Raw genomic sequence first — 230,686 nt, forward strand, 5'->3', positions numbered from 1 at the left:
CATTGGGGCAAGCACTTGTCCTCCGCCAAACACAAGACTTCCATTTCTATAGAAGTTTTCGAATAATAAAAGAGGCATTGAATCTGTAAAGTGTCCAAGCAAGGCTAAAAACACCAGAAATCCCCAAAACAGATTGAAATTCGCCCAAGGAATTATCATGCGATGCTTATTCTGACGAGGATGATCTTTGTAGTTAAAAGAAGTAATGGTACCGCTTACAATGAGCGCAATAGGACAAACCCATGGAGATTGAAAATAAAAGGCAAACGCCGCCACCAGAATCATTAGCACGTAATTGGACGTATTTTTCAGTACCAATTTTCCTAATAGAATTCCTGAATGGATAATAAATGCAATACCGATAGGTTGGATAAATCGAACAATTTCGCGGTTTTCAAGATAGGTCATTCCGAAGGCTGCCATCGTCATGATGGTAACTGCTGGAGCTATCCATAAAAATAAAGTCAGGTAGGCTAAGTTGGGGCCTCCTAATTTATACCCTACTGCAATAAGCGTCTGTGTAGAGCTTGGTCCAGGTAAGAATGAACATAAGGCCTGAATTTCTAGCAGTTCCTCCTCGGTAAGGTACTTCTTTTTATGTACCAGTCGATTAATGAACATAGCGAGATGCACCTGTGGACCACCAAAAGTTGTAAAGGCTAAGACTAGAACGTCTTTTAAGAAATCATAATGCTTAGAAAGTTTCATCAGATGCAAGCAAGAATGCCCAAAAGTACATTCTTTCCAACGGCGTTTAATAATGTAAAGCGTTTGAGAAAAAGAACCTCCTCATTCTCAAACGCTTTGCTAAATTCTTAAATTTGTTTTGATTAAACAAATCAAAGGCAAATCTAAGTAGGTATAAAGTACTAAAATTTATTTTTTTAATCCCAATTCAATCAGGCGCTCATTCAAAAATTCGCCTGCTGTCATATCAACATATAATTTAGGATTCTCAGCATTTACGCAAGATTCTAAACATGTCAGGTTCATTTCTGAACGTGGGTGCATAAAGAACGGTATAGAAAAACGAGAGGTACCTAATTTTTCCTTTGGAGGATTTACCACACGGTGAATCGTAGATTTAAGTTTATGATTCGTCAAACGATCTAGCATATCTCCTACATTCACGATAACATATTCTGGCAATGAGGTAATAGGAATCCAAACACCATCACGACGTAATACCTCAAGCCCTTCTGCAGAAGCACCCATTAATAAGGTAATCAAGTTAATATCACCATGAGCCGCAGCACGAACAGCTCCTTCTGGCACCTCATCAGGATTTGAAATTGGGAAATAATGAATAGCTCTTAGGATAGAGTTACCATGTTTTACCTTATCTTCAAAGTAATCTTCTGGTAATTCTAAATAAATTGCGATAGCACGAAGCAAGTTTTTTCCAGCTACTTGAAGCGTGTTATAAGCTTCAACGGTATATTCCTCAAATTCTGGTTGTTCTGTAGGAAATACATTATCAGGATATTCAGCCCAAATTGGATCTCCGTCATCAATCTTTGGCTGCCCAATATGATAAAATTCTTTCAGGTCAGCTACCTTAAAACCTTTTGCTGTTTCTTTCCCTTTCGCTACGTAACCTCTTTGACCAGCAATACCGGGAACTACATATTTAAACTTTAATTCGTCGTCAGAATAAAAGAACTTTTGAACTACTTCATAAAGTTTAGTTGTAAGTTCATCTGTCAAACCATGGTTTTTTATAGCAACAAAACCAATATTATTAAATGCCGAGCCTAAATCCTGAACAAATTTGGCTCTACGCTCCGCATCTCCCGAAAGGAAGTCTGCAAGGTCAAGCGATGGAATTGTGTCGAGAAGTGTTTCTGAATTCATAACTTACATAAGTTTTATGATGAAAAATCCCCATCCTTGATAAAACAAAAATGGGGATACAAAGGTCTCACTAAGTTGGAATTTAACAAAACCTATTTCAAAGCATTTTCAAAATTTTTAGAGACTTCGTCCCAATTTACCACATTCCAGAATGCAGTTACGTAGTCAGCACGTTTATTTTGGTACTTCAAATAGTACGCATGCTCCCAAACATCAAGTCCCAAGATAGGCTGTCCTTTTTTCTCAGCAACATCCATTAAAGGATTGTCTTGATTTGGTGTCGACGAAATCACCAATTTTTTATCTTGAACAATCAACCAAGCCCAGCCTGAACCAAAACGCGTAGTAGCAGCTTTGCCAAATTCTTCCTTGAATTTATCAAAAGAACCAAATGTTGTTTCAATCGCCTTAGCTAAATCACCTTTTGGAGCGCCTCCGCCCTTCGGAGAAAGTACGTTCCAGAAAAATGTGTGATTCCAGTGACCTCCGCCATTGTTACGAATAGCGACAGGTTGTTTGCCTGCATCTTTAATAAGTTCTAACAACGTTAATTTCTCAGCTGGAGTACCTGCTACCGCTTTATTCAAATTATCAACATAAGCTTTGTGATGACGACCGTGGTGAATCTCCATAGTAAGCTTGTCGATGTTCGGTTCTAAGCTCTCAGGAGCGTAAGGAAGCGCTGCTAATGAGTACGGAGCTGTTTCAAGAGAAACTTGTTCAAGCGTCAAAGAAGGTAAAAACTGGTTATAGTTAGATTTTCTACCAAAACCCCATGATTTTATTCCTGACAAAGCAAAAGCTGAAGCCAATGCTGATTTTAAAAAGTTCTTACGGTTCATAAGTATATATAAGTTTAAGTATTCTTGTACTCAGTAAAACGGGCAATATGCCACAATCATTGCTATTCGTAAACAATCCGACTGACAATACTACGTCCAAGCGTAATCTCATCGGCATACTCTAAATCTCCTCCAATAGGGATACCTCTTGCGATGGTTGTTATTTTGACACCAAATGGCTTAATTCGTTTAGTCAAATAAAAAGCCGTTGTATCTCCTTCCATTGTAGGACTGAGTCCGAGGATAATTTCTGTAATGGGATTTTCAGTATTTTGAGACGTTGTTATTCTGTTAATCAAAGACTCGATTTTCAAATCTGCGGGTCCCACACCTTCGAGTGGAGAGATAATACCTCCCAGCACATGATATAAGCCTCTGTATTGCGACGTATTTTCGATGGCTAATACGTCACGAGCGTCTTCAACTACACAAACTAGTGAAGCTTCACGTTTTTTACTAGCACAAATCCCACATATTTCAGTATCTGAAATATTGTGACATTGTTCGCAATAACGAATCTGAGTACGCATAGCAACAATAGCCTCCGCTAGTTTTAACGTATGCTTTTCATCTCGCTTAAGCAAATGCAAAGCCATACGCAGAGCAGATTTTTTACCTATGCCCGGCAACTTGGCTATTTCGTCGATAGCCTGTTCAATTAATTTGGATGGATAATTCAACGTGGTAAGCAATTAATAAGGACAAGCAACAGTCAAAATTACATGACCTCTGCAGAAAGACCTCTGCGACAAATGTCATTGCGCATTGGAGCTAATTCATCAAAAGAACCTTTTTTAACAGAACATTTACCTTTGAAGTGAATCAAAATAGTACATTGCTCAGCTTGTTCTGGGGTGTGTCCACAAACGTCAATTAACGTTTCGATAACATAATCAAACGTATTGACATCATCATTGAAGACTACTAAGTCATATTGGTCGGTATCTTTGACATCCTCCAGTACATCTACTTCTTCTTCAAATTGTTCAAATGGGCGCATCTGTGAAATATTTATTATTTTTAACTTATTGGATTATAACGCATTAATAATGAGCTTGGAAATATATTCTAGGCTCTATTAGCAAATTTAACAAAAAATATCAATTTTGCCTTTCATTTTTGATACAAAGGGAGTATTATTTTCTTATTATCAAACACCCAATTAAAGCAATTACTTATCAACTCAACCTTAAAAATTATGAGCACAGGTTTAGCCTTTGGCATATTGGCAGTTTATTTCTTACTTCTAATCGTTGTTGCACACTTTACGTCAAAAGGAGCAGATACTAATACCTTTTTTACGGCAAATAAACAGTCTCCTTGGTGGTTGGTTGCCTTTGGTATGATTGGAACATCTATTTCTGGGGTAACGTTCATTTCTGTACCCGGAGATGTCGGAAAAGTTTCACTTTCTTATTACCAAATCATTTTAGGAAACCTTGTTGGTTACTTTGTTATCGCAACGGTATTGCTTCCTCTCTATTATAAGTTGAATCTTATTTCTATTTACACTTATCTAGAAAAACGTTTTGGTTTTTGGTCTTATAAGACTGGCTCTGCTTTTTTCCTTCTAGCACGAACTTTAGGCTCAGCGGCCCGTTTGTTTTTAGCAGTACAAGTTTTACAATTAGCCATTTTCGACAATTGGCATGTTCCTTTCGCCGTGTCTGCCTTAGTCACAATTGCCTTGATATGGGTATATACCTACAAAGGAGGTGTTAAAACGATTATTGTAACTGATACCTTACAAACGTTCTTTCTTTTGACAGCTTTAGCTCTGACCATTATTTTGATAAATAATCAGCTAGGTTTGAGTTTTTCAGAAATGGTTACGACTATTCAAGAAAGTAAGTATTCAAAAATGTTTTTCTTCGATGATTTCTCTTACAAACATCATTTTGTAAAAGACTTTATCTCTGGTGCCTTTATTGCCATAGTAATGACGGGGCTTGACCAAGATCTTATGCAAAAGAATCTTACATGCAAGAATATTGGCGAGGCACAAAAGAATATGTTTTGGTTTTGCTGTACGTTTGCCGTAGTAACGTTAATGTTTATCGCTCTAGGTGCTTTGTTATATATCTATGCAGATAAGATTGGCTTCGCTATTCCAGCTAAAACAGATCAGTTATATCCAATGTTGGCATTAGGAGGACATTTTGGAACTGTTGCCGCAATCACATTTTTATTAGGAATTACCGCTGCAACTTATGCAAGCTCCGATTCGGCGCTTACTGCTTTGACAACAGCCTTTTGTATCGACTTTATGCATATCGAAAAATATGAAGAGTCACAACGTACCAAAATCAAACATTATGTGCATATTGGGTTTTCGGCATTGTTCTTTGTTGTAATCATGATTTTTTATGCCTATAGTGAGCAGTCTATCATTTCGGCAGTATTTAATATAGCAGGATACACTTACGGCCCTTTACTAGGGTTATTCTCATTTGGTCTATTTACGAAGACTCCGATAAAAGACAAGCTAGTTCCTTATCTGTGTATTGCCTCTCCTATTTTGACATACATCATAGATAGTAACTCACAAGCATGGTTGAATGGCTATCAATTCGGCTTTGAGAAGTTATTAGTTAACGGAGCAATTACATTTATAGGGTTATGGTTATTAAGAAAGTCTGAATAAGATTTTCTGCCTTTCATAAAAAAGGCTAACTCAGAATTGAGTTAGCCTTTTTTTATGTCTATTATCTAGCGAAGGTCGTTAATCTCTACACCAGGATATTTAGATTTATCGAATGAAAAGAATTTGTCATCAACATTTGTATTAGGATTAAACTTAATCACACTAAATGTTTGACGCTTCCCGCTCTTATCAATGATTGTCCAGCCTCCAACAGATTTATCAGCCTTATTTACTTTGATTTTTACTTTCGAAACTTGACCGCCTTTTTTCTCTGGAGAAAGCTCAACTACTTCGTAAGTATTTGCACCTTCTTTGGACTCTCCCACAAAAGTATATTTATAACCCTTTTTATCGAAAGAATAAACTTTTGCTGGATTCAAGTCATTTTCACTTGGTTCGTATTCGGAGATATTTACTTCGTTAGTCTCCTTAATATAAGTAGCAACGTCTTTGCCGTTATTAAATAGTTCCTGACCCGCAAGTTTCAAACGATACTTTTGGCCTTTTACCGTAATGTCACCTTTTAGCGCTTGCTTACTACCGTCAGCTCCATAAGTAAATGTAGCACTAAACGACTTCATCGACTTATATTTTTTTTGCATAGCATCAATGATTGCGCCAGCTTTTGAGTCTTGTGCATGAGCACCAGATAGGTTTACAGCTACCGCAAACGTGATAATCGAAATCAACTTTTTCATTATATCTAGTTATGAGTATTATTATACGTATTGACAAAGTTAAGAATAAATGGTTTGAATTTTTGAGGAAAAAAATCAAAAAACGATAAAAATCGACGATTTTTCTTTTAAAAATCCAATAATCATTGCCCCTATAACGTAATTTGTCCAAGAAACTGATATAAAAACTCTCGAAAGTACCAACAAGTTCATTTATCAATGAAGGATTCCTTTTATCTTTGTTTCATAGCAGATAAGATATGTATTCATTAAACCAAGAAAATCTTACTTCACAAAACATGCAATTTTCATTCAAAAAATTCCTTCCGCACATTGTAGCGATTGTATTTTTTGCGGTATTGGCAGGGATTTACGCATCACCAGCCCTTAAAGGCAAAGTCATTCAGCAACATGATATTCAAATGGCTCAAGCAGCCGCTCACGAGTCTGTCGAGTTCAGAAAAACGACTGGTGAAACTACATGGTGGACCAACTCAATGTTTGGTGGTATGCCTACTTACATGATTTCGGCACAATACCCTAACAGTATTACAACCAAAATTGGTCAGTATGCCAACAACGCACTCCCTAGCCCTATCAACATGATATTCTTGGAAATGCTTGGGATGTATATTTTCTTGATTATTCTAGGGCTCAACAATTGGCTATCAGTTTTGGGAGCTATTGGATATGCCTTAGGAACTTTTAATATGGTTATTATCCCCGCTGGACATAACTCTAAGGTATTGGCATTGGCTTTTGCTCCTTTGGTATTGGCTGGCACAGTACTGGTCATGAGAGGTAAGTATTGGATTGGTGCAGCACTCACTGCCTTATTTATGGGGCTAGAGCTATATGCCAACCACGTCCAGATTACCTATTACCTATTCTTATCGTGGGGTATCTTAATTGTGGCAGAAGCCATCGAGAAAATCAAAGCAGGTCAAGTAAAACAACTGGCTATTTCATTAGCTATCTTGGCTGGCTCGTTAGGTATTGGTGCTGCAAACCACGCTATGCGTTTATGGAGTAACCTTGAATATTCGAAAGAAACGATTCGTGGGAAATCAGAATTAAAATCAAATACACAGTCAAATGGAGGCTTGGATAAAGACTATGCTTTTGACTGGAGTTATGGTATTGGTGAAACGGGTACTTTGCTTATTCCAAATTTTAGAGGAGGGGCTTCAGGAGGTTCGCTTGGTGGCAACAAATCAGAAACATACAAGGTACTTATTGATAACGGACAGCCAGAAGACGTAGCTCTTGGATTTTCAGAAAGAAGTGTAGCTTACTGGGGCGATCAAAGTTTTGTTGGTGGACCTGCATACGCTGGTGCAGTAATCTGCTTCTTGTTCTTGCTTGGATGCTTTGTAGTGAGAGGTTCATTAAAATATTGGCTAATCGGCACTACTGTTTTATATATTGTATTGTCATGGGGCAAAAACTTCTTCTTTAATGACTTGATGTTTGACTATTTCCCTATGTTCAATAAGTTTAGAGCGGTGACGATGATTCTTTGTCTTGTACAACTTTCATTAGTTACCATGGCTGTATTAGCGGTTAAACGTATTGTTGAAGAAAAGTTAACATTTGAGCAAATCAAACAAGATTTACTAATCAGCTTTGGTTTGACGGCAGGTTTCTCATTAATCCTCGGATTGCTACCTGATTTGTTTTTCAATTTCCGTTCTCCAAACGACGCTACCTTCCAGTTATCGGGCAATCAGTCTTTCGACACACAAATACTAAACGCTATTGTTAAAGATAGAGCTTCGTTATTGCGTGCTGATGCGTTCCGTACATTTATCTACATTACGATTACTGCTGCGGCAATTTGGGCTTTTGCCAAAGGAAAAATTAAAGAATCAGTATTATATCCAGTGTTGATTTTATTGGTAACACTTGACTTGTTTACAGTAGATAAACGCTATTTCAACAACGATTCATTTATCGATAAAGCAGCTGTTGAAGAAAATACAGCACCTTCGCCAATTGATGCAGAAATTATGAAAGATAAAGGCATTTACAAAGTAATAGACCTTTCTACAAATTTCGTAGGCGATGCCAAAATGTCGTATTATCACCAATCATTGGGTGGTTACCACGGAGCTAAATTGCGCAGATACCAAGAATTAGTAGAGCATCATCTTTCTAAAAACCCATTGAACCTTCAGGTTTTGAATATGCTCAATGCAAAGTATGTGGTAGTGCCAGGCGCACAAGGTACTCCAGCGGTACAATTAAATCCAGAGGCTTGTGGAAATGCTTGGTTTGTACAAGAAATCAAAATGGTACCTACTGCTGATGAAGAAATAAATGCATTGACAAACTTTAATCCTAAAAAAACAGCTGTTGTTGACGAAAGATTCAAGCCAGAGTTAGGAAACTTATCGGTTATCAAAGCTGATTCTATCAATAACAAAATTACGCTTACCAACTATAAGCCAAATCATTTGACTTATAGCTCAAATGCTAGTTCTGAACAATTAGCAGTTTTCTCAGAAATCTTTTATCGTGGTAACCAAGATTGGAAAGCTTACATCGACGGACAATACAAACCACATTTACGTGCAGACTACGTATTGAGAGCATTAGTTGTTCCAGCAGGAAAACACACTATTGAGTTTAAGTTTGAGCCAGAGGTTGTCGCAAAAGGCTCAAAAATAGACTTTATCGCTTCTTTCCTCTTAGTAGGTTTGTTGGGATTGGCTATTTTCTTCGAAGTAAAAAAGAAAAAATAATTCGGTTGTAGGATAAAATTTATCTTACACGAATACTCGGTACTTTATGGGCTTGCAACGCTATGTTGCAAGCCCATTTTTTATATAATATAAAATGGATATATTTTTCAGTATTTCCGAAATCAGAAATCTCAAATCCGCAATTGAATGAAAGTTTCCCTCCTCAGCAGGGCATAATATTCGGAATAGAGTATTACATTTGTTTTTGTATATGATTGTACAATTTCCCCAATCAGCCCATTTTCTAAATTCCCTTTATTACATGAAAAAAACTAGTTTAATTACTTGCTTAATGCTTTCAGCATCGGTTTTTAGCCTACAAGCTAAAGAAACTCCAAATACTCTCTCTAAAAAAGAAATCAAATCAGGATGGCGTTTATTGTTTGACGGTAAGTCTACTACAGGTTGGCATACTTGGAAAAGCAAGGAAGTAAAAGCCAACTGGATTGTCTCGGATGGTGCGTTGAAATATGATACTTCAAAAGGAAAAGAAGGTTCTGGCGACTTGGTAAGCAACGAGGAGTTCGAAAACTTTGAATTGAGTGTCGAGTGGAAAATTTCACCAAACGGAAACAGTGGTATTTATATCAATAGCCAAGAAGATGCAAAATATGCTTACGGTTGGTTTACAGGTCCTGAAATCCAAGTAATCGACAACGATGGTCACCCAGATGGTAAAATCAAAAAACACCGTGCAAGCGACCTTTATGATTTGATTCAATCATCATCAGAACCAGTGAAGGCCGTTGGTGAATGGAATACTGTTAAAATCATCAGTAACAAAGGAAGCCTTCAGGTATTCATGAATGGCGTAAAGGTAGTTGAAACTCGCATGGATGACCAAAACTGGAAAGATTTAATCGCTAACAGTAAATTCAAAAATATGCCAGACTTTGGTAAATTCTTGAAAGGACATATCGTATTACAAGATCACGGTAATGATGTTTGGTACCGTAGTATCAAAATCAAATCTCTTTAGTATTTCGCTTCATAATTGAGTGAATGCTGATTGAGTGATTTAGTGAATCTTTTAGCAGTAAGTTTGTATCAGAAGCGGTCGAAAAGTATTTTCGACCGCTTTTTTTCAACCAGTATTATAATAGCCATAATTTCAGCAATCCCAAATCCAGCATTGTTCGGAAACTTTAGCTCCAGACAAACTCACCATTCTCGACTCCGCACTCATCCTTAATTACAAACACCTCCTCTATTTTATTTGGACAAGTCAATTTTTACCTGCAAATTGCATAGAACGTAAAATATTGAATAACTATGTTGAAATCAATGACAGGCTTCGGAAAGGCAGTAGTAGAAGCAAATCATCTTACTGTAACTGCCGAAGTCAAAAGCTTGAACTCTAAATTCACTGATATATATTGCCGTATTCCGAAAACATTTTCTTCAAGAGAAATCGAGATTCGTAATATTCTCACTCAGCAATTAGAAAGAGGTAAAATAGAATTTAATTTACAGGTACAATATACAGATACAACCGCTGGCACTTCGGTCAACAGAGTTTTGGTACAAGCTTACGTAAAAGACTTGGCTGAAACCGCAGCAATCTTCGGAAGTATCGAAACTACCGAGCTATTGAAAATTGCCTTGACCATGCCCAATGCTTTTAATACTGACGCCGTTTCGGAAGAACAAAGTGAAGCTGAATGGAAAGTTATTGTACAGGCTGTAAATAAGGCTGTGGAAGAATGTAATAAATTTAGATTAAGAGAAGGTGCTATCGTACAAGCCAAATTTATCGAATATGCACAAAGTATTGGTAGTCTCTTAACAGAAGTTGAGGAGTTGGACAAAACACGTATTCCTGGGGTAAGAGAACGCCTCCGCAAATCGGTGAGTGATTTATTACAGGATGAGAATTTTGACAAAAATCGCTTCGAACAAGAATTGGTGTATTATGTTGAGAAATACGATATTTCGGAAGAAAAAGTACGTCTACGCACACACCTTGACTATTTTCAAACAATTGTAAAAGAAGGAAATGGTAAAAAGTTGAATTTCCTATCACAAGAAATTGGTCGTGAAATCAATACGATTGGTTCTAAGGCAAACGATGTAGGTATTCAACGTTTGGTCGTGAATATGAAAGACGAATTAGAGAAAATTAAAGAACAGACTTCTAATGTTCTTTAAAACAGACTTACGATAAAACTACTATTAAAAAGCGGTCGGAAAATAATTTCCGACCGCTTTTTTGATGAATAGGCTAATAAATCATGATTAAATACAAAGCTATTTGTCTCCAAAACTGAAAAGAGTAATCACTCATTCACTCAATCACAACTCACTCAATATCTCATTTATAACCCATTCGCATTGGCAAATTCTATAAGTTCGGATACCTTTGACACTCCAAGCTTGAAATGAATATTTTTGCGATGTGAGCGCACTGTTTCTTCACTCAAATGTAAAGCCTCCGCGATTTGCCCAGAACTAGCTCCTTTCTTAATTAGTCGAATTATTTCAACTTCACGTGGGGTAAGCAAAAATTTCTTAACAAAATAATCTGTCTGATGGAGGTTTGTTTTCTCCAAATTCAATTTTGGGTCGAAGTATTTTTCACCAGACAAAACTTTATCAATAGCCACAATGAGTTCTTCCTTCGTGGAATGTTTAAGCATATAGCCATCCACTTTGAGTTTTTGGGCTTGTTCCACAAATTTTCCTTCATTGTACATCGTAAGAAAAATAACACTGACTTCTGAAAAATTGGACTTAATCAATTTTGCTAACTCTAGCCCGTCAATGCTAGGCAAATTTATATCGAGTAAAACTAGGGCTGGATTTCTTTCTAAAATTGCATTCATCACATGTTTTCCATCAGTAACAAGTCCCAATAAATGATAGGTATCTCTTAGTATAGAGATAATTCCCTCACCAAATAAAACATGGTCGTCGGCTATTAACAAAGAGGCTTTAGAATCATTCATAGGGTATTTCTAATATAAAGGTGGTGCCAAGATTACTTGTATCTATATGCCAATGGGCATGAAGGTTATCAACACGAGTTTGAATATTTTTGAAACCAATTCCCCAAGAAGAATCCTCTTTGTTGATACCAATTCCGTTATCCTCTATGGACAGATAAATCATTTGTTCATGAAAAAGAAGTTGCATCGTAGCCTCATTAGCTTTTGAATGTTTTAAGATGTTGTTAAAAACTTCAAGAACAATTCGATAAATATGAATTCTTGATTCTTCGGGCAAATATTTTTCTTTTCCAAAATGAATAAATGTAAATTTTATATCCGTCGATTTCTGAATTCGTTCCACCGCATTTTCCAAGGCAGGGATTAAACCATCCTTCATCAAATCGGGTGGTAACAAATTCCATGAAATTAGTCTTAAATCCTGAATGGCTTGATTGACAAGCTGAATCATTTCGTGACTTACCCCTTCGTTTGAAAGTCTACCTCTTAAAATCGACAAGCTCCCTCCCAAATCATCGTGTAAATCTTGGGCTAAGCGCTTCCGTTCAGATTCTTGTGTTTTAAGAATAGTATCAAGCTCTCGTTTTTGCACCAATAACTTACGATTTAGCCAGTAAGAAGCTCCCAAGTATCCACCCAAAATCAAAAGAATCACAACGGCGAGATAAAATGGGATTGTTCGCCAAAAAGGTGACTTGATTATAATCACTAATTCTTTGATGGGAAAGCGCCCATTGTCTAGGTTTTTTACTTTTATCTTCAATTTGTATTCACCATAGGGTAAATGGGTATATCTTATCGACTGCTGGGAACCAACATTCAACCAATTTTTATCAAATCCTTCCAGTTGAATAAAATACGTATTACTAATTTAATTTTGATAATCGATACCAACGTACGATAATGTTATAGTATTTTCATCATAATTGAGCACAATTTTATCCTGCTCACCAATATGTCCTTTTTCAATGGCTAAAGGTTTATCGTTGACAGCCATATCAGTCAAATAGATATTAATCAAGGAATGTGTAGAAGGTAGAATGGTAGGATTAAAATAGGTAAGTCCATGGGTAGAACCAAAATAGAAAGTTCCATTTGAGGTCATAAGACTCGCATTACGATTATATTCTCGAAACTCCTCTTGTGTAATAGCCTTAAATTTCTCTTTAGATAGGTCAAATTGCGCAACACCTTTATTGGTACTCAACCAAAGATAATTTCTAAAAGGCATAGTGGCATATACAACATTATTGATTAATCCATTTCGGTTGGTAAATGCATGAAGTATCTGAAGTTTTTTTGCATCAAATTTGACCAGACCTTTATTCGATGAAACCCAAAGGACATCAGTTTTAGGCTGTTTATAAAACTCCATTACATTCAGACCTGGTAAAAATAACTTGGGCAAAAGCACAAGCTTTTCGGCTTTGGTCGAATACACCGCCATGCCTTTCTCACGCCAACCCACATAAAGCCTTTGTGCCATTGAGTCATAATAGAGACTTCCAGAACCTGGTTCTCTATCCCTCGAAAAAGCGGTTATTTGTTTGTTCTTCAACAAAAATAAGCCACTCATGGTACTTAACAGGATTTGATTATCCTTATAATTGCACAATTCAAGAACATAATTTGCATTGACATAATTATTGGAATCCCCATGATTAGAGATAGGAATAAATTTCTTTCGTTGTTTATCGAAATATGCCATTCCTAAAAAAGTAGCTACCCAAACGATTCCATTAGCATCTATTAAAATATCATTAACATCATTGTCTGGTAAACCGTCCTTTGTGGTAAATTTCTGAAGTGAAAGTGGCTCTTCAAGCCCTTTATTTCTTTCGGGATTCATTTTGATATACCAAAGTCCTTCATCAATAGATCCGACCCAAAGGTTATGTTCCTCGTCTTCAGCAATCCCTCGAATAGATGCACCATTAAATTCTCCAAAATCACAGGGATTACTGTCAAAAGTATTAATTTGAAAATGTTCTGGTAAAATAACATCTATCCCAACTGGATCTGGATTTGCCCAAAGTATCTGCTGGTTATCCAATATGGCCGTAGAAATTTCCCAGTTGGATAAACTACGAGTATTGTTCATTTGATGAATGTAGTACCGACTGACACGCTCTTTCAGTTTATCAAAAATCACCAATCCATAATTTCCGCTAATTACAAGCTTTTTTGTATCAGAACTTTCTTTAATATCATACGTGGTCGGTTTAATACCTCGAAGGTTGGGCAGTTGAAAGGATTTTACTTGCTTAGAAAGCATTGAGTATTTCCAAAGTTGTGATGCTGAAACACCCCAGATATTACCTTCACTATCTACCTCAAAGCTGGTTATATTACTAGGGTTAGGAAGTATTTTGGGAGAGAGAATAGTTTCTTCTCTAGTCTGATAATTATATCCAACAACTCCTTTGGGCAACAAAATCCAAACAATAGGCAGAACAGGGTCCTTTTTCACTTTTCCTGAAAGGTAATCTGCTTTGTAAATAAAGTCTCTCCAAATTTTCCTTTTCTGAAAGCTTTTATAATTCAAAGCTACAACTCCCTCTTCTTCATTGATATACCATATTTCTTGTTTATTAGCATAAAAAACAGTCGTAATAGTCGAACGCTTTGAGCTATTACTATAAAATCGCGTGAAATTATTCAACTTTCTATTATAGCGATTCAAGCAATCGCCAGAACCAATCCATAAGTCGCCATTAGCATCTTCAACAATCCCACGCAAGTTGCCTCCACCTATGGTAGTGCTATCCTCATCTATAAATTGATAAACTTTTATATTAGTACCATCGTAACGATTTAGTCCTTCCTGACTAGCCAACCAAACAAATCCCCGAGAATCTTTAAAAATGGTATTTATAGAGCCTTGAGAAAGCCCATTTTTAATGGTAAGATGTCGATACCCCTCTTGTCCTATACAAGGAAGACTTAATAATAACCAAACTAAGAAGACTGAACCTTTCATAGATATTTTAGTTAATCGAATAGGCTAGTTACTAATAAAAGATAAGCATTAAAATACTTAATTATGGGTAGATGGAGAAATATATGAGCATTTTATGTCTGCTCGCCCTTTCAAAGCTTCCACAAGAGGCTTTATTAGTATTAATGGTACGCTTTAGGCTGTAAGCAATAGGCAAAAAGCTTAAATTCTTTTATAAAAAACATTTAACTTTTAGCTTAGGGCGTATGGCTTACAGCCTATTGCAGGTAAAATTAATTAAATTTTGCCCGCTAACTTATTTGTCCATAAACCATTAAAATATGAATGTAGAAAACTTGTTAACCTTAGATACCCTTCAACTTTCCAAAGCGCTATTGGGATGGAGCTTGAGACTTGATTCAGAAGATGGACACTATGAAGGGATAATTGTTGAAACTGAAGCCTATTTACAAGGCGACCCTGCCTGTCACGCCTATAGAACAAAGACTAATCGAAACGCTGCTATGTTTGGAAAGCCAGGCACTATATACGTTTATCAGATTTATGGTATGCACTATTGTTTCAATATATCAGGAAATGATGAAGGTATAGGCGAAGCTGTATTAATTCGTGCTCTCGAACCTACTCAAGGTATAGAATTAATGAAAATTAGGCGAAACACAGCATCTATTAAAAACCTCTGCTCAGGTCCAGCCAAGTTAGTTCAGGCTTTTGGCATTCGAATGGACATGAATTTTTGGAATGTCCGAACAGATGCGCTCCGCTTGATTCCTCCTCAAAGTCAAATAGCCGACGATAAGATTCTCACCACCACTCGCATTGGCATAACACAAGGTGCAGATTTACCTTATCGATTTTATATAAAAGGAAACACATTTATCAGTAAGAAATAATTGAGTGATTTGAGATTGAGTGAATGAGTGATTTTTAAAAAAATCCTATATTTTAGAGGTAGAGACGCAATGTTTTGCGTCTAAAGATGTGTCATTCTGAAATAAAGTATCAAAAAAGGCGGTCGAAATTAATTATTCGACCGCCTTTTTAAAATTCAGAATAACTCTTATTTCAGAAAAATCCTTGATGATTGATGAGAAAGATGGCGACCAGCGCAAGCAACAAACCCAAATAATTAAGTTTGCTAAGTTTTTCTTTAAAGAAAACAATTCCCACCAAAGACGACACCATAATGACACTAATATTATATAAAGGCAATACATAAGCTCCATTGTTATCGTAATCGCTAAGTGCTTTTAGTAAAAAGTAAAAAGACAAAAAATTAGGGATACCTAATGGAAACGCAGCCAATATACTTTTAAGGTTAATATTCTCATTCAATTGGATTTTACGATAAATCAATACCAACGCACCAAAAGCCATTGAGCCAATCAAAATTGTAAGGGTATATGGAATACGCTGTTCATCTGTCTTGATAAACTCTGCTGACAGAAAGTTAAATGTTGTATTTGTGATACCATACATGACAAATACCGCCAGAGGTAATAACCAATTACGGCTAGTGTCTGTACCTTTTGCCTCCTCTTTTTTAAAAGTACTTAAACCTACTGCTCCAATTGCCAATGCTAAGCCAGCATAATTGAGCGCATCAAAACTGCCAGATTTTGTAATAAACAACAAGCTAAAAATAACAGGAATAACCAAAGAGATATTATTCGCCAAAGAAGTAGCTGTCATACCCATTTTCTGTGTAGAGATACCCGACAGAATAAATGTCACGACAAATCCAATTCCCAACAATAAGGCATATTGTGAGCCTGTATTGAAAAAATTGAATTCGAAATGCTGTTGGGCTGGCATCATCAATAGTCCAGTAAGAAAACAAACGGGATAATTTAAAATAATTGCCTGAAATGTATTTACCTTAAAATTGGGATGAAGTCTAAAATTGACCAGTAACAATACGGAAAAAAGTACGCTAAGTATTAGAGATAGCATGGTTAGTTTGTTGTTTTAAAATAAATTCCTTTCTGTATATCCAACTCAGATAGTAGCTTCTTGCTCAACTAATTTCTTAATAGTCCCCATTGACAAAAACATCCGTCCACTATCGGGAAGATTAATAAATTCATATTTTTTATAAAAGCTTCGAGCCTCATCGTCCAAAGGATCAACAATTACTGCTAGGGACGCTATTACATTTGTATTAATATAGGCTCTCTTCAAAGCAGCATATAGCAAGGCGGAACCAAGTTGTTGCCCTTTCACAGAATTATCAATAGCAAGTCTTCCAAGCAATGTTGCAGGAAAATCATTATAGCCTTTGGGTAGCTTTTTGAGTATTTCCTCAGGCATATCTGTTCGTGGAATAGACGCTGAAGAAAGGGTAAAATAACCTTTCACTACTTTTTCTTGAGTTTCCAAAACATAGCATACCGATAATGAACGTTTCACATCCTGCGTTGCCTGTTTCTTGAGGTAGGCATCCAAAGATTCCCGCCCACATTCAAAATTTTCTTTCTCGTGAGAACCATTCAATAGTGAAATACTATATCCCATTGATTTTAAGTTTTAATGCGGCTTCTTGCGCTTTTTTAAGACCTTCGCCTGGTGTAGGTGGATTCAAAATAGCATCAACAAATATCTTTTTGTCTTCTATGGTTTTAAGGATCGTTTCATTCTCCATAATAATTTTATTGGCTTCAGAACTTACACAATAAACGATAAATTCAGAAAGGCTCTTAAACCCTTTAAGTGAAGACGCATATTTAATTAGCTCCTTCTGTTCTTTGCTAATTCGAACATCGATTCGATCGTTAATTAAAGTTGCCATGTGTTATTTATTTTCGTACAAGGAAATATACCTTACTTGAGCACAAATGTACGTAAAATTCACGTACATTATAAATAGATGATAAAAAATTTACCCATCTTGTCTACATCATTACAAATGAGACAAAACGGGTAAATTCAAATTAAATACTTTGTATAAAACCTAAGAATTTTTGGTAACTAAATCCTTCAATAACTCTACCCAAATAGGGGAATTATTTAAGCTTTCTACGAGTTGCCAATGCTCTCCGCCTAACTCTTCAAAAACTTCTTTGTACTCTTCTCCCACCTCAATGGTTGTTTCGAGACAGTCAGACACAAACGCTGGTGAAAATGCTAGCACGCTTTTCTTGCCTTCTTTAGCTAGTCTCTTAATGGTATCTTCGGTATAGGGTTGTATCCACGGGTCTCTACCTAAACGAGACTGGAAGGTTGTAAGGTAAGTCCCTTCTTTTAAACCTAATTCTTTTACCATCAATCGTGTCGTCTCATGACATTGCGCTCTGTAGCAATATTGATTAAAAGAATGAATTGTATCGCAACATGAACCAAAATTACAAGTCTTGCCTGTGCAATCTCCTTTACGAATCTGACGTTCAGGCACACCATGATAACTAAAAATAAAGTAGTCATATTCATGTGAAGCCATGTAATTACGAGCGGCTGTGGTAAAATGCTCGATAAACTTCGGATGGTCGTAGTAGGTATTAACAAACTTGATTTCAGGGATGATTTGCCACTGCGAAACAATCTTCATCACTTTTTCATATACCGAACCTGTTGTGGCAGAAGCATATTGTGGAAAAAACGGAATCACAATGATTTTTTGGTAGCCCGAATTTCTGAACTGCTCTAACACAACATCCAAACTTGGACTTTGGTAACGCATGGCTAATTTTACCTCAAACTTCTCTCCTAGTTCTTTTTGAAGCATTGCCTCCACATCTTCTCCATAAAACTTTAAAGGCGAGCCTCTATCTTCCCATAGTTCTTGGTAAGTTTTGGCTGACTTTGGAGAGCGAAATGGTGCGATAATCAAATTGACCAACATCCAACGAAAAGCTACTGGAATATCAATAACCCTCCCATCCATCAGAAATTCACGAAGATATTTTCTCACATCTGGTGTATTGGGCGAATCGGGAGTTCCAAGATTGACAATTAGAACACCAGTTTTCATATTTTTTTGAGAAGTGGTCACAGAAGTTTGTGTGTTTTGAGTTTTTACTATTTCCATCTGAGTTAAATTGCCCATACAGGCATCCTATAAATGTGGGATAACAAACCTACGATACAAAGTTCGAAAAGGTTTCTTAAATTTTAACTTAACTCTTCTGCTTTTGTTTAAGAATTTATCAAAGATAGAAAATGACCAGCTTTTAATCTATCCAACCTTCTGGTTTAAAAGGTGTACGATATAGCCCTTCTAAACATGGTACTCGATCCTGACAATTTGGTGCGCCTGGCGGACAAGAATATACTTCGCCTACCCCAAAATTCATCAAAGGTCTTTCATCAGCAGGTACTCCTGTTTGACGATCTATATAAAAAACTCGTTTTTTAACGGCATAAACATCAAAAATGCCAAGGATTTTCTCCGTCAGGTCAGTTTTAGATTTAATATTTAAACTGAAGCGAGTTTCGGCAGGTACATCAAATAAGGTACCTGTATTTTGAGTTTGATTACTTAAGCTTTGATAATAATCGTAGGCATCTTTGGTAATAGAGCGCTGTTCGAGTCTTAAGTAGTATTTTGAATAATTATCGAAAGGCACTCTAGCGACTTTTTTCCCAGTCAATCGCTGACCATTCATTAGGGCGTCAGACATAATATTGAGCTCATTACTAAAAGTCAAATTCCAACACGGGGCACTACAGATATAATTCCAAACTTCATCTGTCGGTATACGAGGAGGGTCACAATTGGTTGTTGCAAAGTTATATTTTGCCCCGCTATAACAAGTCACACAAAACTCAGCTCTTTCATAATGTTTCCAAAACCATTGATAATAATCTCCTGCCGCTGGGTCATCTTGAAAATCTGCATATATATTAAATCCTGCTCTTCGTGGATCGGCTTTACTGTAAACATCATTGATTTCAAATCTTGTAATTAAATTCTCAATCTCTGGTGCTTTGCGCATTTTTTCGGGTGAAGATTCATATTCTTTGCCATTCGACAGGCGAAAATGTAAAGTATAAATTTCCCCAACAACTCCCTTGAATGTATCAGGCGATGAATAAACGCCCTTCGCGGAGGTTACACCTGATTCTACATAATTAATCGTCGAACCAGAGGCTGTTGTTAGCCATACCTTCGCACCTGTGATTGGTGTAAAACCGCTCGTTCCGTCGATGCGGTCGGCAGACCAGTAGAGCTTAACCTTTTGTGCCTCAGTAAGGTCAGATAAGGAAGCTTCTACGGTAATAAATTTCAAATAAGCCGCTTGCTCAAAATCACTTACAGGATTGATACAAGCTACTAGATTGAATAATACAAAAACGATGATATATAAATATGTAAAACGCTTCATAACAATTGCTGGAATAAGTTTTATAAGAACTTGAAATTATAGGTCAACGAAACAAATGGTGCACCAAACACACTTAGCTCATACGGGCGTACGCCATAGGCAACAGGCTTGAAAAATACCGAATAGGCGTTTTGTCGTGCATAAATATTATACACGGTAAATGTCCAACTACCTTCCCAACGTTTTTCTTTTAGAGATGGGTTGGTAATAGTCCACGAAAAGTCTAAACGGTGATAATCAGAAATACGAGAATTGTTACGAGCAATATATACGGGATACCTTTGATTATCAATTTGGAACAAACCTACAGGCGATGAAACAGGGCGACCTGTTTGGTAAGCAAATGTAAAGGAGAAGCTATGGTGTTTTGACGGCTGAATATTGACCAACATATTAAAATTATGAGGTTTATCATAATTCGATGGAAACCAGTCACCGCTACTAATCTGCTGAACACTTGGAAAATCGCCCAACATTTGTTGCAAACTTCTTGCATAAGTATAGCTCAACCAACCGTTTACCTCGCCTCTTCTTTTAGTCAGCATTAACTCTAAACCGTAGGCCTTTCCTTTTCCAGATATTATTTGCGTTTCGAGGTTTTTGTTTAATTGCAAGTTTGCGCCTGAAACATAATCCAAAATATGTTGTGCATTTCGGTAATACCCTTCAGCTGACAGCTCCCAAATATCATCTTTAAATGAGTGGAAACCACCAATCGTATAAAAATCACTAAACTGAGGCTTTACGTATTCGTCTGCCAATTTCCAACGAGCTGTAGGTAAAGGAGTGGTATTATTGGAAATAAGTTGGAAAAACTGTTGCATTCTGTTGTAACCCAACTTCAAAGTATTTTTCTCGTCGATAGAATATTTCATCGTCAATCTAGGCTCGAAACCGCCGTAAGATTTCATTACTTCTCCACTTCCGTAGGTTCTAGTACTAACGATTGTGTTTAAAGATTTGGGTTCGGTGGTCAAATAAGTATTTACGGTTCCTGCACCCAAAGCCAAATAATGGGCATATCGCAAGCCCGCCTGAATGGTCAATTTGTTATTAAACTTGTACTCATCATCGACAAATATCCCAAATTCCATTCCTTGTTCTTTAGGTATTTCTACCGCTGCAATACGTGATTTCACGTCCTTATTCAAACTTCCTGGCTGAATATCGTAACGAATACCACTGATACCGAAGTTAATCTTCTGTTTTTCATCAGGCAAATAATCCCATTGAGCCTTCAGGTTATTGTAAAAAACCTGATTGCGCAAGTCAATGTTATTCACTGAGTCAGGAGCATATGTTCGGGTTTTGTACAAACTGGTAACTCCCACAATCTCCATACTTAATTTTGGACCAAAATAATGACTCCAATGAATAGAAGCATTTTGATGTCCATAGTCAAACTGAGTTTTCGAGGCAATAACATTCTCAAGACTAAAAAGCGAGTCTACCTGATAATAATCCTTACTCACATAGGCTGACAATGTAATCGTATTATTCTTATTAGGACGATAAAATACCTTTGAGGCAAAATCATAAAAATTTGCCTTTGTACCTTTCATATTATCTGGAGCTAACCACTTAAATAAGAAGTCATTGAAGGAAACTCTACCTGCTACCAACACAGAGAGTTTTTCTTTTACAATAGGTATTTCGGCCATCGCTCGGTTGGAGACCAAACCTATACCACCAGATAATTTAAATTTCTCAGTACTTGGCTCTGTCACCTTGATATCCAATACTGCTGCACTACGCCCACCAAATCTGGCAGGGATACCTCCTTTATAAAGTTCTAACTCACGAATTGCGTCCGATGCAAATACCGAAAACAAACCAAACAAGTGAGTAGGGTTAAAAATGGGCATATCGTCAATGTAAATCAAATTCTGATCTACATTGCCTCCACGAATATTGACACCATTTGATCCTTCTCCTACTGATGAAACCCCAGGGAGCGTTTGGATTGAGCGAATAATATCAATTTCGCCCATCATGGCAGGAAGTTTTTTGATACCCTTAATATTGAGAAGGGTTACTCCGAGCGAAGGGGTTTGAATATCCTTTCGAATAGCTTGACTCGACACAATTACCTCCTCTAAGGTTTTGCTGATTTCATCAAGTTGGATGGAGAGTTGGACATTTTTGGTGAGTACCACCCGTGTTCTAAAGGGTTTGTAACCTACAGCACTTACTTTGACTACATATTCGCCATTGGGCAAATACAGTTTGAATACCCCTAAAGAATCGCTTATAAACCCAGATTTTTTGAAATCAAGCGAGACACTTGCGTTAGCGATAGGCTCTCCCGTGCGTGAATCGGTTACTTTACCGCCGATTTCGAGGAGGTTAGTCAAAGTCTTATTTTGGGCATAACAGGAGTTTGAACTTTCTACGGCTACCAATAGCAATAGAATTTTCAGCAATAATGCTGTTTTAAGTAGTTGTTGAATCATGTAAATAAGTGTTTGAGGAAAGACAATCGTCTCATTGTTGGTAAAAACGGCAAGATAAGTAATTTTCCTCATTTGCTGCCCTGATTCTATACCAACGGTAACAGTGCTACGATAAGGCAGGTGATTTTATCTACTAGCAGAATAATGGAAGGATGAGCATTTCATTAAAATAAAATTTATGTAGTCGCAACCCTCTCGGTTGCCATTTTGAATGCTGCAACTGCAAGAGTTGCGACTACATAAAAAATACCAATAACATTAATTGTGCTTCAAATTTCGAAAGGGCGCGACATAAGTCGCGCTCTTTCGAAATTTGAAGGTGGTTTAGCCATTCCTTATAAAACAGCCAGTACTTCATTGGCATGAGCGAACTGATAAAAATTTTCGTGTTCGACCTTATGCTCGACCGTCTCATGTGCCCAAGTGGTGTGATAAGGCACATGTACACCTATTCCACCCAATTTTAGTACTGGCAAAACATCTGACTTCAAGGAATTCCCTATCATCATAAACTCTTCAGGCGCTATGTCCAAATGGCGAATCAGTTTTTGATAATCAGCCTCTTGCTTGTCAGACATGATTTCTATATGGTGGAAATATTTTTCCAAACCCGATTTCTTGAGTTTTCGTTCTTGGTCAAGCAAATCGCCCTTGGTGGCTACAACCAAGCGATATTTCCCTTGAAGTTGTTGTAATACTTCTTCTACTCCATCAAGAAGCTCGATAGGTTTTTCAAGCATTTCTTTTCCCAATTCCAAAATCTTTTGAATAGCCTCTATCGATAAGGTTTTACCCGAAATATGCAGCGCGGCTTCTATCATACTCAAAATGTAGCCTTTTACTCCGTAACCATAAAGCGATAGATTGGCAATTTCGATTTTGAGTAACTCCCTTGAAATGGTGTGTTGTGGATGATAATCTTCCATCATTTCACAAAATTTCTTTTCCACTTCTTGAAAATAGGGTTCATTCACCCATAAGGTATCGTCAGCATCAAAAGCAATAACTTTTAGTTTGTTCATTTCTTAGAAAATAAAAATGGATGGTTTTTCTAACAAATATACAAGAGAGGTTGTACTTTATAATTTTTTCAAAGAAAACCGTGGCTTTGAGGCTATCGTCATATCCAATACTATATCATATTTGCCTGTTTCTTTTATTTTGATGTTGTATCCATCATAACATAGGTTTTTGTCATCGTTATTGAGAGCCAAGCTATTATTCCAATCGTTGTTTAATCGAAATCTTAATTCTCCAGCATTTAATGGATAGTTTTTGAGATAAAATAAATTGGGATTACTCTTTTTGGTTTGCATCACAATATCTTTTCCATCCCAACCGCTTGTTGTCGCCGTTCCAATAATTCCCCAAGGAAAAGTATCAGATGTTTTTTCTGCAGTTTTAACGCCTCTTAAATTAGTAACTGTAAGGGCTTTAATTTTGCCAGATTGGTCAGTTTTAAAGTTAAAAGTAAAACTATCAACCAATTTGTATAGCGTTTTTGTCACTGGAATCAGCGGAACTCTTGGCAGGATACTTCCATTAAATACCACCATTCCGTCTACAATTCTTACGTAAAAAGTTCCTTCTTTTGAAGAGTATATCCCTTCTATTTGGTGCAAATCGTTTTGAGTTACTTTACCTACCTCGATTTTCTTTTGCGACTTACCATATACAATACCTGTAATTTCTTCTGCAATTTTGTCTACTGGCACCATCTCCGAATTGGCTAATATGATGATAGCAATTTCTTGCTCACAGTCTCTGATAAATCTACATCTATAACCAGGACCAAGTCCGCCGTGACCAAACAATATTTTATCAGAATTTTGAATCCTATACACCTCTTGTCCAAGTCCATAATGCTCTTCTAAATAAGGATTACACATATATTTGACCAAATTAGTGTCGATAATTTTACCCGTATAAAATGCCTCACTAAATTTGTACAAATCCTCTACGGTCGAATACATGGCTCCTGCAGCATAAGGATGGTCAGACTTAAAACGTAATGCTTCATTGGAATTTTCGCCAACTATAAATTCATAACCGAGCGCTTTATTTTCATCTTTCAAATCGTTGAAATGAAAACCACTATGCGTCATTTGAAAGGGCTTCAGAATCATCTCGGCAATAACTTCCTCATACGGCTGTCCAGTTACCTTTTGAATGATATATCCTAGCAGATAAAAATTCGTATTACAATAACTCCATTTGGTATCAACCGAAAAGTCGAGTGGTTTGGTCAAAAGTTGTTTTAACAGTTCTTCTTCGTTGTTTGACTCTTCAGTTTCGGGAATTCCTGAAGTATGCGACACCATATTTCTAATCGTAATACTATCTCCTTTGGTATAACTCGGAAAATACTTTGAAAGCTTATCTTCCAACGAGAGCTTACCCTGTTCTTGGAGTTTTAGAATGACAATGGTAGTAAAAACTTTTGTCGTAGAGTAAATCCTATATTTGCTATTATTGGTATTCTTTTCTTTTTTGACTGCATTGCGATAGCCATAGCTTTTTTCAAAAATGACTTTTCCTTTTTCTGCCACTAATACCGAGCCGCTAAACTGGTTGATTTTTTCGTAAGAACTCAATAAATCGTCTATCACAGCATTTTTTTGAGCCAAAACAGCACTTTGACTTATCACAAAAAGTAACGCAACTAATATCTGTTTCATAAGATGATTGGTTTAAAAAGATTTAGGTTTGGGCAATAGTCTATCCTACCGCTGTAATACATTTCGGCATGGTTCAATAAAAGAATGTGATTTGATTTTACTGTGACTTTAGGTAGAAATCTACCAAAAGGTTTTCAAGGGTTATCCTTCCTATTAATCAATTTTAAAAGTCAGATTATTGTCTGCTGTTTTGTCAGTATTCAAGGCATTTGGGGGAGTCAATAGCCAACTGTTTTGATTAATCACAAACTTAAAAGCATAAGTTTTACCTCTTTCAAATTGTGATTTGGGCAACTCTAGTTCATAGACATTTCTGCCTTTGGAAAGCATTTGGTAAGCTTTATTGTTCGGATTCCAATCGTTGAATGAACCCGCAACCGATATACTTTTTATTAGTTTTGGGTCTAGCTTCTTGTTGTGTTGATATCTGAAAACCACTTTGTCATCAGTTAATTTATAACCATAATCTATTTTTTCGAACGATTTGATTTCTAAATCTTGTATTATTTCGACTACAGTCTCGTATAAATTCCCAAAGGTGTTTTCGCCAGTAATATTTACGATAATACATATCCCTATTTGTAATTCGGGGTAAACCATGAATAGTGTGTTTGTTCCGAATGCTCCACCGTGTTTATAACAATACTTCCCATTTTCGGACACCCCGATTTCGTCCCAAAAATAGCCATTCCAAGATTGATCGCTATCGGAAAGGTTGCGCTGTGATTCTTGCACTATTTTGTTTTTTGTATCTAACTCAAAGGACAAAAACTTGATTAAATCGTTCATCGTTGAATTTCTGTATCCACCAGCGGCCCATAAATTAGTGTAGCTATTGGGCATTAATAAACGGTTGCTGTTGTATCCATTGGCAATGTTGCTGTCTACTTTCAAATTACGCTTGGTAGCATTCATTTTTGTTGCGGAAAAAAAGTATTCATTCAAAAGCGTTTCAAAGTTTCTATGATAAACTTTCTCTAAAATGAGCGCCGACAATTCGAGGCTTGTATTGCTGTATTTATGCTTTTTGCCAGGGATAGTATCTAATTGTATCGTTTTGAGGTCTTCCAAAAATTGTTTTTTGCTATAACTTTCATCCATTTTCTTAATGCGAAAACAAGTGCTATCATCATTAACCTTTCTTATCTGACTGTTATCGGGAATTTCTCGGTCAAAAGCAGTTTTAAAAGAAACCAAATCTATGATTCTTACGGGAATCCCTTGAAAAGCTAAATTTGGATATGACCCATCGAGGTATTTTCTGATGTCATAGTCAAGCTTGACTTTCTTTTCCAAAACAGCTTTTGCCATTAAATGCCCAGTCATCACTTTTGTCACAGAGGCGACATCAAAACTTGTTTGGTTATCAGCTTTATTGCCTTTCCCTTTATCCAGTTCCCCGCAATGTTTGGTATAAACTTTTCCGTCTTTTATGAGCCCGATAGACACTGAATAGGCTTTTGACTTTCTGAGCAAATTATCGGCATTATTGTCTAAAATCGTGTAAATTCCGTTATTTAAACTATTTTGTTGCTGGGCAAACAGCGTAGTGCTTAAAAATGTAAATAAAAAAAGAAAGGGTGAAGAATATAGCCTTGGCAACTGAAGCATTATGATTATTGGTTTCATAAATTGAAAAGTTTAAAATGTTTTAGGTTTGTTTCTAATTTGTATTGATTGAAAATGAGAAGAATAAAGAGGTTTATTGAATTTCTTTAAAATGTAATACCTCAAATTCAGGCAATAGCATTCCATCCACTGAATTTGAGATTCAGATGCTTACAGTTGACCATCAAATAGAGAAATTTATCTCAATTTAGCCTTGGCTTCAGCCCAAGCCTCCTCGTAACTGGCACCAATAGCAATTTCTTTGGATTTGATTTCTACAGCGTTTTTGGCGATTTTTTCTATTTTATCGAGCGCAATCAAATACGAACGATGTATACGTAGGAATAGGTTTGTGGGTAATAACTCAGACATTTCGTTGAGGGTCATTCTTACAACTAGTTTTCTCTCAGTCAACATTACATTGAGATAATTCCCCTCGGCTTCGATATAATGGATTTCCTCCAGAAAAACCTTTTCTTCCTGATAACCCGTCTTTAAAAATATGGATTCAGGAACAGATTTAGCAGATTTCTGAATGACTTCACTGGCTTTGTTACAAGCTTTCAAGAATCTTGGAAAAGAAAAGGGCTTCAAAAGATAATCCAACGCATCTACTTCAAAGCCCTGAACGGCGTACTCGGAATAAGCAGTGGTAAATACCACAAAAGGTTTAGAGGTTAAACTAGAAAGCAATTCTAAGCCCGTAATATCGGGCATTCGTATATCCAAAAATATCAAATCCACCTGATTGGTTCGCAAATAATCTAAGGCTTCAAAGGCATTGGTAAACATCGCTTTTAGTTCTAAAAACGGCACTTTTTCTGCATGAATTTGAATTACCTCTAGGGCTTTGGGTTCGTCGTCGATGGCGATAGCTTGGATAGCTTGATTCATGCTTATTGGGTTTGGAATGGTAAATAATTGATTTGCAAAGAAACAAAATATTCATGCGAATTCGACTGAATATCTAACCTATGGCGATTAGGATAAATCATCTGTAGGCGTTTTTTCAAATTATCCAGCCCAATACCTGAAGCTTTTTCAGTATCCAAGCCTTGTCGAACATGCATCGAATTATGAACCTTACAATACAAATAAGTATCATCAAAAGTAATCGTAATATATATCCACGAGGGATTTCTCAGACTTACCCCATGCTTAAAAGCATTTTCGACTAGGGGATTAATCAACATAGGCGCTATCCAAATTTCTTTTTCTTGTGGTTGGATAATGACTTTTATATCAATCGAAAAATTTTGGTCCAGACGGAGTTTTTGTAAGCTAATATAGTTTTCAAGGTATTCTATTTCTTTGACTAATGAAATCTTATCTTGGTTGTTGTCATGCAACATAAACCGCATCATATCCCCTAGTTTTTGAATTCCCGTCGAAGTATCTTCTGCCTTTTCACGTAATGCTACGGCATACAAAGTATTGAGAGCATTAAACAAAAAGTGAGGATTGACTTGTGCTTTCAAAGAAGCTAGCTCAGTGGATTTATGAACAATCTGGTTGGTGAGTGTCGTTCGGGTATAATCAATATAGGAACGAATCACCGCGGAAATATACCCTATTCCAGCAGCCAAGGTAAATACTGCTTCCAAGTCAAAGATATCACGAGGAATATGTTTATAAATAACTGCGTAAGATACCACGCAAAACACCACATAGGCTAATCCTCCAAATATAAACACCAAAACTCCCTTGGCAGTCTTAATTGATTGTGGAATCAGCACAAAAGGAAACAGCCCATAGTACGCCAACCCGTGAAACAAGATAGCTCCAAAAGCAATGGAAGCCCAGTATGCTGGTTGTGGAGGATGAATCACTACATTGCCAATAGAACCAACTGAAACCCAGAATATCCCTGTTAGCACCCAAATGGCCGCCACACATACATAGGCACCAACGTTGGCTTGGTCGGTTTTTTCAATGGCTTTCTTTTCCAAATGATATACCAATAACATTCCCAGCTCGTAGGCAAGTAACACAAAACACGCATTGAGAAAACTATTGAAGACAAACCATTTTCGATAGATAGATTCAGTCGCAAAGCCCGAAACATGATCTAACTCCTCTTTCTCTATGCGCCAGTTGAGCTTAAAAAAATGGTATGACCAAACACTGAGAAACGTAAGTAACAATACGCCTGCCAACATTAAAATGACCGTTGTATTAAACTCTTTTTTCACAATTTTAGGAACGGTAAAAAAGTGTAACAACGTCCAAGCTCCAAAAAATAGTACCGCCGCAATAATCGTTGGCAAGTTGATATACTTAATGGTATCATACTCTCGAACAGCGTCCCAGAAGGATGTATAATCCATCAGTATGTATTCGTAGTTTTGTACTTTACCAATTTCATTATCAAAATATTTTATGACCCTCGAAAGGTGTACAACATTGTATAGTACCGTAAATAGTAGTGCCAATGACCACTCTGTAATTCGTAATTTTTTCTGGATAGGATTCATGGTTTAGCCGTTTTTTCTTCAAACTTATATAATCTCATCTAAGCAATGCGACTAATGGGATGAAACTTCGTAAAAATGGGGTAAAATATGCTTTTTAGCGCTTTACTAAAAGTATTAGCTGGTCGGATGAATAGGTAATCGATAAAATTCAACGTAAAATATCAACGTATAATCTTAATCAGTATGGGCTGAAAAAGTATCTCTCAGCAGATTTAATTACGGTCATTGTGATTAAAAAAAATAGACCTATCAATCCGAAATTCAACCAAAAAATATATTCAGTACCAAATTTGAAAACTAAATACAATTCATCGACTTTATCGCTTTCAAAATTCAGTTTAAAAATAGCGTTGCCACTTTAGCCACTTTCTTTACTTTGGAGGTGGGCGAAAGAACAAAAAAATGTAGACAGCAGAAATTCGTCAATAAACGCATTTTTTATTCTTTAAAATAAATAAAAATGAAGCTCGCAAAGCTGACTAAATTTGGTGTGCAAATTTCATAGTCAGTTTCACGAGCTTCACGTTTCGATTCTAGCTTTATTTACCAAACCTTAAAAGCTTGAAGTGCAACAATTTAAACTTTTTTAAAAGGATAAAACCATTGTTTTTAATCGTAAATAATACTGCTTTTTTTATTTAAGTTGGTTCAGTGAGTAACAAACCAAATTATTCAATACTCTTTTAGACTTATTAGCATTAATTATCTCTCCTAGACGCATTTCGTAGACATATCCTGCTTTCATATCGTCTAATACCACATGTACTTTGGTTTTATCATCCGACAGAGAAATACTTTTTACTCCTATCTCTTTCACATCAAATTGCTTGGAACCATAGGCTTGGTGGTATTCATAATAAAAGCGTTTAAACTTAAAATTGGCTACATTTTGTGCACTTTCGGCATCTAGTGGCATCGAGAAAGTCAAATCAAAACCATCCTTTGTCAGGTTCATTGCCATAAGGTCTAAGTGTTTTTCTCCCTTCCATTTAATCCTTTGAATACCCCTAGCTCCTACCCAACCATGGTCGTTTTGACCAACCCACAAAGCACCATCAGGAGCAAATGCTAAACGATTATTACCAATGCGCATCTTGGATCCTACGTTCAAAGGAATACAGGCTCCTTGCATTTTACCATTCACTTCTTCAAGCAAAAGTCGAATCATATATTTATGATCCATGTCACCAATCAACATTTGACCTCCGAATTGACCAAACTTTCCATTGGTATTGTCCAATACAGGTTGTGTGGGTGAATTAGCAAAATAACCATGTGGAAATTGTACTATTTCTTTAGTTCGCATACTATCCAATTGTACTACAGGAAGCGAAATAGGTACAACTCTTGGGAAATCCTTCTTCCAAATGAGCCCAGCAGGATGCCCATAAAACTTGCCTTCTTCTACATGAAATAGCTTACTAGTGCCCAACCAATCGCCTTGATTATCGGATACTAACAATCTACCTTGCGCATCAAATCCAAGTCCGTTTGGCGAACGGAAACCTACCGCATAGGGATGTAACTTACCCTGCTTATCTAGTCGCATAATCCACCCACGATAATCCACACAGGCATACATACGACCTGGTCTTGACAATGAATCGTATGTACCACGAATTTCAGGACGAATGCCTGCGCCGTTCGAAGCAAGATTGAGAGCGATATATAGATTCCCTTGTTTATCCTTGACAGGACCAAAAGCGAACTCATGGTAATTGCCTGACAAGCCAAAATCATCGGTTACTTTCTGGTATAAATCTGCCTCGCCATCTCCATCAGTATCTTTAATTCTGGTTAACTCAGGTCTCTGCATAACCAAAATTTCGTTATTACTCACCACCATCAAACCCAAAGGGTCGTGAAGTCCTTCTGCGAAGCGTTTCCAAGTACGAGTCTTCGGATTATAAATCATAATTTCTCCTCTGTGGAAGCCCGCTACAAAACGACCATCTGGCAAAAAGCCAATAGAACCCGTTTCGGCAATCAATCCATCAGGCAGAGGAATATCTTCAACTTCATAATACATCGCCGCAGAATCTTTGGGCATTGATGTGTTTTGTGCAATGCCAGAAATATTTCCCAAGCTCATCAACAGACCAACCGCAGCATACTTCCATAGCTTTTGCTTCAACTCTTTCGTTTTCATGAAATAGGGCATTTTAGTTTCGTTTGATGATAATACTAAAGGTTTTAACTGTCTTTGAAATAGCCATAACCCCATTTTTAAGTTGACCATTTTTTGCTGTATAACTTACTGACTTTTGTTCAGGAAGATTAAAATAAAAAGTTTGTGTTCTTTCTCCTAACACAAATACCCTTGTGATCGTCTGAGCACTCTCATTCCATACAAGCGTTTCAGCTACCTTTATACCATCCAAGGTATATTCAAAGGTGGGTAAGCGCTTTTTGAGTTTGTACCCTTTGAAATCTACCTTCGGCACTGACTTTTTTGTACCAATCGTAAAAGGAAACTGCTTTTCACGCCAATAAATTTCACCTTCCACTTTTGTAAGCTTACTTCCATTACCTTTCCATTGTTCGGCATTATCTACAAATCCTCCTGTCCAGAAGTAACGCAGGTAACACTTGCCCGCATCCCAACAATAGGACTCCGTTGGAGTTAGCGCCACTGCAATTGCTGCTGGACTAGCCTCTGGCATAAACGTACGATAGAGCATTGGGAACTCGATGGGATATGGATGGGGTGAGCTAGGCATTCCATGACCATGGTGGGCATGCTCATTGCCTGTGCCTGAGCGCTGCGATTCAGGAATATTGGTATCCTTTTCGAAGGGCGGAATATATGATTGTCCCACATAAATAACCCCAAACATCACATAACCATGTCCCGGGTAAGTACATACATAAGGATATTGACCAGCTTTATCCAGTACAAATGAAATAGTTTCCATGTTGCCAGGTTCTACAATTTTTGTGCTGGCTATCACCAATGGTGAAGTTGGAACATAATTCATTTTGGCACCACGTTCTGCTAACTTGGCAGCTTCTTCTACCACTTTTAATCGAGAACTTGGTTTGGTCAATACAAAATTATGTGCCATATCATCATGATTGTCCAAAATAAGCGTAACACGCGTGTTTGGCTTCAGTATCAACCGTGGGGTATCGAATTGCAAACCGCCGAGTACTTTTATCGTTATAGTGGTATCTGACAATACTTGGGCTTCAGTCGCTAATGGAATGCTAGCCAAAAGTATCATTCCTGAAAGCACGTGTTTCAAGCGGTAAAATACTTGTTTCAATTTGAGAGTCATTGAATACTTTGTTTTTGAGAAAAACAGGTAAAGTCGTTTATTGAATTAGACAAATTTGTCAAAAAAATTTCTGCCTAATTCAATAAAGACAGCAATCTGTAAAATTTACCTACATTAACGTATTAGAATTTCTATATAAAATCTCTAAATCTTACTGATTCAAAGCATACATGGCAAAGGAACCTAACCAGTGATCACCTCCATAATTACCGTTGGCAATGTTAGGTAGTGTCTTTTGTAAGAACATAACCGCAGTTTCTTGAAATTGTTTTTTGCGAGGATCAGAGGCAGGTAACTGTTTGGCAATACCTTGTAAACACCACGCCTTACTCAAAGACAAACCATCCAAATGCACAATTGAATAATCTGAGCGGTCACTTACAACAGGTAATTGTAATACATTTTTCAAACCTTCAGGAGTATAAAATTGGTTAAACCAAGTACTAAATTCTTTATTGGGTAATACTCTGCGCATCAAATCTGCAATTTCTAAACTAGGAGATAGAAAATCCGTTCCATCTGGTTCGAGAATGGCAGCAACTGCTTTATTTTTTAAATAGTAATCCTTACTACGCTGTACCAGCAAACTTTCAAACTCTGTATTTTTCGTAGCTCGTGCCCAATCCAAGGCAAATACCATCCCAAAAGCAGTGTTTGGATGCACACCTGTACGATTGGGATAAGTCTGCTTTGGCAAATAGTCTTTCCAACGTTGTACGATAATCTGAGTCAATGGCTGTAAATTTTTATGCCACTTTTTAGCCAATGGGCTATCCCAAGCTAATAATTCCTCATCGAGTTTTAGTAACCAAGCCCAGCCGTAGGTTCTTTCAAATCCCTTTGCGAGTTTATATTTGGTAAAGTAATCTGCTTCAGTTTGTAAATTTTCAGGAAGAAAACTATGTTCTAGTACTTTTATAATTTGGGCAGTTTCAGGTAGATTGGGATACGATTTCAGGATTTTCACCAACATCCAATGCCCATGTACAGACGAATGCCAGTCCAAACAGCCATAAAACGAAGGATGCAATTGCTTGGGACTCAAAACTACTTCTTCTGAAGTTTCAATAGTGTGATTAGGTTTATTCGGAAATTCGGTTTCGATACAATGTAGAGGCAACTGCGCCAAGAAAGACACTCCTGCTTGTGTTAGTTCTACCTTTTTACCATCCTTTGATACATTGATATAAGGATTTTGCTGTGCGAAACCAGACAAGCTGCCTGCAAGTAACAAGCCAAGTAATATTTTTTTAGTGTTCATTATAAAAAGTTTTAGAAATGCTAGAAGTGTTTTTTACAAAAATGTAGAAGAATACATTGGCATTTATCTTGCTTTGGGCTGTAATTATCCGAAAGCCAGTATAGTACAAAAGCATATTTTCATTAGCAATTTAATACAAATAAAGGTCAAGACATTGCAACATTACAACGTCCTGACCTTTATATAAAATTTTTGAATACTGTTTACTGGTTGGCAATAGCCACTTTAATATTTTTTTGAAATTCGGAAGGCGTTAATCCTGTATGCTTTTTAAATACGGTAAAAAATGTACTTTTCGCATTAAAACCACAGTCTTTCGAGATTCCTTCGATGCTATAGTTTTGATATTCATCATCGCTCAATCGACGTTTTACCTCTTCTATTCTAAGTGAATTAATATAGTCACTAAAATTCATTCCATAATGTACCCGCATCATATTCGAAATTTGATAGGCTGGTAAATTAGTCTCGTAGGCAACATCATTCAATGAGTATTTGGCTCTTAAATATGGCTTGTGAAGATTAATATAGGTCTCAAAGTTATTGATAACTTCAGGCTCAATTTCCACTGTTTCTAACACATGAGGTTCGCTTTCATTGACAGAATAATCAAATACTTCTTCATAAACTGACCACATTTTTCCAATTTCACGTCGATTAATCCAGATAAAACCACAAAGGGTGTAAAAAAACACACTGTGTATAATAATCACTTGCGTAAAGATGCCTTTGAAAGCTGATACGCCCAGATTATTTATAATAACGCCAAAATAAGCTATTTTAAGTATAAATAAAGCTGTCACCATAACTGCAACAAAGATACTCCATTTAAAATGCCCCAAAGGAGTATTCGGGTTTTGCTTAAATCGCTGTGCAATTATACGCCATATAAGCAGTCCGTACCCCATAAATAACACTCCTAACAGAAAATCACGAACATCATTGCCTAGTAATCCTTCATGCCCTACAAATAAATTGGCAGGATTTTCTTTGATTGATTTCAATATATCCACTTTTTGTTCAAAAGGTAGTATATAGTATGGTACCAATTCTAGGAAAATAAGCACAACAGGGATTCCATGTGCTAAGTCTTGAAGCTTTAATTTAAGGGTAGGATCGTTGATTTGTCGTACATATAGATAGGTTAATGATGGCAAAATAAAATAGATTGGCATGGCTACTCTAAAAATAGCTGCCTGAAATTCGTTAGATAAAGGACCATAAAGAATGGTATTGGCTAGTCCATTGACTGACCAAATGAAGAAAATTGCCCCTAGTATATTTTTTCCTTGGTGTGTAAACTTCGTTATTACCCAATATCCTAAAAGGCATCCAATCAAAAATGAAAATAATCCTAATCCAAAAACAAACGTTTCGAACAGATGACCCATGAGAGTTGAAATGGTTTAAAAGTAAGGTTCGAGCTATACAATAACTATTTTCAGGTAGAATGAATTGCTATTGTAGACCCTAAGGGATGCTTTGTAATTTAAAGATACCACAAAAGTTAAAAATATTTATGGATGTTCAAAATTATTGGGACGATTCTGTGATTTCTTGACAAAAGTGAATAAAACAAAAAAGTTTGAAGATAACATGATCTTCAAACTTTAAACTTTACATCCTTACTTTATATTTATCTTTAACTTGAAGCCTTTCGTATTTTCAACTTGGAAGACTTAAGTATTTTTACTTATTAAAAATATGCATCAAAACGAAAATCAATATTTTTACCAAAACTCACATTTCAAAACAGTTTCTTTCAGCGGTAAAATTTCCTTTTTGATGTTGAACAAATTTACAAATTGGAATCACTCAAATACTAAAAAAATGGTTCAAAAAGGTTCAGAATATTAAATTCTGAACCTTTTTGAACCATTTTTCAGCATAAACTGCTACTTTTTCTTTGCTCACAACCATTATTTACTACCAAAAGGCAGTATATAGTGCTACTAAAATTCCTGAAATAAGAATTGATGAGACTACAAATGACTGACTAACTCTAAACATTTTAGACTCAATTTCGAGACCTTGTGGGTTATCTTTACTAGCAGGGTCGGTCAATGTCACCAAAATCATCAATGCCACTAAGAGTAGAAATACCCATAATGTTCTATCCAAAAATGGCATTGGCTCAACAGTCATTCCCAAGAACATCTCTGCCAAAGCTGGAATTGATTTAAAAGCAACCGATAATGGTAATGCTAAAAATGCTGCCACAATTGCTGCTTTTGATGTAGTTCTTTTCCAGAATAACCCCAAGAAAAACAGTGCAAAAGCCCCAGGTGTGATGTAGTTTGAATATTCTTGAATAAATTGATAAGCTTGTTCCAACCTGCGTAACTGAGGAGTGATACATAGCGCAATAATAAATGACACTAATACTGCCAAACGTCCTACTTTCACGGTTCTATCCTCAGATGCATCCTTGTTATAGAATTTTTTATAGATGTCTAAACTGAAAATAGTAGCGATACTGTTACATTTTCCTGCTAAAGAAGCCACAATAGCCGCAGTTAAGGCCGCAAAAGCCAACCCTTTCATACCAGCAGGCAAGAGATTCATCAAAGTCGGATATGCATGATCTGGTTTCACTTGTCCGCTCACATCGAGCATTTCTTGCTGAAATTCACCATTTTGAAACAAAACATACGCCGCAATTCCAGGAATAACAACTATCAGTGGCATTAACAGCTTCATAAATGCCGCAAAAATAATACCTCCGCGAGCCGTATTAAGGTCTGCACCCAGCGTACGTTGAATAATATACTGATTACAGCCCCAATAGTTGAAATTGTTAATCCACATACCACCTATCAAGATAGATAACCCTGGCAATTCATAATAATGTGGGTCACCTTTTGAGAAAATCATGTGAAAATGACTATCTGCTTGTTTTTGCAGAATACCCAAAGCATCAACTACTCCGTTGCCATTGAATTTTTCAGAAACCATATTCAAAGCTAAGTAAGTGGTAGCCAAACCGCCAAGAACTAACACAACTACCTGAATTACATCGGTATAACCAATTACCTTCATACCTCCTAAGGTGATAAAAACAGCAAAAACGGCAAGCCCAAACATACAATAGTAAAAAGGAATCCCAGAGATAGTTTCGACAGCCAATGCCCCTAAGTACAAGATTGATGTTAAATTGACAAAAACATAAAGTAACAGCCAAAAAACAGCCATTATCGTAGCAACAGTGTCATTATACCTTGTGGAAAGAAATTGGGGCATGGTATAAATCTTATTTTTCAGATAAACTGGAATAAAAAATATTGCCACCAAAATTAAAGTTGCAGCTGACATCCATTCATACGAAGAAATAGCTAGTCCAATGGCGAAACCAGAACCAGACATACCAATAAAATGTTCTGCGGAGATGTTCGATGCAATTAGTGAAGCGCCTATCGCCCACCAAGTTAGAGAGCCTTCAGCAAGAAAAAAATCTTTGGTTTTGGAAGAAGTGCCTTGCTTTTTTTTGAAAACCCAAATGCCGTAGCTAATTACTACAATAAAATAGACAAAAAATACTAAATAATCTGCGGTTTGCAGTTGTTTCATGATTGTTATAGTTAATTGGGGATTAAAGATAGAATTATTCTTATGTAAAATATGAAATTTTACACCATTCTCCAATTAAAGACAACAAGTACCCTCTTATAATCAAAAATGTGTCACTCTTTTGATAAATTTTATCTCAGAATGACACATTTAATTTATAATTAGCTAATTTAAAACAAATTACAATACTTTATCTCAACTATTTTTGTAGATAAACTTTTCCTTCTTTCATCACAAACTTTATTTTCTTTTCTAAAACTGTAATATCTTGTTCTGGATTTCCTTCAACAGCAACAATATCTGCCCATTTTCCCTGAGTAATCGAGCCAAGTTTGGCCTTCACTCCTATCAAGTCTGCTGCGTTAATTGTGGCTGCTTGAATAGCTTGAGCTGGCGACAACCCAAATTTTACCATGTAAAAGAACTGTTTTCCATTATTACCATGTGGATACACCCCAGCGTCGGTTCCATAGGCGATCTTCACACCAGCTTTAGCGGCTTTCTGAAAACTTTCTCTTTGGGTTTTACCAACCGTTCTTTCTTTTTCAATGAGTTTTTCAGGATAACCTAATTTGGCAAATTCTGAGAGAATATAATCATCGTTATAGATGTCAGCGACCAAATAAGTCCCTTTTTGTTTCATCAACTCAATGGCTTCCTCATCCAAAAAACTTCCGTGTTCAATGGATGCTACTCCTGCCCTAATGGCCATTTTGATTCCAGTGGTTCCATGTGCATGCGCAGCCACTTTTTTATCCCACATAGCTGCCTCCGCAACTAGTGCATTCATTTCTTCTTGTGAATATTGTGGTGCTCCAACCGACTCCTCTTCTGACAATACACCAGCTGTAGCGGTAAATTTGATTAAATCAGCTCCATATTTGATATTATAGCGTACTTGTTTACGAATCTCATCGATACCATCGGCAACACCTGAAATGGCTTTAAATGAAAGATAAGGAGAAAAACCGCTTATATCTGCATGTCCACCAGTTGCGCCAATAATAGGTCCAGAGACAAATAAGCGTGGACCAGCAATATGCCCAGCATTAATAGAACGTTTTAAAGCTACATCTATCAATTCTGGTGCGCCCACATCACGACAAGTAGTAAAACCTGCCTCTAAGGTCTTTTTCGCAAAAATATGTGCTTCAACCGCATAATCAATTGGCGATTTGCGAAACAAATCCTCCATATAATTGTCTGGTTGAGAGGTAATATGTGTATGACAATCGATAAATCCCGGTAATACTGTGGCTTTGGATAAGTCAATTATCTTAGCTTGAGCAGGATATTTAAGATTTGTCCCTACCGACTGAATGATATTCCCTTTAACTATGATCGTTTGATTTTCGAGAAAAGTACCTTTCTCACTATCAAACATACGTCCTGCTTTGATTACAATTAATGAATCCGATGTTTGAGCGAAAACAGCTCCATGTAATAAAAGACCAACTAGTAGTGTCCAGATTTTTTTCATAAAGAAATGTGTTGATGAAAAATTGATTTAAGCAAAGGTAAGTATTATTTGGCTATCGGCTATCAGCTACTAGAATTTGGCGAAACTCTTAAAAATAAAAAACTCCAATCCCGCAAAAGCAGCATTGGAGTTAACAACAGAGATTGTTTTTCTACCAAAATTTTAAACCTGACAAACGGCTCACTTCAAGTTTGGCCTGTGTCATCATGTATTGATATTGTAACTGTGTCAATTGAGCCTCACGCAAAGCAGTTTGTGCAGCCTCAATTTCAACATTGGTAATTACGCCATTTTTGTAACGACTCTCAGCCAATTTCAAGGCATATTGTGCTTGAAATACGTTCTTCTCTGAAAGATCTAGTTTGTTTTTGGCAATGTTATAATCGTTCTCAGCTGCATCCAAATCACGCTTCAAAGCTTGATTGGTTGCTTCAGAAGAATATTTCAACATTTCTTTACTCAATTTCGCCATTTCTGTCGAATAAGCTCCACGACCTCCTGCATAAATAGGAATAGTCATTTTTAAACCTAAAACTGTATTGAATTTAAAATCTTGATCGATTGGAGGTATTTCACCATTAATACGTGGCAAATAACCGTTTTTGATACCAAATTGACCTACTGCTGAAACGGTTGGAGCCATGCTCAATTGAGCAATTTTCACATCCTTATCTGCAATCAAATCCTTTTCTTTGATATTTTGTAAATCAACATTATTTGTTTGTGCTTGTTCAAACGCTGCGGCAACGGTCAAATCAGCCCAAGATGCCGAAAAATCTGCATCTGTCGGAACCATTACTCGTGCATCAGCTCCAATCAATGAACTCAAATAAATCAATTGGCGGTCTAATTGTCCTTGTAAGTCAGTCAATCTCGTTTCAGCATTTTTATAACGAACCTGAATCGATACTCGATCGTAATCCAAAGCATCGCCTTGTTTCAAACGATCAGAGATGAGTTTTTCGTTATTAGCAACTAATTTCAACTGCTCTTTTTGTACTTCAATTGCTTTTTGTAGATACACAATTCCATAGTACAAATTAGCGACTTGATAAGCATAATTTTGTTTCAAACCCTCTACATTGTTTTTAGAAAGGTTGGTTTCTAACTTTGCTTTTTCAATGGCTAACGCTTGTTTACCCCAATCGGCAATCGTATAATTGGCACCAACATTGGCATTGTAGTTCATATTCGGCTGAAAACGCAACTCTGTGGAAGTTGAACCAAAGGCAAAACTTGCCTTGGCAACTGGGTCAACACGCGTTACACTTAATTCAGATTGAACTTGTGGTTTTAATGCTGCTTCTTGAATTTTTGTTTTATAATCTCCAATCGAAACCAATTGTTGTTGTTCTTTGATTCTTGGAGAATAATCAATAGCAGCCTTCACCAACCGACCCAAAGCGTCCGTATTTTTATCTTGTGCAAAGGTCATCTGAGCACATAGGATAAGTCCGAAAACTGTTAATTTTTTCATTATCTTCTTTAAAATTATGTCTGTTAAAATAGAGGTTGAGGAATTGGGTCATAAGACATCCGTTGCAATTTTGTCAACAGATGCCTACTCCCCGTGACCTTATGCCTGTTAATGACTATCTGCTGCGGCTTTTGCAGCGGCTGCAATTTCCTCTTTGGTTTTCTTCTTAGTTCTTAACAATAAGAGTAAGGGAAAAATAGCGACGAAAAACAACGAAACCACCCTATAAGTATCTAAGTAAGCAAGGTAATATGCTTGTTTGGCAACCAACCCTTCTAATTGAGCATAAGCCATCTTGGTTGCACCGAAGTAATCACCTGTTTTAGAGGCAAAATTGGCAATACTACCGTTGAGGCGCTGTACAAACAAAGGATTATCCATTGTCATATTAGCCATCAAGTCCGAACGGTGTTGAGCTGCAGCATTTGTAACGTAGTTGTTTGCTAAAGCAATACCAAAAGCTCCTCCCAGTTGACGAATCATATTGGTTAGTGCGATACCCGCAGGATATTCTCTTTGTTGCAAACCAGCTACTGCTTGGTTGATCAATGGCATTTGAAGCATAGCTACCCCTAATACACGACATACTTGCATCGGAAAGAAATCCCATTTGCCCATTTCTGGTGTGGCAGTACCACTATAGAATCCGAAGAAAACAAATATGAGAATCCCGATGGCCATATATGGTAAAGGCGAATCTCCTGCTGCCATACGTCGTCCAATCACAGGGAATAGCACAACTCCAAGCATGGTTGGCGCAATTAATGACAAACCCGTTTCGAGTGGCGTAAACCCATTGATACGCTGTACCATTACTGGATACACAAATACTGAGGTAAACAAACCAAGACCTGCCACAAAGGTAAATATGGTAGAAAGCCCAAAAACTTTGTATCTAAATATCTTCAGGTCTACAACAGGATGTTCGGTGGTTAATTCTCGCCAAACAAATCCAACTAAGCCGACAGCTGCCGATAAGCTCAAGATTACGATAGTTCTTGATTCAAACCAGTCATCTGACTCTCCTTTTTCTAATACATATTGTAGTGAACCAATACCTAGCGTGAGTAAGAAAATCCCTGGATAATCAATTACAATTTGACTTTTCTTCTGTCCTTCTCCTTCTTTTCTTTCAATATAAAGAATCGTCAAAATCGTAGCAGCAATACATATTGGAATATTTACGAAAAATATATCTTGCCATGTAAAATGTTCAACGATATATCCACCCAATGCAGGACCCAAAGTTGGTCCAAGAATAATACCCATCCCGAAAATACCTGATGCAATAGGTCTATCTTTAGGTTCGAAGGCATCAAACAAAATTGCTTGTGAGGTCGATAGCAAGGCTCCTCCCCCTACACCTTGTATAAATCTCCAAAATACTAATTCCCAAAGTCCATGAGAAGCTCCACAGAAATAGGAAGAGACACCAAATAATAGAATAGAACCTAAGTAATATGTTTTTCGTCCGAAGTAATCTCCTAAAAATCCCGTCATTGGGATAATGATTACGTTAGCGATGGCGTAAGAAGTTACTACCCAAGCTACGTCCTCGATTGTAGCACCCAGCGAACCAGCCATCTGGTTGAGGGCTACGTTAACAATTGTGGTATCCAAAAGCTCCATCACCGCTGCCGAGATGGTGGTTATCACAATCATTGCTCTTGCTAATCCTTTAGCCGCCATAGTTAAAAATTATTTTAGTTTCGAAACTAAAGCTGAGCAATTCAAGAAGTGTTGGATATGTCTCCAATCAGTCCCTTATCATTGGTAGTCAATATCTACATGAGGCATTGTTACACTTGATATCAAATGGCTGAAGAATTACAATTATGAATTGTGAGTCTAATCTAGATTCAACAATTGACAACCGCGCAATCCCTTGCTTATTTCTTCACCTCAATTTGTCTTTAGATAAGCAAAACCCTAAATCGTGATTACTCACAAAACTTATCTAAGCCTCCACTTCTTATAACCAATTGCCCAGCTTTATCTCGAGTTATTTTACAGGAACAGAAACCTCTAAAGAAAGACCTGCACGTAAAATATCTTTGTTTTTAGCAATATCCTCAATTTCAATTTTCACAGGAACTCTTTGAGTTACTTTTACGAAGTTACCTGAAGCGTTATCTGGTGGCAACAAAGATGCTTTAGCACCAGTTGACTCTGCAATTGAAATGATTTTTCCTTTTAATGGACGGTTTGGATACGCATCCAATACCAATTCTGTTTCGTCTCCAACTTTCAAACGAGAAATTTGATTCTCTTTAAAGTTAGCTACTACCCAAAATTGTTGGTCTTGCACTACTGTCATCAACGTTTGACCAGCTTGAATAAACTGACCAGCCTCTACAGTTTTCTTACCGATACGTCCTTCAGATGGAGCGTACACTTTAGCATAAGAAAGTTTTAATTCTTGCTGTGCAATTTTTACTTTTTTAACTGCCAAAGTAGCTTCAGCTTTGTGCAAAGCCGCTGTCAAAATTCCCATTTTCGACTTGTTTGACGCGATGTCCTGTACAGCAGCATTATATTGAGCTACAAACACATCGTAGTTTGAACGAGAGTCTTCAGCTTGTTTTTTAGTAATGGCATTGTCTGCTACCAAGGCATTGTCACGGTCAGCATCACGTTTTGCTTTGTCACGACGAATAGCAGTTGCTTTCAAGTTAGCATCCATCGCTACAAGGCTCATTTTTAAGTTTTGAATGTTTGCTTTAGCATTCTCCACGTCAGTTTCTGCTTGTAACAAATCTGCTTTCAATTCCTCTAAAGCTAATTTTCCCTCTTCTGAATCAATTTCAATCAAGAGTTGGTCTTTTTTAACCACATCATAATCTTTTACAGAAATCGATTTTACATAACCTGATGTACGAGGCAATACTGGTACAAAATAAGACTCAATCTGAGCATTATCTGTATCCTCATGCGTCTGAGAATATTGATATTCTTTATAACCCAAAAATCCACCGACAGCCACTACTGTTAATAGAATTAACTTTGGCAATTGCTTTTTTATTGAACTCTGATTTTCCATAATTTTTATAAACTTAAATAATCATTGTATTTGGTCTACTCGCTGTTTGCTTATAGAATCAATTCGTACAGATGGCCCCTCGAACTAATCTTTTTTACTGCTTCTTCAAATGGTAAGAGATGAATATGTATAAGAAAAATTCAATTTGTGTGTGAATTGATGATGCAAAGGTAAACTAAGTTTACTAAATTAGTCAAGTAAGTTGACAAATATTTTTTCATTTATTAACTTTGTATCAGATTCAACGAAAAAACAGTCAAAATTTCCTTGGATTATTCATCTTTTTGGTAAAAGATACTTAAAACTACTACTGCAATTGTCTGTAACAATTCGTAATTTTGAGCTTCTAAGCCCCAAGATGATATAAAATGATTTGTACCACAGAATAACCTAGGTATTGTTTTTGTACAAAACAGTACTCTTAAACAGTTATGACAGAAGAGGATGTAATAAAACTCAAACAGTTCCGTGACAGCAAGAATCGCTTGATGGGACGTCTCCTAAATCGCTCATATAGATATATGTCCACATTGGCCGTAAAATTTTTGAATGAGCGTGGCTATAATAATTTCCGTGTTGGTCAAATAGTGGCCCTAGTCAATATTGATGTAGAAGGAACTAGTGTAAATAAAATTGCGCAAAAGGCAGGCATGACCAAACAAGGCATGAGCAAACTCATCAAGGAATTGGCTGATGAAGGTTTTGTATATACTGAAAAAGACCCAAGCGACGCTCGTGCTTTAATTGTTAAACTCACAGACCTAGGCGTCAGATGTATCTTAGACTGGAAAGCATGTACAGAGTATATCGACCAAAACTTTGAGGAGGTGATCGGTGCAGAACAATTGAATATACTCAAGGATATTTTGAGGAATCTGGTTGATAAATATGAAGAAATGATAGAAACAGGTGAAGTGACTTGTGAGCCCATTCCGTTAGCTTTTATCAAGAAATAAATATCAGTTTTTTAGCCAATTAATATCATTGAAGGAACTGAGCTGATTCCTGAAATTGCATACCAAATAATAGAATACAGCATAAAAATTAAAGCAATTATTCCAATCTGTGTACCCGATTTGGGATATTATCTTTATTTTTGCCCTGCTATTTTCCTCCAAGGCACTAAAAACAAAAAAATGGAAAACAAAATTTTCAAAACCCTACGTGTAGTAAACACCCTTTTAATTGTAGTTGTAGTTTGCTTTATTTTTACCTTATTGGCGTTTGCGATGATGCCTAGCCAAGCCGAAACTGCGGCAGCTGGTGCTACTTCAGGAGCAGTCGCTGTAGCTGCGGCTCCAGCAGCACTTTCAGCAGAAGCGACAAAAGGTAAAGAAATTTTCACAAACAACTGTGCAGCTTGCCATGCTTCAACCGACGAGGTTGTAGTAGGTCCAGGATTGAAAGGAATCGAATCACGTAGAGATGCGGCTTGGGTTGAGAAATGGGTACAAAATCCACAAAAAGTGTTGGCTGGCGGTGACAAATACGCAAACGACCTTTTCAAGAAATTTAATGGTACTCAAATGACAGCTTTCCCTAATTTAGGCACTGAGGACATCAAAAACATTTTGGCATTCTTAAAAGAAAGTAACCCTTAAGAGCAAAATTACTTTAAACAAGAAGGCGAACTAATTGACAAAATTGGTTCGCCTTTTTGTTTGTTTAAGGTAGTATATTAATAAATATCTTGTCAACTTTATAAATTTCAATTTCTTTAAATTATATTGCCTAACAATAGATTTTCGCCACTAAAACCTATCATTTAATGTTTAAAGCACCGTTCTCTTTCAAAGGTCGCATTCGTAGAACCGAATATTGCCTTTCGTTTATCATCTATATCCTAGGTCTTATGTCTTCCTTTATCACTTATGAAATCATTGATCTTGTTGGAATTAATATGGAAAAAATCATCCATACTTATATCCTTTTAGGATCTTTCTGGCTGAATTTGGCGCAGAGTGTAAAGCGTAGTCATGATAGAGGAAATAGTGGCTGGTTTATCATTATACCTTTTTACACGATTTGGTTGTTTTTTGCAAAAGGTAAGTCAGATACAAACAGGTATGGACCTAATCCTAAAAATAAATAACTATTACTACATAGAATCACTCAAAAGTGCCAATGCAAAATAAAATTGCATTAATACGCTTTAGGTTGTAAGCTGTAGGCATTAAACAAAAAGGTTTATCTATTTCGTGAGAAATACTTTTTGACGTTTAGACTTGAGCTTAAAGCGGGTAAAATTATTTTAATGATGCCCACCAACTTACTTCTCGATTCTCAAATAAAGTTTAATATATCATATTTCTCCACTTAAAAACTCTTCTTCAAATGTTTAAAGATTGCTTTGGTTTCGAAGGACGTATTCGCCGACTCGAATATGGTCTAACATATATCATCGTCGTTGTTGGTATCAACCTAATTTTTGTATTTGGCGGTTTTCTAGGCAAGTTTTCTAATCTTTTTTTTATCATCACATTTATTCCTCTGGCAGTTTTCAGAGTGGCTCAAGCAACCAAGAGATGCCATGATTTGGGTAATTCTGGCTGGTTTCAGCTTATTCCATTTTACACTTTCTGGTTAATTTTTGCGGATGGGCAACTCACTAGGAATGAATATGGCTCAAATCCGAAAGCTATTAAGCAAATAGATATTAGTCAATTAGGAAAACATTTGGAAGATGACAATCACTAAACATAAGTCATTCCTAATTTAGTGATTTAGTAAATGAGTGAGTATGCTAAAATTTCTATTCTAGTAGTAGAGACGCAATGATTGCGTCTTAAGCCAAGTTATATTTAGGATAGTAGCATCAAAAAAGCGGTTGGGAAATATTTCCTAACCGCTTTTTTGATGAAAACTTTGAGAATAACCCTAATCCTAAAATTCGAGATGATTCGTATTTGTTGAATTAACGTCTAGTTGGGAACGCCCAGTTAAAAAGTTTAAACAGCTTCATGCTTTAACCTAGAGAAGATTATCCTCTGCTAAATCATCAACATTCTCCAAATGGCAGATAAAAATACTGCTAAAATAGAAAATGGCGTTAGTACTTTCCACGTCAAATACATCAATTGGTCAACACGCAAGCGCGGGAATGTCCATCGAACCCACATTTGTACAAAAATGAGCATATAGGCTTTGGCTAACAGCCACACAAACCCCCAAATTGCTCCAGACCATGAACCTGGTTCCCCAGAAGTCCAATTCGCTAATTTGACAGAACCAATATTCGGAAAAGGCGAATTCCAGCCTCCTAAAAACAGGATAACAGCTAAAACGCTTACTAATAGCATCATGCCATATTCTGAAAGGAATATCAATGCCCATCGCATTCCTGAATATTCGGTGTGAAAACCACCAACTAATTCTGATTCAGCTTCGGGTAAATCAAAAGGTGCACGGTTACATTCTGCCAAAGAGGCGATAAAGAAAATGATAAATACGCCAAAGAAGAATGGAACTCTGAAAATATTCCATGTCAAAAACCCTCCTACTTCAGTTACATCAATTCCTAAAGACTTCAGACCAAAAAGATAATTATCATGACCTGAAAAAATACCTTGTTGAGTACTTATTTCTTGCAGGTTTAAGGTTTGAGAAACCATCACGACACACAAAACTGACAAGCCTAACGGAATTTCGTAAGACACAATTTGTGCAACTGAGCGCATAGCACCTAACAATGAATACTTATTGTTAGAAGACCAGCCAGCCATTAAAACCCCAATAATATCAATTGAGACAATTGCCAACAAATAAAATACGCCTATTTGTGCTTGTGAGCCTTGCAGATATTCGCCTGGACCAAGCGGTATTACCGCAAAACCCGCAAAAATCGCCACAAAAATCATACAAGGTGCTGCCAAGAACAGCCACTTATCTGCCAGTTTGGGTACAATATCTTCTTTTAACAAAAGTTTGACTAAGTCTGCAATCAATTGAAGTGAACCGTATTTTCCTACAACCATAGGTCCCAAACGGTCTTGCATAAAGGCAGAGACTTTGCGTTCGGTATATACGCCAATCACAACATTTGCTAATACCAAACTCAAACAAATTAGTAATGCAACGAACATATCTTATTCTTTTAATATTTCGTCGTTGAGCAAAAGAACATTTGAATTAAGAGCATGTTTAAAAATTTTATTTGGCATTTGTAGAAGAAACAAAATTTCCTTTCGCCACTCCTTACTTTTCTTCACTAGGCGTGCCCGTCTAACACAAGAAAAGTAACCGCAGCGGCGGCCGCAAAAGAAAGTCAAGAAATCCTAATCGGAGTGGCGAACCACCTCGCCTGCGGCTCAAACAACAGGATTTCAGAAAAGAAAATACATACTTTTAATTTCCAATGACTTATAAAATTTAAGCATACTTTAAGTTCAAATACTCTTTTGCTCAAAAACATTATTATTCAGCAATTGCTTTTTCTAACGCTTGTTGGAAATCTGCAATTAGATCTTCCACTGACTCCAAACCTACAGCAATACGTACCAATCCGTCGGTGATTCCCACCTCAGCACGTTGTTCTGCACTTAACTTAGAGTGTGTAGTCGATGCTGGGTGTGTGATAATCGTGCGAGTATCTCCCAAGTTTGGTGAAATAGAAGCAATTTTCAAGTGTTTCGACATTTTGTTTACCACTTCAAAACCACCTTTTACATCCATCGTCATAATAGCACCACCCATTTTCATTTGTTTCTTCGCTAATTCATATTGTGGGTGCGAAGTCAAGAATGGATATTTTACCGAATTTAGTGCATCGTTTCCTTCCAAAGCAGAAGCCAACTTATGAGCATTTTCTGAATGCTTCTCCATACGAAGGTGAATCAACTCTAAGCTTTTTGATAAAATCCAAGCATTGAATGGCGACATAGATGGACCTGTATGACGAGCAAAGAAACGAATTTCCTTAATCAAGTCAGCACGACCACATACTACCCCACCCAAAACACGACCTTGTCCGTCGATATATTTCGTAGCTGAGTGAATTACTAAATCTGCACCCCAATCAGCAGGAGTTTGAATAACTGGCGTAGCAAAACAGTTATCGACAGCCAAAATCAAGTTATGTTTTGCTTTCAACTGAGCGATTGCTTCAAGGTCGATCAAATCCAAACCAGGGTTTGAAGGACTTTCACAAAACAAAAACTTGGTATTAGGTTGAATAGCATTTTCCCACTCTTCAATATTATGTCCATCTACGTATGTACAAGTGATACCCCATTTTGTCGTGATTTTGCTCAAAATCTGAATCGCAGAACCAAACAGCGCTTTTGATGCTACCACGTGGTCGCCTTGCTGTAATAATGCTGCCATCGCTGCGAAGTTGGCAGCCATACCCGAAGCAAAAGCAAGTCCATCTTCTGTGTTTTCGAGCATACACATTTTCTCTACAAACTCGTCCACGTTGGGATTCATATATCGAGAATAAATATTTCCTTCCATTTCTTCTGCAAAAATGGCTCTTCCTTGCTCGACATCTTCAAAAGTAAAACTTGAAGTAAGGTACAATGGCACTGAATGTTCACGATTGTGTGAGCGTTCTGCCTGAATTCTGATGGCTTTAGTTTGTTTCTTCATCTTGGCCCTCCATTTTCTACCAAAATCATCGGTCAATTTTGGTGATTTGATTTCGTTTTTGATTAACAACGGTTTTTTCAAACCTACGCTTTACGTATAATTCGAAAGCGATTTTTATCTCTGTTTCTTCGACTTCCTCTTATAATACTCGATAAAATCAATATACTAAATTGGGTATTTCTTTAAAACAAAAGAATCTGACCCCTAAGTTACGCCCAAAAGCTCGAATGGCGAGGAAAAATCGTCTCTTTTTCAAAAAGAAGCGACATTTTTCGATTTTATAATTCTGAATTCTTATTTTTAGGAAGTGGTATATAAATGTTGATTTTGTGATTGAGTTATCAGCATCCCACTTTTCACCGCCATTTTGGCTAAACTACCTTTATTAACAAACATGAAAAAAACGCTACAGACCATCGCCGCTATTGCGATTTTCAGTACGGCTTCACTTGCCCAACGCACACTTCTTCACTGCGGTACATTTATCGATGTTACCAAGGGAAATACCCAAAGTCAGGTAACTGTTATAGTCGAAGGCAAAAGAGTCACAGGAGTGCAAACAGGCTATCTGGCTCCTAAAGGTACCGACAAAGTCATTGATTTAAAGTCCAAAACCGTTATGCCAGGTCTAACAGATATGCATGTGCATATTGAGGGTGAAACTAGTAAAGACCAGTTGGTAAAACGCTATCAATTTAATCAAGCAGATGTAGCTTTTGAAGCAGCTCGTAATGCCAAGACTACTTTAATGGCTGGATTTACCTCAGTACGCGACTTGGGCGGTTCGGGTGTGAATATCGCACTTCGCAATGCGATCAGTAAAGGTATTGCTGTAGGTCCTCGTATTTATACCGCTGGTAGAACTATTGCCACTACAGGAGGACATGGCGATCCAACCAATGCTTTGAGCGAAAACTACACACCAGATCCACACATGGTTACAGGTGTTATCAATGGTGCTGAGGAGGCACGTCAGGCAGTTCGTCAGCGTTACAAAGATGGTTCTGATTGTATCAAAATCACGGCAACTGGTGGTGTTTTGAGTATTGCTAAAAATGGGAAAGCTCCACAGTTTCAAGAAGACGAGTTGGAGGCAATCATCAAAACTGCCAAAGACTATGGATTTCATGTGGCAGCTCACGCACATGGTGCTGAAGGAATCAAGCGTGCGGCTAAAGCAGGCGTAACAACTATCGAGCATGGTACTTTTATGGATGACGAAGCCATTGACATTATGAAACAAAAAGGTACTTACTTAGTGGCTACAATCTTAGCTGGTAAAACTGTTGCCGATTCTGCTAAAGTCCCTGGCTATTATCATCCTCTGGTTGTTCCAAAAGCTTTGGAAACAGGACCACTTATTCAGAATATGTTCGGAAAAGCTTACAAAGCAGGCGTGAAAATTGCTTTTGGTACCGACTCAGGTGTTTCGTTACATGGATTAAATGCCTACGAATTTCAATATATGGTAGAGGCTGGTATGCCAGCAATCGAAGCCATTCAAGCAGCCACAGTAACGCCTGCTAAGATTTTAGGTGTTGAAAAAGATCTTGGTTCAATTGAAGCGGGTAAATTTGCTGATATTATTGCTACCGATGGTAATCCTTTACAAGACATTACTCAAATGCGTAAAGTGAGCTTCGTGATGAAAGACGGTGTTGTTTATAAGCAGTAGGGATTGCATTATTCGTTAGGCATAGAATCTGCTATTCAGCGGCTCTTTTTGAACAAAATTTCTAATCGGGTGCGACTTAAGTCGCGCCCGATTGGAAATTAAACGTTTTAGTGTACAAAATGACTCATGTTTTTCTCCTACCCCAATCGCTCCAACGCTTTTTGAATCAAGGCTAACCCTTTTTCGCTGTAAGACAATTGTAAGGCAAAACTATGCCCATGTGCATCCATCTTCAACAATGATTTTCTGATAATCTCAATCATTTTTTCATCATCATGTTTTTGAAAAAATGCTTCGTATTGAAACTCCAAGAAAACTAAACAAAGTGCATTTTCGATGGTTTGAACATCGGCATCCTGTTTAATTTTTTGTTTAGTAATGATTTGCTTTACTCTTTCTATTACAGATTCATTATATCCAACTTGCTCCAATATCTTAGCGGCTGTTTCGGCATGAAACTTTCCTAAATCCTTTCGCCAAGTCAAATATCCTACTTTCCCTTCAGGATAAGTATTGCGAGGAATACTCCAACGTCCAATATGTTGACTTCTCGATGCTAATTGTAGCTCTTCACTTGCTTGAGGATCTAGTTTCAGAACCCATTCCGAACATTTCAATGCCATAAAATATTCTTGTGGATAGATTTCCCCATTCCATTCAAATGAATTGGGGTCTTGTTTGTTATAATCATCGAACTTTTCGAAAGCCTGAGTAATTTTTTCCATATATTTAGAATAGTGTTTGATACCTGTTCATTTATTTTTGATTCTATCCAAAGCTACAGCACATCATCCACACTAGCAACCAATCATCCCGATTTTGCTTGTTAGTTCAAGATTAAACCTGTTAAATTTCGAACAAATAAACCAAAACATGATTTAAAATGTGGTCTGACTTACTACAAATCCTATTTAACCATGAAAAAAAGTCCTCCACCGACCCTAACCCTCAAGACCCAAACGTTTTGTTGGCGCTGGCCGAAAAAGAACTCATTAAAGCGATTGCTGATGCAGAACAAGTAAAACGTGTTGCCCAAAATAATTATCATAGTCTTCTCGCCAAAGCGGAGGAACTTCAAGGGCAAGCCAATCAAATGTATCAGGCTGCGCAAAAATCGTTACAAACTGGCAACGAGGAACAGGCTCAACAATGGTTACGCAAAAAATCACTCGTCGATGAACGTATTAGTGAGTATAAAACATTGTTGGCTCAAGCTCAACAATTACTTCATCAACTTGAAGCGCAGCATCAGGATTTACAATTTCGCCTAGAGTCTACTCGGCTAAAAGGTCAGATGCTGATTGCCAAAGTTGAAGCGGCCAAGACTCAAAAGCTAGTGGATAGAGTACAAAATTCCGAGAATTCATCTGCATTCGAGCAAATTTCAGTTTTGGAACAGCAGTTTCAAATCAAAGAAGATGAGCGAAGCATGCGAGAGGAATTACAGCAAAATGATACGATAATAAAAAAGGCATTTGAAGAAATTGCCTTTCAACAAAGTATTGAAAAAGATTGGGAAAAACTCAAATCGGAAAAAGATTTGAAATTAAATGATAAACAAGCTAAAAAAATAGAGGACTTTTTTAGCAAAACAAAAGAAAACCCAACTGAGAAACCTCAAAGCGATAAACAGAAAAAAATTGACGATTTCTTTAAATAGACAAGATTTTATACCATTTCAAAAATTAGGTAGCTCTAGTCTGAAACCTGTTTACTATTTTAAAACACTTAAACTCAAAACAAAATGGCAATCAATCTCAAAAAAGGCGGTTCAATCAACCTATCAAAATCAATGACGAAGCTCAACAAACTGATGATTGGGCTTGGCTGGGAATATGCATCTATCCCTGTAGACCTCGACGCCTCAGTGTTCATTCTGGGTGCTAATGGCAAACTCTTATCTGATGAGTATTTTATTTTTTACAACAATCTAAAAGCTCCTGACGGATCAGTGCAACATACGGGTGACAATCGTACAGGTAGCGATAATGATGACGATGAGGTTATTTTAGCAAACTTAGATAATATCCATCCCAACGCCACCGAAATCTGTATTTGTGTAACTATACACCAAGCACTACTCCGTAATCATACCTTCGGAATGTTGCGTGATGCCTACATACGTATAGTGGATATGGATACCAAAGCGGAGGTAGTAAATTATGATTTGGATAGCTCTCATAATGCCGAAAATTCCCTAGTTTTTGCAAGAATCAAAAAATCAGGCAATGAATGGTATTTCTATGCAGATTCTCAAGGTTCAACCTCCGAGTTGCAAGCACTAGTAGATATGTTTGTTTAATAGATAGACCTCTAAGTATATGATAAATCTTACCAAAAATAGCCGTATTTCCTTAGAGAAAAATGGCTCTCAGCTCAAAGAAATTAGCATCGGACTTGATTGGGGAAGTATTCAACATTCATTCTTGTTTGGGCTTTTGAAAGATTCTACTGCTGTTGATTTAGATGGGTCTGTTTCGCTTTTTGACAGTGACAAAAAAGAAATTGAAACCGTATATTTTCACAATCTAAAATCCAGAGATGGAGCTATCAAGCATAGCGGTGACGATAGAGTTGGTGATAGTAGCGCCGACAATAAGGATAATGAAATTATTTATATCAATCTTGAGCAAATAAATCCTAAAGTAACATCAATTTTCATTTATTTAAACTCCTACAAACAACAAGATTTTGCATCAATTCCTTATGCCAAAATCAAAATTGTAGAAGGGAAAAACCATAATCCACAACAGACTTTTGCTACCTATAACATTGCCTCAGACGATACTTATAGTGGATATGTCTCTATGATTATGGGTAAAATCGAAAAACTCAATCACAACTGGACTTTTACTGCCTTGGGAGATCCAATTAAAGCGAAGAATATTAAGGAAACAGTTATGTTAATTCAAGACAGATATATGTAGATTGTCAGAGTGCTATTAATTGCCATTGCTGGAGTTTTCTCCAGCAAATTAGCGTCAGCAACAAACCGACTTACTTATCTCCTCGATACCTGATTTGTTGCTGATTTTAGCCCTCATTGGAGATAACTCCAACGAGGGCTAAAATCAGTATTTGATCCTTACTGCCATTGCTGGAGTTTTCTCCAGCGAATTGGCGTCAGCAACATATCAAACTAGTTATGCTCCTAAAATTTGACGTAACTTATTATTCATTGGTTATTCTATGATAAAATCTGCAGGCAAAGACACAGAAAGTCCTTCATTAGCCCAAAAACCTGTAAGAATCATACCATTAGGTTTTATTAGCCAACCTCCTTTTGAAAAAGTCAGAGTATTATGGGGAAGAATTACCATCGCATTTTTATAAGGATAATCTGAAAAGATTGGATTTTCCTCCTCTCTATCCATCAAAAAAACTAATAACTGTTTATTGGTAAAAAGATTATGTTCATCTGTCCTTTTATCATGAAAATAAAAGTCCGAGAGCTTACACGGAATAATATTTTTCTTAATAATTTCCTCATACACAGAGGTATTAAAAGTATATGTCTTCTCTTTAAAATTAGTTTGAAATACCTCAAACTTATCTTTTTTAAGTCTATTGTTGGCAAGAGAAACCAAAAAATTCCGAAACGACCTCTTGAATGCGATTTTTCTATTTTTGTTCCAAATAAATTCTTGTTCAGCATCTTTAGGCACTAACTTCTCGAAAAATTGATCAATAATGGATTCTGATTCGTTACCATTACACTTAAAATAAGACATTTGTATTGTTATTTTATAACCCAGAGCATCATTTTGAACATAAAAAGGTTCAACAGCAGAAGCAAATAAATTCTTATTATCATCATATTGAAGCCTTATTACATCTGGGTTTAATATCTTGCATTCTCTAGCAAAATCTGATTGTCCCAACAATGCTGCCTGAAATAGCTGCCATTTTCTTTTGAAATCTTTAGGTTGTTTAGCTGTTATAGTGACTTCTGGGATGGCTATTGGCTTCAGTGAAAATGTAAAATTTTGCATTGTTCCTAATTGCTGAGTAATATTTTCTCTCAAGCCTTGAAAACCCACAAAGGAAACCACCAATTCTATATTGGGAATTGTATTTGGAATTTGTAGTTTGAAACCACCATTTGAATCAGTTGTAGTCCTAAAAGAAGTGTTGTTGGCAAAAACATTAGCAAATTCAACAGGCTTTTGTTTTTCGTCGATTACTTTACCAGTGATTTCCCAAAATAATTTTTGAGAAAAAGAACTCTGAATATTTAACAGATAGATGAAGAGTAGTAATTTTTTCATAAAAATAAGTTTGTTAATCTAACTATTAATGAGAACTAGACTATAGGAATCAAACATAACATTAAACTATTTATATTCAGATAATTACAGATTACAATTACATTATATTCTAGCACCACCGATAATTTTAGAAATAGAAATAGTTTTACTTTTTGCTGTTAATGCCATTGCTGGAGTTTTCTCCAGCAAATTGGAGTCACCAACCTATAAGCGTACTTATATCCTCTAAACTTGGTTAGTGACGCATTAAGCTCATTGGAGATAGATCTACCTAGGGTAAATATGGCATGTAATAGATTTATATTTCAAAAAAATCAATTATTCTTTTTGATACAATAAAGCAAATATTTACATTTACATCTATAAATAATCTAAAAACTATCCAATTATAATGAATACTAGAAGAGATTTTCTGAAAACTTCAGGTGGTGCTTTAGCCGCAAGCTTATTACCTTGGAATAATTTGTTTGCGCAGGCAGGTCTGGTTAACAAAGTCGGAATTCAACTTTTTTCTTTACCCAAAATGCTCGATAAAGACTTTGCAGGCACAATGCAATTCTTATCAAAAATGGGTTACAAAGAAATTGAGCTATTTGGACCTTACCCATTTAGTGCCGAAGCTGCCCGTGAAAGTTGGAGCAAAGTAACACCGATGCTTGGGTTTAGCGGAAGTGGTTATTTCGGAAAATCAGCTAAAGAAGTAAAGCAAATTCTTCAAGATAACGGTTTAAAAACTCCTTCAGCGCATACCGATTTGGCAACCCTTCTCAACAATATGCCACAACTCGGAGAAGCAGGACGCACTTTGGGTTTTGAATACGTGGTATTGCCTGCCATTCCTGAAGACCGTCGTAAAAACTTGGATGACTACAAAAGAATTATCGACGATTTTAATAAAATTGGTGAAAATGCAAAGAAAGAAGGCTTAAAGTTTGGTTACCATAACCATGGATACGGGTTGAGTAAAATGGATGGTATTGTTCCATTAGAGCTGATCATGGAAAAAACGGATCCAAATTTGGTTTTCTTTGAAATGGATATTTATTGGACAACCGCTGGTGGACTTGACCCAATTGCATTATTGGATAAGTACAAAAATCGCTATCACATGCTCCATTTGAAGGATATGAAGGAGAAAAAACGCTTCTCAGGTGATGGTAATAGCTCTAACCAATGGTTTGAATTATTCCCATATATGACATCCGCTGGTGATGGTGTTTTGGGTGTGAAAGAGATTGTTGAAAAAGCTAAGCAAGTGGGTGTAAAACACTATTTTGTAGAGCAAGATTTAGTAGCTAATCCAGATGTGGCTTTAAAGAAAAGTATCGATTTTATTAAGTCGGTTTAAAAATATTGACCTGAACATTACTATCCACTATTAATTCGTATAAAGGGAGACTACAACGGTCTCCCTTTTTTGTTTCCAAAGGTGACTATTCCAAGCAATTACGTCCGAAAGTCAAATTATTCACTTAAACCTCACTTATTACCATGGACGTTAGTTTCTCAAATCTCAAAGACCAAATCTTTCTTGCTATTACACAGTATGGTGGAAAAATTTTATTAGCACTTATCGTTTTTATGATTGGTCGTAAAATTATCACAAAAGCCTCTCAGCTTCTAGGCTCCAAAATGACCAAAAGTAATTTTGACAAAGATGTCCAGCCATTTCTAATCTCTCTCGTTTCGGTTGGTTTAAACATCATGCTATTGCTAAGTTGTGCAGGTATTTTGGGTATTCAAACCACTTCTTTTGTCGCTGTACTAGGAGCAGCTGGCTTGGCTGTTGGATTAGCATTACAGGGGAGTTTATCAAACTTTGCTGGTGGTGTATTAATCCTCATTTTCAAACCTTACAAAGTTGGTGACTTGATTAGTGCATAGGGATTCACTGGAACAGTAGAATCGGTGCAAATATTCAATACCATTTTGGTAACGCCTGACAATAAAACATTGATTTTACCCAACGGAGCATTAGCCACATCTGCAATCACCAATATTAGTGGCAAAGGAACAATACGAGTAGATATGGTTTTTGCTGTGGGAAATCAAAATTCGTTAGAATCAGTCAAAAAAGCATTTACATATGCGGTGAAACTATGTCCTACTGCTTTACAAAACATTGAACACGATATTTTGCTCAACTCTATGACCGAAAATGCTTTAAAATTTGATGTGAGAGTTTGGACGAACTCTGAAAATTACTGGGCAACTTATTATGGTATTACAGAATTGGTATATGAACACTTGAAAAAAGAAGGTATTGAAGCGCCTAAAATTCATCTAAACTTGCATCAATTATCATAATGGCGAATCATTCGGAATTTACGCTCTAATTAGTCATCCCTAATTTAGTGTTTGAACGAATGAGTGATTAATTTAAATTTGTATTCTGGCAGTAGAGACGCAATGTTTGCGTCTCTAGATGAATTAAATCTGGTATAGTAGTATCAAAAAAGGGGTTCGAAATTAGTTTTTCGAACCCCTTTTTTGATGAAAATTTAAAGAATAACCCCAACCTTAAAATTCGGGATGACTCATATTTTGATATGATATACCTTTATACGCTAAGTCTTTCCTTTCTATTATGGATACTTATTGTTTACTCAATACATGAAAGTATAATTTCACAAGCAGTTCTAATTTGTTCCTCTGTGATGATTAAAGGTGGAGCAATTCGCATCGAATTATCACAAAACAAAAACCAATCTGTCAATAAACCTTTTTCTATAGCTCGGTCGATAATCCCCTTTAGTTCATCAAAATCAGCAAATTCTACTGCCATCATCAAGCCTTGATTACGAACTTCTTTGATTTTAGGATGAACCAGCAATGAACGAAATAGAGCTGCTTTTTCAGGAACTGACTCATACAGTTTCTCTCCTCTAATCAAATTAATTGTTGCCAGTGATGCCGCAGCCGAAACAGGATGTCCACCGAAAGTAGTAATATGTCCCAAAATCGGATTATCCTTAAATACACTCATCACTTTCTGATTCGCAATAAATGCTCCGATAGGCATACCTCCGCCCATCCCTTTGGCGCTGGTAATAACATCTGGATAGATACCAAATTGCTCAAAAGCCCAAAAGCTTCCTGTGCGACCAAAACCAGTTTGTATTTCGTCAATAATTAAAAGTGCTCCTACCTCATCGCATTTTTTGCGTAATGCCTGAAAATACGCTATGGTTGGCACTCTTACCCCTGCTTCTCCACCAATGATTTCGATAATAACGGCGGCGGTTTGCTCGGTGACTTGCTCAATATCAGCCATATTCCCATGCGTGATATTTTTAGTCATTGGCAACAGAGGTCTGAAATTTCTTTTGAAATTTTCACTGCCTGATAGCGACAATGCTCCCTGTGTAGCGCCATGGTAAGCGTTATAGCAAGATACGAACTCTGTTCTTTGTGTGTATCGTTTCGCCAACTTCATTGCTCCTTCGATGGCTTCAGTGCCAGAGTTGGTAAAATATACATTGTCCAACACAGGTCTATCTCCTGCGCTTGGGGTTAGCGAATCCACCAAAGCTTTGGCTAATTGCACCTGTGGACTTTGTACAAATTCTCCATAAACCATCAAGTGCATATATTTGTCGACTTGGTCTTTTATCGCCTCAACGACTTTGGGGTGACGATGCCCCACATTGGATACCCCAATACCCGAAATCAAATCTAGATAAGACTTTCCTTCTGTGTCATATAAATAAACCCCTTCGGCACGCTCGATCTCCAAGGCTAATGGAAAATCTGAGGTTTGGGCTACGTTTTTCAAAAATAACTCACGCTGCGTAATCAAAACCGTAATGTTTAATATGTGATGAAGCCACAAAATTACGAGATTTTGTGGCTTCATTTCTTATTTTTCCATAAAACAAACTGTTCCCCCCACCCAATCAAAGTCTTTATTGAACCTCACCCCTATCATTTCACCTCTGGACAAACGAGCAAGATTGGTCAATAAGGTTGGTTTGGGAGCTCCTTGTTCCCAGCCATACAATAGACGAATTTCAGCTTTTACTTTGCTTCCGTCCGTGGTTTCGATGACTGGTAAATAATTGACTTTCCTTTGTAAAATATACTCGGCAGGATTTTCAACTTCCTGTAAGTCGTATTCGGTAATATTGATTTTCACGCCACTTCCTGCAAAAGAAAATAATGGCTTTAACACATAATTTTCTAAATCTTTCGGAAAATCTTCTTGAAAATCAGACAGATAATGGCTTTCGGGGATATATTGATGATTGAATAATGGCAAAATGTATTTACTAATCCTGAAAAACCAATTGGGATGACCAACCCATTCTACGTCTACATCGTCTGTAAAATTAAATGCCGTTTGAAGCCCAGGATAATTAGCCAAATCATCAAATATCAATCGATTATAAATACGTTTGATTGGAACAAGCTCTCCTGAATCTTCATAAAAGAGTAATTTTCCTTTCTTAATAATCTTGGTAATGCATATTGCCTTTACCCCCAATAATTCCTCAGTGACTTTAAAATCAATTCTCGTTTTTTGTGTTTCGGGATAAATTTCCAGCAAAATAACATTTTCAGGTTTTTCTTCTCCGACGATTAAATTTCTTAAAAACTCAACATATTTTGGTCGAGTCAAATCATTAAACAGAAAATCAAAGTTGTCAGGAATAGGATATTGATTTTGAAACTGTTTTGAAAGAAAATATTGAAAAGCAAACAACGAAGGAAATCCCTGCAATTCAATCAATTGAGGCTCTATTTCACCCTTCTCATTTTCACAAATGGCAAAATCTATCGCCAAAAAGGAAGAATTCAAGTTTTCACGAGGCACATTTTGCCCGTACGGAATAGCCTTATTTGTTTTTTCCTTAAAATCTGTTGAAGTTAATACAGAAATGATATGCTCACAGGCATCCAGCAATTGATTTTTAAAAGATTCTGGCACAAAAACAGGAGTCTCCGCCACTCGAAAATCTAATTGTTGAGGATATTCACGATGAATCGATGCAAGGAATTGCTGATAGGTATCAGAAGAAAATTGAGCATTAAAGTTTTTTCGAGAAGCTTTATGCATATTTTTCAATCGGACGGCCCTATCCGAGGGTATTTATCGTGAACAGATAGGGCCATCCGTTGTTAATTCTGTGAAGTAGTTTTGAAAATTGCTGAAGTAGCAGTTTTCAAAAAATTAGGTAAAATTACCGACTCGGTCAACAAAATCTTGTCTGGGTCGGCCAATTGCTCTACCATACTATTATATTTTGCCAAACCATGCGATTTGACCACGGCCTGTCGTTTATCTTCTTTTTGTAAATAACGCAACATCCCTTCGCCATCGGCTTCTGGGTGAAACTGCGTCCCGAAAACTTCTTTAGAAAAACGAATGGCCATAATAGCACGTTCCAAATTTACATGCGGACGTTCCTTTTCTAATCTTAAAATCGTTACGCCCAAATCCTTAATGCGCTTTTTGTTGGGACGAACCAATTGATAATCTCTAGAGTCGACCACATAAAAAGGTTCTGGCAATCCATCAAAAAATGGTTCTGAACCAGCCTCAGTCGTACGATGTACAGGAAAAACGCCAAAGGAAGTACTTCTACGTTTAGAAACCATTCCTATACCCAAATGACGAGAGACCAATTGAAAAGAATGGCAAATCAAAAACATATATTTAGGTTTTTGAATACCTGCGATGACTTCTTCGCCACGATTGTAGGCAAAAATGGAATCTATAAAAGTAAAATACGGTGCTTCCCATGACTCTCCAGATTCTAGCGGACTACCTGGACCGCCTGTAGAGATATAAATATCATAACTTAGGTCTGGCAATGCCATTTCGGCACGAACGTTATAAATATTGTATTGTAAAGGAATATGAGATTCCTCCTCAAAGTTTTTGATCAAATTTAGGATACAACGCATACCTTCATTGGCTACGTTGTCGTACATATCGAGAATGGCTATTCGGAGACTATTATGATTCATCTGAAACAAAGTTGATGGAAATGCTTAGGAATTATTAGTGGAAGCACTTGTCTTTAGAAACTAGCTTTTATTACCTAAAGTGCTTAATTACTTAATATTAGAATGTAAAATTAGCCATTTTAAGTCATTTTTCGGGCTAAAATTTTACATTTCCCTAATCTTTATTTCTCAAAAACTTTATTTAATTTTTTTTCAAATAGTCAGAATATTCAGCCAAGAAATATTATTTTGTATTTCTTAAATCTTAAAAAACACCTAACTTGGTTTCTTCAACGATATAGTCCACTACCTTTTTCAAATCTCCTCCTGATTGTTCAAAAACTGCCAATTGGCGATCGGCACCTGTCCCATTATCTAGAATTGTACGAATATATTCTACTTCATGACGACTTCCTAGTTCGTCTAACACATCGTCTACAAAATCGAGTAGTTCATCACAAAGATTGCGATATGGAACTTCCTCTTGCTTGCCGAAATCAATCAATTTCCCCTGAATACCATAACGTGCAGCACGCCATTTGTTTTCGTTGATCAATACTTTTCGGTAGCTTCTAAAATTGAGATTTTGTTTCAACAATTTATAAATTTTGACTACCAAAGCCTGCATCAATGCTGCTAAGCATATCGTTTCGTCAGCACGCATAGGAATATCACAAATACGAAACTCGATGGTATTGAAGTAAGGATGTAAGCGAATATCCCACCAGATTTTTTTACCATCATCAATACAATTTGTTTTTACTAACAAATTGACATAATCATCATATTCACTTGCAGAGGCAAAAAACTCAGGGATACCAGTACGAGGGAATTTGTCAAAAACCTTTGAACGATAGGATTTGAATCCAGTGTTCCGACCACACCAAAAAGGAGAATTGGTAGACAAGGCATAAATATGGGGCAAGAAATAACGAACAGCATTCAGTATTTCTAGACCTTGATTTCGGTTTTCGATACCAACATGGACATGTAGACCGAAAATTAAATTTCCTCTTGCTACGTCACGCATTTCGTCAATGAGGGCATCATAACGTGGATTGTCCGTAATAAGTTGGTCTTGCCAGTCAGCAAATGGGTGAGTTCCTGCGGCTGCTACTTTTAGATTTTGGGCATCAGCCAGCTCAATGATATGTTTGCGAAGATAAATTACCTCATCACGAGCTTGTTGGATATTGTAACAGATATTGGTACCAACCTCCACTACTGCCTGATGCATTTCGGCTTTTACTCTTTCTTGTAAACTAATTTTTCCCCCTTCTACAATTTTGGACATGTGCGAACGCAAATCTCTTGTTTCAGGGTCTATTGTTTGAAATTCTTCTTCAATTCCTAGGGTAAATAATGACATAGTTATTTGCGGTTGGGTGGTTTGATTGAGAACTATGTTGTTTCCAAACACAGTTCTCAATAAGGTCTATTTTTCCATCATTTTATCGCGAGCTACGCCTGCTACAGAGCTACGAACAAATGTTCCCCAAGTAAGATTATCTTTTCCTGGCTTATGCTTTTTGGCACGGTCAATAGCAAACTTCGCAGAGGTTTCGACCACCCATTCAAAGTTTTCTTGACCGACTGAATTAACGTCTGCATCAGGTGCAGGGTTGCAGAAGTCAATCGCATAAGGAATACCATCGCGCACAGCAAACTCAACTGTGTTGAAATCATAGCCGAGAGCATGGTTTAGCGCCAACACATAGTCTTTGACGGTAGCTAAAAGTTTCTTGGCTGCTGGTCCTGTCGGTAACTGAGCATCGTAGCGTAAATGATGTGGATTTCTTGGTTCGTAAGGCATGATACGTACATCTTTGCCACCGATACAGTAACAACGGAAATAATCCGTAAAGAGAATTTCCTCTTGCAATAGCATCACCAATTGCCCTGTTTCGTCATAAGCATTAAATAGCTCATCGGCGTCGCGTACTTTGTACACGTTTTTCCAACCACCGCCAGAGTGAGGTTTCATATAAGCCGGGAAACCAATATAGTCGAAGATATCGCCCCAAGGCATAGGAAATTTCAAGTTTCTAAAAGAGGTATCCGAAGTATCGTCTGGGCGAACTTTTGAGGGTAAAATCACAGTTTTAGGTACAGGTACACCAATATTTACTGCCAACGCATTATTAAAAAACTTTTCATCAGCACTCCACCAAAAAGGATTATTGATTACGGCTGTTCCTGCCATAGCGGTATTTTTCAACATCGCTCTGTAATAGGGTACGTCTTGTGAAATACGGTCGATAATTACATCATATCCAGAAGATTCTCCTTGAACTACTTTATCAATCAAGGCTCTTTCAGCGACAATTCCCTTTGGCGCAATCTGATTCACGCGCTCTACAAATGCTTCAGGAAAAGTATTCTCCATTCCATGTAAAATACCGATTTTCTTCATAGTTTTATTCGTAAGTTTTTTGTTGAGTGAACTTTATAAAATTCCTTTTAAGTTTATTTTTCGTTAAATTCTTGAGAGATATTCTGGAAACATTTCTCTCCAAATTGGCCAATCGTGCGTTCCATGCCAGCGCACATCTAACCAATGATCAATATGTTTGCTTTTCAGTATTCCTGAAAGCCTCTCCGTTTCTGGTCTACAAAAATCAGCGTTACAGGTCCCTAGTACAATATTCATTTGCCACAAATTCGCATCGTTCAGATTAGGTAAATAATCAGGTGGGTTATTAAAATATACCTGATCATTATAAAAACCATTGAGAAAAGAGCGAATATCAAAGGCCGCACCCATCGTGAAAAGATGAGAAACCTTGTCGGGATGCCTAAAGGCAAAATTTGCCGCATGGTACCCTCCAAAACTACACCCTGCAACAGCCACCTTTTCTACGCCACATTCTCGCTGGATAGCAGGAATTAGTTCTTCGTTTAGGTATTGGTCGTAATAGATATGATTTTGAATACGCTCTGAAGGATGAAGATGTTTGGCATACCAAGAGTATTTATCGATACTATCTGGGCAGTAGATTTTTACTTTTCCGTCGTTGATTAAACCTTTGGCAGCATCAATTAACTTAAAATCTTTGGCTTCATAATAACGCCCCATGGTAGTCGGAAACACAATAACTGGATAGCCCCAGTGTCCGTAGATTAAGATTTCGTTGTCGGCCCCCAAATGATGCGAGTAGTATTTGATGTATCTTTCCTGCATAAGGTTAATGGTTTTTGAAGTGTTTGGGCTATTCGAGGTAAAGGTCAAAAATTGTATTTCAAAGGAAAAACGGTGCTTTTGACTCTCTCAAACAGGCATTCCTTGGAGGATTTTCTCTTAAAAATAGGCATTGTTTTTTATTTTCAAAATTTTTCAAAATAATTAACTCATTAATTTATTGTTTATCCGAAGAATCCTCCAAGGATTCTGTATTTTTCAGGAAAATCGTAAAATTCATGCCTCAACATGGATTATTGACAAAATTTGTACTTTACCAATGTTTAGGTTAAATCATTCCTGAGTTATGCAAATTCAGGCGAACATTCTCGAAGAAAAGCTTCTATTTTCAAACAACAAACTTTATTTTTATGAAACTGACTTTAACCTTGTTAGGACAATTACTCTTTTTCTCATTGAGCTACTCACAAAAAAATATTAAACCAGTGCAGCAAACCACATATAAAAACGATAGTATTTATTCGCAATATCTTCAGAGAACTGTCACCTTATCTATCATTATTCCTACGCAACACCAGCAAAAATTATCATTGCTTTTGGTCAACGATGGGCAAGACTTTCCAGCGCTTGGTATGCAGGCTAGTGTAGAGTCTATTTTAGGCAATAATCATATCCTTCCTTTTCTGACAGTGGGTATTCATTGTAATCATGAAAGAATTTTAGAATATGGTACAGCAGCGCAAGCAGACTACAAAAATCGAGGAACAAAAGCTGGACTTTACACGCTTTTTGTAATTAACGAACTCATCCCTTATTTGGAGCACCATTATTCCTTAAAAAGAGAACCTGAAGCACGCGTGCTTGCAGGATTTTCGTTGGGAGGTTTGTCAGCATTTGATATTGTGTGGCATCATGCCAGTGTATTCTCAAAAGTCGGAGTGTTTTCTGGTGCCTTGTGGTGGAGACAGAGAGAGGAAGGATATACTGACGAGCACGATCGAATTATTCATAAATTGGTGCGTGCTGGATTGTATAAGGCTGGATTGAAATTCTGGTTTGAAGCAGGAACCAATGACGAAAAAGACGACAGAAATAATAATGGCATCATCGACGCCATCGATGACACCTTAGATTTGATGAAAGAGCTTCATCAAAAGGGATATAATGCAAATGCTGACACCCATTATCACCAAGTTGAAGGTGGCGAACATAACCCTCAAACCTGGGGAAAGGTTATGCCAGTGTTCTTAAAATGGGCATTTGAGAAGCCATAGATACTTTTTCTTAATTTTTGTTAACAATAAAACACTATATCCTATAACTGACTATCTTGCCAACGAGTCCAGAGTTCCCTATTTTTCTCTATAAACTCAACCTCAATCCTACTCTTCTCAATCGCCTGATAGAGAAGATACAAACCCCATTTCTCACTATATGAAATTACTACAGTCCGTAATTGCTTTTATTCTATGCTGTTTATTTTCTAATGATTCGTTCGCTGAAGGCGGAATTAAAGGCAGTATTAAAAACCTCAAAGGCGAGTCGCTCTCATTTGCATCTATCATTATCAAAGGACAAAATAAAGGTACAATGGCCAACGAAGATGGCTTGTACGAATTGTCCCTACCAAGTGGGACATACACGGTGGTTTTCCAATATTTAAGTCATAAATCATTAGAGAAAACGGTAAATGTTCAAAATGATTATGTTACGCTCAACGTAAGCCTAGAGGAACAATCGATTAGTCTCAATGAAGTAAAATTTTCCGCTAAAACAGAAAATCCTGCCTACACTATTATGCGTAAAGCCATTTCAATGGCAAGATTTCATATTTTAGAAGTAAGCAACTACAATGCTCGAACGTATGTAAAAGGAACGGGAAAAGTCAACTCCGTTTCGAAACTCCTCAAGGCTGTAGCTGGCAACAAAATGGAAAAAGAATTAGGATTAAAAATTGGACAAACCTACATTCTTGAATCAATCAACGACATCAATTTCTCACAACCCAATACAGTAAAAGAGAAAATTGTTTCAAGCAGAAGTAATTTCCCTAAACAAATCCAGTCAAGTAGTGGTAATATTATCACTTTTGCCAGAACCAACTTTTATGTTTCCAACGTTGGAGGCGTTGTATCACCTCTATCTCCGTCGGCATTGGCGTATTACAAGTTTAGTTTTGAAGGTATGTTTGAAGACCGTGGGGTGCAAGTCAACAAAATTAAAGTTACTCCCAAATCATGGGGACCAGATGTTTTTTCAGGAACCATCAATATCATCGAAGATTCGTGGGCCATTCATAGCCTAGACTTAAAGTTTAACGACGAAAATGGCAATTACACCTTAAAACAACTTTATGCACCATTCAAAGACGTTTGGATGCCTGTTTATATGGACTCTGGATTCAATTTCGATGCTTTTGGAATTGTTGCTGAAGGTCGTTACGTGACCAACGTTCGCAATTACAATGTAACTATCAACCCTAAGTATCATCAACAGCCCGTAGTAATTGACGAGAAAATCGATAAAGCTGAAGCAAAAGAATTGAAAGGGCAAAAAGTAGATAAGAACTTAGCGTTAAAACAGCAGTCGATGACACGCAAGCAGCTGAAAAAAGTGTTGAAGGATTTAGAAAAAGAAGACAAAGCTGAGAAAAAAGCCCAAAATCAAAACGTAGATGTCGTGCGAGATTATAGTCTGGATGTAGACTCCCTGTCTACCAAGCGCAACAATGATTTCTGGAATACTGAGCGCCAAGTTCCTCTTACAGAATATGAAGTAATAGGCTACAAACAAGCAGATAGTTTGAATAAAGTCAACGAAGGACAAATTAAAAAGGACTCTCTTAAAAACCTTCCAAAATTCAAATTAAGCCATATTTTTGCTGGTCATACTTATAACTATGGTCCACGTACTCCTTTGTATGGCTATCAAAAAAGTTTGATTTACTCCTCACCATTGATGCCGAACTCCAATGTTGATGGTTTTTACTACAATACAGTAGAAGGCTTTTATTTGGAATCGGGATTGAAATATATCAAGCGTAACAAGCTCTTGAGTAGAATGGAAATTGGCACAGACTTACGCTATTCATTTGGAAGAGAAAAATTAACAGGATTGTTGTATGGCACATACGTGCATAATTATACCCAAATTTCGGTTAAAGGTGGACAGTTTGTTTATCAATACAACCAAAATCAACCCATTACCTCTTTGGTGAATACCTTCTATACTTTGTTGTTTGAACAAAACTATATGAAGTTGTACGAAAAAACTTTTGCTCAGATAGATTTTCGTCATCAATTTTCTCCAAAAATTACAGGGACTATAGGTTTAGAAACTGCTGAGCGTCATATTTTGGAAAACGCAGCTAATGCAAAGCCTATTTTTGATAACAAGAACAGAGAGTTTTCGAGTAACTTACCAATAAGCAGCGAGTTAGCCAACGTCTCTTGGAGTAATCATTCTATACAGTTTCTCAACGCAGGATTAACGATTCGTCCTTTTGCTAAAACAAGTAAATTTAACGGACGTGAATTTATTTCAAACTACCGTAACCCTAATTTCAGAATCAGAAGCAAATGGGGCTTCAGCAAGGCTGGAGACTTTAACAATACTGAAATAGAATACGAACAGGTATTCAATCTCAATCGACTAGGCGACCTTCGCTTGATGGTAACTGCTGGTGATTTCTTGAAAAAACCAAGCTATTTCCTCGACTACAAACACTTCAATGGCAATCAGGTTTTGTTCAGAAGAGAAGGATTGTTTAATTCATTCAGAAATCTAGATTACTACAATTACAGCACAAACGGCTCGTATATTGAGGCACATGCACAACAAGATTTTAGATCGTTGCTGTTAACAAAAATCAACCTATTAAGATTGTACGGTTTGAAAGAATCAGTATTTGCCAACTATTTATACACAGGCAACAAAAACTTCAACTACCTAGAAGTAGGCTACGGAGTTTCAGGTATAGGAAAAATATTTGGCTTGGAAATCGTAAGCAATTTTATCAATGGCAAATACGATGCAACAGCTTTGAGAGTGAAGTTTAGTAGATAGCGTTTGAGGGAACAGTTGATTAGGCACAAAGTGAACTAGTATAATAAGCTCAACATGAGTCCTCACTGACTTTAACATTTGAATTATTTTCCATGCGCATATCAAAAAAGGGGTTCGAAATTAGTTTTTCGAACCCCTTTTTTGATACTACTTTACCAGATTTAACTCGTCTTGAGACGCAATCATTGCGTCTCTACTGGTAAAATTCATATTAAAAATAATCACTCAATTAGAGATGATTCACTTTGTGCCTTTGCACCTTAATCACTTTGCCACTCACCCACTAAATCAACCTACTTCCCTACCGAAATCAAGTTAGCAAATAGTCTATATGCGCCCGAAACACCCGCAGGAAGTTGGCGGAAGAAAGCATACCCTGTAAAGATGTAATTACCTTTTCCATATTTGGCATATAATAAACCTCCATCTGCTGGTTTTTCGTTAGGGTCGTTAGATGAAATAATGGTTTCATATTTGTCATCCCATTCGTTTGAGAAATACAAACCTCTTTCTTGAATCCACCCATCAAAATCCTTTGCTGTAATTTTGTTTGGAACATTCAAAATCGGGTGTTCTGGTTTTAAGAATCTCATCTCTGCCTCCTCTACTGTTACACGGTCACGCGAAAGTTTGAAATCATAAGGACCTAAACCACCATCAACTTTTTGTAGGTTATTATTTACCTGATATTGTACAACCATATTACCTCCATTTTGAACATATTCCATCAATTTCTTTTGATAGAATTTCAGGCGTGGCTCCGTATTATAAGCACGTACACCAACCACAATAGCATCGTATTTGCTCAAATCTTCATCCAATTCTTTCTCCCCTAACATGGTTACTTTATACCCAATCTGACGCAATGCCGAAGCCACTTCGTCACCCGCACCCATGATATAGCCAATATTATTGCCCTTTTTCTTGATATCTAATTTTACAATTTTGGCCTCTGCCACAGGAAATAGTGTTTGAGGAGGAATATGGTCATAGGCAACTGTCAATAAACCTTTGTCTGATGTTCCACTTGGCGTTGTTACCACTGCACGGAAGGTTGCTTCGCTTGCTCCTGCATGGGTAATATCTGCTGGAGATACCTTAAACACCACCTTTTGTTCTTGGTATTTATTCGAAAACTGAAAAATAGTTGTCGTCGGGTCAACCTTCCATCCTTTTGGTACTTCAAGCGCTACACTACCACGTGCATCTGCTTTATTTGCCTTCAGCGTTACTTCCACTTCCTTGGGTTGATTATCAGCAAAGACATATACTTTGTCAGCAATGTTGGCAGTTACTTCAGGACGAATTTCGTAGGTACGATACAACTCGCCTCTAACTTCGTCGGTGTATTTGTAGATAACTGGCGTTTTGAAAGTAAAATCTTTGCCCTCAATCGTAAAAGTCAACTCAGCTTGTAAATCGGCAGGTTTTTCGGGTAAACCAATGATAGAAGCATCATCTACACGGTACATGCCTTTGCCCATTTTCTTTTCGGCTAACCAATATGGTTGTGTCAAAGGTTGGTTGGCAGGAATAGTTACAGGAAAAGTAATACGATTCAACTCATTATTGCCAAGGGATTGCGTCAAAGTCGTATCTTTTTCAAAACCTGTCAAGTGCACTTTTTTCAGAGAAACATTTGCATCAGAACGTTTGATATAGCTTAATGCAACATTGACTTTTTCGCCACGAACTGCCGAAAACTCATTTGGATTGGCTTCAAAATAAAGCCCAGAACAAGCTACAATTAGGCTTTCTAGTTCTTTTTTCTTCTGAGTTTTCCAATACTCATCCTGAATACCTTCTACCTTTTGGTAAGCCTTTACCAAAATAGGCACAATAGTTTCAGGTTTTTCTGGATTAAACTTTGAAACAGCTTCATTGATTAAATCCTGAATTCCTTCACTCCCTTTTACACGACTCCAAGTGATATCTACACCATCAAAAGCATCTTTTGTTGCCTTCTCTCCTGCTTTGTGAACCAAATATTCAGGGCGAGCGCCACGACCACGAGGCACACCAAAGCCTTGAGATTTATGCTGTGAACGGCTTTCAGCAGCAATTTCGTTATAAGATTTACCCAAAAGAGGATTATACACCCCAATATCAACTTGGATAAAATCTTTCTCCGCAGGCTTTTGGGTTTGTGCTACTGTTCCAAAATTGAAAGTATTCCAAACGATACGCTTTGTTTGCCAAGGTTTTACAAATTTTAATTGTTCCGTAAACTTTGTCGGGTCGGCTGCTGCGGCAAATGCTTCTTCTGCCAATGCCGCTGAAGCAGAGTGATTACCATGTCCTGCTCGTGCATCAGGCGGAAAACGACAAATAATCACATCAGGACGCAAATTGCGAATACGCCAAACGACATCACCCAATACAGCGTCTTTTCCCCAGATTTGAAGCGTTTCTTCCGTAGTTTTTGAAAAACCAAAATCATTGGCTCTAGTAAAATACTGCTCAGGACCATCTATTGAACGTGCTGCCAAAAGCTCTTGAGTACGAATCAAGCCCATGAGTTCGGCTTGTTCTGGACCAATCAGGTTTTGACCGCCATCGCCACGTGTAATCGACAAATAAGAGGTACGGACTTTTCGCTCTTTGGCCAACCAAGACAACATAATGGTATTTTCATCGTCTGGGTGAGCAGCGATATACATTGCCGAACCTAATACATTTAATTTTTTTAGATTGAGAATCATTTCGCCAGTAGGCATAGGCTTGATAGCTTGGGCAGTTGCGCCAAAGCTTAAAGCCGAAGCCGCCAACACTTGGCAAATCAGACGGTTTAACGGGTGGTTTCTTCGCATGAGAATAAAATCAATTTTTATGAAGTCTTTTAAAGGCAGTATTCCTCTCTACAATAACTACAAATCTAAACTTTTCCTTTGGCTGTTTGTCGCAATTCAGACCAATCGTAAGGTAAACTCGACCAATTGGAGGTACTAACAGATTTATGTAGTCTATCTACAGAGTCGAGAATTGATAATTATCAGTACTGTCTTGTCATTTTTCTTCTCTTTTTCTGGTCAAAAAACATACAATTTGCCCATCGGTAGGTATCAAAGTGCTCCGAAAACAATCATATAAATTAAATACAATAAAATCTTGGAATAATTTTTTTATACCAAAGCAAAAATTATATTTGCATAGTAGGGCATTTTGCCCAAACACAAACGTAAGTGTTCTTATAAATCTCATTTACTCAACATTTTAACCAACCAAACTATTTAACTCTTATGAATGACATTATTTATTTAGTTCCTGCTCTGGGTCTCGTTGGCTTGTTGTACACATTTTGGCGTTTTAATTGGGTTTCGAATCAACCAACTGGTGACGAAAACATGCAAAAACTCTCAGGATATATTGCCGATGGAGCCATTGCTTTTCTTAAAGCCGAATGGAAAATTCTAGCCTACTTTGCAATTCCAACCGCTATCCTACTTTTTTGGTTAGGCTCTGACGAAGGAACGCCAGACCATCCTATTCATTCTTCACCAGTAATTGCCTTAGCCTTTTTGATTGGGGCTGTATTTTCAGCCACTGCGGGTTATATCGGAATGAGAGTAGCAACCAAGGCCAATGTGAGAACAGCTCAAGCTGCTCGTACTTCCCTAGCAAAAGCTTTAGAGGTGTCATTCACTGGTGGTTCAGTAATGGGTATGGGTGTTGCAGGCTTAGCGATTCTTGGTCTAGGCGGTTTATTTATTGTATTTTATCAAATGTTCGCCGCAGGTCATGAGCTTACTTCTGTAGAAATGAAAAAAGCTATTGAAGTACTAGCAGGCTTTTCACTTGGTGCTGAATCTATTGCATTATTTGCTCGTGTGGGTGGTGGGATCTACACAAAAGCAGCCGATGTAGGCGCTGACTTAGTGGGTAAAGTAGAGGCTGGTATTCCTGAAGATGACGTACGTAACCCCGCTACGATTGCCGATAACGTGGGTGACAACGTAGGTGACGTGGCTGGTATGGGTGCTGACTTATTCGGCTCGTATGTAGCAACTATTCTAGCAACCATGGTGTTGGGTCAAGAAATCCAAGTGACTGATAATGTAGGTGGTTTTTCTCCTGTCATTTTGCCAATGTTGATTGCAGGTGTTGGACTTTTGGCATCTTTAGTATCTACCTTTTTTGTAAGAATTTCTAGCGAAACTGCTTCTGTTCAAAATGCGTTAAACTTGGGTAACTGGCTATCTATTGCGATTACTTTTGTATCTTCTTATTTCTTAGTACATCATTTATTACCAGACACCCTCAATTTACGTGGATTTGAGTTTACATCAAATGGCGTATTCCTTGCTATTATTGTTGGTTTGGTGGTAGGAGCCTTGATGTCTGCTATTACCGAATATTATACTGCGATGGGCAAACGTCCTGTATTATCAATCATTGAAAAATCAGGAACTGGACACGCTACGAATATCATCGGGGGCTTAGCTGTGGGTATGGAATCTACAGTATTACCAATTCTAGTATTAGCGGCAGGGATTATCTTTTCTTATAAGTTTGCAGGTTTATACGGCGTATCTATTGCAGCCGCAGGTATGATGGCAACAACAGCCATGCAGTTGGCGATCGATGCTTTTGGACCTATTGCAGATAATGCTGGTGGTATTGCTGAAATGTCTCAATTACCTTCAGAAGTACGTGGTCGTACCGATAACTTGGATGCTGTAGGTAACACTACTGCTGCGACTGGTAAAGGTTTTGCTATTGCTTCTGCGGCATTAACTTCGTTAGCATTATTTGCAGCATTTGTTGGTATTGCAGGTATTAAGGCGATTGATATTTATAAAGCAGATGTTTTGGCTGGCTTATTTGTCGGCGGGATGATTCCATTTATTTTTAGTGCATTGTGTATCTCTGCCGTAGGTAAAGCTGCGATGGAAATGGTAAACGAAGTACGTCGTCAGTTCCGTGAAATTCCAGGTATTATGGAATACAAAGCTGAACCAGAATACGAAAAATGTGTGGCTATTTCTACGCAAGCTTCTATTAGACAAATGATATTGCCTGGTGCAATTGCATTAATTTCGCCAGTACTAGTTGGGTTCACTTTTGGTCCAGAAGTATTAGGTGGTATGTTGGCAGGCGTGACGGTTTCAGGTGTATTGATGGGAATGTTCCAGTCAAATGCTGGTGGCGCTTGGGACAATGCCAAAAAATCATTTGAAAAAGGGGTTCAAATCGATGGTGTAACCTATTACAAAAAATCAGAACCACACAAAGCTTCAGTAACTGGTGATACCGTTGGTGACCCATTCAAAGATACTTCTGGTCCATCGATGAACATTTTGATTAAATTGATGTCGATTGTTTCTTTGGTAATTGCACCTTATATCGCGGTAAAATCTGATGCCTCTGTAGGGCAAAAAGAATTACAAAAAATTGAAAAAACTGCGGTAAAAGTTGTCAAGATTTCAACTTCGAACAAGAGTTAAAACTTTCTAATTAATTCAATAAAAAAGGACTTGAGAAATATTCTCAAGTCTTTTTTTATTGAATTGCAACCTATATACCCTTTCTAATTCATCCTTTTGGAATACTCCTCCAATGCAGCCTTTTCGCTGGTGCTTAAGCTGTCAATTCCTTTGGATGCGATTTTGTCCAAAATTTCATCTATTTCATGCTGTTTTTTAGCCTTATTGGCATTGTATCTTTCATCAATGGTATCATGTTGTTGATTGTTTTTGAAATAGAAATTGTCAATCAATAACAAATAAGGACGAGTCACAATGATATAGATAAATACCAAAGATGGAATTAAGAGTAGTAAAATAACCCAAAGATTTTCCTGTAAAATTTCAGGAATGAACAGAATTGCGAACAACATTCCAACGATAGCTCCGCCTAAATGAGCATCGTGTCCAATATTGTCTTTATTGGATTTGATTCCATAAATAGATACGCCTAAATATAGCAGACCAAAAACCCAAGCAGGTAAAGCTAAAGGAATAAAAATAATCCTTAAATCCATCTCTGGAAATACTGCTATGGAAGCGAACATAATCCCAAATACCCCACCAGAAGCACCCACTGATGTATATCCATCGTCTTTTCTGTGAATTAATACCGAAATAAGGTTGCCTCCCACTATACTTCCCAAATAGAGAATTAAGAACTTGGCTTCTCCAAAAATATTAATCGTAAGTCCTGAAAATACGTACAAACTGTACATATTGAAAAAGAAATGTAGCCAGTCGACATGCAAAAAACCTGAGGTTAACAGACGCTTATAGTCCTTTTGTAAGAGTACTGGAAAAACGTGAAATTTATATTTATCGAAAAATAGAAAGTCACGAAAACCCTGATAGGTGAATACTAAGGTGATTATGATAATGAATAATGCAATCATGGCTAAGAGTTATAAAATGAATTAAGACTACTAAAGTACATTTTTTCACATAACAAACTAAATCCTTCTTTAGGTCTTTATCAAAAACACAAAAGCCCCAAATGTGAATATTGGGGCTTCTGTGTACAAAACTTTAACTTTTTTTAAGAAATCTTATCTCGATTAATTTGTCCTACCAGCCACTGATGAGGGAACGTAGTACACATTACCAACAAATACATCATCGGGATTGGATTCATACTTTTTGCAAAAGCTGCCCAGAAATAAGCATACCCCAATGTCATCACTACCGCAATTAAGGTAATCGGCATGGCGTGTAGCCACAACTGAAAAGCTGAGTTTGTACTACGACCTTCGGGCAAAAAGTAACGATGAGCATCTGAAAATGCATTCACGGCATGCCAGCCACCAAAATACAATGCCATTGCAGGTAATAAAGGTAGATATTCACACAGTACCAAGATAATCACTAGAGATATAACTTTTCTTGCTGTGAATTCAGAAGGGTTTCGATATTGAGCAAGAAACAATAATAGTAGCGTGATCATGCAAATTACTCCAATAATCAACTCTTTTGATGCCGTTAACATCAACCAAATTTGCATCATCAGCATATCTTGGCGCGTAATACTTGCCCAAAGAATACTGGCTTGACTGCCATGTCCTAGAAAAATCCACAATACAATCATCATTCCATAACTATAGCGTGTCCAAGTCCAAAGAAAATTGTTAGCTTGTGGTGATTTCAAATCTGACTCACCAATATGCCATGCGGTAATTAATAAGAACAAGAAAACGCTCCCAGTTGGCCAATACCACCATAGCGCTCCAAATAACACAATAGCGAGAAGATAACGGACATAAAAAGTCCATTTTTTATACACTTTCCCTGCTCTTTTAAATAACTCTTGCTCCAACCAAATATCTAAGGTTCGGTGAGGAATCCCTATAAAAAATACAAAACCAAAGGCAAAAAAGATTTGTACCCAAATAGACAAACTTCCCTGTAGCTCTTGCCATAGTAGCAATAATGCGCCCAAAATAATCGTCAAACTTGTCGGATTGTAGGCAATTTTCTTCAAATACTTTACCACGTGCGATTGAATTTTTACTTGAATGGCAAAGGTAATCAATTGTTGTTGCTTATTTATAATGTGCTATTGTGTTGAAAAAATTTCCAAGATTTATTCCTTAAAATCTTGACTTTGTCAAAGAGATTTTTTTCCTTTGAGCCATATTTAACCAAATGGTTAAACCTTTTGATAAAATGGAAGTAGAGATAACAACAGAGGAAAAGATTTTAATTGCAGCAAGAAAGGTTTTTATCGAAAAAGGCTGGGATGGTGCCCGTATGCAAGAAATTGCAGACAATGCTGGTATCAATAAAGCGCTATTACACTATTATTTTCGTAACAAAGAACAATTGTTTAAAAGAGTATTTGCAGGAATTGTAGGAAAACTGATTCCTAATCTCAACACAATTATTCAATCTGAGCAACCCATTTTTGAAAAGATTCAGGCATTTATTGATGCCTATCTCGATTTCCTGTTGGCAAATCAAGAATTACCACTTTTTGTCGCTAATGAGTTATCACGAAATGCCAATCTTATTGTAGGTGCTTTTGAAGAAAATGGACTCAAACCAATGGTTGGTCAGATGGTCATGGAAATTTTCCAAGCTATTGAAAACAAACAAATTAGACCCATTAATCCTGCACATCTTTTGATGAACATCGTTTCAATGTGTGTTTTTCCTTTCATGGGAAGGTCAATTTTTCAAAAAGTCTTGATGCAAGTTCCTGAAGAAATGTATCAAGAATTATTAAAACAACGTAAAAAAGAAATTTACGAAATGGTTTATCACTCTATCGTTTTGTAAAATTTCCTTATTAAAGTAAGAGTAACAAATCAGTAGTCCGCCCAATGTATTACCTACTTATTTGTTGCTTTTTTAAAGGTATATTTTTAACCAAATAGTTAAACATTTTAGTTAAAACCATGAAAAAAACCATTTATATTCTCCTCATTAGTTTGATTGTCAATCATACACGTGCTCAGGAAGTGCTTCCTTTGAGTCAGTGCTATACCTTGGCAAAACAAAACTACCCCATTGCCAAACAAAAGGGCTATATTAATGAGAATTTGGAACATCAAATTGCACAACTCAAAAGCAATTTCAAACCACAAATTGACATTATTGGTCAGGCAACCTATCAGTCAGATGTAACTTCTGTGCCCATCAAAATTCCTAATATAGACATTCCGCAGATTTCTAAAGACCAGTATAAATTGTATGCTGAGGTAAAGCAAAATCTGTATGATGGTGGTATAACCAATTCTCAAATTTTGGTACAAAAGGCTGCTGCTCAGACCGAACAGCAAAAACTTGCAGTTGAGCTCGACAAACTAAAAGAGCGTGTCAATCAGAGTTATTTTAGTGTATTGTTGAGTCAAAATCAGCTCAAATTGATTGACATTATTAAAAACGAATTACAGTCAAAAATCAATAAAATCAAGGCTGGTATCCAAAATGGCGTTAGTACACAAGCCAATTTGAATCAACTAGAAGTTGAAATTTTGAAACTTGATCAACGTATTGGTGAAGTAAAATCTCAGGAATTGTTGGGGAAGAAAATCCTAGGAATGCTTATTAACCAAGATTTATCCTCAGCCCAATTGGTTTCACCTTTGCTAACCAATAGCCAAGAAACCAAAATTCAACGTTCTGAACTTTCTCTTTTTCAAGAACAACAAAACCTTTTGAGTACACAGGAGCAACTTATTACTGCCAAAAATATGCCTAAAGTAGGGCTATTCTTGCAAACAGGCTATGGGCGTCCTGCTTTGAATATGTTAGAAAATGATTTTAAAGGATATTATATCGGTGGGTTACGATTCAATTGGTCTTTAGGAGGATTATACACGAAAAAGCATGAAAAAAGCCAGTTGCTAATTTCTTCCAAAAATGTAGATGCGCAACAAGAAGCTTTTTTACTTAATACCAATATTGCTTTGCAACAATTGGATGCTGAAATCAAAAAGCTGGATAATATGATTGAGCTGGACCAAAAAATCATTGTCCTACGAGAAAAAATCACTAAAACCTCCAGTGCACAACTCGACAATGGTATTATCACTGCAAGTGACTATGTAACTGACCTTTCTGCCGAATTACAAGCCAAAGAAAATCAGTTGATTCATACGTTGCAACAGGCACTTACCAAGGCCAATTATCAAAGCACATTAGGGCTTTAATCTTCTTTTCTTAGTATCAAACCGCGAAATTCGCACAATCCAATATTTGAAATGAAAAAGCAATTTATATTCATATCTCTTGTAAGCACGCTTATTTTTTCTTGTAAAAAAAATGAACAAACTTCGGATGCTACGGGCACTTTTGAAGCTACAGAAACTATTATTTCGTCAGAAGTTGCAGGTAAAATCCTCCAACTCGACCTTGAAGAAGGCGACACTTTAGCCTTAGCTCAAAAAGTTGGAAATATCGATGTAGCAAACTTACAACTTCAAGAAGCACAGATTGAAGCAAGTATCAAAAGTTTACCACAAAAATTCAATGATGCTTCAGCTCAAATCAAAGTTTTGGAAAATCAAATTGCTGTTCAGAAAGAGCAGTTGCGTATCCAACAAAGAGAATTCCAACGCTTAACGAATTTAGTAAAATCAGAAGCCGTTCCGAGCAAACAGCTTGACGATATGGAAGGAGCTATTGCCCTGACCAAAAAACAAATCAGTGTATTAGAAAGTCAAATCAGCGCTCAAAAAACACAAGTAACTATCCAAAATCGTAGTATTAACAGTGAACTTTCACCACTCGAAAAACGTGCCGATCAGGTGACCGATCAAATCAAACGTGGCGAGATTATCAACCCTATTCGTGGTACAGTATTGACCAAATATGCAGAACAATACGAAATGACGGCTCCTGGAAAAGCGCTTTACAAAGTTGCTGATTTATCGGAAATGACCTTGAAAGTATATGTTTCTGGAAATCAATTAACAAAAGTTCAACTCAATCAACCCGTAAAAGTGCTTATCGACAAAGCAGAAGGACAGTCGGACACCTTACAGGGCAAGGTTTATTGGATAGCCTCAAAGGCAGAATTTACCCCAAAAACCATTCAGACCAAGGAAGAACGAGCCAACTTAGTATATGCGGTAAAAATCCATGTAAAAAACACTGGTGCATTGAAAATTGGTATGTATGGAGAAGTGATATTTTAACCCCAAAAGCTATGAATGCAATCATTGCAAATCACCTTTTTAAGTCATTTGAAAAAGGCAAAATCAAGGCATTGGAAGACATTTCTTTTGAGGTCAAACAATCAGAATTATTTGGACTAATCGGACCAGATGGTGCTGGAAAAACTACGCTATTTAGGATTCTTGCTACGCTTTTATTAGCCGAATCTGGAGATGCTAGTGTTGATGGCTTGGATGTAAAGAAAGACTATAAAGCAATCCGAAAAAGAGTAGGTTATATGCCAGGGAAATTTTCCCTGTATCAAGATTTGAGCGTAGAGGAAAATCTCAACTTTTTTGCGCATGTTTTTGGTACTACGATAGAACAAAACTACCATCTTATCAAGGATATTTACCAACAGCTCGAACCTTTCAAAACTCGTAAAGCAGGGAAATTATCGGGTGGAATGAAGCAAAAGTTAGCCTTGTGCTGCGCTCTGATTCACGAGCCAAGCGTATTGTTTTTGGATGAACCCACTACTGGAGTTGACCCCGTTTCGAGAAAAGAGTTTTGGGAAATGCTGAAATATCTTAAGTCGGAAGGTATCACGATATTGGTTTCGACACCCTATATGGACGAAGCCAGTTTATGCGATAGAGTTGCTTTGATGCAAAAAGGAAAGATATTAGATATTGATACACCAGTGGGGATTATTGAGAAATATCCGAAAAAAATCTGGTCTATTCATGCCTCCAATATGTATGCCTTATTGCAGGTAGCAAGAGCATTTCCTAATACGCATACCTGTTTTGGTTTTGGTGAAAGTCATCACCTGACGCTTAAAAACGATGATGAGGATTATCAAGCTTTTTGTCAGTATGTTCAAGAGCATTACAAAGAGTCTTTCCAAATCCAAGAAATTACAGCTACCATTGAGGATTGCTTTATGGCATTGTCCTGATGCTTTCAAGAAATAAAATGTGCCAAACATGGAAAATAAAGAAATAGTCATTCAGGCTCAAGGACTAACCAAACGTTTTGGGGATTTTATCGCCACCAACGCCATCACCTTTGAGGTTTACAAGGGTGAAATATTTGGTTTTTTGGGAGCCAATGGTGCTGGAAAAACAACAGCCATGAAAATTCTCATTGGCATATCCAAACCCAGCGGAGGCGAAGCAAAAGTCGCAGGTTTTGATGTGTATACTGAAACCGAAGATATTAAAAAGAATATCGGATACATGAGTCAAAAATTTTCACTTTATGAAGATTTAACCATCCGAGAAAATATTCGATTCTTTGGCGGAATTTATGGTTTAGATCGTAAAACTATCAAAGAAAAAACGGATGTATTGCTCAAAACACTAGGTTTTGAGGCTGAGGCAGACAAACTAGTATCTTCACTCCCTTTGGGCTGGCGACAAAAACTGTCATTTTCGATTGCAATTTTACATAATCCTAAAATTGTATTTTTAGACGAACCAACAGGCGGAGTTGACCCTGTAACTCGTCGTCAGTTTTGGGATTTAATCTATGAAGCCTCCAATCGTGGCGTGACTATTTTTGTCACCACACATTACATGGACGAAGCCGAATATTGCAATAGAGTGTCAATCATGGTAGACGGAAAAATCGAAGCACTCGATACCCCTCAAAATCTCAAAAAGCAATTTCACGCTGACTCAATGGATGAGGTATTTCACCAGTTGGCTCGCAAGGCAAAAAGAAGTGAGTGATTTTGAACAAAAGACTATTAAATCTTTCAAACATGAAATTATTCTTAGCATTCATCACCAAGGAATTCAAGCATATTCTGAGAGATACTCGAACTTTAATCATTCTGTTTGGGATGCCCATTGTTCAGATTATCCTCTTCGGCTTTGCCCTAACCAACGAAGTAAAAGACTCTCGCATAGGTATTTTAGATTACTCAAAAGACGAAGCAAGTCGACAGATTATTCAAGAACTTGATGCCAGTAGATACTTTGATGTAGAGGCCAATTTTAGCAGTCCTCAGCAAATAGACCAAGCTTTTAAAGAAGGTAGAATTAGATTAGCAGTGGTATTTCCTGCTCATTTCAGACATTCTCTTTTTCAACAAAATACGGCTTCTATTCAACTAATAGCAGACGCTTCAGACCCGAATACTGCTACTACAGTAGTCAATTATGCCAGTTCCATTCTGAAATCATACCAAGACGAAGTGCTAGGCGAACAGACCTTGCCTTACACGATTCAACCAGAAATTCGTATGTTATACAACCCACAACTCAAAGGGGCATATAACTTCGTACCTGGGGTAATGGCAATGATATTGTTACTTATTTCAGCTATGATGACCTCGATTGCGATTGTTCGGGAGAAAGAACTAGGAACTATGGAAGTGCTTTTGGTATCGCCTGTCCCTCCTATTTTGGTCATTGTTACTAAGGCAATTCCTTACGTTTTGCTCTCATTTATCAATGTAAGCACCATCCTCATTTTGAGCGTAAACCTCCTCGATGTACCTATCCAAGGCAGTTTATTACTTCTTTTAGGCGAAAGTATGCTCTTTATTTTTGCGGCTTTGGCATTAGGTCTATTTATTTCGACTATCACCAACTCGCAACAAGTGGCTATGTTGGCATCTTTAATGGTGTTATTATTACCAACATTGATTTTTAGTGGCTTTATGTTTCCTATCGAAAATATGCCCAAACCGATGCAATTTATCTCTAATTTGATTCCGTCAAAATGGTATTTCTTCATCGTTAGAGACGTAATGATAAAAGGATTAGGCTTCAAAAGTGTCCTAAAAGAAAGCCTGATTTTGGTAGCTATGACAATAGGCTTTGTGCTAATAGCTTTAAAAAATTACAAAACGAGGTTGGAGTAATGAGAAGTGACAAAGTGGTAAAGGCACAAAGTAGCAAAGTGTTTTGATGATTGTGGCACAGTCACTAAAACATCTAAAAAAATCACTTTGTGCCTTTGTGCCTATGTCACTTTGCCCCTCCTCCTTGGCAATCACTCCCAAACAATCATGAAAACACTACTTTTTTTACTAGAAAAAGAGTTTCGGCAGATATTTCGTAACTCATCGATCATTCGTATCATTTTTGTGATGCCTATTATCCAGCTGATTGTTTTGCCCATAGCAGCCGATTATGAGGTAAAAAACGTGAATATTGCCGTGGTCGACCACGACCATTCGAGTTATTCAAGACAGCTGGTTCAAAAAATTATTGGTTCAGGATATTTCAGATTAGTTGAAAATACAGATTCTTACAAAAAAGCACTCAAAAGTGTTGAGCAAAACGATTCTGATGTAATCATAGAAATTCCTGCGCATTTTGAAAGAACCTTAATCAAAGAAAATGAGGCTAAATTATTACTTGCGATTAATGCCGTAAATGGCACAAAAGGCAACATGGGTGGGGCGTACCTCAACTCCATTATCAAAGATTTTAATCAGGATGTGCGAACGGATTGGGTTACTTTTCCAAGAATGAACCCTATGCCATTATTAGATATTGTTCCTCGTTTTTGGTACAACACCCGTATGAATTACCAGCTATTTATGGTTCCTGGTATCTTGGTTATTTTGGTGACAATGGTCGGAAGTTTCTTAACAGCATTGAATATTGTCAAGGAAAAAGAAGTAGGAACTATTGAGCAAATCAATGTTACGCCTATCAAAAAACACCATTTTATTTTGGGTAAATTGATTCCTTTCTGGGTATTGGGTTTGGTCGTAACTGCTATTGGTCTGACCGTCAGTAGAGTCGTATTTGGTATTGTTCCGGTAGGGAGTTTGCTTGTGATTTTTGGCTTTACAGCTATTTTTCTGTTAGCCGTTTTGGGACTTGGACTACTCATGTCTAACTTTTCAGATACACAGCAGCAAGCCATGTTTTTCGCCTTTTTTATGATAATGGTCTTTGTCCTAATGGGTGGTTTGTACACCTCCATAGATGGTATGCCTGAATGGGCGAAGATTATGACAAAGTTTAACCCTGTCGCCTATTTTATCGACGTCATGAGATTGGTTGTGATAAAAGGTTCAGGTATTTACGAAATCAGAAATCATATTTTTGCCATATTGAGTTTCGCCATCGTATTCAATGGATTAGCCATTTGGACCTATAAAAAGCAAGTGTAATCTGAGTGATGAGTTTTGAGTGTGGAATTGTCCTTTGTCCTTGCCTAAAATAGATTTCTTACATTTTTTTCCTCTGTAGAAGCTCCGTAGGAACTACGGTTTGGTAGTAATAATCCTTTGGAAGAGCCTTTTAGTGCATAATTGAAATGATTAGATTTTGAAAAACTTAAAGTATTCTCACAAAAAAAACCGCTCTGTAAATTACAGAGCGGTCATCTATCAGTAATGGATTTGTGAAAATTAAGAGTTTATTTTTCCTCTCAATGCACGTGGGATATCGATTGTAGCAACTGGGTTAGTTGGGTTGTTCAAGATAGAAACACCTTCAACTTTCAATTTGCTAACTTTGATAGTTTGTCCCAAGTCCAAACCTGTAATATCTGCTTCAACAAAATCAGGAATGTTTTCAGCTAAACCTTTCAAAGTAACTTTGCGAAGTTTCTGAACCATTTTACCCCCTTTTTGTACACCTGGAGCGTTACCAACGATTTTCACTGGAACGTCAATTTTGATAGCTTTACCATCAACGATTTCCAAGAAGTCAACGTTCAAAATAGTTTCGTTAACTGGGTGGAATTGTGAATCTTGTAAGATTGCACGACGGATTTCGCCTTCAATGTTCAATTCAACTTCAGCAACTTCTGGAGTATAAATTAATTCACGGAACAAAATCATTGGAACTGCAAAGTGAACTACATCTTGTCCACCGTACAATACACATGGAACTAATGATGCATTGCGTAAATCTTTCGCTGATTTTGTACCTAAAGTTTCTCTTTTGAAACCTACAACTTCAATCTTTCTCATTTGAGTGATTTTTGTGTTACTAGCCTTTCGCGAACTGCTATCTTCTAGTAACTGTTTAAGTAATTATTGTTTTATGAAAAGTGAACTGATAGACTCGTGGTCACGGATTCTTCCGATAGCTTTAGCAAACAATTGTGCTACTGAAAGAACTTTAATTTTATCACACTCTTGTTTGCTTGGAATGGTGTTTGTCACAACCAATTCTGTCAATACAGAGTTACTGATATTTTCGTAAGCATTACCAGATAATACTGCGTGGGTAACGATAGCTCTTACTGATTTGGCACCTTTGTCCATAATCAACTGTGCAGCTTTACACATCGTTCCACCTGTATCAATCAAGTCATCGACTAACACCACGTCTGCGCCTGTAACATCTCCAATCAATTGCATCGAAGCAACTTCATTGGCACGTTTACGGTGTTTGTCACAGATAACCATTTCAGCGTTGAAGAACTTCGCAATGTTACGAGTACGAACTACACCACCTACGTCTGGAGAAGCAAACAAAATGTTATCTAAGCCTAATGATTTCAAATAAGGTACAAAGATAGCTGTTCCTTCCAAATGATCTACAGGAAAATCGAAAAATCCTTGAATTTGTCCAGCATGTAGGTCAACTGTCATCAAGCGGTCAGCACCAGCGGCAGTCAAAAGGTTAGCAATTAACTTTGCACCAATACCTACTCTTGGTTTGTCTTTACGGTCTTGGCGTGAGTAACCGAAGTATGGAATTACAACTGTTACATAGTGCGCCGAAGCACGACGAGCTGCATCAATCATCAATAACAATTCCAACAAATTATCAGCTGGTGGAAATGTTGATTGAATCAAGAAAACATCACAACCTCTGATTGATTCATCAAAACTTGGAGAAATCTCACCGTCTGAAAATCTCTGAATTGTAGTTGAGCCTAATTCTTTACCGAAATACTGAGCGATTTCTTTTGCTAAATATTCAGAAGAAGTCCCTGCGAAAATTTTAACTTGATTTATGGAAGCCATTTTTTGTGGGGGTACAACGCCTTGCGTTTGCGAAGTACTAATTATTGTTGGATCTGTTTGCAATCGTTAATACCCAATTTTAAAATTTTCCGCAAAAGTACAAAATCCAGCGGATAAATGCTAGCAATCAAGACCTGTATTTTTGATTTTTCAATGCTTTTTTTTCTATACACTTCGCTAAATGGTTATATCTTACCGAAATGCCTCTCTTTCGAGCTAAACAATGAATTTCAAACTTAAATAGCGTCAATCAGACACATTTGCTATGTTCTAATTAACGCCAAATTTATACTACTTTTTTTTCTAGAAATAATTCAGCATTTCCTCAAAAAATACAATTCGCTATTCTCTATTAGAACTGAATGAAGGATCTCAAACTATTGCAGATTTAGGATTTCTGATTTCGGAAATAAAGTAAAATCCCTCTGTTTTTTTACAAAAAATAGTAGATTACAATTCCCAAATCCAACCTCCGATATCTGAAATGGATGGGTATTACATTCCTTCGTACACTACCAATTCTCTATCCATAATACTTATCAAAGCTAAAACCACTATTCAAAAGTTTCTGTGTACGGTCTTTTTTCCACTGTTCCACATCGTTGTTGATGACGGCCTGCACAACACTTCTTTCATCGATTGAACCTAATCCCGAAGCCGAATAAATACCCTGCGAGCTGGCCGCTTGAGTAACCGCTTTTTGGAGTACCGCCAACGAACCAGATAGTCCTCTGTTGACGGCTAAATCTACTCGTAACGCTATGCCTCCTTCTGAAAATAAAATGCGATTTAAAGGCACTTGCTGACCAAAGATTCCAATGCCCGTTGTATCGGACAGTGCTTTATTCATGTACTCCTCCTGAGCGATTTGAATCTGAGCTCGTATCATTTCTCTTTCAAAACCTGAAGCGATGAATACACCCGTCAATTGCAAATCGTTTGCCACAGCCGTAAATGCTGCATCGCCCGAAGCCCCTCTGACACTTACCACCGGAGCGCCATAACCTGAAACATCTATTCCGAACTTGCTAAAAGAATTGTAAAAAGCATCGCTATTGTTCTGCTTCATTCTTTGTAACACCTTACTCAAAATCGAACCACTTGCCGAAGCTCCTGTAAACTGAATAAAACCAAATGAAAAAATAGCTTTGTCATAACTATTCACAGCATCAAAACAGCCTTCATTTTTACCAATAAAATGTAAAACGTCTGCGTAAAAAGGCTTAGGTAACAAATCTTCAAATTGGTAACGTTGTGAATCAAATGTCGATTTACCAAAATATGAAACCCCTCTTGGGTTTGCCAAATTAGGTGAAGGATAGTTGTCTCTCATTGTACCAGTCGAGTCTGTTCCATAACTTGAGGGATACGAAATCACAATGCTGTTATAGCTACCTTTATTGTCTTTTCTTACCACAAAAGAGGAAATACTTGAGGCTGTACTGCCTCCACTTCCTGAACCTGAATAGCTACTTCCTCCTCCTGACGAAGAGCTACCATAATTTGAGTTGGAGTTATTCGGATAAACAGGATCCGTATTGGGGTAAACAGGACTATTACTAGGATAAACAGGGTCACTGTAAGAAGGTGTATAGCCTCCTCCTGAGGAAACATTGAGTGTCTGACCAATCGAAATGTTATTGTCATACAGATTATTAAATTGCTTCAACTGGTCTACGCTAATGTTGAATTTTTTCGCAATACTATAAAGAGTGTCTTTGGGTTGTACGGTATAAGTTGCCATAGTTTTGTGTGCAATACATTAAAAGGTTCGGTTGATTATCGAAATTAAACAAATACTATGCAGAAAATAAAGTATAGGTTCATAACTGAGTAAAAGGCACTGCTGGCATGGGGAATAGCGTTGAATTATCAAACCATTTCGGATTGGAAATTGCGGATTTCGGAAATATTTAATCAACCATTAGAACTGTACGAAGAATTCTAAAACTGTCTATTTCGGATATCGGATGTTGGATTTCGGAAGTATAAGCTTCTATGTTTTGTAAAAATAGAGGTATTTTACTTTATTTCCGAAATCAGAAATCCCAAATCCGCAATTACTAGAAATCCTTCGTTCAACCCTAATCCGAAATTTTTATAATGGTTTATTTCCAGAAACTAAAAGACCCATCCAGTAATTTTAGAATTCTTTGCTTTTTCAGCGCGTCTGGCTCATTTTGTGCCAATACCTCCACTACCCTACGCTCGTTGATTTTGGCTAATTGCATACTGGTAGAAAGCTTAGACTCTTTCGCCACCTGAGTGATTGCCGCCTGAATGGGAGCTAATGACCCCGTAAGACCACGATTAACTGCCAAATCGATGCGAATTGCAAAACCTCCTTCTGTTTTGAGAATTTCATTAAGCGCTATCAACACGCCAATTACATTGACTTTTACTGTAGGCGCTACCGCCTTCATGACGTATTCCTCCAAAGCTAATTCTACCTGTGCTCTCACCATACTGCGTCTATAACTACTAGCAATAAAGGCTCCTGTCAACGATAGATTATTCGCTACCTCCATGTAGGCAGCATCGTTTTCCAAGATACCTTTAGTAGTTTCAACTCTAAAAACGGGCTTGGCTCCTGCTATTATATCCATGCCATACTGACCAAAACAGTCATTAAAGGCGTATTCATCTCTTTGCTTAAAACGATACAAGACTTGAGATAAAATTGAGCCTGAGGCCTGAGCTCCTGTAAATTGCAAAAAACCAAATGAAAAAATGGCTTTGTCATAGCTGTTTACCGCATCAAAACAGCCTTCGTTTTTGGCGATATGATGTAATACCTCCAAATAAAATGGCTGAGGACACAAATCTTGAAAATAGCTAGTATTCGTCTCAAAGGCATTTTTTCCTGCATAACTTACGCCGTTGGAGTTTACCCTGTTGGGCGAAGGGTAATTATCTCTGAATATCCCCGTTTTTTGGACTCCTGCTGGGGTTGGATATGAAATCGTAAAGGTATTATAACCAACTTTGGGGAGTTTCTCCACTAGAAATGTATTGCGCTTCTCGTAAATTGACTTAACTGTTGTAACAGGTTTGTTAGGTGTTATAGGCGATGGCAACGAAACAATTAGATTCTGACCGATATTGAGATTCGTAGAAACGAGGTTATTGAGTGAAATAATCTGCTCAACGGTCAAGCCATATTTTTTAGCAATGCTGTAGAGGGTTTCTTTGCTCTGAACGGTATGCGTCATAGGTTATCGTGGGTTCTAATAAATGATTTTGTAAGAAGGTACGAATGTACGGAATTCGCTTCAATTCATGACGAAGCTGAATAAATAGTTGAGTGATAAAATCAAGGGAGACTTCTGGAACCTTTCGAGAAAGGTGTCGTGGAGAAAACCAATAAATAACTAAATAAGCGGATTAGCGTAAAGGCTCTTTGCTATGCTGGGCTAACTACCTTTGTTGGGGACGGCGTAATGGTTGGAAAGATTTTAAAACTGGCTTTTTTAGGTTAATAATCATAAGCTTAAAAATGGTTTTGTGTCAAAGTAGTTACGTTTGAAATGACTTAAAAGAAGAAAGAATATGTCCATCAATGATAGATTTATTGCTGTTGAATTATGAGAAAATGACAAATACCATTTTTCCCGATAATCACCTTTATACGTCAATTATAACTATACAAATAAAACAAAGAAAGGATACTAATCCAAAGATTAATATCCTTATTATTCAAAATATTGATAATTGTTAAGCAAAACTCATATCATCGGCACTAGGGCCATAACTTCCAGGGATTGGAATGTTTAGTAATCTTAAAAATACCCCTAATTGTGCTCTATGATGAATAATTTGAGAAAATGTCATTCGAATCACATCTACCTTAGGATCTGAGCTGTAAATAGTTTCTCCTGCACGTAAAGTCCATGGTTTGTCAAAAGTACTTACATCGGCTGTAGCAAGTGCATCACGGCAATCTAACAAGTTTTTTTCAAAGAAATCTACTAATTCTTCTGAGGTGTTGATTTTAGGTAAAGAGTAAGGATTTTTTTCAAAATCTAATTCATCGGTCTCCAATACCATACGAACCCAAGAAGGTAATTCTGCCACGTGAATCGACAGGCTTCTTAATGTCATACTCTTAGGATGTGGTTGCCAATCCAGTTGGTCGGCAGGTACAATGCTCAACATCTTACGAGTTGTTTTGGCTTCATTTTCAAGCTCTTGCTGGAGTGCTGATAATACGGTCATGGTTTTAAGGTTTAATTATTTTGTTTTTGATTGAGAACACTACAAAATAACAAGCCCATAGTGACAGCCCTATGTCAGTAGGGTTGTCATTTTTTTACCATTTCTATAATTTTTCCAAAATTTTCAAAACAATACCTTTCACCATACCTTTAAGTTCAAGTGGCTCTAGGATTTCGGCATATTCGCCAAAGTTCAAAAACCAATGCGCAAAGCCTCTGATAGAAGCCGTCAGAAAAGTCATTTCTACTTTATCGCCCCTATCTTTTTGGTCGACAAAACCATTGTAATATTTCTGGTCACCAAAGTAACGTAGTACATTTTTTTGTACCAAAATCTTCACTAAAGTCAGATTTTCTCGCTGACTAAATTTGGGCAAATAGGTCTGCAAGGAAGGATGCTCGCCTGCAAAGGCTTGATGTGTATTTCTCAGTTCCTTAATTCTATCAATCCTAAAATGTCGGTAGTCTTTTCTTAAATGACAATAGGCAATCAAGTACCAAGCGGTAGCCTGTAAGAATATCCCCACTGGTTCAATAATTCGCTGACTATCGACTTGACTGTGATTGGCAAAATAAAGCATTTCCACACATCGTTTTTCGGCAATACTTTGTAGTAAAGTTTGGATATGACTGCTTTCATCATGATGCTTAGGTAGATAGGGGTTATCCAACACCTCAATATGATTTGAGATGGTATCCAGATAATCTTTTTCAGTCATTTTCAAAACTGCTTTTACCTTAAAAAGCGCCGACTGATAGGTATTTCGAGTTTGTTCATCGGTAAGTTTTTCCACCAATTTTTCGGCCGTCAAAAAGGCTGTTGCCTCCTCTTTGGTAAACATGACAGGAGGCAACCTATAACCTTCCATCAAACTATACCCGATGCCAGCTTCGCCAATAATGGGGACACCCGCCTCCTCAAGTGTACGAATATCGCGGTAAACGGTGCGAAGACTAATCTCAAATCTATCGGCAAGCTCTTGAGCTTTTACCACTTTTTTGGATTGAAGCTGTATCAAAATGGCAGTTACTCTATCAATGCGATTCATGAAAATATAGTTGTTATAGGTTTGGGAGAAAATAATTCAAGACGCAAATTTCGTATTTCTTAGGCTGATATAAAATTCCTTTTAGTATATTTAAACTACACTTCGAATGAATTATGAAAACTAAAACGCTCTTCTGCTGCTACGCTATTATTTTAAGTATCTCTGTCCAACTCTCACTGGCACAGAATAGAACCATTGAACTTTGGAAAAATCGTTTGCAAACTGAAACCAGAGAAATCCCCAAAACTGATATCCTTTTGAATCTTTCGAAAGAATATGAGCTCGAAAATAATCTCAATGAATCATTGATTTACGCCAATCAAGCCCTGAGTCTGGGAGAAAAAGCCAACTACAAAAAAGGAATGGCATTTGCTTATCTGCAACTTTCGTTGGTCAACGGGAAGTTGGGCAATAAGTCTACTGCTCGCAAACAGCGCAATAAGGCTAACGACCTGCTCGAAGAAATCAACCAACATATTGGTAATGACATTGTTCAGCTACAAAAACAGCAACTTTTAGCCGCAGAAGAACTCAAAAAAGACCAAGAGGAATTGGCTTTACAAAAAGAAGAAGCTGAAAAAAAACGCTTAGAACTGGAACAAAAAAACGCTGAAGTCGAGCAGTCAAAAGGCGAAATAGCTCTTTCCTTACAAACCATTAATGAACTAAGTGGGGACATTTCGGAGAAGGAATCTATGCTTCTCAAAAAACAAAGACAACTAGATAAGCAAGCCGATAAAATCAAAATTCTTCGACAAGAAAAAGCCATTCAAGACCTAGCACTCGAAAAACAGAAAGTTGTTCAAAAACTGATGATAGCGATTGTTGCTGGGATTCTGTTACTGGTACTTTTTCTATTGATTTTGTATTTTAACAAAAAGCGAAGTAATCAAAAATTGGAAGAAAAAAACGAAATCATTGAGGTTGAAAAACAACGTTCTGATGAATTATTACTCAACATTTTGCCTTCCGAACTCGTTGATGAATTAAAGGAAAAAGGTACGGCAACCACTCAGTATTACGAATTGGCAACGGTCATGTTTACCGACTTTAAAGGTTTTACTCAAATCAGCGAACAGCTTTCTCCACAGGAATTGATTGAAGAAATAGACTACTGCTTTAGAGGCTTTGACTTGATTCTTGAAAAATATCCGTCCATCGAAAAAATCAAAACCATTGGAGATGCCTATCTCTGTGCTGGCGGTATACCGATTCCCAACGCCCAACATCCTGTAGAGGTTGTCCAAGCAGCATGGGAGATTTTGGCATTTATGAAAAAACGAGAATTACAGCGAAAAGACCAAGGAAAACCCTATTTTGAAGTTAGAATTGGCGTGCATTCGGGTCCATTGGTAGCAGGTGTAGTGGGTGTCAAAAAGTTTGCCTACGATATTTGGGGCGATACCGTTAACACCGCCTCTCGTATGGAAAGCAAAAGCGAAGTTGGCAAAATCAATATCTCTGGTAATACTTATCAGTTGATTCAAAATCACTTTGCTTGTCATTATCGCGGGAAAATTCAAGCAAAAAACAAAGGGGAAATCGATATGTATTTTATTGAAAAACCACTCAGTAATAATGCTGAATAGAGAGTAGTGAATGTAAATTTTTAAATATCATTACTATGTCTCTGATAAAATGATAAAAACATTTTGCTAACCACCCATCGCTGATTGCCGAAAACCCAATTATATTATTTATCACATTTGGATTACAATACGATGAACCTCGCATTAGCTCGAACATATATTTTAGAACGATTGACGAAGGAACTCTCTCCTGCTTTTAGCTATCATCATGTCAATCACACACGCTCTGTCGCAAAACGAGCGCAAGAAGTCGCTTCTTCTGAAGGTATTTCCGACGAAGAAAGCCTTATCTTATTGGCTACAGCATGCTATTTCCATGATGCAGGATTTCTCATTTCGTACGACAATCATGAAGATGTTAGCTGTCAAATTGCAGAAGAAATTTTGCCCAACTATGGATATAACGCTGCGCAGATTTCAATCATTAAAAATTTGATAAAAGCAACCAAAATCCCCCAATCGCCTGACAATTTACTCGCAAAAATCTTGTGTGATGCTGACCTAGATTATTTGGGTGGAGCTAATTATTACGCCATTGTCGAGACTTTACATCAGGAGCTCTTGCATTTTGAGCGTCTTGACTCAAAGCAAAATTGGACGCAAATCCAGATAGATTTTCTAGAGAAACATTCTTATTTTACCTCAACAAACCAAAAAGAACGAACAGAAGAAAAGAATAGAAGAATAGAAGAGTTACGCTTAAGCCAAGATACCTCAAAAGGCTAAGCTCAAAGTCTACTTTCAAACAAATCTCAAATCGAACAACTTAAATTATGCAACATAATTATCCAATAAAAGACTATCAACATGATTTATTGGTAAATAGTCTATCCAGTGTTTTCGGCAAATTTGATACCCAGATGCTTGGACTCATCGAGCCGCAATTGGAGTGGATAGAATTGGCTGGAGGCGAAATCTTATTTCGACAAGATGAGGTGGACGATTCTTTGTATTTTGTAATTAGCGGTCGTCTTCGAGCATATATCACAACAGCTGAAGGTGAAAATTTGACCGTAGGAGAAATTATCAGAGGTGAAACGGTAGGAGAAATGGCTCTGTTTACTGGCGAACCACGAGGCGCCAGCATTGTGGCTACCCGCGATAGCGTATTAGTAAAACTAACAAAAGCGCTTTTTGAAGAAATTTTGAAGGCATACCCGCTGATTTCGATGAGTGTTTCCAAAATCATCATCAACCGTCTTCGCAATTCTCAATCGCTCAAAAAAAACGTCAAAAAACCTGTTAATATTTGTTTTGTTGGAGTTTCTCCTACCCTGAATCACCGAGATTTCATAGATAAACTTTTTCCCTATCTCGAACGAAAAGGCAGAACATTAATACTTTCGTCTGATCTCATTAATCATACCCACGAAACAGAAAATTTGGCTCAAGCCGCCAAAAGTGATACCACACATTATCGAAAACTCAGCCAGTGGCTCGACGAACAAGAGTCTAAATATGACTTGATGTTGTACCTCTGTGATAGTGCTAACACCGAATGGACCAAACGTTGTATCCGTAATGCCGACGAAATTTATCTACTTGCCTCGGCCGAAGATTCACCAGCGTTGACAGCTTTTGAAAAAGAGATATTTATCAAAACACAGGCCAAACCAGCTGTCAAAAACCTAATCTTGTTACACGATGAAAGAACCAGAATTCCTCACTTTACAGACCAATGGTTAAAACCTCGCAATGTACAAAGGCATTTCCATATCCGACCACACCTAATTGCTGATTTACAGCGACTTGCAAGGGTTATTTCTGGCAATGCCATTGGTTTAGTACTAGCAGGTGGAGGCGCCAAAGGCTTTGCACATTTGGGTGTATACCAGGCACTGAAAGAATTCAACATTCCTATCGATTTTGTTGGAGGCACAAGTGTTGGCGCAATGATGTCTTCACTGGTTGCCTTTGATATTTCCCCTGAGATGGCAAGACAAAATGCCAGAAAAGGAGCCTTTTTCAACCCAACCAAAGATTATACCCTATTGCCATTCGTGTCTTTGATTAAAGGACATAGAATCGAAAAAATGATTTCTGATAGTATTGTCAGTAGTGTTGGAAAAGAGGTAAATATCGAAGATACTTGGATTCCCTGTTATTTTGTCTCTAGTAATTTTACCGAGGCTCGAGAAGTATTACATACCAAAGGCTCTATTACCAAGTATTTGCGTGCCAGTAGCTCTATTCCAGGGGTTTTTCCTCCTGTGATAGACAATCAAGATTTTCTAGTAGATGGGGGAACATTCAATAACTTCCCGACGGATATTATGAATAAAATGGGCGTTGCCAAAATCATTGGAGTAGACTTTTTTATTGATAAACCCAACAAGCTCTCGATTACCAAAATGCCTTCTGGTTGGGAGATTTTAAAAGATAGATTTCGCAGTAAAAAAGACCAAAAATACCGAATGCCCCTCCTCATGTCTATCATTTTGAATAGCACAGTGTTATACAGTGATGCCAGACAAAGCGAGACTAAAAAATACACAGACCTCTATATCAATCCAGATTTACGCAAATACAGTATTCTCAATTGGCAAGCTTTTGATGAAATCTACGAAATCGGCTATCAGCATGCCAAAAAGATGTTTGAAAATATGTCAGAAGAAGAATTAAGGTTTTATAGAGAATAGTTTTATCAATCAAAGTTGCCAAGGAAGCTGTTTAAACTTACTTATTTTGAGAAAAATAAGATGTTTGGGTTTAATGACGAGTTCTTGAATAGCAATTCCAATTAGCGGGTGAATTCATTCACCCGTGACAAAAAGGTTCAAACAATTTAAAATTTATTTTATTCAATTTTTCAACAAAATAATATCATTTTTAACTAGGTTTTGCAACGAAAAAAGCCCATATTTCGTTTAATAAATAGAGGATTGAAACCACATATTCCATGATGAAAGTTAATACAAAACCTGCTTTTCAAGAGTGTTTTGTTCTTTTATTCAACATAACTTGCTTTCCATAAATGAGTGGAAAGCTTAAAACATCAAGGCTATGAAAAAGGTGATTGTTGCAACGAATTTTTCGGAAGAAGCTGAAAATGCTACTATATATGCGGCACAAGCTGCGGCTGCATTAAACTTGGAGTTGGTATTGTTCAACCTACATAATGTGTCTATACACGCCCTGAACGCCCGTACTTCAAGTAATTCAATGAATCATGGATTAGCCTTAGCGAAATTAGAGTTGGCTGAAGCTGCCCAAAAACTCGAAAAAGAATACCAAATCAAAGTAACACCTCATATTGCTTCTGGAGATATAACTGACGAACTAAATCGTTGTTTTGTAACGCATGAAGCCGATATGCTGGTTTTGGGAATGCCCGAAAAGTCGGTTGAACAAGATTTATTAGGGAATACCACTACTCTGGTTATCAACAAAATCAAATATCCTATTATGGCGATTCCTAAAAGTGTAAAGTTTGAAGGAATCAAAAAAATTCTATTTGCCTGTGATGTCACCAAAGGCGTTCATGGTATCATTTTGGAAAGAGTAAAATCTGTTGCCAGAAGTTTTGGGGCTAAAGTGGAGGTGTTTTATGTTTGTCGCAAACAGCATGAGCTCAGTGCGGTAGATACCGAGCATTTGGACAGTATCTATGCAGGGTTGGATGGTATCGACTATTCTTACAACAACGTAACTTCTGATAGTGTAGTCGAATCTATTAAGGATGAAATAAAAGAAACTAGTTCTGATTTATTGGTGATGGTACCATATAAATATGGCTTTTTGAGCTCTATGGTTCATAGAAGTAAAACCCGTATGATGGCATCTGAAAGTAATGTTCCTTTACTCTCATTGAACCTTTAGATTATTGAGTGATTTGAGATTGAGTGAATGAGTGATTATTATCATTGATTACAACATAAATTGAAATAACTGATTCGAGACAAAGTCAAAACTATTGAATCACTTTTATCCGTTTTGTCCAGTATTAATAATCACTCATTCACTCAATCTTAATTCACTAAATTAACGAAGACTCTAGAAAAGCTTTTCCTGTGGTGGCTTCGCTCCTGCCAAACGAATATAAACCGTTGTTTGACCTCTGTGGTGTGTTTGATGCTCAAAACATTTAGCAAAAGCTGTACCTCTAGTCATTTCAAAACGATTAAATAATTTGATCGTTTCTCCCATTTTATCTGCTGGTACTTTTTTCAAACTATTAATCACAAAATCATATCCATCCAATACAATTTTAGAGACATTTGCCTTAGACTTATCCGTTGTTTTTTCCAATTCTCCTGGGGCAAAAGCACTTTTTTCGCCAGAAGCTGCTGCCGCAAAACCGTAGTTACCATCTGTCAAGTGTAACATTTGTTCAGCAAATGAGCGCATTTCTGGTGTGGGCTTCAAGGCATAACCAGACTCTGGCATTGCATCGAGATATTCCTTTGTATAGGTCTTGGCTCTTTCCCACTCTTTTATCATTTCATCCTTAGATGTTTGTGCGTTTGCAAGGCTAGAAATAGCCAAAAACAAACAAATCATTGAGAGTAATTTTTGAAGTTTCATGAATTGGATTGTTTAGAAATAAATATTCTTCGAAAGATAAAACACTCAGTCCAGTCATTTTCATAAATCAATTCAAAAATTATCCATTCTTAGCAAATTTTAACCCAAACGTATATTGCATCGAATAATTAAGTAAATTGTTTTCTTTACCTTCATTAACCTTTTAATTGCACAATTTCGATGAATAACTATTTCAAAAAGAGTTTTAAGCTACTAGTGATTGGATTATTTGTAGTTTTTCAAAACGCAACAGCCCAATCTTCTAAAAAAGCACTATTTAATTATACCATTGATTTCAGTAAGCCTCAAAATCAAACTTTTACCGTTGAGTTACATAGTAGTGGATTTCCGAAAGACACCTTGGATTTTACGATGCCACAATGGATGCCAGGGTATTATCAAATCATGTCTTATGCCAAACAAATCAATTCAATTGAGGCAAAAGATGCTAAAGGAAAGTTGTTGACGCTTAACAAAAAAGGGGATAATGTTTGGCAACTAGTTTTACCCAAAAATACACCCTTTACCATCAACTATTCGGTAACTGCCAAACGCAATTTTGTTGCAGCAGCCGTAGTAGATACCACTCATGCCTACGTTGTTACTACAGCAGCTTTTTTATATGTGCCCGAATTTCTTCAGAGCCCAGTGCATGTTAAAGTAAAAACGCCTTGGAAAGATGTGGCTACTGGTTTGACACCAGTTTCAGGGAAAAAACATGAATTTACTGCACCAGATTTTGACATTTTATACGACTGCCCTATCCTTTCGGGAAGTCTTGAAGAGTTACCATCGTTTGTAGTTGGTGGCAAAAAACACCGCTTTGTGGGTTATAAAATGGGCGAATTCGACAAAGTTCGTCTTATGAACCAGCTTCAAAAAATTATCGAGCAAGCTACAACGCTTATTGGCGATATTCCTTATAATGAATACACTTTTATTGGAATCGGTCCAGGAAATGGCGGTATTGAGCACTTGAACAATACAACTGTTAGTTTTACAGGCGAAAAACTAAGCAATAGAGATGTTGAAATAAAGATGTTGAACTTTTTGACACATGAATATTTTCACCATTATAATGTAAAAAGAATTCGTCCTTTTGAGTTAGGTCCATTTGATTACAGTCAAATGAATCATACCAATCAGCTTTGGATCAGCGAAGGTTTGACCGTATATTATGAGTATTTATTAGTCAAAAGAGCGGGGCTAATCTCCGAGGAAGAAGTGTTAACTAATCTTTCAAGAAACATCACGAATATTCAAAACAATCCTGGCAGATTACATCAATCCCTTGCTCAGGCTAGTTATGATACTTGGAAAGACGGACCTTTCGGAACATCTGGAAAAGATGCTTCAAAATCAATTTCTTATTACGAAAAAGGCCCCCTAGTAGGCTGGATTGTTGATTTGGCGATTAGAAATGCAACTGATAACCAAAAATCATTAGACAATGTCATGAGCTATTTGTATCACTATTATTACAAAAAACTCAAAAGAGGCTTCACGGACGCCGAATTCCGTCAGGCTTGTGAAACAATTGCAGGACAATCACTGAGTGCAGAATTTGACTATATCTATAGCACCAAAGAGTTGGATTATGCCACTTATTTGGGATACGCTGGTTTGGAAGTAAAAGCCGACGACGCAACTCACAAATGGACTGTTTCAAGAAAAGCTACTGTTACACCAAAGCAAGAGGCTATTTTAAAAAGTTGGTTAGGAGAAAAATAACAATTCCTAATAGGTTGCGACTGAAGTCGCAACCTATTAGGAATTTGTAAAATACCTCTAGTAAGTAAGAAGACGTTATTAGTTAATAGTATATTCGTTATTTGAAGGCACTCATATTCAAAAAGTTATAGCAAACTTTCACCTCAGATATACTATTAAATTAATATTTCCTACTACTTATATTCAAATAACAGATTAGAATATGTTTAAAATTCATAAGTCATTAAAATGGAAGAGTTTGTGTTTTTTTATGAAATCCTAAACTCGCCTACGGCTCAAACAACAGGATTTCATGACTTTCTTTTGTTACTTTTCTTGTGTCAAGACAAGAAAAGTAAAGAGTGGCGAAAGGAAATTTCGTTTTTCTAATGAAAGGCAAATTAAAAATTCAAACATACTCTTACCTACAACATCACAGGCAATCCAGTTTTAACAGATTCGTCACAAGCAAACGCAATTCTTAAACTATTGACTGCATCTTCCACGTGGTCTTCTAAGTTCAGGTCTTCTTGGATTGCTTTCAAGAAATAGGCTTGTTCTCGATTACAAAGCTCTTGATGATCTGGCTCGTCGGTGAGGTTAATCCATTCATCAGGTTTGGTAAACGCATTATTTCCATCAATATCCGCATAGTGTACACGCAAAGATTCCGTTTTAGTATGGGCATCCACATTATCAGATTTGCCTACGCCACCTGCTTCTTTGGCAACAATCGATACACAACCTTTTGGTCCAATTACATCTTTGACAAAAAAGGCCGTTTCACTCATCATTGGTCCCCAACCAGCCTCGTACCAGCCCACTGAACCATCTTCAAAGCGAATTTGTAATTGACCATAATTATAATTTCCTTCGGGAATATCATTGGTCAATCTTGCACCAATAGCATTGACTTGCAATGGTTTCGAACGAGTCATTTGACACATCACATCAATATAATGAACGCCACAATCTACAATCGGACTAAGGCTTTTCATCAAATTTCTGTGCACATCCCACATATAGCCATGACTTTGTTGGTTGAGATTCATGCGCATAACCAACGGACGTCCTAATCCAGAAGCAACTTCTACAAATTTTTCCCAAGATGGGTGATGTCTCAATATATATCCAACAACAACTTTCTTATTTTTCTCTTTTGCTTTAGCAGCTACTCTTTCAGCTCCAGCTACGGTGGCAGCCAATGGTTTTTCGATAAACACATGACAATCAGCTTCTAATGCCTGAATGGCAAAGGCTTCATGGGTATCAGGATAAGTTGAGATACAAACCGCATCGGGTTTAGTAGCTTCTAAGGCTTCTGTATAGTCATTAAAAAGAGCATAGCCTCCTCCTAATTTGTCATTGAGCACTTCCTTACTTTTTCCCGTAGAAACAATTCCGCAAATCTCGAAATTTTCTGAATTGTGATAGGCTGTGGCGTGCGAGGCACCCATATTTCCACAACCGACAACCAATACTTTGATTTTTTGAACTGACATGTTTTTGGTAGTTAAATCAATTTAGATATGTGTATGCAATCTGTTTGTTAAAACAATCAACTACATCCAATATCCTTTCTTTTTTATGAAAATTGGATATGATGTGATTTCTCACTGTTTAGCTCAAATCTATGAATTTATGCTGAATATATTGTCCTGCCGAGTGAAGTTCCTGAGAGAAAAGAGCATAGCAACAAAGCCACAAAGAGAAGTAATAGTTTTTGCATTTCAACTCAAAATATCTCTATGTCTTATTTTTATTGTATGCACTAAGTAATCGTGAAGACTAACTAGTTCAAGACTTAGTCTTGGGCTCATTTTTTTATACAGTTTTAAACTGTATAAAACGATAGTTTGAGACCAAGCCTCAAACTATCGTAGCATATAATCTTATTTTAGAGACTATAAGCGCTTTCACAAATAACTGATATACAACCAACTAATAACATCTTATACTTATGATATTTTGAAAGAAGTCATCGATATTGCACCTAAAACAGTCTTATCGTTGAATACGCTCACTTGTTCTTGGGCTTGTTGTGTTCCAAGCGTATAAAGCAAAGGTAAATAATGATCTGGTGAAGGCGCAGCCAATTGTACAGCCGAGCCTAAACTTTGGTAATTAATCAGAGATTTATGGTCTTGATTTACTGCCATTTTTTTCAACATTTCATTAGCTTCCAATGCCCAATCATACCCGTATTCTGGCAAACGAGCTTTGTCCCAAGCCAAGCGACGAAGATTATGAACGATATTCCCACTACCCACAATCAATACGCCTTTATCCCGTAATTTGGCAATTTCTTTTGCCAAGTCATAGTGATATTGTGGTGCTTTGGTATAATCTAAGCTTAACTGCAAAACAGGAACATCGGCCTTTGGATAAATATGTTTGATAACACTCCACGCACCATGATCTAAGCCCCATTGTTCGTCGAGACCAACCTCTGTGGTATGAATTGCCTGCTTAGTTTCCAAGGCAATCGAAGGGCTTCCCGGTGCAGGATATTGCACATCAAATAAAGCTTGAGGAAAGCCTCCAAAATCATGAATGGTTTTCGGTTTGGGCATGGCAGTAACAAAAGTACCTCTCGTTTCCCAGTGCGCCGAAACACAAAGAATGGCACGTGGTTTAGGTAAATCCTGTCCTATTTTCTTCCACCCTCTCGAAAACTCATTATCCTCAATTGCGTTCATCGGACTGCCGTGTCCTAAGAAAAATGCAGGCATTCTCTCCGTCTTTGGAGCGTTTGCTAATTCGTTTAAAGCCTTGATATCCATATTCATAGTGGCTGGCAATATTGCCATAGCCTTTAAAAACTCTTTGCGATTCATGTATATACATTAAATTTCCATAAAGGTAACAATAATTATTATCTATTCATTTCATGAACAGTAAAATTTAATGTATATACACGAAATTTGGTGTGTAAGTTTGGTATTGAGTGATTTAGAGATTCACACAAGTAGAGACGTAATATTTTACGTCTTTCATTCCTACACAAGGATAATTGAGCTTACAAAAGGATTTTTGAAGGGAAAATTTACAAGAACTTTACCTTAAAGAAGCCATATTGATATTGTATTTTGATTACTGCACCATAATCAATATCGACTGCGAAGACTTTTTGAGCGGGAATTTCTAAAATTAAATGTAAAATCGTTCGTAATAAGCCACCATGGCAAACGATGACTTTATGGTTTGTTGTTTGTTCTAAAGTCGTTTCCCAAACAGTTTTTACTCTTGCTATCATTTGTGAAAAACTTTCACCATTGGGAGTCGGAACATTGACAAAGTCTTGCATCCACGGCTGACTTTCTTCTTCAGGAATATCGTTCCAAAGCTTCATTTCCCAATCGCCAAAATTCATCTCCATCCACCTTTTATCTGTTTGGAATGCTTTTTCTGGAAACAAAAATTCCATCAAATGAGTACAACGACTTAGTGGGCTTGAATGTAAATCAAAATCCACTTGGGTCGATGGAAGTTTCTTTTGTATAACTTTTGCTTCCTCCTCAAAGGTCTTTGCCAAAGAAACATCACTTTGCCCATAACACAGTCCCTTAGGAACATCCACAGAAGTATGTCGAATCAGATATATATCCATTATGAAAATCTTATTTTACTGTCCAAATTCCCACTAAATACAAATAGGCGATAACCTCTGTCAATTGTTGAATGCTACCTAAACAATCGCCTGTGTAGCCACCAAGCCATTTGGTAAAATACCTAGCCAGATAGGCACGCATTAAGAATATAGGAATCAATACTCCAATAATTCTCCAATCTTGTGTTAGATAAACCACTATACACAGCGGTATTAAAGCAAAGATAGAAGCTACAAAAAAAGCACTTATTCCTATTTTCTTGCCAATAGGTTTTGCCTTGCTTAGGGCATCTTCGCGCACATATTCATGAGTAAAAATCATCGACAGCGCCGCATATCTACTGAGTGGATGTACCAACATGAGAGCATAAATTTGATAATCTTTACCAATGTAAAAGAGGCTACTTACCTTTAAAACAAGCGCTAACCCAAGACCCAACAACCCGAATGTTCCCAAGCGAGAGTCTTTCATAATATCCAATATTTTCTGTTTGGTCCAGCCTCCACCGAATCCATCGCAAACATCAGCTAATCCATCTTCATGAAAACCTCCTGTTGTTAGGATACTTGCAACCAAACTCAAAAGAATAGCAATTGGGAAAGGTAACACCAACGAAAAAAGCAAGAAAACAAGGCTCGAAATAGCGCCCATTATCCAACCTATCACTGGGAAATAAACAGTTGCTTGGTTAAGCATATCCTCGTCATGTTTCATCCATTTGGGCACAGGAATACGAGTATAAAACATGAGAGCGTTAAGAAAAATATGAAACTGTCGAGTTAGCATGATAAGATAATTTAATTTTCTGATTTAGGCACTAGGCAACAGGCACGAGGCACAGAGTGTTAAAATGTTTTTTAATAACCACCGACATGCTTTTTTACAAAGCCCACCGCCGAAAGCCGTTACCTGAAAACACAAGGCACAATCTTAAATTTTATTTTGCCCATTAAGCAAAAAATGTAATCATGATTTCATTAGAAACACTTTTATACTTTCAGCATACTTCATATAGCCTAATGCCTACAACTTACAGCCCAAAGCTAAACATTAGATACCCCAGCAGACTCAAAACTAGCCATTTCGTTCATAAAGTTTACGGCAGATTGGATAATTGGATATGCCAATGCACAGCCTGAGCCCTCCCCTAAGCGTAAGTCTAGTTTGAGTAAAGCATTGGCTCCTAGGAAATCCAACATAGCCTTGTGACCGCTCTCGTCTGATTGATGACAAAAAACGGCATAATGCGAAATATTAGGTTCAATTTGATGCGCTATCAAATAGGCAGATGTTGCGATAAATCCATCTATCAACACAATCATGCCTAGTTCGGCAGCTTGTAGCATAGCTCCTACCATTTGAGCAATTTCAAAACCACCAAATGCCGTCAATACTTTTAGTGGGGTATCTAATCTGCGATGTAAATCTTGGGCTTTTTGTAGAAGTTGTAATTTAGTTTTTAGCGCTTGATCATCTAGTCCCGTTCCGCGACCCACGCATTCTGATAATGGCAATTTGCAAATTTTACTCATAATCAAGCTTGCTGACGAGGTGTTGCCAATTCCCATTTCACCAAAACCAATGATATTACAACCATTTTCAAAAATCTTTTGAATGAGTGCAGCTCCTCTATCAATGGATTTTTGTCCTTCCTTAATACTCATGGCAGGTTCTTTCAAATAATTGTTCGTGCCAAAAGTATTTGGAATTTTATTATGAATGATAGGAAGGCTTTTCTCAAAAGTACCGTTAACACCTGCATCTACCACCTCTAAGGTAATGTTATGTTGACGACAAAAGACATTTATTGCTGCCCCACCTTGCACAAAATTCATAACCATCTGATAGGTCACTTCGGGAGGATATTTACTGATGCCTTCTTGTGCAGCACCGTGGTCACCTGCAAATACGACTAAATGAGGTTTTTGTAAGGAAGGATTTAAAGTTTGTTGAATCAGCGAAATTCGCAAAGCAAGTTTTTCTAATTGCCCCAGTGCGCCTAGTGGTTTGGTTTTGAAATCTATTTTATGCTGAATAGCTTCTAAAATAGATGAGTCTGGCACGGGAATATGGAACGTTTTCATAAAGGAATCAAATCTGTAAAGTAATATGTTGTGCGGTGCATGTTGAGGGCTGCATCCTTGTATTCGTAAGTTTTGTCAACGGTCTCTCCTATCTCAAACTGAATTTCTTGGCTAAAATATGGTGCTTTAAAAACGAATGTATGAAACTCACCATTTTCTCCGCAGGGGTCGATATTGGGTGGAAGGTCGTTGACAAAGTCTTTGTCGAGGATTCTGCCGCAAAAACTTTTATCTAATAAGTTTCCATTCACACTAACCACAATGGTTTGAAATCCTAGAGACCAAAACTCTTCTAGCAATTCCATCGAATCTCTTTTCCAAATAGGGAAAACACCTGTAATACCTTGTTGAGCCAAACGTTCTTCTCTATGTTTTCGAAGATCTTCTAAAAAAATATCCCCAAAAATGGAGTGCGTAATCCCCTGTTCCAGTAATGGATTGAGTGTCTCAGCCATTCGTTGCTGATATTCCTCCATGGAAACTGTTTCTGGTAAACGAAGCGTTACAAGAGGTTTGCCAATATTCTGAGCTTGCTGTTGGAGCAATTCTTCACGTACTCCGTGCATAGAAATACGTTTGAAGGAGTCATTAACCGAGGTAAGAAGCGTCTCGACACTCAAATTAGGGTCTTTTAGCGCATGATAAAGACTCAATGCCGAATCTTTACCTCCTGACCAGTTCATGAGGGCTTTGTGTGTCATGTTGAAATAATAGTTTAGGAGCAAAATTCAGTTAAAATTACTTAATCTGCACAGGAATCCCGCTTACCATTAAGGTTGCTTTTGTTGATTTTTGGGCAAGATATTGGTTGACCCATCCTTGCAAATCTACAAACTTTCGTCCCATTTCAGTTTCAGCGTGCACGCCCATTCCTAATTCGTTGGTAATAAAAATAATCGTAGCATTGAGCTTTGCCAATTCGTCAATTTCTTGTTTCGCTTTGCTTAAACAAACCTCAATATCATTTTTTTCATCAATAAAAAAATTCGTCAACCAAAGTGTTACACAATCAATCATATACACTTTTTCGGCTTCGATTACTTTACTGATATTTTTTTCTTCTTCTATCAAAGTCCAACGCTCGTTGCGATCGCCACGATGACGTTCGATTCGTTTTTCAAAATCTCCATCCCAATGCCTTGCCGTGGCAAGATACGTTGGGGATTGCGAAAAACTGAGGGCAAGATTTTGTCCGTAGCTACTTTTCCCACTTCTGGCACCGCCAGTAATCATCCAAATCATGGTATTATATTTATAGCTGTTGGCTTTAGGCTTTCAGCATTCGGAATTTCATTTACTTTAGGTAAGGACATTTTTACAATCGAAACTCAGCACTAATACCTACACCAAAACTGATTCGTAGATATTTACGGCTTTGTGTTTTAAATGTGCTGGAATTTCAAAAATTTCAGGATGAAATAAGGCAGCCAATACCTCTATTCCATTGACCAAAGTTGAAGCACTCGGTTGAGTAAACATGTCGAAATCAGCCAAATACACTTGTTTGTTCTGCACAGCTTGAAGTTCATCCCAGCCTTGTTGTTTTTCGAGCAGAAATAACTCTTCTCTAGCACGTTCGGTTTCGAATCCACAAGGGGCAATCACCAACACTTCTGGATTATAACGTTTTATTTTATCAAAATCAGTCACAATACTGTAGCCCGCAGGATTACTCAGCATATCTATTCCTCCCGCAAAAGCAATCTGATAAGGTATCCAGTGCCCACAATTATATACGGGCTGAATCCATTCCAATAAGCTCACTCGTCTAACGGGTGCTTTGTGTTTACGTAGGGTGTCTATTACCGCGTCTATTCTAGCATTGAGTTTTGACAAATATTCATAAGCTGCCTCCTCTTTTCCTAAAGCTGTTGCTATTTGAATGGCACAATCAAACACCTCTTTAAGATTTTTGGGTGTAAGTGCTACCAATTCAGGAACTTTTGGAAGTTGAGATACTGCGCTTGCGGTACAAACGGTATCTATTTGACAAACCTCACAAACATCCTGTGTAAAAACCACATCTGGAGCGGCTTTTTCGAGACGCTCTTGCTCCACGTAATACAGGCTTTTTCCTTGGGCTTTGTAAGAAGAGAAGATTTTATCAATCTCATCGCTCGTGTAGTTATTATCCTCCAATACACAACGCACCACAATTGCTTTTTCCTTTCGGGATTCCGTACTACATTCAAATGTCACACCATAAAGGTCTCCCTGAAGATTCATATCATAAATCATCTGGGTAGCAGCTGGTAAAAAAGAACAGGCTCTCATATTAAATAAATGGCTATGGGGTTTGGACGGTAATTGGCTGTGAGATTTGGGCTATCAGCTTTCGGCCAATGTTTCTATAGTTGCCGAAGAAACATTTTTAAACTTTTACCTCAAGACCTATTGAATTTTATTCAAAACAAACTGCTGATTATCAATAATTTATAATTCATTATTAAAAAAAAGGTGAGAACTACTATAGTTGATCCGAGTATATATTAAACAATAGGTTATAGGTATGATTGAGAAATTAAAGAGTGTTACTTTGAAAAATTAACCAGATTTTTCAGAACTAAATACTAAGCTTGTTCAAAGGCAATATTCGGTAATTTTATTTTTGCAAATTCAATAGCGCCAAACATTACGGCACCATAACCCAAAGTTCCTGCTAAGAAATTGAGCATATATGGGTATCCTTGGATATAGCATTGGATTAGTCCGTTCAAATCTCTTGAAAGTGGTCCGCCTGTGCGAATATCCATACCTCCACCAAACCAAACACCAAAGTCAACTAACAACCAAAATCCTATCGATGCAGCTACACCACTCAATAAGAAATTTTGAAGATTTACTTTTTTCATCAAGACTTTTCCTAGTAGTACTATTCCCGCAAAAATGGCATAGTTATACATCCAGCCGCTATACATGATACCGTATTTTCCTCCATAAATCATCCCATTGATGATTAAGTCAGAAAATAAAAGTGTCAATAAAGGAAATGCGAAGGCTTTCCAGCGTTGAGAAAAATAAGTACCTCCAAATAAGCCCATAGCGCCAATTGGCGTAAAATTACTCAAAGGATTGAGACATGAGGCGTTGATGAGGCGTGCTGTTCCTACCAAAATTACAATTGATAGTAGCAGACTTACACGTGGATTTAGTTGTGTTTTTGTCATGTTTGTAATCGTTTTTACTGTTAGCAAGGCAGAAAAACAGTGTTTTCTACCTTGCCTCGCTTTTTAGTGAATACTAAATACCGCTCCAGCCATGAAGTTACGACGACGACTATTGTAGCCTGGCACGTCCGAAAACTCCTTGTCTGTAAGGTTTTTCAAATCAAAGAATAATTTGATGGTCGAATTGATTTGATACTCTGTATAAAAATCTAATGTTGTGTAATTTCCGAGAACAACTTTTGCATCGTCGTAAGGACCACTACTTGCTTTGCTTACCGAACGAAGTGCTAATTGAGCTGACCAATTTCTCAAGATTTGATAAGCCACATTTACGTTAACTGTATGCTTTGGGCGACGGAAAAGATTGGCATAGGTGGTGTCTTTACCAGCTACTTGTGTAGTTACTTCGCCATCTACAAAGGTATAATTGGCTTTTACTTGTGCTTTGCCAATACCCCATTGAGCATCTACTTCAAACCCATGGTCTTTCTGTTGACTCAAGTTTACATAACGTCCCCAAGGGTCTTGGTTGATACTGATATAAGCAATCACATCTTTGATATTGCGATTGAAGTACACCCCACGAATATATGATTGGTGATTCTTGCTAAAAAATTGGGCACCGATTTCACCTGTTTTACCTACCTCTGGCTTCAAAGCTTCGTTGCCATAAGGTGAGAATAATTGGTATAAGGATGGCGCTTTGTAGCTTGAAGAATAGGTAGCTAATACTTTTAATCTTGACCCAACCCAATAGAACGGATTAACGTTATACGTAAAGTTGTTACCATAAATAGAATGATTGTTGTAACGTCCACCAAGCTCTAAACCAAATCCATTGAAGTCTTGTAAATTCAAAGAAGTATAGCCACTAAACAAACTTGTATTGGCTGTTGAAGCTTTAATAGCTGGACTTTCATATGGGCCATAGCTACTGATAGACAAATACGTTTGGTCGGTATTTTGCCAACGGTTTTCTACGCCTAATACCCATTTGATTTTATCAGAAAATGTATGAGCATAGTAAGCCTCCGCAAATCTTGCTACGCCACGGTAGTATCCATAAGAATATTTGGCAAAAGCACCAGCCTCCACATGAGCCGAATCATCAACATAAACTCTTTGACCGTTAGTTTGCTGAAAATTGACCGTTAATTTTCCATTTTTCAATTGGTAAGCACCGCCAACAGACCAAAGCAAGTTCTTATTTTCAAAAGTATAGTCTTTTTCATCTTTGAAAGACCCTGCATCCAAGTCAGTTTTGTAATAATTACTCATCAAATCAGCTCTCAACGTTAAGTTTTCACCTACTTGTTGACCCAATTTTACCTGAAAATTATTTTGCTTAAAACCGTCATTATCAAAAGCAGTTTTAGCTGTTTCTGGCTGTTTAGCTGCAGAGATACCATTTGATTTAGTACCATTCCACGACAAGCCATAAGTCGTTTTTTTGTACTGACCGCCTGCATTTACACTAGCACGGTAGGTATCATAGCTACCACCTGCCAAGCTTCCACTAAGACCTAATTTTTTACCACTATTTTTTGTCGTGATAATATTAATGACACCTGCTACAGCATCGGAACCATACAAACTAGACTGTCCACCTTTCAAAATCTCGATACGCTCGATTTGGTCGATAGCAATCAAGTTGATGTCAAACGAAGTAGAAGCACCAGAAGGGTCATATACAGGCAGGCCATCGACCAAAATCAAAGTATAACCAGCGCCTGCGCCACGCAAATACAAATCTTGGTTAGTACCAAGTGTATTCTGAGAACCAATTACCGTAAGGCCAACTTGTTGATTCAACAACTCGCCTATGGTTTTACCTTTGCTACGCTGGATTGTAGCTGCATCAATTACTGTAACTACTTTTCCTGACTGAGACTGCTTTTGAGGATATTTGTTTGTACTAACAACTACCTCATCAAGCACCTGAGTCTTTTCTGAATTTTGAGCAATACTTTCTACACTTGCACATAAGGCAAGCATTACTACTGATGGAATAAACTTTGAAGAATAAAACATTTAGAATTTGAACTTCCATTTTTTTATTAACCCATTTCAAAACATTCATTCTAATACCGCAAAAGACAGCACAGAGAACTGTTTAAAAATGTTGATAATGGTCAATAAAAAAAGTGAAAATACTATGCGAACGCTCGATTTTTGCTCATCCTCCGTAAGCGCCTATCAAGAATAATCTATGGCAGGTCTCCTGACTTCACTCGTCAAACTCGAACCTTCCCGAATTGCTTCAGTGGTTATGAGGATTGAGTTGACACGATTGAGTGTTACAGTTGCGGGGACAGTTCAGGTATCACACCTGATTCCCTATTAAGCTTTGAGGTTTTTACTGGGAAAAACTAAAGCACCATAAACTGTTGGCAAAGTTAGGCAAAAAATTAGGACAAAAAAAATAGCGTATCAACTAAATCGATACGCTATTCCAAACTACACCAAATATTATTATGATAACCACAATTGTGGCTCTCGAAAGTCTTGTTTCATTGTAAAAGCACTTTGATGTTACAAATTTGAGTATTTATTATTAATAATAAAATAAGTAATTATACTTAATTGTTAGCAAAATTTATAGATTTAAAATAAGTGCTTTCTTAAATTACTCAAAAAAAACCAGAAAGTCACAAACTTTTATTTTTCGGACTCTCATGCAAATGCGTATAATCATTTCAAACAAATCTGTTAACTTCAAAGCCAATCTCAATTTTTTACATTAATTCTATAATCAAACATTTTTTTACTCCCTGAAATTTTAAAAAAATGACCCATTTTCTAAAAAACTCAAAAATCTTAACACTTTTATTCGGCAGTTTGACGCTTGGTACACAAGCCCAAACCGTTGATAAAGTAAATGACCCCGTAGAATGGATTAATCCGTTGATGGGTACAGCTTCAAAGCCTAGTCTTTCTACAGGAAACACTTATCCAGCCATTGCTTTGCCTTGGGGGATGAATTTCTGGATGCCACAAACTGGAAAAATGGGCGATGGTTGGGCTTACACTTACGATGCCGACAAAATTCGTGGCTTCAAACAAACTCACCAACCAAGTCCTTGGATCAACGACTATGGTCAGTTTGCGATTATGCCTATCACTGGCAAAATTCGCTTTCAGGAAGACCAACGTGCTAGCTGGTTTTCACACAAATCCGAAATTGCTAAGCCCTATTACTACAGTGTGTATTTGGCAGATCATGACGTTACTACCGAAATCACACCTACGGAACGTGCGGCTATGATGCGGTTTACCTTTCCGAAAACTGACAGCGCTTTTGTAGTAATTGATGCTTTGGATAAAGGTTCTTTTGTGAAAATTATTCCTGAAAAAAATCAAATCATTGGTTATACTACCAAAAACAGTGGTGGCGTTCCCGAAAATTTCAAGAACTATTTTATCATTCAGTTTGACAAGCCTATTACTTACAAATCGGTTTGGAAAGCTAAAGAATTACTTGCGAACGAATTATCAGTAACAGATAATCATGTTGGGGCGGTTGTAGGATTCAAAATTTCCAAACGTGGCGAGCAAGTAACAGCTAAAATTGCTTCTTCTTTTATCAGTTTTGAACAAGCTGAAATTAACCTAAAAGAAGTAGGAAATCAATCCTTCGAGGAGGTCAAAAACTTAGGAAAAGGTATTTGGAATACCGCTCTTTCAAGAATTGCAGTAGAAGGCGGCAGCGTAGACCAAACTCGTACTTTTTACTCGTGTTTGTATCGTACCATGCTTTTTCCAAGAAAATTCTATGAACTAGATGCCAAAGGAAAAGTTGTTCACTACAGCCCTTATAATGGTCAAGTATTGCCAGGCTATATGTTTACAGATAATGGTTTTTGGGACACCTTCCGTGCGGTATTTCCATTCTTTAACCTAATGCACCGTAATTTGAACTCACAAATTATGGAAGGGTTGGTCAATGCCTATAAAGAAAGCGGGTTTCTTCCAGAATGGGCAAGTCCCGGGCACCGTGACTGTATGATTGGTTCAAACTCAGCTTCCTTAATAGCCGATGCTTATATCAAAGGCGTTAGAGGTTTTGATGTTGAAACACTCTATCAAGCAATGTTGAAAAACAGTGAAAATGAAGGGCCATTAACATCGGTAGGTCGTAAAGGCGTAAAATACTACAACGATTTAGGATATGTACCTTATGATGTAAAAATCAACGAAAATGCTGCTCGTACACTTGAATATGCTTACGATGATTTCTGTATTTATCAGTTAGGAAAAGCATTAAATAAGCCAGCTTCAGAATTAGAGAGATTTGCCAAACGTTCACAAAATTACAAAAATCTCTATGACCCAAGTCACAAATTGATGCGTGGCAAAAATGCAGATGGTAACTTCCAATCACCTTTCAATCCGTTCAAATGGGGCGATGCGTTTACAGAAGGTAACTCTTGGCATTACACTTGGAGTGTATTCCATGACATTAAAGGATTATCAAATTTGATGGGCGGTAAAAAGGAATTTGCCAATATGTTGGATTCTGTTTTTGTGGTTCCGCCCGTTTTCGATGACTCGTATTATGGCTTTGTGATTCATGAAATTCGTGAAATGCAAATTATGAATATGGGTAATTATGCACACGGCAATCAGCCTATTCAGCACATGCCTTACTTGTATAATTACGCAGGACAACCTTGGAAATCACAATATTGGGTGCGCGAGGTGATGAACAAACTCTATCAGCCAACGCCAGATGGTTATTGTGGTGATGAAGATAACGGACAGACTTCTGCTTGGTATGTTTTCTCGGCAATGGGCTTCTACCCTGTTTGTCCGGGTACAGACCAATATGTATTAGGTGCTCCATTATTCAAAAAAGTAACCTTGTCACTTGAAAATGGTAAACAAGTTGTGATTAAAGCGCCAAACAATAGTGCTGATAACAAGTATATTGGCAATTTGAAATGGAATGGCAAAGATTATTCTAAAAACTGGTTAAGCCACAATGATTTGCAAAAAGGAGCCACTTTGGATTTCTTGATGCAGTCAAGCCCAGCGACGAACAGAGGTGTATCGGAGACAGACATTCCTTATTCGTTTGTGAAGTAAAATTGTGATTATGGTTGTGGTACTTTTTTTAGAGCTCTCACAACCTTCTTCTATCTAATAAAGTCGACCACTTCTTTTCTAAAGCGCTTTTTGACATTTGATCAGAAAGCGCTTTTTTAGTTTAAGGTGGGCAAGACGCTTAGGGTAACAATTTGATAGTCAAGTTCCCTTGCAAAAATTCTTAACAGATACTAGATTTAATAAATCTACTAAAAGCCTGAGTGTTTTGGGTATAGTATAGTAATCATAAAACAGTACATAGATGAATCGTTTAATAAGTTAAAGTGACAAAACTTGCCTTGTTTTCGTTTAAACATAAAATTTGTACTTTATTAATAAATTCACTTAAATCTTAGGACATTCTCGCCTATGAAATCTCAACAACTATTCCTTGCTATAGGATTTGCTATTATTACTACTTCAATTTATCAAGTAATTTCAGTCTGGAACACGCCGATTACCTCCAATATTCCAGTGCTGTTTTTCAATGTTTTTTTACTGGCACATTTCGCCCTAGCTCTCAAACATGTTTTGGCATCAGAGAAACTTTCTTATTTCTATGTAGGAGGGTTATTTGTAGCGATGAGCATCAATGGATTTATGCTAAAAATGGAAGAAGCATCCTTGATTTCACAAGTTTTGCTTACTGTTACAACCGTTTCATTGAATTACGTGAAAGCTAGTATTGACGAGCAAAATTGGGAAGAAGATAATTATGTTTTACTCGATAAGAGAGAATTAGTGGAATTGTAGATAATCGTTTGAAGCAAGCAATTCAGCTTTACCAAAATCCTTGATAATTTTTCGTGTAGTAATATTTACGCCGAAACATTATCAGGGATTTTTTATTAAATCGTAAAATATTAAGTCAAAATCTATTGGTTTTTAATCACAACTTATTAATTTAGAACTAGTTCACCTTTCATTCTTTTTAAAAGCAGTTATATGAAAAAGTTCTTAATCCCTCTCCTGATTTTATCAATAGTGAGTTTGATACTTTTTTGTCATTTCTTCGTTGGTATTTACCCAACACTCGACCAATTCCACCTATTTTTCGGAAGTACGATTACGGTCACAGGTATTTATCATCTGTATAACCTCCGAACAATTCTCAAGTCAATAAACTCCTTTAGTGATTTTAATTGGGATTATTTTTCATACAGCTTATCTATAAGCATTTTTCAAATCGTCTGTAGCTATTCCGTATCAACCTGGTCTTTATTGGGGTTATTTTCTTTAAGTGCTGCCTACCGACTATGGAAAGTAGGCAAAAAAACACTATCATAACATTTTATTCCACTCAAATTATTTCACCTAAACTATCACTCATCATGAACCTTCACAAATGGTTACTAGTAACTGGCATACCTATTATTGTCAACGTTTGTTTTGCTCAATACAAAACACTTCATTTTCCTTTTGACCAAAGCTCTATTTTATCCCTTTTCTTGATACTTATCAACCTTGTACTTTTTTATTTTTTGAGTAAATACCTTAGAAATCCCGAAAGTAAAAACTCCTTTTTCCCCATAGAATATCTCTATGCTGGTTTATTGATCAATATAGGAATATTGTTCGATAATATGTCTTTAGTATTTGCCTTCATTACACTCGTCATCATCAATCTTAGAATGATAAGTTTAAAATTGGGAAAAGTATAAATGTAAAACCCTTGGAACTGCTCAAGGCTTTTCCAAGGGTTTTCTTCAAGTACACCAATTTATTAAACTGGAATAACGGTCATTCTACAAATTAATTTTTTCCGTGTACTCATTCCCAAATCTATCAGTGGCTTTCACAACAATCGTTTTGGCTTGTGATGAAGGTTGAGCAAAAAATAAATGATCTGTTAGCGTTGGATCAACGAATTTATGTTTTTTGGGTAAATCAGCGCCTGCAAAAAGCTCAATGGCTAAGGGGTCGAGTCCAATTTTTTGTTCCATTGCTCCTTTTGCTATTCCATCTTCCCACCATTCAACTTTCCACTTTTTGTCCCAGTTCCAAACATTGGCAATAATACTTTCTGGAAAATCCTTATTTACTCCTTTCGGATACACTTTCAATTGATACGTGGCAGGTTTGCCTGTTCCTTTGTAATACCAAGAGATATTTCCACCATCAACCTGATACACGCCATATCCACTTGGTGAGCCATCCGTGCAAATGGGACCTGTCCACCATGCACCGCAAACCGTTCCGTGGACGTGCTCGATGATATTGCCTTCCTCCCATTTTTCATTCACGTGGGTATGTCCCGACATAATATGTGCTTGGAATGGTTCTAGCATTTTGTACAATTGACGTCTATTGGCAACAGTTCCACCTAATTCCTCCTCTTTTAGTTTATTACGACGAGCATGACCCGTGTTAGTCGGAATATGCAGGCTCACTACAACAGTTGAACCTTTGGGCACAGAAGCCAAATCTTGTTCCAGCCAATGCAATTGATTTTCTGTTAGATACCCAACGTATTTCTTGGCAGTACCCATAAAAAACACATCGTCCAGAACCACATAGTGAACTTTGCCACGATTGAATGAATAGTAGGTTGGACCAAAAGTATTTTTAAAGGTTTTTGAAGAAAAATCGTCAGTTCTAGCATCCAAATCCATGTCATGGTTACCAATCACACTAAAAAATGGAATCTGAGCTTTTCCAAAAGCTGAAATATAATCATCCAACAATTCAAAATGATCCCAAACTAGATCTCCACAACCGATACCATGAAAAAGAGTATCCTTAGGAGCGACTTTTACCAATTCAGCCAAATCTTCGCCAGACTTTTGAAGTTCTTCAGCATCTTTTTTAGAAATAATCTGAGGGTCAGCCCATACCACAAATTGGTGTTTGGTATCGTCAACAGATAAAGGGTTTATGGTAAAGTTTGCTTGAAAAGAACTTTTAGTCGTATCTATTTTTTGATAAAAACGAGCAACTCCCTTTTCATTGGGAAATTCATATCCTGATGGCACACTGATATATACAAACTCAGCTTGCGAATGCACCTTGATTTGGTATTTACCATTATTATCGGTTCTAACCACTGTGTAACCATCTGTCACTGATACCTGAGGAATACCTTTGCCGTTGGCAGAAACAGTACCTTTTATTGTGACAAATTCAGTGTTGGTAGACTGGTCATTTTCTAGCACAGAGGGTGAACTTAGCACAGCCCCTCCTATTCCAAAATTCTTAAGAAAATTTCTTCTACTAAACATATATTTTGGTTGTTTTTATAGCTAAATATTAATGCTGAATTGTGAATTAGTGGTGTAAGAAGGTTGAGTTTTATCATTAAAATAAAATTGATGTAGCTGCAACTCTTGCGGTTGCAGCACTCAAAATGGCAACCGCAAGAGTTGCAGCTACACCCAAAAAACGATAAATAAGAACTTTATTGAACAAAATAAAAAACTTCATACAACACTAATTCCAAATGGCAATTTTCAAATACAAAACACTGATTATTAAAATTTTACACCCACAATTCATCACTCACAACTCAGCACTCACAATTACTTCCTTACTTCGTCCACCATGTTTTGGTATTGATATCGTCTCCTCCCATTTGTGCTACTGCCTTGTCGTAATTGGCACGATTAAGTGATTGCGTCGATAAGGGATATTTTAATCTCATCGGCATTTTGCCATTGTTTTCAACACCTTTCCCAACTGGCAAAATAGGATATCCTGTACGCTTATATTCAAACCATTGTTGCATATCATTGAAAAATAGAGCAATGTATTTTTGCGTCATAATTTGTTGGAGAGTTCCGTTGTAGGCAACGCCCGAACGAGTCAAAAAATCCGTTGGTTGCGTTGCACCCCAATATTTCATCGAAGCAGAAATACCTTTCTCATAATGGTCTTTGGGACTATCGGTGGTATATCCTTTGAACGCTGCCTCAGCCAACAAAAACTCTACCTCCGCATATTGCAAGATAGTACCTAAAATTAAAGAAGTTTTAAGATTTTTGTTAAGTTTTGAAGAACTTATCGCATTCATCGCTGGACCGTCGGCTATGGTATAACCGCTTGGAATACCTGTGTATTTACCGCTGGCTTTGGTAGCCCAAATATCCAATCTTGGGTCAGACCAAGTGCTTAGGGTTTTGATAAAAAACTCAGAAACGGCATTTGCTCCGTTAAAATCATAATCACGGGCACTGGTAAAGGGATTTAGTAATGGCGTGACTTGGGTAAATTTCAAAGCAGCACTTTCGTCAGAACTAGCCATTAATGGGTATTTGTCGGGGTTTGCCAACATGGCTTTCAATTGTGCTTGTAAAGCTGGAGATTTGGCTTCACCACGCATTAATAGGCGTAAACGAAGCGAATTAGTAAATTTTTTCCAGCGCAAAGTTCCTACTGTACTCTTATCTGCTCCAAACAAGGCATCTTGTCCTAAAGTTAAGGTTTTACTTACGTCATAAAGCGTATTGGCAGTATCCAGCTTTGCTATCAAATCGGTATAAATGTCTTCTTGTTTATCAAAAGCGGGATTTACTACATAATTTGGATACCCTTTCAATGCTTGTGAATAGGGAATATCGCCATAAATATCGGTCAGATTCGCAAACAACCAAGCCTTTAAGGTAAGTCCGATGGCTAGGTAATTGGGCTGTGACATGGCTTTTGCCTTTTGAATCATATCTTCAATATTGGTCAATGACAAATAATAATTGCTCCACATATAATCTGACTCACTCGGAAAAAGCACATATCGATGAAACACCGTATTGCCTTCGGTCAAAGAAACTGTTACTTGCATCAACTCATTATTGAGACGATGGCTTCGACTCAAACCAGTGTTAACTCCTTCCAAAATGGCAGTATTCATAAAGCTACCAGCTGTGGCGGACGATACCCCTTCTGGGTCGTGATTGAGTTCCTCCATGCCTTCTGTACAAGACGTCAGAGCTACGATAAGAAAAAGATATAAAAAGATAAGTTTTTTCATGTTATAAAAATTAGAAAGATATAGTAAGGTTTGCTCCCATAGTACGCGTAGATGGGAATTGTCCAACTTCTAAACCTGGGGTGATCGTAGCATTATCGAGCGTAGATGTTTCGGGGTCAAAAGCAGGGAAAGTTGACCATACAAATAAATCACGACCGTAAATTCCGATACTTGCAGTTCTTAAGAAAGTCTTACGAAGCACTTTTGCAGGAATGGTGTAAGCCAAACGAGCCTCTCGAAGTTTGACAAATGAAGCGTCAAATGTATTAGCCTCCACATTGTCACGACCATACCATTTGTTGTAATACGTTACGATATTAGTCGCTTTGGTGGTATTAGGCACATATTGTCCGTCGGCATTGAGCGTTACACCTTGTCCAATGATACCGTCATATCTACCTGCTAAGGTGGCTGTATTTTTACCTTGTTCACCCAAAATAGAATTCGTCAAAGAGAAAATTCTACCACCTTGTCGAATATCAAATAGTACAGATAAACTCCAGTTTTTGTATTTAAAATTATTAGAAATACTTCCCCTCCAATCAGGATTTGTATTGCCAAGGTTAACGAACTGATCGGTAAGCACAGGGTATCCATCTTTGTCAAATACAATTTGTCCTTCTGGCGAACGCTTAAAGCCTAGTCCGTAAATTGTTCCTAAAGGTTGTCCTTCTCTGGCTTCGACTGTCACACGGCTACCAACATATTTTGCCAGTATTACACTTCCTGTTTCGTTGTTTAACTCCAATACTTTATTCCTATTCATCGACCAATTGACTGTTACATCCCACGAAAAGCCAGCGTAATTTTTCACAGGATTGCCATTTAAGGTTAATTCGACACCTTTGTTTACGACTTTACCCATGTTGATCAATGAAGAGCTATATCCTGAAGCATATTCCACTGGTGCATACAAGATTTGGTCAATGGTAGTTTGTTCATAAACGGTAGCGTCCAAACTCAAACGATTTTTGAAAAAACGCCATTCCGTTCCTGCCTCAAAGGAGTTATTTCTTTGTGGCTTTAGATTCGGATTGGCAATCACATTAGGACTTTCGAGTTCACCCGGGAAAGTACCTGAGTTATAGATTTTTTCTAGATTATAGGTTCCTAAGCGAGCGTCATAGCCTACACTGGCGTAAGCACCACGGATTTTACCATAGCTTATCCAATTAGGCATATTAGTCATTTGAGATAAAACCAAACTCAAAGTAGCTGAAGGATAAAAGAAAGAATTATTTTGTTTTGGTAAAGTACTACTCCAGTCATTACGACCTGTAACATCCAAAAAGGCAAAATCTTTGTAACCAAGGTTAACAAAACCATACAAACTGTTAATACGCTTTTCGGCACGGTCACTTTGGGTGAGAGGTAATTGTTCAGAATTTGCCAAATTATACACCCCTGGAATCACCAAGCGGTCAGCTAATTGATTGGTAAATTTTTGACTTTGTTTCAAAATATTTCCTCCAAAACTGGTTGTCACTTGCCAAGTTTTTTCAAGTGGCAATTTGTATTTCAACAAAAAATCAGAGTTAGATTCGAGGTTAAATACATTTTGCTGACGGTACATACCCGCTTGAAATTTTTGGGTATTCTTAGGACGTTGTTGCGAACGAAATTCATAACCCATATCCAAACCAGTACGCACCGTTAAATCCAAGCCTTTCAAAATATTGTAGGTAGCCGACATAGTACCCGTTACATTATGACGACTCGATTTGTTCAGCATTTCATATACAATCAAATAAGGATTATCAATCAAAGAACTAAAAGGGTGATTTTGTTCCAAACCTTCTTTTCCTGGCAACCAGTAAGGCTGATACCAATCCAAATTAACATTCGGATTTTGGAACGCAATAAAGTACATAATCGACTGGTTGTTGTAGCCCGTCGACGGAAGGTTATCGCTAAATTTATTGTAATAATTGACCTTCGCAGCAGTACTCAACTTTGCCGAAATCTGTGAATTATTTGAGAAACCTAAACTAATACGTTCATAGCCTGTATTAGGCAAAATCCAGTTATTTTTCATTTGGGAAAGACTCAAACGAGTATTGCTTTTGTCTTTCACATTGGTAATCGAAATATTGTTTGACAGGGTTACTCCTTGCTCAAAAAAGTTTTTGCGATTGTCTGTATAGGGTTTCCATGGTGTTCTTTCGGTAAAAGCACCATTGGCATCACGCGGTGAGTCATATTGATAAAATGATTGACCATCAAATTTAGGTCCCCAAGCCGAACTTGTACTTTGCGTTCCTGCACCATCTGCCGTTGTACCATAAGAGTAATAATTCTGCCCTGCCGTTCCTTGCCCGTATTGGTATTGATAGTCTGGCCAACGATTTACTTGGTCAACACTTACATAAGAGTTAAAAGACACCCCAAGACCTTTTTTGTCTTTACTTGCGCTCTTGGTCGTGATAATAATCGCCCCATTGCCTGCACGAGAGCCGTACAAGGCTGATGCCGCAGGACCTTTTAGTACGTTGATAGACTCGATATTATTAGGGTCAATATCTGTTAGCGCACTTCCAAAATCGATAGGAGAATCGCCACCTAAATAGGCTCCATGTCCTACACCCTGAAAAGAAGTGTTAATCGGTTCGCCATCGACTACGATTAAAGCACCAGGGGAATTGAAATCCAAAATACTTTCGCCACGCAGTGTCACACGGCTACTTCCCATAGGACCATCGGTTTTGGTTAGGTTCAAGCCTGCAACTTTACCTGATAGTGCATTCATAAAGTTGTTGGATGGTGCATCCGTCACTGCTGAACCATCTAGTTTTTGGGTAGAATATCCTAAGGCTTTTTCCTCTCTTTTGATACCTAAGGCTGTTACTACTACCTCATTGAGATATTTGTTATCCTCTGATAACTGAACATTGAGACGGTTTCTTCCTTTTATTGGAACCTCTTGTGAAGTAAATCCCACAAAGGAAAATAATAATACTGCGTCTTTTTCTGATATGCTGATTTTGAAATTTCCATTCGCATCAGAAGTGGCACCTTTGCTGGTACCTTTTACCGATACGTTTACCCCTGGCAAAGCATCGCCTGTTTGAGCATCGGTGATTTTTCCACTTACCGAAGTATGGTCTTGCGACTTTGGGCTTGCTTTTAGGACGATTTGATTATTTCCAGAAAAACTAAAATCGATATTTCGGTTTGAAAAAATACTATTCAGTACTTGTTTCAAGTTTTGATTTTGGACCGAAAAAGTGAGTTTATCTTTTTCCGAAATCAAACTTCCTGCATACACGAAACGCACGCCTGTTTGTTTTTCTATTTGTGTTAAAACACTTTCTAGGCTCTGGTTTTGAGCCTGAACCGAAACTTTGTTATTCAATACTTCCTGTGCTTGGGATACTTGTGCATGACACATACCAAAGCCTAATGCCAACGACAGTGTGGGCACCGAGATGATTCGCCTTATCATTAGCGAGAATCGATTTTTTTGCATAAGTTTGCTTAAGATAATAACCTATAAGGGCACCTTGTAAAAGGCGCTACGACGTGGGAATTGTTTGCAAGGTTAATGAAGCTCGACCCTTCATTGACCTTTTTTTATTTGTAAAATAGTCTAAAACTATATTTTGGACTCGTATTTATTGGCAAATTCCTGTGATAATAACCTCCTTTCCTTTGATTTGATATTGGATACCTAATGAAGATTGCATCAATTGTAGAACTTCTTCCAAGCTAGCATTTTCGAAAGAAGCAATCCATGTACAATCTAATAACTGAGGGTTTTTGATTCGAAATGACACCGCATACATTCGTTCTAATTTTCTAAAAACCAAACCCATACGCTCACGTTTGAAGTAAATTTTTCGTTCCCTCCAACTGATTGACTCTCTGGCATCTTCCACATTTGACTGTTCCAAAACAGCTTTTCCTTTTTGATAAATACATGTTTGATTTGGAAGAATTAAGCAATTACTAGTTCTATTATTTGCCATTTCTACAGCAACTTTCCCTGTCAATACTGTCACATTTGCTTGTATGTCTTGAGCGTAATCATGCACATCGAAAGTGGTACCTTTCACCGTAGTGTTCAGGTGTTTTGAGCTCACTACAAAAGGTTGTTGAGGGTTGTGCGTTACCTCAAAATAAGCTTCCCCTTCTAAATATACGTGACGAGTTTGTCCAAGTAGTTTTGTTGGAAAACGCAAGCTCGAGGCACCATTCAGAAATACCTGTGTACCATCTTCCAAAGTGACGGTAGCGTGTTCACCAGCTTTTGTTTTGATGGTCTGATAACTTAATTCATATTCGGGGACTGGTTGGTTGTATCTGTCAATCCATTTCCAAGCCAAGAGAGAAATCAACAACAAACTCGCTGCCATTCCAGCACGAAGCCCCCATGAAGATGCCAAACGAATAATTGAAGAAACTTTTTTAGCAGAAACCTTCAGCCAAATTTCTTGTTGAACTTTTGCTAAAGCCTCCTCGGTGTCGGAAGGTTGCAATGAACTATCCTCATAGAGCGATTGTGCCCATTGATCAAAAAGGGCTTTTCCTTCGGGGCTTTCTTGACCACTGAGGTATTCTCGTAAAATTCGCTCCTGCTCTTTGGAAATCATTCATGTAAAGGAAATGGGGATGTTTTCCTTTCCTTTCATGTATGTATTCGTGCAAGGTAAGTTTTGGTACTATGCTGAAATATGATTTTTTAAAAAAAAGTAGATAATAAAAGCCCAAGAGTTGCAAACTCTCTTAATCGAAAACGAACTAATTGTAGCGCTTTGGATAATTGATTTTTGACGGTTTGAGGGGAAATTTGAAGCTTTTGGGCAATCTGATCAACTGAGAGTTGCTCGAAACGACTAAGTTGAAAAACTTCTCTGCATTTTTCTGGCAAAACATCCACCGCTTGATGAATATGATTGTTCAAATCATTGGTCAGGATGGTTTGCTGAGTTGAGAAATCAGACTCGGAGGAAGATTGAAGAATTTTCTGGACATATTCTTCCCGCACATATTGTTTTCGAATTTTATCCAATAGTTTATTTCTCACAATAGCAAACAAATAGGATTCCGAAAATACAGCAGCATCGATTTGTTCTTTTTGCATCCATAATTGCGCAAAAACATCTTGAATCAAATCTTGGGCATCCTCGGTATTGGGCGTGGTACGGCGTGCAAAGACATAGAGCTTTCGCCAGTACTTTTGATAAAGTACCTCAAATGCGTCGGAATCGCCCGCTTGCCATGCTTCAATTATAGCAATATCATTTTGAAATTTAGTGTTTGTCATAACGCAAAACCAATTTTGCCACAAAGGTAAATCTTGATTTTTGCTAAGTCTCGACTAGTACATTATGCTTTTATTATGGTATTGTTAGGTATATTTTATTGTAAAGCCTTTTACTAGGTTAACGACAATAATTAAACCTTTTCAATCATTGAAAATCTAAAAGGTCCAACTCTAAGCACAACATACTATGACTTTTTCAAGTAAACAAATTAAAGGAGGATTGGAGGAATATAAAGGTGAATGGAGTACGCCACAGATTACTCACTTGCTCAAGCGGGTAATGTTTGGCGCCAAACCAGCCGATGTAAACTATTTCAAAACCAAAACTTTAAGTCAGTCCGTCGATGAATTATTAAAACCTCAATCGTTTCCTGAGCCTCCCCTCAACTATTACAATACGAGCGATTATACCGATCCAACAGGCATTGCACTTGGCGCCACTTGGGCATTTGCCGCTTACGGAGATGGCACGCTCAATAGTAAGAGGAGAAATAGCTACAAAGCTTGGTGGTTGCAACAGATGTTTTATCAGGGAAGAAGTCTCCACGAGAAAATGATTCTATTTTGGCACAATCATTTTTCTACCGAAGCAGATACCGTAAGTGACGCACGCTATTTGTACAAACATCACTCATTACTACGAAAATTTGCTTTGGGTAATTTCAAAACTTTCGTTCGAGAAATGTCCATTGACCCTGCTATGCTGGTGTATTTGAATGGAAATAAAAATACCAAAACAGCGCCAGACGAAAACTACGGACGAGAGCTACAAGAGCTCTTTACAATGGGAAAAGGCTCCGACTCAAAGTACACAGAAGACGACGTAAAAGCCGCAGCTAGAGTATTGACAGGCTATGTCGTAAGTGCTCTGACTATCGATTATAGCTTTACTCCAAGCAGGCATGATACCAGTGATAAAACCTTTTCGTCGTATTACAATAACACGGTCATAAAAGGGAAATCAGGTACAGATGGTATGTTAGAACTGGATGAATTAGTCAATATGCTATTTCAAAAAGAAGAATTAAGCAAGTTTATTTGTCGGAAAATTTATCAGTTCTTTGTGCATTATGATTTGAATGAAAGTGTCGAAAAAAACGTCATTACGCCGCTCGCCGAAATTTTCAGAAAAAATAATTTTGAGATTACTCCAGTCCTTTCTACCCTCTTTAAAAGTCATTTTTTTTATGATGCACAGCTTTATGGAGCTGTTATCAAATCTCCCCTAGATTTAGTTATTGGAAACCTTCGTGAATTTGATGTGATATTCCCAAATCCGAAAACGGAATTTGTGGATGTCTACACGTTTTTTGTAGAAGTCGTTCGACAAGGTACGATTATGCAACAAAGTATTGGAGACCCTCCCAACGTAGCTGGTTGGGCGGCTTATTATCAGCAACCGATATTTTACGAAGCATGGATTACGGCAGATACTTATCCCAAAAGAGTGCAATATACCGACACCATAGTTGCTAATGGAATCACCCGTAATGGGAAAAGAATACAGATTGATGTCATTGCTTTTGCCAAGAATTTACCCAAACCCAACGATCCCAATTTGTTGATTACCGATTCCATTGCCTTGTTATACAAAGTGCCCGTTTCAGCAGAAAGAATTGAACAACTCAAAAGAGACATACTGCTTTCGGGGCAGTCGAGCGACTACTATTGGACCGAAATCTGGGATACCATGCTGGTAAGACCGCAAGATACCATGACACTTGTCAAGAGCAAATTACAATCACTTTACCAGTACTTATTGTCATTGCCAGAGTACCAATTAACCTAGTTATGAGTGATGAATTGTGAGTTGTGAATTAGTAGTGTTCTAAGGATTTCTAACTATTTCAGATTTGGGATTTCTGATTTCGGAAATATAGAAGCTTATACTTCCGAAATCCAACATCCGAAATAAACAGTTTTATAATCCTTAGGACACTAGGTGAATTGTAAGTGAAATATTTTACTCTAATTCATTTTGCACAATAAGTTGATTTCGGTATTTCTTCTATCTAAAATCTCTTTTTATGAAACGTAGAGAGTTTGTCCAGCAGTCTATATCAGGATTCTTAATGCCTGCATTACTCAGTGGTTTTTCGGTGAAAGCCTTGGGAAATGTTGCCAAAAATCAAAGTGGTGACGACAACACGCTTGTGGTTATCCAGCTCAATGGAGGTAACGACGGTTTAAATACCGTTATCCCTATCGATAAATATGGGCTGTACAAAAATGCTCGCCCAAACATCGCCATTCCAGAGACATCCCTATTGAAGATTTCTCAAAATGATAATATTGGTCTGCACCCCTCTATGGCAGGAGGCTTGCATAACCTATTTATGGAGGGCAAAGCCAACGTAATACAAAGCGTAGGGTACCCCAATCCCAACTTTTCCCATTTCAGGGCAACTGATATTTGGAATTCGGCCTCAGATGCCAATCAGTATGTGTATAATGGCTGGCTTGGAAGATATTTGGCTTTACAACACCCTGCCTATCCCAACAACTATCCTAATGCTCAATTCCCAGACCCTTTGGCCATACAAATTGGCTCTACGGTGAGTACTGCTTTGCAAGGTCCTGTTTCCTCTATGGGAATGGCTATTACCAACCCTAGCAGTTTCTATAATTTGGTACAAAATAAGGTAGAAGATGCCCCAGATACTTTAGCAGGGAAAGAATTGAAGTTTTTGAGAGAAGTAGCCAATCAGACAAATTTATATGCCAGTTCTATTAGAGGAGCAGCGGGCAAAGCTAAAAATTTGGTTACCTACCCAAATACCAATTTGGCAGGACAATTAAAAATCGTGGCAAGCCTTATTGGAGGAGGACTCAAAACGAAGGTGTATTTTGTCAATCTGGGAGGCTTTGATACGCACAGTAATCAGGTAAATACGACTGCTACCACCACAGGAACGCATGCCAATCTTTGGAAACAAATCTCGGATGCCATCAAAGCCTTTACCGATGATTTGAAAGCAATGGGCGTATCCAAAAGAGTCGTAGGAATGACCTATTCAGAATTTGGACGTAGGATCAAATCGAATGCCAGTGGCGGAACCGACCACGGAGCAGCCGCCCCTTTGTTTATGTTTGGGGATATGGTCAATCCCATTGTGTTGGGTACAACGCCAGATATTGCAGCTTCAGTTCAAACAGGCGACAATGTACTCATGCAATATGATTTTCGTTCGGTATATAGTTCTATTCTTGAACAGTTTTTATGTATGAATGCCAGTTGGAAGGACGATGTGTTGTTTAAAGATACCTTTCAATCTTTACCACTCATTCGGCCGCAAGCTTGTGGACTTACTCCTGTTGTGGATTTAGATTCTACGGGGGAATACATCTACAATTACCCCAATCCTTTCCAACAAAGTACGATTTTGGTATATACTTCAAGAGGCGGCCATAACCTGATTCAAATTTTTGATAACGTAGGAAGACTAATGGACACCCCAGTGGATGGGCTATATCCTGAAGGTACTTATGATATGCCTGTAGATACTTCAAAATGGAAAAATGACGTCTATTACGCTCGTTTTCAAAATGACTCGTACCAGCAGATTCGAAAAGTGATGAAGCATGGGTAAATGGAATGAATAGTTAAAATAAGCAGGAGTTGAGATACTTTGATATAAAAAGCTACCTTTTGTTTGTTGATAGATTTTTGAGCTTTAGCTAGTGCTAAAATTAGCTCGGATAACAGGGATATTGTGATGGTTTATCAAAAAGGCATTCGAAATGAGTTTTTCGAATGCCTTTTTGATATTACATTCCAAAATGACACATTTTTAGACGCAAAGCATTGCATCTCTACTGATGAATTTGCTATCAACTTGATTTTTTTATCAAATAATAATGGACAATATTGAGCATTGTTTAGTAAAATAACATCCTAATGTCGTTTATTTTGCCTCGCATATACTTCGCCTAGATAGTAACAAATGAGGAAAATATTTATTGGTAAAGAAATAATTAACAATACTTACAACTAATACCTTCCAAAATAATGAAACACCTTCTACCATTAGTCTCAATGATTTTCATCGCCTTGGTTGTGCCGATAAATTTCCCTCCACTTCAACAATTATTACGGGCAAAGCACTTTTCGAGTATGGTACTCCTGTTGACGGTATGACGATTTATTACCCAGGTATAAAAGGCTCATTTAACAAAATAAATTTTACATTTTTCGTAACAGATGATTTTAATGAAAAAGGCGAGTATTCAATTAATCGTCTGCTTTAAGAGGTTTAAAACTCTATCCCAACTAATTAGATGATTGCGGATAATATTAGCGAGGGTAGAGTATATTTGCAAAAAAATCCCGACTACTTATCGTAATCGGGATGTAATAATTAGAATTTCATCACTTTAAAAGTTCCTGATTTATTTCCTTTAGAAACTTTGAGGTGATAAACTCCATTTGCAAAACTTTGAAGACTGATTTGGTTTTTACCAGCAAGGAGTTCTGTATCAAATACCGACTGTCCCATCATATCAAAAATTTCAGCTTTGATATTTGGCTCGTCACTCGTGATGGTGATATAGTCGCTGGCGGGGTTTGGTCCCACCAAAACACCTAGTGATTGTAGGTCGTCGATACCTGTGATTAATTCAAGAGTTGCTATAGATTTTGTGCCAACCAATCCTAGTCCACAAGATGTGCTACCTACAGCAAATATTTTATACTGTGCAGATGGCATAGCCTCTACTGGGTATTCAAATAGGAGCTTGTCTATCGTTACATTTTTTGCAGAGCTTTCATTTTTCCCAATTGAAGCTATAACAGGCAAAGTACCATCCACTTTAATTCTTAGACTTACAAGTGCAGTCGAGTTTGCTGTATAAGAATACTTTGTCGTATCAAACTCGGCCACTAAAGGTGCTCCTATTGTTAAAGGGAAAATATTGGTAGTAGATATACTATTCGCATCGTTACTGATTACTCTGAAACGGTATCCAGTTCCTAATTTTAAATCACTGGGAATCTGAAAATTCAGTGAATTTTGAACACTCGGTGTTGGAGTTGATGGAAGTGTTCGAAAATTTTCGCCATTTATATCTGATAATTGTACTAAAAAAGCAGTATTTGTATCAAAATTTCCTTGAGTAGAAAAGGTAATAGTAGACTTGCTACCTGCACACAATCGAAGATTCGATGTAGTTGTAGAGGGGGCATTCGTCATAACAACTTTGTCACTTTTAGTATTGACGATTATATTAGCATTACCTGTTGCGATTCCGACTCCACATTCATTATAAACACTTTGTAAACTAATAACTTGAGATAGACTAACATTGACAGGAATATATGCAGGATTAGTCTCAGAATAATATACTATTCCTTTTTGAGCATTGGTAAGGGTGTATCCCAGCATCTGTGGTGAAGAAGATGCAAAAAGTTCGCTTACGGGTTTGGCACTTATATAAGTAGATTGATTAGCATTTACTATACTAGACCCAGATACTACTACATTTGGAGTTGTTTCAACTCGGTAAGTTAGCGTTTGTCCTATTTTATTTCCTGCTACATCACGGAGTACTAAATTGTAACTCCCCAATTTAATAGTAGATGGTAACTTCACGATATAGTCTCCAGAGTTTGAAACTTCTACTATTGTAGCAAGAGAGGTCTCTGATGAGTTTTCTAGCAAAAGCTTAAATTTGGCAGAAGTCGGCAAATCTCCTTTTACTCCTAAGGTAAAAATATAACTTTCATTTTTACAGTATATACTACTAAACGATTTTAAACTCCATGTTACCGTTGGCTTGAGTGTCACTTTAATGGAGCTCTGTCCATCGTAGATTCCACATCGATTCACTAGGGTTTTTAGTTTATAGACACCTCCTGCTCTTGGCAAGAAATTTATATCACTACCATTAAGCGCATCACTATTGAATGAAAAAATTTGATTTTGATCACTTGCGAGATACCCACTAAATTCTAAGTCTCTTACGCCATTATTTTTAAGAGCTACATATTCTCCTCCATTAATGGTTATTTCATTTTTGCCATCCAAAGAGCTAACATCAATATTAGGGTTGGTCTGATAATTGACCCATTGAGTAGCTGACACAAAAGTAGAATCACTTTGGTCTTTCATTCGTATATAATACCAACCCGCTTTAAAGCTTTCAGGAATAATTATTTCGATAGGACTTTGTGTAATATCTTTCTTAAGAACAGTATAATTTCCAAAGTTTCCAACTTGAGAAATTTCTAATTGAAACACTCCTTTTGGCGAGTTAGGTATCCTTTTTGTTTCAAAAAACGTAATCGTATGCTTTGCTCCTTTACACAAAAATTGATTATTCTTATCCATAACGATTTCTCGATTACGGTATTTGGCAGTGATAGTCTTATTAATATCTAAAGTTGCACATGAATTACCAACGCTTTTTATCGTGTAAGTAGTTGTACTTCCATTCATTGGAAGACTGAATAACAAATAACTACTTCCTGATTTAAACACTTGTCCATTGGTAAGAGTAACAGTATTATTGTCATCATTGGTAGCAAAACTAACACTCGCATCTATTACATGACGCTCATCATAATCAACTAAAATAGTCATACTTGATATATCCACTTCAGGTTTTTGACCAACCCTTATTTTCAACATTTCTCCTTGTACTTGAGTATTAACAGCACGGGGTCTTAAATAAATGGGTGATGAATAAGAGCGTAAGTTAGCGCTAGGCTTCCAACTCAATTTGTCATTCTTGAACTCAGCAACATTTAAGGCAATTGCTGATCCATAGTTATCAACTATATCGAGGACAAATTTTGTATCATTAGCAAAATTTCCTGTTTTTTCTAATAATAAATCATACGTATTTTCTAAACAAACAAAGGAGTTGTATTTTATGGTAGATTTAATCTTTAAATAGCTTGTTTGAGGAGCAACACTTACATTGAAGGCTAAATTTAAGTTTGAGGATTCGCCACAAGAATTAGAAACCGATTTAATAGAAAACTGCTTTGTAGTATCTGCCCAAAAATTTCCTTCAACATTCGTAAAACCGTAGATTGACATCAACGTTTGACCTGTCGAAAGTTCAACCTTATAATCTCCACCTCCATTGAGCGCTAATCCTAAGTTTACTAGCTTTGGTACGTCCAAGTTTAGATTAGACATTGGATTCGACCATCTGGCTGTAGGAAGTTTACGCATTTCAATCGTATAAGCAGTATATGCTCCAATAGGAAGTTTATCCGTAGATAGGGCAATAGCAAACATTCCTGGGGCTTCTGCTACACTAGAAGGAATAACAAACTCCGCAGTATTGATTCCTGTTACTTTACCTGCTACTCTAAATGGAGTCGAGAAGTTGAATCTGATGTGTACATTAATCGTAGAACCAATGGCAAGAGTTGATGAAAGTGTACTAAACTTCAACTTTACAGTCTCGTTTAAGCAATAGACGCCTTTTTCAACATCTTCAACTTTTATACCATCTACTACATTGATGCTAACTACATTCTTACCTTCTCCTTGTCCACAAGTGTTCGAATATTTAACCTTGTAATTTGTACTTTGGGTTGGTCTTACAATCTGCTCTATTGGCCAACTCCCTTCGATAACGCCAACTAGACCATCATTTAGCTCGTAATATAATGGATACAATGGTGTGGTATTGATAGTCAAAGTAGCACTGTTACCATAAACAATTGTCTTAGAAAAAGGCACTAATTCTGCGGAGCCACTTGTATTAATATCAACTGATGTTCTGCCATCGCCAATCATCGCAGGGCTTGTTGATTTTAAAACTACATTATAGGGTGCTATTGAGATGGCATCGGGTAGGGTAAATGATATTTCGCTATCATTTTCGGTGGCCTCCACTACAAAAATTTTGTCATTACTATAACTCGAAAACTCCAACAAGAATTTATTATCAGTATTCCATGTCCCTTGTTTTGTAATCCTTAAGCGATTAATAACACCCTTACAAAACACCATGTTATCCTTTCTATTAAGAGTCAAAGTATTGCTATGAACAGTCAATGAAACATTTCCCTCCACTGTTCCTTGTCCACAAGCATTTTTGATTTCTTTTATTTTGAATTCACCACTTTTTTGAGGATACACATCGAATCTAACGGTACTATTATAACTCTCTACATTATTGATGTAATAATTATCCCCCTCTGAGGTTGTAAAACTCAAGGGAGCCATAGCTGTACCAGTCAAATCTATACCCAAAGCAGTTCCTTTTCTTATAGTAGTTGAAGAAATTGGATTATGGATTAGTTTGGGAAGCTTAGCATACCTAAAGTCTTGCTTTGCTTGATTTGAAATTATTTTGGGCGCAGTAGAGGCGATTTGTATATAATAATATTCATTAGGGTTGAGTTGCGATAATACATCATCACTAGGATATTCTCCTACTAGAAAGCCCGATGAATCTTTCGTATCTAAGTTTAGGATTACCGACCCTCCCCATGTAGCTAGTTGTAGAGAAAACTTGTTTCCAGTATAAAATGAACCTCTTGTATTAAATATGGCGGTAAATTTTTGTCCTGCGCAAATGACCCCATTTTGAGGACTTTTTAATCCAGAAAAAATAATTTCTGGGGTTTGTGAGTACACTTTTGCATTATATGCAAAATAAATTAGTAATAAAAGTAGAGCTTTTTTCATAGGTTGTTTTATAATTTAGTATCAAACATCTATAAGCCCGTTAATTTGATTGTAGAAAAAACGTTTTTAACAAAGAATGATACTTATAAAATTGATATTATTCAGCAATTATTATTTTTATCAAATTTATTCTAATTATAATTAAATTCACACAGTCCATCTAAAATTAATATTCATCAGAACCTCATTTATAATCTATAAGGAAAAACACGAAAACAGTAATTATCAAAGCAATTGGAAGAGCCATGGGGCAGTCGCCCAAACGTGAGTAATTTGGTAAACTTTTCCGTACATTTATTCTTGAATATTTATCAACTTTCATTTTACAAACCATGAAATTTATCGACTTAAGTCATACTATCGAAGACGGAACTGTTACTTACAAAGGACTTCCAGCACCCAAAATCTGTGATTTTTGGATTCGAGAAGAATCTAAAAATTGGTACGACGAAGACACTTCATTCCAAATTGGCAAAATTGAAATGGTTGCAAATACAGGTACTTACATTGATACCCCATTTCACAGATATGAGGATGGTAAGGATTTATCTGACATTTTAATTGAAAAAACTGCTCTCCTCGCCGCTGTCGTCGTCAGAGCTCCATATCAAAAGAGCAAGGTTATTGATGTCGATATATTCAAACAATATGACATCTATAACAAGGCGGTGTTGGTACACACGGGCTGGGATGAACTTTGGGAAAAGGAAGCATATTATTCAGAGAACCCCTTTTTAACCGCAGAAGCAGCCCAATATTTGGTAGATCAAAAAGTGATTTTGGTTGGGATAGACTCATACAACATTGATGATGTTTCTGGAAAAACTAGACCTGTTCATACTATTTTACTCAAAAACGAAATTTTGATTGTGGAGCATTTGTGTAACCTCCACCAAATTCCTGATGGAGTAGCGATTCAATTTTGTGCAACGCCACCTAAAGTGAAAGGAATGGGAACATTTCCAGTTAGAGCGTATGTGGTTGTGGAATAAGTTACCTGTATTAGGCTATACGCTCTATGCCTTGTGCCTGTTGCCTAGTACCTAAACTCATAACTTAAATCTTATTTTGCACGATTACATATTAGTTTTTGAGAAAAATAGACTATGTTAAATTTTATAAAAAACCCTAAGACTGTAACCCCAGTCGTGGTTTTTGCGCAATTTTCAGGAACTTCTTTGTGGTTTGCTGTCAATGCTATCTTAAAGGATATTCAACCCTTGTTTCCGCCAAATAATCATTTTTTAGGTAAGATGACTTCGGCAGTACAATTGGGTTTTGTTTGTGGAACCTTGTGTTATGCCATTTTAGCCATTAGCGATAGGTTTTCGCCCAAATGGGTATTTGTTATCTCTGCTCTTTTTGGCGCTTTGCTCAACCTCCTTACACTTCAGAGCATGGGAAATACGACTTTGTTACTCAGCATAAGATTTGGCGTAGGTTTTTTTCTGGCAGGTGTATATCCTGTTGGCATGAAAATCATGAGCGATTGGCATCAGAAAGGATTAGGAAAAGCCTTAGGGTATTTGGTGGGAGCCCTGGTATTGGGCACATCCTTTGGTCACTTTTTAGCCGCAATACAATGGCATTTTAATTGGCAAGCTATCATTATAGCTGCATCTATCTTGTCATCAAGCGGTGCATTATTAATGGCCATAGGCATAACAGATGGTCCCTATCGTCAAAAAATAGGGACTTTTAGTCCAAAGGCGATATTAGAAGCATTTGCCAACCCCAATTTCAAAAAATATGCTTGGGGCTATTTTGGACACATGTTCGAGCTATATACTTTTTGGGCCTTTGTACCAGTCATTTTACAGCATTATCAAAGCCTCCACCATGAATCTTTTTCTATCTCAGCATGGTCTTTTGGTATAATTGGCATGGGGATTTTGGGCTGTATATGCACAGCCGAACTCTCCCAACAACGTTTCACAAGTCGTCAGTTAGCTTATTTTTTCTTGATTGTTTCTGGATTTTGCTGTTTACTAAGCCCTTTTATATGGCAGTTACCTTTTGAGGTATTTATAGGCTTGTTATTAATTTGGGGATTTAGTGTAGTAGCAGACTCTCCTCAATTCTCTACACTTATTTCACAAAATGCACAACCTGCGTATCGTGCTTCAGCTATAACGATTGTCAATAGCATTGGCTTTGCTATCACAGTTTTAAGTATCATGTTTTTGCAAAATCTACAAGTTTTAATTGGTGTTGAATGGTTATTTTTCCCGCTTTCATTAGGTATGGTCTTGGGATTAATTACCAAAAAACAAATACCTAACTATTAGCCTTAAAAGAATGTTCTGTTTTGAATCTGTTCTGAACAAATTTTATCAGTTCTCGTTCATTCGGCACAGATAGCTTATGATAAATATTCCGTTTATGTGTATTGACCGTATGAACACTGATAAACAACTTCTCAGAAATCGAGCTGCTTGACTCCCTTTGCATAACGTAAGCAATTACTTGAGCTTCACGTAGAGAAATACCATACTTACTAAAAAATGGTGTTTGGTAATGATAGGTTTCGTTAAAGAGCTTTTGACTTGAATTTGACTTCAAAGCATTTATTTCGGATAGCAAATCATTTAAACCACTATTTAATTGAAAAACTTTGGTAACTACAGATGGAGTAGACATCCATTGGCTCACTCCTAACACAAAAGTAGCAAGATTAACATTTTGTATTGATAAGGCTTCAAGTAGGTTTGTCACTTGGTGGTGCGATTGTTGACAGTCAATCAACAGTATGTCTGGGGCAAAAGACTGAATACTTTGTGTAGATGCTTGTTCTAAAGAAAGTAAGTTGACAGATAAAATACTAGGGTTTGGCTCAAGAATAACTTTAAGGCCATCAGCCAATAACTGATGCTCATAAATGATCAGTAGATTCATATAATTAAGGATAATATTAGTGATAAAACTTTATTTTGAGTGATAAATACAAAGTAAAGCTTTGTTTAACAGTGGTGGTATTTGTTTTTATTTTACGGTGCAAAGTTATGATAATCGTTGATTTTCATACACTATTGCATGATTTTTTAAAGCAAAATTTAAAAAATTAATCAGGAATAAGCTTGCTTAAAATAGGTTATATTTATATTAATAATCTTAATTCAAAAAAATCTTGGAAAAGTCTATTAATATGGAAAGACTAATAAACTACTTTTCTACCATTCCTTCGTCACATCGCTCAATAATTTTGGTGGGTGGTATTACTTTTTTCTGGTTGATTGAATCATCCTTACCACTATTCAAATTTTCCTATCATAAATGGCGCCATGCTGGTGTAAATATATTTTTTACGTTAACGACTATCATTGTCAATTTTTTCTTGGCATTTATTCTACTAAAATCTTCTGATTGGGCAGTTGCTAATCATTTTGGTATTATCAATTGGCTTCCTGTCATGCCTCTTTGGATATATGCTATTTTAGGATTATTACTATTGGACTTGATTGGCGCTTGGTTTATCCATTGGCTTGAGCATAAAGTCAAGTGGATGTGGCGATTTCACATTATTCACCATAGCGATATGCAAGTAGATACTACCACTGCCAACCGTCATCATCCTGGAGAAAGTGTTTTTAGATTTGTCTTCACCACCATTGCTGTGGTCATTACTGGAGCACCAATGTGGGTTGTCATGATGTATCAATCTATTTCGGTACTGTTATCACAATTCAACCACGCCAATATTACGCTTCCCCCTACTCTCAACAAAATATTGAGCTGGGTTATCGTTACGCCCGATATGCACCATGTACATCACCATTATGTGCAACCTTTTACGGATTCTAACTATGGAAATATCTTCTCTATTTGGGATCGTTTATTTGGTACATTTTCACATATTAATCCCAAAGAAATAGTTTATGGAGTGGATACTCAAATGAATGCTTCCAAAAATGAATCGATTTCTTCATTACTCAAAATGCCCTTCGAATGATTTAGGCGTAGTTTGAGGAAAATTTGAAGAGTTTGGGCTAATTTTGTAAAATCATCAACCCTCATTGCTCATGCTCCTTGACGATATTAGTCTTCAAACTCTTTCTTTTTTACTCATTTTTGCCTTTTCTGCTGGATTTGTCGATTCGATTGTTGGCGGTGGTGGTATGATTCAACTACCAGCTTTATTGATATTTTTACCACAATTTTCTATTCCAACTATTATTGGTACACACAAATTAGCTTCTGTGTCTGGTACTTTAGTGGCAGCTTCACAATATATCAAACAGGTAAAAGTTGATTGGAAGGTCATGTTACCTGCCGTAGCAATCACAGGGGTATTTGCCCTAATGGGTGCTCGATTAGTCAGTTCACTTGACAAAGAAACCCTACGCCCCATTATTTTGGTGTTATTAGTATTGGTTTTAATATATACTTTGGTCAAAAAAGATTTAGGAACGCATCATGCTCCCAAATATCATGGTAAGGTATTTTTCTGGGGAGTCATGCTCACTGGAGCTATTTTGGGGTTTTATGATGGCTTTTTCGGACCAGGAATGGGTAGTTTTTTGATCTTTACTTTTGTATCAATTTTTTACTTAGATTTTTTACACGCCTCCGCTTATGCCAAAATCATGAATTGTGCATCGAATGTTCCTGCCATTATCTATTTTATGTCATCGGGAGATGTGTTGTACAAAGTAGCTATTCCATTGGCAATTGCCAACATTCTTGGATCAATAGTTGGCACTAAATTAGCGCTTAAAAAAGGGAGTGCTTTTGTAAGAATCTTCTTTGTGGTCGTTGTAATAGGTGTGATTTTACGCTTTGGCTATGATATATTCTTTAAGCATTGAGTGAGGTGGTGATTTAGTGAATTAGTGATTGTTTGAATTAATGCGGAACCACAAACCAAAAAAAATAAGTAACTGAAAATCAAACAATTAAACCATTTAAAGTTAGATTTTTTTCCTTATAGGATACGATTTAAATCGTATCCTATAAGGAAAAAAATCTAGTCTATGTTCTAGAACAGAAAAGGCTCATGCTTACAAGTATGATTTTCGAAGCTTAGTAAGAAGTGCTTATTTCTGAAAGAATTTGTTGAATTCGTTTTCTTTTTAAATCAGGATCCTCGACTTGCTTGAATTCTAAGCCTGAAAGTAATGTTTTTGAATCTCGATTCTGCTTTGGCTCAAGTGTTTCGATGAGTAAAACTTGCATAGTTTCAACAATATCCTGAATAGAAATTTCTCGATTTGATTCCTGAACTGTAAATATTGTACCTTCAAAATCTGGCTCATAAATACCGAACCACGAAAAGCGATTCCATCTTCCTTCAAGATAATCATTAGTATGTCCAAATAATTTCTCTCCAATCGTTTCTTCTATTGCTTGCCCTACATAAAGAATATTTGGACCATCATAAAGTATGTAAATGCCTTTTTGTTCCTTAAAGTTAGTTATCGAGTTTGTTTCTAACTGCGTACCATATAAATCAGGTCTTTCATTCCAGAATACTTGATTCCTATGCCAGAACATACCATAGGAATTTATTATAGAAGTATAACTAATTTCGCTCTTTTTAAACTTTTCCTTAGAAGTATTTGATCTTTCACGCAAGGTAAAAGTCCCCATTGCCACCTTAATAAAAATGGATTCATTCCCAAAATCACGAATATCATTACTTATGTACGCATTGACTGTAGTAGCAGGTGTGGATCCAACAGATGATCTATAACCATTTTCAAGTATTTGCTCGGCAATTTCTGTATAATGTAGAGGTCTACTATGCTCTTTGAGAACGCGCTCAATCGCTTCAATCCATTTTAATTCTCTCATATGAACTTATTTTAAGTGTATTATAACTATAAGTTCAGCAAAAATAATGCTACTAATAAATATTATAGCATATAATCTCCTTTTTAAATTTATATTCCATAGAACGAATTCAAGAGTCATAATAAAAAAGGTTGTATAGGAAAATATACCTAAAAACAAAAAGCTAGTCCCCTCATACAAGGCGACTAGCTTTTAGGAGTATTATTAATCCCTACGCCAATTCCGTAGCACCCAAGGCTACCACTACAGACGAAGTAGCTTTTACTTCGTAAGCTTCAGAGCCTACATTGATTGTAATATCTCCGCCCTCGAGGTTTTCGATTGTTACATGATCAGATGTGGTGATAATATTCAGAATATTGTTTCTAAATCTGATTTTGAAAGCAAATGATTTCCAATTTTCTGGTACAAATGGGTTCAAGTAAACTTGACCATTTCTCACACGCATGCCGCCAAATCCTTTGATTACAGACATCCATGTTCCAGCCATTGAAGTAATGTGCAATCCGTCTTCGGTATCATTGTTGTAATCATCCAAATCTAGACGAGCCGAACGCTGGTAGAATTCGTAACTACGTGGCTTATCACCTAATTTGGCCGCAATGATTGAGTGAACACATGGACTTAATGAAGACTCATGAACCGTCATTGGCTCATAGAAATCATAGTTACGACGAATTGTATCAACATCGAAATCGTCTTCAAAGAAATAAATTCCTTGTAAAACATCAGCTTGCTTGATGAAACAAGAACGAAGGATTCTATCCCAAGACCATTTTTGGTTGATAGGACGTTCAGTAGAAGGTAGATCTTTTACTTGAATCAATTCTTTATCTAAGAATCCATCTTGTTGTAAATAAACACCCAACTCTTTATCCTCCGCCAAATACATATTGTCGATGATATGCTGGAATTTACCAAATTCAGCTTCTTCATTCAAACTCAATAAAGCAACCAATTCTGCATAACGAGCACTATCGGTAGACTTGATATATTCTGCGGCTTCTTTGGCGTATTTTAAACACCAAACTGCTATATAACTTGTGTACCAGTTGTTGTTTACGTTGTTTTCATACTCATTTGGTCCAGTAACGCCCAACATTACATATTGCTTTTTAGCAATTGACCAGTTGACCCGTTGAGCCCAGAAACGAGCGATACCTAATAATACTTCAAAGCCATATTCAGCTAAGTAAGCTTTATCGTCAGTATAGTTGATGTAATCATAAATAGCATAGGCAATGGCTCCATTACGGTGGATTTCTTCAAACGTGATTTCCCACTCATTATGGCACTCTTCCCCATTCATGGTAACCATTGGGTATAAAGCAGCTCCATCTTTGAAACCTAATTTACCTGCATTTTCGATGGCACGACCTAATTGTTTCCAACGATATACCAACAAATTACGAGCTACCTGTGCATCAGCTGTAGCCATGTAGAAAGGAATACAATACGCCTCAGTATCCCAATAAGTTGATCCACCGTATTTTTCACCAGTAAATCCTTTTGGACCGATATTCAAACGAGCATCCTCGCCAGAGTAAGTTTGGTTGAGCTGGAAAATATTAAAACGAATTCCTTGTTGAGCAGCTACGTCACCTTCAATTACGATGTCGTTCATGTGCCATTTTGAAATCCATTTTTCTGCTTGCTCAGCCAGCATGGTATCGTATCCTTTGGCTGCAACTTTAGCCAAATACGCTTTTGCTGCTGGAAGAAGCTCTTCTACAGCATAATTTTCTGAAGAAAGATTACAAGCATATTTAATCAACGTAGTTTCTTGACCCGAAATAACGTCTAAGCTTACTTGGCTTGCAACGTATTTTTCTGCTTTGATGGGGAAACTTTGAAAATCAACCGATTTTCCGTCTTGAAGAATTTCAAACTTCTGACCAGTTACCACGTGGAAACCCGTCTTTTTAGTACGAAGTTCTATATAACCTTCAGCAAAAGCAGTTTCGCGATGAATTTCATCCCAGAACTTTTCGTCGTAGTTGGCATCCTTATTTTTGATATCACCATCGATAAATGGTGTCAGAGTAAGTTTACCGTCAAAATTCAATGGCGTAATCGAGTAGCTAATAGCACCCGATTCGTCGTCCACGATTGAGTTAAATCTTTTTGTATATACCTTGATTTGTTTTCCACTTGCCAAAGTTGCGATAAATGAGCGCTCCAAATATCCTTCTCTCATGTTAAGGACACGGCGGAAGTCTGCTACCTCACAACGATTCAAATCTAACTCTTCTCCATCGATTTCAACTTTTATACCAATCCAGTTGGCGGCATTCAATACTTTTGCGAAATATTCAGGATAACCATTCTTCCACCAACCCACACGGGTTTTGTCAGGATAGTAAACACCAGCTACGTAATTACCTTGAAGCGTCTTTCCTGTAAAGGTTTCTTCAAAGTTACCACGCTGGCCCATACGTCCATTTCCTAGGGAGCAAACTGACTCAGTGATTTCGTTGTATTCACGGTGAAACCCTTCTTCAATTATGCACCATTCGTCATGTTTTAAGTAGTTTTTCATTGTATTATAATGGATGGTTAATGGCAATGTATCTAACTATTTCCAATACTTCAATACTTTAGTATATCTTTTTCACGCAAGTTCTTGGAAATGTACAATTCCTTAAGTTGATTATTTTATTAGTCTGCTAAATTACTTCAATTGTAGAAAATTGTCCTTGCTGTGCTAGGGTGTTTTTTTACGATTCAAGAAAGTAGATTTAGCCTAAATCGAAGCAAAATTATTCTAAAGTCCTGAAAATGAAATAGGGTAGCCCAAAAGGCTACCCTTACAAAGACTTTTAGGTTGGTAAAAACCAAGTAATATATAAACCTAAAACTTATATCTGTGCTAATTTCTCTACCGAAAAATCTTCGAAAGTAGCAATAACAATATCTGCTTCTGTCAAAATATCTGCCGAACCTACGCCAACGGCTTTCATGCCACCCGCTTTGGCAGCTTGAACACCCGCTACAGCATCTTCAAAAACCACACATTCAGACGGTTGTGCACCTGTTGCCTCTGCTCCCATCAAAAATACTTGTGGGTCTGGCTTGCCTTTAGTGATATTATTACCATCGATGATAGCATCGAAATAGTCAAGCATTTGAATTCTTTCTAAAATCAACTTTGAATTTTTACTTGCCGAACCCAAAGCGATTTTGATACCATTGGCACGGAGAGACTTCAAAAACTCAGGTACACCAGGCAAAACCTCGTTAGGTGTCATTTGCATTACTAAATCCAAATACCATTGATTTTTTTTAGTGGCCCATGCTACTTTTTCCTCCTCGGTAAGTGTAACACCACCCCAATTCAAGATCAATTCTAGGGATTCCATACGGCTGATACCTTTCAACTGCTCATTTTGGTGTTCTGTAAAATCAAAACCCAATTCATTGGCTAATCGTCTCCAAGCTTGAAAATGGTAAACTGCTGTATCTACGATTACGCCATCTAGGTCAAAAAGGCACGCTTTTACTGTTGTCATTGTTTGAAAGTTTGGTTAATGGAAAAAAGAGAGGTTGGGAAAAATAACATTCCCAACCTTTTTTAAAGAATTATTATCACAAAGTTACAAGGAGTACCGTTAGAAAGACACTGAGGCATGGAGAATATTTCAGAGGTCGGATATTTAATGGTGATTTTTATTACCCAATCACTTTCACTCTTTCATTTCCTTAATACTACTTTTTCAACTCAATTACTTGAATTGACATGGCTGGAACCTTGATTTTTTGCAAAGAAGAAATAGTATTCCCTGAGACAACCTCTTTACCAAAGGTAAAGCCTCCCATAATTTCAGCAAAACGGTCAGTCGAGAGTTCTTTATCATCCTTATTCTGACTCATAACAATCATAACCGTTTGTTGTGCATCGTATCTGAAATATACATACATGCCATCTTGTGGTAAAAACTGCATTAATTTCCCAGTAGTCAATGCCGAGGAGTTTTTACGGAAATTAGCTAACGTTTTTACAAAATTAAAGGCTTCATTTTCTCTCTCATTTCGTCCATTAGCTGTGAATTTACTCACTGCATCTTCAGCCCATCCACCTGGGAAATCTTGACGAACTTCCGCATCAGAAGGATTTTTGAAGTTTTTCATTAATACTTCCGTTCCATAATACAAATGTGGAGTTCCGCGGGTAGTTAATAAGAAACCTAAACCTAATTTATATTTGTTCAAATCTTCGCCAATAACCGAAAAATAGCGGTCTTGGTCATGGTTATCTACAAAAGTCATGTTTAAATCAGGATTTTGATATAGGGCATCCATTGATAAAACCTGATAAATACGATTGAAGCCTTTTCCCCAATCAAAATTTTGATTCAAGGCATCATTGATAGCTGTTTGCAATACAAAATCATTTGGTGAAGGCAAATTACTTTTGAAAGGCAAATTGATATTATTTCTCACATGATACGCCTGACTGTAGATGTTTTGTACAGCATTTTCACCTGTGATAAACATATCTGGATACTCCTCAAAAAGAGCGGCATTACAACGATTCATAAAAGGCAAATCATTATACTGATAAGTATCTACTCTCCAACCATCAATACCAAAATATTCGACCGTCCAAAGTGCATGTTGAATCAAGTAATTGGCCACAAAAGCATTATTTTGATTTAAGTCTGGCAAAAAGGGCACAAACCAACCGCTCTGCTGAACCTTAAAGTCAGATTTATTTCCATGCAAAACATCAACAACGGGCTCATCACGATATGAAGTATTGGTATAAGTATCCCATTGATTCAACCAATCTTTTGATGGCATATCCTTCAAAATCCAGTGGTTGATACCCACGTGGTTGTACACTGCATCTTGAATCACTTTCAAGCCTTTTTTGTGTGCTTCAGTGACCATTTCCAAATAAGCTGCATTGCCTCCCAAACGACGGTCAACATTATATTGGTCGGTAAAACCATAGCCGTGATAAGCAGAACGCATAGCGCCACCTTCATCCGTTTGAGGCTGGTCATTTTCAATAACGGGATTCAACCAAAGAGCCGTAGCACCTAACTCTTTGAAATAATCAAGATGTTGGGTAACTCCCTTTAAGTCGCCTCCATGACGGGCAAAAGGATTTTTACGATCCGAAACCTTATCGGCCATATCGTCAAACTTATCATTACTTGGGTCGCCATTGGCAAAACGGTCGGGCAATATCAAATAAATAAAGTCTTTAGAATTGACAGTTTGAGGCTTTTTATCACGAACACGCAATTCAAAAGGCTGTGTAATTTTTACCACTTGGTCTATAGCCTTCTTCTTACCTTTCTGTACCTGAATGGTCTTAGTCATTTCTACGTTTAACGTACCCGCTTTTGTTTCAGGAGCAATTGTCAAATCAAGAAATAAATAATTTGGATTCTCTACAGTATTTACTTTTTGAAGCGTAACGCCAGGGTAATTGATTTTGACGTCGGCGCCTTTCAAGTTTTTACCATATACCAATAATTGCAAAGATGGGTTTTTCATGCCCACCCACCAGTTTGTAGGGTTTACACGTTGGATACTTGGTGTTTGAGCGATACCCAAAAAAGTACTTCCCAAAAGCACCAAGGATAGAATTGTTTTTTTCATGTTTATAAAGAGATGGTTAATGGAAAAATGAGTCATTAAGCTATTGGCAATGAGCAGCAAGGCAGAAAATGTAAATACAATTAAACATTTCTAAAATACAAAAAAAATTACTCAAGATACCTGATGACAACTTTAAAAGTTTGCAATTTTTCAAATAAAATGAAGAAAATCCTAATAATAAAATCTTAAATTCGAGCAAAATTATCACAAAGCTATTAGCTACTTAAATGAATTGAATCTGTGCTAAACTGTGCTAATAGCCAAATATTATTCTAAAAATGCTTAAAAAACACTTCATTTTCCTAACAATATTGGGATGCATATTTCTGAATTGGGCATCCTTCTCGCAAACTAAAAAACGTCCGAAAACTCAAGTTTTGGTCAACAAGAATAATTCTAGTAAATTAAAGAATAAAGATAAATCCCTGACAAAAACTAAATCAAGCGAGAAAACGAAAATTATGACCCAGAAAAACGACAAGTTAGTAATTCTACAGATGATGTTCCACTTGTGGGGCAATACCAATTCAACCAACAAAATGAATGGTTCGGCTGCCGAAAATGGTGTGACTAAATTCAAAGACATCAACGATAAAGCGTTGAAAGAATTGAAAAAATTTGGCTACTCACATCTGTACATGACTGGTCTTATTGAGCATGCTACGATGGAAGATTTAACGGCGTTGGGTATTCCAAAAGACCATCCAGATGTAGTAAAAGGCCGTTGTGGTTCGCCATTTGCTATCAAGGATTATTATGACGTAAACCCATTTTTTGCCTCAGATCCTAGCAAAAGAATGGAGGAATTTGAGGCGATGGTGGCTCGTGTTCACAAAAATGGACTAAAGGTAGTAATGGACTTTGTACCCAACCACGTGGCACGTGTGTATCACTCAGACATGAAGCCTGCGGGTGTACGTGACTTTGGTCAAGATGATGATGTAAATAAAGGCTTTGACCCACATAATAACTTTTACTATCTCCCTCATACTCAGTTCCAAATCCCTGATGGAGTAAACTCTCCTGTCAAACCAGAAGGTCCGTATATTGAGTCGCCTGCAAAAGCCTCGGGTAACGATGTATTTTCGTCAAAACCAACGATTGATGACTGGTTTGAAACGGTAAAATTGAATTATGGTGTAGATATTCTCAACGGACGTAGTCGTCATTTTGATCCAGTTCCATCTACTTGGATTAAGATGGTTGAAATCTTGAAATATTGGTCTGCCAAAGGTGTTGATGGTTTCAGATGTGATATGGCCGAAATGGTACCTGTAGAGTTTTGGCAGTATGCAACTTCAGCCATTAAAAAAGAGTATCCAGAAATGGTATTCATTGCAGAAATCTACAACCCTCGTGAATACCACAACTATATCAAGGTTGGAGGATTTGACTATTTGTATGACAAAGTTGGTTTGTATGATGGACTAAGAAGATTAGTTGAGCAAAAACATGAAGCAACCGTAGAAGATATTACTCGCGTTTGGCAACATGAATCAGGGGATATTTCTGAGCACATGTTACGTTTCTTAGAAAATCACGATGAGCAACGTGTCAATACACCAGCATTTGCCAAAGGAAATCCATTCGCAGCAGTGCCTGCCATGGTCGTTACAGCCACGCTTCACACAGGACCTGTGATGATTTACTTTGGTCAAGAACTGGGCGAAAAAGCTGATGGAAAAGAAGGCTTCAATCAAGCGGATGACCGTACCACAATGTTTGATTTCTGGGGAGTTCCTTCCCATCAGGCATGGATGAATGGAGGTAAATTTGATGGCGCAGGCTTAACCGAGGAACAAAAGAATTTACAAGCATTCTATAAAGGCTTATTGAAATTTGTCAATGGTTCTGAAGCAGTACAAAAAGGCGCATTCTTCGACCTTCAATATATTCAAAATCATGAGTATGATCGTCGTAAGGTATATTCATACTTACGTTATAGCGAAAATCAGAAGCTAGTAGTAGTTTGTAACTTTGATCATTACCAAGAAAAAAATATCAGTCTTCATATTCCTGATGGTGCATGGTCAGTTATGGGACTTGCCCCTCAAGGAAATTATACCTTAAAAGGGGTGTATGAAGCAAAAGGTTCACAAAAAATTAATGCCAAAGAAAATATCTCTATCAAAGTAGCGCCAAACTCAGCGGTAATTTATGAGATTTCTTCTAAAAAATAGTACATTTAAAAGTGTAGAGTTTTGTGTATGAATGAATCTTTATAAGAGTATAGTAAAAAAATTATTTGGCTTTTGTAAAAGAAACAGAATTTCCATTTGACATTCCTTACTTTTCTTGTCTTGACACAAGAAAAGTAAGGAATGTCAAGAAACCCTAAACTCGCCTGCGGCTCAAACAGCAGGATTTCAGAAAATCAAATACACACTTTTTTATTTCTTAACGACTTATAAATTTTAAGTATACTCTAAGAATTATTAACACAACTTTACACTTTCACCCAATAATCCATTAACCATAAACATGAAAAAAATTAATAAACCCTTCTTGAGTCTGGCGCAGATTATCAATATGAGCGTTGGTTTCTTGGGTATCCAATTTGGCTTTGCACTTCAAAATGGTAACGCCTCACGTATTCTTCAAACTTATGGCGCCGATGTAGAACACCTTTCTTGGTTTTGGTTGGCAGCACCACTTACAGGAATGATTGTCCAGCCAATTATTGGACACTATTCGGATACCACTTGGGGACGATTTGGTCGTCGAAAACCTTATTTTTTGGCAGGAGCTATTTTAGCAGCCGTTGCTTTAGCATTTATGCCAAATGCTTCGTTTTTGGCGGGTGTACTTCCAGCAGTAGTTTTGGGAGCAGGCTTTTTGATGTTTATGGATGCCTCTTTCAATATTGCTATGGAGCCGTTTAGAGCCTTGGTAGCAGATAATTTGCCAGATGAACAAAATACAACAGGCTTTTCGGTACAAACTACTTTAATTGGTATTGGTGCAATTGCTGGTGGTTTTCTTCCTACAATTCTTAATAAATTTTTCAACGTATCGAATGAATCCATCAATGGAAATGTACAAGACAACGTTCTTTACTCTTTCTATGTTGGTTCGGTTATTATTCTTACTGCTATTCTTTGGACCGTTTTTACCACGAAAGAATATTCGCCAGCAGAAAGAAAATCATTTGGTTTTGAAGATGAATCACACGATCAAGCTAGTTTAAAGGATATTTTCAAGGATTTTGCCCAAATGCCAACAACCATGAAACAGTTGGGTTTGGTACAGTTTTTCTCTTGGATTGCCCTATTCTCTATGTGGGTATATGCAACACCAGCTATCGCGCATCAGGTATATGGCTTGCCATTGGACGACCATAGTTCGAAAGCCTATAACGATGCTGGAGACTGGGTGAGCTCATTATTTGGCATCTACAATGGTGTCTCAGCTGTGTATGCTTTGGCTTTGCCAAAAATTGCTTCGTTGTTCGGCAAAAAAACTACACATGCTTTTTCTTTGGTTTGCGGTGGTTTAGGACTAATCTCCATTTTCTTTATCACAAATCCAGATTATTTGATTTTGAGTATGGTGGGTATCGGTTTTGCTTGGGCAAGTATCTTGGCAATGCCTTACGCAATTTTAGCCAACAGTATTCCTATCCACAAAATGGGCGTATATATGGGTATTTTCAACTTCTTTATCACTTTCCCTCAAATTGTAAATGGTATTTTTGGAGGTTTAGTAGTAAAACATATCTACGATTCCAATTCAGTATATGCGCTATTGCTTGCAGGTGTATTTATGATTTTAGGAGCAATATCTGTTATGTTTGTGAAAGAAAAACAATCATAAAATTGGGAATAGTTTATAGGCTTTACAGATTTTAGTTTAAGCTGTTAGTATCTAGATTTTTAGCGCTATGTCTCTCCATTTTTAATTCGACAATAGCACAATTAATCAGGATAAGTTTCAAATAAGAAGTTTTAATATTGCGTTAAAGAAATAAAAGCGCAACCATTTTATTACTACTACCGTGTCATTATTAAAAAAAGCATATCAAAATAAAAGGTTTAAGGCGATTGCCTTAAACCTTTTATTTTGTGGGATTAGTTGGGCAGGAATTGCTCAAGAATCAGACAAAAGTATTTTTGAAGCTACCATTCAAAAAAAGTATAATTCAGAACAAGGTCAAAGGGTGATTGAAATTGCACAATCATTTTTAGGAAAACCTTATGTAGCCAACACATTAGAAAGCAAAAAAGAAAATTTAGTCGTCAATCTTCGAGAGTTTGACTGTTCTACTTTGGTTGAATCCGTATTAGCTATTTCACTGTGCAAAAACAATTCATTTGAGGAGTTCAAGCATAACCTAGAAACGCTTCGCTATCGTTTTGGTCATGTAAATGGATATGGCTCACGACTACACTACTTTACAGATTGGTTGAAGGAAAACGAACGAAAAGGGCTTATCAAAGACCAAACACAGACATGTGCTGGAAAACCGTACAAGAAAAGCGTGTCGTTCATGACCTCGCACCTACCGCTTTATCCTCAACTGGAAGATTATCGCGCACTTGAGGCAGTGAAAATGGCAGAAATAGAATTGATTCGTAAAAGTTTCTTCTATATCCCTAAAGCCGAGGTAGCAAAAAGAGAATCGTGTATTCAAAATGGTGATATTATTGCCATTACAACCTCAAAAAGTGGCCTGGATATTTCGCATCAGGGATTTGCGATTGTGGTCAATGGACGAGTGCATCTATTGCACGCTTCACAAGATTTGAAAGAGGTCATTATTTCACCAGAGCCACTAGCAGAATACTTGGCAAAGCACGCTAGTCAAACAGGCATTATGATTTCGAGGTTGGTCAAGAAATAACGAAAAAACCTCAATCAGGTAAGTGAGAGATAAAAGCATCTATCATATTATCTGATTGAGGTTTTGATATTGACAAAATTTGACTGAATATGCTTCAAATCGTTTCTATTTTGTCTGGCTCAACTATTAGAGCACTGTACCTGAAAATGGATATCCGTATCCAAGGTTTTCCAAAATTTCTTCTGGAGTAGCTTCACTTTCTTTGATTTTAATCGAAATATCTGGACTTACTGACAACACTGGTATTCTCGAGTGATTCACCACCTGTTGAGAATAACTACCTGCCAAGTATTTTGCAAACGATGTTGTGGTTGAAGTTGTCATTACAATCAAGTTTACACCCTCTGTATTTGACATTTCTAACACTTTTCCTGCCAGATTTTCCCCTTCATAATTTGACAACTTAAACTGCTTGTTTTGACTAGTCAAAAACTGCGTAAATTGTCCCACAAATTCCTCCACTTTTGCTTTGTCATCTGCCTTTTCGTGGTCATTCAATCCTACAAGTAACCATTCAGGATTATCAGAAGGTGACAATAACGCCTCTGTGATAGGATATTTATCCAAAGCACCCAATACTGAACGAATCGGGAATAATACTTTGTGGATTCCTTCCCAGTGATAATGCGTAGGAATAGTCAAAACTGGGCATTTCGCACGTTTTACCACACTGTAAGCATTGGTACCTAGTAGGTCATCCAAGCTTGTTTCAGTACCATGACTTCCCATCACCAACAAATCTGCCTCAATCTCCTCTGCTGTTTGTACAATTAAAGGAGTTACCTCACCGTGCTTCACTACGCTTTCTACCTCCCAATATCCTTTACTTTTGAAACGATCATATAGTTTTTCTAAGCGATGTTCATGTTCTTTATCAATACTATCTGATGTAATATCAAAAATTAAACTACCATCTTGAGCAAACATCAAAATTCCTGGCTCAATAATATGTAGAAGGTAAAGTTTAGCCTTGTGTTGTTCTGCAATATGGATTGCAGCTTTTAAAGCATTTTCTGAGGTTAGGCTGAAATCAATAGGTACTAAGATTTTTTCGATTCGCATACGTTCCATAGCACATAAGGGATTTAATTCAAATACTAATTACAAAATACTAACGAAATGAAATTACAAAAAATACAATCTGGAATAATTAAAGTTCAATTAAAAAAAAATTAGAAGATTTTAAGAAAAAAAACGCCCTCCTGTAGCTTTACAGGAGGGCGCTAAAAAATCTATAAACGTTAAGAAAATCTATCTTCTTCTTTTTCTTTTTGATTTAGATACAATTTTTTTGCTGGCAGCCGATTTGTATTGAGACTCCAATTCAGAAATACGAGCTTTGGTAGCTTCTACTTGCTCTTTGTTTGACTTATCCAAAACCTCATAACTTGCTGAAAGTTGGTTGTAGTCAGTCAACAAACGATTGTAACGTTCAGACAAGCTTTCCATGGTTTCTTTACCATCTTCTTGGCATTTTACGTAATCTTCTGTTTTCTTTTTGAACTGACTTTCGAGACTAAAGCGAAAACTACTAAGTTCTACGTTTTCTTCTCTTTCCTTCTTCAAAGTGTTTTCTAATTGAGCGGCTTGTTGTTGCAAAGCAACTAATTGTTTCGATTCGGTACAAGATGTTAGTGTCAAAGCAATCGCACCGATTGAAAGATATTTTATAGAATTATTCATAATCACTTAGAGTTATGCGTTTAATACTGGATTATAGTTGAATATAGGGAATACGTTCAATTCGAATCCCTAACCTTAGCAAACCAAATAAATAAAGTAAGGTTCTACAAATTTACAATAATGTATTGTGATTACCTTAATTTGCCAATTTTTTGGTACTGAATCCGAAAAAACATCAAAATTTAAAAAATATTCGTGTTAAAAGTGCTACTCTTTCAAAGAATTAACATTTTGTTATCATTTTTTTCGCTTAAATGCCCTTTTTCTTCTTAATGAGTAAATGAATAGAGCGATAAATACACCAAAGCACCTGCTACATACCCCAACAAGGCGACAAAGGATATTTTCTTGAAATACCACATAAAATCAATTTTCTCCATACCCATTACTGCCACACCAGCCGCTGAACCAATAATCAGCATACTACCGCCCGTTCCTGCGCAATAGGCCATAAACTCCCATAATTTGGAATCCGTTGGAAATGCCTGAAGGTCATACATACCCATAGAGGCTGCTACCAAAGGAACATTGTCGATAACCGAAGAGGCAATACCAATCACAAATACAATCAAATCTTGATTACCCAGAGTTTGATTCATCCACTCGGCAAAATGATGCAATTGCTCAGTACTTTCTAAAGCTGCAATTGCTACCAAAATACCTAAAAAGAACAAAATACTAGGCGTATCTATTTTGCGTAGAGCATGCACCGCCGAGTACTTGGATTTTGTTTCCTCATCTTTGTCTTTATGAATAAGTTCTGACACCAACCAAACAGCCCCTAAGCCCATCAACATACCCATATATGGCGGCAAATGTGTCACTGTTTTGAATATTGGAACAAACAATAGAGCACCCAAGCCAACCGCAAACATCAAATTTCTCTCTGCATTAGGCAAAGCCATCGTATTTTCAAGTTTGGCAGAAAAGACGTTGCCTTTGGGTTTTAGGGTAAAATGTAAATATAACAATGGAACAATCAATGAGACCATACTTGGAATTAATAACTGCGAAATCACGCCCATGGCCGAAACTTGCTTCCCTATCCAGAGCATGGTAGTTGTGACATCACCCAGTGGCGACCACGCCCCACCAGCGTTGGCGGCAATCACTACTAAGCCCACCATGATTTTTCGGGTTTCGCTCGATACCAAAATTTTTCTCAATAGTGAAACCATCACGATTGCAGTTGTTAAATTATCCAAAACTGCCGACATAAAAAATGTTAGAATTGCGACAAGCCACATCAAGGTCTTTATATCTTGTGTTTTGATTTTTTGGGTAATAATCGCAAACCCATCATGAGCATCTACGAGTTCAACGATGGTCATGGCTCCTAACAGGAAAAAAACAATTTCGGCAATATCGCCGAGGTGATGCGACAATTGTTCTGAAACGATATGCACATCAGAAGCATTGAGCGCATATACTGCCCAGCACAAAACACCTGTAAGCAAGGCCGTAGCAGTTTTATTAATATGGATATTGTGTTCGAGTGTGATTGCTAGATAGCCAATCACAAAAATAAGAATCATCAATGTGGTCATTATGCACTAGTTTAGTTGAATGAATATTGTAGGATATTAATGAGAGGTTGCTTCCTGTGAATCTTGATCAGACGCATTGAGTTGCTCCTGAAGTTGATTTTTCTGGGTAATAATAGAGTCGTTCAATATTTTATAATGCGCTAATTGTTGTGAGCATGAATTACTTGATATACCCAAGAAAATATTGACGATGACCGATAAAAGCAAAAACGCACTCAACACAATTACACGAAAAGGTGTTCTTTGTGGTGCAGCTTTCTTCATTTTAGTAGTAAGTTTGAGTTGCATACAATTCTATTTTTTGAATAATTATGTTTTACAAAACAACTCAACAAGCTTCAACAACTCATGAAGAATTCCTTAGAATTTCATTAAATCATTGAAAATAAACCATTTTAAACAAAAATGGCGTAAGCTATTCCACTTACGCCATTTCCTATGATTTAATCCAACCCGTTCCAAATGGTTTGTGGGTATTGATAATAAAAGTTTTCTTTCTAAAAAATTTCCTATAATTAGAGAATGTACCTTCAAATTCCAATGTTTCGGGAGTCATTTGAGGGTGTTGTCCCACTTGCAAAACCTCCTCTAAGGCAATATCGTTAATTGACAGATATGGTATTGAAAGTTTATCTCCTAAGGCTATTGCTTCGTTAGGTGTTTTTGAGAAAATAGCGCCTGAATGTGCCTGTGTGATACCGTTCACCCATTCGCAAATTTCTTCTGTATCTTGATAAGACATCACTGGTAAAATCGGAGCAAGCGTTTCTTCATTCAGAATCTTCATGCTTGGCTTTACATTGGTAATAATAGTAGGACGACAATAATACCCCCCCTCCCATTTTTCGCATTGTCCAATTCCTGTCAACAATTTAGCACCATTTTCTAAAGCTTCCCAGAGTTGCCCGTTAATGATATTGATTTGCGGTTCGGCAATAATAGGTCCAATTTGTCCAGACTCAGTGGTTGGATATGCCAACCGAATGAGGTTAGCTTTTCCGACTAATCTTGACAAAAACAAATGATAGACATTTCGGTGAACATACACTCTTTCAATAGAAGACGAGGATTGTCCTGCATTCCAAAAACCACCCAGCAAAATTGCAGAAGAAGCATTTTCTAAATCTGCTGTTTCGGTAATAATAACGGTATTTTTTAAGCCATGCTGAATAGAAGAAGGCTTGAACAATTTATGAGCAATATCTGAAACTTGCCTTGCTTCGGTGGCAGTACCATTATAACATACAAAATCGGCATTGGAACACATCGGCTCCAAAATATCGTCTGTGCCTTCTACAATGGAAAGTACTTCTCTGAGTCCTCGTGTACGATGAATCGTATGATTGAGGGTTCTGACAAACCTTGGTGTGACACAGCTTGGCTTCGCAATTACTGCACTACCTGCCAGCAAAGCAGGTATTATTTCCTTCATCAAGTGCGCAAATGGAAAGCACCAGCCACTAATAACTCCCACTAAAGGAAAGGGCTCATAATGATTTTGGAGCTTTAGCACAGGAATAGAAGTAGATAAACTTTCGGGCTCGCGCAAAATCTTCTTGGCAATTTCACACCAACTATCAATGGCACGAAGCACATAATTGAGCTCTTTCTCCGATTCAGTCTTTCTGCCAGTATCATCTATTAAGGATTCCAGTAAATCCGTAGAATAGTCTTCAATTAATGTATGCCATTGTTGAAGTACCCTTACTCGCTGTTCGATTCCTTTGGCCAACCAACCAGGTTGCGATGCCCTTAATGAAATCGTTCTAGAACGCACACCGTTTGCATCTACAGGTTGAATCGAAAAATCAAATTTGCCAGTTCTGGGGTTTCTTATTTCCATAAAATTTCTACGCTAAAAATTGGGCCTCTGTACAACACTAAGTACTTGTTATATCTCAGTCTTCTGACAAAATTAACTATTTAGATTTTTTCTCTAGGGAAAATAACCTATGTATTTAAACTTTCTTTTTTTCTCGAAAAAGCAACCAAAACTATTGCAACGATACAAAGCGTCAACATAACCTCAAATGAGGTATTGTAAGAACCCGTTGAAGCACGAAGCTGCCCGATTGCTCGAATCCCTATACTACCAGCCAAGGTATCAATCATGGTAAACACCCCTAAAATCAAGCCATAAGATTTGCCTGCATAATGTTCTGCTATCAACAGTTGAATCATGGTAAAAGCCCCTGAATAGCCTATTCCGAGCACAATTGCTGAGATTGTCAACATATCGACATGGGTCAGACAGGTTTTTAGTAGCAATACACCAAGCCCTAACACAACGATAGACCCTAGCATAGCGTCTTTTTTTCGAATTTTATCACTGATATACCCAAACACAATTTTTCCGATAATACTACAAAAGAAAAATGAGGAAGCAAAACTTGCTGTTTGTGAAGGTGTTAATTGCAAATCAGACAGAAATAAATCCTTATTGAACAAAATACCATTAATGCAAAACCATAAGGCTGCTGTAGCTATCAATAAGGTGTAAAATGTTGGCTGTCGAAGGGCCTGCGATAAAGTATAATCCTGAAGAAAACTGTTTCGAGGCATTACTTCCTGCTGAAACTCCTCTTCTGAAGGACGATTTTTAAGGAGAAATTGAGCTAATATTATTATGCCAACCACAGGAATTCCTACATACATTGCTGCCACACGCCACCCTCCAGATGCTAAAAAATACCCCGCAGGTTTGCTCAATATTGTAGCTCCAAAACTAGAAGCATTCAAAAATAACCCTAATGCGATACCTCTGTGCTTGTCGAACCAACGACTAATCAAATACACACTTGGAATTACCCCACCTAAACTTAACGCAACACCAAAGAATACATAATACCATTTTAATTGCTCAAATGAGCTAATCATTGCTAAAGAGACAAACAAAACAGCCATAATAACGGCTGCTACCCCAAGTATAACTCTTGGCGCAAATCTATCTAATAACCATCCACAAAAAGGTGAGCACAGCGCCAATACCAGATACATATTGCTAGGCGCTTGTGTAATAACTCCTTTGGTAAGGGATAGTTCCTGAGAGATACTAGGGTAAAATAGCGGTAATGTATAAATACCAAATCCATTGGAACCAATATACATTAAAGACAAACCCAGTAATACCCACCATCCACGATAGAATTTGTTCATTCCTGTAAAAACTTTCATTTGTTTCAAAATTAGTCTAGCACTTTAGCATAAAAAGTAGGCAAATCTTTACGTTTTGGCAACATTTTTGAATTATGGAAGCCTACAGAGCGTAAACCGTTTGAATCTTCGTTCGATGATGTCAATAAAATTGTTAAATTTTGAGAATTTGTATTTAACTTAATTTTTAAAGGCTCATAGTCCTCCATTTCAACTACTAATATTGTAGATGTATTTTCGGTACGAAGACTAAATTTACCCTTGATATCCGAAAGAGTAGCTCGTTCTGTACCACCTTTAATAGTGATGTTTACCCCTTGAATAGGTTGTTGGTTATCTCCGTCTAAAATACGACCTGTTAAGATTTTTTGCGCAAATCCAGAACTCGCAAGACAAAGGAATGAAAATAATAGTAGGAGATTTTTCATAAGGCTAAATATTTTGAAACTTATTGTAAAATTAACAGTCATTAGGGCGAAAGTAGCCAATTTAGATAGAATAATTCGAATCCATAGTATATATAACTTACTTTGTTGGATGAGCAAAAGCACTTTTTTTGCCCTCCCTCGCTCAACAAATGACTATTAATCAACTGTTTTACAAACAGTTGATTCTTTCAAATAAGCTCTACGCTATTTTAAGACAGAAATTAACATTTATGAGCAATTTTGATAAAACAAGTGTGAACTAAGTAACGATGGCAAACATTATAAAAGAATTTGATAAAAAAGAAGCTATTTTGAACGCAACCCTTGAGCTAATTTCTAAGCATGGTTTTCATAGCTCCCCTATGTCAGAAGTGGCCAAACAAGCCAATGTAGCCGCAGGGACCATTTACCACTATTTTAAGAGTAAAGATGAATTAATCTGCGCTCTGTATGTAAGTTTGAAAGAAAGAACGACTAATCAGCTACTCAAAAACGATGATGCTTCCAAAAATTACAAGGATAGGATTCGGGCGTTTTATCTTCAGAACTTTCATTATTTCACTAAAAACCCCAAAGAATTTTATTTTCTGGAACAGTTTTCAAACTCTCCGTTTTTACAACAAATTCCAAAAACAGATTTAACTAAACTTGAACAGCCTATATACGATTTTTTACGAAAAGCGGTCTTCACACAAGCAGTTAGAGATATACCTCCTAAAATCATGATTTCTTTCGTGATGGGAAGTGTTGGTTCTCTTATAAAATTGCAGCTTTCAGGAGAATTTCAGCTGACAAGCTCAGACCTTGAATTAGCCTTTTTTACGTGTTGGGACGGTATCAAAAAACAATAACAAAACATAAGACATCCCTAATTTAGTAATTGAGCGCATGAGTGATTATATTAAAAAGTAGAGACGCAATGATTGCGTCTCAAGATGAGTAAAATCTAGTATAATAGCATCAAAAAAGCGGTCGAAAAATATTTTTCGACCGCTTTTTTGATGAAAATTTGGCGAATAATCCGAATCTTAAAATTCGGGATGATTCATGTTCTGTTATTAGCGCCGTTCTGGTATACGATCGCAACTTTAAACTCAAAATTTATAGCGCTGTTTTGTCTAATGATTCTTATTAAACTTTTTCATTGCAAAATATAGACCCAAAAGAATCAGACCGAAAAAGACCAATGTCATGATTTTTTCCAAACCATCTGGTAACTTTGATTGCAGATATAACATATTTTTGGTTGTTGAAAGTATAGTGAATTGTACACATCAAAAATACACAAGCTGGCTTCAATAACCATACATTATCTTTTAAAACATTATTTTATACTCATGGAACCAATCAAAATTGGCGTAATCAATGTTTCTGACCGTGCAAGTGCAGGTATTTATGAAGATATTCCAGGAAAAGCTGTTGTCGAAACACTAAAAGAGTACCTTGTTTCTGAATTTGAAACTGTTTACAAAGTCATTCCTGATGAGCAAGAGCTTATTTCTGAAACGCTAAAATATATGTCTGATACCGAAGGCTGTTGTCTTATTGTGACAACGGGCGGTACTGGTCCAGCCAAACGAGATGTAACTCCAGAAGCAACTGAAGCTATTTGTGAAAAAATGATGCCTGGTTTTGGCGAACTAATGCGTACCGAAAGTTTGAAGTATGTGCCTACAGCAATTCTTTCTAGACAAACGGCTGGCATTAGAGGTAAGTCGCTAATTATCAACTTGCCAGGCAAACCTAAAGCTATTCGTCAATGCTTGGATGCTGTATTTCCAGCGGTTCCATATTGCATCGATTTAATAGAAGGTCCATTTTTGATTTGTAATCAAGATGTCATGAAAGAGTTTAGACCGAAGGCATAAATTAGCAAAATCTTTTTGAATACAAATTATACCACAAATGTGGTATTTCTACTGATAAGGTTAGAGGGTATATTTGTATATATCGATACCATTATTGCTATATACAACCCTCACACCATGAAAAGTACCACCTTTCCTCTTAATATATCTCCATTAAATAGTATTTGGCAGTCAAGTCTAGGAGATGCTGAACACTCGAAGATCAGTTATTTTAATTTGAATAATGCTTTACTCGATGAAGTGCTAAGAATTCAACAACTTGGGCTTGTTATTTGGAGTCCCGACAGTGATGAATATGGATTACTTTTGGGAGATTTACAAAACGTTTGTGGTTGGTCAAATGACTATCTAAAAAACGTAGGACCAGAGGCTTTTCTCTCTCATTTGGTATCTTCGAGTTTCAAAGGTTTGTGCTCTCTCATAAAGTACATGAATACCTATCTGATGAGCATTTCTGAAAGCCAACTCCCTCATTTCAAGGCAATTTATGATTACGAACTTATCGGAAAGGATGGAAAAATAAGACGAATTTGTCAAGAAAACAGCATATTCACACTCGATAAAAATAGCAAAGTACAATATTTTCTCTCATGTATTTCAAATATAAGTAATGTCAAAAGAGATGGCAAACAACATCTCTTTTTGACAGGAGCTTCCAAAGAAATGCTTCTCGAAATAGACCAGCTCACCAACGATTGTACAGAACTTCAACTCCTCACAACCCGTGAACTCGAAATAGCGAAATTTATGGGAAAGGGACTTCAAAGCGAAGAAATATCGGAGTTGCTAAGTATTGCACTGACAACCGTGTATAAACACCGTCAGAATATTTTACAAAAGTTAAAAATGCAGGACACAAACGAAGCATTGCATCTGTTAAAGACCCTCAAAATGATATAAAAAAAGCTCAGCCGCTTTGGCAGAGCTCTACTTTTGAATCCTTGATAAACTTTATATCCTTACTTTGTTCTAAATTCTTCCTAATTCCGTTTTCAAATCTTCCACCAAATCCTTTATACGTTCCAGTGATGGTTGTGGCTCTGGCATTTGGTAACTGACAAAAGCCAAGCATTCCCAAATCTCTTGTATATCTTTCAGGCTTACCTCTTTACTCGAAATATTAGCTTTGTCTGAACTCAACAATAAAGTACCTTTTATTTTGGCTTGACTGTAAACTCGGCGGTACAAAATACCATATTGTGAAGAAACAAGGATATAATGCTGACCATCTTTTATATCTGCCCAATCTTTGATTTGGCTACCTACAATAATTGAGTTTTCAAGCACAAAATCATCACCTGACTCGAAAGCACGGCAATTATTGGAGGGGATATTCGGTAAAAGCATATTGGGTAATGCAGCGATAAAATCCTGTCGTTGACAATTTGCAGCATATTCCTTTGAGGTCTGTTTAGTCACCAATCGAATTGCTCCAGCCAAAATTGGTGTTTTTGATGGTTCAGGAATTGTATTCGTTCGTGGACTTGGTGTTGGAACAGATGGCGCAATTGAATTGACAAACTGTTTATCCCCTTCTACCGAGTGATATTTTTTAGGAACGACTCTCTGAGAGACCAAATTCACTTGATTTTCGGTACGATAATACTTTTCTACTACCTGTTGTATTGGCAATGCAGGAATGGCAACTTGCGGTTCGGTTGGCGCAACGGTTGGACTACCTTGGTAAAAACTCTGAATGGGATTGACCGAGGAAGTAGTTGTAGGAAAAGTGTTAGAAATAAGCGCCCCAATCGAACTTGGCTCTGAGTCTATCGGAGGTGCAGCTGTCTTGTAAGGATTTGTTCCACCCGAAGACATACCAGCAATACCTGGCGTATCTCTAATCTTGCGTATATCTGTTTTAATGAGTGCATCAACTGATGTACCAAATACCTGAGCAATCATTTTGAGGTTTTCCAAATTCGGATTGGCACGAGCCTCCTCGTAAGCACCCAACAAAGAGCGCTTAATTCCTATTCGGCGAGCAAACTGCTCTTGAGTAAGACCGTTGAGTCTACGAAGATATTTGATATTGTTACTTACAATCGACATGATTTTTTCCTTTCTGCACGAATAAGCCGTTTCCTTTAGATGAATACTTTTGATGGAAATTTACGAGATTATTCGAAAAAATTCCAATGATTACGCTTTTATCCCTCAAAAATCGTGCGATTTAACAAAATCTCTTTCTAAGGCTGATGTCCGTCTTCCAACAAACGAATCGCATTATAGGCATTTACAACGCCACCAGTAATAGATAGTTTACTAAACTCAACCAAATCGCCAGTACCTGGTTGCATTACCTTGGTATGAGGCATTTTTGTCGCCGATTGTAAAATCACTTTCTTGATTTGCTTGGAAGAAAGTTCAGGATAATAACTCTTGATGATGGCTGCCAAGCCTGTTACTACTGGTGCGGCCATACTTGTGCCACTCAAATCCTCATATTTTGAACCTACCACTGTTGATTTTAAATCAACACCAGGGGCAAAAACATCTACGGTTTTTCCTCCATAATTCGAAAATTCAGCAATGGCACTTGGTGGCTGAAGCCAGCTGGTTGCTCCTACTTCAATCCAATTTTCTGCAATTTTTCCATCCAAATATCTTTTTGAAGGAAAGTTATCATTTACATCTATATTTTCATTTTCGTTTCCTGCCGCATGGATCAATAAAACATCTTTTGATTCTGCATAGCGAACAGCCTCGTCTACAGCCGATTTTTGAGGAGAAAATGGTTTTCCAAAACTCATATTTATAATTTTGGCACCATTATCCACGGCATAACGAATGGCATTGGCAACATCTTTATCTCGCTCATCCCCTTCGGGTATAGCACGCAAAATCATTAATCTTACGTCGTTAGCAACGCCCAATATACCCAAAGAATTACGTCGGTTGGCGGCGATAATTCCTGCCACGTGTGTACCATGACGCGCATCAGGACCTTTTACTTCGTTGTTTCCGTAGTTTCTATCAGCGATATTGTTTACATCATCACCAATAATTTCTTGACGCGCATTGTAATTCATATTGATGCCAAACTTCATTTGGGCATCATAATAATCAAATCCTTCTTTGAGCGATACCTCGTCCTGTCCTACTTTGGCTAACACTTCGTACATTCGTTTGGCAGATTTAACCTCTTCTGGGGCTGTAACGCCAATTCTGGTTAATTCAGCATTTCCTACTTGGTCTGAAGCAGTATAATCTAAAATGATTTTTTTTGCCTCCACAAACTTATTATAGAGTTTTATGACAAATGCCCCTTGCTCATTAAGCTCTTTGATTTTATCATCGTATTTAGCTTTTACTTTTTTGTAAATATCATACTCTGACTTTTGTTTGGACGAAAGCCCCGTAATATCTCTATCCCGAAAACTACCATATTTGGCTTTCAAGCGGACATACTCACGCGTGAGCTCCATATTTTCACGTTCAAGGTCTTGACCTTTTGCATTCCCTAAAAAATCCCATCCATTAATATCATCTACAAATCCATTTTGATCATCGTCAATTCCATTATTGGGAATTTCATTGGGGTTTACCCAAATATTATCCTTCAAATCTTCATGATTAGTGTCTACCCCAGAATCGATAATAGCGACTATTACAGTTTTGGATTTCTTTTTATTAAGAATTTCACGATAGGCACGCTCTGTACTTATTCCTAGCACGCCATCTTGCTGAAAATCCAAATTAAACCAATTATCGGGAGCTTTATTGAAAGAATTGTCAAGGTACTGCGCAGATGCAGAACCAATTATTGAGAAGAAAATAGCAGCAGTTAAGGCAATCTTAGATTTAATCATAAACTAGTACTTAATGGAGTCTGTGATGCACTACTTAAAACGGCTTAGTCAAGTCAGGTATCAAATTCCTAAGGTCGAGAGAAGTATTTTATCAAACGTAGCAAACAGCTCCCAAACTAATACGAACACGGTGTTTGTATTTTGATGGTAACAAACAGCTAGAAGTGCCCAAAATAAGTAGGGTAGTTTTATGCAAAACTAAGAAAATATATCCGATTCTCAAGATTTTGGGAGTTCTGTATTAAATAAATCGAGCAATCGGCATTTAAGGAACTTGACGATACCATTTTTTGTATTTAATGTATATACAATAAATTTCAACATGCTCAATTTGTGCCTATGAAACATCTTTTACAGCATTGGTGGATTCAACGATATTACCCTTTCCTCATTTGTTTTGCAGGTTTGCTGATTTTGGTAGTAATCAATGGTCTTACATCAACTACCATTTCAGTATTCGATAGAGTGTTGTTGGATGAATTTCAATGGACACGTTCGGAGCTAAAATTGAGAGATTCGATACCCAATGCCACAGCTTTTGTTTTGATTTTTTTTTCAGGATTATTGATAGATAAATTTCGAGTTAGAAGATTACTCTTAGTTGGGAGCTTAGTTTTAAGTGTTGCCCTTTACTCTTACAGCATGATTCACACCAAATTTGAAGCCTACTTTATTCACTTTTTATTTGGTGTAGCCTACACACTTTCAGGGTCTGTTTCGGCTATCATTCTGGTATCTAGTTGGTTCCACAAACATAAAGGCTTGGCTCTGGGCATTACTTTGGCTGGAACAAGTCTAGGTAGTTTTGTATTTCCCAATCTCATCCATCATTGGTTAGAGCTATGGGGCTGGCGAAGCACCTTTCAACATTTGGCTATTTTTCCTCTTATATTGTTTGCTTTTATTTTTCTATTTATCAAAAGTTCCCCTTCCGAACTCAATCTTAAAGCATTTGGTAGTGAAGACGCGTCTGACTCAGTTGGAGGCAATTTATCAGAACCCTTAACCGAAGGTTTGAGCTTTGAACAAGCCTTACAAACACCTACTTTTTGGTTGATATGTCTTTGTGGTTTTCTTACTTTTTACGGCTTATTGGGAGTGGTCGCCAATTTGTTTTTACACATTACCGACTTAGGCTTTACGGCCAAAGATGCCACCTTTGCGCTAACTTTATATTTTGGAGTAGCTTTTGGAGGAAAATTGCTCATCACTTCTGTATCTGATTATTTTAATACTTATCGGGTATTTACCCTTTGCTGTATGCTCATGACGATTTCGGTGCTAGGTTTTACCACCATGGAAAAAGACCTTGTTTACTGGGCTACGGCTGGAATGGCTTTGAGTTGGGGTGGTATCTATTCCATGTATAATGTGCTAACTATTCGAACATTTGGTCTAAAATCGGCTGGAAAAATCAATGGAACCATCAATATGTTTGAATCTGCGGGGGCATTTTGTGGACCAATTTTTACAGGATTTATCTTCGATAAAACTCACTCCTATCAGTTAGCTTTCTTAATAATCACTTGTATTATGGGTTTTGCCACATTGCTTTCTTTTTTATTTTCTGCTAAAAAACAATCACCTTCCCAAGCTTAGATTAAAGTGTTTTCAAAATAAAATCAAGATAGTCTAAACCAGTTTTTTATCTTTGTTACTCATTTAAAACTGAAGGTATAAGCTTTAGGCATTAGGCAAAAAAGTTTTAATTACTTCTTGAGAAATACTTTTTAACTTTTTGCCTACCGCATATAGCCTAGAGCTTAAAGCGGGTAAAATTATTTTTATTTTGCCCATTACCTTAACAATCCAAAGACTATCATGTTTAATTTTGACGAAACCATCAACAGACACAATACTGATTCTACCAAATGGGATTTTAATAACGATCCAGAAAATGTGATTCCTATGCCTGTGGCAGACATGGACTTCCGTTGTCCAGAGCCTATCATTAAGGCTATGCTTGAGGTGGCAGAACACGGAGTAATGGGTTATTCTTTTGTGCCAAAAGAATTAAAAACCTTGTTTACTCAACGTATGAAAGACCTCTACGATTGGGAGATTCAAGAAGAATGGCAAGTGTGGATTCCGGGCTTAGTACCAGGTATTACAACAAGCTATAAAGCTGTTGGTCAGTCGGGCGATGAAGTCATGACAACGATTCCAGTATATGGTCCTTTTCATTTGGCACCAACTTGGGCAGATAGAAAACTAGTCACCGTCCCATTGCTACTCGAAGGTGAGCGCTGGGTGATGGATTTTGAAGCTATCGAAAAAGCGATGACTCCAAGAACAAAAGTATTCATGCTTTGTAATCCTTATAATCCTGGAGGAACGGTATTTACACCAACAGAACTTACCAAACTGGTAGAAATTTGCCAAAGACATAACGTGGTCATTTGTTCTGATGAAATTCACTGTGACTTAATTTTGGAGGAAAATCTTCGTCATACGCCCACAGCAAGTTTAAGTCCTGAAGCTGCACAAATGACGATTACGTTGATGGCGCCAAGTAAGACTTTCAATATTGCGGGCTTGGGTTGTTCAGTGGCGATAATTCCCAATAAAGAACTAAGAGATAAATTTATTTTTGCTAAAGCGGGTGTTTTTCCTGAACTCAATCGCTTTGGTATCCGTGCGGCGTATGCTGCCTATAAAGATTGTGAACCATGGCGTAAAGAACTTGTCAAGTATCTAAAAACCAATCACGATATATTGCACACCGCCATGAATGCCATTCCAGGCTTAAAAATGAATAAATTAGAAGCCACTTACTTGGCTTGGATAGATGCTAGAGAAACGGGTATTGAAAATTTAGCTGAGCATTTACTCAAACATGGTATTCGTGTAGTAGACGGACCTGTTTTTAAGGGTCAAGGATTTTTTAGAGTAAACTTTGGTTGCACAAGAGCGACCTTAGAAGAAGGTATCAAGCGAATTCAAGAAGCGTTTGCTGCTGAAATGTAGCCAAACGATAGTGGATTTGGGATTGCGGAAACAAGAGCTTATTCCGTCATTTTTCTAAAATAGTTGAGATTTAGTGGTTGTATTATCCTAAAGGTTTGTACGGCACTAAATCTCTTTACTACTTATTCATACTTTGCCCATGGCAAATAGGTATTTCTTTGGATTCTGGATTTTTATCAAAATGCGGACTCAGATACGGAATACCCAAATTTAAGCCTCTTAGCACAAAAAATATAGCAAGCACAAAAGTATAAATGGGAACAATTTTTTGAAACTTCAACCGAAAAGTTCCTTTTAACAAATGTGGCAAATAACTTACTAAAAGTAGCGCGGGAACTGTTCCTAGTCCGTACATCAACATATAAATGCTACCTTGAATTGGCGTAGATGTTGCAGCAGCGCCAGCCAAAGCAATATACAAAATTCCACAAGGTAGATAGCCGTTTAGCAAACCTAGCGTTCCAAAACCCACCAACGATTTCTGCTGAATTACTTTTGATGCTACTTTTTTCAATCTTCCCCACAAGCCCTGCATCGCTGATATACCCAAATTATGTTGGAAAAATACTAAGGTCAACATCAATAAACCTATCGCTATGGATAGCCACTGTTGCATTCCTGCCCAACGAATGCCCCATCCAAAATATCCAAAAACGTATCCCAAACTCATGTAGGCAGATAGTCGTCCAACATGATAACTCATTCGTGCCATTAATGCCTTAAGCGGACTCATTCCTCCTATTGGTAAGGCAACTGCTATTGGTCCGCACATACCTACACAATGCAAACTTCCCACAAAGCCTGTAATTAATGCGACCGAAAATAAGGTTGATGACAACATACGTGTGAGTGATGAATTATGAGTGGTGAATTGTGAAATGGTACTATACTGAGGGTTATAAAAACTGTTTATTTCAGATATCGGATGTTGGGTTTCGGAAGTGTAATCTTTTGTATTTCATAAAAACAAAGGTGTTTTACTTTATTTCCGAAATCAGAAATCCCAAACCTGAAATAGTTAGAAATCAATCGGATAGTCCTAGTTCTGACAAGTGAATTGTTAATGTTTAAAATGGGTTGTCCAATCAAGCTCCCATAAGTAACCACCATGTACTTACTTTATCACTACTTCATCTTCTAAATAATACTCCTCACGACCATCCGTCCATGTCGTTTGGATTTTCCAAAGTCCTTTTTTAAGATTCGTTGTAGGAATGGTCACCAACGAATTACTTTGTGCCAATACAGGCACCGAAAAATCGAGATTTTTATCAGATGGTCTGAAAAAAGTCACCTCCCCTTTTTTGACCGAAGTTGGCAAGGCGATTCGAATGATTTGATCTGGAATTGAATAAGTCATTGACGATTTCTGCTTTAAAAGTGAAGTATGTTGTATTCTTTCTATCTGTTTTTGATATACTTCTTCTTGTTGATAATAATTATCTGCCACAAGGTCAACTCTTTGTGAAATCATTCGGTAAACCATTGTGCCTATAAATCCAGCAAAAACTACAAAGGACAGTACAATTGCGCCACCCCAGTTAAATGTATTAGAACGTGTCATAACTCGTGAGTTTATATCAGAAAATCAAAAAGGGTAATCTTGATCCTTTTGGCTCAAAATTACCCCTCGAAGTACCTATAAATAATGACAAATGTTAGCTTTTGAAATGAGTTTTCCGCTAATCTTACTTCTTTATTACTTTCAGCTTCAAATCCCCCAAATGTTTTTTATCGACTATGAGCAACAAAAATGGTCGCATCGTAAAACTGAGTTTTTTGCCCCATTTTTCTTCATAGGTTAGCTGTAACTTTTTAGGTGCTGTTTGCAACAAACTCACTGCTTTATAACTCAAGTCAATATCGGATGCTTCTTGAAAAATAGCAATCACGAATTCTTTCTTAAAATTTATTGGCGTTGGAGCTCCTTTTGGACCCATAACAGTTGCCATCCCAAATATTTCTGAAAACTTTAAAGCATCCGTAATGATAGGATTGGTCAATTTTTCTTCTTTAACCGTATTATTTATAAAATAATTATCCCCTATTCGGTAAGGAACCTTTTGAGTCTGGGCAATCGCTCCAAACGCCGAGACAAGCATAACTAAAAGAGATACAAGTAATTGGTTTTTGTTTTTCATACATATTTTTGAAAAGAGTGGAAAATAGAGACTAACCTTTGCAAGCCTGATTTGCAATTTATACGTATTTTTAAAGAAAAGTAATTTGTGAAAAAAGTTTAATGTTCACATGAAACACCTGTAAAAATTAGTTTTTGTTTAGCTACTTGAGGAGAAGTTAGTTAATGGCTATTTCAAAATAATCCTTGTACTAAACTATACTTATCCTAAATGAGACTATATCCTACAAACCACAAATCCTACTTGTCATTCTGCTAATCTTTTGTATTTTTGTTAGAAACCCATTTTTTCACATTCAACAAACCTTATGAAGAAAACGCTTTACCTCCTGAGTTTTTGCTTGGGGACATCCCTTTTTGTCCAAGCTCAACAAAAACCTGCTCCGAAAGAAAATGCTCCTCTCTTTACTACGGTAGAAGACAAGCCCAACAATGGTAGTCGCACGCTCAACCCTGATTCGTATGTTGTTACTACCAATGAAGTAACTATCAAAGGTCAAAAAGTGCCTTACAAGGCTTTAGCAGGTACAATTCCTGTGTGGAATGATGATGCCAAAATTCAGGCGTCTTTGTTCTATACTTATTATGAAAGAACTGATGTAAAAGATAAGTCCACTCGCCCTCTGATTATCTCTTTCAATGGTGGTCCTGGCTCTGCTTCGGTTTGGATGCACATTGCTTACACAGGCCCTCGTATTTTGAAGATTGATGATGAAGGTTATCCTGTTCAACCGTATGGCATCAAAGACAATCCTTATTCTATTTTGGATGTTGCTGACATTGTTTTTGTTGACCCTGTCAATACGGGTTTTTCGAGAATCATTGACAAAGACGCTCCAAAATCAAATTTCTTTGGGATCAATGCAGATATTAAATACCTAGCAGAATGGATTGGCACTTTTGTCAATCGCAATAACCGTTGGGCTTCTCCCAAGTATTTGATTGGTGAAAGTTACGGTACGACTCGTGTTTCGGGTTTGGCAAATGCTCTTCAAGAATCTCAATGGATGTATTTGAATGGTGTTATTTTGGTTTCTCCAACAGACTTAGGTATCACACGTGAAGGTCCAGTGGAAACTAGCTTAAAACTCCCTTATTTTGCAGCAACTGCTTGGCATCACAAAGTTTTGGAACCAAGTCTACAAAATAAAAAGCTGGAAGATATGCTTCCAGAAGTTGAAAAATTTACGGTGGAGGAATTATTGCCTGCTATTACTCAAGGCGGATTTATCGCTCCAGAAAAGCGTCAGGCGATAGCGAAAAAATTTGCGAGATATTCAGGATTAAAAGAAACTGTCATTCTTCAAAATAACCTAGATATCTCCTTGGATTTATTCTGGAAAGAGCTTCTTCGTGATAAAGGCTATACTGTCGGTCGTTTGGACTCTCGCTATTTGGGCGTAGACGCCCGCGATGGTGGTGAAAAAGTTGATTATAATGCGGAGCTCAACTCTTGGTTACACTCATTTACCCCTCCTATCAATATGTATTTGAGAGAGGAACTGAAGTACAAAACCGATTTGAAATATAATATGTTTGGTCCTGTTCACCCTTGGGACAGAAGTAATGACCATACGGGCTATGATTTGCGTAAAGCAATGGCAACAAACCCTTATTTAAAGGTATTGGTACAATCGGGCTATTATGATGGAGCTTGTGATTATTTTAATGCTAAGTACTCGATGTGGCAAATGGATCCAAGTGGTAAATTCAAGGATCGCTTGTTCTGGGAAGGTTACAAATCGGGTCACATGATGTATTTGCGTAAGGAAGATCTTGAAAAATCGAACGAAGATTTAAGAATATTTATCAAAAAATCTCTTCCAAAACCTGGCGAACCAGCCAAATATTAATGAGTGAATGGTGATTATTTTTATGTAGAGACGTAATACTTTACGTCTAGCGAAGCATAATCACGAGCTATAGCATCAAAAAAGGGATCGAAAAGTGTTTTTCGATCCCTTTTTTGATATTGCTAAGTTATACTGGACTCGGCTTAAGACGCAAGGCATTGCGTCTCTACTACTACCATAGCACAAGATTATTTAATCTCAACGACTAATTCTTCTTTCGCTTTGCGATATTTTTTCAAATTCACGTTCCAGTCATTAGCAGCATCACGGTAACCTAAAGGAAGCAATACAACACTTTTCAAGCCTTGTTCTGCCAAACCTAAGATTTTGTCAACTTCTGGAGGAGTAAATCCTTCGATTGGAGTAGCGTCTACACCAACCTCAGCAGCAGCAGCAATCGCCAAACCAAATGCAATATACGCTTGTTTGGCTGCGTGAGTTGCATGCCATTCCTGACCAAGCGGTTCGTACATTCCCCAAAGTGTAGATTTGTAAGCATCCATTGTATTTAACGGTAGCCCACGAACTTCCATCATTTCGTTGAAAACTGTTTCAATTTTTTCCAAAGAATAACCATCCCAAGCAGCAAAAACCAACAAGTGAGAACATTCTGTAATAACGCTTTGATTCCAAGCCACTGGTCTGATTTGCTCAAGGATTTCTTTGTTTGAAATCACAAACACTTTATATGGTTGTAAACCTGACGAAGAAGGAGCCAATCTTGCTGCTTCTAAGATATAATCCAATTTATCTTGAGGAACAACCTCACCGTTCATTTTTTTGGTAGCGTAACGCCATTCCAAAGAATCTAATAATGCCATAACGAATAATATTTTCTAATTTTATGTGACAAAACTAGTAATACTTGGTGACAAAAAGTAACTTTGTGTCAGAAAGTAATAGTTACATTTAGGTAACCAGATGACAAATGACGGAAATTAGCCCAATTCACAAATCCACGGCATGTGGAAAGTCGATTCAAGCCATACATGATGTAATGGATATTATTGGAGGAAAATGGAAAATCTCCATTATTGCCTGCTTGTGTTACAGCAAAATGCGATATTCGGATTTACTTCGAGAAGTCAATGGTATTTCAGGAAAGGTATTAAGTCGAGAATTGAAGGATTTGGAAGAAAATCTTCTTATTACTAGAACCGTAATAAATACGCAGCCTATCAGTGTAGAATATGAGTTGACTGAATACGGGCGTTCATTAAAAAGTATTACGAATGTAATTGCAGAATGGGGATTTGAACATCGAAAAAGAATTTTGGAACAGGAATTAGTATAAAATCAATGGGCTTCCTTCTAGCAATATGCCCCGAGGAAGCCCTTGACCGAATAATAAATTGTCTATTTCAAAAGTTTTTTCAACTTACATTTTTTCAGTTGTTGTATCTGTTCGCTCACGATTTGAGCGGTTAATTTCGAACCTTCATAATTGGGATGGGTATGGTCTTTTGGAAAAAACTTCTCCACGTTTTCTTTTCCTAATTCTTCATATTTAGCTGCCACCACTTCGTTTAGGTCAATAAAATAGGCTTTATTTTCTTCTGCAATTTGTTTTGCCCAAAGTCCGTAAGACAGACTACCTCTTTCTACTTTTCCATTTTTCCAAACATTTCTTGGTACTAAAGAACATACAATTGGGGTTGCACCTTTGGCTTGTGTTTCTTGTACATACTTGCGCATATACCAGCCATACGAATGTACGATTTCATGTTTTTTGGTCAAAAGGTTATCTATCTCCTCTACCTCATTGCCAATGCCTTTGATTGACCCTCTTGCACGACTTGTATCATTGATAGCACCACCGTCGTTGTGTCCAAATTGCATAATTACATAATCTCCTTTTTTCAATTTTGCCATAATTTTATCCCAACGTCCTTCAGTCAAAAACGTACGACTACTACGACCGCCAATAGCGTGATTTTCTACATGTATTTTTACGGTATCAAATTGTTTATCCATAAAACTTCCCCAACCCCACAAACCATCTGAACCAGCTCCAGAGCCATTTCTAACGGTCGAATCTCCAATGATATAAATCGTAGGTTTTGTTTTTAGCATCGTAAATGAACATGCTAACACAAATGCACAAAGTACCAAAAACTTGTTTTTCATCTGAGTAAAATTTTGAATGACAGAATAGATTTCGAGATAAAGTTGATTTTTGAAGAAACTAGCCCCTCTATAAAAAAGGAAGTTCCTCATGCTACCATAAGGAACTTAACCTAAATCTCCCCTAATCAACTGTTTACTTACAAATTACTTGTGTTGTAATCTTCGAAGTAACAAGTGTTTCAATAACGAAGAGTTATATTGTCCACTTATATACTCATTATTTTATTTTTTCATTCTCACGATTTCGCTACCAGCTAATAGGAAACATCCTAAACCGTAGTCTTCGAAATCTGGAATTTTATCAATAGCCAATGGTTGACCATCTTTTGGTTCTTTCCCTGTGCCTTGTACCCAACCCAAAAATCCTGTTGGTTGTACACTCTCTGTTGCTAATGCATTCCAAGCTTTTACTAAAGCTGGCTTATATTGTTTGGCATTCAAATAACCATGGTTGATTCCCCAAGCCATACCGTATGCAAACAATGATGTTCCTGTGGCTTCTTTTCCACCATAATTGGTTGGGTCATGCAAACTCACATTCCAGAATCCATCTTCTCTCTGAAGTGGCAACAATGCCTTCATCATGGTTTTGTACATTTGCAAATATTCGTCACGATGTGGTGCATTTTTAGGCATAATCTCTAACACTCTTACTAGAGCAGCTACAATCCAACCATTTCCACGAGACCAATAACAATCCTGTCCGTTTGGCTCTTTATAGGGTGGCACAAAGTCTTTATCTCTCCACCAAAGTCCATCTTCTGGATTAAATAAGCCCTTTCCTCCTTCTATCGTTTTTGAGTGGTTGTACATTTGGTACATTTTCTCAAAATAGGCATTGTCTTTGTACAAAACGCCCAATTTAGCAAATACTGGCATACCCATCTGTAGCGCATCAATCCATGTCCAATAAGTACAATTAGGATTTTTTACCAAGCTATCCATATTGGCTTTAATATCGCGGATACGCTCTGGCTTTTTGTCCATCATATACAAATCAATATAGGTCTGTCCGCAACATTGGTCATCGGCATTGTGTGTCAATAAGCCCGAACGTAATCCCCATTTATGACTTTCGCCCCATGCTACAGCATAATCGATATAGCGCTGTTGAGGGTCTACTTTATACAAATCCATCAATCCTTCATAATACACCGCACGAGTCCAGATATTACTTGGACGTGTTTTGTTGGTTACAATAGGTTTGCCAGTATCTGGCCATTTTTGCATAAAATAGTCATTTGCTTTACGCATTGAGGCTATCACTTCGGTTTTGCTCGGTAATTTTTGAGCTACTGCCGACATACCGCCTAACAATAAGCATAGCAATAAGGGTACTTTTTTCATTCGTTCAGTATTTAATGATAATGGAGTCCTGTTTATTAGAAAATTAGAACTGTATAAAACAATTTCGGATTCGGGATTTCAGATTTCGGAAATTTGAAATACTGATTTGTAATCCTGAAAAGAATTAGTTTATTTCTTTTTAATCAACAACTGTACAGAGCTATCGTTTATTTCAAACTGATTTGACTTTAGCAAGTTCAACATTTCTGCTCCTGCATAAATCACTGGTCCATACCCATGAGCCGCAAACGGGCTGATTGGACGGTGGTAATAAAATGCTGGATCAAATCCCATCCCTGTACCTACGCAAGTACCTTCTACTTGTCCTTGCTCGTTAACTTTGGTACTTACGGCATTCCAAGCCAACATCGTAGCAGGTGTATATGCCAATTTGTCAATCCAACCTTTATTAATAGCCTTGGCAAAACAATACGCATAAATCGCTGTAGCGGAGGTTTCCAAGTACGAATCGTTTCTATCTAACAATTGATGCCAAAAGCCTGAACCTGATTGGTATTTCATCAAGCCTTTTACGTGTGCTTTCAACAAATTCAAGACCTCTTCACGACCTGGATAGTTTTCTGGTAAAGCTTCCAAAACTTCAATTTTCGTTAAAATAGCCCAACCGTTGGCACGTGCCCAGTGGAACTGAGGATGTTCTGACATACCTTCAACCCAGCCATGCATATAAACACCCTTTTCAGGATTAAACATTCTTTTCGAAAACTGACGAACCTGTTTGATGGCTTCGTCATAGTATTTTTTATCGCCAGTCAATTTGCCCATTTGAGCAATCGCAGGGATACCCATAAACATATCATCCAACCATAAAGTACTTGCTTGAGGGCGATTACGAGCCAAAGTTCCATCACTCAAACGAAACTCCTTATTCATAATATAATTGATATGGCTATCGATTAAAGGGCGATAGTTATTTTGCGTGCCAGCTACCGAAGATTTAATCATCGCGGCACACATAGCTCCACAGTCATCCAATGCATGTGGGTTTAACAATCCCTTCAATGGTCCTTTTGTACCCCAATCCTCGCTCGCACCTGATGACTTTTTAAAGAATGGAACAGCATCGTTGATAAATTTCAAGCGCTTTTCTGTGTATTCTTTATAGCGTGCATCACCTGTGTATTGCGAAGCCAGCATCATAGCCTGATAAGTCACCCCCCATTCGTAACTCACCAAACGAAAATCACCTTTTTGTAAAGCCGTATTTTCATCAATTTTTGACAAATCACTCACTACCTCATTTGTCTTGGTATTGATAAAATTTGTAGGAGTCACTTTTTCTAAATACGCGTGAACTCTTTGCAAGGTTTTTTCAACTTCCTCTGCTTTCACAATTCCATAAGGAACAGGATAGTCAGGCTGAATCAAGTGCAAAGGCGTATTGGAGTCATTAGATTTTGTAACGTTTTTTTGGGCAAAACCTTCTGCACCTGAAAGCAGTAAAAAACCTAACAATGCGACTTTATCAAATGAGTACTTTTTCATAATCGGCTTTGGGATTTTTGGATAATGTGTTTTACTCTCAGAAGTAAAAATAGAAGAAAATCTACTTGCAAAATTGTCTTCGATTTGTACAACTTCCTCAAAGATAAATGTCATTTATGGGTTAGCCGTCCTGTAGCATCCTTGTTGAAATCAAAAACTGGCTTGAATTGAGAATAGAATATGGTAAGATATATTAAAAAAATACAAAAATCGTACAATGAAATTAGTCTACTTTGACACTACTAAAACTGGATTTTGCACAAAAAAAATAGGACAAAGGTTGGATTTTGGCGACATGGCAACGTTCCCGACATCGTTTGCATAAATTAATATTCTTGAAAAATTGAATATGAATTATTCAAATCTTAACCTTTGTTTAGAATTAAAATATAAGTTGATGAGATAGGTTTTAGCCTGTCTAAAAAAAGTATAAGTTTTAATGTTAAGTTTTTTTCTAGAATGCCTAGAAAAACCTTTTCAACCTTATTTATCCATAATATAATGATTGCGAAAAAACATAGAATCTGGGATGTAATTAGAGTCGACGATATTTCGGCAACACCGAAATATCTACAGATTGTACATTCGACACTCAAGGGCATTGAGGCGGGGCAAATTACGGTCAATGATCGCTTGCCATCCATCAATGAAGTGAGTTTCGAGTTGGATGTTTCTCGTGATACTGTCGAGAAGTCATATCGACAACTCAAAAGTATGGGTATTCTTGAATCTGTTCCTAGTAAGGGTTACTACATCAAAAACGTGGATTTTGAAAAACCAATGAAAGTTTTGTTGCTTTTCAATAAACTTTCAGCACATAAAAAAATCATTTTTGATGCTTTTGTGAAAGAGTTGGGTCAACAAGTAGCAATTGATTTTTATGTGTATAACAACGACTTTGCTCTTTTCAAAAAGCTCATTACTGCTAAAAAAGATGAAGACTACTCTCACTTTGTCATTATCCCGTATCTATTAGACTACAACGATAAAGTGCAGGAAGTAGTCAATATGATACCAAAAGAAAAGTTGATTATTTTGGACAAAATGGTCGCAGGAGTCAATGGTGAATTTGGAGCAGTATATGAAAATTTTGAGAAAGATATTTATATGGCGCTTTGCCAAATGCTCGAAAAATTGAGAAACTATACAAGCCTGAAATTAATTTTTCCGAAGCAAAGTTGCTATCCTCAAGAAATCCAAAAAGGATTTTTAAACTTCTGTCAAGATTTTGCTTTTGAGGCAACTATTATTGATAATATCAAAACTGAAAGCGTAACGGAGGGGTCAGTCTATATAAATTTGATGGAAGATGATTTAGTTATACTTATCAAAAAAATTATGAATGATAACCTTGTGATAGGAAAACAAGTAGGTATCATTTCATATAACGAAACGCCTCTAAAAGAGATTATCCTTGACGGCATCACTACAATTTCGACAAATTTTAGAGAAATGGGAAAAACTGCCGCTAGATTGGTACTTGAAAAATCAAAAGACCATGTAGCCAATTTATTCGAAGTAAATCTGCGCAATTCATTGTAAATAACGATTGGGGAAATAAAAAAAAGCCTGAGGTTTCTCAGGCTTTTTTTGTGGGCTTATCAAATGATATATGATTATTTGGCAAACATTACTTGAACTTTCTTATCTAAAAACTTATCAAATAGGAATATTCCCAAAGAAGCCACCGAAATGCCACATAGTACATCAATAACATAATGATGACTTGTGTACACTGCTGCTCCCCAGATTCCTAAACAGAATATGACAAAAAAGATATTAAACCAACCTAATTTTGCTTTTAATCCATAATAAAGTGTAATTAACGGGAACGCTGAATGTAAAGATGGCATAGCCGCAAATACATTGGAGTTTCGTACATACATACCTTTAAATAGGTTTACATCAAGAATTTGGTCAAAGTATCTCAAACCAGCCTCACTGCCTTGGGTATGCAAATCTAAGGCAAATCCGTGCTCTGCTACATACCAAGGTGGAGCCGCAGGATAGGCATAATAGACGATCCAACCGAGAAAATTCACAAAAACAAAACAGTACGCAAATGAATAAAATAAAGGTCTTTTTTTGAGGTAAAAATACAAAGACAATGCAATCGGGATAGGCACCCAGTTGATATAAAAAATGCCTGCTAAGACATCAAAAAGTGGAATATGAACCTTGGCAAAATACTCGCTCAGTGTTAATAATTGACCTTGATAATTTACCCCAAAAAGTGCCTTGTCTAGCTCGTAAGGCTGGTGAATGTGAACAGTATTGAACTCATAATTCGGAAACACTCGAAAGGAATCATAAATAGCCCAATACACTACATAGATGGCAAAAGATAAGATTATTTCTCGACTAAATTTATTGCCAAAATAAGTGGATACAAATAACACATATAACATAATGTGTTCTGGCAACAAGCCTATGAACTTGATATACCAAAAAAAGAATAAGGGTGTGAATATAACTAAACCTAAAATATTCTTAACTGAGAAGCGTTCAAATCCTGTATCCTCAATGTTTAGCACGCTACTACGGTTTGATTTTTTCATAAACATTTTCTCCTGAATAAAAATCTCTTCCAAATACTTCTACATACAATACTTTCGGGCGTAAATTACTCCCTTCGATTTGTACATACACATGGTCGAGTTTTGCTAATTGGTTATTAATCAATAATGAAGCATAAGGCTTTTTGTTTTTGTCAAAGCCTAATCGAAGCTTACGTTTTTTATAAGAAACTACCCATGCTTGAAGCGCATCTGCTTGCCCTTCAATGGTTTCGGTATCTACACCATACGCTAATACCCGCTGTATCCATGAAAGTTCTTTTCGTCGCCCATCTTCTTGGTAACGCAGCCAATACACATCTATGGGATTATCTTCATCAAATCCACCTTTGGGATTGAGACGAGCATCATAGACGATAGTATTAACGTTTGAACTCCGTTGAATATAAAACAGTCTTACTTTTGAATCAGGAACTTTGGGGTAATGAGCGGGTGAAAAACTCACTAATAGTAAGCCAACAAACAACCACAAGAGCTTATTTTGTTTCATTTTTACTTAACTCCTTTTGTGTATATTCTATTCGCTGAATAGCGGTGAAGTTGGACAAGATTGCCACGATAGCTAATGGAATGGTAAATACAGAAATAGATTCAAACCAAGGTATTCTTTCGCTAGGACCCTCTATTCTAAAATCTGCACCAAAAACTGGCGCCAACAAACCACATAACAACGCAGAACCTCCAATAATTACAATTCTTTCGGGTCTTTGCATCCAACCAATTTCACATTTAATATTCAATCCTTCTGCTCTAGCTCTAGTGTAACTCACCATTGAAGAGCCAATAAGTGCTAAAAAGGCAAAAAATGAACTAAATAAATAATGATGAGCTACCAAGTAATAGCATATTCCCAAAAACATAAACATTTCGCTGTAGCGATCCAACACGGAGTCATAAAATGCCCCGAACTTTGAAGAGGTATTACTCACACGTGCCAAACGACCATCAATCATGTCGAATACTCCAGCAAAAAGAATCATAGCTCCACCCCACCCTACGATACTTAGGTCGCCACGATGAGATGCCTCAGCGCCATAAATAAAGATTCCTGCCGCTCCAATATTCAACACCAAGCCAGTGGTGGTAATCATATTGGGCGTAATTTTTAAGGCAATCAATAAATTTATAAAAGGGTTTATCAATTTGTATATCAATTGTTGCCCTGCTGATTTAAGTGCATACATAGTTCTAAGTGATTTATTAATACTTGTTTAGCCTAAAAATCCATTTTAAATCGTCCTCTAATACCATATTCGGACACCTGAGGATTGTCCAAGTAGCTCAACCTTTTGACAAAGTCTACTCTGAAAAACTTCAGGATATTGCCTATACCAATACTAGCCTCCATGTAGGGGCCATTGTTGAGCGAGTGTGTGAGGACTTGCCCTTCTTCATTGGTTGGGAATTTATATAAATCTGGGTTGAGATTCGGGTTATTTTTATCACTCAAACTACCATAGAGTGCTTTGAAAGTAATAATCTCACGAAATTTCAATTTTTTGATTAATGGTATTTTGTTGAAGAAAAATCCATTGAAATAATGATCGACAAACAAACCAGCGTATTGGTCACTTACAAACTCCAAGAAATTCATCAAGTTATATGACTCCAATTGGTATGAATACGATTGGTTTGCACGATGAATCATCAACAAAGGATATGGCACTTTTCCAAAAATTCTACCACCTTCAGCTGTTACATCGGTATAGCCAATCGGTGAAATAAAGAATCGTTTATTGGCACGCAAGGTGATATTATGAAAATTGTAACCACTATTCAAAATATTGGCAATACCCAAAGTATATCTTGCCTGAAAAATTGGATACTTGTTAATAATTGGAATACGATAATTTTTACCTTGATAAAACTGCTCATTTGGCGCAAATCTTAAATTAAAAGAGAGCTCCGTAGAAGTCACTGTTCTATCTGTAATCACGATGCCGTCAAGTTTTCCTACTTTTTGGAATGTTAAACTCCCTGCTGCTTCTTGACTCAAGTTTTTCAAACCTATTTCATAACTAATGCCTGAACGAGATTCTTTTCGGTAGTCAACACGAAGGACTTTATTATAGGTCATTTTATCGTTTACTCCTCTTTTGAAAGACAACAAAAAGTTATCCTCTTGAATAAACTGTAACTCCTGTCCAGGAATACGCACTTCATCCTGATAAGACACACGTAGATAATTATTAGGAAATTCATAAATCGAGTTTTTCCCTAAATTATAGGTTAACGCCCCAAAACCTTTCCAGCGTTCATCTTTGAATCCATAAGCCATGTAAGTTTCAAAATACAATCTCGGATTCAGCTTTGCCATAGTTCGCCCTCCAAGACGTAAACGAAATCCTTCAACTGGGTTGAAACTATAAAAAGTGTTAACAGGTCCTATTTCAAAAGTACCAAAATCAGAATATCCGAATAAAAACAATCCAGCAATTTTCATGGCTCTTTTAAAGGCTGGGACTTTCTGAATACTATCTGCCATTTGGTAGATATTGGTTTCGACCCTACTGAGCTGTTGATGACGTGCTTGATTCCAAAAACCCTCATCTCTTACATAGGCATTTTCAGTCAGAACATTTTTCTGAATTGGCTTAAAATATTCGTTATCAATTGGATTATTCAATTTGTAATTTCGAAAAGAAACTGCACGCTTCCCTATCACGCCCCGAGAATTTTCTGTCTTGAAAAGATTAAACTCAATCATGATTTCATCTTTTGCTAGCATCAAAAATTTCTCAGCGGTTGGTTGATATTCTTGCTCAATCTCCATTCCCATCACAAAGTTGAGATTGATGTTTTTAGGCACTCCCATCTTGATACGGCGTACAGCATAAGACGAATCCATCGCTACGTACATCGTTCCCACGAAGGCAAAATCAGCTTGATTCCGTGGCGAGAAACCTAAATTGATACATTTTACGCCATCATGTTGAAGCGTATCCAAAATGACAAATCGGTAAAATGTTGGAGAAAGTGGCGAAATTGGGCTAATAAACTGTTGCGAAAGCAGACTGATGTTGTTATCGTAGATATTCACATCTTCGTACATTCTATTTAAGTAAGCCCCCATGCCATTATTATCAAGAAATTGTTCTAAGCCCACTTTCTTTTCTCCTTTGATATAAGACTTTTCTTCCCTAGGACTTTTCCTAAAATAGACATCCGAAACTGTTTCTTTCAAATACAAAGGCAGGGATACCTTTCCTGTGAGCTTTGCAGTGTCGAGGTTATCAAAGATAAATTGAAAGTTCTTAAAGATTTTCTTATTCTTGTAAGCATCGTCGATATTACTCAAATCCAACTGAAGTTTTTCATATTTCTCATACTGATAATAATCTAAACCTTCCTTTCTGTTATCGTCCTTGTGATCAATCACCTTTCTGATAAGTGCCACCGCTGGATTGTCTTTGTTACGATATTTATCTTTTTTTCCTTTTACTACAACCTCTGATAGATTCTGTGTAGTTGAAGTCAGGCGAATAGAAATAGTTTGGGTAATATCCTTTTTGAAAGATTTTACCTCATTCTTATAACCTACTGACGAAAACTGCACTTTACCCGAGCCGTATTCTTTTACTGTAATCGTAAAATTTCCATTCACGTCCGACTGTACCCCCTGGGACGTACCCAAAATAGTTACATTGACAAATGGAATCGCTTCATTCGTTTTATTTTCAGAGATTTTACCTTTGATAATAGTCTGCGACTGTGCCACAAAAGCGCATGAGCACAGCAGAAAGAGGAATATGTTATTGAGAAATTTTATTTCTTGAGGGAGACTATAAAGATACCTTTTCATACGTTTTATTCTTAAATACAAACCACTGATTTAGACCGTAGCTGTACACCACAAATACAATCACTCCAACTACTACTCGAACGGTAAGATAATGCCAAGAGCCAAAGTGCGACAGTAAGGCTACCCCACCTACATTCATAGCGGAGTTTCCTACAGCAACTATAGCATATTTGATACCTTGCCATGTTAAAGATTGCGTATCTTTTGCCTGAAAAACCCATGTTCGGCTTACCCAAAAACCAATGATAGCACCAAGGATATTACCCACCAAGGTAGCCCATTCGTCATTAACCTGAAATCCTGAAACAAGTGAATAAGAGGCACTAAAGTCAACGGTCGTCGCAATACCCGACGCTGACATAAACTTGAGAAATATCCTGAGATATTTATACATAAAAATTAAAGAGAAGAAGTATTACTTGTAAGGTTAAATTGGCCCAAATTCCAGCGGCTACATCGTCTAGCATAACTCCCCAACCGTTTTCATATTTCTCAAAAGAGCGAATATTAAAAGGTTTGAAAATATCGTAAATTCTAAATAGTACTAACCCTAATACCAAGTTGGTCCACGAGAATGGAATTAGGCATAAACTAAGCCATTGTCCGACCACCTCGTCAATCACAATTTTGGATGAATCTTCGCCCCAAATCTGTTCTGTAACCTCAGATGCCTTGCGACCAATAAAAAGAAAAATAATAGTAAGTCCCACTAAAACAGCTTGATAGCCTAAGGCATTTGTGGGAAAAAGCGCATTTAACCCAATAACGCCTAAACAAGCAAGTATGGCTCCAAACGTACCAGAACCTTTGGGTATATAACCAATCCCAAGCGCTGACGCTATGATAATATGTAATCGTTGATGATTCATTGGAAAGAGTGCCATTTGCCTTAGTACAAAGGAAGAAAGGAAATCTACAGCACCTAATTTGTGTTTGGATGAAAGTAAGTCTATTTGGTTTAATAGACTTACTTTCAACTTTTTAGAAAATTACAATTCTACGTCTTCTTCTACATTTTCGTAGTAATCCATTCCTAGATTTGTAATCAATTCTTCGCCCATTAAATAGCGAAGTGTATTTTCTAATTTTTCCAATTGCTTAAACAAATCGTGGATTGGTTCTAAGCCTGGCAACGTTTGTGGAGCTTTCCAGTAGAATGACAACCACTCTTGAATACCTGACAAGTTTGCACGTTTTGCAACATCAAGGAATAAGGCCAAATCCAATACAATTGGTGCAGCTAAAATAGAGTCACGGCACAAGAAATTGATTTTGATTTGCATCTGGTAACCCATCCAACCAAAGATATCGATATTGTCCCAGCCCTCTTTGTTGTCACCAAGTGGCGGATAATATTCGATACGAACTTTGTGATGAATATCGCCCCATAATTCAGGATTTTGCTCTGCGTCTAAGATACCATCCAACACATTGCCTTTAGATACTTCTTTGGTTTTGAAGTTCTCTGGCGCATCCAATACCAAGCCATCTCTGTTACCTAAGATATTGGTACTGAACCAACCACGCACACCCAATGCACGAGCACGCAAACCTGGTGCTACAATAGTTTTCATCAAGGTTTGACCCGTTTTGAAGTCTTTTCCAGCAATAGGCGTATGAGTCAATGTAGCTAATTCTTCGAGGGCAGGAATGTCCAAACATAAGTTTGGTGCACCCATGGCAAACGGCACTCCAGACTTGATAGCAGCATAGGCATACATCATTGAAGGCGCAATATCTGGGTCGTTACTTGCCAAACCAGCTTCAAAATTAGCCAATGATGAGTGTACCTCTTTTGCTTCATGGTAGATTTCTGTAGAACCACACCATACCATTACCAAACGCTCACAATCATTAGCGATTTTGAAGTTTTCGATGTCTGCCATCAACTCTTCAATCAGTTCTAATTTGCTTGTTTGAGGCTTAACGTTATCTCCTTCTAAGTTTTTTACGTAACGCTTACCAAAAACCGCTTTCATAGGAACGATTTTTTCCAAATCCTCACGAATCAACTCCACCATTCCACGATCCAAAACACCTGCTTTAAGCGCTGCATCAAACATATTGTCTCCATATACGTCCCATCCTCCGAAAACGATGCTATCTAAAGAAGCCAAGGGTACAAAATCTTTAATTTTTGGATTACGCTTTTCTGTTCTTTTACCCAAACGAATGTTTGCGGTTTGAGTAAGAGAACCTGTCGGATGTGCTAATCCTTTTCTAGAAGCAATAACGCCTGCCACAAACGTTGTAGCAACCGCTCCCATTCCTGGCATCAAAATACCAAGCTTTCCTGTAGCAGCCGAAACCGTAGGGTTCATATTCATAATCTATTTGTAATATATGGTGAATTGTTCTTATAAATGCAACTTAGTAAATTCCAAGAGATTATCCTTAAAGCTAGGACAATCTTAACCTACATTTTACTTTAAGTACTATCTCAAATGTCGACTAAAAAAAGTTATTTAGAGACGAAAACGTAAAACTTATCGACCGAATTCGTATTTCGGTCTAATTTTTATTCAAAAAAATCAGGCTGTTGTATAAAAGCCTAATTGCATTTAGTGGAAGGATATATGTTGGAAATAGAAAAAAGAAGAAGAATCTTTTAATAAAACAGTATTCAGAAAAAAAAGTTTCAACCGAAATCAGAATTTCTCAAAATTTATTTTTTGGTAAGTCTAAACAGACGATGATTTGATACCAATACCACTGATAAAGGTATCTATCAAGAAATCTATATGACGAATATAGTCTTTCTCAATTTCAAACACTTCCATATTCGACAACTCAAATCCGCGTAAAGAAGCCACAATCACTCTACAGAGAACATCAATATGTTCTTCTGTTTCGGGACGAAATTCTTCGTTTTCGATACCAAAAATCAGAAACCCTTTTACTAAGGTCAACTCCTCTTGAAGGTGTTTTCTTTTTAGATTAAAAATAGTAATGGCATGATCCATAATCTCCTCCTTGAGTACCTGACTAAGATTACACATCTTCTCAAGTTTTTGGAGACGGGTCAACCAATACACTTTCAATTTTTGCCTTGCGGTAACTTCTTTCGAGGCAGCTATTTCGATAGATTCGAACAGTTCTCGAATTTCATTTTCAATTACTGCTTCAAAAATTTCAATCTTACTTGGGAAATAATAATATAACGTACTTTTCCCTTTACCTACAAATTTGGCAATATCTTCCATCGTGGTCTTTTTGAGACCATAACGTTGAAACAAAACTTTTGCGGCTTCAATCACCTCTTTGATGATGATTTCGTCTTTTTGAAGTGTGTCAGTCATACGATTCGACCAAATATGTATTTCGGTCCAAAATTATAGAAGGAAATTTGATTTGACAATAGATTTTAGATTTATTTATCAAATCAATCGACTAAATTCTGTTATTTGTCTAGATATTGTTGAGAAAATTCTTTGATTGGCGCTATTGCAGCCTGCACAAATGAGATAATATAAGGATTTGTGGTCTGCGAAAAAATCTCTTTTGGTGTACCCAACATAAGCAAATCGCCTTTATGCATCACTCCTATTCGGTCAGCAACCAACAGGGCTTCAATCATATCATGTGTCACAAAAAGACAAGCTATTTCTTCATGTTTGATTAAAGAAACCAGATTTTGACGTAAATGTTGCTTGTTGATAGAGTCCAAATTAGAGAAAGGCTCGTCGAGTAACAAGGCTTGAGGTTCCTCGGCGATGGCTCTGGCAATGGCTGTTCGCTGTTTTTCGCCACCCGATACATCCTTGGGCTTTTTGTCTTTAATATGTGTAATTCCACATAAATCCAACAGCTCAGCTACTCGTTCTACTCGATATTCACGGGTATATTTTGTGAGAGATAAATCAATATTTTCCCAAATTTTGTGTTCGGGTTTAAGTTTGTAGTCTTGTGGAACAAGTTTTATATCAGGTAACTCACGGATGAGTCGATTAAAATATAGGTCAACTTCTTGGTCATCCAGCCACATTTTTCCTTCATCAGGACGAATATTTCCTGAAATCATGTTTAATAAAGTAGTTTTTCCAGAACCACTTTCACCCACAATGGCCAGAATTTCTGCAGGTGCTACTTCAAGAGAAATATTGTTTACGACTACTCGTTCATCATATACTTTTGTCAAATTAGTGATTTTCAAAATACCCATGCCTTTGTAGAGGGAAACTCTTACGAATGTCGAATTCTTTCCCAAGAAATAAATTTATACTGTTGAAATAAAATGATTGCTATTATAGAAAAGGCTGTGGCAATCACTAAAGTTCCCACCAAGGTCTTTGCAATATAATAATGTATCAAGCCAATAGTTGGCATGACAAAGATAAGGTTAAAAAATCTTATCCAATTATTCCCTTTTGCATTGGAGTTGGTAGCCTCTACAGAAAATGGTAGTCTGAAACTTTCTTTAAAAACACTAATGGCGATATAAAGTAATGTAACTGAGATATTGAGATACACATCTTTTAAACAAGTGATACCTTCCTTTACTAACATGATCGTAGTAATCAAAATATAAAGCGGCACAATAAAACGAATAATAACTGAGCGATAAGCCCCAACGAGTAATTCCCCTGGATTTTCTATTGGCATAATTTGATAAATCCAAGAAGCTTTCCAGTTGTCCGACAAAAAGATTTGCTGCACAATCATACTAAGCGTAAATGTGGTGTAATACAGAATCATTAATCGGTTTACATCCACTGTCAAAGTATCATTGTAATAACGAATGGTAAAAAGAATCAACAAGCCCAAAGAGGGATAAGCTCTTAGCTTGAACCTTCTATCCCTCGTAACAATCGTCCAGACAAGCTCAAAAGCGGATTTTTCTAGAATAGAGTGTTTGAACAATTTGTGAATCTTACTGAAGAAATCACGAATCAGGAATTTAGCTGAAGCCGTTCGAGTATCGACCGTTGCAAAATATTGGATAGACGTGAGTCTATTTGCAAAAAAAGGAGCCAAGTATTTATTAATCAGCACCATTGCGATGATGGGAAACAATATACCCAGAAAAATAAAATTCAAGTGATGCCAATCTTTCACGTGATAAACATAGCTATCCAAGATATGGGCATACCATGCAGGAGGTGCAAAATAGTGCCAAAACTTTACGCTAGAAGGCTGAAAAATATCTTCTACAGAAATTTTAGATTGTCCAGAAATAAACTGATAGCCTATTGAAAGGCTGAGCGTAAAGAAAATCTGCACATAAATGATAATATCTTTAAAGCGTTCAGGATTAACCAGTTTGGATAAAAAAATGTAGAGTCCACTAGAGATAAAGACTGAAATTAGACACAGAAAGCTTACCCCTATCAGAAAGAGTAAACCTACTACAAAACCCATTTTTAGGGCTAATACAACAGCGAGCCCAATCGCGTTCGCAAACGTCAACAGCCCAAGAAATATCAATAAATGAAGTAGTCGAGAAATCCAGATTGTTTTGGGGTCTACTGGTCTGGACAATAAAGTTGAATTGTCCTGATTATCAAAAAGTACTTCTGCAAAATCCGCCAACATATTAAAGCAAATCATAAACATCATATAAGTAAAACACATCAGTAGCATATTAAATACTGTTTGCTTTACTGAGAATATCACGATTGCATACAAGAAACTAAAAACTGCTTGGATAATGGAGGTTTTGAGGAATGTTCTATGATTAGATTCCTCCTCTATTTCAGGCTCGAAAACGGAGTTTTCATCTTCCTCAGGATTTTCGGAGATTTCAGCAGCACGTGGATTTTTTATCCAAAAACCTCTTGTTTCAATTAATAACTTTACTTCGAGTATAGCACGAAGTGAGGTGTAATCAACACCAATATTTATAAAAAACCAACGAAATTTATCTAATAAGTATAATATAAATTTAACCATAGTTCAGTTGAGTAAAATAAGGATAGCAGGACATCCTAAGCAATTTCGATGCGTTAGCAAATGAGGGATCGCCCCAATCATTTACTTTATATCATCCAACACCGAAACAAACAACTCTGCATTGTCTTTAATATGTGAAGTGTTTCCTGTTAAGTTACTAAAAATCGATTCTAAAGAGCCAGTTGCATTTTGTTGCAATTCTTCGAAAGTACCATCAGCTATTATTTCGCCTTGGTTGATTACGATAATTCTGTCTGAAATTTTTTCTACTACATCCATCAAGTGCGATGAATAAAAAATCGTCTTTCCTTGGAGTTTTAGCTTACCCAAAATCTCTTTTACCAGCAATACTGCATTGGGATCTAATCCAGAAAGTGGTTCATCCAAAATAATCAAATCGGGATTGTGCATCATTCCAGCTATCAATTGGACTTTTTGCTTTGAGCCTTTCGAAAATACACTCATACGTCTGTCAGCCATATTGCCTAACTCAAATACTTCAAGCATTTTGGGCGAAATTTCGGCAATCTTATGATCAGACATTTTATGCAAGCGTCCTACAAATCTCAGGTATTCCAGCGGAGTCAATTGCTCGTACAATTGTGCATTTTCGGGAACATAGCCGACTTTCTGCTTTACTTCAAGCGAGTGTGTTCGGATATTATACCCAAGTACACGAACCATACCCGAAAATCCAGTTACCATTCCAATCAATGTCTTCAGCGTAGTACTTTTCCCTGCTCCGTTAGGTCCGATATATCCAACAATTTGACCATGATTTACCGTGAGGTTTAGTCCCTTTAGAACTTCCTTTTCACCGTAATTCATACTCAAATTTTCAATCTCTATCACAGGGCAATCAATATTCATTATTATCAGGGGTTAGAAATTCTCTACTCTATTAAAATTGTGGTTCGTGAAAATTTCATTAAAGTTAATCTACTTTTTTGTAAAGTATATTTTTTCATGAAAAAATACCGTAAAACATAGAACAGATTAGAACAGTAATGGAAAAATTTCTATCTTTGCTAAATGGATAAATCATATCATTTATCCTATATCTTATAAAAATAAAGCAATCATTTAATATATTCCTCTATGCTTTTACTAGGAATCGACATTGGTACATCTTCCATTAAAGCTTCGGTTGTAGATGGCGACACAGGTCAATTGGTGACCTCAGCACAATACCCTGATACCGAGAACACTATCTCTTCACCCTTCTCTGATTGGGCTGAACAAGACCCTGAAATGTGGTGGAATTGCGCAGTAAATGCCATCCAGCGTTGTAATAATTCGGGCAAATACAACCCCAAAGATATTCAAGCGATCGGTATTGCGTATCAAATGCATGGATTAGTTATGGTCGATAGAGAACACCGTGTGCTTCGTCCATCGATTATTTGGTGTGATAGTCGTGCGGTGGAAATTGGTAATAAAGCATTTCAAGAAATTGGAGAGGAAAAATGTTTATCTCATTTACTCAATTCTCCTGGGAATTTTACAGCCTCAAAATTAGCTTGGGTAAAAGCAAACGAGCCAAGAGTATATGGTTCTGTTTACAAGATTATGCTGCCAGGTGATTTTATAGCGATGAAACTCACCAATTCAATTACGACTTCAAATTCGGCACTTTCAGAAGGTATTTTTTGGGACTTTAAAGAAAATGCTATTTCTGAAGATATACTTAAATATTATGGTTTTCCTAAAACTGTTTTACCTGAATTAAAACCTGTATTTTCAAATCATGGCGAGGTGAGCAGTTCTATGGCCGACTTGACAGGCTTAAAGGCAGGAACTCCTGTTTGTTACAAAGCAGGTGACCAACCTAACAACGCCTTGTCGCTGAATGTCCTTGAACCTGGTGAAGTAGCAGCTACTGCTGGCACTTCTGGTGTAGTTTATTCAGTTTCTGACCAAGTTAGTTATGATCCACTTTCACGTGTAAATACATTTGCACACGTCAATCACCAATTAGATGGGCTCAATCGTTTGGGAACATTGTTATGTGTCAATGGGACTGGTATTCTGAATCGTTGGATGCGTGATCAAGTTGCGCCACAGTGGTCATATAGCCAAATGAATGAGGCGGCATCAGCCATCAAAGCAGGTGCGAATGGTCTGACAATTTTACCATTTGGCAATGGAGCGGAAAGAGTGCTTTCAAACAAAACTATTCATTCGACCATAACTGGGCTTAATTTTAATGTGCATACCACTGCCCATTTGATTCGTGCTGCACAGGAGGGTATTGCATTCTCCTTAAAATATGGTGTTGATATTATGGCAGAAACAGGCACAGCGCCTACCGTTATTCGTGCAGGCAAGGCCAATATGTTCTTAAGTAACGTATTTACGAAAGCGTTAGTTAATACTATCGGCGTGGCAGTTGAGTTATACGATACAGATGGTGCAAAAGGTGCAGCTTTGGGTGCAGGTATTGGAAAAGGATTCTTTGCTCAGCCAAAAGAAGCATTCGAAAATATGAAATCAATCGGAAGCGTAGAGCCAGAAAAAGAGTTACAAGAACAGTATCAATCTGTATATGCAAACTGGAAAAGTATTTTGGACAAACAGCTTAAGAATTAACTATGAATTAGTAGCGTACGAAGGATTCTAAAACTGTTTATTTCGGATGTCGGATGTTGGATTTCGGAAGTGTAAAATTCTATATTTTGTAAAAAATAAAGGTATTTTTTTCCGAAATCAGAAATCCCCAATCTGAAATAGTTGGAATCCTTCTTACATCTCTAATTTTTGATATAAGATTTTGACTATCAACACTTTGCATTTACAATAATTTCACAATCAGCTTTTAATATATCTAATAGGTTTATAGAAGCTTATGCCTAAGGCTTACGGCTTATAGCCTAAGGCATATTAATGCAATTCCATTTTGAGCTTATTTTCAATTTCCCACAGGCTTGCAACTTCAGTTACACGCCTGTGGGAGTTGAAAATATTAGACCGAAGGATATTCCCAAGGTTTGCGATATTCTCTTTTTAATAACTTATTGGCCTCGGGGTCATTAAGAATAATTTCTTTCTCGCCATCCCAAATAATACTGCGACCTACTTTAGCAGAAAGCATACCCAACAAACTCATATTGGTTGAACGGTGTCCTACTTCAATATCACAAAGAGGTGATTTATGGGTTTTGATAGACACCAAGAAATTTTGCCATAATTCACGGATATTCTGGTCATCGGGTTTGTTAAGGACTGGATCCTCATGCAAAATTGGTTTGTTTTTATTGGCAGGATAAAAAGTCCAGCCATCTTGCCATCCCATGTGAAAAGTCCCTTCTGTTCCATAAAAGTAACAACCTACATTGGTATGCTCAGCTTCGTTGGCAGCAAACAATCGGTGCTCCCATGAAACGTGAAAGTTTTCAAACTCATAATTTACCAATTGCATATCTGGCGCATCCGTATTGTCTTTGCGAATATGTCGTGCCATGGTTGAGTAAATTTTTCGAGGATATTTTTCTTCCATACACCAAAGGATCTGATCCATCCAATGTATTCCCCAATCGCCAAGTTGTCCATTTGAAAAGTTGAGAAATTGTCTAAATCCTTTCGGATGAATTACTTTGTTGTACGGAATCAAAGGCGCTGGACCACAATACATATCCCAATCTAATCCTTGGGGGACTTCCGAATTAGGAACTACCGTACCCGCGCCTCCGCCATAGTGCACAAATGCCCGAATCATACCAATTTGTCCAACTTTTCCAGAACGAATAAAATTCATTCCTGAAATATTATGTGGAGAAACTCGCCTGTGTGTTCCCACTTGCACAATTCGGTCATATTTACGTGCAGCATTTACCATAGCTCGACCTTCCATAATGGTATGCCCAATAGGCTTTTCGACATAGACATTCGCACCAATTTCCATCGCCGCGATAGCAATTAAAGGGTGCCAGTGATCGGGCGTTGCTACAATTACGATTTCAGGTTTTTCTCGATGAAGCAATTCTCTAAAATCCCGGTAACGCTTAGGACTATCGCTACATAGCGTAGAAACTTCTTTAAGTGCATTGTTTAATTGATTTTCGTCGACGTCGCACATTGCTACCACCTGCGACTCACCAGCTCTGATGGCTTCGCGGAGGATATTCATACCCCACCAACCTGTGCCAATAAGGGCGGTCTTATATCTATTGACTTTTGAGGACAATGCGGGTAGCAAAGGCAAACTTGAGTAGTAAAGGCTTGCAGAGGAAGAATATTTGATAAAATCTCGTCTTTTCATAGTTTTTGAAGGGTTAAAATCTCAATATACTGATTATCAAGGAATCTTTTATGAGTTTTTGCAGGTGAATAAAAAGCCACGCAGATAGATAATGTGTTTTTTTGACACTCACACAAAAAAATCTTCACTAATTGAAAGTAATTTTACTGTAAACGACGCTTTCTTCCTTAAAATAATGTATATTTGACGTATAGGCTTCATACTTAATCACCGCCAATATTATGTTACGAAAAGCCCTTACTTTTAGTGATAATCAAGAAACTATCGATCAAATAGAGCAAAAACTGAGAAGTATGGAAATAAGTACTTTGGGGATTTTTGCTGTAACTGAGCATACGTTCTCCAAATCACTCATTAAATCCAAGCCTGATTTTATCTTTGTTGACGCTTCTTATTTTGAAACATCTGAATTTAATATTTTCTCCCAAACAGAGCATTTAAGTCATTTATTTGGAAGTTCCTCAATCATTATTTTATGTAAAATTCTTGACTCTACCATCCAGCGAAACTTTATACAAGCAGGTGCACAGGATTGTATTTTGTGGAATGATTTTTTACAAAGTGATATAGAAAAGAACTTATTTTTTGCACGAGAGAGACAGATACTAAGAAGTCGTTTCAAGAAAATAGCAAATGATTATAAGCAACTTTTTGATGCGAATCCACTTCCTATGTGGGTGTATAATGCTGAGAATGGGCAGTTTATTAAGGTAAATGATGCTGCTTGTCAAAAGTACGGATATACGACAAAGGAGTTTTACCAACGCTCTATTCATGATTTGGCGGCAAGTTCATTAGACAAAAATGTCATCATTTCAGATCATGTTGTCACACATCTTACTAAGTCTGGAGAGGTTATTTACGTAGAGCTCACTTCGCACCCAACCATCTATAAAGGCACTGATGCGGTATTGGTATTGGCGCATGATGTGACTTCGAGAGTCAAAGCTGAACAAGAAAAAAACGTTGCCTCAAAACAACTCTTCCTCATTTTTGAGCATTCTTCCGATGCAATTTTACTGACTGATAGTGAGGGAAAAATCCTAGAGTCGAATAGCACTTCCGAAGAACTCTTTAATGCTTCGAAAGCATTTCTTCAAGGCAAATCGCTAGAAGAAATTGTCAAGCCTGAGTTCAATACTCCTTTTGTAAGTTTATGGGAAAAATTTCATACGATTGGAAAGCATGAAGGTAAAATTTCGTTAAAATCAAGCCATAATGATACGAAAATTGCCTCTTGGCGTGCACTCGCCAATATCAGAGAAGGGATTCATCTGCATATTTTTAATGATGTTACTGAATCTGAACTTAAAGCTAGAGAAGATGAATTAAACAGTAGAATTCTCTCTTCTATCAAAGATTCGTTTACACTCAAATCTACGCTCAATGCCATTAGTAACAATATTCGCTTATTTACTGGTTGGGAAAATGTAGAATTTTGGCTTCCCGATTCTCAAAATCAGGTTTTATTTCTTGCTAGTGCATCTGCCAATCCTAATAATGCCCAGTTTGTTAATTTTGCGGAAGCTTCTCGTAACAGAACGAGAGGTTTCAAAGAAAAAAGTATCTCCAATAATTCTTGGATAAGTAGATCTGCCTATTGGTTTAGCGACTTGTATCATCATGAAAGTTTTAGTCGCCAAGAGCTTTTAGATCCCAAACTTGATTATACAGCCGTTTCGATTCCAATTTTCGAAGCTCCAAACAGTGAGCAGATTGTTGGCATTATTATATTGATTACCGACCAAAAAGTCTCATACGATTCCTATCTCATAGCCGTATTATCGAAGGTAGCAGGTAGCTTAGGTAATCTTATCGAAAAGGTTAAAGCTAGAGAAGAACTTTCCAACCTATTTGACTATTCAGCAGATTTAATTTGTATCGCCGATAAAAATGGCTATTTAGTAAAAACCAACCCAGCCTTTACCAATGTACTAGGATTTTCTGCGGAGGAATTAAAGTCTAAAAAGTTTATAGACTTGATTCATCCTGAAGATCTCGAAACTTCATCCCATCAAATTGCCAAGCTTTACCAAGGGGAAATTATTCGTGCGCATGCTAATAGGTATCAGACCAAAGCAGGTACCTATCGCCACTTTGCTTGGGTGGCAGTGCCTGACCCCAATGGCAAACAAGTTTTTGTAATTGGGCGGGATGTAACGGAGTTAAAAGCTCAAACAGATTTAATTCTGAAAAATGCCGAGCAAACCAGAAATATGCTCGAAAGTATCACTGATGGATTCATTTCAGTAGATAAATCATGGAATGTAAACTATTGGAATGCATCGGCTGAACGTATTTTAGGTATTGCTAAAGAGGAAGTTCTGAATCAGAATTGTTTAGTATTATTACAAGACTTATCTCCCAAACTAGCCACCATGATTGAGGAGGCTAGTCAAAAGCATACCTCTTTATTTCTAGAAACATACCTTTCAAAGCAAAATATTTGGATAGAATCTACCGCATACCCTTCAAATGAAGGAATATCAGTGTATATTCGTGACATAACTCTTGCAAAAGAACACAGTCTCGCAATTGCCACTATGCAAAAGAATTTAGAAGCCATTATTAACGCTACAACCGAATTGATTTGGTCGGTTGATAAAGAGTATAACTTGACCATTGCCAATAAAGCTTATGTTGATATGTTATCAGATTTGGTTGGTAACCCTATCAATTTAGATACCTCTTCCGCACGTAAGTCCCTTGGCGAAGCCATTAAAGCAAAGTGGTACGCCTATTATGAACGTTGTATGAAAGGAGAACCACACTCTGTAATTGAGGACTTGGCTACCTACCACCCTTCTGGAAAACGCTTGAGAGCCATTGTAAATTTCAATCCCATTTATGACCATCAAGGTAACGTTACAGGAGTAGCATGTTTTGCAAAAGACATTTCTGAATTAACTCAGAAAATGGAAACTATCGACCAACAATCTAACCAGCTGAAAGAAATTGCCTGGTTTCAATCTCATGCGGTAAGACAGCCATTGGCCAAGATTCTTGGTATTGTTGACTTTTTGGAAGTAACAGAAGCAGCATTAGATGAGGAAACTATGCAGCTACTAACAGACCTGAAAGGCTCGGCTCAGGAGCTAGACGATGTGGTAAAAACTATCGTCAATAAAGCACAAAGAAATGATTAACTCGGTGGGTGCTTTTGGCAATAAAACATAGACATTCGGTAATATATTTTCAGTATTTACACATCAACCCATTTAAACTTTTAAAGAATTTAATTGGGTTGACGTGTTTTTTATCATTTTTCGTGACAAATCAATGAATCGCAATAGCGTCCCACATCATATCAATACAAACTGTCACCTCCTCGTCTTTCAAGTTGTGTACCTGACATGAAAGCTCACCTACAGCTCCACACAACATCATTATAATTAGATGAGAGGAAAAGTTTTTGATTAGTGCCTCTTTTTGCCCAGTCTCTATTAATTCATAAAGGGGTTTTAGTGCCTTATCCTCCTCCGCAATAATGGCTTCGTTATCGCCTTCATTATAAGGAGAACGAGCATATTGTTCAAAAAATACTTGCACTTCTGGATGAGTAGCTACACGATTGATGTAATTTCTCAAGGCAGCCTTAAACCTATCCTTGAATGGCACATCTTTGGGGAGGTTTTCAAAAGAAAGCTCTGTTTCCTTTTTGACCAAATAGACATAAAGGTTGTTGATTAGGTCTTTTTTGTCCTTAAAATAGATATAAATTGTTCCAGTAGCAACGCCAACTTCCTTGGCGAGAAGGCTCATTTTTAATCCAGAAAGGCCAATTTTGGAAATCATTGTTAGCGCTTTTTCCAAAATCATTTTTTCTTTTAATTCATCTTTAGTTCTCATACAATTAAAATAAGGTATTGTTACTTAGTGGTTTATTCAAAACTTATTTGGTATATATCTTTAGCAATACGGTCAAATAGAGAGGCAATTGTTGGCTGGAGGTCTAATATAATTAGAATAATTCCAAATTTTATCAAAATTCCTCAAGTTTAAAACTTTTCTGTACAATATGTTACTAATATTGTAACAACTAATTAAGCTACATAAGAATATGAAAGATTTAATGAGACAAAGAACTTCTTTGAAAGAAGAAATAGAAATCGCTCTAAACGCACAGTGTAAAATGGAAGCCGAAGCTTCGCAAAAGTATTTGGCGATGGCTTCGTGGCTCGACCGCAATGGATTTGAGAAATCTGCTGAATATCTTTATGCTCAAGCAGAGGAAGAACGTGAACATTTTTTAAAACTTTTCAAATATATCAATGAAGTTGGTGGTACTGCAATCACACCGACTATTGGCGAAGTGATTCAAGAATACCCTTCATTTAAAAGTGTATTTGAAGCTGCACTTCAAAGCGAAATTTCTGTCACAAATGCAATCAACAAGATTGTGGCAAAATGTCGTGAAGAAAACGATTACGCTACAGAACAATTCATGATGTGGTATGTGGTAGAACAAAGAGAGGAAGAGAAAAATGCTCGTCGTGCCTTGGAATTGTTTGATTTGATTGATGTAGAAAGCGCTACAGGAAAATTTGCCTTAGATAAAGAAATTGGCAAAATTGGCTCGGAAGAATAATGATTTAAGTATAATACAAATAGGGTGCGACTTGAGTCACACCCTATTTGGGAAAAAGATAAAGTTTCTATTTTAGCTTTTCAAACTTATACCCTCGCATTTGCAATTCAGAAATTAGTTTTTCCAATTTGTCATAAAATTTATCGGTCCGCTTCTCTCCTACGCCTACGTGTGTGAGCAACAAAGCTCCATTTAATCCTGTGCTTGTTTTTTCTTCAAAATTGAAAATTCTCCGATAAATCTCCTCTGAACTCAAATAGTTTTTAGCATCAGGAGTAGTATAATCTGCTTGTGAAGATGTTCCTCCTGTATTATTGACAAGCTTCAATCCCATTTCAGCTGTCCAATCGCTAATGCTTTGGTTGTACCATTCGTAAGCTGGCATAAAGTAATTGATTTGAGCAAAAGACAATCCAAACTTTTTGAGCTCGTTTAAATTATTTTGTAAATCATTCATAAAGGTTGTCTTATCAACCAATAGCGAATCCCGTTTTTCCCAAGGCGCATACAACAAATGTCTGTCAGAATGTGGTCCTACATAATGTTTTTGTTGAATCATCTGCTTGACAGTAGTTTGAAAAGATGGATTTCTCAAATAATCACCTGTCAAAAAGAAGTTGGCCTTGATACCTTTTTTTTGTAAAACATTCAAGATAATAGAAGCTCCCTCATTAAATTCATGTGCCGTAAAGCACAGATATATCTCCTTTTTGGTAGTATCCATTCGTACAATTCCCCCCAATGCTTGAAGGTTGTTTTGAGGTTGTAATTTTTGTCCTTCTTTTTCATAAAAAGAAAGTAAAAAAGACAAGCTAGCGGTTCCATCCATCGTAGGTTCATCGGTAGAATAATCGCCAAAATCGTCATGATAAACTGCCAGTTTCGATTGAAAATCAGCATATTCATCTGGATGATATAAGGTTATCCCTATCAATTTACTCCAAATAGAGCCATAAACAGGACCATCGACCAAGCCACCATCAATTTTGTAATTGTATAGATGCGTAAAAGCCGAATGAGGGTCAGTCGGTGTGAGTTTAGACGTCGGAAATCCACAAATCATACTGGTTCCCCATGGGTTACAACCCATCAACCAATCACATAGCGCCATTTCCATAGCCTGATACTTGGTTGAGCCAGTCAGTTGTCGAAACAAAATCGCTTGTGTTAAAATCCCTGCCACATAATTGTTGGAACACCAAACAAAGGGCACGCCATTGAGAAATGGGGTATTTTTCCCTCGCTGAAAAACCTTTTCCAAACCTAGCTCTATATAACTGGCAAAAGCCTTGTCCTTTGCTTCTTTTGCCATGAAATAATGTCCTAAATTGACAAAAGGATACCACTGATAGTGTCGTGCGGTATCTGCACCCATCCAAGGCGTAGTAGGCTCCTGATGACCAAAATTGGACGCCTCCTGCCAGATTTCAGATTTCTTGGTTATTTTGGCTAATTGTGTCGCCGCCAATTCCATATCATCAACCCAGTTGTCTTCTTCATAAAAATAGGGTGCTCCTCCTGGCGCTGTTTGAGATACCCCAGGTTTTTCTTTACCAAAAGTGTAAGCATCCAAGGCTCTTGCTTTCAGTGATTCGGCAAATTGAGGATAATATTTCGCTAAAATTTCGCTTCCTAGGGCAAATGTAGAGGCAAACTTCCCAACAGAGGAAGCCACTCCAGTTGTACGGTTTTTGTGTTTATATCCTTGGATTTTTCCTGTAATAAAATACACAGGGCGCGCTAAACCTTGATTTGTAGCGTATTGTACTTTGTCGAGATTGGGCAATCTCAAGCCTCGGTGGTCACGATCATCGGCTAGTTGATTGTAGTACTCATGAGGTGCAGGATTCATTTTTACTAGCCAATCTAAGCCCCATTTGGCTTCATCCAAAATATCGGGTATCCCATTTTTTCCTGCATTTCCCCACGCATCATAATGGTCTTGATATACCTCAGGATTTTGTTGATAGGCAAATAACATCTGAAAAGTAGCATTGGCAGAGGTTGTCACATATTGCAAATAATCCGAAGCATCATGCCAGCCTCCAGACACATCAAGATGGGTTGAATCTTTTTTGGGGTCAGGATGATAAACGATAAATCCGTCTTCTCGATGGCAAGAATCTTTCAAAAAAGGGTTATATCCACTTCGTTGCTGACGCATATATTTCAGGATAAAATCAGCCGAGCCTCTAAAAACCTCCGCATCTATCCGAAAGACAGGAGATTGAGCACTAGGCGTTTTTAGGTAATAACTACCCGTTTTTTTAAACCCTGAAAAATCTAATCTAGCTGTTGACTGAAATGGACCGTAAGCGCCTGCTGAAACTACCGTTTTTGATTGATAGACGACTTTTTGCGTTTTAACATCAATTAACTCGAACCTACTTGGTAGTTGTATGTCTTTACTGACCCAAACTGCCGTTTTGGGATAGTTGGGCAAATATCCTAATTGATTAATTCGTATCCATTGGTTGGTTTGCCCAAGGATTGTCAAAGAGAGTAAATTAAATAGGAAAATGAAGTGTAATTTTCGTAGCATCTTTTTTCCACTAATTTATTCAAATCCTAGAACAGACTACACAGGTTTGTAGGGAGTAAGCATTGATAAGAGACAAAAGAAAGTTTTTTATTATTGTATCACTTTAATACAATAAAATATTTATATTTACCTAAATTATTATCCAATGAAACAATTTATACAACTTATCGCTTTCTTTCTTGCTTTCGAATGTATTGCTCAAAAGCAAGAACCTACTTTTAAGGTAAACGTCAGCCAAGTTGAATCAGAAGTATCTCCCACTATGTGGGGGATATTTTTTGAGGATATCAATATGGGCGCTGATGGTGGCATTTATGCTGAATTAGTAAAAAATCGTTCATTTGAATTTTTCAAACCACTCATGGGATGGAAAATAACCAGTCCCAATACGCTACAAGGATTCTATCTTGGGAGCGAAATTACGATTGTAAATCAACCTGAAAAAGCATCGACAAACCCGCGTTATCTTCATGTCAACTTAAAGAACCCGAACCCTCAAAGTCTTGGTATTTCGAACGAGGGCTTCAGAGGAATGGGTATCAAAAAAGGACTCAGATATGATTTTTCTGTTTTTTATCGACAGAAAACTGCCCATACGGTATTAGTTATAGAATTGGTGTCATCTAGCGGTCAAATAATAGGACAAACTAAAATTTTGCCCAATGATACCAGTAACGAATGGCGAAAACTAGAAACTAGTTTTACCGCCAATGAAACTGACGCCAAAGCCAAACTCAATATATGGTTTGAAGGTAATGGAGAAATTGATTTAGATATGATTTCTCTTTTTCCGAGTGATACTTGGAAAGGAAGAAAAGAAGGACTAAGAGCAGATATGGTACAAATGCTAGCCGACATGAAACCTGGATTTATTAGATTTCCTGGCGGGTGTATTGTCGAAGGACATGATTTGTCGGTTAGATACCAATGGAAAAAAACATTAGGCCCCATCGAAAATCGCAAACTGATCGTCAATCGTTGGAATTATGAAATGGCACATCGACTAGCTCCTGACTATTTCCAGACTTTTGGTTTAGGTTTTATGGAATACTTTCAGTTGGCTGAAGACATAGGTGCTGAGCCCTTACCAATACTCAACTGCGGAATGGCTTGTCAATTTAATTCTGGAGAGTTAGCACCATTAAATCAGCTTGAGCCTTATATACAAGATGCTCTCGATTTGATTGAGTTTGCCAACGGCGATTCAACGACCTTTTGGGGAAAAGTTCGTATTAATCTTGGACATTCAAAGCCTTTTAATCTAAAAATGCTTGGTGTTGGCAACGAAAACTGGGGCACGCAATACATTGAAAGATTAGAGATTTTCAAGGAAAAACTTCAAGCTATTTATCCCAATATCAAATTGGTTTGTAGTACAGGACCGTTACCTAACGGACCACTTTTCGATTACTTGAATCCAACACTACGAAAAATGGAGGTTGGTTTTGTCGACGAACATTTTTATAGTCGTCCAGAATGGTTTTTTGCTAATGCCAAAAGATATGATAGCTACGACAAGAAGACTAAAACCAAAGTGTTTGCAGGTGAATATGCCTCGCAAAGTGTTGGAATGGTTAGTCCTGAAAATAAAAACAACTGGCTTACGGCATTATCAGAAGCGGCATTTATGACAGGTATGGAGCGAAATGCTGGAGTTGTCCAGATGGCGTCTTATGCTCCTTTGTTTGCACATATTGATGGTTGGCAATGGACACCGAACTTAATTTGGGTCGATAATCTAAAATCAATGGCTACGCCCAATTATCATGTTCAAAAAATCTATAGTAATTACAAAGGAACACATACGGTTTCGATGCTATATAAAGACAAACAAGTTTCGGCAGGACAAGACAGTTTGTTTGCTTCTGCCGTAATTGATAAAAATAGTCAAGAATTGATTCTTAAGATTGTAAATCAATCCAAAGAAAAACGTCAAATTTCTATTCAAATTGAAGGGCTCAGTAAATTACCCAAAGCTGCTAATTTGATAAAACTAGAAAATGAAAATCTAGAAGCCCTCAATACGCTAGAACGTCCAAATGAGATTCAAGCAATTGAAAATACTATTACATTATCAGGGAAAAATGTAGACTTAGCAATTGGTGGGTATTCATTTACCACAATTCGGTTAAAAACCAACGCTAAATAATCAGAAAACGGCTAGAAATTTCTAGCCGTTTTTTTTATAACTCATCATATTTTTTGTTGCTACCCAATGCCTTTTCGATGGGGTATTTCTCGGCATTTTTCATGAGCTTTTTAGTAACGATTTCTTTTACATCAAAACCATATTTTTCTGCTAACAAAAAAGCCGCATAAAAGACATCAGCAAGTTCCTCCTCGATTTTTTCAATTTTAGCTTCCTCAGGTTTTTTCCATAGAAATACTTCCAAAAGTTCAGAGGCTTCTACATTGAGACACATCGCTAGGTTGCGTGCATCATGAAACTGCTCCCAGTCACGCTCGTCTCTAAACTTGATAATTTGTTGAATAATTGCCTGTATATCAGATGGCGAGTTTGTAGTCATTGTTTTTAAATTAAATGCCTTTTTATAACTCAGTATCTAACGATGTTAAGAAATTATCTTCGTTAAAACCAATCTTCATGAATTTCCCATCAGCCTCGGCAAACATTTCTTTGTTAGCAATGGTGACATTAAAACCTTTCAGATAAAGATATGCCTCAATTGCATCTATCTGATTAGACACCTCGTATTGCTCCAAAAACTCCCCTATTACGGTTACTTCTCGCTCAATGCCAATTTCCTCAAATTCTTCTTTAATTTCATCAGAAAATGTCACTGTCAGCAGCATAATACCTTGTCCATAATCTGCTAAGAAATAACCATCTTGACCAAACATACCACAAGCAATTAAGCCCAAGTCGTAAAGTTCATTCTCATTTGAATCATACTGAGGTACTGTAAGGTGTGAAATATCAAATCTTTCTCCTAATTGTTTCAAAAGTAAAGAATTGGCAATAATCTCGGGCGTTTGTTGTAAATGCTGATTTTCCCAAGCCCATAGCCATGTTCCACTCGATTTTGAAAAAGAACCATACACCTGCATAGGAAATGTATAATCCTCAAACATAATGATTCCTTTTTCGAGATTAAACGACCAAGGTATCCCTTCTGTCAAATCGGCGAAATCTCTTTGTTTATCGATTGATAATGGAGCAAAATTGTCAAACAAATCCCAAAATATTAACTTTTCAGTGTCGGTAGGAATCGAACTAATACCCTCTTTTGTTAATGATCCTTGTGTAAGGACTATTTCATTGATATGCTTTAGTGTATTTTTCATTAGCTATAAATTTAAGCATTCAGGTTAGCAAGTAGGAAAAATGCCTTCCAAAAAATAAGTAAGTATACAAAATGAGTTGGTAATTTAGTCTAAAAATTGGTATTTAATTTTTAGCAAGAAAAAAAACTAACCACAATTTTCGGCGCTGAAAATACCCAAAACGCTATTCTAACCTCATGAGTGCCACATAAGTTTCGATTCCATTCCAAATGTTCTGGATTCTGATGTTCTCATTTTCAGCATGTTGGTTATTATCATGATTAGCAATAGGAACGGTAATCGTAGGAGTTCCCAAATGTTTTTCGAACAAAAATAAAGGTAAACTTCCCCCCAAACTTGGCATTAAAACTACCTCATCGGAAACCGTGGTTTGTACAGCTTTGATCACAATTTGCGCTATTGGCAAATCCATCTTGGTACGTTGAGCATTATATCCTTTTCCCAACACTACACGAGCAATCAGTGGATATTTCAGTCTTTCTTCATCGGTGATACTCTCATTTTGGGTAACATAATAGCCTTGTGACTTGATATGGTCTATCACTTTTTGTGCCTGTCGTTGTGCATCATTTCCCAAAACCAAACGTAAATCTAGAGCAGCAGTTGCCGAGGTAGGAATCACATTCGCCACCATTTTACCTACATTCGCGCTCGAAATCCCATTGATATTGAGTGATGGCAAATTGATCAATTCAGCCAAAGTTTTGCCACCTCCTTCAGGACGAACAAAGCCCAATTCCTGTTTCATTTGGTCATCAACAGCAGGAACTTTCGCCAAGGCTTTTTTCTCCAAATCGGTAAAAGGAACTACATCATCATAAAAGCCTTTGATCAAAACTTTTCCATTATCATCTTTCATGGAAGCTAATAATTTCACGAGCAAATTGGCAGGATTAGGAGCCCAGTTGCCGTAGTGCCCAGAGTGTAAAGGTCGTTTTGAGGCAAAAACTTTGATTTCCATACCAATATCGCCACGTACCCCAAACACTATTTGTTTTTTGCCAGATTGGTGCACAGGTCCGTCACAAATAATCCAAAGGTCAGATTTGAGTTTATCTTTGTGCTTTTCCAAAATTTCGGATAAATGCGTTGAGCCTGCTTCCTCCTCTCCTTCAAAAAAGAACTTTAGATTTACCGTTGGTTTTATTTCCAATTTATTTAATACTTGATAGGCAGATAGTATCGAAAAAACGCCTGCTTTATCATCAGAAGCACTTCGTCCATAAATACGCCATTCAGGATTAATGGTATCGGTTGGTTGTGGGTCAGGAATAATCTTCCCTCCCTTTTCTAAAGAAGCATCCAGAAATACCGATTTAAAAGGTGCTATTCCCTCCGCCCACTGATTAGGATTGACAGGCTGGCCGTCATAATGCGCATAGAAAATAACTGTTTGGGTTGCATTGGGTACTAATACTTCACCATAGATGGCAGGAGGAACGCCCTTGGTCTTTGCATCCAAAAGTGTGGTTTTGATTCCTCTATCTTCCATCATTTTGACAATATAGGAGGCAGTTTTTTGAATCCCTACAGTATCATAAACCACATTAGGAATAGATAACAAACCTTTAAACTCATTAAGCAAGGCATACTCGTTAGCTTTTCTGTAATTTCTTACTTGCTCATTGAGTTTTGACTGAGAAAAAATGGCAGTACTTTGCAGCAATAAAAAGGATAGTAATACTTTTTTCATAAGGTAGTTTGTTTGTGTTAATCGGGATCTAATATTCTTACTTTCACTTAAAAAATGGTAATTTACAGAGTCATTCCTAAAATCACGCAAATTCTAAACTTAATTTAAGATATACTGGTATGAAAAAAAGCATTTTCTACACGCTAATTAACTTTTTGTCTTTATCTCTTATCTTCATTTTTTCTAATTCAACAACTAAATTTTTATGAAAAAACTTTCCTTTTATGCACTTTTACTGGGTATTCTTCCAAGTATTGGATACTCACAAAATGCAACCAAACGTAACTTAAAACCGAAAGATGTATATCAAATCAAATCGGTTTCTGATGCCAAAATCTCTCCAGATGGAGCTTGGGTTTCTTATACCCTGACTTCTGTAGATTCAGTTAAGAATAAAAGAAGCTCAGATGTTTGGATGGTCAGCTGGGATGGAAAAGAATCTATTCAGCTAACCAATTCTCCTGATGGCGAATCACAAGCCAAGTGGAGTCCTGACAACAAATACATTTCATTTGTATCTGCAAGAAATAGCTCATCTGGTAGTCAAATCTGGTTGCTCGACCGTCGTGGAGGAGAAGGAAAACAACTCACTAATCTCAAAAACGGTGATTTACAAGAATATGCGTGGAGTCCCGATGGGAAAAAAATCGCTTTGGTATTAGAAAGCAAAGCCGATACCTCAAAACCAAAAACGCCTAAGCCTATCGTTATTGACCGTTTTTTATTTAAAAAAGACGTAGAAGGCTACCGTGAAAGAACATTCTCCAATATTTTCCTATTTGATGTCGCAACCAAAAAGATTGACACGCTGACTAAAGGAAACTATGAAGTAAGTTCGATTGCTTGGTCGCCTGATGGCTCTAAAATCGCTTTTATAAGTAATAGAACTGCGGACCCTGACCGCAATGAAAACTCTGACATTTTTGTCATAGAAACGAAAGCAAAAAGCGAAGCAAAACAATTAACCACTTGGACAGGTAGCGATAATGCCCCCGTTTGGAGTCCAGACGGAAAAACCATTGCTTATCTACGTAGTACCGCCTCAGAGGACTATATTATGTATGACCACTCGGTGCTATGTACCATCAGTGCTGATGGCGGTGAGCCAACGTTATTGAGTAAAAATTTAGATAGACCAGTCAACACACCAAGATGGGCAAAAGATGGAAAATCTATCTATGCTTTGGTGGTGGATGATCGCTACCGCTATTTAGCCAATTTCTCGTTGTCAGGAAATATGAAAAAAGTTTCTGAAGACAAAGGAATCTACTCCTCTTTGGAATCACACCCAGCAGGCAATTGGCTTTCTTTAGTAACAACGCCTGAGCTTCCAGCTGAGATTTATGCCATTGAAAATGGACAAAGAAGAGCCTTAACGAATCATCATGAGGCATTCTTTAAGCAAATTAGTCTTGCAACAGTAGAAGGATTTAGCTCAAAAAGTAAAGATGGCGCTACCGTATCAAGTATTTTGTATCGTCCTGCCAATATCGATCCGAAGAAAAAGCTTCCTACAATCTTCTTTATTCATGGTGGTCCAGTTTCTCAAGATGAGTTTGGATTTGATTTGAGTAGACAAATGTTGGCATCGGCTGGTTATGCAGTTGTTGGAGTTAACTATCGTGGCAGCAATGGTCGTGGTTTGGAATATTGTAAAGTCATCAGTGGCGATTGGGGTAATAAAGAAGTACTAGATATTCTTGGCGCAGTGGATTATACGGTAAAAAATGGTATTGCAGACCCTGAAAAATTAGGAATTGGCGGTTGGAGTTATGGTGGTATTTTGACAGATTATACCATTGCAACAGACACCAGATTCAAAGCAGCGGCGAGTGGTGCAGGTGTTGCCATGATTTCGTCAATGTATGGTGTCGATCAATATATTTTGCAATACGAACACGAAATTGGTTCGCCGTGGAAGAACTTTGACAAATATGTAAAGCTTTCTTATCCTTTCCTAAAAGCAGACAAAATCAAAACTCCTACACAATTCATGGTTGGAGAAAGTGACCATAACGTTCCTGCAGTTGGTAGTGAGCAAATGTATCAAGCCTTAAGAACAATTGGTGTTCCAACAGAATTAATTGTATATCCAGGTCAATTCCATGGTATATCGGTGCCAAGTTACCAAGTAGATCGCTTCGAAAGATATATCAAGTGGTTTGATAAATACCTGAAATAGTATTCTGAAAATGGTAATATAATAAGAGTCATCCCCAATTTTTAGGATTGGGATTATTCTACAAGTTTTTATCAAAAAAGCGGTCGAAAAATATTTTTCGACCGCTTTTTTGATGCTACAATGTTAGACATGACTAGGTTTTAGACGCAATCATTGCGTCTCTACTGATGGAATACATATTTTTACATAATCACTCCCTCAATCTCTAAATTCGAGATGACTCTTGTTTTTGTCTAAGGCCTAAATTTTAAATTACATCCAAGAGCCTAATATGATTTATCAGGCTTTTCTTTAATTTTAGTAAAAAATCTTCTATTACTATTTGAACTATGACAAAAACATTTCTTGGACAAACAGCCATCATTACAGGAGCTGGTATAGGTATTGGATTCGAAGTTGCTCGTTTGTTAGCTATGCGTGGAGCCAATATTGTCTTAAATGATATGGACGAAAACGCAGCCAAGAATGCTCAAAAAGCCATCCTAGACTCAGGAGGCAATTGTGAAATTGTGGTAGGTAATAGTGCCGATTTGTCCATTATTCAGCAATTAGTTCAAAAAGCCACTGAGTGTTTTGGTAAGTTGGACTTGGTAGTTGCTAATGCAGGTATTACCACGTTTGGTGATTTTTTCGAGTATCAACCAGCTTCCCTCAAACAGCTCTTGGATGTCAATTTATTTGGTAGCTTTTTTCTTGTACAAGAAGCGGCAAAAGCCATGAAAAACCAACAATCTGGAGGAAGTATTGTTCTTACCTCTTCAGTCACTGGTCATCAGGCTCATCCATTTTTGGCTGCTTATGGCATGACAAAAGCCGCTATTGAGCAATTAGCCAAAAACCTTGTGATTGATTTGTCACCACTAGGTATCAATATAAATACGGTAGCGCCAGGTGCCACTTTAACTGAAAGAACTTTAGAGGATAAAGATTATTTATCGACATGGTCACGTATTACACCTATGGGAAAACCTGCCACTGTGCAAGATATTGCAGAGGCCATGATATTCTTACTTTCTCCACAAGCCAGACACATAACTGGACAAAGTTTGGTCGTTGACGGCGGCTGGACTGCCGTTGGCGTATCTCCTTATTAAATAATCAATATTTTGCCTTATTTTTCGTTTTTCTTAAAGTTCATTAAGTAGTCTCAGTTTTAACCCAGTCTGTAATTCTCTCTAGGAACGTATGAAACAGAATTTTATTCAATCAAGAAATTACCTCCTACTTCTTCTCATAAGTATTGGTATACTTTGGGGATGTAGTAGTTCAAACAATGATCCTGCGCCTGCTAATCAATACTTGGTCAGCTCCTCAGTTGTTGGTGAGTATACCACAGCACAACTAAGTGCACGAGTGGACGGCGCAGCCTTGGGCTCTGACAATGCGTTGGTAATCGGTGTAGTGAAAGGTCTTATCAAAAATCCTATCAAGGTTATCAAAGTAGTGTACAATACCAAAGGTGTGGACGGGAAAGCGATTCAAGCTTCAGGTTTGGTGATTTTTCCAAAAACGACCGAAAGCGTACCTTTGATTAGTCAACAGCATGGAACAATCGCCGACAAAAACGATGCGCCATCCTTGTATGGAACCGCCAGTGAAGCATACCAACTAGCATCTATTGTGGCATCTAATGGTTTCATTATTGCTTGCCCAGATTACATTGGTTATGGAGCAAGTGCCAATTTGGATCACCCTTATGAACACAGAGAAACCTTGGCACAAGCGAGCTTAGATATGTTGAGAGCGGCAAAAGAATTAATTGCCCAAGAAAAAGCTGCTTGGAGCCAAAAAGTAATGATTACAGGTTATTCAGAAGGAGGTTTCGCAACCATGGCATTGCAAAAGAAAATGGAAGAGCAATTTCCGAATGAGTTTAATTTGGTGGCCTCATCATGCGGGGCAGGTGCGTATAACAAAACTGCCTTTATGAATTATATCATCAACCAAAAAACACATGGTATCGCTCAATATAACTCATTATATATTTGGGTAACCATGGCCTATAATTCCATTTATGGATTAAATCGCCCAGCTTCCTATTATTTCAATGCGCCTTATGCAGCTGATGTTGCCAGTAAAGGTCCACAAGCCTCTATTCCTGTGAGCATCAATTTGGCTTATGCGGATACGTTCAGAAATGGCATCAATAACGGTACCGACACACAATACATTACTGGTGTAAAGGACAACGATATTTTTGACTGGAAACCCAAAACCTCAACTCAATTGTATCATGGAACAGCTGACCAACATGTGTTTTATTTCAATTCTGAAACAGCAGCAGCAGCCATGAAAGCAAAGGGAGCAGCCGATGTAACGCTGATCACAGTTCAAGGTACTGACCATTTTACTACCTTACCAAATTATCTTTTAGGGACACTTACCTTCTTTACTAGTAAAAAATAATCAGAACCTCCTTCGGGAGGTTTTTCTTTTATACAGCAAAATAATTTAGTCTAAAAACCATCAATAATTGCTTTAAAAGCCATTTTTATTAAATAATTGTAAAATAAATCTTACCTTTGCCTGTTAGGTCAAAAATTTAGATTTTACGAATTATGCAGCTTTCATTGGTCTCAGAAATGCCGGGGTTGGAAAAGAAGGTCTTTTTGGATGTTTTCGCCAAGGCATATTTTGATAGAAGATTACATCGTTACCGTCTTAAAACTATAGACGGTCAACTGATTCCTGCTGACCTGACCATTGGATGCACCAACCATGTAATTTCTCAATTTCCTGAAGGGACTATTTATAAATTAGATGTTAGATTAGTTCAAAAAAATGGTCGTCAGCCTTATTTTTTGACCTTAAATCATAAAAAAGTTCAGCGTGCTATCGAATTTTTTGAATATAATTTACAGGTGCAAACTGGAAAAATGGAGTGCAAAATCAAAAAAACAGTAGTTTTTGAGAAAAAGAAAGCACACAAACCTCTTCCACCGACAGATATAGATATTTTCTAAAAATACATTTTTTGAGCCAATCTGTAGGTATTACAATGCGCCTCAACTATATCCGTAATTTTGGGTGAATACCCTCCTCCCATCGATACAACTATTGGCAGCCCTGATTTTTGCGCCTGCTCAAATACAAACTCATCTCGTCGCTTACAGGCTTCCATACTTACCGACAACTTTCCAAGCTTGTCAGTAGCCAAAATATCCACACCAGATATATAAAATAAAAACTGTGGTTGAACTCGTTGAATCAATCTGGGCAAAGTATCATATAACAAATTTAAATAGGTGTCGTCAGTCGTGTAAGTGGGTAATTCAATATCCAAGTCAGATATTTCCTTGTGCAATGGATAGTTTTCTTTGCCATGCATCGAAAAAGTAAATACCCTTGATTCGTTCGCAAATATTTCAGCCGTGCCATTACCTTGGTGAACATCCAAGTCAATCACCAAAATCTTGGAAATACCTTTTTCGGACATCAAAAAATGGCTTGCAACTGCCACATCGTTTAGCAAACAAAAACCCTCTCCTTTGTCTGAATACGCATGATGTGTGCCGCCTGCTACGTTCATGGCAATTCCATTTTCAAAAGCAAAATCTGTACAATCAATCGTTCCTTGCGTAATAATCGTTTCACGTAAAATGAGTTGCTCAGATAACGGAAGACCAATTCTTCTCACCATTTTAGCATCAATCGTCAATGCTTTTAAGGATTCCCAATAGCTTTGTTTATGAGCTTTCAGGATATATTTTTCTTGTACAGGTTGTGGCTCGAAAAAGTTGTCAGCTACACAAGATCCTTCGTATATAAGTTGTTCAGGAATTAGCTCATACTTGAGCATCGGAAAGCGATGACCTTCGGGCAATGGAAGTTGATAAATAGGAGAATGGGCAATTTTTAGCATTACAAATAATTAAAAAAGTTACTAGTTAATAGGATATCAGTTAGTACTCACCATCAGAAGGATGATTACTGGACAAAACGAGTAAAGAACATTCAGATGTTTGGACCTCGCCAATGAATTTTATGAAAACAGTTTTAAACTGTTTAAAAAGTAAGTCTAAGACCAAGTCTTGAACTAGGAACTTCAATGTTGTTCAGTAATCAGAGATATAGTATCTATTTAATCTTTCCTGTCACTTAACTCAAAATTTTAAGCATTACGAACATAAAATAAACAAGCTGTTTCCCTAAAAGTTTCCAATTCCAGCATAGTTTCCTCTAAATCCGAGGAGTTATTCATATTACGATTGTATCTCTATCGGTTTATGCAAAGAGACAAATTTCTCATGGTGGGCGACTTAAGTCGCCCACTATGAGAAAAGGCGCTCGAAAAATAAATTTCGAACGCCTTTTCTTTCTTCTATGACTATAGACAAGTTAAGAATTAATTCAAAACTAAATTTAGATATTTATGAAAATGAAATATTGATAACTAAAATTTACATTCAAAACTCATAATTCAGCATTAAGTATCAAGCTATATCAAAGCTCTGTCCAAATGAACATATCCTCCATCAACATGGATGAGTTGTCCAGTGGTATGACTTGAGCGTTTAGAAATTAAAAATGATACCATATCCGCAATTTCTTGAGAACTGGTCATTCTTTTGCCTAATGGAATTTTATCCGTAATTTTTGATAAAGTTTCTTCTGGATTTGGCAATGATTTGATCCATCTATCGTACAATGGTGTGTAACATTCAGCTACCACTAAAGCGTTGACACGGATACCGAATGGCAATAATTCTACAGCCCATTCACGAGTCAAAGCATTACGTCCACCATTGGAAGCCGCATAAGCTGACGTTCCACCCTGACCAGTTTCGGCAGTTTTCGAAGTCACGTTTACGATAGAGCCTTTCGATTCTTTCAAATATGGCAATGCATGATGTGCCATCAAATAATAGTGTATCAAGTTGGAATGTAATGACTTAATAAAGCGCTCATAGTTTCCACTTTCCAAGCCAACACCATCATTTACACCAGCATTATTTACTAATCCGTCGATACGACCAAAAGTAGTAGCAATTTCCTTAATCGCTTTCTCACACTCGGCAGGCTCGCTTAATTCTGCTACAAATGACCATGCCTGACCACCTGCTGCTTGAATCGCCTCTACTGTACGAAGGTTATCTTCTTCGTTGCGACCAACAATCGCTACAAAAGCTCCTTCAGCAGCCAAAGACGTTGAGATGCCTTCGCCTATACCTTTTGCACCACCAGTTACAATGATGACTTTTTCTTTAAGTCCTAAGTTCATTTGGAAATTTAGAGATTATAGAATTTTTGAGCCGTACCACCCATAATTTTCTTCTGCTCTAATGGAGTCAAATTACCAATAAAATCTGTTACAATGCCCAATACTTCTTCGTATTGACCTGCAACCAAACATACTGGCCAATCTGAGCCGAACATTAGGCGTTCGGGTCCAAAAGCTTTGAGTACGGTTTCTAAATACACTTTAAAATCAGCAGGTTTCCAACCCTCCCATTCGCCTTCGGTAATTATACCTGAAAGCTTACAATATACATTTTGATGTAAAGCCAGCTTCTTGATGTCAGTTTGCCATATTCCATACTCACCACTTTTAATATCTGGTTTGGCGATATGGTCAAGTACAAATTTTTGTTCAGGGAATAACTTCACAAAACGGATAGCTTGGTCGAGTTGGTAATGATAAATCAGAATATCGTAGGTAAAATCATACGCGCCAAGCTCAGTGATTCCTGCCTTAAATTTAGGACGAAGCATAAATTCGGGGTCAGTCTCACCTTGAACCACGTGACGAAAACCTTTTACGATTTTAAATTCTGAATAATATTCCAAGCGGTCGTACACATCATCGGCCATCAAATCTACCCAACCAACTACACCTTTGATAAAATCATTTTTAGAAGCAAGTTCAATCAAAAAATCGGTTTCAGCCTCAGATTGGTCAGCTTGCACAGCCACACAGCCATCGATACCGTTTTGTTGAAGGATTGGTGCTAAATCTTCTGGTAGAAAATCCTTACGAATTTTCTTCATTTCATCATTTATCCATTCGTGTTTAGAAGGGTCGTATTGCCAAAAATGTTGATGCGAATCAATTTTCATAATGTTGTCAGCTAATTGAAGGATGATTATAGTTCATTTTCACTAAAAGGTATCTCAGTTATTCTAAGAGACCACATTTTGTTTTGAAATGTTTCGAGAAGTTATTAGTTAATTGTATATCAGTTATTAAAATACACTCATAATCAGAAGAATACTGTGAATGTGCAATACAGATATATTATTAATTTTTCTCATAATAGGCTCTAGAATGAAAATATCTATTGCCTACTGCCTACGGCTAATAGCCTAGAGCATTTTCTAAAGAAACATTTCAAAACTGAATATACAAGTGTAAGTGAATTTGGACAAACCTTTTAGCGAAATACCATCGCTTACTCGGTCAAAGCCTTCAATTATACTCTAAGCAGATTAATTTCTAGACCAGTTTTTCGCCACTTGCTTTGAAGAACCTAAGTTTTCGATACCTAATTCTACCACGTCGCCTTCTTTCAAATAAATTGGTGGGTTAAAGCCCAAACCAACCCCTGGAGGTGTTCCTGTTGAAATAATATCACCTGGTAGTAAGGTCATAAATTGACTTAAATAAGATACCAATGTTGGGATTTTGAAAATCAATTGGTCGGTGTTACTGTTTTGGAAAGTCTTTCCATTTACTGTTAACCACATTTTCAAATTATTGATATCCTCAATTTCGTCTTGCGTAGCAAGGAATGGTCCCATTGGTGCGAAAGTATCACATCCTTTACCCTTAGACCAGTTACCTCCTCTTTCGATTTGAAATTCTCTTTCAGAAACATCATTGTGTAAGCAATATCCTGCCACATAATCTAATGCCTCTGATTCGTCAACATATTGTGCTTTTTTGCCAATGACAAATGCCAATTCAACTTCCCAGTCAGTCTTTACCGAGTTACGAGGAATAATAATATCATCGTTTGGACCAGAAAGAGCTGTCGTTGATTTGAAGAAAATGATAGGTTCTTGCGGAATCGCAGCGCCTGTTTCACGAGCGTGATCAGCGAAGTTTAAACCAATACAAACGATTTTTGAAGGACGAGCCACACATGAACCCAAACGTACGTCTTCCGAAACTTCTGTCAAAGTACCTTGATTAGACTCTAACCAAGCTGCTAAGCGAGTTAAACCGTCATTTTCAAAAAACTGTTCGTTATAGTCTTCTCCAAAACCAGAGGCATCATAACGTTTTCCTTCGATCATTACGCCTGGTTTTTCTTTACCAAATTCACCAAATCTTATTAGTTTCATGATTTTACTTTTTCAACTAATCATTAGTTGAAATATTTAATTAAAAGTTTTGATTACAATTTTAACAATTCAGCTAGCATAAGTTCCGCTACTGTATTGTTGCCAAGATCGTTCAAGTGAACTCTATCGGTTGTTAAAATACCCGAGTCTTTATTCGACGGATTATTGGCTAAGTCATAAGCCAAAAACGCTTTTCTAAGGTCGACCAATGGCAAGCTATTTTTCTCAGCCAACTTGCGGATTAGGGTTGAATAATGATTCATATCGCCATCTTGTGGGTTACTAAAATCATTTTTCTCTCCAATAACCGCAGGTGTACACAATACGACTTTAGCGCCACTTGCTTTAATCTTATCGATAAGTGCTTGATAAAATCTTACGAATTTATCTGGATCCGTACCAGTCCCTGAGGTGGTTTTATGCCAAACATCGTTTACTCCAACATAAATAAAAACGGCATCAGGTTTCTTTTCTAATACATCACTTTCAAGTCTTAGATACAAATCGTACACTTTATTTCCTCCGATACCTGCACCTACTAACTCATATTTTGAAGCAAGGTTTTTACCTGTTAATAATTCACCTATACGGGTTATATAACCGTTTGGTTTTACACCAGCTTGGGTGATAGAATCGCCAAAGAAAATTACTTTTTTAGGTTTGTCAGCAACAAAAGAAGCTAAGGCTAGTACCGTAAGAAGGGCAAAAATTGTTTTACGCATCTGTTTTGAGATAATTAATGAATAATTGATTTATAGTGTTGGGTCAAAATACTCACGCCATTTAATTACTCTTATCCTTTCTTGACAGGAAAACAACATCTTAGTTATTCAAACGAATAAACCCACCATCGATTGGATAGTCAGTACCAGTAATAAATGAAGCCTCGTCAGAACATAAATACAAGGCAAGTGCAGCTACCTCTTCTGGTTTTGCCATACGACCAATTGGCTGTGTAGCTGAAAGTTTCTCAAACATTTCCTCTTCGCGACCCGGGTAATTTTTAGCAATAAAACCATCCACAAATGGCGTATGTACACGTGCTGGCGAAATACAGTTACATCGAATATTATTTTTGATATAGTCTTTTGCCACCGAAAGTGTCATGGTTAGTACCGCACCTTTTGACATAGAATAGGCAAAACGGTCTGGTAAACCAATCGATGATGCGATAGAAGCCATGTTTAAAATTACACCGCCACCATTTGCCTTCATCACAGGTACTACTGCATAAAGTGTATTATAAACGCCTTTCACGTTTACGCTGTACACCCTTTCAAATGCCTCTGAGTCACAGTTTTCTAACGAACCCACATGAGCAATACCAGCATTGTTAACAAGCACGTCCACCTTGCCGATACTTTTGATCACTTCGCTTACTTGAGCTTGGTTGCTTACATCACAAGCATGCACTTGCGCTTGTCCACCAGCTTCAATTATTTCAGCTACTGAAGATTCTCCAGCAGAGGCATTGAGCTCTAAAATATGAACTGATGCTCCCTGCTTTCCAAATAATACTGAGATAGCCTTACCAATACCGCTACCTCCACCAGTCACTACTGCTACTTTTCCTGATAAACTAAACATAAGATGTATATTTATTTGGCTGTTTGAAATCGCCAATGGATTGTTTTATTTCTTAAAAATTGCATTAGGCAATAAGCTTTAGGCATTAGGTAAATAAGCTTCCTTGACTTCATGTTTTTTTTGCTGAAAGCCCTTAGCTGAAAGGTCAATGTTTGAATTTAATTTGGCCCATAATCTATTTTGAATGAAAAAAGTCTAATCCAACTTTGTAATATTTCCGAAATCAAAAATCACAAATCTGAAATAATTCACTATTCATCATTATTACTTAAAGGCTTACGCCTCTTCTCCAGAACATAAAGTCGTCTTGTCCTAACTCCATTGCCTTTGTTTGGTACTCACCAGAAGCCAAGCCGATAATATATTCTAAAACCATCTCGCCCATTTCTTCTACTGATTTTTCGCCTTCGATAATTGGTCCACAGTCGATATCAATGATTTCTGGTAGTTTTTGTGCCAATTTTGTATTGGTAGAAAGCTTTACCATTGGACAAATAGGATTACCCGTAGGAGTACCTAAACCAGTGGTAAACAACTGGATTGTAGCACCTGCGCCAGCCATGCCAGAGGTTGCCAACACGTCGTTACCAGGGGTACAAACCAAATTCAAGCCCGCCTTTTTTGAATATTGTCCATATCCTAATGCATCTACTACAGGCGACGAACCTGCTTTCTTAGCAGCACCAGCAGACTTAATTGCATCGGTAATCAAGCCATCTTTAATATTTCCGGGGGAAGGGTTCATATCAAAACCTGCACCAACGGCCTCGGCGCGACGTGCATATTCCTTCATCAAATACCCAAAATTATCAGCCACCTCAGCTGTCACAGCACGGTTTTGTAGTTCTTGCTCAACTCCACAAAGCTCAGGGAACTCCGCAATCATGACATTGGCACCAAGGGCTACCAACAAATCGGCAGTATGACCAATAGCTGGGTTTGCAGAGATACCTGAAAAACCATCAGAACCTCCGCATTTTACGCCAACTCTCAATTTGCTCAAAGGCGCAGGCTGTCTTTCTATTTCATTGATTTGAATCATACCGACAAATGTTTGACGAATAGCTTCCGCCAACATTTGTGACTCGCCAGAACCCAAATCTTGCTGTTGTTCGAGGATATATAGGGGTTTCTCAAAATTAGGAGAAATTTTATGAATAGCTTCTTGCAAAATGCTTACTTGAGAATGCTGACATCCCAAGCTCAACACAGTAATACCTGCTACGTTGGGATTGACACAATAGCCTGCAAGGAGATTACAAAGATTTTCTGAATCTTCACGATTTTCGCCACAACCACTTTCATGCGTTAAGAACTTAATACCATCAACGTTCTTGAATACACGATTTTGACGATAATCAGTTTTCTTTTGCTGAAACTGAAAAGTTTTTAGAGAATCAATATCCGCACCTGATTGATAAGCATCGAGTAGAGAACCAACTTGGTCGAGATACAAATCTGGTTGTGCATATCCTAAAGCTTTTAAAAATGCTTGCTTCATGATATTCACATTACGATTTTCGCAAAAAACCAATGGAATCACTAACCAGTAATTTTGTGTACCCACTTGACCATCAGCACGATGATAGCCCATAAAAGTACGATTTTTCCAAGCCGAAACATCGGGAGCTTTCCAAGTGTAGTCTTTTAATTTTCCTTGGAAAGGTTCTGAGGCATGTTTCAAATTAAAGGTATGAATAAGTCCACCAGCAGGGATAGGCATTTGTGCTTTACCCACCAACACACCATACATAGTTACCTCCTCACCTTGCTTTAAATCATCGATAGTAAACTTATGTTTGGCAGCGATATCATCTTGTAAAATGATTGTTTTCCCTTTGAAAACCACTTCTTCACCCTTTTTCAAATCACAAAGAGCCACCAACACATTGTCCGTTGGATTTATTTGTAAAAATGTTCTTTTCACAGTGTATCTTTCTTTTGTTATCTGTTAGAAGAAGGGGTAAGTTTGAAAAAATACTCTTTAAAAATATCAGTTTTAGAAAAAGAACATCAATTGAGGTATCTCTTTTATTGATTTGCTCTACTAGTAGTTAACCCTAAGATACTTTTGAGTAAATTAACAGATGCTGCCTGATTAGTATCCCAATATGATGTGTGTGCATAGAATGGTACATACCTAGTTTTTATTCCTACTGGATGTAGTTCAATATTTCTAATCCCTTTCCCAAAACAATCTATTGCCCCCCCTACAAAATCTTGTTTAAAGTATATATTTGTCCACTTGGTCAAAGCAAAAAGTGCCCCATGATTAAGAACATACGAAGGTGAATCAGGCTCGTGTGATGTTTGAGTATTATCTGATAAATAATAGAAGCTTCCTTCAGAATCGACACTTGGTGAGGGTGGTGAAGTAGGAAACTCGAGCTCAGTTACTCTTTCATTAAAAATGTTGTGAGAATCTACCAATAGATAGCTAGCATGAGATAGTGGACTTCCTAGGGTAATAAAATCTGAGACATTCCAACATTTTTGGATATTTTGGGCTAACAATATATCTCTCAGCTTATCTTGAAGTTGCTGATATTGAGAAACATCTTGGTTTTTTAATGCTTCCCTTGACAGGTTATCAAATTTTATAAGCTCGGTTGCATCATGCAACGAAATTTTATCATGTCGTTCAGCCCAAATAATCTTAAGAATATCGTAAGCTATGATAGTTCCCAATGAATGTGCAAGCACCACCACTTTATCGTAATATGGACTACCATTAGGGTTTTGCCTATCTATTATACTTTTGAAAAGCGTAATTCCTTTCTTTCTAATTGCTTCCCTTTCATTGATATTATTTTTGGCTGGAATCGTATAGTTCACAACATCACCAAAATATAGGTTCAATTTTGAAGTTACCAATAAAGAAACTAAAATAATTATGAAAAAAAGGAAAGGTATTAATTTTACACTTTCAATTCCTAAAAACTTGAGATTACAGGCATTATCAATCTCAAAAACAGAACTAATTGAATATGCTAAATCCCCCAAATATGCAATTCCTACAAGAATAGCTATCCATATAAAGAAATAGGGGATTCGTAATCTTTTAGGTACCTCTGAGAATTTCTTACACAAGAGATATTTCAACCATCTTATCACATTCCAAATTCCTTTTTCTTGAATAAGGTTTGCCCAGTAGTACTCATAAAAGTCATACTTCGATAAGTCCTCAAAATATGAGTAGCGTCTGAGTTCATAAGATTTAGATACAGTATCGGGTTGATTCAACAATACACCATCTCCTTTCAAAGATTGCACTAAGCCTCTCAAGGTATCCATAGGGGATTGCTCTCCCATGCCATGTATCGAGATAACGGCAATACATTTGTTTGATTCAAATTTTGATGTTTTCATGGCGTTATATCAAGGTTTCATTACATTTAATTATCTAGATTTTGATTAGAAACAAATTACCAAAATAAAGATGGATAAGCTGTATCAACGCTATTATTTTTATTATTTGGATTTATTAATTCCATAATACACTACTTGTTGTTATTTGATAGTGTACTATAAGAATATAGCAAAATATTAATATTTAAAAAATGTCGTTTATTTATGATTTTATTCATTTGTAATTATTTTACACCTTTTGTAATATATTTTTCAATTAATCTATAAAGTTTATAGGATAAATAGCTTACTGCATATACCTTTGTATCATCAAACAAGACATAACAACTCATCACAATATAAAGACCTAGATAGAATATGTTAGCTACGCAAAAAAGATATGAATTGAACTGGGACGCTACGCTTCCTGTATATGTAGGCAAAAGAACTGCTAGACCTGCTATTAATATTGAATTAGGAAAGAGAATTAATCAAATAGAGTTTGACTACAAAAATTTGGTCGCTCAAAATTTACCATATACTTTCATACATCAAAATCCTGTACAACTCAAAAAGCTGGTTGGTCGCAAGCCATTAGTAATTAGTTTCTTATCTTCAGGATGGAACGAATACGGGATTCAACATCTCGAAAAATTACAACAAGTACACCAAGAGATTTTGGCTATTGGTGGTAACCTTCTCGTGATTGTGAATGCAAAGGCAGACGAGGTTAGAGACTTTCAAAGACATTTTAACATTGGCTTCAACTTATTGGCAGACCCTGAGCAAAAAATAGCTCAAAGTTTAGGCTTATTCAATGAACAATATCCAGTTTGGGATTATGTTTCAGGTATTTCTGAAGAGGTTCCTTTGCCAGCTACCATTGTTATTAATACACAAGAAAAGGTAGTTTATTCGGCAGTTGATGTCAATTTTGACAAACCCTTTCAACCTACCGAAATGTTAGCAGCCGTTTTCGGTGCTAATAAAAACATTCCTGTGGTGATTCGTCAAGAGTTAGCGGCATAGATTGGTTTTACATATTTCAAACTTAAAGTTTGGATATCAGCAACTTACGTTAACAATTGTTATTCACAACTCATCGTTGTAGAATACCATTTATTAACAAACTAAGATTCATTTTTTTTGACCTATTTGTATATAAAATCTATAGATTATAATGAATAAATCAACAGAATCCATAACTGATGATTTTTTAGACAAATCTGAATTAGGCATACGATTTTTACTATCTATAGTCGTAATCATCATTATTGTATTAATTGGATTTAGCGTATATTATTGGGGGTTACCTGATTGTTAGGTAGTATTATTAAGTGAAAAAATTGGTTGGTGATCCAAGACATTCAACGTGTATAAAGAATTGCTGGTGGCATTTTCAAGCAAAGAATGGGTGGTTTCATACTTCTTGAGTGCCGCCGCCTAACTATAGTGAAATCATTGAGATTGTTTTTGGAGAATTGTACTCGGCATTGGGCATTGCCCTAGCTGGCAGCCCAATGGAAGAGTCTTTTTAACCAATATCCATAAAATGATTTTCACCCATTTCAATAGAATTTATAGTACCTCATGGTTGATATAGGTATATCTATCTCAACAAATTTAACTATCACTCCAAACTCAAAACTCATTGATAAAATCCTATGCACACTAAATATTTGGCATTTGCTATTCCACTGTTTTTAGTTTTCATGGGGCTTGAATATTTTCTTTCGAAGGTTCAAGGAAAGAAATTTTATAAATTCAAGGATACCATCGCTAACTTAAATGTAGGTATCGCCGAACGTCTGATTGATTGTTTTAGCATCGGCATATTCTACTTTTACTATGATTACCTGCAAAAAAATCTTGGTTTTTTTGATATAAAATCAGGTGTTTTTGCTTGGATTGCCCTACTCCTGCTCACTGATTTGTTGTGGTACTGGTACCACCGATTAGGACACGAAGTCAACATTTTGTGGAGTGTGCATATCGTACATCATCAAAGTGAGGAATTCAATTTTACGGTTTCGGCGCGTATTACGATTTTTCAGGCTATTGCAAGAACGTTTTTCTGGTCGATTTTGCCGATTATAGGTTTCAACGCCGATATGATTAGCATTGTGCTTTTGATACATGGAATTTATCCATTTTTTACGCATACTCGTACGGTTGGCAAATTGGGTTTCTTAGAATATATTTTCGTAACTCCTTCACACCACCGTGTGCATCATGCCAGTAACGAGCAGTATTTAGATAAGAACTATAGCGATATGTTTATCTTTTGGGATAAGCTATTTGGCACTTTTGCTGAGGAAACTGAGGAGCCTGTTTATGGCTTGACCAAACCGCTCAAAAGTTACAGTTTTCTCTGGCAACATTTTCATTATATGATTGAGTTGGCATACGCTTTTAAACATGCCCAAACCTTCAAAGAAAGAATCAGGATTATTTTTGGTAAACCTGAGACACTAGACCCTCGCATTCGTGAAGAATTAGAGAAACGATTTATTATTCAGTTTAGTGAAGACCATAACAGTAAACGTGTTTACACTTATGTGGTCGTTCAGATGATTTCGTTGCTCATTGGGCTGTTTGTCATCATTTATTTTTTAGATAGCATTAGTCTTACCTCACAAATACTCTGGGCTTTTTTCATCTTAATATCGTTAATTAACTGTGGGGCACTATTAGAGCAAAAACGTTGGATCATCTATTTGGAAGCTATTCGCCTTTTTATTGTTGGCGTGCTTATTCAATTGAATTACCCAACGACCGAAATATTTTATGCTATAGCGATCATTGGATTGATTATCATTGCTTTTGCCAAAACCCTTAAAAACCAATACTTCAAGCTTATCTTCGGATAAGCTTGAGTGACAAATCTTTTTCTCACATTATAAACTTCATTATTGTCATGGAATATATTTTATCATTACGCAAAGAATTCTCTTTTGACAAAACACTTCGTTATTTGGAATCATCCTTAATGTGGGCAATTGTCACTGTGGTATATGCTGGTTTACTTATCATTCTTGGAAATCATTATTTTGGGGGTTAGAAATTGAGTGAATTGAGATTGAGTGAATGAGTGATTTTTACACTAGGTCTTATCAATGGAAACGCATTGTCTTACCTTTAAAGATATATTATGTTTGAATTTGTCATCAAAAAATGCGGTCGAAATTAGTTTTTCGACCGCATTTTTTGATTAATAATTAAGTACGAATTTTGGATTGTGTGTATGAATTCACGGTGATTTGTAATAAGTTTTATTACGATCATAGGTAAAAGCGCTGTAGGAGCGACAGTTTGGTAGCGTAAACATTAATGAATGCTATTTTAGAGCACCGTAGGTGCGAAAGAATACCAACTATATTGAAGTCTTTCGCACCTACGGTGCTGAGTTACTTACTCTATGAAGTAATTGAATAACGTTGAACAAATTATTAGGCGCTTTAGAAGCTGCTTGTCTACCTTATGAATTAGTTCATCCTCAAAACTGAGGTCTTTAAAATTCTTTCTATTAGTGTGCGACTTAAGTCGCACACTAATAGAAAAAGTGCGGTCGAAATTGGCTTTAGACGCAAAGCATTGCGTCTCTACAGGTAAAATTCATATTAAAAATTTCGACAATTCACTTAATTTGGTGCTCAAACCTTTACAAACTAGCAGTAGTGAGTTGTCCCGAAATAGTAACTGAACCTCTTGAAATACCTCCATTGAAAGTTCCACCATTGTAATAGCCCCCTATGTTTGTACCTCCATTTTCACCGCCTGAGAAAACGTTATAAGTCGTTCCATTTTTCAAGGTAGGAGAAGAATAGACAAAATAATACGCCGCACGAGTTGGGATAAATGTAAACAAAGGATTACCACCTGCATCAATCAATGAGAATGGATTTCCACCTGCGTATCCTACGGTAAATTTCAAAAATACGGTTGGCTGAGTTGAACCAGCACTCGTCGCTTTTGCTACAGATGTATTGTTGGGTCCACCAGCAATAAATACTCCGCCTGTAATGTTGAAAGTGCCGTTGTAATCAAAAGCCACTGTCGTTGATAAGGTGGTGCCTTGGACTACCACTGTACCACCCGATTGAGCAATGCTACCATTACTATCAATACATTCGCCACCAGAAGAACTTACAATTACGGTTCCGCCTGTGATGCTTAGCAAACTGCCATCGTTAGAAGTACCATCGGTTGTAGTACTTGTGTAAATGCAGTCATCCGTTGAAATCACCGAAATGTATCCTGCATTAATGGTCACTTTAGGAGCCGAAAGACCATCTACAGAAGTGGTAATATCTACCGAACCGCCATTTACAGTAACCGAAGCCGCTGATTTAATTGCATCATTTGAAGAGGAGATCGTTAAATAGCCTCCGTTGATGGCGATTGAACCCGTTCCAACAAATGCTTTAGCATCGGTTGTTTCAGAGGTGCTATAGGTATATGTAGCCCCAGACGTTGTAAGTGTAATTGTTCCACCAGCAACTGTTGACGACCCATCAACAATGATTCCTTTACCACCTACCCCAGTATTACTAATTGAAATCGTTCCATCTTGAATCGCCAAATTGCCTCCGCAACTAATACCAGAAGACGAAACTGTTGCTTTATCTGTGGTATTGTAATAAGATGCCCCTCCTGTCAAAATGGTAAGTTTACCTGCAGTTAGCGTTAAATCACCGCTCGTTTTTATTCCTTTACAACCATTCCCTGAAGTATATAAGGCGACTGTCGCAGTGGATGAATTCATTTTTAGGTAGCTATTACTATTAATTGCCTTCACTTTCTCACCAGAAGCATTTACTGTAAGTGTACCCCCATTAATTTGTACATAAGGTGATATACTTGCATCTGTGCCCGTATAACTTGTCGTAATCCCATCGCTACTAGCCGTAATACTCATGGCTCCTCCCGAAATATTAACATATCCTGCTTCTACTTCGACACCACTTTCAGTCGAAACCAAGGTTAAATTTCCCCCTGTCATTTGAAAATTACTGTAGGCATGAATTGCGTCGGCGGCAGCTTGCGTAACCGAAATTGTTCCTCCTTGAATATTGATATTGCCATCGCTTACAATAGCGTGTTTGTAACTAGCATAAATCAAGATACTTCCAGCACCAGTAATATCGAGCTGCCCTTTACTAAAGAATGTTCCTTTTTGATCTTCGGTACTGGTGGCATAATTGGCGCCATCGATTAAACGGTTCATCGTGCCTCCCACTAAAGTAACTGTAGCTTTTTTACTAGATTGAATATTAATCGCAGGACCATCGGAATTGACCAAGCTTGTACCATTTAGGACTAAATTAAAGGCTGCATCACTATAAATCTTGAGACTTGCGTTGGTACTTTGTCCAGAAATCACATAGCTAATGGGTGTACTAGTATTGGTAGATTTTACGACAACATCGCCATTTGTTACAGATACCTCTACGCCACTCGCAATATTGTTGGTAATGGTTGGAGTAGTGCCATCGTAGTTAATCAGAACGGCATTGGTGATGGTCGTATCTTTCGTATTAGTAGTAATATCTGCTACATTAATGGTAGTATCTGTAACATCACTAGTAGTATTGCAAGCCACTAATGAAAGGCAAAGAAGTAGAGCAGAAAATAGTTTTCCTGCCAATTTTAAATGTTTGTTATTCATAATCTCTCCGTATTGGTGTTTCGTTTCGGACATGTTTTAAGTTTATTAATAATTAAACCGATTTTTATAAATAAAGACCTATACAGAAAGAATGACCCAATTTTTGAAGTAAGCGTTACCCGATTTTCACCTATTTGATGAATGAGTCTAAGCAAAGGCGTTTTTTGTCGACTAAATCCCTGTTTATTGCAATATTCCCCCATAATTGGCGAATCTCTCCCCTATCTCTCGAAATTGTACTTTTTACTTTTGTTATTGTAAAACCTTTAATAAATATGAAAAAAACGATTTGTATAGTTGGAGCACTAATGGCAGTTGGTTTGCAAGCGTGTAAAAGTGTTCAACAAAAAGGAGTTGACCTTACCATTAAACCTGGGGCTGTTTGGCAAGACACCAATCAGGAAGTAATCAATGCGCATGGTGGCGGGCTCTTGAAACATGGAAAAAACTACTACTGGTATGGCGAAATTCGTGGTAAATCTGCCTCAGAAGGTGTGTCAGTTTATAGTTCTAAAGATTTAATTCATTGGGAAAATAAAGGGGTGGCATTGGCCAAATCTAAGGACACAACCAGTGAGATTGCGGTTGGAGGCTTGATGGAAAGACCCAAAGTGATTTTCAATGAAAAGACCAACAAATATGTGATGTGGTTTCACTTGGAACTACCTCGACAGGGATACAAGGCAGCTCGTGCAGGGATTGCGGTCAGCGATAATCCCATTGGACCATTTACTTATTTAAAAAGCTTCAGACCTAACGGTAATATGTCGAGAGATATGACGCTCTTTGTCGACGATGACGGCTCGGCATATCATATTTATTCTTCTCGTGAAAATTATGATTTGCGAGTAGTAAAACTGACATCAGACTATTTGGACGTTACCAAAGAAGATACACTGTTATTTAGCAAACACCGCGAAGCACCAGCGATTTTCAAAAAAGATGGTAAATATTTTCTTATCACCAGCGGATGCACGGGTTGGGATCCCAATGCGGCAACACTTCATTCGGCAAGTTCTATTTTTGGTCCGTGGAAATTAGAAGGCGACCCGATGCGAGGTCCTATGGCCGAAAAAACCTTTGATGGACAATCAACTTATATTTTGACAGTGGATTCAAATAAAAATCAATATATCTTTATGGCCGATCGCTGGAAACCCAAAGACTTAAAAGACAGTCGCTATTTATGGCTTCCTATTTCTTTCGAAAATGGGATTCCTCTTGTTCAGTGGCAAAATGAATGGAAAATAAAGTAAAATTTGAAGCTAGTTCACAATTCAGTTTTTCACTGAAATCATGTATATAAAACGGGTAAAAATGTCATTGCTAAAAAAAATATTCATCTGCTTATTGCTACCAAGTTTTCTAATTGGTGGTAGTCTACGAGCACAAACAGTAAAGATCATTCCAGTTGGTAAAGCTTGGGCAAATAATTCGGTCAATGCGGTTATTTTTCGTAAAAACTCTTTGGTTAGCTACAAAGACTACCAATTCATTGCCTATTACAGCGAAACAGGAAACGTAGTTTTGGGAAAAAGAAAATTAGGCAGCAAAAATTGGGAGCTCAAAACCACCGACCTAAAAGGAAATGTTACAGATGCCCATAATTGTATTAGCATTATGGTCGATGGCAAGGGCTATTTGCATATCGCTTGGGATCATCATAATCACCCTTTACACTATGCCAAAAGTAAAAGTCCATTATCTTTAGAATTGGACGCTCCAACCTCAATGACTGGCGAAACAGAAAAGAGTGTCAGCTATCCTGAATTTTACCGAATGCCTAACGGAAATCTGCTATTCTTTTACAGAAATGGGGCATCAGGAAAAGGAAATTTGGTAGTCAAAAGCTATGATATTTCTACCAGTAAATGGTCAATGTTGCATGAAAATTTGATTGATGGCGAAGGTAAAAGAAGTGCTTATTGGCAAGCTTTTGTTGATGCCAAAAGCAATATCCATATCTCTTGGGTGTGGCGTGAAAGTGCCGACGTAGCCAGTAATCACGATATGGCGTATGCTTGTTCAAAAGATGGCGGGAAAACTTGGCAGAAAACTTCAGGAGAAAAATACCAACTTCCTATCAATGCCTCTAATGCAGAATATGCTTGCAAAATTCCACAAAATAGCGAGTTAATCAACCAAACTTCGATGGTTGCTGACCAAGCGGGTAATCCATACATTGCTACCTATTTCAGACCTGAAGGAAGTAATGTGCCACAATATCACCTTATTCATTTTGATGGAAAATGGCATACACAATCGCTCGGATTTAGAACACAAGCTTTTAGTTTGAGTGGAATGGGTACCAAAAAAATTCCCATTGCCCGTCCGCAATTAGTAGCATGGTCTGCCAAAGGAAAATTGTCAGCAATGGTAATTTTCAGAGACGAAGAAAGAGGTAGTAAAGCATCAGTAGCAGTAAACACAGATTTGAATCATACCAAATGGCAAGTGAAAGATTTGACTGATACTTATGTTGGTTCGTGGGAACCGTCTTTTGATACTGAGCTATGGAAAAGTAAACAACAATTACATTTATTTGTTCAGCCTGTAGAACAAGCCGACGGAGAAGGCAAAACCAATACGCCTCCACAATTGGTACAGGTATTTGAGGTGAAGTTGTAAAATAAAAATCGGTTGTTTTCTCTGAAAGAAAGCAACCGATTTGATTATTACCACAAAATCTCTAACAAACACCTTGTTTCCTTACCTTTCTAGTGGTAATTTTGCTTCGTAATAAAATATCTTCATGAAGTACTTGGGAATTAATATTGACAAAATAACGCCATGTCAGGCTGGTTACGCTCGTAATGCGGTACTAGTGGCGATTGTCTGTATTATGGCTGCCCAAGGTTTGATTATTCATTTACTGGCTTTTTCATTATCTGCCAACGAAGAATTTAATCAAGGCGTAGCACATACTGAAAGTACTATTGCCAAGACGCAACAAACATGGAAACATGAACTTCAATTGATACTTGATTACAACAACGAAAAATCTAGTACCGAACAAAAATCTTCTAGACCCTCCACTATTACGATTGCATTTAATCTTTTTGTTGAGAAAGTTGGCATAGACATTCCTAAACCTAATTATCAATCATTATCAATCGAAAATCACTTTTCCTACAATAATCTCTACCATCACCTTTTTCACCAGCGGATTATCCATCCTCCGTGTTTTGTCTAATTTTTTATCTTCTTGGTTTCTTTTGGCTTAGCAAACTATCATAATGGTTTGCCGAAGAATGGTATTGTTAATACCTCAAATACCCCCTAGAAACCACCACAATTTATTGGCTAATTCTAAGGATTGTACTTGCAATCTGTTAAACCTCAGCTTCATGAATAGCATGAAGTGGTAAAAAGTACATCCTTTTGTAGCCGAATTATTCATTTAAAATAGACATACAGATGGATTTTCCCATATTTCATTTAGACTTCATGGGCGACAGGCTTCTTATTGCCATTATCGCCGTATTGCACGTATTAATCAATCATGGACTTGCCGTTGGATTTATTCCTTTGGTAACATGGATAGAATATCTAGGCTTCAAAAAGGGCGGTAAAAACGCCATCGTAAACAACGAATGGGATCAATTGGCGCATCGTCTCATGACAGTTGCCTTTATCATAACCACCACCATCGGCGCTATGACTGGTGTTGGAATTTGGTTTGCCTCGTCCTTGGTAAACCCTGCCTATATTGGCTCACTTATCAGAGTTTTTTATGGCGCTTGGTTCGTAGAATGGACTGTCTTTGTAACCGAAGTGGTCTTAATTTTACTGTATTATCTTTCTTGGAAGCGTTCTTTGGCAAGTATTGAAGCCAAAGCCAAGCACATCAAACTAGGAGCTGCACTTAGTATTTTCTCATGGATAACAATGTCTATCATTGTGTCTATTCTGGGTTTTATGATGGATACTGGAAGCTGGGTCGAAAACAAAACCTTCATTGCTGGATTCACTAATCCTATTTACCTCCCACAATTAGCCTTCAGAACACCACTTGCGGCTTTAATGGCTGGAGCAATTGGCTTGTTTTTAACCAAATTATTTACAAAAAACGGCTCATCATTTCAGCAAGATTCTTCCAAAAAGATTGCTTTATGGATGTTATTGATGCTTCCATTCACCTTGGCTGGCGCTTTGGCTTATTACTTCAAAATTCCAGAACTGATGATTGGAAACTTGCCAGTAGCTGTAGGCACAATGGATTTTCAATCATGGTATGATTTATTGGTAAAATTCATTATTGGTGCGCTAACCACTGTATTATTAATTGCTGGAACAGTCTATTTCAAGCCAAAGCTCAAAATTCCAACCATTGTGTATATCCTACCTGTAATAGGAATGCTTGGCTTTGCAGGGATTTTTGAACGTATCCGCGAGTTTATCCGAAAACCTTATGTGATAGGCAATTATATGTACTCTAATACTTTGCGAAAAGAAGACTATCCACTTTTCAAAAGAGATGGTGTTTTGGCTCACGCTACCTATTCGCCTGTCAAAGAAGTTACGGAAGAAAATAAACTTGTGGCTGGCGAACAAGTATTTATGATTTCATGCAGTCGCTGCCATACCACACGAGGGATTAACTCAGTGGTGGACAAATTTGAAAATATGTATAGTTTGAAAGAAGGAGAAAAACTGAATGGAGATTTAATGAAAAACTATATCAAGCATATCGAGAATGCAAGATATTTTATGCCTCCTTTCCCTGGCAATGAGGCGGAGCTTAGCGCTTTGGTCGAGTATATCAAACATATTCAGGACGATGGGACACCTATTGACCATCAGGCAACGTCGATGAGGTAATTGGCTCATTCATAAAACTTATTCAAATTTTCATTCACTTAGCTTTTACGATCATGTTTAATCATATTTTGCTTCAAACACCAGTTCCTCGTGATTTACCTTTGGATTTACCCCTACCAAAGGAGGTTTTAATTGTACTGCTGGTATTTTCATTTTTGTTACATATTCTATTTGTCAATTTGATGGTCGGAGGCAGTATTCTTACACTTTGGAGTCAGATAAAGGGTCTAAAAAACAAGGACTATGATACATTGGCACATGAAATTGCTGAGACTATTACTGTCAATAAGAGTTTGGCAGTGGTCTTAGGCGTAGCACCATTATTGAGTATCAATACCTTATATACAGTTTATTTTTACTCAGCCAATGCGCTAACAGGTATCTTTTGGATTTCAGTAATTCCATTGGTCACTGTAGCCTTCTTGTTGACTTACGCACACAAATACAGTTGGAAAATTCTAGAAAATAATAAAGCCTTGCATATCTCGATGATGGGACTATCTGTGGCAATTTTTCTTTTTATTCCATTGATATTTTTGGTCAACGTCAATCTAATGCTATTTCCAGAAAAATGGAATACCATTGAAGGCTTTGCTCATGCCTTGACATTACCGAATGTATTCCCAAGATATTTCCACTTCTTATTGGCATCTTTAGGTACTACAGGATTATTTATTTTCTGGTATTTTGGTCGAAAAAGCTATGATTTTGAAAGTCACTTCACCACACTCACACGCTATGAGATTCGAAAAAAGGCTTATTCTTTAACCTTTGGCGCTTCGGCAGCACAGTTTATTATTGGTCCAGTAGTGTTGCTAACCTTGCCTACCAAAGGTTTTAGTTGGCACTTAATTTTCACGATTGGGATAGGTGTCATCTTTGCTTTACCAGCTATGTATTGGATTTGGAAAGGTATTACTGGAAAAGCCGAAGATATTGCAAACAATTTCTGGAAAGTAGCCCTCACACTTGGTCTAACAATCACGTTCATGGGCTCAGGACGACATATTTATCGTGCCACGGCTTTAGCACCGCACCAAAAATTAGTAGAAGCGAAGACGATTGCTTATAAGAAAGAGGTCAAAGAAGCCACGGAAGAAATGAAAAATGCTCCTGCCGAAAAACCAGCTTCTGATAATCCTGGTGAAGCTATTTTTCAAGCAAAATGTAGCGCTTGTCATGCCATGGATGTAAAAGTGGTGGGACCTCCAATCAAGGAAATGGTCAGTATTTATAAAAACGATGCCAAAGGATTACACGATTGGATTTTAAAGCCTGGCAAAAAACGTCCTGATTATCCACAGATGCCTGCGTTAGGGTTGAGTGAACAGGAGATCAACGACGTAGCCAACTATATTTTGGAACAAAAGTAGTCTGTTTTTTGGAGAAAACTTCCCAAAAAAATGCGGGCAAAATCTAATAAATTTTGTCCGCATACTTACTCAAAATCATTTTTCATATAGAAGCTGTTTAAACTTTTCAAAAAGCATATTTTATTGATTAATTCTTCATCTTACTTTTTGTCTTGATACAAAAAGTAACCGCAGCGGCGGCCGCAAAAAAATCAAGAATTTATAAACTCGCTTCGCTCAAACAGTATAAATTCATTGCTTACGCGAGCAAGTTTATGAAAGTTTAAACAGCTTCATAATCATTTTACCAATATGATACTCGCATTATCAGTAGGCATAGCAGCCGTGACGCTTGCTATTTTATATACTATGTTTGAAATACAAATTAATATTACTTCGCTTGAAAAAATGGATAACATTCTTTCGAGGAAGTTAAAGGCTTTTGCGCATGAAAAAGAAAAAGCCTAATTCAACTCATCTCAAAAGGTCATTCGGAGCATTGGTTTTATTATTGATACTACTAGCGTCAATGATTTTTGTCCTTATTGTCGCTTTGAAAGCTTCCTAAAAGTGCTTTTCCTGATAGGGTGCGACTTAAGCCGCACTCTATCAGGAAAAAAGGCTTTCGAAAATAGTTTTTCGAAAGCCTTTTTTGATACTATATTTCAGCATGACACTTCTTTAGACGTAAAGCATTGCGCCTCAACTAGAGAAATACATAAAAATCACTCAATCAACATTCACTCAATTAATAGTGTGTTTAAAAATTTTATTTGGTTCTCATCAGAAAACGAAATTTCCATTCGCCACACCTTACTTTTCTTGTCTTGACACAAGAAAAGTAACAAAAGAAAGTCAAGAAATCCTAAACTCGCCTGCGGCTCAAACAACAGGATTTCAGAAAAAATAAAAACTCTTTCATTTTTAATAACTTAGAAATTTTAATCATATTCTAAGCCTCTACTCTAAAATCAATTTCTGTGAAACACGATCCTTATTCGATTGAAACCAGACCAGATATACTCCCCGATTCAAGTCAGCCGTTGAGACTTTGGTAGATTCTCTAAATGAGCTTTCGAAAACAACATTACCCAGCATATCTACCAACTTCACATCAATTTCTCCTTGTAAAGTACTTTTTAAGGTTACCACATCTCTGGCGGGATTAGGAAACGCCAACAAACTCTGATTGATTTCTCCTTCAAAACCAAGTGGCATGGCTAAGGCTACTTTGAGTTGGGCATAATTGGTACAGCTATTACCACCCCATGCTCGAACCGTATAGGTTCCGTTGTATGCAGCAGTAACATTCTCAATGATTGGTTTTGCGTTTGTAGAAGTAAATTGATTAGGCCCTTGCCACAGATAATTTACCCCACCTGAGGCAGATAGAGTCAAAGTATGATTGATAATATCTTCATTGAAATTGGCCTCTATTTTGGGTGATGGTTTTACCAACAAAACTGTTTTGGTAGTGTTCGTACAACCGTTATCATCAGTTACTTTAACTAGATATGTCCCCGAATTCTCGGTTTGAGATTTACTAAATACGATTGAACTATTGGACGAAGAAAAACCGTTTGGCCCTGACCACTGGTAAGTACTTCCTCCTCGAACGCTTATCTGAGCTGGTTCACCTGCACAGGTGGTATCGCCCATAGCAGATACCGCTGGCACGCTGGCAATTTTTCCAGTCAGTGTATCTTTTGACAACAACCCTGTAGTTAGTCCTCGCAAACTTACCTGAAAAATACCTGTGCCAAATCTTTGTGATAAGTCTGTAATACGATAAGTTTGAGTACCTATTAATTCCTGTTTAATCGGCTTGATAGTTTGAGAAGCACCATTTGCCAATTTTACCTGCATGACAAAGCTTTCAGCATTCGTTATCTCTCCAAATATCTTTGCCTCCAATTTAATAGAGTCGCTCGCACATACTATTTGAATACCTGAAGACTGGAATTTAATAATTGGAATGACATTAATTGTCGTATTTGAAGGCAAACTCGAACAACCGCTATTTTCGCAAGTAGCAGAGTAGGTAGTGGTCACCGTTGGATTTACCATCAACGTGGCAGAAGTAGACGTTTTTTGTTGAGCCCCTTCTACCTTATTTGACCAACTCCAAGTAACTTGAGAACAGCCTTGGGCGGTTAATTGAACTTGCTGTCCATACTCTATCGAAGGACTTTGAGCAGTCAATTTAGGTTGGTTGGGCGCTCCAGAACAAGTATTATATCTAATCAAAAAATTAGGATATTGAAACCAAATATTCCCTTTTACATCCGCCAGCATCTTACTCAGTCCAGTGGTATTTAATACGATATTACCAGTTTTTGACCAAGTTTGGTCGGCATATTTCAAGATATTGCCACTATCATAAATGTAAATATTGCGTTGTGCATCTTCGGCGATATAGGTAGGTTTCAGAAACGAAGCATAGTTCTGTACCTCCCAAGTACCCTCCGAATATCTTAGGACTCTCCCATTTTGCAACACCCAAAACACTCCTTTGCTATCCATAAAAGTTTGATTGATGGCACTTGAAAGTTGTGGTAATTCTGCCTTGGTAAAAGTCTTTATTTGCTTAGTAGCCAAATCATATTGCCAAAGTTCTCTACTTTGTGAATTGTATTTATAAACCTCCACCCACATACTATTTTGGCTCCAAACAGGTGTCTGGAAATACACATTTGACTCGGCGCTTTTGTAGGTAAATAGCGTTTTTAAACTATCTTTTTCAATTTTCCCAAAAACAGAAGCCCCTTTCACATCCGAATATCCATAAAACAACTGATTTGCGTAGTCGAACTTCGAAGGAGAAATATTATCGGGATTTGACAGCTCTACAGAAGATAACATCTTTCCTGCCACAGGATCCAACTTTCGTAAGGCGTACACCAATGAACTACTTGGTAAAAGTCTTTTTCCTAATAGTTGAATCGTTTTGATAGTCGGGTCGCCTCCTGAAAGGGACAAACCATAATTTTGATTCCCAATCGCTCCAGTTGTATTGGCATGGTCAAAGGTTTTGACCTGTAAATTATTGACTTGAATCGTAAAAATCCCTCTGGCATTTTGTGCCACAATTTCATTCTCCCGAATCTCTACAGCATTGATAGAATTCGCCAAATCAGGATTGTTGTCTTTGCCAAAATACGCTACCTGTGCACCCTGAGAAAGCCCTTTGTACACAAAACTTGTTTTGGTAGTCGAAACTACGCCACTTGGTATATTCAACAAATATTCGGGTTCCTTGTATAGCTCCTCTACCTTAACAAAATAGGTCTGATTGCTCTGTAGCGAATCCAACCAAAATGAATAGGTATAAGTTGATTTTGCCGCAATATTTTGAGCACTTTTCGTGCATAAAATATTTTTGAAACTTGAATCTGTCGCAATAGTCAATTTGATTACTGACTGATTATTGATATAATTACCTGAATACTCCAACACTTTTAGGGAAGAATTTTCTGTCAGATAATTAGTAGAAATATAGTTATTGGGATTACTCACCAATACATATTGTACTTCTGACCAAACACTTTTCGATGTTCCGACTACCGAACGAACACGCCATTTGAGCTGATTGGCATAATAATTCATTTTGGTCAAAACCGAAGTACTTGAAGAACTTGTCTGAAAAATAGGGTTTTTAAAATCCGTATCTGAAAGTGCTGCTACCTGCACTTCATACGCAGAAGCGTTAGGAACCGAAGTATAAATAAGAGTAAAATTGGTCGATAAATTGGCAGTTGATGTTAATGGATATTTTGCAAATGGTGGCAATACGGCTTCGGTTGGCACATTCCAAACAGCATTACTCCACTCAGAGCAGCCGATACTATTACATGCTTTGATGCGCAAATAATTTTGTCCCATTCGTAAAAGAGAGGAACTCCACACACTTTTGTTGACGGTATCCGTTTTTTGTACAGTCGAAAAATTAGCAGATAACGCCGTTTGAACAATATAATAGTCTGCTGTAACTACAGGTTTCCAGTCGATGACAGCATGGTTCTGAAAGCTGTAATTAGTAAATAAAAAAGGACTTTCTGGTTTGGCAGTCGCTGAAGGAAGATTATCCTTTGCATATTGCTGAATTACTGAGCGACAAAGTTCATGAAAAGTGGAAAGTCTTGGACCGCAATAACTCATAATCGTACCAGCCGTAGTGTTCAGTGCGCCATCATAGCATGAACCTTCTGAGGGAGTACAATAATCCAAAGGTCCTTCGGGCCATTCACAACTTTGGGTGTGCGGAACCCCAAAAGTATGCGCCAACTCATGCGCTACGGTTCCGAGCCCAGCCTGTCCCCATGGCACCACGCATTCTGTACCGCCCAAATAGGCAATCCCAGCAGCGCCCTGCAAGCTTTTTGAAGTAATGAATAACGCCTTGTCAAATTGATAAGCTATGGCTTTAAATTCGTCTTGGTAGTTCCAAGTAGAATTGAATAAACCCAGCAAATCATAAATATTACGATTGCCTCGATATGGGTCTTTCTGAGCGTCTTTCCAGATATGGATAACGGTAGGAACTAGCCGAACATTCATCTCTTTTTCATAGACCTTTGATACCTGCGAGATGGCATTTAGCACCTCTCTTTTGATATAAACTGAATCTGAGTCAAACTTTTCAAAAGTTTCAGAGTCAATCTCTATCGCAAGGCGACAAATCCAAGGACCACTTTGAGTAGTTCGGGAAGCTTTGGAAGC

Annotated in this window: 179 protein-coding genes, 1 pseudogene and 1 riboswitch (2 of these 181 only partly in view); of the genes and pseudogenes, 67 read left to right on the forward strand and 113 right to left on the reverse strand. The window is 37.2% G+C overall.

Annotated elements, in window-relative coordinates:
- From chrA to QM481_RS15975, 5 genes are all read right to left on the reverse strand, one after another.
- A protein-coding gene (gene chrA / locus QM481_RS15955; protein WP_166550153.1) for a chromate efflux transporter crosses the window boundary here: on the reverse strand, positions 1-708 show its 5' portion. The gene continues 465 nt to the left of window position 1, outside the view; 708 of the gene's 1,173 nt are visible here — the first part of the coding sequence; its start codon is at positions 706-708; its stop codon lies beyond the left edge, outside the window.
- 168 nt (positions 709-876) lie between these two features.
- Positions 877-1,854 (reverse strand): isopenicillin N synthase family dioxygenase, encoded by a 978-nt coding sequence (locus tag QM481_RS15960; RefSeq protein WP_166550152.1) that lies wholly within the window; start codon positions 1,852-1,854, stop codon positions 877-879.
- Positions 1,855-1,946: 92 nt separating this feature from the next.
- Complete coding sequence (locus QM481_RS15965) at positions 1,947-2,696, reverse strand: superoxide dismutase (protein WP_283382432.1); 750 nt, start codon at positions 2,694-2,696, stop codon at positions 1,947-1,949.
- A 62-nt stretch (positions 2,697-2,758) separates the two neighbouring features.
- A complete protein-coding gene (gene recR / locus QM481_RS15970) occupies positions 2,759-3,376 on the reverse strand; it encodes a recombination mediator RecR (RefSeq protein WP_166550150.1) in 618 nt (205 codons plus the stop codon).
- A 38-nt stretch (positions 3,377-3,414) separates the two neighbouring features.
- A complete protein-coding gene (locus QM481_RS15975; RefSeq protein ID WP_166550149.1) occupies positions 3,415-3,696 on the reverse strand; it encodes an ATP-dependent Clp protease adaptor ClpS in 282 nt (93 codons plus the stop codon).
- Between the two features lie 198 nt (positions 3,697-3,894).
- Between QM481_RS15975 and QM481_RS15980 the strand changes: the two genes are divergently transcribed.
- Positions 3,895-5,340, forward strand: a complete 1,446-nt coding sequence (locus QM481_RS15980; protein ID WP_166550148.1) for a sodium:solute symporter — start codon at positions 3,895-3,897, stop codon at positions 5,338-5,340.
- Positions 5,341-5,405: 65 nt separating this feature from the next.
- Here the strand turns inward: QM481_RS15980 and lolA1 are convergent, their stop codons facing one another.
- The gene (gene lolA1 / locus QM481_RS15985) at positions 5,406-6,038 is read right to left on the reverse strand and encodes an outer membrane lipoprotein periplasmic chaperone LolA1 (protein WP_166550147.1); all 633 of its coding nucleotides are present in this window, start codon (positions 6,036-6,038) and stop codon (positions 5,406-5,408) included.
- 278 nt (positions 6,039-6,316) lie between these two features.
- On the opposite strand from lolA1, the gene QM481_RS15990 reads away from it, so the two are divergent.
- The 3 genes from QM481_RS15990 to QM481_RS16000 all read left to right on the forward strand — a co-directional run bounded on the left by QM481_RS15990 (position 6,317) and on the right by QM481_RS16000 (position 10,909).
- Positions 6,317-8,761: a putative glycosyltransferase family protein gene (locus QM481_RS15990; RefSeq protein WP_283382433.1), complete on the forward strand. Its 2,445-nt coding sequence runs from the start codon at positions 6,317-6,319 to the stop codon at positions 8,759-8,761.
- Positions 8,762-9,023: 262 nt separating this feature from the next.
- On the forward strand, positions 9,024-9,740 hold the full coding sequence (locus QM481_RS15995) for a 3-keto-disaccharide hydrolase (protein ID WP_166550145.1): 717 nt from the start codon (positions 9,024-9,026) through the stop codon (positions 9,738-9,740).
- A 293-nt stretch (positions 9,741-10,033) separates the two neighbouring features.
- On the forward strand, positions 10,034-10,909 hold the full coding sequence (locus tag QM481_RS16000; protein ID WP_095165395.1) for a YicC/YloC family endoribonuclease: 876 nt from the start codon (positions 10,034-10,036) through the stop codon (positions 10,907-10,909).
- A gap of 167 nt (positions 10,910-11,076) precedes the next feature.
- On the opposite strand, the gene QM481_RS16005 is transcribed toward QM481_RS16000, so the two are convergent.
- Genes QM481_RS16005 through QM481_RS16015 form a run of 3 tightly spaced genes read right to left on the reverse strand, consistent with a single transcriptional unit; the run spans position 11,077 to position 14,686 of the window.
- The gene (locus QM481_RS16005) at positions 11,077-11,706 is read right to left on the reverse strand and encodes a response regulator (protein ID WP_283382434.1); all 630 of its coding nucleotides are present in this window, start codon (positions 11,704-11,706) and stop codon (positions 11,077-11,079) included.
- Positions 11,699-12,577 (reverse strand): ATP-binding protein, encoded by an 879-nt coding sequence (locus tag QM481_RS16010; protein ID WP_310589672.1) that lies wholly within the window; start codon positions 12,575-12,577, stop codon positions 11,699-11,701. The genes QM481_RS16005 and QM481_RS16010 overlap by 8 nt, the downstream gene beginning before the upstream one ends.
- Entirely contained in the window at positions 12,578-14,686 is a 2,109-nt protein-coding gene (locus QM481_RS16015) for a ligand-binding sensor domain-containing protein (RefSeq protein WP_283382435.1), read from the reverse strand.
- Positions 14,687-14,985: 299 nt separating this feature from the next.
- On the opposite strand from QM481_RS16015, the gene QM481_RS16020 reads away from it, so the two are divergent.
- A complete protein-coding gene (locus QM481_RS16020) occupies positions 14,986-15,558 on the forward strand; it encodes a DNA-3-methyladenine glycosylase (RefSeq protein WP_283382436.1) in 573 nt (190 codons plus the stop codon).
- Between the two features lie 172 nt (positions 15,559-15,730).
- Here the strand turns inward: QM481_RS16020 and QM481_RS16025 are convergent, their stop codons facing one another.
- The 20 genes from QM481_RS16025 to QM481_RS16120 all read right to left on the reverse strand — a co-directional run bounded on the left by QM481_RS16025 (position 15,731) and on the right by QM481_RS16120 (position 43,302).
- Positions 15,731-16,618, reverse strand: coding sequence for an EamA family transporter (locus QM481_RS16025; protein WP_283382437.1), 888 nt, complete (start codon positions 16,616-16,618; stop codon positions 15,731-15,733).
- Positions 16,619-16,663: 45 nt separating this feature from the next.
- On the reverse strand, positions 16,664-17,179 hold the full coding sequence (locus tag QM481_RS16030) for a GNAT family N-acetyltransferase (protein WP_283382438.1): 516 nt from the start codon (positions 17,177-17,179) through the stop codon (positions 16,664-16,666).
- Positions 17,169-17,453 (reverse strand): type II toxin-antitoxin system TacA family antitoxin, encoded by a 285-nt coding sequence (locus QM481_RS16035; protein WP_283382439.1) that lies wholly within the window; start codon positions 17,451-17,453, stop codon positions 17,169-17,171. Before QM481_RS16035 ends, QM481_RS16030 begins: the two co-directional genes overlap by 11 nt.
- Positions 17,454-17,615: 162 nt before the next feature.
- A complete protein-coding gene (gene hemH / locus QM481_RS16040) occupies positions 17,616-18,689 on the reverse strand; it encodes a ferrochelatase (protein WP_283382440.1) in 1,074 nt (357 codons plus the stop codon).
- A 142-nt stretch (positions 18,690-18,831) separates the two neighbouring features.
- Positions 18,832-19,986, reverse strand: a complete 1,155-nt coding sequence (locus QM481_RS16045) for a DUF4249 domain-containing protein (protein WP_283382441.1) — start codon at positions 19,984-19,986, stop codon at positions 18,832-18,834.
- A 20-nt stretch (positions 19,987-20,006) separates the two neighbouring features.
- Positions 20,007-22,439: a TonB-dependent receptor gene (locus QM481_RS16050; RefSeq protein ID WP_283382442.1), complete on the reverse strand. Its 2,433-nt coding sequence runs from the start codon at positions 22,437-22,439 to the stop codon at positions 20,007-20,009.
- A gap of 335 nt (positions 22,440-22,774) precedes the next feature.
- Positions 22,775-23,461 (reverse strand): HAD family hydrolase, encoded by a 687-nt coding sequence (locus tag QM481_RS16055; RefSeq protein ID WP_166550136.1) that lies wholly within the window; start codon positions 23,459-23,461, stop codon positions 22,775-22,777.
- A gap of 57 nt (positions 23,462-23,518) precedes the next feature.
- Entirely contained in the window at positions 23,519-25,117 is a 1,599-nt protein-coding gene (locus QM481_RS16060; protein WP_283382443.1) for a serine hydrolase, read from the reverse strand.
- 153 nt (positions 25,118-25,270) lie between these two features.
- A complete protein-coding gene (locus tag QM481_RS16065) occupies positions 25,271-26,746 on the reverse strand; it encodes a serine hydrolase (RefSeq protein WP_283382444.1) in 1,476 nt (491 codons plus the stop codon).
- 177 nt (positions 26,747-26,923) lie between these two features.
- Positions 26,924-27,619 carry a LytR/AlgR family response regulator transcription factor gene (locus QM481_RS16070; protein WP_283382445.1) on the reverse strand — a complete coding sequence of 232 codons (696 nt, stop codon included), beginning with the start codon at positions 27,617-27,619 and terminating at the stop codon, positions 26,924-26,926.
- Between the two features lie 2 nt (positions 27,620-27,621).
- On the reverse strand, positions 27,622-29,199 hold the full coding sequence (locus tag QM481_RS16075; RefSeq protein ID WP_283382446.1) for a sensor histidine kinase: 1,578 nt from the start codon (positions 29,197-29,199) through the stop codon (positions 27,622-27,624).
- Between the two features lie 634 nt (positions 29,200-29,833).
- Positions 29,834-31,348 carry a DUF7133 domain-containing protein gene (locus QM481_RS16080; RefSeq protein WP_283382447.1) on the reverse strand — a complete coding sequence of 505 codons (1,515 nt, stop codon included), beginning with the start codon at positions 31,346-31,348 and terminating at the stop codon, positions 29,834-29,836.
- Between the two features lie 13 nt (positions 31,349-31,361).
- Positions 31,362-32,477, reverse strand: coding sequence for a plastocyanin/azurin family copper-binding protein (locus QM481_RS16085; protein WP_283382448.1), 1,116 nt, complete (start codon positions 32,475-32,477; stop codon positions 31,362-31,364).
- Between the two features lie 151 nt (positions 32,478-32,628).
- Positions 32,629-33,738 (reverse strand): DUF2891 domain-containing protein, encoded by a 1,110-nt coding sequence (locus QM481_RS16090; RefSeq protein WP_283382449.1) that lies wholly within the window; start codon positions 33,736-33,738, stop codon positions 32,629-32,631.
- 203 nt (positions 33,739-33,941) lie between these two features.
- Positions 33,942-35,129 (reverse strand): helix-turn-helix domain-containing protein, encoded by a 1,188-nt coding sequence (locus QM481_RS16095; protein ID WP_283382450.1) that lies wholly within the window; start codon positions 35,127-35,129, stop codon positions 33,942-33,944.
- Between the two features lie 535 nt (positions 35,130-35,664).
- A complete protein-coding gene (locus QM481_RS16100; protein WP_166550129.1) occupies positions 35,665-37,305 on the reverse strand; it encodes a sodium/sugar symporter in 1,641 nt (546 codons plus the stop codon).
- A gap of 199 nt (positions 37,306-37,504) precedes the next feature.
- Complete coding sequence (locus QM481_RS16105) at positions 37,505-38,785, reverse strand: Xaa-Pro dipeptidase (RefSeq protein WP_283382451.1); 1,281 nt, start codon at positions 38,783-38,785, stop codon at positions 37,505-37,507.
- A 151-nt stretch (positions 38,786-38,936) separates the two neighbouring features.
- On the reverse strand, positions 38,937-40,262 hold the full coding sequence (locus QM481_RS16110; RefSeq protein WP_283382452.1) for a TolC family protein: 1,326 nt from the start codon (positions 40,260-40,262) through the stop codon (positions 38,937-38,939).
- Between the two features lie 108 nt (positions 40,263-40,370).
- A complete protein-coding gene (locus tag QM481_RS16115) occupies positions 40,371-41,951 on the reverse strand; it encodes a DHA2 family efflux MFS transporter permease subunit (protein ID WP_283382453.1) in 1,581 nt (526 codons plus the stop codon).
- Between the two features lie 313 nt (positions 41,952-42,264).
- The gene (locus tag QM481_RS16120; protein ID WP_283382454.1) at positions 42,265-43,302 is read right to left on the reverse strand and encodes an HlyD family secretion protein; all 1,038 of its coding nucleotides are present in this window, start codon (positions 43,300-43,302) and stop codon (positions 42,265-42,267) included.
- A 431-nt stretch (positions 43,303-43,733) separates the two neighbouring features.
- Here QM481_RS16120 and QM481_RS16125 point away from each other — a divergent pair, with 431 nt between their 5' ends.
- The 4 genes from QM481_RS16125 (at position 43,734) to QM481_RS16140 (ending at position 45,999) form a co-directional block, all read left to right on the forward strand.
- Entirely contained in the window at positions 43,734-44,258 is a 525-nt protein-coding gene (locus QM481_RS16125; protein ID WP_166550124.1) for a MarR family winged helix-turn-helix transcriptional regulator, read from the forward strand.
- 180 nt (positions 44,259-44,438) lie between these two features.
- Entirely contained in the window at positions 44,439-44,903 is a 465-nt protein-coding gene (locus QM481_RS16130; RefSeq protein ID WP_283382455.1) for a c-type cytochrome, read from the forward strand.
- A gap of 167 nt (positions 44,904-45,070) precedes the next feature.
- Positions 45,071-45,394 carry a DUF805 domain-containing protein gene (locus tag QM481_RS16135; RefSeq protein WP_166550122.1) on the forward strand — a complete coding sequence of 108 codons (324 nt, stop codon included), beginning with the start codon at positions 45,071-45,073 and terminating at the stop codon, positions 45,392-45,394.
- Positions 45,395-45,636: 242 nt separating this feature from the next.
- On the forward strand, positions 45,637-45,999 hold the full coding sequence (locus tag QM481_RS16140; protein ID WP_166550121.1) for a DUF805 domain-containing protein: 363 nt from the start codon (positions 45,637-45,639) through the stop codon (positions 45,997-45,999).
- A 293-nt stretch (positions 46,000-46,292) separates the two neighbouring features.
- Here the strand turns inward: QM481_RS16140 and nuoH are convergent, their stop codons facing one another.
- Positions 46,293-47,384 carry an NADH-quinone oxidoreductase subunit NuoH gene (nuoH, locus tag QM481_RS16145; RefSeq protein ID WP_166550120.1) on the reverse strand — a complete coding sequence of 364 codons (1,092 nt, stop codon included), beginning with the start codon at positions 47,382-47,384 and terminating at the stop codon, positions 46,293-46,295.
- A gap of 331 nt (positions 47,385-47,715) precedes the next feature.
- The gene (locus QM481_RS16150) at positions 47,716-48,888 is read right to left on the reverse strand and encodes a trans-sulfuration enzyme family protein (protein ID WP_166550119.1); all 1,173 of its coding nucleotides are present in this window, start codon (positions 48,886-48,888) and stop codon (positions 47,716-47,718) included.
- A gap of 394 nt (positions 48,889-49,282) precedes the next feature.
- Here QM481_RS16150 and QM481_RS16155 point away from each other — a divergent pair, with 394 nt between their 5' ends.
- Positions 49,283-50,563, forward strand: a complete 1,281-nt coding sequence (locus QM481_RS16155; RefSeq protein ID WP_166550118.1) for a metal-dependent hydrolase family protein — start codon at positions 49,283-49,285, stop codon at positions 50,561-50,563.
- Between the two features lie 137 nt (positions 50,564-50,700).
- Here the strand turns inward: QM481_RS16155 and QM481_RS16160 are convergent, their stop codons facing one another.
- Complete coding sequence (locus QM481_RS16160; protein ID WP_283382456.1) at positions 50,701-51,288, reverse strand: DUF4202 domain-containing protein; 588 nt, start codon at positions 51,286-51,288, stop codon at positions 50,701-50,703.
- Positions 51,289-51,446: 158 nt separating this feature from the next.
- Here QM481_RS16160 and QM481_RS16165 point away from each other — a divergent pair, with 158 nt between their 5' ends.
- From QM481_RS16165 to QM481_RS16175, 3 genes are all read left to right on the forward strand, one after another.
- Positions 51,447-52,223 (forward strand): PspA/IM30 family protein, encoded by a 777-nt coding sequence (locus QM481_RS16165; protein ID WP_283382457.1) that lies wholly within the window; start codon positions 51,447-51,449, stop codon positions 52,221-52,223.
- Between the two features lie 84 nt (positions 52,224-52,307).
- Positions 52,308-52,865, forward strand: coding sequence for a TerD family protein (locus QM481_RS16170; protein WP_283382458.1), 558 nt, complete (start codon positions 52,308-52,310; stop codon positions 52,863-52,865).
- 19 nt (positions 52,866-52,884) lie between these two features.
- Positions 52,885-53,490 carry a TerD family protein gene (locus QM481_RS16175; RefSeq protein ID WP_283382459.1) on the forward strand — a complete coding sequence of 202 codons (606 nt, stop codon included), beginning with the start codon at positions 52,885-52,887 and terminating at the stop codon, positions 53,488-53,490.
- Positions 53,491-53,745: 255 nt separating this feature from the next.
- Here the strand turns inward: QM481_RS16175 and QM481_RS16180 are convergent, their stop codons facing one another.
- Complete coding sequence (locus tag QM481_RS16180) at positions 53,746-54,831, reverse strand: carboxypeptidase-like regulatory domain-containing protein (RefSeq protein ID WP_283382460.1); 1,086 nt, start codon at positions 54,829-54,831, stop codon at positions 53,746-53,748.
- 391 nt (positions 54,832-55,222) lie between these two features.
- Here QM481_RS16180 and QM481_RS16185 point away from each other — a divergent pair, with 391 nt between their 5' ends.
- Positions 55,223-56,179 carry a TIM barrel protein gene (locus QM481_RS16185; RefSeq protein WP_205690805.1) on the forward strand — a complete coding sequence of 319 codons (957 nt, stop codon included), beginning with the start codon at positions 55,223-55,225 and terminating at the stop codon, positions 56,177-56,179.
- Between the two features lie 284 nt (positions 56,180-56,463).
- Positions 56,464-57,138: pseudogene (locus tag QM481_RS16190) on the forward strand (mechanosensitive ion channel family protein).
- Between the two features lie 295 nt (positions 57,139-57,433).
- Here QM481_RS16190 and QM481_RS16195 read toward each other — a convergent pair.
- The 6 genes from QM481_RS16195 to QM481_RS16220 form a co-directional block, all read right to left on the reverse strand.
- The gene (locus QM481_RS16195) at positions 57,434-58,687 is read right to left on the reverse strand and encodes an aspartate aminotransferase family protein (protein ID WP_283382461.1); all 1,254 of its coding nucleotides are present in this window, start codon (positions 58,685-58,687) and stop codon (positions 57,434-57,436) included.
- Between the two features lie 3 nt (positions 58,688-58,690).
- Entirely contained in the window at positions 58,691-59,887 is a 1,197-nt protein-coding gene (locus QM481_RS16200) for a hypothetical protein (protein ID WP_283382462.1), read from the reverse strand.
- A 62-nt stretch (positions 59,888-59,949) separates the two neighbouring features.
- The gene (locus QM481_RS16205) at positions 59,950-60,801 is read right to left on the reverse strand and encodes a type 1 glutamine amidotransferase (RefSeq protein WP_283382463.1); all 852 of its coding nucleotides are present in this window, start codon (positions 60,799-60,801) and stop codon (positions 59,950-59,952) included.
- A 244-nt stretch (positions 60,802-61,045) separates the two neighbouring features.
- On the reverse strand, positions 61,046-62,149 hold the full coding sequence (locus QM481_RS16210) for a carboxylate-amine ligase (protein WP_283382464.1): 1,104 nt from the start codon (positions 62,147-62,149) through the stop codon (positions 61,046-61,048).
- A 66-nt stretch (positions 62,150-62,215) separates the two neighbouring features.
- Positions 62,216-63,193, reverse strand: coding sequence for an ATP-grasp domain-containing protein (locus QM481_RS16215; protein WP_166550106.1), 978 nt, complete (start codon positions 63,191-63,193; stop codon positions 62,216-62,218).
- 63 nt (positions 63,194-63,256) lie between these two features.
- Complete coding sequence (locus QM481_RS16220) at positions 63,257-63,961, reverse strand: esterase family protein (RefSeq protein ID WP_283382465.1); 705 nt, start codon at positions 63,959-63,961, stop codon at positions 63,257-63,259.
- Positions 63,962-64,329: 368 nt separating this feature from the next.
- On the opposite strand from QM481_RS16220, the gene QM481_RS16225 reads away from it, so the two are divergent.
- On the forward strand, positions 64,330-65,193 hold the full coding sequence (locus tag QM481_RS16225; protein WP_283382466.1) for an alpha/beta hydrolase: 864 nt from the start codon (positions 64,330-64,332) through the stop codon (positions 65,191-65,193).
- A gap of 160 nt (positions 65,194-65,353) precedes the next feature.
- Positions 65,354-67,984 carry a DUF5686 and carboxypeptidase regulatory-like domain-containing protein gene (locus tag QM481_RS16230; protein WP_283382467.1) on the forward strand — a complete coding sequence of 877 codons (2,631 nt, stop codon included), beginning with the start codon at positions 65,354-65,356 and terminating at the stop codon, positions 67,982-67,984.
- Between the two features lie 293 nt (positions 67,985-68,277).
- Here the strand turns inward: QM481_RS16230 and QM481_RS16235 are convergent, their stop codons facing one another.
- Complete coding sequence (locus QM481_RS16235; RefSeq protein ID WP_283382468.1) at positions 68,278-70,794, reverse strand: PIG-L family deacetylase; 2,517 nt, start codon at positions 70,792-70,794, stop codon at positions 68,278-68,280.
- Positions 70,795-71,223: 429 nt separating this feature from the next.
- On the opposite strand from QM481_RS16235, the gene QM481_RS16240 reads away from it, so the two are divergent.
- The gene (locus tag QM481_RS16240) at positions 71,224-73,428 is read left to right on the forward strand and encodes a sodium-translocating pyrophosphatase (protein ID WP_283382469.1); all 2,205 of its coding nucleotides are present in this window, start codon (positions 71,224-71,226) and stop codon (positions 73,426-73,428) included.
- A gap of 83 nt (positions 73,429-73,511) precedes the next feature.
- Here the strand turns inward: QM481_RS16240 and QM481_RS16245 are convergent, their stop codons facing one another.
- Both QM481_RS16245 and QM481_RS16250 read right to left on the reverse strand, forming a co-directional pair.
- Complete coding sequence (locus QM481_RS16245) at positions 73,512-74,342, reverse strand: rhomboid family intramembrane serine protease (RefSeq protein ID WP_283382470.1); 831 nt, start codon at positions 74,340-74,342, stop codon at positions 73,512-73,514.
- A gap of 143 nt (positions 74,343-74,485) precedes the next feature.
- Entirely contained in the window at positions 74,486-75,475 is a 990-nt protein-coding gene (locus tag QM481_RS16250) for a Brp/Blh family beta-carotene 15,15'-dioxygenase (RefSeq protein WP_283382471.1), read from the reverse strand.
- A 134-nt stretch (positions 75,476-75,609) separates the two neighbouring features.
- Here QM481_RS16250 and QM481_RS16255 point away from each other — a divergent pair, with 134 nt between their 5' ends.
- The 7 genes from QM481_RS16255 (at position 75,610) to QM481_RS16285 (ending at position 82,684) form a co-directional block, all read left to right on the forward strand.
- Positions 75,610-76,221: a TetR/AcrR family transcriptional regulator gene (locus QM481_RS16255; protein ID WP_283382472.1), complete on the forward strand. Its 612-nt coding sequence runs from the start codon at positions 75,610-75,612 to the stop codon at positions 76,219-76,221.
- A 119-nt stretch (positions 76,222-76,340) separates the two neighbouring features.
- Entirely contained in the window at positions 76,341-77,597 is a 1,257-nt protein-coding gene (locus tag QM481_RS16260) for a TolC family protein (protein ID WP_283382473.1), read from the forward strand.
- A gap of 51 nt (positions 77,598-77,648) precedes the next feature.
- Positions 77,649-78,584: an HlyD family secretion protein gene (locus tag QM481_RS16265; RefSeq protein WP_283382474.1), complete on the forward strand. Its 936-nt coding sequence runs from the start codon at positions 77,649-77,651 to the stop codon at positions 78,582-78,584.
- An 11-nt stretch (positions 78,585-78,595) separates the two neighbouring features.
- Entirely contained in the window at positions 78,596-79,504 is a 909-nt protein-coding gene (locus QM481_RS16270) for an ABC transporter ATP-binding protein (RefSeq protein ID WP_283382475.1), read from the forward strand.
- A 28-nt stretch (positions 79,505-79,532) separates the two neighbouring features.
- Positions 79,533-80,279, forward strand: a complete 747-nt coding sequence (locus tag QM481_RS16275) for an ABC transporter ATP-binding protein (RefSeq protein ID WP_283382476.1) — start codon at positions 79,533-79,535, stop codon at positions 80,277-80,279.
- 32 nt (positions 80,280-80,311) lie between these two features.
- Positions 80,312-81,418, forward strand: coding sequence for an ABC transporter permease (locus QM481_RS16280; protein ID WP_283382477.1), 1,107 nt, complete (start codon positions 80,312-80,314; stop codon positions 81,416-81,418).
- Between the two features lie 147 nt (positions 81,419-81,565).
- On the forward strand, positions 81,566-82,684 hold the full coding sequence (locus QM481_RS16285; protein WP_166550091.1) for an ABC transporter permease: 1,119 nt from the start codon (positions 81,566-81,568) through the stop codon (positions 82,682-82,684).
- Between the two features lie 240 nt (positions 82,685-82,924).
- Here QM481_RS16285 and QM481_RS16290 read toward each other — a convergent pair whose 3' ends face one another.
- The 6 genes from QM481_RS16290 to QM481_RS16315 all read right to left on the reverse strand — a co-directional run bounded on the left by QM481_RS16290 (position 82,925) and on the right by QM481_RS16315 (position 89,759).
- Positions 82,925-83,491, reverse strand: coding sequence for a 50S ribosomal protein L25/general stress protein Ctc (locus tag QM481_RS16290; protein WP_166550090.1), 567 nt, complete (start codon positions 83,489-83,491; stop codon positions 82,925-82,927).
- 63 nt (positions 83,492-83,554) lie between these two features.
- Positions 83,555-84,496, reverse strand: a complete 942-nt coding sequence (locus QM481_RS16295; RefSeq protein WP_166550089.1) for a ribose-phosphate pyrophosphokinase — start codon at positions 84,494-84,496, stop codon at positions 83,555-83,557.
- Between the two features lie 523 nt (positions 84,497-85,019).
- Positions 85,020-86,240, reverse strand: coding sequence for a LysM peptidoglycan-binding domain-containing protein (locus tag QM481_RS16300; RefSeq protein WP_283382478.1), 1,221 nt, complete (start codon positions 86,238-86,240; stop codon positions 85,020-85,022).
- 364 nt (positions 86,241-86,604) lie between these two features.
- Positions 86,605-87,708 carry a LysM peptidoglycan-binding domain-containing protein gene (locus QM481_RS16305; protein WP_283382479.1) on the reverse strand — a complete coding sequence of 368 codons (1,104 nt, stop codon included), beginning with the start codon at positions 87,706-87,708 and terminating at the stop codon, positions 86,605-86,607.
- Between the two features lie 502 nt (positions 87,709-88,210).
- Entirely contained in the window at positions 88,211-88,711 is a 501-nt protein-coding gene (locus tag QM481_RS16310; RefSeq protein ID WP_166550086.1) for a DinB family protein, read from the reverse strand.
- Between the two features lie 103 nt (positions 88,712-88,814).
- Positions 88,815-89,759, reverse strand: coding sequence for a helix-turn-helix transcriptional regulator (locus tag QM481_RS16315; protein ID WP_283382480.1), 945 nt, complete (start codon positions 89,757-89,759; stop codon positions 88,815-88,817).
- Between the two features lie 113 nt (positions 89,760-89,872).
- On the opposite strand from QM481_RS16315, the gene QM481_RS16320 reads away from it, so the two are divergent.
- From QM481_RS16320 to QM481_RS16335, 4 genes are all read left to right on the forward strand, one after another.
- A complete protein-coding gene (locus tag QM481_RS16320) occupies positions 89,873-91,348 on the forward strand; it encodes an adenylate/guanylate cyclase domain-containing protein (protein WP_283382481.1) in 1,476 nt (491 codons plus the stop codon).
- A gap of 132 nt (positions 91,349-91,480) precedes the next feature.
- Complete coding sequence (locus QM481_RS16325) at positions 91,481-92,074, forward strand: HD domain-containing protein (protein WP_283382482.1); 594 nt, start codon at positions 91,481-91,483, stop codon at positions 92,072-92,074.
- A 47-nt stretch (positions 92,075-92,121) separates the two neighbouring features.
- Positions 92,122-93,987, forward strand: a complete 1,866-nt coding sequence (locus QM481_RS16330) for a patatin-like phospholipase family protein (protein ID WP_283382483.1) — start codon at positions 92,122-92,124, stop codon at positions 93,985-93,987.
- 364 nt (positions 93,988-94,351) lie between these two features.
- Positions 94,352-95,167, forward strand: coding sequence for a universal stress protein (locus tag QM481_RS16335; protein WP_166550081.1), 816 nt, complete (start codon positions 94,352-94,354; stop codon positions 95,165-95,167).
- A 174-nt stretch (positions 95,168-95,341) separates the two neighbouring features.
- Here the strand turns inward: QM481_RS16335 and QM481_RS16340 are convergent, their stop codons facing one another.
- Positions 95,342-95,872, reverse strand: a complete 531-nt coding sequence (locus QM481_RS16340) for a DinB family protein (RefSeq protein WP_283382484.1) — start codon at positions 95,870-95,872, stop codon at positions 95,342-95,344.
- Between the two features lie 180 nt (positions 95,873-96,052).
- Here QM481_RS16340 and QM481_RS16345 point away from each other — a divergent pair, with 180 nt between their 5' ends.
- Positions 96,053-97,603, forward strand: a complete 1,551-nt coding sequence (locus QM481_RS16345) for a M61 family metallopeptidase (RefSeq protein WP_283382485.1) — start codon at positions 96,053-96,055, stop codon at positions 97,601-97,603.
- Between the two features lie 404 nt (positions 97,604-98,007).
- Here the strand turns inward: QM481_RS16345 and QM481_RS16350 are convergent, their stop codons facing one another.
- The 10 genes from QM481_RS16350 to QM481_RS16395 form a co-directional block, all read right to left on the reverse strand.
- Positions 98,008-99,084 carry a Gfo/Idh/MocA family protein gene (locus QM481_RS16350; protein WP_283382486.1) on the reverse strand — a complete coding sequence of 359 codons (1,077 nt, stop codon included), beginning with the start codon at positions 99,082-99,084 and terminating at the stop codon, positions 98,008-98,010.
- Between the two features lie 456 nt (positions 99,085-99,540).
- Positions 99,541-100,419, reverse strand: a complete 879-nt coding sequence (ygiD, locus tag QM481_RS16355) for a 4,5-DOPA-extradiol-dioxygenase (RefSeq protein ID WP_166550077.1) — start codon at positions 100,417-100,419, stop codon at positions 99,541-99,543.
- A 209-nt stretch (positions 100,420-100,628) separates the two neighbouring features.
- Positions 100,629-101,192 (reverse strand): alpha-ribazole phosphatase, encoded by a 564-nt coding sequence (gene cobC, locus QM481_RS16360; RefSeq protein ID WP_283382487.1) that lies wholly within the window; start codon positions 101,190-101,192, stop codon positions 100,629-100,631.
- A 10-nt stretch (positions 101,193-101,202) separates the two neighbouring features.
- Complete coding sequence (locus tag QM481_RS16365; protein ID WP_283382488.1) at positions 101,203-101,979, reverse strand: adenosylcobinamide-GDP ribazoletransferase; 777 nt, start codon at positions 101,977-101,979, stop codon at positions 101,203-101,205.
- Between the two features lie 257 nt (positions 101,980-102,236).
- A complete protein-coding gene (cobT, locus tag QM481_RS16370; protein ID WP_283382489.1) occupies positions 102,237-103,277 on the reverse strand; it encodes a nicotinate-nucleotide--dimethylbenzimidazole phosphoribosyltransferase in 1,041 nt (346 codons plus the stop codon).
- Entirely contained in the window at positions 103,274-103,978 is a 705-nt protein-coding gene (locus QM481_RS16375; RefSeq protein ID WP_283382490.1) for a Dph6-related ATP pyrophosphatase, read from the reverse strand. The genes cobT and QM481_RS16375 overlap by 4 nt, the downstream gene beginning before the upstream one ends.
- Before the next feature lie 37 nt (positions 103,979-104,015).
- Positions 104,016-104,519, reverse strand: a complete 504-nt coding sequence (gene cobU, locus QM481_RS16380) for a bifunctional adenosylcobinamide kinase/adenosylcobinamide-phosphate guanylyltransferase (RefSeq protein WP_283382491.1) — start codon at positions 104,517-104,519, stop codon at positions 104,016-104,018.
- A 99-nt stretch (positions 104,520-104,618) separates the two neighbouring features.
- The gene (locus QM481_RS16385; protein ID WP_283368556.1) at positions 104,619-105,551 is read right to left on the reverse strand and encodes an ABC transporter substrate-binding protein; all 933 of its coding nucleotides are present in this window, start codon (positions 105,549-105,551) and stop codon (positions 104,619-104,621) included.
- 296 nt (positions 105,552-105,847) lie between these two features.
- A complete protein-coding gene (locus tag QM481_RS16390; RefSeq protein ID WP_283382492.1) occupies positions 105,848-106,444 on the reverse strand; it encodes a DUF6580 family putative transport protein in 597 nt (198 codons plus the stop codon).
- Positions 106,445-106,507: 63 nt separating this feature from the next.
- Positions 106,508-108,475 carry a TonB-dependent receptor plug domain-containing protein gene (locus QM481_RS16395; protein ID WP_283382493.1) on the reverse strand — a complete coding sequence of 656 codons (1,968 nt, stop codon included), beginning with the start codon at positions 108,473-108,475 and terminating at the stop codon, positions 106,508-106,510.
- A 163-nt stretch (positions 108,476-108,638) separates the two neighbouring features.
- A riboswitch (cobalamin riboswitch) is annotated at positions 108,639-108,841 on the reverse strand.
- 390 nt (positions 108,842-109,231) lie between these two features.
- On the opposite strand from QM481_RS16395, the gene QM481_RS16400 reads away from it, so the two are divergent.
- The 3 genes from QM481_RS16400 (at position 109,232) to QM481_RS16410 (ending at position 113,190) form a co-directional block, all read left to right on the forward strand.
- Positions 109,232-111,529: a GH92 family glycosyl hydrolase gene (locus tag QM481_RS16400; protein WP_283382494.1), complete on the forward strand. Its 2,298-nt coding sequence runs from the start codon at positions 109,232-109,234 to the stop codon at positions 111,527-111,529.
- A gap of 369 nt (positions 111,530-111,898) precedes the next feature.
- Positions 111,899-112,282 carry a hypothetical protein gene (locus QM481_RS16405; RefSeq protein ID WP_283382495.1) on the forward strand — a complete coding sequence of 128 codons (384 nt, stop codon included), beginning with the start codon at positions 111,899-111,901 and terminating at the stop codon, positions 112,280-112,282.
- 578 nt (positions 112,283-112,860) lie between these two features.
- Positions 112,861-113,190: a hypothetical protein gene (locus tag QM481_RS16410; protein WP_283382496.1), complete on the forward strand. Its 330-nt coding sequence runs from the start codon at positions 112,861-112,863 to the stop codon at positions 113,188-113,190.
- A gap of 84 nt (positions 113,191-113,274) precedes the next feature.
- Here QM481_RS16410 and QM481_RS16415 read toward each other — a convergent pair whose 3' ends face one another.
- The 5 genes from QM481_RS16415 to QM481_RS16435 all read right to left on the reverse strand — a co-directional run bounded on the left by QM481_RS16415 (position 113,275) and on the right by QM481_RS16435 (position 121,752).
- On the reverse strand, positions 113,275-114,747 hold the full coding sequence (locus QM481_RS16415; RefSeq protein WP_283382497.1) for a calcineurin-like phosphoesterase C-terminal domain-containing protein: 1,473 nt from the start codon (positions 114,745-114,747) through the stop codon (positions 113,275-113,277).
- A 305-nt stretch (positions 114,748-115,052) separates the two neighbouring features.
- Positions 115,053-116,489, reverse strand: coding sequence for a SusD/RagB family nutrient-binding outer membrane lipoprotein (locus QM481_RS16420; protein WP_283382498.1), 1,437 nt, complete (start codon positions 116,487-116,489; stop codon positions 115,053-115,055).
- A 10-nt stretch (positions 116,490-116,499) separates the two neighbouring features.
- A complete protein-coding gene (locus tag QM481_RS16425) occupies positions 116,500-119,955 on the reverse strand; it encodes a SusC/RagA family TonB-linked outer membrane protein (protein WP_283382499.1) in 3,456 nt (1,151 codons plus the stop codon).
- Positions 119,956-120,100: 145 nt separating this feature from the next.
- Entirely contained in the window at positions 120,101-121,078 is a 978-nt protein-coding gene (locus tag QM481_RS16430; protein ID WP_283382500.1) for a FecR family protein, read from the reverse strand.
- An 89-nt stretch (positions 121,079-121,167) separates the two neighbouring features.
- A complete protein-coding gene (locus tag QM481_RS16435; RefSeq protein ID WP_283382501.1) occupies positions 121,168-121,752 on the reverse strand; it encodes an RNA polymerase sigma factor in 585 nt (194 codons plus the stop codon).
- Between the two features lie 187 nt (positions 121,753-121,939).
- Here QM481_RS16435 and QM481_RS16440 point away from each other — a divergent pair, with 187 nt between their 5' ends.
- Both QM481_RS16440 and QM481_RS16445 read left to right on the forward strand, forming a co-directional pair.
- Entirely contained in the window at positions 121,940-123,541 is a 1,602-nt protein-coding gene (locus tag QM481_RS16440; protein ID WP_283382502.1) for a DUF1800 domain-containing protein, read from the forward strand.
- 238 nt (positions 123,542-123,779) lie between these two features.
- Positions 123,780-125,342 (forward strand): DUF1501 domain-containing protein, encoded by a 1,563-nt coding sequence (locus QM481_RS16445; RefSeq protein ID WP_283382503.1) that lies wholly within the window; start codon positions 123,780-123,782, stop codon positions 125,340-125,342.
- A 768-nt stretch (positions 125,343-126,110) separates the two neighbouring features.
- On the opposite strand, the gene QM481_RS16450 is transcribed toward QM481_RS16445, so the two are convergent.
- Positions 126,111-130,400 (reverse strand): T9SS type A sorting domain-containing protein, encoded by a 4,290-nt coding sequence (locus QM481_RS16450; RefSeq protein ID WP_283382504.1) that lies wholly within the window; start codon positions 130,398-130,400, stop codon positions 126,111-126,113.
- Between the two features lie 332 nt (positions 130,401-130,732).
- Here QM481_RS16450 and QM481_RS16455 point away from each other — a divergent pair, with 332 nt between their 5' ends.
- Together QM481_RS16455 and QM481_RS16460 are read left to right on the forward strand one after the other, a co-directional pair.
- Positions 130,733-131,392 (forward strand): cyclase family protein, encoded by a 660-nt coding sequence (locus QM481_RS16455; protein ID WP_283382505.1) that lies wholly within the window; start codon positions 130,733-130,735, stop codon positions 131,390-131,392.
- A 114-nt stretch (positions 131,393-131,506) separates the two neighbouring features.
- Positions 131,507-132,688: an MFS transporter gene (locus QM481_RS16460; RefSeq protein WP_283382506.1), complete on the forward strand. Its 1,182-nt coding sequence runs from the start codon at positions 131,507-131,509 to the stop codon at positions 132,686-132,688.
- Here the strand turns inward: QM481_RS16460 and QM481_RS16465 are convergent.
- A complete protein-coding gene (locus QM481_RS16465; protein WP_283382507.1) occupies positions 132,678-133,295 on the reverse strand; it encodes a response regulator transcription factor in 618 nt (205 codons plus the stop codon). The genes QM481_RS16460 and QM481_RS16465 overlap by 11 nt on opposite strands.
- Before the next feature lie 250 nt (positions 133,296-133,545).
- On the opposite strand from QM481_RS16465, the gene QM481_RS16470 reads away from it, so the two are divergent.
- Both QM481_RS16470 and QM481_RS16475 read left to right on the forward strand, forming a co-directional pair.
- Complete coding sequence (locus QM481_RS16470; protein WP_283382508.1) at positions 133,546-134,349, forward strand: sterol desaturase family protein; 804 nt, start codon at positions 133,546-133,548, stop codon at positions 134,347-134,349.
- A 70-nt stretch (positions 134,350-134,419) separates the two neighbouring features.
- Positions 134,420-135,205, forward strand: coding sequence for a sulfite exporter TauE/SafE family protein (locus QM481_RS16475; RefSeq protein WP_283382509.1), 786 nt, complete (start codon positions 134,420-134,422; stop codon positions 135,203-135,205).
- Positions 135,206-135,419: 214 nt separating this feature from the next.
- Here the strand turns inward: QM481_RS16475 and QM481_RS16480 are convergent, their stop codons facing one another.
- The 4 genes from QM481_RS16480 to QM481_RS16495 all read right to left on the reverse strand — a co-directional run bounded on the left by QM481_RS16480 (position 135,420) and on the right by QM481_RS16495 (position 141,800).
- Positions 135,420-136,190 (reverse strand): HTH domain-containing protein, encoded by a 771-nt coding sequence (locus QM481_RS16480; RefSeq protein ID WP_283382510.1) that lies wholly within the window; start codon positions 136,188-136,190, stop codon positions 135,420-135,422.
- Positions 136,191-136,401: 211 nt separating this feature from the next.
- A complete protein-coding gene (locus QM481_RS16485; protein ID WP_283382511.1) occupies positions 136,402-138,729 on the reverse strand; it encodes a glycoside hydrolase family 65 protein in 2,328 nt (775 codons plus the stop codon).
- Between the two features lie 319 nt (positions 138,730-139,048).
- The gene (pgmB, locus tag QM481_RS16490; RefSeq protein ID WP_283343142.1) at positions 139,049-139,699 is read right to left on the reverse strand and encodes a beta-phosphoglucomutase; all 651 of its coding nucleotides are present in this window, start codon (positions 139,697-139,699) and stop codon (positions 139,049-139,051) included.
- 196 nt (positions 139,700-139,895) lie between these two features.
- Positions 139,896-141,800 (reverse strand): glycoside hydrolase family 13 protein, encoded by a 1,905-nt coding sequence (locus tag QM481_RS16495; RefSeq protein WP_283382512.1) that lies wholly within the window; start codon positions 141,798-141,800, stop codon positions 139,896-139,898.
- A 461-nt stretch (positions 141,801-142,261) separates the two neighbouring features.
- Here QM481_RS16495 and QM481_RS16500 point away from each other — a divergent pair, with 461 nt between their 5' ends.
- From QM481_RS16500 to QM481_RS16510, 3 genes are all read left to right on the forward strand, one after another.
- A complete protein-coding gene (locus QM481_RS16500) occupies positions 142,262-143,980 on the forward strand; it encodes an alpha-amylase family glycosyl hydrolase (RefSeq protein WP_283382513.1) in 1,719 nt (572 codons plus the stop codon).
- A gap of 301 nt (positions 143,981-144,281) precedes the next feature.
- Complete coding sequence (locus QM481_RS16505) at positions 144,282-145,613, forward strand: MFS transporter (protein ID WP_166550045.1); 1,332 nt, start codon at positions 144,282-144,284, stop codon at positions 145,611-145,613.
- Positions 145,614-145,794: 181 nt separating this feature from the next.
- Positions 145,795-146,640 carry an N-acetylmuramoyl-L-alanine amidase-like domain-containing protein gene (locus QM481_RS16510; RefSeq protein WP_283382514.1) on the forward strand — a complete coding sequence of 282 codons (846 nt, stop codon included), beginning with the start codon at positions 145,795-145,797 and terminating at the stop codon, positions 146,638-146,640.
- A gap of 126 nt (positions 146,641-146,766) precedes the next feature.
- Here the strand turns inward: QM481_RS16510 and QM481_RS16515 are convergent, their stop codons facing one another.
- From QM481_RS16515 to QM481_RS16545, 7 genes are all read right to left on the reverse strand, one after another.
- Positions 146,767-147,711, reverse strand: a complete 945-nt coding sequence (locus tag QM481_RS16515; RefSeq protein ID WP_166550043.1) for a universal stress protein — start codon at positions 147,709-147,711, stop codon at positions 146,767-146,769.
- 180 nt (positions 147,712-147,891) lie between these two features.
- Positions 147,892-148,323 carry a hypothetical protein gene (locus QM481_RS16520; protein WP_166550042.1) on the reverse strand — a complete coding sequence of 144 codons (432 nt, stop codon included), beginning with the start codon at positions 148,321-148,323 and terminating at the stop codon, positions 147,892-147,894.
- A 269-nt stretch (positions 148,324-148,592) separates the two neighbouring features.
- Positions 148,593-149,870, reverse strand: coding sequence for a sodium:proton antiporter NhaD (nhaD, locus tag QM481_RS16525; protein ID WP_283382515.1), 1,278 nt, complete (start codon positions 149,868-149,870; stop codon positions 148,593-148,595).
- Positions 149,871-149,906: 36 nt separating this feature from the next.
- Positions 149,907-150,158, reverse strand: a complete 252-nt coding sequence (locus QM481_RS16530) for a hypothetical protein (RefSeq protein WP_283382516.1) — start codon at positions 150,156-150,158, stop codon at positions 149,907-149,909.
- A 148-nt stretch (positions 150,159-150,306) separates the two neighbouring features.
- Complete coding sequence (locus tag QM481_RS16535; protein ID WP_283382517.1) at positions 150,307-151,713, reverse strand: aldehyde dehydrogenase family protein; 1,407 nt, start codon at positions 151,711-151,713, stop codon at positions 150,307-150,309.
- 107 nt (positions 151,714-151,820) lie between these two features.
- Positions 151,821-153,044 carry an MFS transporter gene (locus QM481_RS16540; protein WP_283382518.1) on the reverse strand — a complete coding sequence of 408 codons (1,224 nt, stop codon included), beginning with the start codon at positions 153,042-153,044 and terminating at the stop codon, positions 151,821-151,823.
- Between the two features lie 11 nt (positions 153,045-153,055).
- Positions 153,056-153,451 carry a carboxypeptidase-like regulatory domain-containing protein gene (locus QM481_RS16545; protein ID WP_166550037.1) on the reverse strand — a complete coding sequence of 132 codons (396 nt, stop codon included), beginning with the start codon at positions 153,449-153,451 and terminating at the stop codon, positions 153,056-153,058.
- A gap of 269 nt (positions 153,452-153,720) precedes the next feature.
- Here QM481_RS16545 and QM481_RS16550 point away from each other — a divergent pair, with 269 nt between their 5' ends.
- The 3 genes from QM481_RS16550 to QM481_RS16560 all read left to right on the forward strand — a co-directional run bounded on the left by QM481_RS16550 (position 153,721) and on the right by QM481_RS16560 (position 156,219).
- On the forward strand, positions 153,721-154,302 hold the full coding sequence (locus QM481_RS16550; RefSeq protein WP_283382519.1) for a TetR/AcrR family transcriptional regulator: 582 nt from the start codon (positions 153,721-153,723) through the stop codon (positions 154,300-154,302).
- Between the two features lie 486 nt (positions 154,303-154,788).
- Positions 154,789-155,319: a molybdopterin adenylyltransferase gene (gene mog / locus QM481_RS16555; RefSeq protein ID WP_283382520.1), complete on the forward strand. Its 531-nt coding sequence runs from the start codon at positions 154,789-154,791 to the stop codon at positions 155,317-155,319.
- Positions 155,320-155,436: 117 nt separating this feature from the next.
- Positions 155,437-156,219 carry a response regulator transcription factor gene (locus QM481_RS16560; RefSeq protein ID WP_283382521.1) on the forward strand — a complete coding sequence of 261 codons (783 nt, stop codon included), beginning with the start codon at positions 155,437-155,439 and terminating at the stop codon, positions 156,217-156,219.
- Between the two features lie 69 nt (positions 156,220-156,288).
- Here the strand turns inward: QM481_RS16560 and QM481_RS16565 are convergent, their stop codons facing one another.
- The gene (locus QM481_RS16565; RefSeq protein ID WP_283382522.1) at positions 156,289-157,371 is read right to left on the reverse strand and encodes a helix-turn-helix transcriptional regulator; all 1,083 of its coding nucleotides are present in this window, start codon (positions 157,369-157,371) and stop codon (positions 156,289-156,291) included.
- A 137-nt stretch (positions 157,372-157,508) separates the two neighbouring features.
- On the reverse strand, positions 157,509-159,131 hold the full coding sequence (locus tag QM481_RS16570; protein WP_283382523.1) for a S8 family peptidase: 1,623 nt from the start codon (positions 159,129-159,131) through the stop codon (positions 157,509-157,511).
- 339 nt (positions 159,132-159,470) lie between these two features.
- Here QM481_RS16570 and QM481_RS16575 point away from each other — a divergent pair, with 339 nt between their 5' ends.
- On the forward strand, positions 159,471-160,730 hold the full coding sequence (locus tag QM481_RS16575) for an MFS transporter (protein ID WP_283382524.1): 1,260 nt from the start codon (positions 159,471-159,473) through the stop codon (positions 160,728-160,730).
- A 222-nt stretch (positions 160,731-160,952) separates the two neighbouring features.
- A complete protein-coding gene (locus tag QM481_RS16580; RefSeq protein WP_283382525.1) occupies positions 160,953-162,098 on the forward strand; it encodes a MalY/PatB family protein in 1,146 nt (381 codons plus the stop codon).
- Positions 162,099-162,216: 118 nt separating this feature from the next.
- Here the strand turns inward: QM481_RS16580 and QM481_RS16585 are convergent, their stop codons facing one another.
- The 3 genes from QM481_RS16585 to QM481_RS16595 form a co-directional block, all read right to left on the reverse strand.
- Positions 162,217-162,939: a sulfite exporter TauE/SafE family protein gene (locus tag QM481_RS16585; RefSeq protein ID WP_283382526.1), complete on the reverse strand. Its 723-nt coding sequence runs from the start codon at positions 162,937-162,939 to the stop codon at positions 162,217-162,219.
- A 273-nt stretch (positions 162,940-163,212) separates the two neighbouring features.
- Positions 163,213-163,662, reverse strand: a complete 450-nt coding sequence (locus QM481_RS16590) for a FixH family protein (RefSeq protein WP_166553356.1) — start codon at positions 163,660-163,662, stop codon at positions 163,213-163,215.
- Between the two features lie 124 nt (positions 163,663-163,786).
- A complete protein-coding gene (locus QM481_RS16595; protein WP_283382527.1) occupies positions 163,787-164,239 on the reverse strand; it encodes a hypothetical protein in 453 nt (150 codons plus the stop codon).
- Positions 164,240-164,546: 307 nt separating this feature from the next.
- Here QM481_RS16595 and QM481_RS16600 point away from each other — a divergent pair, with 307 nt between their 5' ends.
- Complete coding sequence (locus QM481_RS16600) at positions 164,547-166,091, forward strand: S10 family peptidase (protein ID WP_283382528.1); 1,545 nt, start codon at positions 164,547-164,549, stop codon at positions 166,089-166,091.
- Positions 166,092-166,279: 188 nt separating this feature from the next.
- Here the strand turns inward: QM481_RS16600 and QM481_RS16605 are convergent, their stop codons facing one another.
- Positions 166,280-166,912 (reverse strand): NAD(P)H-dependent oxidoreductase, encoded by a 633-nt coding sequence (locus QM481_RS16605; RefSeq protein ID WP_283382529.1) that lies wholly within the window; start codon positions 166,910-166,912, stop codon positions 166,280-166,282.
- A gap of 107 nt (positions 166,913-167,019) precedes the next feature.
- On the opposite strand from QM481_RS16605, the gene QM481_RS16610 reads away from it, so the two are divergent.
- Complete coding sequence (locus tag QM481_RS16610) at positions 167,020-167,385, forward strand: winged helix-turn-helix transcriptional regulator (protein WP_283382530.1); 366 nt, start codon at positions 167,020-167,022, stop codon at positions 167,383-167,385.
- Positions 167,386-167,447: 62 nt separating this feature from the next.
- Here QM481_RS16610 and QM481_RS16615 read toward each other — a convergent pair whose 3' ends face one another.
- The 3 genes from QM481_RS16615 to QM481_RS16625 all read right to left on the reverse strand — a co-directional run bounded on the left by QM481_RS16615 (position 167,448) and on the right by QM481_RS16625 (position 171,071).
- A complete protein-coding gene (locus QM481_RS16615; protein WP_283382531.1) occupies positions 167,448-168,218 on the reverse strand; it encodes a rhamnogalacturonan acetylesterase in 771 nt (256 codons plus the stop codon).
- A gap of 222 nt (positions 168,219-168,440) precedes the next feature.
- Positions 168,441-169,565 carry a glycoside hydrolase family 88/105 protein gene (locus tag QM481_RS16620; RefSeq protein WP_283382532.1) on the reverse strand — a complete coding sequence of 375 codons (1,125 nt, stop codon included), beginning with the start codon at positions 169,563-169,565 and terminating at the stop codon, positions 168,441-168,443.
- A 129-nt stretch (positions 169,566-169,694) separates the two neighbouring features.
- Positions 169,695-171,071: a glycoside hydrolase family 88/105 protein gene (locus QM481_RS16625; RefSeq protein WP_166553363.1), complete on the reverse strand. Its 1,377-nt coding sequence runs from the start codon at positions 171,069-171,071 to the stop codon at positions 169,695-169,697.
- A 501-nt stretch (positions 171,072-171,572) separates the two neighbouring features.
- Between QM481_RS16625 and QM481_RS16630 the strand changes: the two genes are divergently transcribed.
- A complete protein-coding gene (locus tag QM481_RS16630) occupies positions 171,573-172,613 on the forward strand; it encodes a GntR family transcriptional regulator (RefSeq protein WP_166553349.1) in 1,041 nt (346 codons plus the stop codon).
- A 74-nt stretch (positions 172,614-172,687) separates the two neighbouring features.
- Here the strand turns inward: QM481_RS16630 and QM481_RS16635 are convergent, their stop codons facing one another.
- The 11 genes from QM481_RS16635 to QM481_RS16685 all read right to left on the reverse strand — a co-directional run bounded on the left by QM481_RS16635 (position 172,688) and on the right by QM481_RS16685 (position 184,208).
- On the reverse strand, positions 172,688-173,629 hold the full coding sequence (locus QM481_RS16635) for a phosphatase PAP2 family protein (protein ID WP_283382533.1): 942 nt from the start codon (positions 173,627-173,629) through the stop codon (positions 172,688-172,690).
- The gene (locus QM481_RS16640; RefSeq protein ID WP_283382534.1) at positions 173,610-174,137 is read right to left on the reverse strand and encodes a DUF4833 domain-containing protein; all 528 of its coding nucleotides are present in this window, start codon (positions 174,135-174,137) and stop codon (positions 173,610-173,612) included. Before QM481_RS16640 ends, QM481_RS16635 begins: the two co-directional genes overlap by 20 nt.
- Positions 174,124-174,831, reverse strand: a complete 708-nt coding sequence (locus QM481_RS16645) for a CDP-alcohol phosphatidyltransferase family protein (RefSeq protein WP_166553346.1) — start codon at positions 174,829-174,831, stop codon at positions 174,124-174,126. The genes QM481_RS16640 and QM481_RS16645 overlap by 14 nt, the downstream gene beginning before the upstream one ends.
- Positions 174,832-174,863: 32 nt before the next feature.
- Positions 174,864-177,449, reverse strand: a complete 2,586-nt coding sequence (locus QM481_RS16650; RefSeq protein WP_283382535.1) for a DUF5686 and carboxypeptidase-like regulatory domain-containing protein — start codon at positions 177,447-177,449, stop codon at positions 174,864-174,866.
- Positions 177,430-177,843 carry a GtrA family protein gene (locus QM481_RS16655; protein ID WP_166553344.1) on the reverse strand — a complete coding sequence of 138 codons (414 nt, stop codon included), beginning with the start codon at positions 177,841-177,843 and terminating at the stop codon, positions 177,430-177,432. Before QM481_RS16655 ends, QM481_RS16650 begins: the two co-directional genes overlap by 20 nt.
- Positions 177,836-178,318 (reverse strand): phosphatidylglycerophosphatase A family protein, encoded by a 483-nt coding sequence (locus QM481_RS16660; RefSeq protein ID WP_166553343.1) that lies wholly within the window; start codon positions 178,316-178,318, stop codon positions 177,836-177,838. The genes QM481_RS16655 and QM481_RS16660 overlap by 8 nt, the downstream gene beginning before the upstream one ends.
- 120 nt (positions 178,319-178,438) lie before the next feature.
- Positions 178,439-179,770, reverse strand: a complete 1,332-nt coding sequence (locus QM481_RS16665) for an inositol-3-phosphate synthase (RefSeq protein WP_283382536.1) — start codon at positions 179,768-179,770, stop codon at positions 178,439-178,441.
- Positions 179,771-180,130: 360 nt separating this feature from the next.
- A complete protein-coding gene (locus QM481_RS16670; protein WP_283382537.1) occupies positions 180,131-180,748 on the reverse strand; it encodes a TetR/AcrR family transcriptional regulator in 618 nt (205 codons plus the stop codon).
- A 101-nt stretch (positions 180,749-180,849) separates the two neighbouring features.
- Positions 180,850-181,611, reverse strand: coding sequence for an ABC transporter ATP-binding protein (locus QM481_RS16675; protein ID WP_166553340.1), 762 nt, complete (start codon positions 181,609-181,611; stop codon positions 180,850-180,852).
- A 20-nt stretch (positions 181,612-181,631) separates the two neighbouring features.
- On the reverse strand, positions 181,632-183,338 hold the full coding sequence (locus QM481_RS16680; protein WP_283382538.1) for a hypothetical protein: 1,707 nt from the start codon (positions 183,336-183,338) through the stop codon (positions 181,632-181,634).
- A gap of 81 nt (positions 183,339-183,419) precedes the next feature.
- Complete coding sequence (locus QM481_RS16685; protein ID WP_166553338.1) at positions 183,420-184,208, reverse strand: ABC transporter ATP-binding protein; 789 nt, start codon at positions 184,206-184,208, stop codon at positions 183,420-183,422.
- Between the two features lie 228 nt (positions 184,209-184,436).
- Between QM481_RS16685 and QM481_RS16690 the strand changes: the two genes are divergently transcribed.
- A complete protein-coding gene (locus tag QM481_RS16690) occupies positions 184,437-185,927 on the forward strand; it encodes a xylulokinase (RefSeq protein ID WP_283382539.1) in 1,491 nt (496 codons plus the stop codon).
- 373 nt (positions 185,928-186,300) lie between these two features.
- Here the strand turns inward: QM481_RS16690 and QM481_RS16695 are convergent, their stop codons facing one another.
- Positions 186,301-187,596, reverse strand: coding sequence for a Gfo/Idh/MocA family protein (locus QM481_RS16695; protein WP_283382540.1), 1,296 nt, complete (start codon positions 187,594-187,596; stop codon positions 186,301-186,303).
- A 221-nt stretch (positions 187,597-187,817) separates the two neighbouring features.
- Between QM481_RS16695 and QM481_RS16700 the strand changes: the two genes are divergently transcribed.
- Entirely contained in the window at positions 187,818-190,742 is a 2,925-nt protein-coding gene (locus tag QM481_RS16700; RefSeq protein WP_283382541.1) for a PAS domain S-box protein, read from the forward strand.
- A gap of 130 nt (positions 190,743-190,872) precedes the next feature.
- Here the strand turns inward: QM481_RS16700 and QM481_RS16705 are convergent, their stop codons facing one another.
- Positions 190,873-191,445 carry a TetR/AcrR family transcriptional regulator gene (locus tag QM481_RS16705; protein ID WP_283382542.1) on the reverse strand — a complete coding sequence of 191 codons (573 nt, stop codon included), beginning with the start codon at positions 191,443-191,445 and terminating at the stop codon, positions 190,873-190,875.
- A 211-nt stretch (positions 191,446-191,656) separates the two neighbouring features.
- Between QM481_RS16705 and QM481_RS16710 the strand changes: the two genes are divergently transcribed.
- Complete coding sequence (locus QM481_RS16710) at positions 191,657-192,184, forward strand: ferritin (RefSeq protein ID WP_283382543.1); 528 nt, start codon at positions 191,657-191,659, stop codon at positions 192,182-192,184.
- A 67-nt stretch (positions 192,185-192,251) separates the two neighbouring features.
- Here QM481_RS16710 and QM481_RS16715 read toward each other — a convergent pair whose 3' ends face one another.
- A complete protein-coding gene (locus QM481_RS16715) occupies positions 192,252-194,726 on the reverse strand; it encodes a bifunctional glycoside hydrolase family 9 protein/polysaccharide deacetylase (protein WP_283382544.1) in 2,475 nt (824 codons plus the stop codon).
- 145 nt (positions 194,727-194,871) lie between these two features.
- Between QM481_RS16715 and QM481_RS16720 the strand changes: the two genes are divergently transcribed.
- A complete protein-coding gene (locus QM481_RS16720; protein ID WP_283382545.1) occupies positions 194,872-196,875 on the forward strand; it encodes an alpha-L-arabinofuranosidase family protein in 2,004 nt (667 codons plus the stop codon).
- A gap of 34 nt (positions 196,876-196,909) precedes the next feature.
- Here the strand turns inward: QM481_RS16720 and QM481_RS16725 are convergent, their stop codons facing one another.
- From QM481_RS16725 to QM481_RS16735, 3 genes are all read right to left on the reverse strand, one after another.
- Positions 196,910-197,254, reverse strand: a complete 345-nt coding sequence (locus QM481_RS16725) for a nucleotide pyrophosphohydrolase (protein ID WP_283382546.1) — start codon at positions 197,252-197,254, stop codon at positions 196,910-196,912.
- Positions 197,255-197,276: 22 nt separating this feature from the next.
- On the reverse strand, positions 197,277-198,032 hold the full coding sequence (locus QM481_RS16730) for a DUF6882 domain-containing protein (protein ID WP_283382547.1): 756 nt from the start codon (positions 198,030-198,032) through the stop codon (positions 197,277-197,279).
- Between the two features lie 163 nt (positions 198,033-198,195).
- The gene (locus QM481_RS16735) at positions 198,196-199,725 is read right to left on the reverse strand and encodes a M20/M25/M40 family metallo-hydrolase (RefSeq protein WP_283382548.1); all 1,530 of its coding nucleotides are present in this window, start codon (positions 199,723-199,725) and stop codon (positions 198,196-198,198) included.
- Positions 199,726-199,930: 205 nt separating this feature from the next.
- Here QM481_RS16735 and QM481_RS16740 point away from each other — a divergent pair, with 205 nt between their 5' ends.
- The 4 genes from QM481_RS16740 (at position 199,931) to QM481_RS16755 (ending at position 204,870) form a co-directional block, all read left to right on the forward strand.
- Positions 199,931-201,907 (forward strand): S9 family peptidase, encoded by a 1,977-nt coding sequence (locus tag QM481_RS16740; protein ID WP_283382549.1) that lies wholly within the window; start codon positions 199,931-199,933, stop codon positions 201,905-201,907.
- 329 nt (positions 201,908-202,236) lie between these two features.
- Complete coding sequence (locus QM481_RS16745; RefSeq protein WP_283382550.1) at positions 202,237-203,001, forward strand: SDR family NAD(P)-dependent oxidoreductase; 765 nt, start codon at positions 202,237-202,239, stop codon at positions 202,999-203,001.
- A 91-nt stretch (positions 203,002-203,092) separates the two neighbouring features.
- A complete protein-coding gene (locus tag QM481_RS16750; RefSeq protein ID WP_283382551.1) occupies positions 203,093-204,313 on the forward strand; it encodes an alpha/beta hydrolase family protein in 1,221 nt (406 codons plus the stop codon).
- Positions 204,314-204,465: 152 nt separating this feature from the next.
- Entirely contained in the window at positions 204,466-204,870 is a 405-nt protein-coding gene (locus tag QM481_RS16755; RefSeq protein WP_283382552.1) for a hypothetical protein, read from the forward strand.
- On the opposite strand, the gene QM481_RS16760 is transcribed toward QM481_RS16755, so the two are convergent.
- From QM481_RS16760 to QM481_RS16795, 8 genes are all read right to left on the reverse strand, one after another.
- On the reverse strand, positions 204,867-205,769 hold the full coding sequence (locus tag QM481_RS16760) for a histone deacetylase family protein (protein ID WP_283382553.1): 903 nt from the start codon (positions 205,767-205,769) through the stop codon (positions 204,867-204,869). The genes QM481_RS16755 and QM481_RS16760 overlap by 4 nt on opposite strands.
- Before the next feature lie 576 nt (positions 205,770-206,345).
- Entirely contained in the window at positions 206,346-207,128 is a 783-nt protein-coding gene (locus QM481_RS16765) for an L-fucose dehydrogenase (RefSeq protein ID WP_166553482.1), read from the reverse strand.
- Positions 207,129-207,136: 8 nt separating this feature from the next.
- Positions 207,137-207,964, reverse strand: a complete 828-nt coding sequence (locus QM481_RS16770; protein ID WP_283382554.1) for an amidohydrolase family protein — start codon at positions 207,962-207,964, stop codon at positions 207,137-207,139.
- Positions 207,965-208,333: 369 nt separating this feature from the next.
- Entirely contained in the window at positions 208,334-209,191 is an 858-nt protein-coding gene (locus QM481_RS16775; protein ID WP_166553484.1) for a fumarylacetoacetate hydrolase family protein, read from the reverse strand.
- 53 nt (positions 209,192-209,244) lie between these two features.
- On the reverse strand, positions 209,245-209,913 hold the full coding sequence (locus QM481_RS16780; protein WP_283382555.1) for an SGNH/GDSL hydrolase family protein: 669 nt from the start codon (positions 209,911-209,913) through the stop codon (positions 209,245-209,247).
- Positions 209,914-210,013: 100 nt separating this feature from the next.
- The gene (locus QM481_RS16785) at positions 210,014-210,778 is read right to left on the reverse strand and encodes an SDR family NAD(P)-dependent oxidoreductase (protein WP_166553486.1); all 765 of its coding nucleotides are present in this window, start codon (positions 210,776-210,778) and stop codon (positions 210,014-210,016) included.
- A gap of 268 nt (positions 210,779-211,046) precedes the next feature.
- Positions 211,047-212,705, reverse strand: coding sequence for a UxaA family hydrolase (locus QM481_RS16790; RefSeq protein WP_283382556.1), 1,659 nt, complete (start codon positions 212,703-212,705; stop codon positions 211,047-211,049).
- A gap of 104 nt (positions 212,706-212,809) precedes the next feature.
- A complete protein-coding gene (locus QM481_RS16795; RefSeq protein WP_283382557.1) occupies positions 212,810-214,147 on the reverse strand; it encodes a hypothetical protein in 1,338 nt (445 codons plus the stop codon).
- A gap of 357 nt (positions 214,148-214,504) precedes the next feature.
- Here QM481_RS16795 and QM481_RS16800 point away from each other — a divergent pair, with 357 nt between their 5' ends.
- From QM481_RS16800 to QM481_RS16810, 3 genes are all read left to right on the forward strand, one after another.
- The gene (locus tag QM481_RS16800; protein WP_283382558.1) at positions 214,505-215,155 is read left to right on the forward strand and encodes a redoxin domain-containing protein; all 651 of its coding nucleotides are present in this window, start codon (positions 214,505-214,507) and stop codon (positions 215,153-215,155) included.
- Between the two features lie 635 nt (positions 215,156-215,790).
- Complete coding sequence (locus QM481_RS16805; protein WP_283382559.1) at positions 215,791-216,996, forward strand: sterol desaturase family protein; 1,206 nt, start codon at positions 215,791-215,793, stop codon at positions 216,994-216,996.
- A gap of 47 nt (positions 216,997-217,043) precedes the next feature.
- Positions 217,044-217,187, forward strand: coding sequence for a hypothetical protein (locus tag QM481_RS16810; RefSeq protein WP_283382560.1), 144 nt, complete (start codon positions 217,044-217,046; stop codon positions 217,185-217,187).
- 600 nt (positions 217,188-217,787) lie between these two features.
- On the opposite strand, the gene QM481_RS16815 is transcribed toward QM481_RS16810, so the two are convergent.
- Positions 217,788-219,827 (reverse strand): carbohydrate-binding domain-containing protein, encoded by a 2,040-nt coding sequence (locus QM481_RS16815; RefSeq protein WP_283382561.1) that lies wholly within the window; start codon positions 219,825-219,827, stop codon positions 217,788-217,790.
- A 242-nt stretch (positions 219,828-220,069) separates the two neighbouring features.
- On the opposite strand from QM481_RS16815, the gene QM481_RS16820 reads away from it, so the two are divergent.
- The 6 genes from QM481_RS16820 (at position 220,070) to QM481_RS16845 (ending at position 226,435) form a co-directional block, all read left to right on the forward strand.
- On the forward strand, positions 220,070-221,050 hold the full coding sequence (locus QM481_RS16820) for a glycoside hydrolase family 43 protein (protein WP_283382562.1): 981 nt from the start codon (positions 220,070-220,072) through the stop codon (positions 221,048-221,050).
- 61 nt (positions 221,051-221,111) lie between these two features.
- On the forward strand, positions 221,112-222,422 hold the full coding sequence (locus tag QM481_RS16825) for a BNR repeat-containing protein (RefSeq protein WP_283382563.1): 1,311 nt from the start codon (positions 221,112-221,114) through the stop codon (positions 222,420-222,422).
- Positions 222,423-222,546: 124 nt separating this feature from the next.
- Positions 222,547-222,987 carry a hypothetical protein gene (locus QM481_RS16830; protein WP_283382564.1) on the forward strand — a complete coding sequence of 147 codons (441 nt, stop codon included), beginning with the start codon at positions 222,547-222,549 and terminating at the stop codon, positions 222,985-222,987.
- A gap of 224 nt (positions 222,988-223,211) precedes the next feature.
- Positions 223,212-224,615, forward strand: coding sequence for a cytochrome c (locus tag QM481_RS16835; protein ID WP_283382565.1), 1,404 nt, complete (start codon positions 223,212-223,214; stop codon positions 224,613-224,615).
- 53 nt (positions 224,616-224,668) lie between these two features.
- Positions 224,669-225,988 (forward strand): c-type cytochrome, encoded by a 1,320-nt coding sequence (locus tag QM481_RS16840; RefSeq protein ID WP_283382566.1) that lies wholly within the window; start codon positions 224,669-224,671, stop codon positions 225,986-225,988.
- 291 nt (positions 225,989-226,279) lie between these two features.
- Positions 226,280-226,435, forward strand: a complete 156-nt coding sequence (locus QM481_RS16845; RefSeq protein ID WP_283382567.1) for a hypothetical protein — start codon at positions 226,280-226,282, stop codon at positions 226,433-226,435.
- A 492-nt stretch (positions 226,436-226,927) separates the two neighbouring features.
- On the opposite strand, the gene QM481_RS16850 is transcribed toward QM481_RS16845, so the two are convergent.
- On the reverse strand, positions 226,928-230,686 hold the 3' portion of the coding sequence (locus QM481_RS16850) for a M12 family metallo-peptidase (protein ID WP_283382568.1). Its footprint extends 153 nt past the window's final position; 3,759 of the gene's 3,912 nt are visible here — the last part of the coding sequence; its start codon lies off the right edge, out of view — the gene reads right to left on this strand; the stop codon is at positions 226,928-226,930.

Source organism: Flectobacillus rivi (assembly GCF_030056655.1).
GTDB classification, from domain to species: Bacteria; Bacteroidota; Bacteroidia; order Cytophagales; family Spirosomataceae; genus Flectobacillus; species Flectobacillus rivi.

Coding starts and splice junctions, on each gene's coding strand:
- QM481_RS16805 (WP_283382559.1), top strand. CDS start 215,791: ATGCACACTAAATATTTGGCATTTGCTATTCCACTGTTTTTAGTTTTC.
- QM481_RS16170 (WP_283382458.1), top strand. CDS start 52,308: ATGGCAATCAATCTCAAAAAAGGCGGTTCAATCAACCTATCAAAATCA.
- QM481_RS16270 (WP_283382475.1), top strand. CDS start 78,596: ATGAATGCAATCATTGCAAATCACCTTTTTAAGTCATTTGAAAAAGGC.
- QM481_RS16670 (WP_283382537.1), bottom strand. CDS start 180,748: ATGACTGACACACTTCAAAAAGACGAAATCATCATCAAAGAGGTGATT.
- QM481_RS16235 (WP_283382468.1), bottom strand. CDS start 70,794: ATGCGAAGAAACCACCCGTTAAACCGTCTGATTTGCCAAGTGTTGGCG.
- lolA1 (WP_166550147.1), bottom strand. CDS start 6,038: ATGAAAAAGTTGATTTCGATTATCACGTTTGCGGTAGCTGTAAACCTA.
- QM481_RS16000 (WP_095165395.1), top strand. CDS start 10,034: ATGTTGAAATCAATGACAGGCTTCGGAAAGGCAGTAGTAGAAGCAAAT.
- QM481_RS16055 (WP_166550136.1), bottom strand. CDS start 23,461: ATGAACAAACTAAAAGTTATTGCTTTTGATGCTGACGATACCTTATGG.
- QM481_RS15995 (WP_166550145.1), top strand. CDS start 9,024: ATGAAAAAAACTAGTTTAATTACTTGCTTAATGCTTTCAGCATCGGTT.
- QM481_RS16060 (WP_283382443.1), bottom strand. CDS start 25,117: ATGAAACAGATATTAGTTGCGTTACTTTTTGTGATAAGTCAAAGTGCT.
- hemH (WP_283382440.1), bottom strand. CDS start 18,689: ATGGAAATAGTAAAAACTCAAAACACACAAACTTCTGTGACCACTTCT.
- QM481_RS16610 (WP_283382530.1), top strand. CDS start 167,020: ATGACGGAAATTAGCCCAATTCACAAATCCACGGCATGTGGAAAGTCG.
- QM481_RS16285 (WP_166550091.1), top strand. CDS start 81,566: ATGAAAACACTACTTTTTTTACTAGAAAAAGAGTTTCGGCAGATATTT.
- QM481_RS16035 (WP_283382439.1), bottom strand. CDS start 17,453: ATGGCAACTTTAATTAACGATCGAATCGATGTTCGAATTAGCAAAGAA.
- QM481_RS16395 (WP_283382493.1), bottom strand. CDS start 108,475: ATGTTTTATTCTTCAAAGTTTATTCCATCAGTAGTAATGCTTGCCTTA.
- cobU (WP_283382491.1), bottom strand. CDS start 104,519: ATGATTTGGATGATTACTGGCGGTGCCAGAAGTGGGAAAAGTAGCTAC.
- QM481_RS16275 (WP_283382476.1), top strand. CDS start 79,533: ATGGAAAATAAAGAAATAGTCATTCAGGCTCAAGGACTAACCAAACGT.
- QM481_RS16735 (WP_283382548.1), bottom strand. CDS start 199,725: ATGAAAAAAGTATTACTATCCTTTTTATTGCTGCAAAGTACTGCCATT.
- QM481_RS16605 (WP_283382529.1), bottom strand. CDS start 166,912: ATGGCATTATTAGATTCTTTGGAATGGCGTTACGCTACCAAAAAAATG.
- QM481_RS16410 (WP_283382496.1), top strand. CDS start 112,861: ATGAACCTTCACAAATGGTTACTAGTAACTGGCATACCTATTATTGTC.
- QM481_RS16620 (WP_283382532.1), bottom strand. CDS start 169,565: ATGAAAAAAGTACCCTTATTGCTATGCTTATTGTTAGGCGGTATGTCG.
- QM481_RS16005 (WP_283382434.1), bottom strand. CDS start 11,706: ATGAATGATTCTAAAGCCTCTTTGTTAATAGCCGACGACCATGTTTTA.
- QM481_RS16760 (WP_283382553.1), bottom strand. CDS start 205,769: ATGCTAAAAATTGCCCATTCTCCTATTTATCAACTTCCATTGCCCGAA.
- QM481_RS16675 (WP_166553340.1), bottom strand. CDS start 181,611: ATGGGTATTTTGAAAATCACTAATTTGACAAAAGTATATGATGAACGA.
- QM481_RS16255 (WP_283382472.1), top strand. CDS start 75,610: ATGGAAGTAGAGATAACAACAGAGGAAAAGATTTTAATTGCAGCAAGA.
- QM481_RS16160 (WP_283382456.1), bottom strand. CDS start 51,288: ATGGAAAAAATTACTCAGGCTTTCGAAAAGTTCGATGATTATAACAAA.
- pgmB (WP_283343142.1), bottom strand. CDS start 139,699: ATGACAACAGTAAAAGCGTGCCTTTTTGACCTAGATGGCGTAATCGTA.
- QM481_RS16550 (WP_283382519.1), top strand. CDS start 153,721: ATGGCAAACATTATAAAAGAATTTGATAAAAAAGAAGCTATTTTGAAC.
- QM481_RS16430 (WP_283382500.1), bottom strand. CDS start 121,078: ATGATTTCCAAAGAGCAGGAGCGAATTTTACGAGAATACCTCAGTGGT.
- QM481_RS16425 (WP_283382499.1), bottom strand. CDS start 119,955: ATGCAAAAAAATCGATTCTCGCTAATGATAAGGCGAATCATCTCGGTG.
- QM481_RS16585 (WP_283382526.1), bottom strand. CDS start 162,939: ATGTTGTCATCAACCTTATTTTCGGTCGCATTAATTACAGGCTTTGTG.
- QM481_RS16295 (WP_166550089.1), bottom strand. CDS start 84,496: ATGGCTTCCATAAATCAAGTTAAAATTTTCGCAGGGACTTCTTCTGAA.
- QM481_RS16095 (WP_283382450.1), bottom strand. CDS start 35,129: ATGGGTCATCTGTTCGAAACGTTTGTTTTTGGATTAGGATTATTTTCA.
- QM481_RS16350 (WP_283382486.1), bottom strand. CDS start 99,084: ATGTCAGTTCAAAAAATCAAAGTATTGGTTGTCGGTTGTGGAAATATG.
- QM481_RS16400 (WP_283382494.1), top strand. CDS start 109,232: ATGACCCATTTTCTAAAAAACTCAAAAATCTTAACACTTTTATTCGGC.
- QM481_RS16500 (WP_283382513.1), top strand. CDS start 142,262: ATGACCCAGAAAAACGACAAGTTAGTAATTCTACAGATGATGTTCCAC.
- QM481_RS16230 (WP_283382467.1), top strand. CDS start 65,354: ATGAAATTACTACAGTCCGTAATTGCTTTTATTCTATGCTGTTTATTT.
- cobC (WP_283382487.1), bottom strand. CDS start 101,192: ATGGATATATATCTGATTCGACATACTTCTGTGGATGTTCCTAAGGGA.
- QM481_RS16780 (WP_283382555.1), bottom strand. CDS start 209,913: ATGCGTAAAACAATTTTTGCCCTTCTTACGGTACTAGCCTTAGCTTCT.
- QM481_RS16115 (WP_283382453.1), bottom strand. CDS start 41,951: ATGGCGGCTAAAGGATTAGCAAGAGCAATGATTGTGATAACCACCATC.
- QM481_RS16020 (WP_283382436.1), top strand. CDS start 14,986: ATGAATGTAGAAAACTTGTTAACCTTAGATACCCTTCAACTTTCCAAA.
- QM481_RS16260 (WP_283382473.1), top strand. CDS start 76,341: ATGAAAAAAACCATTTATATTCTCCTCATTAGTTTGATTGTCAATCAT.
- QM481_RS16415 (WP_283382497.1), bottom strand. CDS start 114,747: ATGTTTAGTAGAAGAAATTTTCTTAAGAATTTTGGAATAGGAGGGGCT.
- QM481_RS16165 (WP_283382457.1), top strand. CDS start 51,447: ATGTGGTCTGACTTACTACAAATCCTATTTAACCATGAAAAAAAGTCC.
- QM481_RS16455 (WP_283382505.1), top strand. CDS start 130,733: ATGAAATTTATCGACTTAAGTCATACTATCGAAGACGGAACTGTTACT.
- QM481_RS16775 (WP_166553484.1), bottom strand. CDS start 209,191: ATGAAACTAATAAGATTTGGTGAATTTGGTAAAGAAAAACCAGGCGTA.
- QM481_RS16280 (WP_283382477.1), top strand. CDS start 80,312: ATGAAATTATTCTTAGCATTCATCACCAAGGAATTCAAGCATATTCTG.
- QM481_RS16540 (WP_283382518.1), bottom strand. CDS start 153,044: ATGAAAGTTTTTACAGGAATGAACAAATTCTATCGTGGATGGTGGGTA.
- QM481_RS16100 (WP_166550129.1), bottom strand. CDS start 37,305: ATGAAACAACTGCAAACCGCAGATTATTTAGTATTTTTTGTCTATTTT.
- mog (WP_283382520.1), top strand. CDS start 154,789: ATGGAACCAATCAAAATTGGCGTAATCAATGTTTCTGACCGTGCAAGT.
- QM481_RS16390 (WP_283382492.1), bottom strand. CDS start 106,444: ATGACAAAAACACAACTAAATCCACGTGTAAGTCTGCTACTATCAATT.
- QM481_RS16560 (WP_283382521.1), top strand. CDS start 155,437: ATGAAAAGTACCACCTTTCCTCTTAATATATCTCCATTAAATAGTATT.
- QM481_RS16650 (WP_283382535.1), bottom strand. CDS start 177,449: ATGAAAAGGTATCTTTATAGTCTCCCTCAAGAAATAAAATTTCTCAAT.
- QM481_RS16470 (WP_283382508.1), top strand. CDS start 133,546: ATGGAAAGACTAATAAACTACTTTTCTACCATTCCTTCGTCACATCGC.
- QM481_RS16785 (WP_166553486.1), bottom strand. CDS start 210,778: ATGTTTAGTTTATCAGGAAAAGTAGCAGTAGTGACTGGTGGAGGTAGC.
- QM481_RS16155 (WP_166550118.1), top strand. CDS start 49,283: ATGAAAAAAACGCTACAGACCATCGCCGCTATTGCGATTTTCAGTACG.
- QM481_RS16515 (WP_166550043.1), bottom strand. CDS start 147,711: ATGGAACGTATGCGAATCGAAAAAATCTTAGTACCTATTGATTTCAGC.
- QM481_RS16520 (WP_166550042.1), bottom strand. CDS start 148,323: ATGAATAATTCTATAAAATATCTTTCAATCGGTGCGATTGCTTTGACA.
- QM481_RS16310 (WP_166550086.1), bottom strand. CDS start 88,711: ATGACCGTATTATCAGCACTCCAGCAAGAGCTTGAAAATGAAGCCAAA.
- QM481_RS16765 (WP_166553482.1), bottom strand. CDS start 207,128: ATGAACTTAGGACTTAAAGAAAAAGTCATCATTGTAACTGGTGGTGCA.
- QM481_RS16325 (WP_283382482.1), top strand. CDS start 91,481: ATGAACCTCGCATTAGCTCGAACATATATTTTAGAACGATTGACGAAG.
- QM481_RS16800 (WP_283382558.1), top strand. CDS start 214,505: ATGTTAGCTACGCAAAAAAGATATGAATTGAACTGGGACGCTACGCTT.
- QM481_RS16340 (WP_283382484.1), bottom strand. CDS start 95,872: ATGAAACTTCAAAAATTACTCTCAATGATTTGTTTGTTTTTGGCTATT.
- QM481_RS16450 (WP_283382504.1), bottom strand. CDS start 130,400: ATGAAAAAAGCTCTACTTTTATTACTAATTTATTTTGCATATAATGCA.
- QM481_RS16530 (WP_283382516.1), bottom strand. CDS start 150,158: ATGCAACTCAAACTTACTACTAAAATGAAGAAAGCTGCACCACAAAGA.
- QM481_RS16680 (WP_283382538.1), bottom strand. CDS start 183,338: ATGGTTAAATTTATATTATACTTATTAGATAAATTTCGTTGGTTTTTT.
- QM481_RS16830 (WP_283382564.1), top strand. CDS start 222,547: ATGAAGTACTTGGGAATTAATATTGACAAAATAACGCCATGTCAGGCT.
- QM481_RS16120 (WP_283382454.1), bottom strand. CDS start 43,302: ATGGAAAATCAGAGTTCAATAAAAAAGCAATTGCCAAAGTTAATTCTA.
- QM481_RS16685 (WP_166553338.1), bottom strand. CDS start 184,208: ATGAATATTGATTGCCCTGTGATAGAGATTGAAAATTTGAGTATGAAT.
- QM481_RS16070 (WP_283382445.1), bottom strand. CDS start 27,619: ATGAATCAAGCTATCCAAGCTATCGCCATCGACGACGAACCCAAAGCC.
- QM481_RS16810 (WP_283382560.1), top strand. CDS start 217,044: ATGGAATATATTTTATCATTACGCAAAGAATTCTCTTTTGACAAAACA.
- QM481_RS16210 (WP_283382464.1), bottom strand. CDS start 62,149: ATGTCATTATTTACCCTAGGAATTGAAGAAGAATTTCAAACAATAGAC.
- QM481_RS16140 (WP_166550121.1), top strand. CDS start 45,637: ATGTTTAAAGATTGCTTTGGTTTCGAAGGACGTATTCGCCGACTCGAA.
- QM481_RS16030 (WP_283382438.1), bottom strand. CDS start 17,179: ATGGGATATAGTATTTCACTATTGAATGGTTCTCACGAGAAAGAAAAT.
- QM481_RS16105 (WP_283382451.1), bottom strand. CDS start 38,785: ATGAAAAAAATCTGGACACTACTAGTTGGTCTTTTATTACATGGAGCT.
- QM481_RS16845 (WP_283382567.1), top strand. CDS start 226,280: ATGATACTCGCATTATCAGTAGGCATAGCAGCCGTGACGCTTGCTATT.
- QM481_RS15960 (WP_166550152.1), bottom strand. CDS start 1,854: ATGAATTCAGAAACACTTCTCGACACAATTCCATCGCTTGACCTTGCA.
- QM481_RS16085 (WP_283382448.1), bottom strand. CDS start 32,477: ATGACTCTCAAATTGAAACAAGTATTTTACCGCTTGAAACACGTGCTT.
- QM481_RS16125 (WP_166550124.1), top strand. CDS start 43,734: ATGACAGAAGAGGATGTAATAAAACTCAAACAGTTCCGTGACAGCAAG.
- QM481_RS16200 (WP_283382462.1), bottom strand. CDS start 59,887: ATGCATAAAGCTTCTCGAAAAAACTTTAATGCTCAATTTTCTTCTGAT.
- QM481_RS16690 (WP_283382539.1), top strand. CDS start 184,437: ATGCTTTTACTAGGAATCGACATTGGTACATCTTCCATTAAAGCTTCG.
- QM481_RS16215 (WP_166550106.1), bottom strand. CDS start 63,193: ATGAAGAAAATCGGTATTTTACATGGAATGGAGAATACTTTTCCTGAA.
- QM481_RS16320 (WP_283382481.1), top strand. CDS start 89,873: ATGAAAACTAAAACGCTCTTCTGCTGCTACGCTATTATTTTAAGTATC.
- QM481_RS16535 (WP_283382517.1), bottom strand. CDS start 151,713: ATGGAAATAAGAAACCCCAGAACTGGCAAATTTGATTTTTCGATTCAA.
- QM481_RS16130 (WP_283382455.1), top strand. CDS start 44,439: ATGGAAAACAAAATTTTCAAAACCCTACGTGTAGTAAACACCCTTTTA.
- QM481_RS16075 (WP_283382446.1), bottom strand. CDS start 29,199: ATGAATCCTATCCAGAAAAAATTACGAATTACAGAGTGGTCATTGGCA.
- QM481_RS16305 (WP_283382479.1), bottom strand. CDS start 87,708: ATGACGCATACCGTTCAGAGCAAAGAAACCCTCTACAGCATTGCTAAA.
- QM481_RS16645 (WP_166553346.1), bottom strand. CDS start 174,831: ATGTATGCACTTAAATCAGCAGGGCAACAATTGATATACAAATTGATA.
- QM481_RS16840 (WP_283382566.1), top strand. CDS start 224,669: ATGTTTAATCATATTTTGCTTCAAACACCAGTTCCTCGTGATTTACCT.
- QM481_RS16755 (WP_283382552.1), top strand. CDS start 204,466: ATGCAGCTTTCATTGGTCTCAGAAATGCCGGGGTTGGAAAAGAAGGTC.
- QM481_RS16505 (WP_166550045.1), top strand. CDS start 144,282: ATGAAAAAAATTAATAAACCCTTCTTGAGTCTGGCGCAGATTATCAAT.
- QM481_RS16195 (WP_283382461.1), bottom strand. CDS start 58,687: ATGAAGCCACAAAATCTCGTAATTTTGTGGCTTCATCACATATTAAAC.
- QM481_RS16435 (WP_283382501.1), bottom strand. CDS start 121,752: ATGACAAACACTAAATTTCAAAATGATATTGCTATAATTGAAGCATGG.
- QM481_RS16345 (WP_283382485.1), top strand. CDS start 96,053: ATGAATAACTATTTCAAAAAGAGTTTTAAGCTACTAGTGATTGGATTA.
- QM481_RS16570 (WP_283382523.1), bottom strand. CDS start 159,131: ATGATTAAATCTAAGATTGCCTTAACTGCTGCTATTTTCTTCTCAATA.
- QM481_RS16630 (WP_166553349.1), top strand. CDS start 171,573: ATGATTGCGAAAAAACATAGAATCTGGGATGTAATTAGAGTCGACGAT.
- QM481_RS16740 (WP_283382549.1), top strand. CDS start 199,931: ATGAAAAAACTTTCCTTTTATGCACTTTTACTGGGTATTCTTCCAAGT.
- QM481_RS16090 (WP_283382449.1), bottom strand. CDS start 33,738: ATGAACACTAAAAAAATATTACTTGGCTTGTTACTTGCAGGCAGCTTG.
- QM481_RS16420 (WP_283382498.1), bottom strand. CDS start 116,489: ATGAAAAAACTTATCTTTTTATATCTTTTTCTTATCGTAGCTCTGACG.
- QM481_RS16300 (WP_283382478.1), bottom strand. CDS start 86,240: ATGGCAACTTATACCGTACAACCCAAAGACACTCTTTATAGTATTGCG.
- cobT (WP_283382489.1), bottom strand. CDS start 103,277: ATGAAAACGTTCCATATTCCCGTGCCAGACTCATCTATTTTAGAAGCT.
- QM481_RS16465 (WP_283382507.1), bottom strand. CDS start 133,295: ATGAATCTACTGATCATTTATGAGCATCAGTTATTGGCTGATGGCCTT.
- QM481_RS16495 (WP_283382512.1), bottom strand. CDS start 141,800: ATGAAAAAAACAATTCTATCCTTGGTGCTTTTGGGAAGTACTTTTTTG.
- QM481_RS16655 (WP_166553344.1), bottom strand. CDS start 177,843: ATGTATAAATATCTCAGGATATTTCTCAAGTTTATGTCAGCGTCGGGT.
- QM481_RS16205 (WP_283382463.1), bottom strand. CDS start 60,801: ATGAATCATAATAGTCTCCGAATAGCCATTCTCGATATGTACGACAAC.
- QM481_RS16580 (WP_283382525.1), top strand. CDS start 160,953: ATGTTTAATTTTGACGAAACCATCAACAGACACAATACTGATTCTACC.
- QM481_RS16625 (WP_166553363.1), bottom strand. CDS start 171,071: ATGAAAAAGTACTCATTTGATAAAGTCGCATTGTTAGGTTTTTTACTG.
- QM481_RS16335 (WP_166550081.1), top strand. CDS start 94,352: ATGAAAAAGGTGATTGTTGCAACGAATTTTTCGGAAGAAGCTGAAAAT.
- QM481_RS16600 (WP_283382528.1), top strand. CDS start 164,547: ATGAAGAAAACGCTTTACCTCCTGAGTTTTTGCTTGGGGACATCCCTT.
- ygiD (WP_166550077.1), bottom strand. CDS start 100,419: ATGAATCGCAAAGAGTTTTTAAAGGCTATGGCAATATTGCCAGCCACT.
- QM481_RS16695 (WP_283382540.1), bottom strand. CDS start 187,596: ATGAAAAGACGAGATTTTATCAAATATTCTTCCTCTGCAAGCCTTTAC.
- QM481_RS16475 (WP_283382509.1), top strand. CDS start 134,420: ATGCTCCTTGACGATATTAGTCTTCAAACTCTTTCTTTTTTACTCATT.
- QM481_RS16015 (WP_283382435.1), bottom strand. CDS start 14,686: ATGAAAGGTTCAGTCTTCTTAGTTTGGTTATTATTAAGTCTTCCTTGT.
- QM481_RS16150 (WP_166550119.1), bottom strand. CDS start 48,888: ATGAAGAAACAAACTAAAGCCATCAGAATTCAGGCAGAACGCTCACAC.
- QM481_RS16710 (WP_283382543.1), top strand. CDS start 191,657: ATGAAAGATTTAATGAGACAAAGAACTTCTTTGAAAGAAGAAATAGAA.
- QM481_RS16545 (WP_166550037.1), bottom strand. CDS start 153,451: ATGAAAAATCTCCTACTATTATTTTCATTCCTTTGTCTTGCGAGTTCT.
- QM481_RS16820 (WP_283382562.1), top strand. CDS start 220,070: ATGAAAAAAACGATTTGTATAGTTGGAGCACTAATGGCAGTTGGTTTG.
- QM481_RS16330 (WP_283382483.1), top strand. CDS start 92,122: ATGCAACATAATTATCCAATAAAAGACTATCAACATGATTTATTGGTA.
- QM481_RS16565 (WP_283382522.1), bottom strand. CDS start 157,371: ATGTCGATTGTAAGTAACAATATCAAATATCTTCGTAGACTCAACGGT.
- QM481_RS16365 (WP_283382488.1), bottom strand. CDS start 101,979: ATGCTAACTCGACAGTTTCATATTTTTCTTAACGCTCTCATGTTTTAT.
- QM481_RS16375 (WP_283382490.1), bottom strand. CDS start 103,978: ATGACACACAAAGCCCTCATGAACTGGTCAGGAGGTAAAGATTCGGCA.
- nhaD (WP_283382515.1), bottom strand. CDS start 149,870: ATGACCACATTGATGATTCTTATTTTTGTGATTGGCTATCTAGCAATC.
- QM481_RS16385 (WP_283368556.1), bottom strand. CDS start 105,551: ATGAGAGCCTGTTCTTTTTTACCAGCTGCTACCCAGATGATTTATGAT.
- QM481_RS16185 (WP_205690805.1), top strand. CDS start 55,223: ATGAATACTAGAAGAGATTTTCTGAAAACTTCAGGTGGTGCTTTAGCC.
- QM481_RS16615 (WP_283382531.1), bottom strand. CDS start 168,218: ATGAAAAACAAGTTTTTGGTACTTTGTGCATTTGTGTTAGCATGTTCA.
- QM481_RS16065 (WP_283382444.1), bottom strand. CDS start 26,746: ATGAAACCAATAATCATAATGCTTCAGTTGCCAAGGCTATATTCTTCA.
- QM481_RS15980 (WP_166550148.1), top strand. CDS start 3,895: ATGAGCACAGGTTTAGCCTTTGGCATATTGGCAGTTTATTTCTTACTT.
- QM481_RS16135 (WP_166550122.1), top strand. CDS start 45,071: ATGTTTAAAGCACCGTTCTCTTTCAAAGGTCGCATTCGTAGAACCGAA.
- QM481_RS16225 (WP_283382466.1), top strand. CDS start 64,330: ATGAAACTGACTTTAACCTTGTTAGGACAATTACTCTTTTTCTCATTG.
- QM481_RS16745 (WP_283382550.1), top strand. CDS start 202,237: ATGACAAAAACATTTCTTGGACAAACAGCCATCATTACAGGAGCTGGT.
- QM481_RS15965 (WP_283382432.1), bottom strand. CDS start 2,696: ATGAACCGTAAGAACTTTTTAAAATCAGCATTGGCTTCAGCTTTTGCT.
- QM481_RS16730 (WP_283382547.1), bottom strand. CDS start 198,032: ATGAAAAATACACTAAAGCATATCAATGAAATAGTCCTTACACAAGGA.
- QM481_RS16770 (WP_283382554.1), bottom strand. CDS start 207,964: ATGAAAATTGATTCGCATCAACATTTTTGGCAATACGACCCTTCTAAA.
- QM481_RS16485 (WP_283382511.1), bottom strand. CDS start 138,729: ATGAAAAACTACTTAAAACATGACGAATGGTGCATAATTGAAGAAGGG.
- QM481_RS16715 (WP_283382544.1), bottom strand. CDS start 194,726: ATGCTACGAAAATTACACTTCATTTTCCTATTTAATTTACTCTCTTTG.
- QM481_RS16315 (WP_283382480.1), bottom strand. CDS start 89,759: ATGAATCGCATTGATAGAGTAACTGCCATTTTGATACAGCTTCAATCC.
- QM481_RS16440 (WP_283382502.1), top strand. CDS start 121,940: ATGACTTTTTCAAGTAAACAAATTAAAGGAGGATTGGAGGAATATAAA.
- QM481_RS16835 (WP_283382565.1), top strand. CDS start 223,212: ATGGATTTTCCCATATTTCATTTAGACTTCATGGGCGACAGGCTTCTT.
- QM481_RS16245 (WP_283382470.1), bottom strand. CDS start 74,342: ATGATTGCATTATTCATTATCATAATCACCTTAGTATTCACCTATCAG.
- QM481_RS16590 (WP_166553356.1), bottom strand. CDS start 163,662: ATGACACGTTCTAATACATTTAACTGGGGTGGCGCAATTGTACTGTCC.
- QM481_RS16825 (WP_283382563.1), top strand. CDS start 221,112: ATGTCATTGCTAAAAAAAATATTCATCTGCTTATTGCTACCAAGTTTT.
- QM481_RS16290 (WP_166550090.1), bottom strand. CDS start 83,491: ATGAGAAAGATTGAAGTTGTAGGTTTCAAAAGAGAAACTTTAGGTACA.
- QM481_RS16575 (WP_283382524.1), top strand. CDS start 159,471: ATGAAACATCTTTTACAGCATTGGTGGATTCAACGATATTACCCTTTC.
- QM481_RS16635 (WP_283382533.1), bottom strand. CDS start 173,629: ATGAAAAAATCAAACCGTAGTAGCGTGCTAAACATTGAGGATACAGGA.
- QM481_RS16080 (WP_283382447.1), bottom strand. CDS start 31,348: ATGAAAACGAAAGAGTTGAAGCAAAAGCTATGGAAGTATGCTGCGGTT.
- nuoH (WP_166550120.1), bottom strand. CDS start 47,384: ATGTTCGTTGCATTACTAATTTGTTTGAGTTTGGTATTAGCAAATGTT.
- QM481_RS16665 (WP_283382536.1), bottom strand. CDS start 179,770: ATGAACCCTACGGTTTCGGCTGCTACAGGAAAGCTTGGTATTTTGATG.
- QM481_RS16595 (WP_283382527.1), bottom strand. CDS start 164,239: ATGAAAAACAAAAACCAATTACTTGTATCTCTTTTAGTTATGCTTGTC.
- QM481_RS16445 (WP_283382503.1), top strand. CDS start 123,780: ATGAAACGTAGAGAGTTTGTCCAGCAGTCTATATCAGGATTCTTAATG.
- QM481_RS16405 (WP_283382495.1), top strand. CDS start 111,899: ATGAAATCTCAACAACTATTCCTTGCTATAGGATTTGCTATTATTACT.
- QM481_RS15990 (WP_283382433.1), top strand. CDS start 6,317: ATGCAATTTTCATTCAAAAAATTCCTTCCGCACATTGTAGCGATTGTA.
- QM481_RS16815 (WP_283382561.1), bottom strand. CDS start 219,827: ATGTCCGAAACGAAACACCAATACGGAGAGATTATGAATAACAAACAT.
- QM481_RS16240 (WP_283382469.1), top strand. CDS start 71,224: ATGAATGACATTATTTATTTAGTTCCTGCTCTGGGTCTCGTTGGCTTG.
- QM481_RS16705 (WP_283382542.1), bottom strand. CDS start 191,445: ATGAGAACTAAAGATGAATTAAAAGAAAAAATGATTTTGGAAAAAGCG.
- QM481_RS16110 (WP_283382452.1), bottom strand. CDS start 40,262: ATGAAAAAATTAACAGTTTTCGGACTTATCCTATGTGCTCAGATGACC.
- QM481_RS15975 (WP_166550149.1), bottom strand. CDS start 3,696: ATGCGCCCATTTGAACAATTTGAAGAAGAAGTAGATGTACTGGAGGAT.
- QM481_RS16720 (WP_283382545.1), top strand. CDS start 194,872: ATGAAACAATTTATACAACTTATCGCTTTCTTTCTTGCTTTCGAATGT.
- QM481_RS16025 (WP_283382437.1), bottom strand. CDS start 16,618: ATGCTATCTCTAATACTTAGCGTACTTTTTTCCGTATTGTTACTGGTC.
- QM481_RS16180 (WP_283382460.1), bottom strand. CDS start 54,831: ATGAAAAAATTACTACTCTTCATCTATCTGTTAAATATTCAGAGTTCT.
- QM481_RS16050 (WP_283382442.1), bottom strand. CDS start 22,439: ATGATTCAACAACTACTTAAAACAGCATTATTGCTGAAAATTCTATTG.
- QM481_RS16725 (WP_283382546.1), bottom strand. CDS start 197,254: ATGACTACAAACTCGCCATCTGATATACAGGCAATTATTCAACAAATT.
- QM481_RS16795 (WP_283382557.1), bottom strand. CDS start 214,147: ATGAAAACATCAAAATTTGAATCAAACAAATGTATTGCCGTTATCTCG.
- QM481_RS16045 (WP_283382441.1), bottom strand. CDS start 19,986: ATGAAGCGTTTTACATATTTATATATCATCGTTTTTGTATTATTCAAT.
- QM481_RS16640 (WP_283382534.1), bottom strand. CDS start 174,137: ATGAAACAAAATAAGCTCTTGTGGTTGTTTGTTGGCTTACTATTAGTG.
- QM481_RS16175 (WP_283382459.1), top strand. CDS start 52,885: ATGATAAATCTTACCAAAAATAGCCGTATTTCCTTAGAGAAAAATGGC.
- QM481_RS16265 (WP_283382474.1), top strand. CDS start 77,649: ATGAAAAAGCAATTTATATTCATATCTCTTGTAAGCACGCTTATTTTT.
- QM481_RS16660 (WP_166553343.1), bottom strand. CDS start 178,318: ATGAATCATCAACGATTACATATTATCATAGCGTCAGCGCTTGGGATT.
- QM481_RS16750 (WP_283382551.1), top strand. CDS start 203,093: ATGAAACAGAATTTTATTCAATCAAGAAATTACCTCCTACTTCTTCTC.
- QM481_RS16220 (WP_283382465.1), bottom strand. CDS start 63,961: ATGCAGGAAAGATACATCAAATACTACTCGCATCATTTGGGGGCCGAC.
- QM481_RS16480 (WP_283382510.1), bottom strand. CDS start 136,190: ATGAGAGAATTAAAATGGATTGAAGCGATTGAGCGCGTTCTCAAAGAG.
- QM481_RS16460 (WP_283382506.1), top strand. CDS start 131,507: ATGTTAAATTTTATAAAAAACCCTAAGACTGTAACCCCAGTCGTGGTT.
- QM481_RS16700 (WP_283382541.1), top strand. CDS start 187,818: ATGTTACGAAAAGCCCTTACTTTTAGTGATAATCAAGAAACTATCGAT.